The sequence below is a fragment of the Vibrio sp. NH-UV-68 genome (assembly GCF_042940635.1).
Lineage (GTDB): Bacteria > Pseudomonadota > Gammaproteobacteria > Enterobacterales > Vibrionaceae > Vibrio > Vibrio pacinii.
In genome coordinates this window covers 2,479,876-2,710,561 of the sequence record NZ_CP134975.1, presented here as the reverse complement: position 1 = coordinate 2,710,561, position 230,686 = coordinate 2,479,876, and the positions used below count along the sequence as shown (strand labels likewise).

General features: G+C 46.5%; 187 protein-coding genes, 14 tRNA genes, 4 rRNA genes, 2 other RNA genes and 1 other annotated feature (2 of these 208 running past the window's edge). Of the genes, 145 read left to right on the top strand and 62 right to left on the bottom strand.

Annotated elements, in window-relative coordinates:
• A protein-coding gene (locus tag ViNHUV68_RS12380; protein WP_038175338.1) for a D-2-hydroxyacid dehydrogenase crosses the window boundary here: on the top strand, positions 1-645 show its 3' portion. 318 nt of this gene lie to the left of the window's left edge; 645 of the gene's 963 nt are visible here — the last part of the coding sequence; its start codon lies off the left edge, out of view; the stop codon is at positions 643-645.
• A gap of 100 nt (positions 646-745) precedes the next feature.
• Here ViNHUV68_RS12380 and ViNHUV68_RS12375 read toward each other — a convergent pair whose 3' ends face one another.
• From ViNHUV68_RS12375 to pepA, 3 genes are all read right to left on the bottom strand, one after another.
• Positions 746-3,616, bottom strand: coding sequence for a valine--tRNA ligase (locus ViNHUV68_RS12375; RefSeq protein ID WP_038175340.1), 2,871 nt, complete (start codon positions 3,614-3,616; stop codon positions 746-748).
• 207 nt (positions 3,617-3,823) lie between these two features.
• Entirely contained in the window at positions 3,824-4,273 is a 450-nt protein-coding gene (locus ViNHUV68_RS12370; protein ID WP_038175341.1) for a DNA polymerase III subunit chi, read from the bottom strand.
• Between the two features lie 44 nt (positions 4,274-4,317).
• Positions 4,318-5,838, bottom strand: coding sequence for a leucyl aminopeptidase (pepA, locus tag ViNHUV68_RS12365; RefSeq protein WP_038175343.1), 1,521 nt, complete (start codon positions 5,836-5,838; stop codon positions 4,318-4,320).
• A gap of 190 nt (positions 5,839-6,028) precedes the next feature.
• On the opposite strand from pepA, the gene lptF reads away from it, so the two are divergent.
• Positions 6,029-7,132: an LPS export ABC transporter permease LptF gene (lptF, locus tag ViNHUV68_RS12360; RefSeq protein WP_038175344.1), complete on the top strand. Its 1,104-nt coding sequence runs from the start codon at positions 6,029-6,031 to the stop codon at positions 7,130-7,132.
• Between the two features lie 3 nt (positions 7,133-7,135).
• Positions 7,136-8,206, top strand: a complete 1,071-nt coding sequence (gene lptG / locus ViNHUV68_RS12355) for an LPS export ABC transporter permease LptG (protein WP_038175345.1) — start codon at positions 7,136-7,138, stop codon at positions 8,204-8,206.
• Positions 8,207-8,276: 70 nt separating this feature from the next.
• On the opposite strand, the gene mutS is transcribed toward lptG, so the two are convergent.
• A complete protein-coding gene (gene mutS / locus ViNHUV68_RS12350) occupies positions 8,277-10,838 on the bottom strand; it encodes a DNA mismatch repair protein MutS (RefSeq protein ID WP_391088362.1) in 2,562 nt (853 codons plus the stop codon).
• A gap of 94 nt (positions 10,839-10,932) precedes the next feature.
• On the bottom strand, positions 10,933-12,459 hold the full coding sequence (locus ViNHUV68_RS12345; protein WP_391088360.1) for a diguanylate cyclase domain-containing protein: 1,527 nt from the start codon (positions 12,457-12,459) through the stop codon (positions 10,933-10,935).
• Positions 12,460-12,602: 143 nt separating this feature from the next.
• Here ViNHUV68_RS12345 and ViNHUV68_RS12340 point away from each other — a divergent pair, with 143 nt between their 5' ends.
• The 22 genes from ViNHUV68_RS12340 (at position 12,603) to luxS (ending at position 30,910) form a co-directional block, all read left to right on the top strand.
• Positions 12,603-13,082 (top strand): nicotinamide-nucleotide amidohydrolase family protein, encoded by a 480-nt coding sequence (locus ViNHUV68_RS12340; protein ID WP_391088358.1) that lies wholly within the window; start codon positions 12,603-12,605, stop codon positions 13,080-13,082.
• Positions 13,083-13,276: 194 nt separating this feature from the next.
• Positions 13,277-14,323, top strand: coding sequence for a recombinase RecA (recA, locus tag ViNHUV68_RS12335; protein WP_038175350.1), 1,047 nt, complete (start codon positions 13,277-13,279; stop codon positions 14,321-14,323).
• A gap of 67 nt (positions 14,324-14,390) precedes the next feature.
• Positions 14,391-14,855 (top strand): recombination regulator RecX, encoded by a 465-nt coding sequence (recX, locus tag ViNHUV68_RS12330; RefSeq protein ID WP_391088356.1) that lies wholly within the window; start codon positions 14,391-14,393, stop codon positions 14,853-14,855.
• A 142-nt stretch (positions 14,856-14,997) separates the two neighbouring features.
• Positions 14,998-17,580, top strand: a complete 2,583-nt coding sequence (alaS, locus tag ViNHUV68_RS12325; RefSeq protein ID WP_391088354.1) for an alanine--tRNA ligase — start codon at positions 14,998-15,000, stop codon at positions 17,578-17,580.
• Between the two features lie 191 nt (positions 17,581-17,771).
• Entirely contained in the window at positions 17,772-18,959 is a 1,188-nt protein-coding gene (locus ViNHUV68_RS12320; protein ID WP_391088352.1) for an aspartate kinase, read from the top strand.
• Between the two features lie 92 nt (positions 18,960-19,051).
• A complete protein-coding gene (gene csrA, locus ViNHUV68_RS12315; RefSeq protein WP_038175355.1) occupies positions 19,052-19,249 on the top strand; it encodes a carbon storage regulator CsrA in 198 nt (65 codons plus the stop codon).
• 183 nt (positions 19,250-19,432) lie between these two features.
• A tRNA-Ser gene (locus tag ViNHUV68_RS12310) sits at positions 19,433-19,525 on the top strand.
• Between the two features lie 78 nt (positions 19,526-19,603).
• A tRNA-Arg gene (locus ViNHUV68_RS12305) sits at positions 19,604-19,680 on the top strand.
• Between the two features lie 22 nt (positions 19,681-19,702).
• Positions 19,703-19,795: transfer RNA gene (locus tag ViNHUV68_RS12300), tRNA-Ser, on the top strand.
• Between the two features lie 98 nt (positions 19,796-19,893).
• Positions 19,894-19,970, top strand: a tRNA-Arg gene (locus ViNHUV68_RS12295).
• Positions 19,971-20,037: 67 nt separating this feature from the next.
• A tRNA-Arg gene (locus tag ViNHUV68_RS12290) sits at positions 20,038-20,114 on the top strand.
• Between the two features lie 65 nt (positions 20,115-20,179).
• Positions 20,180-20,256: transfer RNA gene (locus ViNHUV68_RS12285), tRNA-Arg, on the top strand.
• 65 nt (positions 20,257-20,321) lie between these two features.
• Positions 20,322-20,398, top strand: a tRNA-Arg gene (locus ViNHUV68_RS12280).
• A gap of 66 nt (positions 20,399-20,464) precedes the next feature.
• Positions 20,465-20,541 (top strand) — tRNA-Arg (locus ViNHUV68_RS12275).
• Between the two features lie 449 nt (positions 20,542-20,990).
• Complete coding sequence (locus ViNHUV68_RS12270; protein ID WP_038176123.1) at positions 20,991-21,248, top strand: oxaloacetate decarboxylase subunit gamma; 258 nt, start codon at positions 20,991-20,993, stop codon at positions 21,246-21,248.
• A 31-nt stretch (positions 21,249-21,279) separates the two neighbouring features.
• Positions 21,280-23,052 carry a sodium-extruding oxaloacetate decarboxylase subunit alpha gene (gene oadA / locus ViNHUV68_RS12265; protein ID WP_391088349.1) on the top strand — a complete coding sequence of 591 codons (1,773 nt, stop codon included), beginning with the start codon at positions 21,280-21,282 and terminating at the stop codon, positions 23,050-23,052.
• A gap of 9 nt (positions 23,053-23,061) precedes the next feature.
• Positions 23,062-24,192: a sodium ion-translocating decarboxylase subunit beta gene (locus ViNHUV68_RS12260; RefSeq protein ID WP_391088347.1), complete on the top strand. Its 1,131-nt coding sequence runs from the start codon at positions 23,062-23,064 to the stop codon at positions 24,190-24,192.
• 123 nt (positions 24,193-24,315) lie between these two features.
• On the top strand, positions 24,316-25,266 hold the full coding sequence (locus tag ViNHUV68_RS12255; protein WP_038176128.1) for an NADP-dependent oxidoreductase: 951 nt from the start codon (positions 24,316-24,318) through the stop codon (positions 25,264-25,266).
• Positions 25,260-25,721: a YqaA family protein gene (locus ViNHUV68_RS12250; protein WP_038176130.1), complete on the top strand. Its 462-nt coding sequence runs from the start codon at positions 25,260-25,262 to the stop codon at positions 25,719-25,721. The genes ViNHUV68_RS12255 and ViNHUV68_RS12250 overlap by 7 nt, the downstream gene beginning before the upstream one ends.
• Before the next feature lie 9 nt (positions 25,722-25,730).
• A complete protein-coding gene (locus tag ViNHUV68_RS12245; RefSeq protein ID WP_391088345.1) occupies positions 25,731-28,589 on the top strand; it encodes an insulinase family protein in 2,859 nt (952 codons plus the stop codon).
• Between the two features lie 108 nt (positions 28,590-28,697).
• Positions 28,698-30,266 carry a glutamate--cysteine ligase gene (gene gshA, locus ViNHUV68_RS12240; protein ID WP_391088343.1) on the top strand — a complete coding sequence of 523 codons (1,569 nt, stop codon included), beginning with the start codon at positions 28,698-28,700 and terminating at the stop codon, positions 30,264-30,266.
• A gap of 125 nt (positions 30,267-30,391) precedes the next feature.
• Positions 30,392-30,910 carry an S-ribosylhomocysteine lyase gene (gene luxS, locus ViNHUV68_RS12235; RefSeq protein WP_038176134.1) on the top strand — a complete coding sequence of 173 codons (519 nt, stop codon included), beginning with the start codon at positions 30,392-30,394 and terminating at the stop codon, positions 30,908-30,910.
• A gap of 54 nt (positions 30,911-30,964) precedes the next feature.
• Here the strand turns inward: luxS and ViNHUV68_RS12230 are convergent, their stop codons facing one another.
• Positions 30,965-31,441: an RDD family protein gene (locus ViNHUV68_RS12230; protein WP_038176135.1), complete on the bottom strand. Its 477-nt coding sequence runs from the start codon at positions 31,439-31,441 to the stop codon at positions 30,965-30,967.
• Between the two features lie 192 nt (positions 31,442-31,633).
• Here ViNHUV68_RS12230 and ViNHUV68_RS12225 point away from each other — a divergent pair.
• A tRNA-Leu gene (locus ViNHUV68_RS12225) sits at positions 31,634-31,718 on the top strand.
• Between the two features lie 472 nt (positions 31,719-32,190).
• Positions 32,191-32,886, top strand: a complete 696-nt coding sequence (locus tag ViNHUV68_RS12220) for a VC0807 family protein (protein WP_038176136.1) — start codon at positions 32,191-32,193, stop codon at positions 32,884-32,886.
• Between the two features lie 36 nt (positions 32,887-32,922).
• Here the strand turns inward: ViNHUV68_RS12220 and ViNHUV68_RS12215 are convergent, their stop codons facing one another.
• From ViNHUV68_RS12215 to ahpC, 3 genes are all read right to left on the bottom strand, one after another.
• Entirely contained in the window at positions 32,923-34,392 is a 1,470-nt protein-coding gene (locus ViNHUV68_RS12215; RefSeq protein ID WP_391088340.1) for a methyl-accepting chemotaxis protein, read from the bottom strand.
• 134 nt (positions 34,393-34,526) lie between these two features.
• Positions 34,527-36,095, bottom strand: coding sequence for an alkyl hydroperoxide reductase subunit F (gene ahpF / locus ViNHUV68_RS12210; protein WP_038176139.1), 1,569 nt, complete (start codon positions 36,093-36,095; stop codon positions 34,527-34,529).
• A 158-nt stretch (positions 36,096-36,253) separates the two neighbouring features.
• Complete coding sequence (gene ahpC, locus ViNHUV68_RS12205) at positions 36,254-36,811, bottom strand: alkyl hydroperoxide reductase subunit C (protein WP_038176141.1); 558 nt, start codon at positions 36,809-36,811, stop codon at positions 36,254-36,256.
• 235 nt (positions 36,812-37,046) lie between these two features.
• On the opposite strand from ahpC, the gene ViNHUV68_RS12200 reads away from it, so the two are divergent.
• The 9 genes from ViNHUV68_RS12200 to rrf (ViNHUV68_RS12160) all read left to right on the top strand — a co-directional run bounded on the left by ViNHUV68_RS12200 (position 37,047) and on the right by rrf (ViNHUV68_RS12160) (position 44,950).
• On the top strand, positions 37,047-37,454 hold the full coding sequence (locus ViNHUV68_RS12200) for a VOC family protein (RefSeq protein ID WP_391088337.1): 408 nt from the start codon (positions 37,047-37,049) through the stop codon (positions 37,452-37,454).
• A 124-nt stretch (positions 37,455-37,578) separates the two neighbouring features.
• Positions 37,579-38,841, top strand: a complete 1,263-nt coding sequence (locus ViNHUV68_RS12195; RefSeq protein WP_391090318.1) for a DUF3391 domain-containing protein — start codon at positions 37,579-37,581, stop codon at positions 38,839-38,841.
• Between the two features lie 563 nt (positions 38,842-39,404).
• Positions 39,405-40,957, top strand: a 16S ribosomal RNA gene (locus ViNHUV68_RS12190).
• A gap of 65 nt (positions 40,958-41,022) precedes the next feature.
• Positions 41,023-41,099 (top strand) — tRNA-Ile (locus tag ViNHUV68_RS12185).
• Positions 41,100-41,142: 43 nt separating this feature from the next.
• Positions 41,143-41,218: transfer RNA gene (locus ViNHUV68_RS12180), tRNA-Ala, on the top strand.
• A gap of 297 nt (positions 41,219-41,515) precedes the next feature.
• Positions 41,516-44,406, top strand: a 23S ribosomal RNA gene (locus ViNHUV68_RS12175).
• Positions 44,407-44,493: 87 nt separating this feature from the next.
• Positions 44,494-44,610, top strand: a 5S ribosomal RNA gene (gene rrf / locus ViNHUV68_RS12170).
• 99 nt (positions 44,611-44,709) lie between these two features.
• A tRNA-Thr gene (locus tag ViNHUV68_RS12165) sits at positions 44,710-44,785 on the top strand.
• Positions 44,786-44,833: 48 nt separating this feature from the next.
• A 5S ribosomal RNA gene (gene rrf, locus ViNHUV68_RS12160) occupies positions 44,834-44,950 on the top strand.
• The 16S, 23S and 5S rRNA genes sit together here with 3 tRNA genes alongside, the layout of an rRNA operon.
• Positions 44,951-45,035: 85 nt before the next feature.
• Here rrf (ViNHUV68_RS12160) and ViNHUV68_RS12155 read toward each other — a convergent pair.
• From ViNHUV68_RS12155 to leuA, 5 genes are all read right to left on the bottom strand, one after another.
• On the bottom strand, positions 45,036-45,818 hold the full coding sequence (locus ViNHUV68_RS12155) for a DUF547 domain-containing protein (RefSeq protein ID WP_391088335.1): 783 nt from the start codon (positions 45,816-45,818) through the stop codon (positions 45,036-45,038).
• Between the two features lie 109 nt (positions 45,819-45,927).
• Entirely contained in the window at positions 45,928-46,530 is a 603-nt protein-coding gene (leuD, locus tag ViNHUV68_RS12150; RefSeq protein ID WP_038174283.1) for a 3-isopropylmalate dehydratase small subunit, read from the bottom strand.
• Positions 46,531-46,541: 11 nt separating this feature from the next.
• Positions 46,542-47,942, bottom strand: coding sequence for a 3-isopropylmalate dehydratase large subunit (gene leuC / locus ViNHUV68_RS12145; protein ID WP_038174281.1), 1,401 nt, complete (start codon positions 47,940-47,942; stop codon positions 46,542-46,544).
• Positions 47,943-48,012: 70 nt separating this feature from the next.
• A complete protein-coding gene (gene leuB, locus ViNHUV68_RS12140) occupies positions 48,013-49,104 on the bottom strand; it encodes a 3-isopropylmalate dehydrogenase (protein WP_038174280.1) in 1,092 nt (363 codons plus the stop codon).
• A gap of 56 nt (positions 49,105-49,160) precedes the next feature.
• A complete protein-coding gene (gene leuA / locus ViNHUV68_RS12135; protein WP_391088332.1) occupies positions 49,161-50,708 on the bottom strand; it encodes a 2-isopropylmalate synthase in 1,548 nt (515 codons plus the stop codon).
• A 455-nt stretch (positions 50,709-51,163) separates the two neighbouring features.
• Here leuA and ViNHUV68_RS12130 point away from each other — a divergent pair, with 455 nt between their 5' ends.
• The 6 genes from ViNHUV68_RS12130 (at position 51,164) to ilvN (ending at position 58,722) form a co-directional block, all read left to right on the top strand.
• Positions 51,164-51,691, top strand: coding sequence for a phosphatase PAP2 family protein (locus tag ViNHUV68_RS12130; protein ID WP_391088330.1), 528 nt, complete (start codon positions 51,164-51,166; stop codon positions 51,689-51,691).
• Between the two features lie 3 nt (positions 51,692-51,694).
• Positions 51,695-52,741 (top strand): MJ1255/VC2487 family glycosyltransferase, encoded by a 1,047-nt coding sequence (locus ViNHUV68_RS12125; protein ID WP_038174276.1) that lies wholly within the window; start codon positions 51,695-51,697, stop codon positions 52,739-52,741.
• A 390-nt stretch (positions 52,742-53,131) separates the two neighbouring features.
• Complete coding sequence (leuO, locus tag ViNHUV68_RS12120) at positions 53,132-54,091, top strand: transcriptional regulator LeuO (RefSeq protein WP_038174274.1); 960 nt, start codon at positions 53,132-53,134, stop codon at positions 54,089-54,091.
• A gap of 163 nt (positions 54,092-54,254) precedes the next feature.
• Positions 54,255-56,063 carry an AMP-binding protein gene (locus ViNHUV68_RS12115; protein ID WP_391088328.1) on the top strand — a complete coding sequence of 603 codons (1,809 nt, stop codon included), beginning with the start codon at positions 54,255-54,257 and terminating at the stop codon, positions 56,061-56,063.
• 438 nt (positions 56,064-56,501) lie between these two features.
• Positions 56,502-58,226: an acetolactate synthase 3 large subunit gene (locus tag ViNHUV68_RS12110; RefSeq protein WP_391088326.1), complete on the top strand. Its 1,725-nt coding sequence runs from the start codon at positions 56,502-56,504 to the stop codon at positions 58,224-58,226.
• 1 nt (position 58,227) lies between these two features.
• Positions 58,228-58,722, top strand: coding sequence for an acetolactate synthase small subunit (ilvN, locus tag ViNHUV68_RS12105; RefSeq protein ID WP_038174270.1), 495 nt, complete (start codon positions 58,228-58,230; stop codon positions 58,720-58,722).
• A 63-nt stretch (positions 58,723-58,785) separates the two neighbouring features.
• Here the strand turns inward: ilvN and serA are convergent, their stop codons facing one another.
• The 5 genes from serA to ViNHUV68_RS12080 form a co-directional block, all read right to left on the bottom strand.
• On the bottom strand, positions 58,786-60,015 hold the full coding sequence (gene serA, locus ViNHUV68_RS12100) for a phosphoglycerate dehydrogenase (RefSeq protein WP_038174269.1): 1,230 nt from the start codon (positions 60,013-60,015) through the stop codon (positions 58,786-58,788).
• 251 nt (positions 60,016-60,266) lie between these two features.
• Positions 60,267-60,923, bottom strand: a complete 657-nt coding sequence (rpiA, locus tag ViNHUV68_RS12095) for a ribose-5-phosphate isomerase RpiA (protein ID WP_038174268.1) — start codon at positions 60,921-60,923, stop codon at positions 60,267-60,269.
• Between the two features lie 60 nt (positions 60,924-60,983).
• Positions 60,984-61,571, bottom strand: coding sequence for a 5-formyltetrahydrofolate cyclo-ligase (locus tag ViNHUV68_RS12090; protein ID WP_391088323.1), 588 nt, complete (start codon positions 61,569-61,571; stop codon positions 60,984-60,986).
• Positions 61,572-61,603: 32 nt separating this feature from the next.
• Positions 61,604-61,786, bottom strand: a non-coding RNA gene (gene ssrS, locus ViNHUV68_RS12085) — 6S RNA.
• A 15-nt stretch (positions 61,787-61,801) separates the two neighbouring features.
• A complete protein-coding gene (locus ViNHUV68_RS12080) occupies positions 61,802-62,110 on the bottom strand; it encodes a cell division protein ZapA (protein ID WP_038174267.1) in 309 nt (102 codons plus the stop codon).
• A gap of 235 nt (positions 62,111-62,345) precedes the next feature.
• Here ViNHUV68_RS12080 and ViNHUV68_RS12075 point away from each other — a divergent pair, with 235 nt between their 5' ends.
• From ViNHUV68_RS12075 to ViNHUV68_RS12065, 3 genes are read left to right on the top strand one after another with little or no spacing between them, the layout of a single operon-like run.
• The gene (locus ViNHUV68_RS12075) at positions 62,346-62,921 is read left to right on the top strand and encodes a UPF0149 family protein (protein ID WP_391088320.1); all 576 of its coding nucleotides are present in this window, start codon (positions 62,346-62,348) and stop codon (positions 62,919-62,921) included.
• A 12-nt stretch (positions 62,922-62,933) separates the two neighbouring features.
• Positions 62,934-64,109, top strand: a complete 1,176-nt coding sequence (ubiH, locus tag ViNHUV68_RS12070; protein ID WP_391088318.1) for a 2-octaprenyl-6-methoxyphenyl hydroxylase — start codon at positions 62,934-62,936, stop codon at positions 64,107-64,109.
• A gap of 23 nt (positions 64,110-64,132) precedes the next feature.
• Positions 64,133-65,365, top strand: coding sequence for an FAD-dependent 2-octaprenylphenol hydroxylase (locus ViNHUV68_RS12065; protein WP_038174263.1), 1,233 nt, complete (start codon positions 64,133-64,135; stop codon positions 65,363-65,365).
• A gap of 40 nt (positions 65,366-65,405) precedes the next feature.
• Here the strand turns inward: ViNHUV68_RS12065 and ViNHUV68_RS12060 are convergent, their stop codons facing one another.
• The 3 genes from ViNHUV68_RS12060 to ygfZ all read right to left on the bottom strand — a co-directional run bounded on the left by ViNHUV68_RS12060 (position 65,406) and on the right by ygfZ (position 67,669).
• Entirely contained in the window at positions 65,406-65,612 is a 207-nt protein-coding gene (locus ViNHUV68_RS12060) for a DUF1107 domain-containing protein (protein WP_038174262.1), read from the bottom strand.
• A gap of 619 nt (positions 65,613-66,231) precedes the next feature.
• Positions 66,232-66,711 (bottom strand): YbaK/EbsC family protein, encoded by a 480-nt coding sequence (locus ViNHUV68_RS12055; RefSeq protein ID WP_391088316.1) that lies wholly within the window; start codon positions 66,709-66,711, stop codon positions 66,232-66,234.
• Complete coding sequence (gene ygfZ / locus ViNHUV68_RS12050) at positions 66,704-67,669, bottom strand: tRNA-modifying protein YgfZ (protein ID WP_391088314.1); 966 nt, start codon at positions 67,667-67,669, stop codon at positions 66,704-66,706. The genes ViNHUV68_RS12055 and ygfZ overlap by 8 nt, the downstream gene beginning before the upstream one ends.
• A 202-nt stretch (positions 67,670-67,871) precedes the next feature.
• Between ygfZ and ViNHUV68_RS12045 the strand changes: the two genes are divergently transcribed.
• Both ViNHUV68_RS12045 and ViNHUV68_RS12040 read left to right on the top strand, forming a co-directional pair.
• Positions 67,872-68,132, top strand: coding sequence for a succinate dehydrogenase assembly factor 2 (locus ViNHUV68_RS12045; protein ID WP_038174259.1), 261 nt, complete (start codon positions 67,872-67,874; stop codon positions 68,130-68,132).
• A gap of 25 nt (positions 68,133-68,157) precedes the next feature.
• A complete protein-coding gene (locus tag ViNHUV68_RS12040) occupies positions 68,158-68,499 on the top strand; it encodes a protein YgfX (protein ID WP_391088313.1) in 342 nt (113 codons plus the stop codon).
• Between the two features lie 28 nt (positions 68,500-68,527).
• Here the strand turns inward: ViNHUV68_RS12040 and nadB are convergent, their stop codons facing one another.
• On the bottom strand, positions 68,528-70,144 hold the full coding sequence (nadB, locus tag ViNHUV68_RS12035) for an L-aspartate oxidase (protein WP_391088311.1): 1,617 nt from the start codon (positions 70,142-70,144) through the stop codon (positions 68,528-68,530).
• A 391-nt stretch (positions 70,145-70,535) separates the two neighbouring features.
• Between nadB and rpoE the strand changes: the two genes are divergently transcribed.
• From rpoE to acpS, 11 genes are all read left to right on the top strand, one after another.
• Positions 70,536-71,114, top strand: a complete 579-nt coding sequence (gene rpoE / locus ViNHUV68_RS12030; RefSeq protein WP_038174257.1) for an RNA polymerase sigma factor RpoE — start codon at positions 70,536-70,538, stop codon at positions 71,112-71,114.
• Between the two features lie 25 nt (positions 71,115-71,139).
• Positions 71,140-71,754: an RseA family anti-sigma factor gene (locus ViNHUV68_RS12025; protein WP_391088308.1), complete on the top strand. Its 615-nt coding sequence runs from the start codon at positions 71,140-71,142 to the stop codon at positions 71,752-71,754.
• On the top strand, positions 71,751-72,716 hold the full coding sequence (gene rseB, locus ViNHUV68_RS12020) for a sigma-E factor regulatory protein RseB (protein ID WP_391088306.1): 966 nt from the start codon (positions 71,751-71,753) through the stop codon (positions 72,714-72,716). Before ViNHUV68_RS12025 ends, rseB begins: the two co-directional genes overlap by 4 nt.
• Positions 72,713-73,183: a SoxR reducing system RseC family protein gene (locus ViNHUV68_RS12015; RefSeq protein ID WP_038174253.1), complete on the top strand. Its 471-nt coding sequence runs from the start codon at positions 72,713-72,715 to the stop codon at positions 73,181-73,183. Before rseB ends, ViNHUV68_RS12015 begins: the two co-directional genes overlap by 4 nt.
• Before the next feature lie 125 nt (positions 73,184-73,308).
• A complete protein-coding gene (gene lepA, locus ViNHUV68_RS12010) occupies positions 73,309-75,102 on the top strand; it encodes a translation elongation factor 4 (protein WP_038174252.1) in 1,794 nt (597 codons plus the stop codon).
• A 202-nt stretch (positions 75,103-75,304) separates the two neighbouring features.
• Positions 75,305-76,201, top strand: coding sequence for a signal peptidase I (gene lepB, locus ViNHUV68_RS12005; RefSeq protein ID WP_391088304.1), 897 nt, complete (start codon positions 75,305-75,307; stop codon positions 76,199-76,201).
• An 18-nt stretch (positions 76,202-76,219) separates the two neighbouring features.
• Positions 76,220-76,897 (top strand): ribonuclease III, encoded by a 678-nt coding sequence (gene rnc, locus ViNHUV68_RS12000; RefSeq protein ID WP_038174249.1) that lies wholly within the window; start codon positions 76,220-76,222, stop codon positions 76,895-76,897.
• Positions 76,890-77,867, top strand: a complete 978-nt coding sequence (gene era, locus ViNHUV68_RS11995; RefSeq protein WP_038174247.1) for a GTPase Era — start codon at positions 76,890-76,892, stop codon at positions 77,865-77,867. The genes rnc and era overlap by 8 nt, the downstream gene beginning before the upstream one ends.
• A gap of 82 nt (positions 77,868-77,949) precedes the next feature.
• A complete protein-coding gene (gene recO, locus ViNHUV68_RS11990) occupies positions 77,950-78,672 on the top strand; it encodes a DNA repair protein RecO (RefSeq protein WP_038174246.1) in 723 nt (240 codons plus the stop codon).
• Positions 78,669-79,400, top strand: coding sequence for a pyridoxine 5'-phosphate synthase (gene pdxJ / locus ViNHUV68_RS11985; RefSeq protein ID WP_038174244.1), 732 nt, complete (start codon positions 78,669-78,671; stop codon positions 79,398-79,400). Before recO ends, pdxJ begins: the two co-directional genes overlap by 4 nt.
• 2 nt (positions 79,401-79,402) lie before the next feature.
• Entirely contained in the window at positions 79,403-79,783 is a 381-nt protein-coding gene (gene acpS, locus ViNHUV68_RS11980) for a holo-ACP synthase (protein ID WP_391088301.1), read from the top strand.
• A 70-nt stretch (positions 79,784-79,853) separates the two neighbouring features.
• On the opposite strand, the gene barA is transcribed toward acpS, so the two are convergent.
• A complete protein-coding gene (gene barA, locus ViNHUV68_RS11975) occupies positions 79,854-82,646 on the bottom strand; it encodes a two-component sensor histidine kinase BarA (RefSeq protein WP_391088299.1) in 2,793 nt (930 codons plus the stop codon).
• 177 nt (positions 82,647-82,823) lie between these two features.
• Here barA and rlmD point away from each other — a divergent pair, with 177 nt between their 5' ends.
• From rlmD to eno, 5 genes are all read left to right on the top strand, one after another.
• A complete protein-coding gene (gene rlmD / locus ViNHUV68_RS11970; RefSeq protein ID WP_391088297.1) occupies positions 82,824-84,143 on the top strand; it encodes a 23S rRNA (uracil(1939)-C(5))-methyltransferase RlmD in 1,320 nt (439 codons plus the stop codon).
• Positions 84,144-84,216: 73 nt separating this feature from the next.
• Positions 84,217-86,436 (top strand): GTP diphosphokinase, encoded by a 2,220-nt coding sequence (gene relA / locus ViNHUV68_RS11965; RefSeq protein WP_038174238.1) that lies wholly within the window; start codon positions 84,217-84,219, stop codon positions 86,434-86,436.
• 207 nt (positions 86,437-86,643) lie between these two features.
• A complete protein-coding gene (gene mazG, locus ViNHUV68_RS11960) occupies positions 86,644-87,441 on the top strand; it encodes a nucleoside triphosphate pyrophosphohydrolase (protein WP_391088295.1) in 798 nt (265 codons plus the stop codon).
• A gap of 213 nt (positions 87,442-87,654) precedes the next feature.
• Positions 87,655-89,295: a CTP synthase gene (locus ViNHUV68_RS11955; RefSeq protein WP_038174235.1), complete on the top strand. Its 1,641-nt coding sequence runs from the start codon at positions 87,655-87,657 to the stop codon at positions 89,293-89,295.
• Positions 89,296-89,372: 77 nt separating this feature from the next.
• Entirely contained in the window at positions 89,373-90,674 is a 1,302-nt protein-coding gene (gene eno, locus ViNHUV68_RS11950; RefSeq protein ID WP_038174234.1) for a phosphopyruvate hydratase, read from the top strand.
• 471 nt (positions 90,675-91,145) lie between these two features.
• On the opposite strand, the gene ViNHUV68_RS11945 is transcribed toward eno, so the two are convergent.
• Both ViNHUV68_RS11945 and ViNHUV68_RS11940 read right to left on the bottom strand, forming a co-directional pair.
• Positions 91,146-91,874, bottom strand: coding sequence for a hypothetical protein (locus ViNHUV68_RS11945; RefSeq protein WP_391088293.1), 729 nt, complete (start codon positions 91,872-91,874; stop codon positions 91,146-91,148).
• 189 nt (positions 91,875-92,063) lie between these two features.
• Positions 92,064-93,278: a multifunctional CCA addition/repair protein gene (locus ViNHUV68_RS11940; RefSeq protein ID WP_391088291.1), complete on the bottom strand. Its 1,215-nt coding sequence runs from the start codon at positions 93,276-93,278 to the stop codon at positions 92,064-92,066.
• Between the two features lie 88 nt (positions 93,279-93,366).
• Here ViNHUV68_RS11940 and ViNHUV68_RS11935 point away from each other — a divergent pair, with 88 nt between their 5' ends.
• Positions 93,367-94,977, top strand: a complete 1,611-nt coding sequence (locus ViNHUV68_RS11935) for an AAA family ATPase (RefSeq protein ID WP_391088289.1) — start codon at positions 93,367-93,369, stop codon at positions 94,975-94,977.
• Positions 94,970-95,731, top strand: a complete 762-nt coding sequence (locus ViNHUV68_RS11930; protein ID WP_391088287.1) for a general secretion pathway protein GspB — start codon at positions 94,970-94,972, stop codon at positions 95,729-95,731. Before ViNHUV68_RS11935 ends, ViNHUV68_RS11930 begins: the two co-directional genes overlap by 8 nt.
• A 58-nt stretch (positions 95,732-95,789) precedes the next feature.
• Here the strand turns inward: ViNHUV68_RS11930 and ViNHUV68_RS11925 are convergent, their stop codons facing one another.
• The 3 genes from ViNHUV68_RS11925 to ViNHUV68_RS11915 form a co-directional block, all read right to left on the bottom strand.
• The gene (locus ViNHUV68_RS11925) at positions 95,790-96,401 is read right to left on the bottom strand and encodes a TIGR04211 family SH3 domain-containing protein (protein ID WP_038174227.1); all 612 of its coding nucleotides are present in this window, start codon (positions 96,399-96,401) and stop codon (positions 95,790-95,792) included.
• Between the two features lie 173 nt (positions 96,402-96,574).
• The gene (locus ViNHUV68_RS11920; RefSeq protein WP_038174226.1) at positions 96,575-97,834 is read right to left on the bottom strand and encodes an inorganic phosphate transporter; all 1,260 of its coding nucleotides are present in this window, start codon (positions 97,832-97,834) and stop codon (positions 96,575-96,577) included.
• Positions 97,835-97,970: 136 nt separating this feature from the next.
• Positions 97,971-98,651 (bottom strand): TIGR00153 family protein, encoded by a 681-nt coding sequence (locus tag ViNHUV68_RS11915; protein WP_038174293.1) that lies wholly within the window; start codon positions 98,649-98,651, stop codon positions 97,971-97,973.
• A gap of 206 nt (positions 98,652-98,857) precedes the next feature.
• Here ViNHUV68_RS11915 and ViNHUV68_RS11910 point away from each other — a divergent pair, with 206 nt between their 5' ends.
• Positions 98,858-100,375 carry a CYTH domain-containing protein gene (locus ViNHUV68_RS11910; protein ID WP_391088284.1) on the top strand — a complete coding sequence of 506 codons (1,518 nt, stop codon included), beginning with the start codon at positions 98,858-98,860 and terminating at the stop codon, positions 100,373-100,375.
• A gap of 31 nt (positions 100,376-100,406) precedes the next feature.
• Here ViNHUV68_RS11910 and ViNHUV68_RS11905 read toward each other — a convergent pair whose 3' ends face one another.
• A complete protein-coding gene (locus ViNHUV68_RS11905; protein ID WP_038174223.1) occupies positions 100,407-101,183 on the bottom strand; it encodes a potassium channel family protein in 777 nt (258 codons plus the stop codon).
• A 110-nt stretch (positions 101,184-101,293) separates the two neighbouring features.
• Here ViNHUV68_RS11905 and ViNHUV68_RS11900 point away from each other — a divergent pair, with 110 nt between their 5' ends.
• The 3 genes from ViNHUV68_RS11900 (at position 101,294) to hldE (ending at position 106,987) form a co-directional block, all read left to right on the top strand.
• Entirely contained in the window at positions 101,294-102,550 is a 1,257-nt protein-coding gene (locus ViNHUV68_RS11900; protein WP_038174222.1) for a methyl-accepting chemotaxis protein, read from the top strand.
• 113 nt (positions 102,551-102,663) lie between these two features.
• A complete protein-coding gene (gene glnE, locus ViNHUV68_RS11895; RefSeq protein ID WP_391088282.1) occupies positions 102,664-105,504 on the top strand; it encodes a bifunctional [glutamate--ammonia ligase]-adenylyl-L-tyrosine phosphorylase/[glutamate--ammonia-ligase] adenylyltransferase in 2,841 nt (946 codons plus the stop codon).
• Positions 105,505-105,556: 52 nt separating this feature from the next.
• Entirely contained in the window at positions 105,557-106,987 is a 1,431-nt protein-coding gene (gene hldE / locus ViNHUV68_RS11890; protein WP_391088281.1) for a bifunctional D-glycero-beta-D-manno-heptose-7-phosphate kinase/D-glycero-beta-D-manno-heptose 1-phosphate adenylyltransferase HldE, read from the top strand.
• A 106-nt stretch (positions 106,988-107,093) separates the two neighbouring features.
• Here the strand turns inward: hldE and arcA are convergent, their stop codons facing one another.
• Positions 107,094-107,810, bottom strand: coding sequence for a two-component system response regulator ArcA (arcA, locus tag ViNHUV68_RS11885; RefSeq protein ID WP_038174218.1), 717 nt, complete (start codon positions 107,808-107,810; stop codon positions 107,094-107,096).
• A 324-nt stretch (positions 107,811-108,134) separates the two neighbouring features.
• Between arcA and ViNHUV68_RS11880 the strand changes: the two genes are divergently transcribed.
• Both ViNHUV68_RS11880 and ViNHUV68_RS11875 read left to right on the top strand, forming a co-directional pair.
• Positions 108,135-108,524, top strand: coding sequence for a DUF3293 domain-containing protein (locus tag ViNHUV68_RS11880; RefSeq protein WP_038174216.1), 390 nt, complete (start codon positions 108,135-108,137; stop codon positions 108,522-108,524).
• Positions 108,525-108,557: 33 nt separating this feature from the next.
• Positions 108,558-109,043, top strand: a complete 486-nt coding sequence (locus ViNHUV68_RS11875; protein WP_100752069.1) for a putative 4-hydroxy-4-methyl-2-oxoglutarate aldolase — start codon at positions 108,558-108,560, stop codon at positions 109,041-109,043.
• Here ViNHUV68_RS11875 and ViNHUV68_RS11870 read toward each other — a convergent pair.
• Positions 109,040-109,501 carry a hypothetical protein gene (locus tag ViNHUV68_RS11870; RefSeq protein ID WP_038174214.1) on the bottom strand — a complete coding sequence of 154 codons (462 nt, stop codon included), beginning with the start codon at positions 109,499-109,501 and terminating at the stop codon, positions 109,040-109,042. The two genes, ViNHUV68_RS11875 and ViNHUV68_RS11870, sit on opposite strands and share 4 nt — an antisense overlap.
• Before the next feature lie 282 nt (positions 109,502-109,783).
• Positions 109,784-109,902: a sequence feature (Thr leader region), on the top strand.
• A 29-nt stretch (positions 109,903-109,931) separates the two neighbouring features.
• Between ViNHUV68_RS11870 and thrA the strand changes: the two genes are divergently transcribed.
• Genes thrA through thrC form a run of 3 tightly spaced genes read left to right on the top strand, consistent with a single transcriptional unit; the run spans position 109,932 to position 114,642 of the window.
• Entirely contained in the window at positions 109,932-112,391 is a 2,460-nt protein-coding gene (gene thrA, locus ViNHUV68_RS11865) for a bifunctional aspartate kinase/homoserine dehydrogenase I (protein ID WP_038174212.1), read from the top strand.
• A gap of 14 nt (positions 112,392-112,405) precedes the next feature.
• Positions 112,406-113,362 (top strand): homoserine kinase, encoded by a 957-nt coding sequence (gene thrB / locus ViNHUV68_RS11860; protein ID WP_038174292.1) that lies wholly within the window; start codon positions 112,406-112,408, stop codon positions 113,360-113,362.
• The gene (thrC, locus tag ViNHUV68_RS11855) at positions 113,359-114,642 is read left to right on the top strand and encodes a threonine synthase (RefSeq protein WP_038174211.1); all 1,284 of its coding nucleotides are present in this window, start codon (positions 113,359-113,361) and stop codon (positions 114,640-114,642) included. Before thrB ends, thrC begins: the two co-directional genes overlap by 4 nt.
• Before the next feature lie 53 nt (positions 114,643-114,695).
• Here thrC and ViNHUV68_RS11850 read toward each other — a convergent pair whose 3' ends face one another.
• From ViNHUV68_RS11850 to mtnN, 4 genes are all read right to left on the bottom strand, one after another.
• Complete coding sequence (locus tag ViNHUV68_RS11850; protein ID WP_038174210.1) at positions 114,696-115,316, bottom strand: TRIC cation channel family protein; 621 nt, start codon at positions 115,314-115,316, stop codon at positions 114,696-114,698.
• A 73-nt stretch (positions 115,317-115,389) separates the two neighbouring features.
• Positions 115,390-116,211, bottom strand: a complete 822-nt coding sequence (btuF, locus tag ViNHUV68_RS11845) for a vitamin B12 ABC transporter substrate-binding protein BtuF (protein ID WP_051686506.1) — start codon at positions 116,209-116,211, stop codon at positions 115,390-115,392.
• Entirely contained in the window at positions 116,212-117,165 is a 954-nt protein-coding gene (locus ViNHUV68_RS11840; protein WP_038174209.1) for a cobalamin biosynthesis family protein, read from the bottom strand.
• A gap of 13 nt (positions 117,166-117,178) precedes the next feature.
• A complete protein-coding gene (mtnN, locus tag ViNHUV68_RS11835; protein WP_391088276.1) occupies positions 117,179-117,874 on the bottom strand; it encodes a 5'-methylthioadenosine/S-adenosylhomocysteine nucleosidase in 696 nt (231 codons plus the stop codon).
• Between the two features lie 278 nt (positions 117,875-118,152).
• Here mtnN and rpsO point away from each other — a divergent pair, with 278 nt between their 5' ends.
• The 5 genes from rpsO to ViNHUV68_RS11810 all read left to right on the top strand — a co-directional run bounded on the left by rpsO (position 118,153) and on the right by ViNHUV68_RS11810 (position 122,890).
• The gene (rpsO, locus tag ViNHUV68_RS11830; protein ID WP_038174204.1) at positions 118,153-118,422 is read left to right on the top strand and encodes a 30S ribosomal protein S15; all 270 of its coding nucleotides are present in this window, start codon (positions 118,153-118,155) and stop codon (positions 118,420-118,422) included.
• A 322-nt stretch (positions 118,423-118,744) separates the two neighbouring features.
• The gene (gene pnp, locus ViNHUV68_RS11825) at positions 118,745-120,877 is read left to right on the top strand and encodes a polyribonucleotide nucleotidyltransferase (RefSeq protein WP_038174203.1); all 2,133 of its coding nucleotides are present in this window, start codon (positions 118,745-118,747) and stop codon (positions 120,875-120,877) included.
• A 129-nt stretch (positions 120,878-121,006) separates the two neighbouring features.
• Positions 121,007-121,924 carry a lipoprotein NlpI gene (gene nlpI / locus ViNHUV68_RS11820; protein WP_038174201.1) on the top strand — a complete coding sequence of 306 codons (918 nt, stop codon included), beginning with the start codon at positions 121,007-121,009 and terminating at the stop codon, positions 121,922-121,924.
• 106 nt (positions 121,925-122,030) lie between these two features.
• Positions 122,031-122,444 (top strand): MarR family winged helix-turn-helix transcriptional regulator, encoded by a 414-nt coding sequence (locus ViNHUV68_RS11815; RefSeq protein ID WP_038174200.1) that lies wholly within the window; start codon positions 122,031-122,033, stop codon positions 122,442-122,444.
• A gap of 116 nt (positions 122,445-122,560) precedes the next feature.
• Positions 122,561-122,890 (top strand): multidrug efflux SMR transporter, encoded by a 330-nt coding sequence (locus ViNHUV68_RS11810; RefSeq protein WP_038174198.1) that lies wholly within the window; start codon positions 122,561-122,563, stop codon positions 122,888-122,890.
• Between the two features lie 116 nt (positions 122,891-123,006).
• On the opposite strand, the gene ViNHUV68_RS11805 is transcribed toward ViNHUV68_RS11810, so the two are convergent.
• From ViNHUV68_RS11805 to ViNHUV68_RS11795, 3 genes are all read right to left on the bottom strand, one after another.
• Positions 123,007-123,885, bottom strand: coding sequence for a U32 family peptidase (locus ViNHUV68_RS11805; protein WP_038174289.1), 879 nt, complete (start codon positions 123,883-123,885; stop codon positions 123,007-123,009).
• A gap of 34 nt (positions 123,886-123,919) precedes the next feature.
• On the bottom strand, positions 123,920-124,933 hold the full coding sequence (locus ViNHUV68_RS11800) for a U32 family peptidase (RefSeq protein ID WP_391088272.1): 1,014 nt from the start codon (positions 124,931-124,933) through the stop codon (positions 123,920-123,922).
• 114 nt (positions 124,934-125,047) lie between these two features.
• Positions 125,048-127,087 (bottom strand): EAL domain-containing protein, encoded by a 2,040-nt coding sequence (locus ViNHUV68_RS11795; RefSeq protein ID WP_038174195.1) that lies wholly within the window; start codon positions 127,085-127,087, stop codon positions 125,048-125,050.
• 195 nt (positions 127,088-127,282) lie between these two features.
• On the opposite strand from ViNHUV68_RS11795, the gene ViNHUV68_RS11790 reads away from it, so the two are divergent.
• The 10 genes from ViNHUV68_RS11790 to truB all read left to right on the top strand — a co-directional run bounded on the left by ViNHUV68_RS11790 (position 127,283) and on the right by truB (position 135,451).
• Positions 127,283-127,810: an SCP2 sterol-binding domain-containing protein gene (locus ViNHUV68_RS11790; protein ID WP_391088270.1), complete on the top strand. Its 528-nt coding sequence runs from the start codon at positions 127,283-127,285 to the stop codon at positions 127,808-127,810.
• On the top strand, positions 127,794-128,297 hold the full coding sequence (locus ViNHUV68_RS11785) for a GNAT family N-acetyltransferase (RefSeq protein WP_038174190.1): 504 nt from the start codon (positions 127,794-127,796) through the stop codon (positions 128,295-128,297). Before ViNHUV68_RS11790 ends, ViNHUV68_RS11785 begins: the two co-directional genes overlap by 17 nt.
• Before the next feature lie 225 nt (positions 128,298-128,522).
• The gene (secG, locus tag ViNHUV68_RS11780; protein WP_038174188.1) at positions 128,523-128,858 is read left to right on the top strand and encodes a preprotein translocase subunit SecG; all 336 of its coding nucleotides are present in this window, start codon (positions 128,523-128,525) and stop codon (positions 128,856-128,858) included.
• Between the two features lie 29 nt (positions 128,859-128,887).
• A tRNA-Leu gene (locus tag ViNHUV68_RS11775) sits at positions 128,888-128,971 on the top strand.
• Between the two features lie 56 nt (positions 128,972-129,027).
• Positions 129,028-129,104: transfer RNA gene (locus tag ViNHUV68_RS11770), tRNA-Met, on the top strand.
• A 207-nt stretch (positions 129,105-129,311) separates the two neighbouring features.
• On the top strand, positions 129,312-129,767 hold the full coding sequence (gene rimP, locus ViNHUV68_RS11765; protein WP_038174187.1) for a ribosome maturation factor RimP: 456 nt from the start codon (positions 129,312-129,314) through the stop codon (positions 129,765-129,767).
• Positions 129,768-129,791: 24 nt separating this feature from the next.
• Positions 129,792-131,279 (top strand): transcription termination factor NusA, encoded by a 1,488-nt coding sequence (gene nusA, locus ViNHUV68_RS11760; protein ID WP_038174186.1) that lies wholly within the window; start codon positions 129,792-129,794, stop codon positions 131,277-131,279.
• Positions 131,280-131,300: 21 nt separating this feature from the next.
• Positions 131,301-133,985 carry a translation initiation factor IF-2 gene (gene infB, locus ViNHUV68_RS11755; protein WP_038174185.1) on the top strand — a complete coding sequence of 895 codons (2,685 nt, stop codon included), beginning with the start codon at positions 131,301-131,303 and terminating at the stop codon, positions 133,983-133,985.
• Positions 133,986-134,096: 111 nt separating this feature from the next.
• Positions 134,097-134,507 carry a 30S ribosome-binding factor RbfA gene (gene rbfA / locus ViNHUV68_RS11750; protein WP_038174183.1) on the top strand — a complete coding sequence of 137 codons (411 nt, stop codon included), beginning with the start codon at positions 134,097-134,099 and terminating at the stop codon, positions 134,505-134,507.
• Entirely contained in the window at positions 134,507-135,451 is a 945-nt protein-coding gene (gene truB, locus ViNHUV68_RS11745; protein WP_391088267.1) for a tRNA pseudouridine(55) synthase TruB, read from the top strand. Before rbfA ends, truB begins: the two co-directional genes overlap by 1 nt.
• 49 nt (positions 135,452-135,500) lie before the next feature.
• Here the strand turns inward: truB and ViNHUV68_RS11740 are convergent, their stop codons facing one another.
• From ViNHUV68_RS11740 to gltB (ViNHUV68_RS11720), 5 genes are all read right to left on the bottom strand, one after another.
• Complete coding sequence (locus ViNHUV68_RS11740) at positions 135,501-135,929, bottom strand: DUF1499 domain-containing protein (RefSeq protein WP_391088265.1); 429 nt, start codon at positions 135,927-135,929, stop codon at positions 135,501-135,503.
• A gap of 96 nt (positions 135,930-136,025) precedes the next feature.
• The gene (locus ViNHUV68_RS11735; RefSeq protein WP_391088263.1) at positions 136,026-137,438 is read right to left on the bottom strand and encodes an FAD-dependent oxidoreductase; all 1,413 of its coding nucleotides are present in this window, start codon (positions 137,436-137,438) and stop codon (positions 136,026-136,028) included.
• Positions 137,439-137,459: 21 nt separating this feature from the next.
• A complete protein-coding gene (gene gltB, locus ViNHUV68_RS11730; RefSeq protein WP_391088261.1) occupies positions 137,460-141,923 on the bottom strand; it encodes a glutamate synthase large subunit in 4,464 nt (1,487 codons plus the stop codon).
• Between the two features lie 428 nt (positions 141,924-142,351).
• Positions 142,352-143,821, bottom strand: coding sequence for a glutamate synthase subunit beta (locus ViNHUV68_RS11725; protein WP_038174177.1), 1,470 nt, complete (start codon positions 143,819-143,821; stop codon positions 142,352-142,354).
• Positions 143,821-148,368: a glutamate synthase large subunit gene (gene gltB / locus ViNHUV68_RS11720; protein WP_391088259.1), complete on the bottom strand. Its 4,548-nt coding sequence runs from the start codon at positions 148,366-148,368 to the stop codon at positions 143,821-143,823. Before gltB (ViNHUV68_RS11720) ends, ViNHUV68_RS11725 begins: the two co-directional genes overlap by 1 nt.
• A gap of 530 nt (positions 148,369-148,898) precedes the next feature.
• Here gltB (ViNHUV68_RS11720) and ViNHUV68_RS11715 point away from each other — a divergent pair.
• From ViNHUV68_RS11715 to ViNHUV68_RS11700, 4 genes are all read left to right on the top strand, one after another.
• Entirely contained in the window at positions 148,899-149,858 is a 960-nt protein-coding gene (locus tag ViNHUV68_RS11715) for a TIGR01212 family radical SAM protein (RefSeq protein ID WP_038174174.1), read from the top strand.
• A 48-nt stretch (positions 149,859-149,906) separates the two neighbouring features.
• Positions 149,907-151,655, top strand: a complete 1,749-nt coding sequence (locus ViNHUV68_RS11710) for a diguanylate cyclase domain-containing protein (RefSeq protein ID WP_391088256.1) — start codon at positions 149,907-149,909, stop codon at positions 151,653-151,655.
• 81 nt (positions 151,656-151,736) lie between these two features.
• Positions 151,737-154,094, top strand: coding sequence for an aerobic respiration two-component sensor histidine kinase ArcB (arcB, locus tag ViNHUV68_RS11705; protein ID WP_391088254.1), 2,358 nt, complete (start codon positions 151,737-151,739; stop codon positions 154,092-154,094).
• 9 nt (positions 154,095-154,103) lie between these two features.
• Positions 154,104-154,550: a hypothetical protein gene (locus ViNHUV68_RS11700; protein ID WP_038174171.1), complete on the top strand. Its 447-nt coding sequence runs from the start codon at positions 154,104-154,106 to the stop codon at positions 154,548-154,550.
• A 76-nt stretch (positions 154,551-154,626) separates the two neighbouring features.
• Here the strand turns inward: ViNHUV68_RS11700 and tolC are convergent, their stop codons facing one another.
• Positions 154,627-155,967: an outer membrane channel protein TolC gene (gene tolC / locus ViNHUV68_RS11695; protein ID WP_038174169.1), complete on the bottom strand. Its 1,341-nt coding sequence runs from the start codon at positions 155,965-155,967 to the stop codon at positions 154,627-154,629.
• A gap of 233 nt (positions 155,968-156,200) precedes the next feature.
• Here tolC and nudF point away from each other — a divergent pair, with 233 nt between their 5' ends.
• The 6 genes from nudF to parC all read left to right on the top strand — a co-directional run bounded on the left by nudF (position 156,201) and on the right by parC (position 163,081).
• The gene (nudF, locus tag ViNHUV68_RS11690) at positions 156,201-156,830 is read left to right on the top strand and encodes an ADP-ribose diphosphatase (protein ID WP_038174168.1); all 630 of its coding nucleotides are present in this window, start codon (positions 156,201-156,203) and stop codon (positions 156,828-156,830) included.
• Positions 156,818-157,258 carry a DUF1249 family protein gene (locus tag ViNHUV68_RS11685; RefSeq protein ID WP_038174167.1) on the top strand — a complete coding sequence of 147 codons (441 nt, stop codon included), beginning with the start codon at positions 156,818-156,820 and terminating at the stop codon, positions 157,256-157,258. Before nudF ends, ViNHUV68_RS11685 begins: the two co-directional genes overlap by 13 nt.
• A gap of 9 nt (positions 157,259-157,267) precedes the next feature.
• Positions 157,268-158,089 carry a 3',5'-cyclic-AMP phosphodiesterase gene (gene cpdA, locus ViNHUV68_RS11680; RefSeq protein ID WP_391088252.1) on the top strand — a complete coding sequence of 274 codons (822 nt, stop codon included), beginning with the start codon at positions 157,268-157,270 and terminating at the stop codon, positions 158,087-158,089.
• A gap of 26 nt (positions 158,090-158,115) precedes the next feature.
• Positions 158,116-158,697 (top strand): esterase YqiA, encoded by a 582-nt coding sequence (gene yqiA / locus ViNHUV68_RS11675; RefSeq protein ID WP_100752097.1) that lies wholly within the window; start codon positions 158,116-158,118, stop codon positions 158,695-158,697.
• Between the two features lie 226 nt (positions 158,698-158,923).
• Positions 158,924-160,804 (top strand): DNA topoisomerase IV subunit B, encoded by a 1,881-nt coding sequence (gene parE, locus ViNHUV68_RS11670; protein ID WP_038174161.1) that lies wholly within the window; start codon positions 158,924-158,926, stop codon positions 160,802-160,804.
• Positions 160,805-160,807: 3 nt separating this feature from the next.
• Positions 160,808-163,081, top strand: coding sequence for a DNA topoisomerase IV subunit A (gene parC / locus ViNHUV68_RS11665; protein WP_391088250.1), 2,274 nt, complete (start codon positions 160,808-160,810; stop codon positions 163,079-163,081).
• 52 nt (positions 163,082-163,133) lie between these two features.
• On the opposite strand, the gene degS is transcribed toward parC, so the two are convergent.
• The 3 genes from degS to zapG all read right to left on the bottom strand — a co-directional run bounded on the left by degS (position 163,134) and on the right by zapG (position 166,282).
• Positions 163,134-164,198, bottom strand: coding sequence for an outer membrane-stress sensor serine endopeptidase DegS (gene degS, locus ViNHUV68_RS11660; protein ID WP_391088248.1), 1,065 nt, complete (start codon positions 164,196-164,198; stop codon positions 163,134-163,136).
• A 128-nt stretch (positions 164,199-164,326) separates the two neighbouring features.
• Entirely contained in the window at positions 164,327-165,694 is a 1,368-nt protein-coding gene (locus tag ViNHUV68_RS11655; protein WP_038174157.1) for a DegQ family serine endoprotease, read from the bottom strand.
• 126 nt (positions 165,695-165,820) lie between these two features.
• Positions 165,821-166,282 carry a Z-ring associated protein ZapG gene (gene zapG / locus ViNHUV68_RS11650; protein ID WP_391088246.1) on the bottom strand — a complete coding sequence of 154 codons (462 nt, stop codon included), beginning with the start codon at positions 166,280-166,282 and terminating at the stop codon, positions 165,821-165,823.
• Positions 166,283-166,434: 152 nt separating this feature from the next.
• Here zapG and zapE point away from each other — a divergent pair, with 152 nt between their 5' ends.
• The 8 genes from zapE (at position 166,435) to sspB (ending at position 172,767) form a co-directional block, all read left to right on the top strand.
• Positions 166,435-167,541: a cell division protein ZapE gene (gene zapE / locus ViNHUV68_RS11645; RefSeq protein WP_038174154.1), complete on the top strand. Its 1,107-nt coding sequence runs from the start codon at positions 166,435-166,437 to the stop codon at positions 167,539-167,541.
• Positions 167,542-167,784: 243 nt separating this feature from the next.
• A complete protein-coding gene (gene rplM, locus ViNHUV68_RS11640; RefSeq protein ID WP_038174153.1) occupies positions 167,785-168,213 on the top strand; it encodes a 50S ribosomal protein L13 in 429 nt (142 codons plus the stop codon).
• A gap of 15 nt (positions 168,214-168,228) precedes the next feature.
• A complete protein-coding gene (rpsI, locus tag ViNHUV68_RS11635; protein ID WP_038174151.1) occupies positions 168,229-168,621 on the top strand; it encodes a 30S ribosomal protein S9 in 393 nt (130 codons plus the stop codon).
• A 329-nt stretch (positions 168,622-168,950) separates the two neighbouring features.
• The gene (petA, locus tag ViNHUV68_RS11630; RefSeq protein ID WP_038174149.1) at positions 168,951-169,544 is read left to right on the top strand and encodes a ubiquinol-cytochrome c reductase iron-sulfur subunit; all 594 of its coding nucleotides are present in this window, start codon (positions 168,951-168,953) and stop codon (positions 169,542-169,544) included.
• The gene (locus ViNHUV68_RS11625) at positions 169,544-170,809 is read left to right on the top strand and encodes a cytochrome bc complex cytochrome b subunit (protein WP_038174148.1); all 1,266 of its coding nucleotides are present in this window, start codon (positions 169,544-169,546) and stop codon (positions 170,807-170,809) included. Before petA ends, ViNHUV68_RS11625 begins: the two co-directional genes overlap by 1 nt.
• Positions 170,806-171,543, top strand: coding sequence for a cytochrome c1 (locus ViNHUV68_RS11620; RefSeq protein WP_038174147.1), 738 nt, complete (start codon positions 170,806-170,808; stop codon positions 171,541-171,543). Before ViNHUV68_RS11625 ends, ViNHUV68_RS11620 begins: the two co-directional genes overlap by 4 nt.
• 97 nt (positions 171,544-171,640) lie before the next feature.
• On the top strand, positions 171,641-172,276 hold the full coding sequence (sspA, locus tag ViNHUV68_RS11615; RefSeq protein WP_038174145.1) for a stringent starvation protein SspA: 636 nt from the start codon (positions 171,641-171,643) through the stop codon (positions 172,274-172,276).
• Between the two features lie 11 nt (positions 172,277-172,287).
• Positions 172,288-172,767 carry a ClpXP protease specificity-enhancing factor gene (sspB, locus tag ViNHUV68_RS11610; RefSeq protein ID WP_391088242.1) on the top strand — a complete coding sequence of 160 codons (480 nt, stop codon included), beginning with the start codon at positions 172,288-172,290 and terminating at the stop codon, positions 172,765-172,767.
• Positions 172,768-172,812: 45 nt separating this feature from the next.
• On the opposite strand, the gene ViNHUV68_RS11605 is transcribed toward sspB, so the two are convergent.
• From ViNHUV68_RS11605 to ViNHUV68_RS11590, 4 genes are read right to left on the bottom strand one after another with little or no spacing between them, the layout of a single operon-like run.
• Entirely contained in the window at positions 172,813-173,379 is a 567-nt protein-coding gene (locus ViNHUV68_RS11605) for a BON domain-containing protein (protein ID WP_038174142.1), read from the bottom strand.
• 9 nt (positions 173,380-173,388) lie between these two features.
• On the bottom strand, positions 173,389-173,979 hold the full coding sequence (locus ViNHUV68_RS11600; protein WP_038174140.1) for a phosphoheptose isomerase: 591 nt from the start codon (positions 173,977-173,979) through the stop codon (positions 173,389-173,391).
• A 3-nt stretch (positions 173,980-173,982) separates the two neighbouring features.
• A complete protein-coding gene (locus ViNHUV68_RS11595; RefSeq protein ID WP_038174138.1) occupies positions 173,983-174,348 on the bottom strand; it encodes a YraN family protein in 366 nt (121 codons plus the stop codon).
• On the bottom strand, positions 174,335-176,149 hold the full coding sequence (locus ViNHUV68_RS11590; protein ID WP_391088239.1) for a penicillin-binding protein activator: 1,815 nt from the start codon (positions 176,147-176,149) through the stop codon (positions 174,335-174,337). The genes ViNHUV68_RS11595 and ViNHUV68_RS11590 overlap by 14 nt, the downstream gene beginning before the upstream one ends.
• 63 nt (positions 176,150-176,212) lie before the next feature.
• On the opposite strand from ViNHUV68_RS11590, the gene rsmI reads away from it, so the two are divergent.
• The 16 genes from rsmI (at position 176,213) to lpxC (ending at position 194,303) form a co-directional block, all read left to right on the top strand.
• Positions 176,213-177,076 carry a 16S rRNA (cytidine(1402)-2'-O)-methyltransferase gene (gene rsmI, locus ViNHUV68_RS11585; protein WP_391088237.1) on the top strand — a complete coding sequence of 288 codons (864 nt, stop codon included), beginning with the start codon at positions 176,213-176,215 and terminating at the stop codon, positions 177,074-177,076.
• 105 nt (positions 177,077-177,181) lie between these two features.
• Positions 177,182-177,623, top strand: an RNA gene (gene rnpB / locus ViNHUV68_RS11580) — RNase P RNA component class A.
• Positions 177,624-177,810: 187 nt separating this feature from the next.
• A complete protein-coding gene (rsmH, locus tag ViNHUV68_RS11575) occupies positions 177,811-178,761 on the top strand; it encodes a 16S rRNA (cytosine(1402)-N(4))-methyltransferase RsmH (RefSeq protein WP_038174135.1) in 951 nt (316 codons plus the stop codon).
• A gap of 5 nt (positions 178,762-178,766) precedes the next feature.
• A complete protein-coding gene (ftsL, locus tag ViNHUV68_RS11570) occupies positions 178,767-179,084 on the top strand; it encodes a cell division protein FtsL (RefSeq protein ID WP_100752113.1) in 318 nt (105 codons plus the stop codon).
• Positions 179,081-180,805: a penicillin-binding transpeptidase domain-containing protein gene (locus ViNHUV68_RS11565; protein ID WP_038174129.1), complete on the top strand. Its 1,725-nt coding sequence runs from the start codon at positions 179,081-179,083 to the stop codon at positions 180,803-180,805. The genes ftsL and ViNHUV68_RS11565 overlap by 4 nt, the downstream gene beginning before the upstream one ends.
• 11 nt (positions 180,806-180,816) lie before the next feature.
• Positions 180,817-182,298 carry a UDP-N-acetylmuramoyl-L-alanyl-D-glutamate--2,6-diaminopimelate ligase gene (murE, locus tag ViNHUV68_RS11560; RefSeq protein ID WP_391088234.1) on the top strand — a complete coding sequence of 494 codons (1,482 nt, stop codon included), beginning with the start codon at positions 180,817-180,819 and terminating at the stop codon, positions 182,296-182,298.
• Positions 182,298-183,659 carry a UDP-N-acetylmuramoyl-tripeptide--D-alanyl-D-alanine ligase gene (gene murF / locus ViNHUV68_RS11555; protein ID WP_038174127.1) on the top strand — a complete coding sequence of 454 codons (1,362 nt, stop codon included), beginning with the start codon at positions 182,298-182,300 and terminating at the stop codon, positions 183,657-183,659. The genes murE and murF overlap by 1 nt, the downstream gene beginning before the upstream one ends.
• On the top strand, positions 183,656-184,738 hold the full coding sequence (gene mraY, locus ViNHUV68_RS11550) for a phospho-N-acetylmuramoyl-pentapeptide-transferase (RefSeq protein ID WP_100752117.1): 1,083 nt from the start codon (positions 183,656-183,658) through the stop codon (positions 184,736-184,738). The genes murF and mraY overlap by 4 nt, the downstream gene beginning before the upstream one ends.
• A 13-nt stretch (positions 184,739-184,751) precedes the next feature.
• Positions 184,752-186,074 (top strand): UDP-N-acetylmuramoyl-L-alanine--D-glutamate ligase, encoded by a 1,323-nt coding sequence (gene murD / locus ViNHUV68_RS11545; RefSeq protein WP_391088232.1) that lies wholly within the window; start codon positions 184,752-184,754, stop codon positions 186,072-186,074.
• A gap of 15 nt (positions 186,075-186,089) precedes the next feature.
• Positions 186,090-187,286 (top strand): cell division protein FtsW, encoded by a 1,197-nt coding sequence (gene ftsW, locus ViNHUV68_RS11540; protein WP_391088230.1) that lies wholly within the window; start codon positions 186,090-186,092, stop codon positions 187,284-187,286.
• On the top strand, positions 187,273-188,334 hold the full coding sequence (murG, locus tag ViNHUV68_RS11535; protein ID WP_038174120.1) for an undecaprenyldiphospho-muramoylpentapeptide beta-N-acetylglucosaminyltransferase: 1,062 nt from the start codon (positions 187,273-187,275) through the stop codon (positions 188,332-188,334). Before ftsW ends, murG begins: the two co-directional genes overlap by 14 nt.
• Positions 188,335-188,345: 11 nt before the next feature.
• Entirely contained in the window at positions 188,346-189,806 is a 1,461-nt protein-coding gene (murC, locus tag ViNHUV68_RS11530) for a UDP-N-acetylmuramate--L-alanine ligase (RefSeq protein ID WP_391088228.1), read from the top strand.
• A gap of 184 nt (positions 189,807-189,990) precedes the next feature.
• Positions 189,991-190,773 carry a cell division protein FtsQ/DivIB gene (locus ViNHUV68_RS11525; RefSeq protein ID WP_391088226.1) on the top strand — a complete coding sequence of 261 codons (783 nt, stop codon included), beginning with the start codon at positions 189,991-189,993 and terminating at the stop codon, positions 190,771-190,773.
• Entirely contained in the window at positions 190,766-192,028 is a 1,263-nt protein-coding gene (gene ftsA, locus ViNHUV68_RS11520; protein ID WP_038174117.1) for a cell division protein FtsA, read from the top strand. Before ViNHUV68_RS11525 ends, ftsA begins: the two co-directional genes overlap by 8 nt.
• A 30-nt stretch (positions 192,029-192,058) precedes the next feature.
• Complete coding sequence (gene ftsZ / locus ViNHUV68_RS11515) at positions 192,059-193,288, top strand: cell division protein FtsZ (protein WP_038174116.1); 1,230 nt, start codon at positions 192,059-192,061, stop codon at positions 193,286-193,288.
• Positions 193,289-193,385: 97 nt separating this feature from the next.
• Positions 193,386-194,303 (top strand): UDP-3-O-acyl-N-acetylglucosamine deacetylase, encoded by a 918-nt coding sequence (lpxC, locus tag ViNHUV68_RS11510; RefSeq protein ID WP_038174115.1) that lies wholly within the window; start codon positions 193,386-193,388, stop codon positions 194,301-194,303.
• Positions 194,304-194,355: 52 nt separating this feature from the next.
• Here lpxC and ViNHUV68_RS11505 read toward each other — a convergent pair whose 3' ends face one another.
• Positions 194,356-194,808: a DUF721 domain-containing protein gene (locus ViNHUV68_RS11505; RefSeq protein WP_038174114.1), complete on the bottom strand. Its 453-nt coding sequence runs from the start codon at positions 194,806-194,808 to the stop codon at positions 194,356-194,358.
• A gap of 319 nt (positions 194,809-195,127) precedes the next feature.
• Here ViNHUV68_RS11505 and secA point away from each other — a divergent pair, with 319 nt between their 5' ends.
• The 6 genes from secA (at position 195,128) to ViNHUV68_RS11475 (ending at position 205,101) form a co-directional block, all read left to right on the top strand.
• A complete protein-coding gene (gene secA / locus ViNHUV68_RS11500) occupies positions 195,128-197,851 on the top strand; it encodes a preprotein translocase subunit SecA (protein WP_391088223.1) in 2,724 nt (907 codons plus the stop codon).
• Positions 197,852-197,913: 62 nt separating this feature from the next.
• On the top strand, positions 197,914-198,312 hold the full coding sequence (gene mutT, locus ViNHUV68_RS11495; RefSeq protein ID WP_038174112.1) for an 8-oxo-dGTP diphosphatase MutT: 399 nt from the start codon (positions 197,914-197,916) through the stop codon (positions 198,310-198,312).
• Positions 198,313-198,405: 93 nt separating this feature from the next.
• Positions 198,406-199,215, top strand: a complete 810-nt coding sequence (dapB, locus tag ViNHUV68_RS11490) for a 4-hydroxy-tetrahydrodipicolinate reductase (protein ID WP_391088221.1) — start codon at positions 198,406-198,408, stop codon at positions 199,213-199,215.
• A 528-nt stretch (positions 199,216-199,743) separates the two neighbouring features.
• Positions 199,744-200,883 (top strand): glutamine-hydrolyzing carbamoyl-phosphate synthase small subunit, encoded by a 1,140-nt coding sequence (gene carA / locus ViNHUV68_RS11485; RefSeq protein ID WP_038174110.1) that lies wholly within the window; start codon positions 199,744-199,746, stop codon positions 200,881-200,883.
• A gap of 16 nt (positions 200,884-200,899) precedes the next feature.
• Entirely contained in the window at positions 200,900-204,130 is a 3,231-nt protein-coding gene (gene carB / locus ViNHUV68_RS11480; protein ID WP_038174109.1) for a carbamoyl-phosphate synthase large subunit, read from the top strand.
• 191 nt (positions 204,131-204,321) lie between these two features.
• Positions 204,322-205,101: a TSUP family transporter gene (locus tag ViNHUV68_RS11475; protein ID WP_391088218.1), complete on the top strand. Its 780-nt coding sequence runs from the start codon at positions 204,322-204,324 to the stop codon at positions 205,099-205,101.
• Here ViNHUV68_RS11475 and ViNHUV68_RS11470 read toward each other — a convergent pair.
• Both ViNHUV68_RS11470 and grcA read right to left on the bottom strand, forming a co-directional pair.
• Positions 205,028-205,897 carry a LysR family transcriptional regulator gene (locus tag ViNHUV68_RS11470; RefSeq protein ID WP_038174106.1) on the bottom strand — a complete coding sequence of 290 codons (870 nt, stop codon included), beginning with the start codon at positions 205,895-205,897 and terminating at the stop codon, positions 205,028-205,030. The two genes, ViNHUV68_RS11475 and ViNHUV68_RS11470, sit on opposite strands and share 74 nt — an antisense overlap.
• 91 nt (positions 205,898-205,988) lie before the next feature.
• A complete protein-coding gene (grcA, locus tag ViNHUV68_RS11465) occupies positions 205,989-206,366 on the bottom strand; it encodes an autonomous glycyl radical cofactor GrcA (protein ID WP_038174105.1) in 378 nt (125 codons plus the stop codon).
• Between the two features lie 328 nt (positions 206,367-206,694).
• Between grcA and nfo the strand changes: the two genes are divergently transcribed.
• The 3 genes from nfo to ViNHUV68_RS11450 all read left to right on the top strand — a co-directional run bounded on the left by nfo (position 206,695) and on the right by ViNHUV68_RS11450 (position 209,146).
• Positions 206,695-207,570, top strand: coding sequence for a deoxyribonuclease IV (gene nfo / locus ViNHUV68_RS11460; protein WP_391088216.1), 876 nt, complete (start codon positions 206,695-206,697; stop codon positions 207,568-207,570).
• 242 nt (positions 207,571-207,812) lie between these two features.
• A complete protein-coding gene (gene ung / locus ViNHUV68_RS11455) occupies positions 207,813-208,493 on the top strand; it encodes a uracil-DNA glycosylase (RefSeq protein WP_391088214.1) in 681 nt (226 codons plus the stop codon).
• A 101-nt stretch (positions 208,494-208,594) separates the two neighbouring features.
• Complete coding sequence (locus ViNHUV68_RS11450) at positions 208,595-209,146, top strand: hemerythrin domain-containing protein (RefSeq protein ID WP_391088212.1); 552 nt, start codon at positions 208,595-208,597, stop codon at positions 209,144-209,146.
• Between the two features lie 47 nt (positions 209,147-209,193).
• Here the strand turns inward: ViNHUV68_RS11450 and ViNHUV68_RS11445 are convergent, their stop codons facing one another.
• Positions 209,194-209,376: a DUF3545 family protein gene (locus ViNHUV68_RS11445; protein WP_038174100.1), complete on the bottom strand. Its 183-nt coding sequence runs from the start codon at positions 209,374-209,376 to the stop codon at positions 209,194-209,196.
• Positions 209,377-210,080: 704 nt separating this feature from the next.
• Between ViNHUV68_RS11445 and ViNHUV68_RS11440 the strand changes: the two genes are divergently transcribed.
• The 10 genes from ViNHUV68_RS11440 (at position 210,081) to deoD (ending at position 220,271) form a co-directional block, all read left to right on the top strand.
• Positions 210,081-211,511 (top strand): amino acid carrier protein, encoded by a 1,431-nt coding sequence (locus tag ViNHUV68_RS11440; RefSeq protein WP_391088210.1) that lies wholly within the window; start codon positions 210,081-210,083, stop codon positions 211,509-211,511.
• 223 nt (positions 211,512-211,734) lie between these two features.
• On the top strand, positions 211,735-212,511 hold the full coding sequence (gene yaaA, locus ViNHUV68_RS11435) for a peroxide stress protein YaaA (RefSeq protein ID WP_391088208.1): 777 nt from the start codon (positions 211,735-211,737) through the stop codon (positions 212,509-212,511).
• A 13-nt stretch (positions 212,512-212,524) separates the two neighbouring features.
• Complete coding sequence (locus ViNHUV68_RS11430) at positions 212,525-212,665, top strand: DUF5363 family protein (RefSeq protein ID WP_169739006.1); 141 nt, start codon at positions 212,525-212,527, stop codon at positions 212,663-212,665.
• A gap of 5 nt (positions 212,666-212,670) precedes the next feature.
• On the top strand, positions 212,671-213,438 hold the full coding sequence (locus tag ViNHUV68_RS11425; RefSeq protein WP_391088206.1) for a TatD family hydrolase: 768 nt from the start codon (positions 212,671-212,673) through the stop codon (positions 213,436-213,438).
• A gap of 204 nt (positions 213,439-213,642) precedes the next feature.
• On the top strand, positions 213,643-214,905 hold the full coding sequence (locus tag ViNHUV68_RS11420; protein WP_391088204.1) for a NupC/NupG family nucleoside CNT transporter: 1,263 nt from the start codon (positions 213,643-213,645) through the stop codon (positions 214,903-214,905).
• Between the two features lie 410 nt (positions 214,906-215,315).
• Positions 215,316-215,486: a XapX domain-containing protein gene (locus ViNHUV68_RS11415; protein WP_038174093.1), complete on the top strand. Its 171-nt coding sequence runs from the start codon at positions 215,316-215,318 to the stop codon at positions 215,484-215,486.
• A gap of 258 nt (positions 215,487-215,744) precedes the next feature.
• Positions 215,745-216,521, top strand: a complete 777-nt coding sequence (gene deoC, locus ViNHUV68_RS11410; RefSeq protein ID WP_038174091.1) for a deoxyribose-phosphate aldolase — start codon at positions 215,745-215,747, stop codon at positions 216,519-216,521.
• Between the two features lie 223 nt (positions 216,522-216,744).
• Positions 216,745-218,073 (top strand): thymidine phosphorylase, encoded by a 1,329-nt coding sequence (gene deoA / locus ViNHUV68_RS11405; RefSeq protein ID WP_038174090.1) that lies wholly within the window; start codon positions 216,745-216,747, stop codon positions 218,071-218,073.
• A 188-nt stretch (positions 218,074-218,261) separates the two neighbouring features.
• Entirely contained in the window at positions 218,262-219,482 is a 1,221-nt protein-coding gene (locus ViNHUV68_RS11400) for a phosphopentomutase (protein ID WP_391088201.1), read from the top strand.
• A gap of 69 nt (positions 219,483-219,551) precedes the next feature.
• Positions 219,552-220,271: a purine-nucleoside phosphorylase gene (gene deoD, locus ViNHUV68_RS11395; protein WP_038174087.1), complete on the top strand. Its 720-nt coding sequence runs from the start codon at positions 219,552-219,554 to the stop codon at positions 220,269-220,271.
• A 142-nt stretch (positions 220,272-220,413) separates the two neighbouring features.
• Here the strand turns inward: deoD and ViNHUV68_RS11390 are convergent, their stop codons facing one another.
• Complete coding sequence (locus tag ViNHUV68_RS11390) at positions 220,414-221,019, bottom strand: AhpA/YtjB family protein (protein ID WP_391088198.1); 606 nt, start codon at positions 221,017-221,019, stop codon at positions 220,414-220,416.
• 105 nt (positions 221,020-221,124) lie between these two features.
• On the opposite strand from ViNHUV68_RS11390, the gene serB reads away from it, so the two are divergent.
• On the top strand, positions 221,125-222,105 hold the full coding sequence (gene serB / locus ViNHUV68_RS11385) for a phosphoserine phosphatase (RefSeq protein WP_038174085.1): 981 nt from the start codon (positions 221,125-221,127) through the stop codon (positions 222,103-222,105).
• A gap of 37 nt (positions 222,106-222,142) precedes the next feature.
• Here the strand turns inward: serB and ViNHUV68_RS11380 are convergent, their stop codons facing one another.
• The gene (locus tag ViNHUV68_RS11380) at positions 222,143-224,491 is read right to left on the bottom strand and encodes a PilZ domain-containing protein (protein ID WP_391088196.1); all 2,349 of its coding nucleotides are present in this window, start codon (positions 224,489-224,491) and stop codon (positions 222,143-222,145) included.
• Positions 224,492-224,643: 152 nt separating this feature from the next.
• Between ViNHUV68_RS11380 and radA the strand changes: the two genes are divergently transcribed.
• Positions 224,644-226,023 carry a DNA repair protein RadA gene (radA, locus tag ViNHUV68_RS11375; RefSeq protein WP_038174082.1) on the top strand — a complete coding sequence of 460 codons (1,380 nt, stop codon included), beginning with the start codon at positions 224,644-224,646 and terminating at the stop codon, positions 226,021-226,023.
• Between the two features lie 146 nt (positions 226,024-226,169).
• On the opposite strand, the gene csdA is transcribed toward radA, so the two are convergent.
• From csdA to ViNHUV68_RS11355, 4 genes are all read right to left on the bottom strand, one after another.
• Positions 226,170-227,381 carry a cysteine desulfurase CsdA gene (csdA, locus tag ViNHUV68_RS11370; RefSeq protein ID WP_391088194.1) on the bottom strand — a complete coding sequence of 404 codons (1,212 nt, stop codon included), beginning with the start codon at positions 227,379-227,381 and terminating at the stop codon, positions 226,170-226,172.
• Positions 227,381-227,980: a DJ-1 family glyoxalase III gene (locus tag ViNHUV68_RS11365; protein WP_391088192.1), complete on the bottom strand. Its 600-nt coding sequence runs from the start codon at positions 227,978-227,980 to the stop codon at positions 227,381-227,383. Before ViNHUV68_RS11365 ends, csdA begins: the two co-directional genes overlap by 1 nt.
• Positions 227,977-228,867, bottom strand: coding sequence for a 2-dehydropantoate 2-reductase (panE, locus tag ViNHUV68_RS11360; protein WP_391088190.1), 891 nt, complete (start codon positions 228,865-228,867; stop codon positions 227,977-227,979). Before panE ends, ViNHUV68_RS11365 begins: the two co-directional genes overlap by 4 nt.
• A gap of 110 nt (positions 228,868-228,977) precedes the next feature.
• Positions 228,978-229,802 carry an outer membrane protein OmpK gene (locus ViNHUV68_RS11355; RefSeq protein WP_391088188.1) on the bottom strand — a complete coding sequence of 275 codons (825 nt, stop codon included), beginning with the start codon at positions 229,800-229,802 and terminating at the stop codon, positions 228,978-228,980.
• A 346-nt stretch (positions 229,803-230,148) separates the two neighbouring features.
• Between ViNHUV68_RS11355 and ViNHUV68_RS11350 the strand changes: the two genes are divergently transcribed.
• Positions 230,149-230,686, top strand: partial view of an LON peptidase substrate-binding domain-containing protein gene (locus ViNHUV68_RS11350; RefSeq protein ID WP_038174075.1) — the 5' portion only. It continues 44 nt past the right edge of the window; only the first 538 of its 582 coding nucleotides appear in the window; it begins with the start codon at positions 230,149-230,151; its stop codon lies off the right edge, out of view.

Below are 230,686 nucleotides of genomic sequence, written 5' to 3'. Positions count from 1 at the left end.
CACGTGCTGGCGATGATCTTTGCCCTCAAGCGCAATTTGAAAGGGTATCATAATGACATTGCCGCTGGAGAGTGGCAGCGACATAAGCAGTTCTGTTTCTTTACTCATCCCATCAGTGATGTGGCAGGATCGACACTGGGTATCATTGGCAGTGGCGCTTTAGGTCAAGCGACGGCCGAGTTGGCGAAGTCAGTGGGAATGAATGTGCTGTTTGCTGAACGCAAAGGGCAACGCCAGTGTCGTCAGGGGTATATCTCGTTTGAGCGTTTATTGACGATGTCAGATGTGGTGACGCTGCATTGTCCACTCAATGATGAGACGCGCCATTTGATTGGTCGTCATGAGCTTGCGAGTATGAAGCCGAGCTCGATTGTGATTAATGCTGGGCGCGGTGGCTTGGTTGATGAAGAGGCGTTAGTCGATGCATTAAAACATGGCACTATTCGTGGTGCAGGGATTGATGTGTTTACCGACGAACCTGCTGATGAGTCCAACTCCTTAATTGCTAATATGCACTTACCAAATTTGCTTCTCACGCCTCATGTGGCATGGGGCAGTGATTCTGCGATTCAAAACTTAGCCAATATTCTTATCGACAATATTGGCGCCTTTATTGAAGGTCGAGAGCACAATCGAGTGGTGTAATCCTATTTTAGAATGGGACACACACGTAAAAAGGGCCAGTCGCGATGACTGGCCCTTTTATTTCAGTATGTTACAGATCAACTATCGTGTTGCAACTCAATTATAGTGCAGCGATGGTGGTCTTTTGTTCTTCAAGCTTCACTAGCGTCTCTTTGTAACCTTCAAGCTTTTCACGCTCTTTAGCGACAACCGCTTCAGGGGCTTTAGCAACGAAACCTTCGTTGCCTAGCTTGCCTTCGATGCGTTTGATTTCACCGTGAGTCTTGTTGATTTCGCCATCAAGGCGCGCAAGCTCTGCATCTTTGTCGATAAGGCCTGCCATCGGGATCAATAGTTCAGACTTAGCAACCAGTGCCGTTGCACATGCCGGTAGTGTGTCACCTTCAGATACCAGCGTGATTTGCTCAAGTTTAGCTAACGCCATCAGTACTTTGCGGTTTGCTTCTAGGCGCGCAGCATCTTGCTCGCTTGCTTTTAGCATCACGTCTAGCGGTTTGCCTGGTGCAATGTCGTACTCGGCACGTAGGTTACGAATACTAGTGATGAACGCTTTGACCCACTCGATGTCGTCGAGTGCTTCTTGGTGGAAGTTGGCTTCGTCGTACTGAGGCAGCGCTTGTAGCATGATTGTGTCGCCTTCCACACCATCAATGAGCGGCTTAACGCTCTGCCAGATTGATTCTGTGATGTAAGGAAGTACTGGGTGAGCAAGACGCAGTGTCTTCTCAAGAACCGTAATCAAGGTGTAGCGTGTTGCTTGCTGTTGGGCTGCATCACCTTTCCAAAGAACCGGTTTAGTTAGCTCTAGATACCAGTCACAGAACTGGTTCCAAATGAACTCGTACAAAGTGTTCGCTGCCATATCTAGACGGTAGTTGTCTAGGTGAGCGTTAAACTCTTTTGCAGCCACTTCAAACTGAGACTCAATCCACTTATCAGCCAGAGAGAATTCCATGTTTGCACGGTCTTTGGCAGACAGCGACATACCACAGTCGTGTTCTTCTGTATTCATTAGTACGTAACGGCTCGCGTTCCATAGCTTGTTACAGAAGTTACGGTAACCTTCAAGACGCTTCATGTCCCAGTTGATGTCACGGCCGGTTGAAGCCATGGCTGCTAGGGTGAAACGCAGGGCATCGGTGCCGTAGGGTTCGATACCATTTTCAAAGGTTTTACGTGTGTTCTTTTCAATCTTCTTCGCAAGTTGCGGCTGCATCATGTTGCCACAACGCTTTTCAACCAGAGATTCAAGATCAATACCGTCGATCATGTCGATAGGGTCAAGGACGTTGCCCTTAGACTTAGACATTTTGTCACCGTTCTCATCTCGGATAAGGCCAGTCATGTAAACGGTTTTAAAAGGTACTTGCGCATTGCCTTGTTCATCTTTACAGAAGTGCATCGTCATCATGATCATACGAGCAACCCAGAAGAAGATGATGTCGAAACCTGAAACCAACACATCAGATGGGTGGAAGGTTTTCAGCGCTTCAGTATCTTCAGGCCAGCCTTGTGTACCGAATGTCCATAGGGCAGAAGAGAACCAGGTATCCAACACGTCGTCGTCTTGTTTCAGCACAACAACAGGCGCGAGGTTGTTCTTTTCACGAACTTCTTGTTCGCTACGACCAACGTAAACTTTGCCGTGGTTGTCGTACCATGCTGGGATGCGGTGTCCCCACCAAAGTTGACGAGAGATACACCAATCTTGAACGTCACGCATCCATGCAAAGTACATGTTTTCGTACTGCTTAGGAACAAACTGGATCTGGCCATCTTCTACGGCTTTAACCGCTGGCTCAGCCAATGGAGCGGTGCGAACGTACCATTGGTCAGTCAGCATTGGTTCGATAACCACACCACCACGATCGCCGTAAGGTACGGTTAAGTCGTGATCTTTCACTTCTTCGAGTAAGCCCAGTTCATCAAACTCAGCTACGATCGCTTTACGTGCTGCAAAGCGCTCCATACCTTGGTATTTAGCCGGCAGCTCGCTAGAGTAAACATCGCTTTCTTCACCGTTAGTAGTGAACACTTCAGCCGCATCACGAATGTCGGCGTTGAAGGTTAGGATGTTGATCATCGGTAGGCTGTGACGTTTACCCACTTCGTAATCGTTAAAGTCGTGCGCTGGTGTGATCTTCACACAACCAGTGCCTTTTTCCATATCGGCGTGCTCATCACCAACGATAGGGATCAGGCGGTTAACGATAGGAAGTAGGATTTCTTTACCGATCAGATCTTTGTAACGAGGATCTTCTGGGTTTACCGCGACGCCAGTGTCACCAAGCATGGTTTCTGGACGTGTCGTGGCAACAACGATGTAATCTTTGCCGTCTGCGGTTTTAACGCCATTCGCTAATGGGTAGCGGAAGTGCCACATGTGGCCTTTTTTATCTTTGTTTTCTACCTCAAGATCAGAAATCGCCGTGTGCAGTTTCGGATCCCAGTTTACTAGGCGTTTACCACGGTAGATGAGGTCTTCTTCGTAAAGACGGACAAACACTTCTTGAGTGGCAGCCGAAAGGCCATCATCCATTGTGAATCGTTCACGATCCCAATCTACCGATGCGCCTAGGCGACGTAGCTGTTTCGTGATGGTGCCACCTGATTCGGCTTTCCATTCCCAGATTTTGTCGATGAAAGCTTCACGGCCGTAGTCGTGTTTTGTTTTGCCTTCTTCTGCTGCAATTTTACGCTCAACCACCATTTGAGTTGCGATACCCGCGTGGTCAGTACCGACTTGCCAAAGAGTATTTTTACCCTTCATACGCTCTGCACGGATCAGAGTATCCATGATCGTGTCTTGGAACGCATGGCCCATATGTAGGCTACCAGTGACGTTCGGTGGTGGGATCATGATGCTGTAAGCTTGCTTTGAAGTATCACCGTGTGGCTTAAAGTAGCCTTTCTCTTCCCAAGCTTGGTATAAAGCTTGTTCGATTGAAGTTGGGTTATATGTCTTTTCCATAGTCGCCTTTTTCCTCGACGTATTTGGACGGGTAGCGGCGTTAACGGCATTCAAAAGCCCACTCGTGTGATGATAGGGATTTGCGCACGTGTTGCCTTGTTCTTCGCCCAACTATTTGGAGGAAATCTTTTCTGGTTGATGGTAAATCTTAGTCAATCATTATAAGTGAACTCTCTAAATGGAGAGCTTAACTATAAGGATTGACCACTAGTTGTGGTCAATATTGACCGTTTGTAGCTGATAGCCAGCTTGGCGATAGATTTTATATCTTTCTCGTGCCAGTTGCTTGGCTTTTTCTTCGCAAGGCACGAAGTCTACCACCTCAGCAAACTTGTTCGCAAAGGTTGTCTTATTATCGGCCAAATTTATTACCAATTGCCTGTTCCAAGAAGGCTTGACTGCTTGGTAACCGATTTCGATATTGGTTGCATACTTAGGGCCTTCACCGACCAAATTGTGCGCAATAAACTGCGCGGGATCAACTTGCCAAAATCGTTCGGCGATTTGCTCGGCGTGTACCTTATCGTTGCAATTAAGATAGACCTTTGCGCCTTGCTTGGCGAAATGCTGCGCGAGAAACAGGACATAGTGCGCAAAGCCTTCCGGACTCGCTTGAGCGGAATCAGGTGGAACGATGTAAAACGTTGCATTTGCCATGACTTTTCCTAAGCCTACAAAAAAGGGCCTTGCGGCCCTTTTGATTATTTTGAGGTTTGTTCCTCAGTCTCTTGGCCACTTCGGTTGAGTAAGAATTGGACAAGCATTGAGACTGGGCGACCCGTAGACCCTTTCGCTGCACCTGACTTCCACGCGGTACCCGCGATATCAAGGTGAGCCCAGTGGTATTTCTTGGCGAACTTAGACAAGAAACAACCTGCTGTGATGGTACCACCTGGGCGACCACCAATGTTTGCCATATCGGCAAATGGGCTCTTGAGCTGTTCATGGTATTCGTCTGCCATTGGTAGACGCCAAGCACGATCACTGGCTTGCTCAGAAGCGTTGACGAGTTCATGAGACAGTGGGTTATGGTTTGAGATAACGCCGCTGATGTGGTGACCGAGTGCGATAACACACGCTCCTGTCAGCGTTGCAACATCAACCACACACTCAGGTTCAAAGCGCTCAACGTACGTTAACACATCACAAAGAACCAGGCGGCCTTCTGCATCGGTGTTGAGTACTTCAACGGTTTGACCTGACATAGTCGTGAGGATGTCACCAGGGCGGTAAGCATTACTACCAGGCATGTTTTCACAGCCGGCAAGGATCCCCGTCACATTGATAGGCAGGTTGAGCTTAGCCAGCGCTTTCATGGTTCCGAATACAGATGCAGCACCACACATGTCGTACTTCATCTCATCCATTCCTTCTCCTGGCTTAAGAGAAATACCGCCTGAATCGAACGTGAGGCCTTTACCTACTAGAACGATAGGCTTGGCATCTGGATCGGGGTTGCCTTTGTACTCCATGATTGACATCATAGAATCGTTTTTAGAGCCTCGGCCTACGGCTAGGTATGACGTCATACCCAGTTTTTCCATCTCTTGTTCACCGATGATCTTGGTCGTGACGGTTTCGTAATCGTCTGCCAAACGGCGAGCTTGTGAGGCAAGGTAAGCAGGATTTGCCACATTTGGTGGCATGTTACCGAGATCTTTCGAGGCTTTAACACCAGAAGAGATAGCCAGCCCGTGTGTGATTGCTTTCTCGCCTAGGTTGAGCTCACGACGTGTTGGCACGTTAAAGACCAACTTACGCAATGGGCGGCGTGTTTCAGGCTTAACCGTTTTAAACTGGTCAAAGGTGTACAAGCCATCTTTGGTTGCTTCAACGGCTTGACGCACTTTCCAATAGGTATCGCGTCCTTTAACATGCAGTTCTGTTAAGAAGCACACCGCTTCCATCGAACCGGTTTCATTAAGCGTGTTAATGGTTTTTTGAATGATTTCTTTGTATTGACGTTCACCAAGTTCGCGCTCTTTGCCGCAACCGACCAATAAAACGCGTTCAGACAGTACACCTGGTACTTGATGAAGCAGAAGCATTTGCCCCGGTTTTCCTTCCAGATCACCACGGCGAAGCAGTGAACTAATATAGCCATCGCTGATTTTATCGAGCTGCTCAGCAACTGGAGAAAGGCGACGTGGCTCGAACACACCCACAACGATACATGCACTGCGCTGTTTCTCTGGACTGCCACTTTTTACACTGAACTCCATGCGTACTCCTACATCCTGAAGACAAATAGAACTAAATGTTAGATAATGCATCTTACTTGTTGATTCCTTACTCGGAACTATCCTTAAATAAGCGCATTAACAGTTAGCCAAAAATTTATAAAATAAAAGGTTTAACGGGAAATTATAGTGATTCAATTAAAAAAACAAGTTTTGTATAGGTAATTTCAGCGTGATTATTGTTAGATATTTGATCCGCGAGACACTCAAAAGCCAATTAGCGATATTTTTTATCCTTTTTCTCGTGTTCCTAAGCCAAAAATTGATCAAAGTACTGGCTGATGCATCCGATGGTGATATTCCCGCTAGTTTGGTGATGCATTACGTCGCCTTGAGTATGCCATCAATGGGATTATTGATGCTGCCTCTGAGCCTGTTTTTAGGGATCTTGCTGACTTTCGGCCGTTTGTACGCAGAAAGTGAAATTACCGTGATGAATGCCACTGGTATTGGCAATAAGTTCTTGATTCGCGCTGCATTGTATTTGGCGGTGATTACTGGTGTGATCGCCGGCTTTAACTCGTTTGTCTTCTCACCTTACAGTCAAGACAAGCTAGTGCAGTTACAAGAAGAAGTCGAAGCAGAAAATAGCGTAGACTTGCTGAAAAAAGGCCACTTTCAAGGGACACCAGATGGCTCTTCTGTGGTGTTTATTGATGATATTGACGGCAAGCAGCTCAAACATGTGTTTGTCGCGCAAATGCGCCCGCGAGACTCTATTTTACCGAGTGTTTCTTTTTCTCAATCAGGAGAAGTGAAACAACTTAGTGATGGTCGCCAAGTGATTCGTATGTACCAAGGGACGCGCTACGAAGGAGTACCGACCCGCGTTGATTATATGATTACCGAGTTTGATCAATATGAAGGCTTGATAGGTCAGCGTGACGTTAAGCCCAAAGGTCGTGACTGGGAAGCCATTCCGACTCTGGAGCTAATCAAAAATCATGATCCGCGTGCACAAGCTGAATTGCAGTGGCGTATCTCGCTGGTGGTATGTATTCCCTTGCTGACCATGTTGGTTGTACCTCTGTCTGCTGTTAATCCACGTCAGGGGCGCTTTGCTAAAATGGGCCCAGCGATTCTGATCTACCTGGCTTACTTCCTCTCCATTAGTGCGACAAAGTCAGCATTAGAAGATGGAACTATCCCTGCGGTAATAGGGATGTGGCCAATTAATGCGGCATTACTGCTTACCGCAATTGGGATTAACTCGATGGACAGCATTCCTGTTCGCCGCTTTAAAGACAAATTAAGACAAAGAAAAAAGGCAGCGTAAGTCGTGTTTAAAATTCTCGATCTTTATATCGGCAAAACCATCATTGCGACCACTTCATTAGTACTAGCGACCTTTGTGGGCTTGTCTGCAATCATTAAATACGTTGAGCAGTTGCGTAAAGTGGGAGAGGGAACCTATGACCTCATCCAGGCGTTGTTGTTCGTTTTACTCAGTATTCCGCGTGATATTGAAATGTTTTTTCCAATGGCTGCGCTACTTGGCGCACTGATTGGTTTGGGCATGCTAGCGTCGAGTTCAGAGCTGGTGGTAATGCAAGCGGCTGGTTTTTCGAAACTCAACATCGGCATGTCTGTGCTGAAAACCGCAGTGCCGTTAATGATTGCAGTGACTTTATTAGGCCAGTGGGGCGCGCCACAAGCGCAGAAAATGGCGCGTGATTTACGTGCATTTGCGACCTCGAACGGCGCTATTTTATCGGTACGTACTGGCGTGTGGGCGCGAGATGCGAATGACTTTATTTTTATTGGTAAGGTCGAAGATGACAAAATCTACGTCATGAATATGTGGCGTTTCGATGACAATAAACATCTTAAGAGCGTGGTTCATGCTGCCGAAGTGGAGTACGACGCGAACAACACGTGGATAATGAAAGATGTCCAGATCACCGAGATGGCAGACGAAATCGAAATCGCTAAGCAGAGCTTGCCTGAGTATCGTTGGACTACATCGTTGGCTCCCGACAAGCTTGCAGTGGTGACGGTAAAACCAGAAGAGCTATCACTGGCTGGATTATATGACTATGTGACCTACTTGAAAGCCTCAGAGCAAGATCCGGCGCGTTATGAGTTGGCATTTTGGCGTAAAGTGACTCAGCCGTTTTCGATTGGGGTGATGATGCTGATGGCGTTGTCCTTTATCTTTGGGCCGCTGCGCAGCGTGACCATGGGCGCGCGTATTCTGTCAGGGGTTATTGCTGGCTTTACTTTCTATATTTCTAGTGAGTTCTTTGGGCCGTTAAGCTTGGTGTATAACATTCCGCCAGTGTTCGGGGCTGTGATGCCAAGCATGGTATTTTTGACCATCGCCTTATTGTTACTGCGGCGTAAATTGTGACGGACATGACTTAGTAACGGACATGACTTGATAGAAGAACGGCAGCCTGATGGCTGCCGTTTTTGTATGCTTATAAGAGTTTTTTCAGACGATACAGCTCTTCAAGAGCTTGCCTTGGCGTCAGATCGTCAGGGACAATATTGGCCAATGCTTGCTCAATTTCGCTTGGTTCTGGTATCAGACTAAGTTGATTGGCAATATCGACGTTACTGTTTGTCGGCGCGCCGTCCGTCACTTGACCAATTTGCTCTAATTGAGTCAGCTTGGCGCGGGCATTTTTAATCACACTTTTTGGCACGCCAGCTAAACTTGCAACGGCTAAACCGTAAGATTTACTCGCCGCGCCTTCTTGCACGGCATGCATGAAGGCGATGCTGTCACCGTGTTCAACCGCATCAAGGTGGACGTTGGCCAAGTCTGGCAATAAGTTAGGTAATTCCGTCAATTCAAAGTAGTGGGTAGCAAACAGTGTCATTGAACCAATTTGCTTTGCCAGCCATTCGGCACTTGCCCAAGCCAAAGAGAGACCATCATAAGTACTGGTGCCGCGGCCGATCTCATCCATTAGCACTAAGCTGTTTGCGGTTGCATTGTGCAAGATATTTGCGGTCTCTGTCATTTCGACCATGAACGTCGAGCGGCCAGAGGCGAGATCATCCGATGCGCCGATACGAGTAAAAATGCGATCAATTGAACCGATAGTTGCTGACTCGGCGGGAACATAAGAGCCAATGTGTGCCATTAGTGCAATCAAAGCGGTTTGGCGCATATAGGTCGATTTACCGCCCATGTTCGGGCCGGTAATAATTAGCATTTTACGTTGCGGGTTGAGCTCAATCGGATTGGCGATAAACGGCTCGTCCATCACTTGTTCGACGACGGGATGGCGGCCATTTTGAATATGGATACCGACTTTTTTGCTCAGTGTTGGGCGGCAGTAATCTAGGCTATCTGCACGCTCGGCAAGGTTTTGTAATACATCGATTTGCGACAGCGCTGACGCGAGGTTTTGCATTTGTTCTAGGTGTGGAAGCAGTAAATCAAATAACGCCTCCCATAGTTGCTTTTCGAGCGCGAGGGCTTTTGACTTAGAGCTAAGCACCTTATCTTCATGTTCTTTGAGCTCAGGAATGATATAACGCTCGGCATTTTTTAGCGTTTGACGGCGAACATAATGAGGCGGAACGAGATGGCTTTGCCCACGACTGACTTGAATAAAGAAACCGTGAACGTTGTTGTAACCGACCTTGAGCGTATCGATACCATGGCGTTCTCGCTCTTCTTGCTCCATTTTATCTAGGTATTCCGTCGCACCATCAGCCAGCTTACGCCACTCATCGAGCTCTTCGTTATAACCTGATGCAATCACACCGCCATCACGAATCACAACCGGAGGATTCTCTTTGACGGCTCGCTCTAATAACTGACAAACTTCATCCATCGGTGCGGTAAATTGGGCCAATTTACTCAAGTAAGGATGATTGACTGAACTCATGCTCTCACTCAGTTCAGGCAGTTGCTGCATAGCAAAACGTAAGCGAGCCATGTCGCGCGGTCTGGCGCTACGCAATGCGAGGCGTGCTAAAATACGTTCAATATCGCCGACTTGCTTCAATACCGGATAAAGCTCACTAAATAGCGTGAGATCCTTTAGCTCGCCAATCGCATCCAAACGTTGATTGAGCGTGTCGATATCACGCATTGGTTGGTGCAACCAACGCTTGAGCATGCGGCTGCCCATTGCGGTTGCGGTATGATCAAGCACCTCTGACAAGGTATTGTCGATCCCACCTGAAAGATTATGGGTAATTTCAAGGTTACGACGTGTTGCGGCATCGAGAATGACGGAGTGATCTTGGCGATCAAATGTCAATGAACGGATGTGCGGCAACGCAGTACGTTGAGTGTCTTTAACGTATTGAATCAAACAGCCCGCAGCGCACAAGCCGAGAGTAGCTTGTTCAACCCCAAAACCAACCAAATCACGAGTACCAAACTGTTGATTGAGTTGCTGTTTTGCAGTGTCTAATTCAAATTCCCATACCGGACGACGACGATTGCCGTTGCGCGCCGACATGAGTTCAACCGGTTCAAAGTCTTCTGGAAACAGCAGCTCTCGTGGTGAAGTGCGTTGAAGCTCTGCCGCCATCGCCTCTTCACTTTGTGGCTCCATCAGTTGAAAACGGCCAGAGGTTATATCTAACGTCGCATAACCAAATTGACCATCGTGGTGGTAAATGGCGGCAATAAGGTTGTCGAGTCGCTCAGAAAGCAGCGCTTCGTCAGTCACAGTACCAGGCGTGACAATGCGTACCACTTTACGTTCTACCGGTCCTTTGCTGGTGGCAGGGTCGCCAATTTGTTCACAAATCGCGACAGACTCACCAAGTTGAACCAATTTAGCTAAATAACCTTCTACGGCATGAAAAGGCACGCCTGCCATCGGAATCGGCTCGCCCGCAGAGGCGCCACGTTTGGTCAGGGATATATCTAATAGCTGAGACGCACGTTTGGCATCATCGTAAAACAGCTCATAAAAATCACCCATACGATAGAACAGCAGAATGTCTGGGTTCTCAGCTTTAAGCTTGAGATATTGCAGCATCATGGGTGTGTGTTTTTGCTCTTTCATACGACTCGTTTACGAACGGTTTAAATTACCTCGCAGGGTATCAAAACAGTCCTAGTAAGAGCAATTTAAAGCTTAATCTATTCAGCCAACGAGATTATTTTGTTGGTTGCAAATCTTTGATATGGGTTGCGCAATCTTTCCCTCGCCCTTTCGAGGCATAAAGAGCCTGATCGGCGTGTTCAAAAAAGGTATTGAGGTCATAAGGGGTATCAGGCGTGTGGGTTGCAACCCCAATGCTGAGACTGAGAGCACCTTGTCCAACTGGCGAGGCGCGAAAGGATTCAATTAATCGCTCGGCATAATTTAAGGCGTCTTGCTGATGCAACTCAGGAGAGATCAAGACAAATTCGTCTCCACCCCAGCGGCCAATGGAATCGTAGCTACGAGTATTTTCGCGTAGAAAATTCGCCACTTGAATCAAAATCTCATCGCCTTGGGCATGGCCCCGCTCATCATTAATTTGTTTGAAATTATCTAAGTCAATTAGCATCAGTGACACGGGGGTCTGGTTGCGTTCGGAACGCGCCAACTCCTTGAATAACAACTGATCGATATTACGTCGATTGAACAGGTGGGTTAAGTAGTCCACGTCAGCCACTTGTTGAAGGGCATTTTTCTCGCTCATGTCACGCACGACACACACAGTGCGCTGTTTATCATCAATAATGGTCGAAGAGATGGCGATCTGTACTTCGACATGCTTACCGCTTTTAGTCAATCCCAAGATTTTTTGTCTCTTATCTGTCATCAAGCGTGACTGTTGCTTCGCTTGAAAATCATGGCGATATTGGAGGTGCTTGTGTTTAAGGTTTGGGTCAATCAAATCTTCGACACGAAGGTGTTTAAATTCTTCGATACTGTATTCAAATATCTGGCAGGCCATCTTGTTGGCGGCAAGAATGTGACCACCTTCATCGATATAAAGAATGCCGTCAGGGGAAACATCAAAGATTTCCCCCAACTCTTGTAGCAGATAATTTGAGTGTTTGATTGCACGTAAAATAAACCAAGTGGTTAGTATAATCAGTGGAAAAAGTAATAAGTTAAATAGCCACATATAGGCGTTGATTTGATCGAGTTTACCTTTGGATGACGTCAGAATTTTGTCGACTTTAGGCAACACACTCTCTTGTATGTCAGTCAATGCTTTAAGAGCTCGAGAGTCGTTGACTAAAACCATATTATCAAGCTCGGCAACTGGCTTTTCGAGACCAGTTTGTTGGGCCATTAGTAGTTTTTGGTAATACTCCTCTAATGTCGCGTTCAACACATCAACATTGGCTCGCAATATAGGGTCGCTAATTAACGTCTCGAGCAGGTAAATATTACTTTTGAGTAGCAGATACTTATCACGAGCACGTTCAAAGTATTGGCTATCACGTCGTATCACGAAATTTTTAAAGTGATGGATAAATCCCCCATAGCCGAGCTCTCTTTCTATGGTCGAAATCGTTTGGCTGATGGTGATTTGAGTAACATATTGGTCATTGATTTGGTCACGTAGTGTCTTAAGCGATTGAGTTTTGTGATAGATGTAAGTGGCTAGCAGAAAATTAGCAAAAATCGCTATCAAAACGATAAAAAGGTAAGAGCGCTGTGAACGACGAAACTGATTATACATTCCCTATCCCTGACAAAATGATTGAATGTTGTTAGTTGCATATCAAATTCGAGTTTAGATGACAAACGACAGTTTTTCATAAAATAACCGTGATGGTGATAGAGTATTTGTCTCGATTGACCAAGCAATAATGAGAAATGAATATGGACAGTGCAAAGAGTTTGGGTGAACGATTACTGGCGAGCGGAGAAATACTGGTGACTGCTGAGTCCTGTACTGGAGGGGGCGTTGCGACGGCCATTACCGATATTGCGGGCAGTTCGCAGTGGTTTGATAGAGCGTATGTTTCGTATAGCAATGAAGCGAAAATGGAAATGCTGGGTGTACACGCAGAGACGTTAGCCCAACATGGCGCGGTCAGTGAAGAGACGGTCAAAGAGATGGTACTAGGCGCATTGCAGCGATCTAATGCGACTATTGGGGTCTCTATTAGTGGGATTGCAGGTCCTGGTGGAGGAACAGAGCAAAAGCCCGTTGGTAGTGTTTGTTTTGCTTGGGCAAACAAGCAGGGCTGGTTAGAGGTACGTACTTACCAACTTGATGGTGATCGTCAGCAGGTGCGCCAGCAAGCGGTCGAGTTAGCCATAAAAGTACTGTATGAACAACTAAGCCGTCTTAAGTGATAATTGAAGTGTTTGTATTTTAAAGTTATTTAAATCAGTTGGATAGGTTTAAAAAGCAAAAAATGTTAGCCAAGCTATAGACACTGTATGAATCAACAGTATAATGACTTGCATTGATTGTTTAGCAATATACCGCTGAACGGAAGAGTTAGATTGATAGTCATCAGCATCAGATGAATCATTTGGAGAAAGTGATGAACGAGAACAAACAGAAAGCGCTTGCCGCTGCGCTAGGTCAGATTGAAAAGCAATTCGGCAAAGGCTCAATTATGCGCCTTGGCGACAACCGCACAATGGACGTAGAGACTATTTCTACAGGCTCTCTTTCTCTTGATATTGCACTGGGTGCTGGCGGCCTTCCTATGGGGCGTATTGTTGAGGTTTATGGCCCTGAGTCTTCAGGTAAAACAACCTTAACGCTAGAACTGATTGCTGCCGCTCAACGTGTCGGTAAAACCTGTGCCTTCATTGATGCTGAACACGCGCTTGATCCTATTTATGCGAAGAAACTGGGTGTTGATATTGACGCGCTACTTGTATCTCAACCAGATACTGGCGAGCAAGCACTTGAAATCTGTGACGCGTTAGCGCGATCAGGTGCGATTGATGTCATGGTCATTGACTCTGTGGCAGCATTGACCCCGAAAGCCGAAATCGAAGGTGAAATGGGTGATAGCCACATGGGGTTGCAGGCTCGTATGCTTTCTCAAGCAATGCGTAAGTTAACGGGTAACCTCAAGCAGTCTAACTGTATGTGTATCTTCATTAACCAAATTCGTATGAAGATTGGTGTGATGTTTGGTAACCCAGAAACGACAACGGGTGGTAATGCGCTTAAGTTTTATGCTTCAGTTCGCCTTGATATTCGTCGTACTGGTTCTATCAAAGATGGTGACGAAGTTGTGGGCAATGAAACTCGCATCAAAGTGGTTAAGAACAAGATCGCAGCGCCATTTAAACAGGCAGAGACACAAATTCTTTATGGCCAAGGCTTCAACCGTGAAGGTGAGCTAATCGACTTAGGCGTGAAGCATAAGCTGGTCGAAAAAGCGGGTGCTTGGTATAGCTACAACGGTGACAAAATTGGTCAGGGTAAAGCTAACGCTGGCAAGTATCTCCGTGAAAATCCAGCGGCTGCACAAGCCATTGATGCCAAGTTACGTGAAATGTTGCTTGCACCAGTTGAAGTTAAGTCTGACGATGCAGAACTTGGCAAAATGCCAGAGCAAGAAGAGTTGTAAAATAAACTTAACTTAACAATACTAAGCCCTGCTAACGCGGGGCTTTGTTTTATTAGGTCGCAAAGATATGTTTGAACGTAAACCTACTACGCTGTCGAGTAAAGAAGCGGCAATGCAGCTATTAAGTCGTCGTGACCACGGCGAATATGAGCTGTATCAGAAGTTAGCCTTAAAAGGTTATCCAGAGGATGAGATCGATCTGGCGGTAAATTATTGTCTCGATAATCATTATCTTGATGATCTTCGTTACGCTAAGAGTCAGATTAGACAACATGTCTACAAAGGCCACGGTGAACGACGTATTCGTCAGGAATTAAGCCAAAAGCGTGTGTCTGAAGCGGTGATCGCTTGTGCATTGCAACAAGAGCCACAAGATTGGTTCGAGCGGGCAAAAAGTGCGGCAGAGAAAAAGTTCAAGGGTCATAAAGCCAACGATCAAAAAGAGTACGCCAAGCAAGTGCGCTTTTTGCAATACCGTGGTTACAGCTTTGATCAAATTCACTACGCATTAAGCAGTGAGGATCCTGAGTAATTTCCACTTAACTACCCAATTTGATGATCCAAAGTCAATTCTGGTTCCTATCCGTTCTTTTCTGCGAGAAAACTAGTCGTAGCGTTAACCATGATCTACAATAGCGCAAAATTCTAACTCGACTATTTTTAGGAAGAGCTGCATGTACATGAGCACTGATGAGGTTCGTAACGCGTTCCTCAAATTCTTTGAGAGCAAAGGACACCAAATTGTAGAAAGTTCATCGTTAGTACCGCATAACGACCCAACCTTGCTATTTACTAACGCAGGTATGAACCAATTCAAAGATTGCTTCTTAGGCGCAGAAAAACGTGCCTACACTCGAGCAACAACGGCTCAGCGTTGTGTACGTGCAGGTGGTAAACACAACGATTTAGAAAACGTTGGTTTCACTGCTCGTCACCATACCTTCTTCGAAATGCTCGGTAATTTCAGCTTCGGTGATTACTTCAAAGAAGACGCGATTGCGTTTGCTTGGGAGTTTCTGACTGAGACGCTACAGCTACCTAAAGAGCGCCTACTCGTTACTGTTTACCAGACAGACGATGAAGCATTTGAGATCTGGAACAAGAAAGTCGGCGTGCCAGCTGATCGCATTGTTCGTATTGGTGACAAAGAAGGCGGCAAGCAGTACGAGTCTGATAACTTCTGGACAATGGGTGATACTGGTCCTTGTGGCCCATGTACTGAAATCTTCTATGATCATGGTGAGCACATTTGGGGTGGTCGTCCTGGTACGCCAGAAGAAGATGGCGACCGTTTCATCGAGATCTGGAACAACGTATTCATGCAGTTTAACCGTCATGCAGACGGTACGATGGAACCGCTACCAAAACCGTCGGTTGATACCGGTATGGGCATTGAGCGTATTTCTGCCATCATGCAGGGCGTTCACTCAAACTACGAAATCGATGTTTTCCAAACTTTGATTAAAGCCGCTGCGGAAGTAACTGGTCATGATGATCTATCAAACCAGTCATTGCGCGTTGTGGCTGATCACATCCGTTCATGTGCGTTCCTTATCGTAGATGGCGTAATGCCGTCAAACGAAGGCCGTGGCTACGTATTGCGTCGTATCATCCGTCGTGCGGTCCGTCACGGAAACAAGCTCGGTGCCAATGGTGTCTTCTTCCATAAACTCGTTGGTGTTTTAGCCAATGTTATGGGTACGGCGGGTGAAGAACTCGCGAGACAACAAGCCATTGTTGAGAAAGTACTACGTATCGAAGAAGAGAACTTCGGTCGCACGCTAGAGCGTGGTATGGCGATTCTTAACGAAGCGTTAGATGAATTAGACGGTAAAGTGCTCGACGGTGAAACGGTGTTCAAACTTTACGATACTTACGGTTTTCCGGCTGATCTGACCAATGATGTTGCACGTGAACGTGACTTTGCTATCGACGAACAAGGCTTCGAAAAAGCGATGGAAGCGCAGCGTCAACGAGCTCGTGAAGCAGGCCAGTTTGGTACTGATTATAACGCGGTAATAAAAACTGACGCCCAATCTGAATTCTGCGGTTACACCGGCACAGAAGGCAGCAGTACGGTTGCAGAAATCTTTGTTGACGGTGACGCGGTAGAGTCGTTATCTGCTGGCGATAAAGCGATCCTTATTCTTAGTGAAACGCCGTTCTACGCAGAGTCAGGCGGCCAGTGTGGTGATGCCGGAGTGATTAAGACCGAATCAGGTCTATTTAAGGTTAAAGATACCCAAAGACTGGGTAATGCGATTGCTCATCACGGTCTATTAGCTGAAGGTGTTGTGGCCAAAGGCGACCAAGCGACGGCGATCGTTGATGCTGAGCGCCGTGCCGCTATTTCACTGAACCACTCAGCGACGCACTTATTACATGCTGCGCTACGCAAAGTACTTGGTGAGCACGTTACCCAGAAAGGCTCTTTAGTTAAAGCCGACAATCTTCGTTTTGACTTCTCTCACCTTGAAGCGGTCACGCCGGCTGAACTGAAAGAAGTTGAGCGTCTGGTTAATGCACAAGTACGTCGTAACCTAGTGATTGAAACCAATATCATGGATATTGAGTCGGCTAAGCAAAAAGGAGCCATGGCGTTATTCGGTGAGAAATACGATGACGAAGTTCGTGTTCTATCGATGGGCGATTTTTCTACCGAGCTGTGTGGCGGTATCCATGCATCGAGCACTGGTGATATTGGTCTGTTCAAAATTATCTCTGAAAGCGGTATAGCTGCAGGCGTTCGCCGTATCGAAGCGGTGACGGGCGAAGCGGCGCTAGACGCGATTGAAGCACAAAACGCTAAGTACGAAGAGAAGCTGGCAGAGTCGGCACAAAAAGCCAAAGCATTAGAAAAAGAGCTGCAAAAGCTGAAAGACAAGATGGCGGCTGCAGAAAGTGCCAATATCATGGGCAAAACCATCGAAGTGAATGGTACGAAAGTCCTTATTGCTGCACTCAATGGCGCTGACAGCAAAAACCTACGCACCATGGTTGATGATATTAAAAACCAAATGGGGAGCGGGGTTGTACTGCTTGCCAATGCCACGGGCGACAAAGTTGGCCTGATTGCTGGTGTCACTAAAGATCTGACCGGCAAAGTCAAAGCGGGTGATTTGGTGAAAATGGTTGCAGAACAAGTCGGTGGTAAAGGTGGCGGCCGACCTGATATGGCTCAAGCGGGTGGTACCGATGTCGCAGCATTACCGGCGGCAATCAAAACGGTTCAACCTTGGCTTGAAGAGCGCCTCTAATATTGGAATAAGTAATCAATACGCTCAATCAGTTTTTGGTTGAGCGTCATTTTTTTATGCGACCAAGTGGTTTAATTGAGCAATTCAATCGTGCTCCGTTAGGCGACTTGGTCTTTGTGTTAAACGACTGCGAACAGAATCAATATCGTCGCAGCTCTAATGAGACTTTGGTCTTGGGAAGGTGAAGACTGGTGAAAAAGCCCCTTATCGTGCAAAAGTTTGGCGGAACGTCGGTGGGTTCAATTGAACGAATTCATACGGTTGCCGAACACATCATTAAGGCGAAAAATGATGGTAATCAAGTTGTTGTCGTTGTTTCTGCTATGTCTGGCGAAACAAATAGATTGATGGGACTGGCGAAACAAGTCGACAGTGTCCCCACCGCGCGAGAACTTGATGTTTTGCTCTCTGCTGGTGAGCAAGTATCAATGGCCCTATTAGCAATGACGCTAAATAAGTTGGGTTATGCTGCACGCTCACTTACCGGAGCACAAGCAAACATTGTGACAGACAATCAACACAATGATGCAACGATTAAACATATTGATACGTCGACGATAGAAGCACTATTAGAACAAAATCAGATAGTGATCGTCGCGGGTTTTCAAGGTATCAATGATAATGGGGATATCACCACGCTTGGCCGTGGCGGGTCTGACACCAGTGCGGTTACGTTAGCCGGAGCGCTGCGTGCCGATGAATGCCAAATTTTCACCGATGTGGACGGCGTTTATACTTGCGATCCACGCATCGTCAAATCGGCGCAAAAACTGACGGTGATTGATTTTCCTTCGATGGAAGAGATGGCGCGCAAAGGTGCCAAAGTACTCCATTTGCCATCGGTGCAATATGCATGGAAAAACAATGTGCCTTTGCGAGTGCTGTCGACGTTTAACACCGATGATGGCAGTTTAGTCAAAGGCGAAGAGTGTCAGTCAGATATTTGCGGTCTTGCGATTCAACGTGATATGTGTGTGATCAAAATTGAAAAAGAAGCGCTGGCCAGCTTGAAGAAGCAGTGTCAAATGCTGGGTGTCGCTATCTGGAATGTGATCGAGCATGCAGAATGGGTAGGTGTGGTGATAAAACACGACGCTTATGCAAAGCTTGAACTGGTTTTCAACGATAAAATCCGTAATAGTGAATCGGTAAGCTTGTTAACGGCCGTTGGCCTTCAGGTCGAGGGATTGATCGAAAGGTCACATGCTCTACTGACAGAGCAGGGGATCGATGTCGAGCATTATGCGCTAAACGTGCGTTCACTGATGTTAGTACTGTCACCTGAATATGTCGACAAAGCGGCTAACATACTGCATGATGCTTACATAACTTCTGCGCAGGCTGTCGAATGTCAGCAAAAACAAGCGTTTTTGGGTTAAATTCGAGCCATAATTGAGTTTACGAAAATATAACTTTTGTTAGATAATAGCCTAGTAGCAAGATAAATCAGAGATTACTCAAGGAGCACAGAATGCTAATTTTAACTCGCCGCGTTGGCGAAACTCTTATGATTGGTGATGAAGTCACTGTTACTGTTCTTGGCGTAAAGGGTAACCAAGTACGCATCGGCGTTAACGCTCCGAAAGAAGTGTCGGTTCACCGTGAAGAAATCTACATGCGCATTCAAGCAGAAAAAGGTAATGGTAACGCTCCTTCAGGCAATTACTAATTACATCAAGAGGCTGACACATTGTCGGCCTTTTTTGTGCTCAAAAAATGACTATTGATAGTAAAAAGAGCGAATTAACGTCGCTTTGATTAAATAGCCAACGGTTGAAAGACTTTTTGCTATTTTTGCCAAGAAAATGTTTGACATATTTTTGGTAAATCGTAATATGTGCCTCCGCAAGACGGTGAGGTGGCCGAGAGGCTGAAGGCGCTCCCCTGCTAAGGGAGTATACGGTTTGTAGCCGTATCGAGGGTTCGAATCCCTCCCTCACCGCCATTCTTGCTTTTCCTTTTTTAGGAAAAATTGTTCTTAGGAACAACTTTAAAACAACTTTCTGTAGCAAGAAAGTATAGTGCGTCCTTAGCTCAGCTGGATAGAGTACCTGGCTACGAACCAGGCGGTCGGAGGTTCGAATCCTCCAGGACGCGCCATATTCCTTACCAAGGAATAAACGGTGAGGTGGCCGAGAGGCTGAAGGCGCTCCCCTGCTAAGGGAGTATACGGTTTGTAGCCGTATCGAGGGTTCGAATCCCTCCCTCACCGCCATTAATTGGCCTATGGTCAATTTTTTTGTTTTAAAGCTCTGTTGTTTTAAAGAACGATAGTGTGATATGCTTCACAACTCTCATTTGAGAGAACATTGCGCGTCCTTAGCTCAGCTGGATAGAGTACCTGGCTACGAACCAGGCGGTCGGAGGTTCGAATCCTCCAGGACGCGCCACTCTTTAGGGTTTCTTTTGTATCAACAGATATCCTGATATTGACCATAGGTCGATATCAAAAATTGCGCGTCCTTAGCTCAGCTGGATAGAGTACCTGGCTACGAACCAGGCGGTCGGAGGTTCGAATCCTCCAGGACGCGCCACTCTTTAGGGTTTCTTTTGTATCAACAGAGATCCTGATATTGACTAACGTTGATATCGAAACTGCGCGTCCTTAGCTCAGCTGGATAGAGTACCTGGCTACGAACCAGGCGGTCGGAGGTTCGAATCCTCCAGGACGCGCCACTCTTTAGGGTTTCTTTTGTATCAACAGAGATCCTGATATTGACTAACGTTGATATCGAAACTGCGCGTCCTTAGCTCAGCTGGATAGAGTACCTGGCTACGAACCAGGCGGTCGGAGGTTCGAATCCTCCAGGACGCGCCACTCTTTAGGGTTTCTTTTGTATCAATAGCGATCCTGATATTGACTATCGTTGATATCGAAAACTGCGCGTCCTTAGCTCAGCTGGATAGAGTACCTGGCTACGAACCAGGCGGTCGGAGGTTCGAATCCTCCAGGACGCGCCACTTATTAAAAAAAAGCCCTGCTAGCAATAGCAGGGCTTTTTTGTTAACCATCTCTTAACATTTTTGAAACCTATCAATTACAAGTTATTGTTTTTCATCTCAATTTCTGAATTTTTTTAAGCCTATCGCAGTATCAGTGTGCTTTTTAGCTTAACGTCAGAAAACACACAGTTATTTGTGCTTGTTTGGCGAGATATTACAGATTTATGTGATTTGTGTGACGAATAACTCCCTAGATTTGTGCATTATCCTCAATAGCACCTTAAACAAAATTGACAAAGTTTAACCAATCGAGATAATCCTAGACCTCTTGTCAGGATTTATTGTGAGTTCTGTACATCAGAAAGCCAGATTGAGTTTGGTTCACGTTAGCGTAGCGTTTCAATAAAACATGATGTTTTTAGCTATAGCCGATGCTGTTGTCAGAATGACAAAGAAAGGATGCAAAAATGGATACAATTGGAAGCCTGCTAGTAGATGCTGCCACCCTCATGTTTACGGGGATGTCGGTGGTGTTTATTTTCCTCACTATTCTTGTTTACCTCGTTCGGTTGATGTCAAAACTGGTGCCTGAAGAAGCACCTCAGCCGATCGCGACACCTAATCAAAATAACAAAGTTCAATTACCATCTTCTGCTGTTAGCCCGCAAATCGTTGCGGCCATTTCCGCTGCGGTACACCAGTACCGTGCGTCTACCGCTAAATAGCATTTGATAGGATTAAAAGGAGTTAATGAGCATGTCTAAACCACTCGCTTTAACAGACGTGGTCCTTCGTGACGCCCATCAGTCGCTATTTGCGACTCGTATGCGTCTAGAGGATATGTTACCTATCGCAGAGGAACTGGATAAAATCGGTTACTGGTCTCTCGAAACTTGGGGCGGCGCTACGTTTGATGCCTGTATTCGATTCTTGGGTGAAGACCCATGGGAGCGTTTACGTGCCTTAAAGAAAGCAATGCCTAACACCCCAATGCAAATGTTGCTGCGTGGTCAGAATTTATTGGGCTACCGCCATTACGCCGACGATGTCGTCGAAAAGTTTGTTGAACGAGCTCATGCCAATGGTATGGATGTCTTCCGTATCTTTGATGCGATGAACGATGTACGCAATTTTGAACAAGCAGTCAAAGCCACGGTTGATGTCGGTGCGCATGCACAGGGCACTCTGTCATATACGACCAGTCCTGTACATAACACCGAGACTTGGGTGGATCTTGCCAAGCGTCTGGAAGATTTAGGCTGTCACTCACTGTGTATCAAAGATATGTCAGGACTGCTTAAGCCTTATGAAGCCGAGGAGCTGATTTCACGTATTAAGTCATCTTGTGATGTCCCACTTGCGCTTCATTGTCATGCCACTACGGGTCTATCGACGGCGACAGCGTTAAAAGCGGTAGAAGCGGGGATTGATATTCTCGATACTGCCATTTCTTCAATGAGCTGTACTTATGGCCATACGCCAACCGAAACCGTAGTAGCGATGCTGCAAGGGACCGAGCGTGATACCAACCTTAATCTCGATCAGATTGAACCGATAGCGGCTTATTTCCGTGAAGTTCGCAAGAAATACGCTAAGTTCGAAGGTCAGCTTAAAGGCGTCGATTCCCGTATCTTGATCGCTCAGGTTCCCGGTGGCATGTTGACCAATATGGAAGGGCAGCTCAAAGAGCAAGGCGCGGCTGACCGACTTGATGAAGTACTCGAAGAGATCCCTCGTGTACGTAAAGACCTCGGTTATATTCCTTTGGTGACTCCGACCTCACAGATCGTCGGGACTCAAGCGGTGATCAATGTTTTAACTGGTGAGCGCTATAAGAGCATCACCAAAGAGACCGCTGGGGTTCTTAAAGGTGAGTATGGCGTCGCGCCAGCTGAACTGAACCCTGAGCTACAAGCGAAAGTGCTCAATGGTGGTGAGGCAATTACTTGTCGTCCGGCTGACTTGCTTGATGCAGAAATGGCGATGTTGACAGACGAGCTGTTAGCGAAAGCCAAAGCAGAAGGTATCTCGTTAGCAGAAGATACTGTCGATGACGTGTTAACTTATGCACTGTTCCCACAAGTGGGCCTCAAATTCCTGAAAAATCGTCACAACCCAGAAGCGTTTGAGCCAGCTCCAGGGCTTGAAGAGCCAGTTGCAGCTGCCCCTGTCGCTCAAGGTGGAATCGAGACTTACAGCGTTAAAGTGGATGGTCAAGTGTACGATGTTGAGGTCGGCCCACAAGGTCAACTGACGTCTGTCGCGGCTTCCGCTTCAGAAGCACCACAAACTGCCTCAGTGGCGCCAGCTGGTAATTCGGAAATGGTGCCAGCACCGCTTGCAGGCAACATCTTTAAAGTCAATGTGCAAAGTGGTGTTCAAGTTGAAGAGGGTGATGTGTTATTGATCCTTGAAGCGATGAAGATGGAAACGGAAGTCCGCGCTGCTCGCGGCGGTATCGTGCAAGATCTTCACGTTAAAGAGGGTGATTCTGTCACTGTGGGCTCTCCTCTACTCAGTTTAGCGTAAGGGAGTCTCATGGAAGGATTAATGATCTTATGGTCAGAGACAGGGATCGCTAACTTTGAGTTCGGCCAGATCTGTATGATCTTCGTTGGCTGTCTATTGCTGTTTTTGGCGATTCGAAAAGGCTTTGAACCACTACTACTGTTACCGATCGGCTTTGGTGCGATCTTAGCCAATATCCCTAATGCAGGCTTTACAGACGAAGGTGGCTTGCTTTACTACGTTTATTACGTAGGGATTGAGTCGGGTATTTTCCCTCTGCTTATCTTTATGGGCGTGGGGGCAATGACCGACTTTGGTGCTTTGATTGCGAATCCGAAAACCTTGTGGCTAGGCGCTGCTGCGCAGTTTGGTATCTTTGCGACTCTGTTTGGCGCGATCTTGCTGAATTATGTTCCAGGTATGGAATTTAGCATGGCAGATGCGGCTTCGATTGCGATCATTGGTGGTGCCGATGGCCCGACGGCGATATTCCTCGCTAGTCAGTTGTCACCGGATCTACTCGGTGCAATCGCTGTTGCTGCGTACAGCTACATGGCATTAGTGCCGATTATTCAGCCGCCGATCATGAAGGCGTTGACGAGCCCTGAAGAGCGCAAGATCAAAATGGCGCAGCTGCGCCACGTTGGTAAGGCTGAGAAGATCCTTTTTCCTCTCGCCGTATTATTGATGACGATTTTGTTCCTGCCAGCAGCCACACCACTGGTCGGTATGTTCTGTCTTGGCAACCTGATGCGTGAAGCTGGTGTTGTTGAGCGTTTATCGAAAACAGCGCAAAATGAACTGATCAACATTGTCACTATCTTTTTAGGACTTGGTGTCGGCTCAAAACTGCAAGCGGAAGAGTTTCTTAATATCGAAACTTTAGGCATCTTGGCACTGGGTGCGGTCGCATTCAGTATCGGTACTGCTGGCGGTGTGTTGATGGCCAAGCTACTCAACAAGCTGTCAAAAGAAGACATCAACCCACTGATTGGTGCGGCAGGTGTCTCTGCGGTGCCAATGGCTGCCCGTGTGGTGAATAAAGTCGGTCTTGAAGCAAACCCACAAAACTTCTTGTTGATGCACGCAATGGGCCCGAATGTGGCCGGCGTACTTGGCTCAGCGGTTGCTGCGGGGGTTTTACTTGCCTTGGTTGGCTAGCTTAACGTAAATGTGAGCGGTTGATTAATTTACACTCAAGTGGTCAACACCGTGTAATAAATGGTATATATTCAAAGGGATGCTATCGCATCCCTTTTTTTATATCGATAGGGAAATGAACACATGGAAAACAAACAAATCGCAATCTCTCAATTTGGTGATCCCGACGTCCTTGTTACTCAAGTGTCACCTATTCCTGAACCTTTAGTTGGCGAAGTGGTGGTGAAAGTTCACTTCTCGGGTGTAAATCCTATCGATGTCAAAACGCGTGCTGGCTTAGGGTGGGCAGCGTCAGAAAATAAAGACAACCTCCCTTGGGTGCCCGGTTATGATATCTCTGGTGAGATAATCTCGGTGGGGTCGCAAGCTGAGCGTTTTAATATTGGTGATAAGGTGGCGGGCTTTATTGGTTTTCCATTGCAAGGTGGCGGTTATAGCCAATACCTCTCGGTGTCTGAAAGTGCGCTCAGTTTGGTCCCAAATGCGATCACACTCGAAGCGGCCGCTGCATTGCCACTCGCAGGGCAAACCGCGGTGCAAGCGTTAGACAAAGCTGGCGTTAAAGAGGGGATGCGTGTACTTATCTTAGCTGGGGCAGGCGGTGTCGGCCATATAGCGATTCAGGTTGCTATCGCGGCAAAAGCCGAAGTCTTTACCACTTGTAGCGAAGCGAACCTCGATTACATGGCGACCTTGGGCGCTCATGCAGTTAACTATAAATTTTCGCCTGTTTCTGAACGTGTCGAAGAGGCAGATGTATTGATTGACCTTGTCGGTGGAGACGCGGCACTTGATGCCTTGAACTGTTTAAAGGATGGCGGCACCGTGGTTACCGTACCTACGCTCAGTGCTGAGCTTATCTGTGAAAAAGCCAAACTACTCGGCTTTAAGGCGACAGGGATGCTGGTTGATCCTAATCCCGAACAGCTAGATGCGCTACTTTACATGGTTAGTGTTGGATTGGTGAAAACCGAGATTCAACACATCTATCCACTCGATCAGGTCGCTGAGGCCCACAAGCAAATAGAAACGGGTCATACGCGGGGCAAGATCTTACTTGATATGCAATGCTAGCAGCGTTTAACAGCGCTTTTGAATCTTTCGCTCTGTGGTTTTCTGATTCGGCACTGTGGGTTCTTTTTTTCAGTGGGTTCCTCAGTGCCACTTTACTGCCCGGCGGCTCTGAAGCGGGGTTAATCGCAACACTAAGTCTCAATCAATATGCGACTTCGACGACTATTATCGTCGCTACCGTGGGCAATACCCTCGGAGGGCTAACCAATTATTGGCTCGGTTTATGGCTACCCAATCGAACTCAGAAAGAAAAACAGGGTCATAAAGCATTATTGTGGCTCAATAAATACGGTTATTGGACGCTTCTTTTGAGTTGGTTACCCGTTATTGGGGATCCACTGTGTTTGGCGGCTGGTTGGCTGCGAATGCGTTTTTGGCCATGTTTGTGGCTCATTCTTATCGGCAAGGCGCTTCGCTACAGTGTACTGTCTGCCGTTTATTTTGGTTTTTTCTAAGGGGATGTCATGAGAAAGTTTTGGCTTGGCGCTGTTTCTCTGGTTGCACTTTATGGTTGCTCTGCAAATACGTTAACCTCAGTGCCGTTTTTTTCTTCATTGCCGACAGGCGTTACTCTGATCGAAGAGGTAGAGGCGCAATCGGGCCAGGCAATGATTCCCTATACTAAATACCAATTGGATAACGGTTTAACGGTGATCCTTTCTCCGGATGACTCCGATCCTTTGGTGCATGTTGATGTTACTTATCATGTGGGCTCGGCTCGTGAAGAGGTTGGCAAATCAGGCTTTGCTCATTTCTTTGAACATATGATGTTCCAAGGCAGCGAAAATGTTGGCGATCAACAACATTTTAAAATTATTACTGAGGCTGGGGGGACATTAAATGGCACCACCAACCGAGATCGCACCAATTACTTTGAAACCGTGCCCGCTAACCAACTTGAGAAGATGCTGTGGCTCGAGTCTGACCGAATGGGCTTTTTACTCGATGCAGTATCGCAACGTAAGTTTGAAATACAACGTGATACGGTCAAAAACGAACGTGCGCAAAATTACGATAATCGCCCTTACGGTTTAATGTGGGAAAAAATGGCTGAGGCGATGTACGCCGAAGGTCACCCATATTCATGGCAAACTATCGGCTACGTTGAAGATTTAGATCGCGTCGACGTGAATGATCTTAAAGCCTTTTTCTTACGTTGGTACGGACCGAACAACGCGGTACTGACGATTGGTGGTGATATTGATGTTGAGCAAACGCTTGAATGGATTAACCAGTATTTTGGTTCTATTCCAACAGGACCGGCGGTAGAACAAGCACCTAAACAGCCAGCGACCCTAAACCAAGACCGCTATGTAACGCTTGAAGATCGAATTCAACAACCAATGCTACTGATGGGCTGGCCGACGGTATACAACGGTGCAGAGCAGCAAGCGTCATTGAATGCGTTGGCGAATGTACTTGGCAGTGGCGCGAATAGCTTGCTCTATCAAAAGTTGGTCAAAACTCAGAAAGCGGTCGATGCTGGTGCATTTCAAGATTGTGCCGAGTTAGCGTGTACCTTCTATGTGTACGCCATGGCGCCATCAGGTGAACAAGGCGCGCTGCAACCGCTTTATCAAGAACTACTGCAGACACTCAATGAATTTGAAGCGCAAGGCGTCGATAAGCCACGTCTTGAACAAATCAGTGGCATGGCAGAAGCCAATGCGGTTTTCGCCTTGCAAAGTGTGCGCGGTAAAGTCTCTCAGCTTGCCTCTAACGAGACCTTTTTTGCACAGCCCGACCGTATTCAATCGCAACTAGAACAAATTCGTGCGGTTACTCCAGACTCGGTTATGGCAGCTTATAAGCAGTTTCTCAACGGTCATCACAAAGTGACCTTGAGTGTGGTTCCTAAAGGACGAACCGAACTCGCTGCGGCGCCAGCAGATTTTGTTACACCACAACGCACACTCCCTGAATATCAAAAAATTACTGATGATCAACTTTCTTATCCCAAAGCGATAGATGACTTTGACCGCTCGGTGATGCCAGAAGTTGCGCAAGCGGTTAAAGCGGAGATGCCAGACTTATATCGACTCTACTTCGATAATGGCGCTGAAGTGTTAGGCACGGTCAGTTCTGAAACGCCAACCGTACAGATCGAAATACGTCTTCCAGCGGGTGAGCGTTATGTGGAGAAAGGGAAAGAAGGGCTAGCGAACTTAACCGCAGCCATGATGGAGGAAGCGACGCTTGAGTCGAGTTTGGAGCAGATCCAAGCACGCTTAGATACGTTAGGCAGTAGTGTCTCGGTAAGCGCTGGTAACTACACCACCACGTTATCGGTGTCTAGCCTTGAAAAGCACCTTGCTGAGACGCTTGATATTGTTGAAGAGATGTTGTTTAAGCCCGCTTTTCGTCAGCAAGATTTTGACCGTTTACAGAAGCAGATGCTAGAAGGGTTGGTTTATCAACATCAGCAACCAAGCTGGTTAGCGTCTCAAGCGACTAGGCAGGTGCTGTTTGCCAATACGATTTACCAGCGTTCCAATGATGGTACCGAGTCGTCGGTTTCACAGTTAACGCTACAAGATGTTAAGCAGTTTTATAAGCGTCATTACACACCGCAAGGGGCGCAAATCGTAGTAGTGGGTGATATTACTAAGCGCCAGATCCAGCAGCAATTACACTTTATTGAACAATGGAAAGGTAAGGTTGCGCCTTTACTTCGTCCGCAATCTGTCCCCTTGTTACCAGCGCAAAAGATTTACTTGATTGATAAGCCTAGCGCACCGCAAAGTGTGGTACGCATGGTTCGCCAAGGTTTGCCTTTTGATGCGACAGGGGAAGTGTACTTGACTCAGTTGGCCAACTTTAATTTGGCAGGAAACTTTAATAGCCGTATCAATCAGAACTTGCGTGAAGACAAAGGTTATACCTATGGTGCGAGCGGTTATTTGGCCTCCAATCGTGAGGTGGGTGCGATTGTATTCTCTGCGCAAGTTCGTGCGGATGCGACCGTTCCCGCTGTGATTGAGATGCAAAAAGAGCTTTCACAATACAGTCAAAATGGGATGACAGAAGAAGAGATGAAATTTTTGCGTTTGGCGGTCGGTCAACAAGATGCGTTAAAGTATGAAACGCCTTCACAGAAAGCGGGGCTACTCGGTAGTATCCTTGCTTATAGTTTGGATGAAGATTACCTCAAGCAACGAAACGAAATTGTTGAGACGGTAGACCAAGAGACACTAAATCAGTTAGCGAGTAAGTGGTTTAATCCTGATGACTACCAAATTATCGTTGTTGGTGATGCCAAAAGCTTAAAGCCTCAACTAGAAAGTTTACAGATTCCGATAGAAGAGCTTGAAATCATCCGTTAGAGTACACATAACGTAGTGCATAGCTTAAGGGTGATGTTAGTCACCCTTTATAAATTGTTTAGCCAGTTTGGTAGTGATACCAAACCTCTGATATAAGCGAACCTCATTTTGACTGATTTTGCTGCGCGACTAGAGCGAGTTGCACAAAACCCAGATGTATTTAAGAGTTTTGGACGAGGCGTAGAACGTGAAACTTTGCGCTACCACCAAGATGGTTACCTAGCAACAACGCCCCATCCAAGTGAGTTAGGATCGGCTTATGCCAACAATTGGATAACGACCGATTTTTCAGAGTCGTTGCTCGAATTTATTACCCCTGTCTCGCATGAGATCTCAACGCTTACCGCACAGCTCGAAGACATCCATCACTTTACCCAAACTAAGTTGGGTCAGGAAAAAATGTGGCCACTATCGATGCCGTGTTATGTGGGGAGTGAAGATGATATTAATCTCGCGCAATACGGCAGTTCTAACTCAGGTAAAATGAAAACGCTTTACCGTGAAGGCTTGAAACGCCGCTACGGTAGCTTGATGCAAATTATCTCTGGTGTGCATTTCAACTTTTCGTTTCCAGAGTCGTTCTGGCAACAACTGTTTGGTGAGCAAAACGAACGTGAACGTCAAGAGAGTAAGTCCCAAGCCTATTTTGGTTTGATTCGAAATTACTATCGCTTTGGTTGGCTGATCCCATACTTCTTTGGCGCTTCACCGGCACTGTGTTCCTCGTTTATTCAAGGGCGTGAGACAAAGCTGCCATTTGAATCGATTGGCGGCACCTTGTATTTGCCATACGCGACATCATTACGCATGAGTGATCTGGGTTACACCAACAGTGCGCAAAGTTCGCTAAAAATTGGTTTCAACAGCTTGGCTGAGTATCTAGATGGTCTCAACGCTGCCATCCGTACGCCTTCACAAGAGTTTGCTAAAATTGGCGTTAAAGTGGATGGCGAATATCGCCAGCTCAACAGTAACGTTTTACAGATTGAAAATGAGCTTTATGCGCCGATTCGACCAAAGCGTGTGGCTAAATCGGGTGAGAAACCCTCAGAAGCGTTAGCGCGCGGTGGGGTGGAATATATCGAAGTGCGTGCTTTGGATGTGAACCCGTACAGCCCGGTCGGAATTACCGAAGAGCAGGTTCGATTCTTAGATCTTTTCTTAGCTTGGGCTACGTTGAGCGATTCAGAGCCGATGGATTACTGCGAGCAATCCTGTTGGCGTGAAAATTGGAACAAGGTCATTGTAGAAGGGCGTAAGCCGGGGCTAGAGCTGCAAATCGGCTGTAAGGGTGAAGTGTTGACGCTACAGGCGTGGGCAAAACGTGTCTTTGTGGAAATCGCACAAATTGCTGAGCGTATGGATAAAGCGCAAGGTGGCTATGCTTATCAAGAAGTGTGCGAAAAACTACTGACCTGGATTGATAACCCACAATTGACCATTTCAGCCCAGTTACTCGAAGACACCAAACGCTTAGGTGGATTAGGCAAAGTCGGTTGCACGTTCGGTAATCAGTATCGTCTGCAACATCTTGACCATCAATATCGTATTTACAGTGCTGAGGTGATGGAGCAAGAGGTTGAACGTTCTCGTGTGGCTCAGGCAGAAGCGGAAGCGGCCGATACACTCAGCTTTGATGACTTCCTCGATAACTATTTCACCTACTTAAAAGCATAGCAGCGCTTACCCAGCAAATAGAGCGTTAACAAGGAATAGCGGTTTACCACATACTTGGTGTAAACCGCACAATAATAGCAAGCAAATGAGACAGCCCGCATGGGTTGGAACAATGGAGAGGGACAATGCCGTTATTAGATAGTTTTACCGTTGATCATACAAGAATGAATGCACCTGCAGTTCGTGTTGCCAAAACCATGACAACGCCAAAGGGGGATACCATTACGGTGTTTGATCTTCGCTTTACTGCGCCAAATAAAGATATTTTATCTGAAAGAGGGATTCATACACTTGAGCACCTCTATGCTGGCTTTATGCGTAATCACCTAAACAGTAATGATGTTGAAATCATTGATATCTCACCGATGGGCTGTCGTACTGGATTTTATATGAGCCTAATCGGTACACCTCAAGAGCAGCAAGTGGCAGACGCTTGGTTAGCGGCGATGAAAGATGTACTTAAAGTGGAAAGCCAAAATAAAATCCCAGAACTCAACGAGTATCAATGTGGTACGGCAGAGATGCACTCGCTTGATGAAGCTAAGCAAATTGCTGAGGCGATTTTAGCGGCAGGTATTTCAGTCAATAAAAACGATGAGCTTGCACTTCCAGAAGCGATGTTAAAAGAGCTTAAAATCGACTAGTTACATCGGTAAATAAGCAAGGAAGGGATGATTACCCTTCCTTTTTTTTGCATGTTAATTTGCTTGGGGTAATACCACGACTTCGGTTTTCGCCCAAATATCGTGGAAGCCACGCTTTTTCGGGTCTAGTGGTACGGTTAAGTTGGCCAAGCCAAATCCCGAAGTACCAATACGAATCAGTGCCTGAGTGACTGAAATGGCACTGCCGTTAGGGTTACGCAGTTGTAATTTCCACGCTCGCATTCCTAACGTTTGACCTGCGCGAGTCCAGAAAAAAACGAAGAAGTAGATCCAAACAAAAGCAAGATAAGCGGTATAAATCGGGCTCCAAATAGGATGGCTAGTGAGAAAGTCACTCACATCTGCGTAGCTGCCGACACTAAATATCCCCATCGCCATTAAAGCGTGCAGTATGGCAACCACCACTCCTGCCGCCATCATCTCGACGGCAATAATAATTAATCCATCATAAAAAAGTGCACCTAAGCGGCGTAATAGGCCTGCTGGTGGTAAAGAGTCAATCGTTGACATAAAAGTTGCTCACCCAAAGTAAAATAAGGCGAAAGAATATAGTCTCTTTTTCAATCTGAAAAGAGACCTTGCGCACAGCTTATCGATTTGTGGCGATTTTATCAGCAAACGACAATTAATTCAGTCTTTTGCACTTGCACGAATGCCTCGCATACGTATAATGCCAATCATCAAAGGGCAAAGCCCCAAGATGCCGGTGTGGTGAAATTGGTATACACGACGGATTCAAAATCCGTTGCCTTCGGGCGTGGCGGTTCAAGTCCGCCCACCGGTACCATACATAGAAAGGTCGCTTTTATAGCGGCCTTTCGTCGTTTTAGGGCTAAGCAAATCGATTCTTTTATGGTGAGGACCGGAGTGCTTGTTCAATCTTCCGTTTATCACAACTTACTCAACCTCGAGAATCGTGGTTCTACTTGCTGCTAATGTCCGTAGTATTGACGCGTTATAAGCTAGCGCTCGTTTACCCAACTCACCTTCCTCAACAGGGCAAGTTATATATCTAAGTACACGATAAATAGTCAGTTTAAACTGATTCTGTCATGGGGTAGCGTACTGTTTTGTCACCGTATTTACTTTGTTCAGCTATAAATTTGACTCGACGAAGATGAGGCTAAACTCTTCTGTCTTCGTTTGTGATCTGTCACAAGTCGTTACACTGAGTAGGGTAGTGGGGCTTTACATCTTGTCTGAGTAAAGGAACAATCCGGTCTGTAGCCTAAATCAAATGGCCTTTAAATTGGATGATTATGAGTAACACTGCAACGAAAAAAAATAACCCTTTGTTTGAGGTTGTCTTCAACGTCTTCTTACCTTCGATCATTTTGATGAAGCTCAGTGGTGATGAGTACCTAGGAACCGTAATGGCACTGACTGTGGCGTTGGCTTTCCCAGCAGGTTATGGTGCGATGGAGCTGATTCGTCATAAGAAGTTCAACTTTATCGCAGCATTAGGATTCATCAGTGTGTTGTTAACAGGCGGTATTGGTTTATTTGAGCTTGATACGCGTTGGTTAGCATTAAAAGAAGCTTTGATCCCGGGTTTGATTGGCATCGCTGTGCTGGTCTCGACTTATACGCGCTACCCAATCGTCAAAAAAATGCTTTTCAACGATACGGTATTAAACCTTGCGTTGATTCAACAGCGTTTATCAGAGGCGGGCAATGAGGGTAATTTTGAACGCTGTTTGACGATCTCAAATTACCTGTTTGCGAGTACTTTTATCTTTTCATCAGCGATGAACTATTTTCTCGCCACTTGGATCGTCACTAGCCCGGCGGGTACTGCAGAGTTCAACGAGCAACTAGGTAAATTGACGCTGTACAGCTACCCGATGATTGCGATTCCTAGTATGTTGATGATGATTGGTATTTTCTATTACGTTTGGCGTCAAGTGCGCAAAATGACTGGTCTCGAAACCGAACAAATCTTTCACCTCAAATAATCATAAAATGCCCCGCCGACATAGCGGGGCATTTTATTAGGTGATCTTAAAGCGTTGGCTGAGTTGTGACAGACTTTCCGTCGACTGAGCAAGTGCGGTGATCGAAGTATTCTGAGCATCAGATTGTTGAGCAATAACCGAGCTCGATTGGGACACTTCAGACATGTTGTGTTGTAGTCCTTCTAGTGATTGATGTTGCTCAGAGACTGAGTTAGCCACTTGTTCAATTTGTTGATTCACCGTAAGTACATGGCGGGATATATTTTCAGTGGTGCTGATAATGCTTTCTACTGCTTGATAGACGTGTTGCGAAAACTCGGTCATGTCATCGATATTGCCAGAAGAAAGTTTGATCGCCTGCTCAAGTTGACTCAACGATGAACCGATCTCTTCTACACTGCTGTTAGTGCGATTGGCCAGTTGCCTTACTTCATCTGCAACCACAGCAAACCCTCTCCCTGCCTCTCCAGCTCGCGCGGCTTCAATCGAAGCGTTGAGTGCTAACAGATTGGTTTGTTGAGAGATGCTAGTGATGGCTTCAAGAATTTTATGAATGCTATCGGCGTTGCTGACCACTTGAGTAATGTTGCCTTGGGTTTGCTCAACAATATTGTTCATCCGTTGCAAGCGGCTTTTGCATTGCTCCGATTCTTCAATTGCTTCAACACAAAGATCGGCAGAGGTTTGTGCGCCTTGATGACATTGTTGAGTTGTTTGCGCCACGTCGGCAAAAGAGTGACTTATCTCTGAGACCGTTAATGACACTTGCTGAATGGTTTCGCTATTGCGAGAAATTTCCCCATCAATATTGGCAGTTTTGTCGATAAACGTTTCCGAGACTTGAGTCAGCTCTTGCACCGCTTGGCGTTGAATGCGTGCGGTTTGTTGCAATTGGAGAATAATCTGATTGAAGCGTTGATAAAATGGGTCGCGATCTTCTAATTCTACATCAAGGTTAAATGAGGACTGCTGGACTACTTGACCCACAGTATGATTAACATACGCCAGCCTTTGTAAATTTCTATTCAGGTTGATGCACGCATAGATCGAAATAGAAGCTTGGAAAATGGCATACAAACAGTGCTCAATGACCATCATGAAACTGCTGTTCGGCGGAAAGATATAAACGCCGTAACCTGAGCTTTGTAACCAAAAAAACATAACATGATGCACGGCTGCGGCAACAAGCGCGTGTAGTACCATCAACCAGTCGTTAAACAACATCATCAAAGCGAGCAGAATAAAGACCTCGAAATGAAGCATGATATCTCCAGAGGCTTGATCTATGTGTAGGGCGACAAAGCCATAGATGAGGTATGGCAGCAGGTAGCGAGCGTGGTGAAATTGGTTAACGATCAATACTGCAGCAAACAGAGCCGCGGTGATCACAAGGTCGATGGTTGAAAAGCCGTACCTAAAGAAATAGACCACTGATAGCACCACCAATGGGATTGTGATTACCAACGTCTTTTGCGTAAAAGACAATTCTTGGTCGAGTTTGAGCATAGTAGTTTCCGCTTATTTGTCTGTGGTACTTTTGGGATGGGAAAAATAGACAAAAACCAACAATCACAGATTGTTGGTTTTAAGTTTAGTGCATAGACAGTAATTTAGTACTTAAGTTGTCGTCACATGGATCACTAGTTTTGTTTGCGAATCAGGTAATCAAAGGCGCCTAAGCTTGCTTTTGCCCCTTCACCCATCGCGATAATGATCTGTTTATAAGGTACGGTGGTTGCATCGCCAGCGGCAAATACACCCTCTAGGCTTGTTTCGCCATGGTGACCAACTTCGATCTCTCCGCGCTGTGACAGTTTGACGTCAGAATCTTTGAGCCATTCTGTGTTTGGCACTAAACCGATTTGAACAAAGATACCTGACAGTTCAATTTGTTTGATTTCATCTGTGTTGCGGTCTTTGTATTTCAAACTAGTTACGCGTTTGCCATCACCAACCACTTCAGTAGTTTGAGCCATTGTGATGATGTCTACATTTGGTAGTGAGTTGGCTTTATCAATCAGTACTTGGTCTGCGCGCAGTACATCAGCAAACTCAAGAACCGTTACGTGCTCAACGATACCAGCTAGGTCAATAGCCGCTTCGATACCTGAGTTACCTCCGCCGATAACGGCAGTTTTTTTGCCTTTGAATAGAGGACCGTCACAGTGTGGGCAGTAAGCCACGCCTTTGTTGCGGTACTCTTGCTCACCCGGAACGTTCATTTCACGCCAGCGTGCACCTGGGCTTAGGATGACACTCTTACTTTTCAGCGTTGCGCCACTTTCAAGTTGAATGTGGATCAAACCATCATCAGTGTGGGCTGCGCCCATTAGCTTATTGGCTTGCTGCTCAGTCACGACATCTACTTCGTATTCTTTTAGGTGCTCGGCGAGATCGGTTGCCAGTTTTGGGCCTTCAGTGCGCTTTACCGAGATGAAATTCTCAATTGCCATCGTGTCCATCACCTGACCACCAAAGCGTTTTGCTACTATACCGGTGCGAATACCTTTACGAGCGGCGTATAGTGCTGCAGCGCTACCACCAGGACCACCACCAACAACAAGTACATCGTATGGAGCTTTTTCATTCAGTGTTTTCGCTGCTTTCTCACTCGCACTGTCATCCACTTTGTTTAGAATTTCAGTTAAAGACATACGGCCTTGGCCAAAGAGCTCGCCGTTCACGAATACGCTTGGTACTGCCATGATCTCGCGTTGCTTCACTTCATCTTGGAACAGTGCACCGTCGATCATGGTTGCTTTTACTTTCGGGTTGATTGCCGCCATCATGTTGAAGGCTTGCACCACGTCAGGACAGTTCTGACACGACAGAGAAATAAAGACTTCTACCTCTAGCTCTTTGTCTAGTGCTGCGATTTGCTTGATCACTTCCGGCTCTAGTTTGATTGGATGGCCGCCAGAGTGGAGTAGCGCAAGAACCAACGAGGTAAACTCGTGTCCCATTGGCAGGCCAGCAAATCTAAGCGCTGTGCTCTTACTCGGGTTAGACACCGTCATTACTGGCTTACGCTTACTTGCTGAGTCGTCACGAACCACGGTGATAAAGTCACTCAGCTCTGCAATTTGGTTGGCAAGCGATAGGATGTCATTTGACGCTTTGCTTTCATCTAGGCTAACCACTAGACGAACATCTTCTTTTACGTTGGCTAGATATTGTTTTAGTTGTTGTTCAATAGCTTGGTCTAGCATGGGTTACATACCTTTTAATGATTATGCTGGATAAAAACAATTGAGGAGAGAGCAAACCAGGCCGAAGGTCGTCAAGGTATCTAACCTGGAATGCTCTCTTATTTAGACGCTAAGCTAGCTAGGAACTCAATGCGCGCTTAGCGTGTACAATCAGTGGCTTAGATTTTGCCAACTAGGTCTAGTGATGGTGCGAGCGTCTCTTCGCCTTCTTTCCATTTCGCAGGGCAAACTTCACCTGGATGCGCTGCTACATATTGAGCGGCTTTCACTTTACGTAGTAAGTCTTCTGCGTCACGACCGATACCTTCAGCAGTGATTTCCATTGCTTGGATAGTACCTTCTGGGTCGATTAGGAAAGTTGCACGGTCTGCAAGACCTTGACCTTCACGCATCACACCGAAGTTGTTTGTGATGTTGCCTGTTTGGTCGCCAAGCATGTAGTAGTTGATCTTACCGATGGTATCTGAGCTGTCGTGCCACGCTTTATGAGTGAAGTGAGTATCGGTTGATACTGAGTACACTTCTACGCCACGTTTTTGTAGCTCTTCGTAGTGGTCCGCTAGGTCACCTAGTTCAGTAGGACAGACGAAGGTAAAGTCTGCTGGGTAAAAGAAGAATACCGCCCATTTACCCAAAACATCTTGTTCTGTTACTTCAACAAACTCGCCGTTTTTGAATGCTGTTGCGCTAAATGGTTTGATTTTCGTGTTAATCATCTCGTTACTTTCCTTTTAAATTATTGGATGAGCAATGTTCGTTGCTTTCGGAAAGTATATTCACATGCACGCTAGATTAAATAAAATTGCTTGTATCAATCCTATTGATAGTCAAATCCTATTGATCTGTATTGTTAACGTCAAGGATCTCACTTGAAGACTCTTTTTTATTTATTTTTCCGCAGGTTACGAAGTTGTCGTCTATCTTTATAAAAATAACTAATGGACGATATCTATGTATCAAGTGACACCGTATCTGTTTTTTTCTGGCCGCTGTGAAGAGGCACTTAGCTTTTATCAACAATGTTTTGGGGGTGTTGTGCTGTCGAAACAATATTTTAAAGATGCGCCTCAACGCATTGAGGGGGCAGAACCAAACTGGATTATGCACGCGGAGTTTGAAGCATTTGGCATGAAGTTGATGTTATCGGATGGGGTTGTGGCTCGTGAGTTAAGTGGTAACAATATCTCGTTGGCGGTTGTGTTGGACAATCTTGATGAACAAGCGCGCTTGTACGATAAGCTTTCTACGGGCGGGCATATCATGATGCCGCTAGCCGATGCTTTTTGGGGCGGACGCTTTGGCAAGGTTGAAGATCAGTTCGGCGTTCGTTGGATGCTGCACTGTGAACTCGTCAAGTAATACAATCTAGTAAAGCTATTGCTACAGTTTATCGAGTTCTCAATAGTAAACATCTATGGTGAATTTAAACTCACCTTCATCTAGAATTACCCATCAGTTTATTTATCAAAGTTGTATTAAGTTCGTGGCGAGTATCAAAATAACAGTAGATAGGTTGCAACCAGGCTTGCATATTCGACTTCCAGTAAAATGGAACGATCATCCATTTCTGTTTAATAGCTTTAAGATTAAAGACCAAGAGCAGATCCTAATGATTCGTCACTTAGGCATCAAGCATGTGTTTATTAATCCTGCCCAAAGTGATACTCAACCGTTACCACCTAATGATGATGGGGCCCGCAAAGCCGACGAACAAGGTAAAGAAGAACAGATTGATTTGGAAGCGCAAAAGCTTTGGAAAGAAAAGCAAGACCGAATAGAAAAGCTCAATGCTTATCGACGTCGAGTGATCAGTTGTGAGAAAGAGTTTGAACGTTCCTTATCAAGAATGCGCGCAGTGATGAACAAAATTCGCAGTCGTCCAGAGCAGGCGGTTGATGAAGCAACGTTATTGGTCAATGACATTGTTGATAAATTAATGAGTGATGATAACGTCACGCTGCATTTAATGAATGGCAAAAGTGAATTTGAAGATATCTATTTTCACTCATTGAATGTGTCTGTAGTTGCGATGATGGTTGCGAAAGCGAAAAAGCTCGATGCCAATAAGATAAAAGAAGTCGCGTTTGCGGCGTTGTTTCATGATATGGGCAAGGTGAAGATACCTACAGCGATATTACGTAAACAAACACGGCTAACTGAACCTGAAACTAATTATCTTAAACTGCACACTAAATATGGGCTTGATATCGCGGCCAATATGAATTGCTTTCCAGAAAGTGCTCGCACCGTTATTGCTCAGCATCATGAGATGAATGATGGGTCTGGTTATCCAGATGGCTTAAAGGAAGAGCAAATTGATGAATTGACACAAATTATTTCGGTCGCCAACGCCTACGATAATTTGTGCCACAGTAATGTACCGTCCGAACAGAAAATACCTTATGTTGCACTCTCTCATCTATATAAGAACTGCAAACATCTCTATAACCACGAAAATCTCGGCCTATTGATCAAGTTTATGGGCATCTACCCGCCAGGCACGGTGGTTCAGTTGTCGAATGATATGGTGGGGTTGGTCATTTCAGTTAATGCGAAAAACATTCTTTTCCCAAACGTGCTTATTTACGATCCCTCTGTTCCGAGGACACAGGCTCCTATCATTGACTTAGCAGAAAAAGAAATAAAGATAGTGAACGCTATCTTACCTAATAAGCTGCCTGATAAAGTGCGTGAATACCTCAACCCGCGCTCTAGGGTTTCATACTTTTTTGATTCCGATGAGTAGTTATCCACAGCGAGTGGTGGATAAAGCCTGAGTAAGCTGAGAGTAAAGTGGGTGTAAAACAGTGTCTGATTAATTACTGTTCGGTTGGGTGTTTTTTACAGAAAAACTGCATTATTTTTCTTGCCTTCCAAATCGAACTCCCTATAATGCGCATCCACTGACACGGCAGACGCCACAAGGCTTCAGCAATGTTAGGTGAGGTAAAAAGTTCTGAGAAAATTAATTTGAAAAAGTATTTGACTCTTCAAATTATCTCGCTAGAATTCACCTCCGCTTTGAGAGAAAACATTCTCGCAAAGCAACGCTCTTTAACAATATAAACCTATCAATCTGTGTGGGCACTCGTTGATGATAATCCAATAGGTTATTGCTTAGGCAATGACAGTTTCTTCGGAAACACATTGGGTTCAATGAACTGAGTGACCAATACGAATAGCTACTTGTAGCTATTTGGCACAGTCAATTCATTATCATTCTGTTGGAATGATAATAGCTTTAAAATTACCGTTTACTTTCGAGTAAGCGCAGTTTTGAAGTCAGTATTCATTGAGCCGAAAAAACTTAAATTGAAGAGTTTGATCATGGCTCAGATTGAACGCTGGCGGCAGGCCTAACACATGCAAGTCGAGCGGAAACGACAACATTGACCCTTCGGGTGATTTGTTGGGCGTCGAGCGGCGGACGGGTGAGTAATGCCTGGGAAATTGCCCTGATGTGGGGGATAACCATTGGAAACGATGGCTAATACCGCATGATGCCTACGGGCCAAAGAGGGGGACCTTCGGGCCTCTCGCGTCAGGATATGCCCAGGTGGGATTAGCTAGTTGGTGAGGTAATGGCTCACCAAGGCGACGATCCCTAGCTGGTCTGAGAGGATGATCAGCCACACTGGAACTGAGACACGGTCCAGACTCCTACGGGAGGCAGCAGTGGGGAATATTGCACAATGGGCGCAAGCCTGATGCAGCCATGCCGCGTGTATGAAGAAGGCCTTCGGGTTGTAAAGTACTTTCAGTCGTGAGGAAGGGGGTATCGTTAATAGCGGTATTCTTTGACGTTAGCGACAGAAGAAGCACCGGCTAACTCCGTGCCAGCAGCCGCGGTAATACGGAGGGTGCGAGCGTTAATCGGAATTACTGGGCGTAAAGCGCATGCAGGTGGTTCGTTAAGTCAGATGTGAAAGCCCGGGGCTCAACCTCGGAATAGCATTTGAAACTGGCGGACTAGAGTACTGTAGAGGGGGGTAGAATTTCAGGTGTAGCGGTGAAATGCGTAGAGATCTGAAGGAATACCAGTGGCGAAGGCGGCCCCCTGGACAGATACTGACACTCAGATGCGAAAGCGTGGGGAGCAAACAGGATTAGATACCCTGGTAGTCCACGCCGTAAACGATGTCTACTTGGAGGTTGTGGCCTTGAGCCGTGGCTTTCGGAGCTAACGCGTTAAGTAGACCGCCTGGGGAGTACGGTCGCAAGATTAAAACTCAAATGAATTGACGGGGGCCCGCACAAGCGGTGGAGCATGTGGTTTAATTCGATGCAACGCGAAGAACCTTACCTACTCTTGACATCTACAGAAGCCAGCGGAGACGCAGGTGTGCCTTCGGGAACTGTAAGACAGGTGCTGCATGGCTGTCGTCAGCTCGTGTTGTGAAATGTTGGGTTAAGTCCCGCAACGAGCGCAACCCTTATCCTTGTTTGCCAGCGAGTAATGTCGGGAACTCCAGGGAGACTGCCGGTGATAAACCGGAGGAAGGTGGGGACGACGTCAAGTCATCATGGCCCTTACGAGTAGGGCTACACACGTGCTACAATGGCGCATACAGAGGGCGGCGAGACAGCGATGTTAAGCGAATCCCAAAAAGTGCGTCGTAGTCCGGATTGGAGTCTGCAACTCGACTCCATGAAGTCGGAATCGCTAGTAATCGTGGATCAGAATGCCACGGTGAATACGTTCCCGGGCCTTGTACACACCGCCCGTCACACCATGGGAGTGGGCTGCAAAAGAAGTAGGTAGTTTAACCTTCGGGAGAACGCTTACCACTTTGTGGTTCATGACTGGGGTGAAGTCGTAACAAGGTAGCCCTAGGGGAACCTGGGGCTGGATCACCTCCTTATACGATGATTACTCACGATGAGTGTCCACACAGATTGATGGTTTATTAGTTTTAAAGACGATACTGGGTCTGTAGCTCAGGTGGTTAGAGCGTTCGCCTGATAAGCGAGAGGTCGGTGGTTCAAGTCCACTCAGACCCACCAATCTTCCTGTTAAGGGAATTGGCACACAGTATCAACACCTGATGGGGCTATAGCTCAGCTGGGAGAGCGCCTGCCTTGCACGCAGGAGGTCTGCGGTTCGATCCCGCATAGCTCCACCATCTTTAAGCGCATTAGTGATAGTGTCTTTAGAAATGGTTTCGATAGAAATCTTTGCTCTTTAACAATTTGGAAAGCTGACGAACAACGACCGTGATTGGTGGTTGTTCAATAAAAGTTCTCAAATCCTAACTTACTTTAAAATAAAGGTGATTTAGGTACCAACACACATTCAAGTGTTCTTGGAAACAGCGCAATACGTTGTGATGTTTAATATTTGAGTCCGGCAAAATCGTGTCTGCACATGTATAAAAATGCAGACAACTTTGGTTGCTAACAAAGACCCTTTCGGGTTGTATGGTTAAGTGACTAAGCGTACACGGTGGATGCCTTGGCAGTCAGAGGCGATGAAAGACGTAGTAACTTGCGATAAGCCCAGATTAGGTAGTAACAACCTTTTGAGTCTGGGATTTCTGAATGGGGAAACCCACGTGCATAAGCACGTATCATTAACTGAATACATAGGTTAATGAGGCGAACCGGGGGAACTGAAACATCTAAGTACCCCGAGGAAAAGAAATCAACCGAGATTCCGAAAGTAGCGGCGAGCGAAATTGGACTAGCCCTTAAGCTTTTAATGATGCAGGTGAAGAGTCTGGAAAGTCTCGCGATACAGGGTGATAGCCCCGTAACCGACACATCATAATCAGTGAAATCGAGTAGGGCGGGACACGTGATATCCTGTCTGAATATGGGGGGACCATCCTCCAAGGCTAAATACTACTGACTGACCGATAGTGAACCAGTACCGTGAGGGAAAGGCGAAAAGAACCCCTGTGAGGGGAGTGAAATAGAACCTGAAACCGTGTACGTACAAGCAGTAGGAGCCCACTTTGTTGGGTGACTGCGTACCTTTTGTATAATGGGTCAGCGACTTATATTCAGTAGCAAGGTTAACCATCTAGGGGAGCCGTAGAGAAATCGAGTCTTAACTGGGCGTCGAGTTGCTGGATATAGACCCGAAACCAGGTGATCTAGCCATGGGCAGGTTGAAGGTTGAGTAACATCAACTGGAGGACCGAACCGACTAATGTTGAAAAATTAGCGGATGACTTGTGGCTAGGGGTGAAAGGCCAATCAAACCTGGAGATAGCTGGTTCTCCCCGAAATCTATTTAGGTAGAGCCTCGGACGAATACTACTGGGGGTAGAGCACTGTTAAGGCTAGGGGGTCATCCCGACTTACCAACCCTTTGCAAACTCCGAATACCAGTAAGTACTATCCGGGAGACACACGGCGGGTGCTAACGTCCGTCGTGGAGAGGGAAACAACCCAGACCGCCAGCTAAGGTCCCAAAGTATAGCTAAGTGGGAAACGATGTGGGAAGGCTTAGACAGCTAGGATGTTGGCTTAGAAGCAGCCATCATTTAAAGAAAGCGTAATAGCTCACTAGTCGAGTCGGCCTGCGCGGAAGATGTAACGGGGCTAAGCTATACACCGAAGCTGCGGCAATACAGTTTACTGTATTGGGTAGGGGAGCGTTCTGTAAGCCGTTGAAGGTGAATCGTAAGGTTTGCTGGAGGTATCAGAAGTGCGAATGCTGACATGAGTAACGATAATGGGGGTGAAAAACCTCCACGCCGGAAGACCAAGGGTTCCTGTCCAACGTTAATCGGGGCAGGGTAAGTCGACTCCTAAGGCGAGGCCGAAAGGCGTAGTCGATGGGAAACGGGTTAATATTCCCGTACTTCTTACAATTGCGATGGGGGGACGGAGAAGGCTAGGTGGGCCTGGCGACGGTTGTCCAGGTTCAAGTGCGTAGGCGGAAGGTTTAGGTAAATCCGGACTTTCATAACGCTGAGACACGATGTCGAGCATCTACGGATGTGAAGTCATTGATGCCATGCTTCCAGGAAAAGCCTCTAAGCTTCAGATTGTAAGGAATCGTACCCCAAACCGACACAGGTGGTCGGGTAGAGAATACCAAGGCGCTTGAGAGAACTCGGGTGAAGGAACTAGGCAAAATGGTACCGTAACTTCGGGAGAAGGTACGCTCTTGACGGTGAAGTCCCTTGCGGATGGAGCTATTGAGAGTCGCAGATACCAGGTGGCTGCAACTGTTTATTAAAAACACAGCACTGTGCAAAATCGTAAGATGACGTATACGGTGTGACGCCTGCCCGGTGCCGGAAGGTTAATTGATGGGGTTAGACTTAGGTCGAAGCTCTTGATCGAAGCCCCGGTAAACGGCGGCCGTAACTATAACGGTCCTAAGGTAGCGAAATTCCTTGTCGGGTAAGTTCCGACCTGCACGAATGGCGTAATGATGGCCACGCTGTCTCCACCCGAGACTCAGTGAAATTGAAATCGCTGTGAAGATGCAGTGTACCCGCGGCTAGACGGAAAGACCCCGTGAACCTTTACTACAGCTTGGCACTGAACATTGACCCTACATGTGTAGGATAGGTGGGAGACTTTGAAACCGGTACGCCAGTATCGGTGGAGTCAACCTTGAAATACCACCCTTGTAGTGTTGATGTTCTAACTTAGCCCCATTATCTGGGGTGAGGACAGTGCCTGGTGGGTAGTTTGACTGGGGCGGTCTCCTCCCAAAGAGTAACGGAGGAGCACGAAGGTGGGCTAAACACGGTTGGACATCGTGTGGTTAGTGCAATGGCATAAGCCCGCTTGACTGCGAGAATGACAATTCGAGCAGGTGCGAAAGCAGGTCATAGTGATCCGGTGGTTCTGAATGGAAGGGCCATCGCTCAACGGATAAAAGGTACTCCGGGGATAACAGGCTGATACCGCCCAAGAGTTCATATCGACGGCGGTGTTTGGCACCTCGATGTCGGCTCATCACATCCTGGGGCTGAAGTCGGTCCCAAGGGTATGGCTGTTCGCCATTTAAAGTGGTACGCGAGCTGGGTTTAGAACGTCGTGAGACAGTTCGGTCCCTATCTGCCGTGGGCGTTGGAAGATTGAAGGGGGCTGCTCCTAGTACGAGAGGACCGGAGTGGACGAACCTCTGGTGTTCGGGTTGTCACGCCAGTGGCATTGCCCGGTAGCTAAGTTCGGAATCGATAAGCGCTGAAAGCATCTAAGCGCGAAGCGAGCCCTGAGATGAGTCTTCCCTGGCACTTTAAGTGTCCTAAAGGGTTGTTCAAGACTAGAACGTTGATAGGCAGGGTGTGTAAGTGCTGCGAGGCATTGAGCTAACCTGTACTAATTGCCCGTGAGGCTTAACCATACAACACCCAAAGGGTTTTGATGGACTCAAAGCAAGAATATTGAATGTGTGACGAACTTTTACAGCTTTCCGAATTTTAAGAATTTGCTTGGCGACCATAGCGATTTGGACCCACCTGATTTCCATGCCGAACTCAGAAGTGAAACGAATTAGCGCCGATGGTAGTGTGGGGTCTCCCCATGTGAGAGTAGGACATCGCCAGGCTTTAATTTAGTGTTTGCCTTTTATAAAGGTGAAGACGACAGTTAGAAGAGCCCGTTTGAAAAAGCGGGCTTTTTTAGTCCTCTAGGACGAAAGAAAAATGCTGATATGGCTCAGTCGGTAGAGCGCATCCTTGGTAAGGATGAGGTCCCCAGTTCGATTCTGGGTATCAGCACCACTTATTAAATTTTATGCTTTTGTAACAGCCTAAAATAAAAAGAATTTACTTGGCGACCATAGCGATTTGGACCCACCTGATTTCCATGCCGAACTCAGAAGTGAAACGAATTAGCGCCGATGGTAGTGTGGGGTCTCCCCATGTGAGAGTAGGACATCGCCAGGTTCTTATTTAGACCTCAGCAGCAATGCTGAGGTCTTTTTCATTTCAGAAGCGTAAATAATCCCGTATCGAAGTCTCGATTTTCTAACTATTTCTTTTCGTTTAACGACCAATCATATTCATAATCAACATTTTCTAATGACGATAAAGGTTGAAAACGATAACGATTAATATGTTGTTTAAGTTGTGTAGTATTGCCAAAATCATCCGCAAACCACTCATAAATGGATGAGAGTTGAATCCTCTTATCGAGTTCGAGTACACCTTTGTCAGCGTTAATAAATTCTTTGGCTGCCTGTTCAAGAAGTCTTTCAGTGTTCTCTGCGGTAAATGCTTGAGACTGCAAGTTAGGGCAACCTAAACTGGCGCAGTTGACTGCGTAGTGGGTGCGCGGGTCATTCCAAATCGGTCGGAGAATTCGGTGCTCGATATCATTTAATGTCAGAGCTTTACCATTAATCGTAACGACTTCATCTTCCCATGGTCCAAAGCTAAATAGACCACCTAATTTGGTAATTGATTTAATCGGGTATGCGTCGATGATCAGGCTTACTGTAATAGCATTGTAGAGGTTCACCCAATACGCATATTGCTGCGCTTGGCTTAGCTGCAAAGGATCGTGTTGACTTAGGGTCTCGATGTAACGACTGAGATAGGCACTGTCTTTGGCGTTCACAGCGGCGTATCGAAACAGAGCATAATCCCCCTCTTTAATCAGGTAGCGGTCGAGTAGCGTCTGCCAAGCTTGATGATCAACCATAGTAGTACTGCTTTCTTGACTGCTACTCCAATACGGCCAGGGGACAGATTGGGGCGCAGAAAGTACATTGAATGAGGCGAAAGAAAGTATCAGAGCAAATAGCTTTTTCATAAAGGTTTCCATCTGGAATATTATGTCATTGTAGACCGTAACAGCGACTATTTACTTTCAATAAAAAAGGTTGGCGTTGGCCAACCTTTTTAGTCATTAATCATCGTTGTTACTGCAGGAAAGATGGAATCTTCGTTTCAAATTCAGCGATTTTATCCTCGTGTTGCAGTGTTAAACCGATGTTGTCTAGGCCATTCAGTAAGCAATGACGGCGAAAAGCGTCAATCTCAAATGAGTACTCTTTGCCGTTGGCGCGAACTTTATTGGCTTCTAAATCGACTTCAATCTCTGCACCTTCATTTTGTTCAACAAACAGGAATAGTTCATCCACTTCTTGTTCTGTAAGACGAACGGGAACCATCTGGTTGTTAATTGAGTTGCCGTAAAAAATATCAGCAAAACTAGGTGCGATCATCGCTTTGATGCCGTAATCCGCTAGTGCCCAAGGTGCGTGCTCACGAGAAGAGCCACAACCAAAGTTCTCACGTGCGAGTAAGATGGAAGCGCCTTGGTAGCGTGGTGCATTCATGACAAATTCTGGGTTTGGTTGCTCTCCAGCATCATCAAGAAAACGCCAATCATGGAAAAGATGTTTACCAAATCCCAGACGTGAAACCTTTTGTAGAAACTGCTTAGGAATTATGGCATCGGTATCAACGTTCGCTGCATCTAGAGGGACAACTAAGCCGGTGTGCTGTTTAAATTCTGACATGTTGATTCTCCTTAATCGAACTCACGAATATCGACAAAATGGCCCGCAATAGCAGCAGCGGCTGCCATGGCAGGGCTAACTAAATGAGTACGACCATCACGCCCTTGGCGTCCTTCAAAGTTACGGTTTGATGTTGATGCACAGCGCTCTTGTGGACCTAAACGGTCATTGTTCATTGCGAGACACATTGAGCAGCCTGGCAGACGCCATTCAAAGCCTGCTTCTTTAAAAATAGTGTCCAAACCTTCCGACTCGGCTTGGGCTTTGACCTGTTCTGAGCCTGGAACAATCAGAGCCTGAACGTGTTGAGCCACTTTTCGTCCTTTGGCGATTGCCGCCGCGGCGCGCATATCTTCAATGCGAGAGTTGGTACAAGATCCGACAAATACTTTGTCGACTTTATAGTCAGACAAGGATTTACCCGCCTCTAGTCCCATGTAAGCGAGCGCTTTTTCTGCAGATGTCTTTTCTACTGGGTCAGCAAAACTTTCCGGCGAAGGAATTGGTTGGTCTACTGCGATCACCTGCCCTGGGTTCGTCCCCCAAGTGACCTGAGGTTTGATGTCGGCGGCGTTGAGTGTTACCACTGCATCGAACTTGGCATCACTGTCGGTCTTGAGGGTTTTCCAGTACTCAACCGCAGCGTCGAAGTCGCTATCTTTAGGCGAGAAATTACGACCTTTGATGTAATCAAATGTGGTTTGGTCAGGCGCAATAAGGCCAGCTTTAGCGCCTAGCTCGATCGCCATGTTACATACGGTCATGCGACCTTCCATTGTCAGGTCAGTAATCGCCTCACCACAGAATTCAACCACGTAACCAGTACCGCCAGCTGCTGTAGTTTTGCCAATGATGGCGAGCACGATATCTTTCGCGGTGATGCCAGAGGCAACTTTGCCTTTGACTTCAATTTTCATGGTCTTGGCGCGTGCTTGTTTAAGCGTTTGCGTGGCTAGAACGTGTTCAACTTCTGATGTGCCAATGCCAAAGGCTAGTGAGCCAAAAGCACCGTGTGTAGCAGTATGTGAGTCTCCACACACAATGGTCATGCCAGGCAGGGTAATACCTAGCTCTGGGCCCATCACGTGGACAATGCCTTGATATTTGTGGTTAAGATCGTAAAGGGTAACGCCAAACTCTTCACAGTTTTTTGATAGCGTTTCCATCTGGATACGTGCCATCTCTCCGGAAGCGTTGATGTCTTTGGTTTGTGTTGAAACGTTGTGGTCCATCGTTGCAAAGGTTTTACTCACTTGACGAACTTTACGACCCTTTTCACGTAGGCCGTCGAACGCTTGAGGCGAAGTGACTTCGTGTACTAAATGGCGGTCAATATAAAGAATCGGGGTTTCACCCTCAGCGGCGACGGCGACGTGAGCGTCGTAGACCTTTTCGTATAATGTTTTACCCATTTCACTATCCTGTGTATGGCTGCTGACAACGGCTTATCAGCAGCGAATAATTATTATGAAATTAATTTATTTAAGAGTTTAAGATGTATGCTGCGATCTTGTCGCCCATCTCTGATGTCGATAATGCTGGCTTATCACCAGACAGATCGCCAGTCAGCTCACCTGCTGATAACGCTTTAGAGACCGCGGTTTCAATATCTTGTGCTGCGTCTTCTTCGCCCAAGCTGTAACGTAGCATTAGTGCTGCCGAAAGAATTTGAGCCACTGGGTTTGCAATGTTTTTACCCGCGATGTCTGGGGCACTGCCGCCAGCAGGCTCGTAAAGGCCGAACTGACTTTCGTTTAGGCTAGCAGAAGGCAGCATGCCCATTGAACCTGTGATCATTGCACACTCATCTGAGATGATGTCGCCGAAGATATTGGAACATAACATAACGTCGAACTGAGCTGGGTCTTTGATTAGCTGCATTGTTGCATTGTCGATGTACATGTGCGACAGCTCAACGTCTGGGTAATCTTTCGCGATCTCTTCAACCACTTCACGCCATAAAATTGAGCTCTGCAGGACGTTTGCTTTGTCGATGGAGCAGACTTTTTTATTGCGCAAACGTGCTGATTCAAAGGCGATTTTTGCGATACGCTCAATCTCAAAGCGATGGTAGATCTCTGTGTCGAACGCTTTCTCATTTGCGCCTTCACCTTCGCGACCTTTGGGCTGGCCGAAGTAGATACCACCAGTTAGCTCACGTACGACGACGATATCAAAACCATTGCCGGAGATATCGGCACGTAGAGGCGAAAATGATTCTAAGCCGTGATGGATTTTTGCCGGGCGCAGGTTACAAAACAGTTGGAAGTGTTTACGCAGTGGAAGCAATGCGCCTCGTTCTGGCTGATCGTTTGGCGCAAGGTGTTCCCACTTTGGGCCTCCGACGGAACCGAATAGAACAGCATCGGATTCTTCACACGCTTTGATGGTGCTTTCTGGTAATGGGCAACCGTGGTTATCAATCGCAATACCACCGACATCGTGCTCATCGCGTTCAAACGTAATCGCGTGTTTCTTTTCAATCGCATCTAGCACTTTATGCGCTTGAGCCATTACTTCAGGGCCAATGCCATCACCAGCTAGAACGGCAATTTTGTATGATTTGTCTGTCATGTTATTCCTTTAATTTTTCTCTTGCCCCAGAGTACTCACGTCCCCAGAGCCTCTTTTTATACTGTTGCGATTTTTTTTTGTTTGATCTCTGCGATCTCATCGGCACGATGAATGCTGTTGATGACGTGCAGTAGCGCTTGACCTGAGGCTTCAACAATATCGGTTGAAACACCAGTGCCGTGGTATTTTCGGCCCTTATAGTTAGCGATGATGTCCGCTTGGCCTAAACCATCTTCACCTTCGCCTTTAGCGGTCAAATCAAACTTATCTAGCACAATATCATAACCCGTAACACGATAGATACATTGGTAAAGCGCATCCACTGGGCCGTTGCCAACCGCCGCTTCAGCGAGCTCTTCGTCGCCACATTGGATTTTGATGCTAGTCGTGGCCATCACGCTGCCAGATTGCACGCTTAAGTAGTTCAATTTGTAGAAGTCATCTTCTTCGCGTAAGTTGGCGAAATGCATCAGTGCTTCAAGGTCGTAATCGAACACTTGTCCTTTACGGTCAGCCAGCTTCAAGAAGTCATCGTATAAAGCATCAAGATTGTACTCTTCCTCTTTATAGCCCATTGAATCCATATGGCTCTTCACCGCAGCCCGGCCACTGCGACTGGTAAGGTTTAGCGCTTTGTTTTTCAGGCCAATCGATTCTGGCGTCATAATTTCGTAGGTATTTTTGTTCTTTAGCATTCCATCTTGGTGGATACCGGAAGAGTGACTAAAGGCATTGGCACCAACGATGGCTTTGTTGCTTTGAATGGGCATGTTGCAAAGCTGGCTAACCAGTTTACTGGTACGGTGGATCTCGTCGTGTTTCAATCTAGTATGCACGCCGAGTAGTTCTTGGCGGGTCTTGAGGATCATGGCGATCTCTTCTAGTGAGCAGTTACCTGCGCGCTCGCCAATGCCATTGATAGTGCCTTCGATCTGACGAGCGCCGGCTTGCACCGCTGCAATCGAGTTCGCAACCGACATGCCAAGATCGTCATGACAGTGCACGGAAATAATCGCTTTATCGATATTCGGTACGCGATTGAAAAGGGTTTGGATAATACCGCCAAACTCACTTGGTACTGTGTAGCCTACGGTATCTGGAATATTAATGGTACTCGCGCCAGCATTGATCGCGGCTTCAACCATACGGCATAAGTTATCAATCGGTGTACGACCAGCATCTTCACAAGAGAACTCAACATCGTCGGTATATTGGCGGGCGTGTTTAACCGCTTTGACGCCCATCTCGACTACATCGTCGTAGCTGCGGCGTAATTTATCTTGAACATGTACTGTCGAAGTAGAAATAAACGTGTGGATACGGAACTGGTCGGCAACTTTGAGCGCTTCGGCTGCGGCGTCAATGTCTTTTGCGACCGCGCGTGAAAGTGCACAGATTCGGCTATTCTTGATATTTTTGGCGATGGTCTGGACGGACTCAAAATCACCAGGCGATGAAACAGGAAAGCCTGCTTCAATGACATCAACGCCGAGCCTTTCAAGCGCATAGGCAATTTGCAGTTTCTCTTTAACCGTCAAACTTGCTGACAACGCTTGTTCGCCATCACGCAAGGTGGTGTCGAAGATAATGACTTGATCGTTCATGCTTACTTCCTTAGTGATTTGATGTATTTAACATCAGTTAATCGTTTACTTCCATTGCTTAGCTACAAGCTAGGTATAAAAAAACCCGCATCTGAGTGCGGGTTCTGTGTCATTCTGTGTGGTTATTTTTCTTCCACAGCCTACCCGCGCGGTTTGGTCACGATAAGGAGGAGGCGCAGCAGGAGAGAAAAACGATTGATCATTGTTAACGATTCCTATTCGGGCGTTAAATAAACCACAAAATTAAGTTAACAAATTAGTACCGCACTCAACTCGCAACGTCAACCCTAAAGTTGTTTTTTATTCATCTAAGCCGAGTTAACGGTGGGCATTCAACAAAATCGGCAGTTCTATATGAATTGACGCGTGTCATCGAATCTCCGCTAAACGTTCACCAATCTGTCACTCGACCCAATTAAGTTTGAAATTCACATGGTCGATACCAGGAGACGGTTATGCGTTCTATCGAACCTATTGCCAAGTTTGATTTGGCATTCTCTCTGTTTTGTTTACAGCACAAGTTTGCCCATCCAGCGTCACGGATAAGTAAAGCGGTTTCTCATACTGGAGATGGACATCTTTATGCGATGTTTGGCGTGATGGCTTATTGGTTTGGAGGACTCGAAGGCAAACAGTTTCTGATCGTAGGCTTACTCGCCTTTAGCATAGAACGGCCTATCTACTGGCTGACTAAAAACCTTTTCAAGCGTCGTCGTCCACACGAGCTATCGCAGTTGGTTACCTCATTTGTGACCCCTTTTGATCGTTATAGTTTGCCGTCTGGGCATACCGCCGCCGCGTTCTTAATTACTACCGTGGTCAGTGTTTTTTATGCTGATGTGGCACTATTCGCGTATCTATGGGCGATCTTGATCGCAGGCTCTCGAATATTACTCGGAGTACACTTTTTTACCGATGTGGTATTGGGGGCATTACTTGGTATCGCTTGTGCTCACTTGGCGCTGTCGGTCATGGGAGTCTAGTGGATGAGAATACTCTACGGGGTACAAGGAACAGGCAATGGTCATATTGCGCGTGCTCGAGCGATGGCAGGTCATTTAGTCGATCAGGGCTTTGATGTGGATTACCTATTCAGTGGACGTGAGCGGAGTAAGTATTTCGCTATGGCGCCGTTTGGTGATTATATGACAAGGCGCGGTCTATCATTTGTCAGTGAGAAAGGCCAAGTCAGTTACCCTAAAACCATACTGAGCAATAATTTGTGGCAGTTTTGGCGAGATGTCCAACAGCTCGATCTGCGCGGTTATGATCTCGTATTGAATGATTTTGAGCCCGTTTCCGCTTGGGCGGCTAAATTGTGTGATATCCCGACGATCAGTATCAGCCACCAAAATGCGTTTCGTTACCGTGTTCCGCTGAAGGGCGCGAACTGGATCGACAAGCAAGTGATTCATCACTTTGCGCCTGCTCAGTATCATATTGGTCTACATTGGTATCATTTTGACCAGCTGTTACTGCCACCGATTGTCAGCACGCCCGAGGCCAATGTCGGTCAAGACTCATTTGTTTTAGTCTACTTACCATTTGAAAGCATGGCTGATATTACCGATCTCTTGGTTCGATTTACTACTCAACATTTTGTTTGTTTTCATCCCCAAGTGATTGAGCCGAGCACTATTGAGAATATTAATTGGATGCCACTCAGCTTCGATGATTTCCACCGCTACCTCACCCGATGTAAGGGGGTGATTGCTAATGGTGGATTTGAGTTACCTTCCGAAGCGCTAACGCTTGGGAAAAAATTACTTTTGAAGCCGTTGAGTGGTCAGTTTGAGCAAGTCAGTAATGTCGCGACGTTAGAAGATCTTGGTTTGGCAACTTGCATGGATTATCTCAATGCCTCGATAGTGCGTAATTGGTTAGATGAAGCCAGTGCCGAGAGCGTTGGTTATCCGGATGTCGCCGCCGCTATTGCCGCTTGGATTAAACAAGGTCAGTGGGAGGATCAGACGAAGTTGTGCCAAGAGTTGTGGGAGAAAGTCGATTTTCCAAGCTATGCGACTTATCTTTAATATCCACTCAGCTTGCCACATACTGCCCCATTCATTGATGCTATTTCTGGATTGAATAGCTTATTCATAAGCCAGGATCATAACTAGAGATATAGATCGCTCTATCAGAATAATCGCAAATTATTATATATATCTATAAATAGTTCGGCTTTATATTTTTTTATGATAAGTCTAACTGTATGTTATTAAATGCTAATTTTAAACCATAGGTAAAAAATACTGATTAATTGTCAATCTTATTGCTAAGCGCTAAATGATTCGTAGATAGTAATGATTCGTCACGACACATCTAACAGATAAATACAAATAGATAGATGAAGCACAGGTTTCTATTCCAACCAAATGTCGAATGACTAAACCATATGTTTAAGAATTAATGAGGCTTTGCCGATGATTGACAAAAAAGAGTCCATGAGTGCTATCGCTAGCTACCGAATGGAAAGCACTCTGCGTGGAGTAGATTTAAACTTATTGACTGTGTTTGATGCTGTCATGCAAGAACAAAATATTACCCGTGCCGCGCACAACTTGGGGATGTCACAGCCAGCTGTGAGTAATGCCGTTGCGCGTTTGAAAGTGATGTTTAATGATGAGTTGTTTATGCGTCAAGGCCGTGGAATTCAGCCGACTCAGCGAGCTCGTCAACTGTTTGGACCGGTTCGCCAAGCGCTGCAGCTTATCCGTAACGAGTTACCATGTTCGGTGTTTTCTCCTGAAACATCGACTCGTCTATTTAAACTAGCGATATGCAGTCCGTGTGATATGCGTTTTGCCCCTAAAATTATGACGACGATTCATGACACAGCACCGAATGTTCAACTTCATCTTGATGCTGAGTTTGACCGTCATTTAGCAGAACGTATGCGCTATCAAGAGATTGATTTTGTGATTGATTACGCTCGTTTTGATGAGCAAGGCTTCTCAAGCACTGAGATTTTCCAAGACGAGTTGGTGGTGGTTGCGTCTAAATCACACCCTCGTATTCAAGCCAATGTTACTCCTGAGCTCCTTGTTAGTGAGCGACACGCTAAACTATCGAAAGTACATGGCCAGCGTAGCTTCTCTGAGCAAGCGTATCGTGATCTCGATGTACAAGCGTATTATGAAGGCACAAGCTTAAGCAATGTATTGTATGTTGTTGGCCAATCCGAATTAGTCACGATAGCACCACGTTGGATGGTTGAAAATGCCGCCAATAAAGAGCAGTTACAAGTGTTAGAATTCCCATTTGAAAATGGCCAAATTAGTGGGTTCCTAAGCTGGCATGAGTCGAGTGAAAAGGACAAAGGTCATATCTGGTTGCGTGATCAACTGATGATGATTTGTGGCGACGTGGTAGCATTAAAATAGCCGACGCCAGCGAACGACTTTTAAACCTTGGATGGCGTGCGCTATTCAAGGTTTTTTACTATTTATATTGATAACTTTGACGCCCATCAGTTGCCTTTTTTAATGCGAAATGTACACTTGTGCGCTGATTAAAGCTTACATGTGTAAGCTAAAGGTAATAGAGATGGCCAACCTAGATTTTCATATTGTAAAACGAATTCGAAACCAGATTGCACAACGTGGCGACCGTATTGCACTTAAACATAAAGTCGGCAATATGTGGAACGGCATTAGCTGGAAGCAGTTTGGTCAGCAGGTAGATGCACTTTCCCTTGCACTATTAGCTCAAGGAATCCGAGTTCAGGACAAGATCGGAATCTTCTCCAACAACATGCCACAATGGACGGTGGCAGACTTTGCCGCATTGCAGTTGCGTGCCGTTACTGTCCCTATTTATCCGACCAATACCGCAGCGCAATCTGCGTACATTTTGCAAGATGCTGATGTCAGAGTGTTGTTTGTCGGTGAGCAGGAACAATTTGATGCCGCAGTCGATATATTTCAACAGTGCCCAGACCTTGAGTTGATTGTCGCGATGTCAGATGACGTCGACTTAGGCAATCACGACTTTGCCATTGGTTGGCAGCAGTTTATTGCCAATGTTGACAGTGATCAGCAGCAAGCGTTGGATGCTCGTCTTGATCAAGCTAACTTTGATGATCTGCTTACCCTTATCTACACCTCTGGCACAACAGGCCAGCCAAAAGGGGTGATGCTCGATTACGCGAACATTGCTGCTCAGCTTGAGGGACACGATGAGCGCCTAAGCTTATCAGAATCTGATGTGTCATTATGTTTCTTGCCGCTATCGCATGTATTTGAACGCGCATGGACGTTTTATGTGTTGTACAAAGGCGCGACCAACTGTTACCTCAAAGACACCATGCAAGTGCGTGACGCATTAAGTGAAGTGCGCCCGACGGTGATGTGTGCGGTACCGCGTTTCTACGAGAAGATCTTCTCAGCCATTCACGAAAAAGTCGCTAAAGCACCATTTATTCGCAAAGTGATGTTTACTTGGGCGGTGAATATGGGCGCTAAGATGGCGCTTTGTCATCAGCAAGGTCGTAAACCTTCGCTGCTATTGAAAAAGTCGCACGCTTTAGCGGATAAAATCGTACTTTCTAAATTGCGTGCTCTGCTTGGCGGTAATATTAACTTTATGCCGTGTGGTGGCGCTAAGTTAGACGAGACCATTGGCCGCTTCTTTCATGCCCTTGGTATCAACGTTAAGCTCGGCTACGGCATGACAGAAACTACCGCGACCGTATCGTGTTGGGATGATAAGTGTTTCAACCCAGACTCGATTGGTATGTCTATGCCAGGGGCTCAGGTTAAGATTGGTGACAACAACGAGATTTTAGTGCGTGGTCCGATGGTCATGCGTGGCTATTACAAAATGCCAGAAGAAACGGCAAAAACGTTTGATGAACATGGCTTTTTGAAAACGGGTGATGCAGGCCATATTGATGAAAACGGTAACCTTTTCATTACCGACCGTATCAAAGAGTTAATGAAGACTTCTGGTGGCAAGTACATTGCCCCACAAATGATCGAAGGGGCGATTGGTAAAGATCACTTTATTGAACAAATTGCCGTGATCGCTGATACCCGTAAATTTGTTTCAGCACTTATTGTACCTTGTTATGACTCTTTAGAAGAGTACGCAAAAGAGCTCAATATAAAATATCAAGACCGTGTTGAGTTGATTAAGCATCACCAAATCGTTGAAATGCTAGAGAAGCGGGTTAATGGGTTGCAGAAAGAATTGGCCAAATTTGAGCAGGTCAAAAAATTTAAACTACTGCCTAAAGCTTTTTCTATGCATGATGGGGAACTGACTCCCACTCAGAAACTGCGTCGCAAAGTGATTAACGACAAGTATCAAGACGAAATTGAAGAAATGTACACGGATAAACACGATAAAAAGTAGTTTCCGCTGAGTTAAATTATTAACTGATTAAAAATCCCCCAGCAGGCTTTGTCGCTTGCTGGGGGATTTTTTATGGCCTTAAGCTCGAAGAGGTCGGCCATTTCATTCGCCGCAATCACTGCTATCCAAGTAAAATAATAGCGTGAATTTTTCTTATTTAATGGTTTATATGACTGGATATGTGTTAATTGGCCAATCTATCGTGCAATGATGTATGGTTAGGCAGGATTAAGTTCAAACTGAGACAAACATCGCATTAGACCCGTTGCTAAGAAAGCGTTACATTTGTTGCGTTAGCTTGCTTTATGTTACCAATAAGCAAGACATAGCCGAAAAAGTGGAAGTATTTCGAATTAGGCTACGAATAAGCCCTAGACTATGAAAAACCAGCCCATTGCGTTGACCTTACACAATGACAAACTGGTTAAGGAGAAAAATATGACAACAATGTTATCCGGCGCGGAGATGGTTGTTCAATCTCTGATCGAAGAAGGTGTTGAACAGATCTTTGGTTATCCTGGCGGATCTGTTTTAGATATTTACGACGCGCTTCATGCGAAAGATGATCAAATCAAGCACGTTCTGGTGCGTCATGAACAAGCCGCAACGCATATGGCTGATGGCTATGCTCGGGCAACAGGCAACCCCGGTGTGGTGTTAGTGTGTTCAGGTCCTGGTGCGACCAATACCATTACAGGTATTGCGACAGCTTACATGGACTCTATTCCAATGATCGTTGTTTCCGGCAACGTGCCCAATAACATGATCGGTAATGATGCCTTCCAAGAGTGCGACATTGTTGGTGTTTCTCGCCCTGTGGTTAAACATAGCTTTTTAGTAAAAAAAGCAGAAGACATTCCTGAAACGGTCAAAAAAGCCTTTTATATTGCGACCACAGGTCGTCCTGGCCCAGTTCTCATCGATTTGCCCAAAGATGTCTTGAACCCACTTAATAAGCTGCCTTATGAGTACCCTCAATCGCTGTCAATGCGCTCATACAAGCCGACGACAACGGGTCATAAAGGTCAGATAAAGAAAGGCCTCAAGACGCTGCTTGAAGCGAAAAAACCCGTATTATATGTTGGTGGTGGCGCCGTTATTTCTGAAGCTGAGCAGCCTCTAATTAAGCTTGCCGAAATGCTCAACCTTCCAGTTGTGAGTACTTTGATGGGATTAGGCGCTTTTCCCGGTACGCATAAAAACTCACTGGGCATGTTAGGCATGCATGGTTTGTATGAAGCGAACATGGCGATGCACGAAGCTGATCTTATCTTTGGCGTCGGGGTTCGTTTTGATGATCGAACCACCAATAACCTAGAAAAGTACTGTCCGAATGCGAAAGTGATGCACATCGACATCGATCCTTCTTCGATCTCTAAGAATGTGAAAGCCGATGTTCCGATTGTGGGCTCTGCCGATAAAGTGCTGCAAAGCATGGTCAACTTGCTTGAAGAGCAGGGCAGTAGCAACGATCAAGATGCCTTAAATCGCTGGTGGGATAACATACAATTGTGGCGTGACCGTCAATGCCTTTCTTACGAGAAGTCGCCAGAGCGTATTAAGCCCCAGCAAGTTATTGAAACTCTACATAAACTAACCAATGGCGATGCCTATGTGGCGTCAGACGTTGGCCAACACCAAATGTTCGCAGCTCTCTATTATCCGTTTAACAAACCTCGTCGCTGGATCAATTCAGGCGGCTTGGGCACGATGGGTTTTGGTTTACCAGCAGGGATGGGAGTGAAGTTTGCCAAACCTGATGAGGAGGTTGTAGTTGTGACTGGGGATGGCAGTATTCAAATGAATATTCAAGAGCTATCAACCGCGTTGCAATATGACATTCCAGTTAAGATTATTAACTTGAACAACCGTTTCTTAGGCATGGTCAAACAGTGGCAAGATATTATTTACCAAGGCAGACACTCTAACTCATACATGAGTTCCGTTCCCGATTTTGCCGCCATCGCTGAAGCGTATGGTCATGTCGGTATTCGCATTGAAACGCCCGATCAACTCGAAGCCGGTCTTAAGCAAGCGCTAGATATGAAAGATCGTTTGGTATTTGTTGATATCAATGTGGATGAGACCGAGCATGTTTATCCGATGCAGATTAAAGGCGAAGGTATGGACAAAATGTGGTTAAGCAAAACGGAGAGAACTTAATATGAGACACATTATTTCATTGCTATTAGAAAACCAACCCGGTGCTTTGTCTCGTGTGGTTGGCTTATTCTCTCAACGTGCTTACAACATAGAATCTTTGACCGTGTCACCGACCGATGATGAGACGTTATCGCGCCTGAATATTACCACTATCTCTGATGATATGGAGCTTGAGCAGATCCAGAAGCAGCTTAATAAATTGATCGATGTGCTAAAGGTTCAGGAAGTGACAGAGCTGGATCATATTGAGCGTGAGTTAATGATGGTTAAGGTCAAAGCGAGCGGATTTTCGCGCGCAGAAGTTAAGCGTACCGCAGATATTTTCCGTGGCCAAATTGTCGATGTGACCGCTTCTCAGTATACCGTCCAAATGGCGGGCACAAGTGAAAAGCTTGATGCGTTTATTCAGGCTATTTCAGAAGTCACTGAAGTGATTGAAGTTGCGCGTAGTGGTGTGGTTGGGATTGCACGTGGTGAACGGGCTTTAAAACCATAACACCCTGATTATAATAAAAAACCACCGTTATTACGGTGGTTTTTTTGTTCTAGCTATCCGTGCTTAGTGCAGGATACGTGCACGTATGGTGCCTTCGATTTCTTTCAGTTTTGCCAAGGCTTCTTCAGAGCGTTCTGTTTCGACATCAATAACAACGTAGCCAAAATCTGCCGCTGTCTGCAGGTATTGACCCGCAATGTTAATGCCTTCTTCAGCAAAAATAGTGTTAATTTGCGTTAGGATACCAGGACGGTTTTGGTGGATGTGCAGCAAACGTGAACAATCGCGGTGCTCAGGTAGTGATACTTCAGGGAAGTTAACACTTGAAAGCGTTGAGCCGTTATCTGAGTACTTGGCCAATTTGCCCGCCACTTCAACACCAATGTTCTCTTGGGCTTCTTGCGTTGAACCACCAACGTGTGGGGTCAAAATGACGTTGTCGAATTTCTGCAGTGGTGACTCAAAGCGATCTGCATTGGTTTTAGGTTCGGTTGGGAATACATCGATAGCTGCGCCAGATAAGTGGCCTGACTCTAAACTATGACAAAGCGCTTCAATATCAACGACAGTGCCTCGTGCGGCGTTGATAAAGATCGAACCTGGCTTCATACGAGCAAACTCTTCAGTGCCCATCATATTCTTGGTTTCTTGTGTTTCAGGTACGTGCAAGGAAATGACGTCACACTTATTGAGTAACTCACTCATGGTTGGTATCTGAGTGGCATTACCGAGAGACAGTTTGTTTTCGATGTCGTAGAAGTAAACACGCATGCCGAGGTTTTCAGCAATGATACCTAACTGAGTACCGATATGACCGTAACCAATAATACCTAGACGCTTTCCGCGCGCTTCATATGAGTTATCGGCGCTCTTTTTCCAAATCCCACGATGAGCAAGAGCATTCTTTTCTGGAATACCGCGCAATAGCAATAGTATTTGACCAAGTACCAGTTCCGCAACGCTACGTGTATTCGAGAATGGGGCATTGAAGACAGGGATACCGCGTGAAGCTGCTGCGTTGAGATCAACTTGGTTGGTACCAATACAGAAACAACCGATCGCCACTAGCTTTTCAGCGGCGTCGATCACTTGCTGGGATAGGTTAGTGCGTGAGCGAATACCGATGAAGTGCACATCTTTTACCGCTTCTAATAGCTCATCTTCAGCGAGAGAGCCTTTGTGGTATTCGATATTGCTATAACCCGATGCTTGAAGAACTTCTACAGTTGATGGGTGTAGACCTTCAAGCAAAAGTATTTTTATTTTATCTTTTTGCAGCGAAACTTTGGCCATTGTCTTCTTCCTTAAAGTGGGGAAATTGGGCTTAACTGGCGCACATTGGGCAAAAACAGATAAAGCAAACGTTTTGATCTGCGCTTAGTGTTACGCAAACGTTTTCCTTGTGCGTCTTCTGACCATTAAGTTATCAAAAAAAAAACAATTTGGGTAAGAAAATTACGGAATAAGGCATAATTTTTATTGTATGAAATGAAAAAACGGCGCCGAATGGCGCCGCTTGTAATGAAATAACAAAAAATCGCAAGTTACTCTTCGATTTTTGCGCCTTCAGGTGTACCTGTGATGACGACGTCAGCGCCGCGGTGAGCGAACAGACCAACCGTTACGACACCAACAATAGAGTTAATCTTATCTTCTAATGCTTTTGGATCTGTAATTTTTAGGTTATGTACATCTAGGATCACGTTACCGTTATCAGTGATCACACCTTCGCGATAGGCTGGGTCACCGCCGAGTTTAACCAGTTCACGTCCAACATAAGAGCGTGCCATTGGAATTACTTCGACAGGGAGTGGGAATTGGCCAAGGACATCAACTGCTTTGGTGTTGTCGACAATGCACACAAATTTATCAGAAATAGCAGCGACAATTTTTTCACGAGTAAGTGCCGCACCACCACCTTTGATCATGTCGCGTGCCGAGTTAATTTCATCAGCACCATCAACGTAAATATCCAGCGCCGCGACTTCATTACAGTCAAAAACTTCGATGCCTAAGCCTTTTAGCTTTTCGGTCGACGCTTCTGAGCTTGAAACTGCACCTTTGATATCGTCTTTCATAGTTGCAAGTGCATCGATGAAGTGATTAACGGTCGAGCCAGTACCAACACCAACAATGCTGTCTTTTTCAACATACTTAAGTGCTGCCCAACCAGCTTCTTTTTTCATTTCATCTTGAGTCATGCTCATCTCCTAAAGCGGTAGTAATATCGTTTGCGGCGCGATTATATCGTCAAACTAACTCTATTCCCAATCCCAGATCTGGCTTGGGGTCACTATTTTAGGTAGTGGAACGTCCCAAGACTCGACAGGCAACTTATCGACGTGTTGGCAATCGTGCGCGAGCCCAATCGGTTTTGGCCCTTGTTGAGTCGCAAACCAAGGGGCAAGGGTGCGGTCATAATAGCCGCCGCCCATGCCGAGTCGATGCCCATCTTGAGCAAATGCCACCAGTGGCGTACAGATAAGGTCAAGTTGCGCTGTGGGAAGAATTTGAGTCACATCGAGTTTAGGTTCGGCAATCGAGTAACGATTGAGCACCATCGGCGTAGTCTTCTCGTAGCGCAGGAAAAGCAGATGGCCCGATGAAAAGGGATGAATAACGGGTAAGTAGGTGTGTTTACCTTGCTGCCACAACCATTGGATCAGTGGCTTGGTATCAATTTCACCATCGGCGGTTAGGTAAAGGGCAATGTGCTGAGCACCGGCCAGTTCGGGTAGGGCCGAAAATTGATGGACGAGGTCGACGCTCGCCAAATATTGTACATCACTACTTAACTGATTGCGCTTATGGCGAATTGCGCGGCGAAATTGTTGACGTGATAAAGTCATGGTGGTACCCATTCTGTCTGGGTACCAAATTGGAATACCCCAGAGTGCCGTTGGAGATATCGACCCTTGAACCAGCTGGTTCAAGGCGGATCAGCAGAGATAACCGTAGGCTTCTCGGTTCAAGCCGAGCTTGCTCAATAGCTATCAAGTACCAACCCTTAGGTATTGCTTATCGGCTCAGGGACTTAATCCCCTCACGCACACTCCAGGGTAAATTCTTGTTGTAAAGCTTACTGCTGTCCTGGCTTCACTTTACTGATTGCACTGTCTATCGATGCTGAGAGCTGCTCCATGCGCTCAAAAAGTGCTTCTTGTTTCTGCTTTGAGTCACTGTCACGTGTTTCAAGTTCATGACAAAAGTTTAGCGCAACAAAGGTAAGAAGTTGTACTTCGTTGGTGATTTTTGTCTTAGCTGCCATATCTTTTAGGCGCTCATCGAGATGGGCTGCAGCCTTGATCAAAGACTCTTCTTGTCCTGCTGGGCAGTTCACCAGAGTTAGCTTGCCTAAGATTTCAACTTCTACCGCTTGATTGCTCATATCGACTCTATATCTATTGCTTGAGGTGATAAGCAGATAATCACCGAAGGGCAAACTATAGAAAAAGGTGTATTAAGATTCAAGCTTTTCCCTAACGCAAATCCAAATCAGCGTGCAATCACACAGTAATTGGGCAATTTGTGCAAAAGCTACCCACAATTGGCCAATCGCTCGTTTTCGCTCGCTTTAGTAAATGGTACGATTGAGGTTATTTTTTCTAATTTAGGTCATTGTAATGAGCGATACCAAACTACCTGATTATCTGACATTTGCCAGTGAACTGCAGTCTGCGGGCTTAGCAGTCAACCCTGCGGAGTTACACGGTTTACTCGTTGGTATGTTAAGTGGCGGTCTCAATCTTACTGATAAAAGTTGGCAGCCAATGGTGTTTGACTATGTCAGTGAAGGAATGGGGTGGCCAAGCAAAGTCTTGCAAATCACCACTGCGACGTTGGATGCTTCAGTTGCGGACCTGACCGGATCAGGTATGGATCTTGAACTACTGCTGCCAGACGAAGAAGCAAGCGCGACATTATTTGATGTGGCAGATGGTTTAGCCGATTGGGTTAATCATTTTATCTCAGGTTTAGGCTTGGTTAATACCAAATTGAACAAAGCATCGAGCGATATAAAAGAAGCGCTTGCGGATCTTGAAGAGATCGCGAAACTCGGCATTGATGAAGACGATGATCTCACCGAGCAAGGCCACCTTCTTGAGCAAGTGATTGAGCATGTAAAAGCGTGCGTCTTGACTATTCATGCCGAGTTTGGTCAAAAAGTGCAAATTCAATCAACGCCTACGATTCATTAAATCGGTACTCCTATGAAGCAATTTGATGTGATCATCGCCGGCGGCGGCATGGCAGGAATGACGTTGGCGTTGGCGATTAATAAATTGTCACCCTCGCCATTATCGATTGCTGTGATTGAGCCTTTCAAAGTGGATCATCAGGCCCATCCAGGCTTTGACTCACGTTCAATTGCGCTTTGCTATGGTACGGTTGCCTTGCTGAAACAGCTTGGTCTATGGCATGAAATCAGTAAAGTAGCCACTGCGATTGAACATATTCACGTGTCTGATCGTAATCATGCAGGCATGACGGATATTACTCACCAACAAGTGGGGCTAGAGGCTCTAGGGTATGTGGTTGAGTTAGCGGATGTTGGGCGGATTTATCATCAACTGGTTGAGCTTGATCCACACATTACTTTAATCACAGCGGCGGTTGAGCGCGTTGAACGCGAGCAGCAGCATGTCTTACTGACTTTAGATAATAAGCTTGAGCTGGAAGGGCAACTCCTGGTTGCTGCGGATGGCGCTGGATCGACGTGTTGTCAACAACTAGGGCTTGAACTGATCGAGCATGACTTTGAGCAAGTCGCTGTGATTGCCAACATTACCGCGCAGCAGCCCCATCATGGCCGCGCTTTCGAACGTTTTACCCAGTCAGGTCCGGTGGCGCTATTGCCGATGTCGCAGCAGCGTATGTCTTTGGTGTGGTGCCTGACGGCGCAAGATGCTGACGCTATGATGCACGCGAATGATGAAGAGTTTCTTCAACAGTTGCAAAGTGCGTTTGGTTGGCGTTTAGGGGCGTTGAATAAAGTCGGTCAACGTGCTTGTTACCCATTGATTTTACGTTATCGAGAGCAAACGGTCTCACACCGTTTCGCTGCGCTAGGTAACGCTGCGCAGACTTTACATCCGATTGCGGGTCAAGGGTTTAACCTTGGGATTCGTGACGTGGTTAGTTTGGCTGAGACCATCGCACAATTTTCTGATGATCCAGGTTGTTACCACGGGCTCAAGTGCTATAAGCAGGCACGTCAAGATGACCGCAAAGCAACCATTGCGATGACATCAAGCTTAGTGCACCTGTTCTCGAATGATTATATGCCACTGAGGCTAGGGCGAAATATTGGGTTATTTGCCATGGACAATGTCACATTACTTAAAGCCCCTCTATTACAAAGAACGTTAGGTTTGGTCGCTCGTTAACCGCGGCAAAAAGGACAATAAAAATGATGCAGAGTGTAGATATCGCGATTGTTGGTGGTGGCATGGTCGGTTTGGCGTTGGCCGCCGCATTTAAAGAGACGGATCTACGTATCGCCGTGATTGAAAGCCGTACGCCTGAGAATGAATTGACACAATTACCGGATGTGCGTGTCTCTGCGTTGAGTCGTTCAAGTGAAGTGATGTTGCGTAACCTTGGCGCGTGGCAAGGTATTGTTGCCCGTCGCAGTGCTCCATATTGGGCAATGGAAGTGTGGGAGCAAGATAGTTTTGCGCGGATAGAATTTGAGGCGCAGCAATTAGCTCAACCCGACCTAGGGCATATTGTAGAAAACCGCGTGATTCAGTTGGCGTTACTTGAACAAGTCAAACAGCAAAGTAATGTCTCTTTATTTATGCCCGCTAAATGTGCCTCAATGGCGATTGGTGAGCGTGAAGCATGGTTAACGCTTGATAATGGCCAAGCACTTACTGCCAAGTTGGTGGTCGGCGCTGATGGAGCTAACTCGTGGGTGAGGAAACAGCAAGATATTCCCTTAACTCATTGGGATTATGGTCATAGTGCGATTGTGGCTAATATTCGCACCGCGGAGCCTCATCAACGTGTGGCGCGTCAAATCTTCACCCCACAAGGACCATTGGCGTTTTTGCCCTTAGGTGAAGAGAATCTCAGCTCAATTGTCTGGTCGACCGAGCCGAATCGTGCCGAGCGACTTGTTGCGATGAGCGAGGGTGAGTTTAATAAGGCACTGACTGCAGAATTTGATCATCGCTTAGGTTTGTGTGATGTGGTTGGAGAACGTTTCGCCTTCCCACTTAAGATGCGTTATGCACGTGATTTCGTGGCACAGCGCGTTGCTTTAGTCGGCGATGCCGCTCATACCATTCACCCTTTGGCCGGACAGGGGGTGAATTTAGGCCTGTTAGATGCAGCCTGCTTAGCTCAAGAGGTGTTAGAGCTTCATCAACAAGGTGAAGACTTTGGTAGTAAACGTAACCTGAGAGGCTATGAGCGCTGGCGTAAGGCCGAGGCAGCGAAAATGATTGCTGCGATGCAAGGGTTCAAAGATCTGTTTGAAGGCAACAACCCTGCGAAGAAGCTGATTCGTGGTATTGGTATGAAGTTCGCCGCTCAATTGCCAGGGGCGAAAGATGAAATCATGAAGCGCGCTCTGGGTTTGAAGGGGCACTTGCCACATTTGGCGATGCCGTCTGAGTTTAAGTCTCCGATGTTGTAAAAGCAAAAGGGTTGGCAGTGCCAACCCTTTCTATATTCTGTTATGCGTAGGCGCAGCGCAGTCGCATTACTTCTTTATTTATCTCTTTAACGGCTTTGAAGTGTCGGCTTTCTGCCTTCTCTGGCAACATCAGTTTGCCATTATCAAACTCAAATTTACCTACCCCGTATATATAAATTCGTCCTTTAAACAGCCGGCTAATGTGTTTAGCAATCATACCTGGTGTATAGCGCTTAAACAGTCTCATACGTCCTTCCTTATAGTTAGCAAGCACTGCAAATTATACGTATTTGCCACCGTTAATAGTGTGATTTTCATGGTGGAATATGCAGTAAAAACAGTTTGGATTGGATATTTGTGTTGCTGTAGGCAAAATCACGGATAAATATCCACTCAACTGTGATAACTCCCTCATTTATGTTCTGTAATTTGAACTTAAGAGGAGTATTGAGCAGGAACTATTAAGCCCAATGTTTATGACATTTTTAAGAATAGTTGAACTTTTTCGTTAAGTGTGAAAATTGTGTAAAAATCGACAACAAAAAAAGCCCGCTCAAACGCGGGCGAATAGTCACAGATGCATTACACAAAAAGTGGATGTCCTGAAACAATCAGTGGATACACTTTTTTGTTGGAGAAGGATTCACAACGGTTTGATAAGTCTTGCTTAGCAAACCTTGTGTCGCACAGAAAAATGAAACCTGGGCGAACTTGGACCAACACAGGCAGCATACTGCATAAAAACAATTATGACTACTTATGCTTTATAAATGAATAATAATTTAATTAATTTTTCGCTAATACTGCGAAGTTGATCATGTGAAAATGTAATCGTTTGCAATTGGCGAGAGGGGATATGGTGGAGGTTATGGTTCGCGGCATATCTCGCCGATGATCGGCTGACATAATTGAACCAGATCGTGACACGGCAAAGCAATGCCTGCCATATTTGAGCCGCTACTGATGGTGACTTCGGGCTCGTTAAGTAACTGCCGATCAAACACCACTATCATCGGTGTTTTAAGTAAAATAGGTACAACCGTACCAATTTGATAACCCGTTAGGCTAGCAACCTCTTGCATCGAAACACAGGTCATTCGTCGCCACTCAAGTAGCGAGCGAACCTTCTTGGGGTCAACCGAACGATTGCCTGGAGCACAGGCAATGGCATAACGATGGCTCATATCACGCAAGACTATTGATTTGACCATTTGTTCTGGGCGAATCCCACGTTGTTTGGCGGCATCATCAATCGTTGTTGCGGGTGTTTGATGAGGCAGCAGACGAAAGGCCACCTGCTGCGACTCAAGGTATTGAGTGATATGAGTGGAGATTGGTTTAGTCATTATCTAAAGAGTATGGCAATTCGGCGAAATGCCAGACTTGTTCTGGTTGGCTCTTTAAGCGCAGTTGTGTATCACTGTCTAAATTATTCGGTAGGACTACCAAGGCCAGGGCTTGATTGTCGCTAAAACGGTAGCTGGCAAGCAGCTTACCAGCGCTACGCCAGTTGTCACCCACTGCGCGCTCTAGCTCAGCACTCTGCTCGATATCGCGTTCGGCTGCCCCTTTTACAATAAAGAGAGCCCGTTTATTGATGCCACGGTACTTAGCGCGAGCCACGGTTTCTTGACCTGTATAGCAACCTTTACTAAAGCTAATCCCACCAAGCGCGTGAAGATTAAGTGCCTGAGGAATGTGTTCGTTTTGCTGTTCTGCTGTGAGCAGTGGCAGGCCGGCTTGAATATCAAGAAGCGTCCACAATGATTGATCGACTTTTTCAGCATGGCTGGATGTTGCCAGTTGCTCTGCCGCTGCCGGAGTAAGCAGTAACAGCCAACGCAGATCGTCAATTTTGACGGCCGTTCCGCCTTCAACTACGCGAACATCGCCCGTATCTGGTGACAGGCTATCAATCAAAGCGCTCGCGTCACTGCCCATCACACCCAGAGCAATATCATGACTGTGTGCAAACTCAACCTTGGCAAAAATGGCGTATTTCTTTAGCTCGGCCAACTCTTTTTCGATCAGACTTGCGGGCTGAAACATCGCATAACCTTGGTTATGGTGAAACAAGCGAAATGCGCTCCACACTTTGCCTTTGGCATCACAGTGTGCGCCAAATGTGGCTTGATGTGGTTCCAGAGTGACAACATCACAGGTGATCTGTCCTTGCAGGTAAGATTTTTTATCTTGCCCTTGGACAGTAATGGCACCCCATGTGGTGAGAGGAGCAATGGCCAGTGAGGGAAGTGCGTCACTTGATGTCAGTTGCAACGGCGCAAAATCGTTTTGCCAATCCATGATGATTACCTAATTAAGTCGATATTGCTGCTATGTTATCGCCGATCACGGGTGATAAACAACCTTTTGAGTAGTGTGTCAATTTTACTTGGGGTAAGGATGAAAATTTCGAGTCTCGTCGGGAGTGTGACTGGCGCACTAGTTGTCTGCGGTTTTGCTTGTTACACTCGCCCCACACAACCGATATTGGTGAGGAATTACAATGTATACCGCAGAAGAAAAAGCGCGTATTAAATGGGCATGTCGCCGCGGAATGTTAGAGCTTGATGTCGTGATTATGCCGTTTTTTGAAGAATGTTTTGAAGGGCTACAAGAAAACGAACAGCGTGATTTTGTTTCGCTACTCGAATCTGATGATCCGGACTTGTTTACTTGGATCATGGGACACGGTCGCAGTGAAAATCTAGGCCATGCTGCCATGGTAGATAAAATTGTCGCTCACAACCTCAGCAAAGTGCGTTAGGTTAGTTTTAACGTCTTCACATCATTTGAAACAGGCCAATGGATTGCTTTCAGCGTTGGCCTGCTTCACGGTTATTCACTCTCAACTTCCTCTCGTGGCGACGACTCTGTTGTTGCCTTTAGTCATCAAATACACACTGCATCTAAGCTGGTTTACCACGCCATTGACCGGTGAGGTGACGTTTATTTCCCCTCGTGAATATCAAACCGAGCAAGGCACTTACGTGATTAAAGCGGTGTTGTTTCCGTTGATGTCTTTTGGGTTGTTAATTGTCTTAGCCAACAACCAACGTGTATTGCTGTGGCGAGACAGCATGCCCGAGTCGAGTTATCGACAATTGGTGGTGATGTTAAAAAGGGAGCATTGAGCTCCCTTTTTGTCGTCAGTTAAGTCTGTTACGGTTTAAGTTTCTCTGGCACCAAGATGGTCGGGCCGCTCTCTTTCGCCAGTTCAGGATAGTCGAGAGTATAATGAAGACCACGGCTCTCTTTGCGTTCCATGGCGCAGCGCACCATCAATTCTGCTACTTGAAGTAAGTTACGCAGCTCAAGAAGGTTATTCGAAACTCTAAAGTTACTGTAGTACTCGTGCGTTTCTTGTTGCAACATTTGGATACGACGTAAGGCGCGTTCCAGTCGTTTGTCGGTACGAACAATGCCCATGTAATCCCACATAAATAGACGCAATTCATGCCAGTTATGTTGAATGATCACCTCTTCATCAGAGTTGTTCACCTGACTTTCGTCCCAAGGTGGTAGCGTTGGTGGTAAAGTAGCTTGATCGAGACAAGCGATAATATCGTTAGCCGCAGACCAGGCATAAACCACACACTCCAGTAAAGAGTTGGACGCCATACGGTTTGCGCCGTGCAGTCCGGTGTAGCTTACTTCACCGATTGCATACAACTGAGCAATATCCGTCTTTCCGCTCTGGTTAACCATTACGCCACCACAGGTGTAATGCGCCGCAGGTACGATAGGAATTGGCTCCTTGGTCATGTCGATACCAAGGTCGAGCAAGCGCATATTAATGGTGGGGAAGTGCTTTTCAATAAAGTCAGCTGGTTTATGACTGATGTCTAAGAACATGCAATCGGCGCCGAGTCGCTTCATCTCAAAGTCAATTGCGCGCGCGACCACATCACGCGGTGCTAACTCTTCTCGCGGGTCGAAATCGGGCATAAAACGTGTGCCGTCAGGACGAAGTAAAAAAGCCCCCTCGCCACGTAGCGCCTCAGTTAACAAAAAATTGCGCGCTTCAGGGTGATACAAACACGTCGGGTGGAATTGGTTAAATTCTAAGTTTGCCACTCGGCAACCAGCACGCCACGCCATCGCGATGCCGTCACCGGAAGAGACGTCGGGGTTCGAGGTGTACTGATACACTTTTGACGCGCCGCCCGTAGCTAAAACGACGAATTTCGCGCGAACGGTTTCGACATGTTCTTGATTACGGTTCCAGATGTACGCCCCGACAATTTTTTTGTCATCACCGCCGATTTTATCTTCGGTAATTAAATCCAACGCATTGTGACGTTCGAAAACGCGGATGTTGGGATGATTATGAACGTTATCTTGTAGGGACGTTTGCATCGCCATGCCAGTGGCATCAGCGGCGTGCAAGATGCGTCGATGGCTGTGGCCACCTTCACGGGTTAAGTGATAGCGCGGAGCTTCATCGCTGTCGTTCTCTTCGCGATCAAAAGGTACTCCGCCATCAATCAGCCACTGAACACACTCCTTGGCATTCGTGGCGATAAACTCGACCGTCTCCTGTTCACATAGGCCAGCGCCTGCGACCAAGGTATCTTGCACGTGAGATTCAATGCTGTCAGATTCATCAAAAACAGCGGCAATACCACCTTGCGCATAGTAAGTTGCCCCTTCACTGCGTGGTCCTTTACTGAGGACGATAACGTTACCGAACTCTGCAACACGTAGTGCTAAGGACAGACCTGCGGCACCACTACCCACCACTAACACATCACACTGATGTTCACGGTTTGCGTTCATAAAACTTTTAAATTCCCGAGTTAAATTGTACCTAATCCCGCCTACAATCAATGGAGGTAAAGAATTAGGCAATCGAGCGATCCCGCTCTTAAATCATTTTAGAATGGCTCACGCGCCTGAGCTAAAGCTACCGTCAAACGGTTATAGTAGCACTGCTTAATGCTTTTGCCTCGAAATAGCCATTGCATTTCGATACCTAGAACCTCAAAATCGAGCCAGAGGTAGCTTGGTACGTCATTGTGTTAAAAAATTTGCAAAAACTTTGAACTTAAATTTTCTGACTAGGTCACAATAGTGCTCAAGTAGACAGTGGTGTCAAGACTACATATTGCATAATTAATACTCATGTCTGAGAAGATAAGAGTGAATAACGATAGGAGTACCCGCTCGAATGAACGAGCAGCTGACCGATCAAGTATTAATTGAGCGAGTTCAGAATGGGGATAAGCAAGCATTTAATTTGCTGGTAACAAAATACCAGAACAAAGTGTGTAATCTTATTTCCCGCTATGTGAATAATCCGGGTGATGTTCCCGATGTAGCACAAGAAGCCTTTATTAAGGCATATCGAGCGATTCCTAGCTTTCGTGGAGAAAGTGCTTTCTATACTTGGTTATATCGGATTGCCGTTAATACTGCAAAAAACCACCTTGTAGCCCAAGGTAGGCGTCCACCGGCACAAGATGTCGATAGTGAAGATGCTGAATATTACGAAACAGGTAGTGCATTAAAAGAAATTTCGAACCCTGAGAACTTGACGTTGTCCAATGAGTTGAAAGGGGTCATCTTTGGTGCGATTGAAGCACTGCCTGAAGATTTAAAAACCGCAATGACGTTGCGTGAGCTTGATGGCTTAAGCTACGAGGAAATTGCAGCGGTTATGGATTGCCCTGTAGGAACGGTACGTTCGCGTATCTTCCGTGCTCGCGAAGCGGTCGAAAAGAAAATTCAACCGCTAATGCAACGCTAGATCAGTAACTTTAATGGTGAAAATAATGGCTGACAAAGAGAAACTTTCAGCACTCATGGATGGAGAGTTGGTTGATAAAGCGCTAATCAGTGAATTAGAGCAAGATCAAGAAGGCCTGCACGTTTGGAAATCTTACCATTTAATTGGTGATGTGATGCGAGGTGATGCTCCTGAAAATGCACAATGGAATATTGCTGAAAGCGTGGCGCTAGCACTAGAGAGTGAACCTGCACATTCAGCGGTGACTCAATTAGAGCAGCATCGACACGTTGAAGCACAGCCGACTCCCGCACAGGCACGTCGACAGCTACCTGCTTGGTTGAACCAATTTGGTCAAGTTGCGATGGCAGCTTGTGTCTCTCTGGTTGTGATTCTTGGTGTACAGCAATATGGTGGCACTGATGCAACTGGGCCTGAAGCAGATGTTTTACCTGTACTGCAAACCATACCGTTTGCGGGAAGCGCTGAACCCGTTAGCCTAACTCGTTCGTCGGTAGAACAGCCCAATACCAACGAGGTGAATGTTCAAGAGCAACGTCGCCGTATTAATGCGATGCTGCAAGACTACGAACTACAACTGCGCTTAAATAGCGATAATATGCTTGAGCATAGTGATAATCCTGAAACGGTAGTTGAATGAAAAAAATTCTGATCAGTGCGCTGACACTGTTCAGTTTGAACACAACGCTAGCCTTTGCAGAAGAGCCCACTGCAGAGGCTTTGTTGCTTCAAATGAACGAAGCGAGTCAGCATTTAAATTATGAACTTTCTTATATACTGATAAAGAAAAGCAGTATTGAGCCTTTGCTTTATCGCCATGCCCGCACTGAAGATCAGCAGCTTGCCCACTTGGTTTACCTCAGTGGCCCCGTGCGCGAAGTGATCCGCCGTGGTGATGAAGTCAGTTATATCGAACCGGGTGTTGAGCCTTTTACCATCGAGTCTGGTAATGTCGTCGCACCAACCATCCCATTGCTTAACTCTGATGTTGGGCGTTTGAGCAACTATTATGACTTTGTTCAAGTGGGACGTGCACGTGAAGCTGGAACCGCATGCCAAGTGCTGCGCGTGGTGCCAAAAGATGGCCAGCGCTACTCATATGTCTTGTGGGTGGATGAAAAAAGTAAGCTACCGTTACGTGCCGATCTGGTTGACCGCGATGGTGAAGTGCTCGAGCAATATCGCACTATTTCATACAGTATCAATGATCAAATTGCCGAAATACTCAGTGGTTTAAATAGCGTTAAACTGCCTCAAGTGTTATCCCTACCCAAAGGGCAGGTGACCAACTCATATTGGACGGTAGGCTGGATTCCTAATGGGTTTGAAGCCAATGAGCTTAATCGCTATCGTATGAACAACACTGAACGTATGGTTGAGAGCCAGATGTACAGCGATGGCTTATTTAGCTTCTCTGTTTATGTTTCCAATAGCGATAATCTTTCGCTAAAAGGCCAACTGGTTCGTCAAGGCCGACGCACTTTACATAGTTTTGTGCGTGGTGAGCGCGAAATCTCGGTGATTGGTGATATTCCGCCAGCGACAGCCAAACGTATTGCCCAATCTGTTACCTTCAAACCGAGTGAGAGTACCACCCAATGATGACGGCACTGGCAACGGTCGCTAAAGTTCAACCTCAAACACAAGGCTTTGAGGTTGAGTTAAGCTGCGAGCAACAAACCAGTTGCAGTAGTTGTTCGTCACAAAAAAGTTGCGGTACAGGCATCGTCTCGAAAGCGGTAGGCAATAAATCTCTCCATTGGCACCTTATTACTGACAAAGCGGTCAAGCCCGGCCAAGTGGTTGAGATAGGCTTACCAGAAAAGAGTTTGTTACAATCTGCTGCGCTGGTCTATCTGCTGCCGCTGTTTGCTATGATCCTAGGCGCGTTTTTCACCCAGTGGTGGTTAGCTCCGTTACTGGGGTTGGGCGAAGGCTTAGTCATAGGTGTTTCAGCCCTAGCCACGGTCGGCGGTATTGCTGTTGCGAAAAGATTGTCTTACCAATTAGAACAGCGCTCATCGCAGCAAGTCATATTATTAAGGGTATTGGGCGAACCAATTAGCTAGTGCGAAGCGGCTAGAAATTGGGTAGAATCGGCCAACTTGATTGAAATGCCGCCGCTAAGACCAAATTGATTGGTAGTAGAACGGCTTTCTTGTCCCTATTTAAAAGAGTTTAGTCACACCAAATCATGAAGCACATTCGTAACTTTTCGATTATCGCCCACATCGACCATGGTAAGTCGACCCTATCAGACCGTTTGATCCAAGTATGTGGTGGATTAAGCGAACGTGAAATGGCCTCGCAGGTTCTAGACTCCATGGATCTAGAGCGTGAACGTGGTATCACCATTAAATCTCAGAGTGTGACACTGAACTACACCGCTAAAGATGGTGAAACCTATCAATTAAACTTTATCGACACCCCAGGACACGTTGACTTCGCATATGAAGTTTCTCGTTCGTTAGCCGCTTGTGAAGGTGCGCTGTTGGTGGTCGATGCAGGTCAAGGCGTGGAAGCGCAAACCCTAGCCAACTGTTACACTGCGATTGAGATGGATCTTGAAGTTGTGCCAATCTTAAACAAGATTGACCTTCCTGCCGCCGATCCTGAACGCGTAGCAGAAGAGATCGAAGAGATCGTCGGTATTGACGCGATGGAAGCGACTCGCTGTAGTGCTAAAACCGGTATCGGTGTTGACGATGTACTTGAAAATATCGTTTCTGCGATCCCGGCACCAGAAGGCGATCCTAATGCACCACTGCAAGCGCTGATCATCGACTCTTGGTTTGATAACTACCTCGGCGTGGTGTCTTTAGTCCGTATCAAAAATGGTGTACTGAAGAAAAACGACAAAATTAAAGTGATGAGCACAGGCCAAACTTGGGGTGTGGATCGAATTGGTATCTTTACGCCTAAGCGCGTTGATACGGATGGTCTCAACACCGGTGAAGTTGGCTGGGTAGTGTGCGGCATTAAAGATATTCTCGGCGCACCAGTGGGTGATACGCTGACGCTGGCGAAAAATGGCTGTGATAAGGCGCTACCAGGTTTTAAGAAAGTAAAACCTCAGGTATACGCTGGCTTGTTCCCTGTATCGTCTGACGATTATGAAAACTTCCGTGATGCGTTGGGTAAGCTAAGCCTTAACGATGCGTCACTGTTCTATGAACCAGAAAACTCTGCAGCACTAGGCTTTGGTTTCCGTTGTGGTTTCCTTGGCATGTTGCACATGGAAATCATTCAAGAGCGTCTAGAGCGTGAATACGATCTCGACCTGATCACTACCGCGCCAACCGTAGTGTACGAAGTGGTACAAACTGACGGGACATTGCTTTATGTTGATAGCCCGGCAAAACTGCCAGCGGTAAACGATATCGAAGAAATCCGCGAGCCGATCGCACGTTGTAATATCTTAGTTCCTGCCGATTACTTAGGTAACGTGATTACTTTGTGTGTTGAAAAGCGTGGTACTCAGGTTGATATGGTCTATCACGGCAATCAAGTCGCCGTCACCTACGATATTCCGATGGCTGAAGTGGTACTTGATTTCTTTGACCGTCTGAAGTCGACGTCACGCGGTTATGCCTCGCTTGATTACAACTTCCAGCGCTTCGAAGCGTCAGACATGGTGCGTGTTGATGTACTGCTTAACGGCGATAAAGTGGATGCTTTAGCACTGATTACGCATAAAGGTCATTCACAAACACGCGGACGTCAGTTGGTTGAGAAGATGAAAGAATTCATCCCTCGCCAGATGTTTGATATCGCGATTCAGGCTGCGATTGGTAACCACATCATCGCGCGTTCGACGGTAAAACAGTTACGTAAGAACGTTATCGCGAAATGTTACGGTGGTGACGTGAGCCGTAAGAAAAAGCTATTGAAGAAGCAGAAAGAAGGTAAGAAACGTATGAAGCAGATCGGTAACGTCGAACTGCCGCAAGAAGCGTTTTTAGCTATTCTTCACGTAGGAAAAGATTAATCCCTGTCATATTTGGCACTACAGCGTTGTTGCCAGCGCAAACTCACCCTAATCACATAGATCCTCTATGCTCATAGGGCTGAGTTTGCTTGCCGCCTAGCTGTAACACCAACTATTTAAGGGATTGCTCTAAGCAAGTTTTATTAGCAAGTGGAAGGGTTTCGGCTCTTTCACTTTCGTATTTTTGAGATAAGGGAAGTCAATGGCGAATACATTTTCACTGATCCTCGTTATCGTAACTTTGGTTACGGGTATCGTGTGGGTGCTCGAGAAGTTAGTCTTTGCGAAAAAGCGTCAGGCTAAGCTTGCCGAAGTGGAAGCACAGACGCATGGTTTAGATGCCGCGACACTCAATAAAGTAAAAACCCAGCCGTGGTGGATTGAAAATAGTGTTTCTATTTTCCCTGTGATTGCCGCAGTACTGGTATTGCGCTCTTTTATCTATGAACCGTTTCAGATTCCATCGGGTTCAATGATGCCAACTTTGCTTGTCGGTGACTTTATCTTGGTTGAAAAATACGCTTACGGATTGAAAGATCCGGTATGGCGAACTCAACTGGTTGAAACTGGCAAACCTGAACGTGGCGATGTGGTGGTGTTTAAATACCCCCCTCAACCTAATATTGATTACATTAAGCGCGTTGTCGGTTTACCGGGCGACACGGTTCGTTACAACAGTAAGAAAGAAATCTGTATTCAATCCGCTGGCGAGAGTCGCTGTAGCGACGTGAAACTGTCTAATGTTGAAGAGAGTCCATTTATTCAAAACGGCATTCCACTGATTCAGTTGGATGAAAAATTGGGTGACGTTGGCCACCAAATTTTGGTCAACCCACTGCGCCGCGATCGCGTTGAGTTGTATCAACCGCGCAATGGTGTCAACGAGTGGGTCGTTCCTCAAGGAGAGTACTTTGTGATGGGTGATAACCGTGACAACAGTGCTGATAGCCGTTACTGGGGTTTTGTGCCAGAAGCTAACCTCGTCGGTAAAGCGGTTGGTATTTGGATAAGCTTTGAGTTTGAACGTGGTGACGATAGCGTGTTACCGTCTTGGATTCCAACTGGTGTGCGTTTTAACCGCATCGGTGGTATTAACTAAACAAATTAATGAGAGAGCATGAATTCTCCTATTGCAAAACTAGAGAAAAAGCTCGGCTATCAATTTAATGATGCTGAGCTTATCAGTTTAGCGCTGACCCATCGTAGCGCTAATGGAAAACATAATGAGCGTCTTGAGTTTCTGGGCGATTCAATTTTAAGTTTTGTCGTTGCTGATGATCTTTATCACCGTTTCCCGAAAGCAAATGAAGGGGACATGAGCCGCATGCGCGCCACTTTAGTTCGTGGCAATACGCTCGCGGAACTAGGTCGAGAGTTCGAGCTAGGAGATCACTTAAAATTAGGTCCAGGTGAATTAAAGAGCGGCGGTTTCCGTCGTGATTCAATCCTTGCTGATGCTGTGGAAGCGATCATTGGTGGCATTTACTTAGATAGCGATATTGAAGTGGTGCGTGGCATTATTCTGAGCTGGTACAAGACTCGCCTTGATGCGATCAAGCCAGGTGTTTCGCAAAAAGATCCAAAAACTCGCCTACAAGAGTGTTTGCAGGGGCGAAGAAAGCCGCTTCCTGCTTACACAGTGACTAATATTAAAGGTGAAGCACATAACCAAGAGTTTACGGTTTCGTGTGATGTAGCAGGTATTGGACAACCTGTTATTGGTAAAGGCACCAGTCGCCGCAAGGCAGAACAAGCGGCTGCAGAAATAGCATTAGAGCAATTGACCAATGACTGATTCAACAGACAACAACGAATTTGATATCGATGAGTTTTTCTCATCGAGTGACGCGCCTACTAGCTCACCAGAAAACCAACATTGTGGTTTTGTGGCGATCGTTGGTCGTCCTAATGTCGGTAAATCGACGCTACTCAACCGTATTCTTGGGCAAAAGATCTCGATCACGTCTCGTAAGCCTCAGACTACTCGTCACCGTATTATGGGGGTCGAGACCGATGGCGACTACCAAGCGATTTACGTTGATACACCTGGGCTGCATATTGAAGAGAAGCGTGCGATCAACCGCTTGATGAACCGTGCGGCAAACTCCTCGCTGAGTGATGTTAACTTGGTGTTTTTCTTGGTTGATGGTACCCATTGGACCAACGACGACGAAATGGTTTTAAACAAGCTCAAGAAAGCCAACTTCCCAGTGGTGTTGTGTGTCAATAAAGTCGATCACGTGCAAGATCGTAATGAAGTGATGCAACACATGATGGAGATGTCGCAAAGAATGGATTTTGTCGATGTGGTGCCTATCTCGGCTAAGCAGGGCAAGAACATCGACGTACTGCGTAAGCATGTGCGCGAGCATCTACCTAAAGCGACGCATCACTTCCCAGAAGAATACGTGACTGACCGCTCTCAGCGTTTTATGGCTTCTGAGATCGTGCGTGAAAAGCTGATGCGCTTCACAGGGGAAGAGCTGCCTTATTCTGTTACCGTTGAGATCGAGCGTTTCGATTACAACCCGGATACTGATGGCTTCCATATTAATGCATTGATTCTGGTTGAACGAAGTGGCCAGAAGAAAATGGTGATTGGTAAAGCTGGCGAAAAGATCAAAACGATTGGTCGTGAAGCACGCCTAGATATGGAAGAGTTGTTTGGCCGTAAAGTTTATCTAGAAACTTGGGTCAAAGTGAAATCTGGCTGGGCGGATGACGAGCGAGCACTGCGTTCATTAGGTTATATTGACGATCTATAACGAGTCTGAGGCGATCTCGCTTCGCTCCCATAGTGAAAGTTAAAAGGAGCCGTTTGGCTCCTTTTTTAGATTAGAAGGTACTATGTCTTCAGAAGGTCTACAGCGCTGTTTTGTACTGCATCGACGCCCCTACAGTGAATCAAGCTTGATCCTCGATGTGTTTAGCGAGGAGTTTGGCCGCGTGACCTTGATGTCAAAAGGGGCTCGCAGTAAACGCTCAAACTTAAAAGGTGCACTGCAACCTTTTACGCCGCTGTTACTGAAGTGGTCGGGCAATGGGTCGATGAAGACCTTGCGTCAAGCTGAACCAATTAGTTTAGGCCTGCCACTTTTTGGCATTAATCTTTATTCTGCCATGTACGTCAATGAACTGATTGGCCGAGTATTAATGGCAGAAGTGCCGATGCCGGCACTGTTTCATGATTACCTACATGCGTTGACGGAGCTTGCTCAGTGTGACAATCCTGAACCGGCTTTACGCCGCTTTGAACTGGCGATGCTCAGCGCATTAGGCTACGGTGTTGACTTTTTGCACTGCGCAGGAAGCGGCGAACCGATCGAGCCGACAATGACCTATCGCTATCGTGAGCAAAAAGGATTTATCGCTTCGGTACGTCATGACCATTTAACGTTTGTTGGTGACGAACTGATCGCGATCAGTGAGCGTCGTTTCACCACAAAAGAACAACTGAAAGCGGCAAAACGCTTTACACGTATAGCCTTAAAGCCGTATCTTGGCGGCAAACCATTAAAAAGCAGGGAACTCTTTCAAGCTATAGTTCCTAAACGGAGTATTGGAAAATGAGCTCAATTTACCTAGGTGTAAACATCGATCATATTGCGACATTGCGTAATGCACGCGGCACTAAGTACCCAGATCCTGTGCACGCAGCCGAGATTGCAGAACGTGCCGGTGCGGACGGCATTACCATCCACCTTCGTGAAGATCGACGTCATATTAAAGATCGTGATGTGAGAATTTTGCGTGAAACATTGCAAACACGCATGAACTTGGAAATGGCCGTCACCGATGAGATGGTCGAGATCGCGCTGAAGACTAAACCTGAATACGTATGTTTAGTGCCAGAGAAGCGTGAAGAGCTCACTACTGAAGGTGGCTTGAATGTTGTCGGTCATCTAGACAAAGTGAAATCTGCGACACAAAAGCTCACTCAAGCGGGCATCAAAGTGTCTTTGTTCATAGACGCTGATCGCGAACAAATTGATGCTGCCAAAACCTGTGGTGCGCCGTTTATCGAGCTACACACTGGCCATTATGCTGATGCAGAAACTGAAGAAGAGCAACAAGCTGAGCTGAAGCGAATAGCAGCAGGTGCGAGTTATGCGGCCGATCTTGGCATCACGGTTAACGCCGGTCATGGTTTGACTTACCACAACGTTGCACCTATTGCCGCGATTGCTGAAATATATGAGCTCAATATTGGCCACTCTATCATTGGCCGTGCTGTGTTTGATGGTCTCGAAAAAGCGGTCGCAGACATGAAAGCCATCATGGTTGAAGCGCGTCGTTAAGCATGGCGATCGTTGGCTTAGGGACTGACATTGCAGAAATAGAGCGTGTCGAAAAAGCGCTCTCTCGCAGTGGTGAACCGTTTGCAAGGCGTATTCTCACCGACAGTGAGTTAGCGAAATTTGCCGAGTTAAAACAACAAGGTCGTTTTCTGGCTAAGCGTTTTGCCGCCAAAGAGGCGGCGTCAAAAGCACTAGGAACAGGGATAGCGTTGGGCGTTACTTTCCACGACTTTGAAATTAGCAATGATGAGCACGGTAAACCTGTGCTCTGTTTACGCGGAAAAGCATTAGACATCGCTGAAAAAAAACAGGTGGCGCACATCCACCTGTCTATCTCTGACGAACGACACTACGCGGTCGCGACGGTGATTTTAGAGAGCTAAATATTTTAAATAACGAGTATTTTAGACAACCAGTGTTTTAAACAACCAGTATTTTAAATAAATAAGTCATTTAGCTTTCTAAGTACGGCTTGGCACTGGCAACCACCTTTTCCATCTCATCTTGTAATTCAAATAACTCGGGTTCGACCTCTTCTATTGTTGAGCCCGAGCGCAAAGCTTTTTCAATCGTGGCGCAGATGTTTTTCAAGCGCGGTACACCGCAATAGGAACTGCTGCCATGCAGTTTATGCACGTGGTGGATGAGCTGTTCGACATCAACATGATCATCTTTTAATGCACTCTCGACGATCGTATCAACTTCTGGGATCGAGTCGATCAACATTTGCAGCATATCACGCGCTAGATCTTGTTTGTTTGCCGACTGCTTTAATGCAGCTTGCCAGTCAATAATCATGGTGTTATGCGTGCGTTGTGCATGGTCATTGAGTTCTGATGCCGTTTGATCAAGCGTATGGCTCGATATATCAAGTTTTTCCAGTTCTTCTTGTTTGGTATGCGGGCTCCAATGCATCAGAACCTGCTGCAGCACATGCTCTTCAATCGGTTTCGTTAGGTAATCATCCATGCCCGCCCCTAATAGGCGATCACGCTCGCCACTCATCGCATGAGCGGTCACGGCAATCACAGGGGTAGTGGCGTTGAGCTCGGTTTGCTTGATGGCGTGACAAGCCGTCACCCCATCCATGTGCGGCATTTGGATATCCATTAAAATAATATCAAAGTGTTGTGTTTCAGCTTGGTTGACCGCATCCATGCCGTTGGTACAAGTGATAACCCGTTCCACGCGCTCTTGCAAAAGCGCGCAGATGAGCTTGAGGTTGGCTGGGTTATCATCGACCGCCATCACGGTCAGCGGTAGCGTCTCACTGTATTCCGGAGTTGATTCAAGCAGCGGCATGCTCTCTTGATTGGCGGCCAGAGTTTGCAACAACTTAATGCGCGAGAGAGGTTTAGTAATACAGTGGATCGGGTATTTCTGAATCAGATGATCCGATAGGGCAAGCGCGGTACTTGGCGTGCCGACAACCACATGCGGTGCGCAGCGAAGCGCCTGTTCGACCCAGGCTTCTACACTCGTCAGGTCATTCTCGCGATTGGGGGCTAAGTTCAGCAACACATAGTCATAGTGCTCGGTCTCTTCAGGAAGCGATGAGCGGTAGGTGACAATTAATCCTTCTTGAACCAACGTCTGCTGGATCACCGAGGCGGCTTGCATGTTCGGCTCGACCAACAACAGAGTACGTCGGCGAAGTACTTCCGTCTCAAGCAGTTCGCTCACCGGCATGTCGGTGGTAATTAAGCGTAAGGTGAACCAGAAGGTTGACCCTTGATGCAGGCGACTGGTGAGGCTGATTTCACCGCCCATTTGACTGACCAGTTTCTGAGTAATAACCAAGCCTAATCCGGTTCCGCCATAGCGACGAGAAATGCTCGCATCGGCTTGACTAAAGGCTTGGAAAAGTTGTGATTGTTGGCGCTCAGAGATACCAATGCCGGTGTCTCGCACCATGAACTGCAGTTCAACCGAATCGTCTCGTTGTGAGCGCAGTTCAACGCTAATATCGATGTTACCGCGCTCGGTAAATTTAATTGAGTTGCCGACCAGGTTGGTTAGAACTTGCTGGATTCGGAGTGGATCCCCGACCAAGCCAGGTGGAATTTTAGGGTCGATCTTTAGCGTCAGCTCAAGGCCTTTTTCATGGGCGCTGGTGGCCTGTAGATTGACCACTTCTTCCAATGACGTTTGGAAGTCAAAAGGAATGTTTTCTAGCGCCAGTTTCCCTGCTTCAAGCTTAGAAAAATCCAGAATGTCATTAATGATGTTGAGTAAGTTATTGGCGGATTTCTCTATCGTCTGCAGATAATCAGTTTGGCTATTGGTCAGCGTGGTTTTAAGCAACTGACGAGTAAAACCAATCACGCCATTGAGTGGGGTGCGCAACTCGTGTGACATATTGGCAAGGAACTCAGATTTTACCCGTGCCGCCTCTTGAGCGCGTTTCTTGGCGATATCGAGCTCAACGTTTTGAATCTCTAACTGCTCTAAGGTTTCACGCAAATCTGAAGTGGCCTGATCGATACTGTGCTGCATCTCGACATGGTATTCCGACAAAGAGACCGCCATCGAGTTGATGCCATTTTTGAGGGAATCGAGCTCACCATGCATTTTGCCTTCGATACGGACATCAAGGTGACCACGACGAATTCGATCGACCATGTTTTTCATATGTGAAATCGGCCGTGTGACATCATGCATCAGGCGATAGGCAAACACGGCAGATAAGCCAAGGCCGATCAAAAGCACTAAACAAGCGGAAAAAATTTCTTGGTATTGCTGTAAGCGCAGTGAGGATAAATCGAGTTCAATTGCGACATAACCGACAGCAGGGTTGGCGATTTGGCCTTTTATTGTCGCAACCAAACCCGACTCGGCAATCACAGGAGCGCGAAGAATTAGGGTGTTACCTTCCAGTTCTGAGCTCACCAACATAGGAATCGGTTCGTTACGCGGGAAAGTCAGTAGCTCAAAGTTAGGGTGAAAGTTTGAGGTCACGAACAGTTCGTGGTTGTAATCAAACACGGCAATACTGCGAACAAACTTAGAGTTCTTACGATGTGCATAGCTAATGATGCGGCGGACAGATTCGCGACTGTTGTTTTTTAAGCCCTCTTCACTGGCGATGGCTAAAGGTTCAATGATATTCAGCCCTGAATTGACCACCTGAGTCTCAAGGTCGTGGTAGCGATTGAACGAGAAAAAGGCACTCAAAAGTAAACCAATAATCAGGGTTGGAGCTAAAGTGAGAGTAATAACGCGAGCGCGCAAGCCATATCTGGTCATTATTGTCTAAACATCGTGGTGTGGATATGGGAAAATAGTCGCAATAAAAGCTGAGACTGCCGAATGGTTAAGCATAATCAACTCGGTCGGCTCAGACAATGATTCAAATACAAAAGCTAGCACGCAAGCATCTTTTCGAGCAACTGGCTACTAGACCATCAAATACAGGCAATCACCATGGCGCGTTTTTTCCAACCAAAGAAAAAAAATCAACTCAACACTAAGCATCAATCATTTATGGTTGAAAAGCTTGACCATCATGGTGCAGGAATCGCCTACCAAAATAAAAAACCGATCTTTATTGAAGGGGCGCTGCCGGGCGAGCAAGTGTTGGGCCAGTTGAGTGAAAGTAAAAGTAAGTTTGCTCGCGCCAATCTGATCAAAGTACAAAAAGCCAGTGAACAGCGCGTCTCACCAGTCTGTGCTTGTTATCAAGAGTGTGGCGGTTGTAATATGCAACACCTTAGCATTGAGTCACAACAACAATACAAACAACAAACCTTGAACCAGCTGATGAGCAAGTTTGCAGGGCAAAGTGTTGACCTAGAACCCCCTATATTGGGCCCAGAGCAAGGTTACCGTCGCCGGACTCGAATAAGTCTCAAGTTGAATAAAAAAACGCGCGCTCTTGAGTTTGGTTTTCGTAAAAAGCACAGTAATGAGATTGTCAACGTCACCCATTGTCCGGTACTTGATAGCGAACTCGATAGTTTGGTTGAACCTTTGTATCAACTGCTGCAGACCTTCTCTAATCAAGAAAATTTGGGTCACCTTGAGCTAGTCAAAGGCGATAACACACGTGTGATCGTCTTGCGTCATCTGAAACCATTAGCCAAGCAAGATCTGCAATCGTTGCAGCAGTTTGCCAACCAGCATCAGGCGACGCTCTATTTAATGCCCGGCAGTGAAGAGCTTGAGCATATTACCGGAGCGCGCGCGCATTACTTAGAGGCGGGAGTGACGATACCGTTTGAGCCGAATAATTTCATTCAAGTTAACCAAAGTGTTAACCAAGCGATGGTCAAACAAGCATTGAGTTGGCTCGCGCTAACCGCTCAAGACCGAGTTCTGGATCTGTTCTGTGGCTTGGGTAATTTCAGTTTACCGATCGCCCAGAAAGCGGCTCATGTTGTTGGGGTTGAAGGGGTAGATACGATGGTCGCCAAAGCAAAAGAGAATGCGGCGATGAACGCGATTGATAATACGCAGTTCTACCAGGCGAATTTAGAACAAGGGATCGCTGGTCAGCCCTGGGCGGTAGAAAAATTTGATAAAATACTACTCGATCCAGCTCGAGCAGGAGCCAGTGGGGTCATTGAGCAAATTTCGACACTCGGTGCGAGCAGAATTGTGTATGTTTCTTGCAATCCTGCTACCCTAGCAAGGGATTCACTCAGCTTACTCAGTCAGGGCTACAAGTTACAGAAATTAGGTATGCTCGATATGTTTCCGCATACCAGTCATCTCGAGTCGATGGCACTCTTTGTAAAGGATTAAAACGAACTTTAGCGGCGGTTGAGAGTCTCATCACGCGGCAGTTCGAACACAAAAATATAATGGGACGAAAAGAATGGTTGCGGTAAGAAGCGCACATTTAAACCAAGACGAACAGTTTGAGCTAGACAAGTGGATTGCGAGCCTAGGACAAGAGCCAGGCGTAGCAAAACGTTTGAAAGAAGTCTATTTACGCGGTGAAGCGATTTTAGAGGGTAACGAACAAGGTCCACTGCTGCTTTGGCGTGGCCGAGAAATGATCGAAATTCTGATCACCCTGTCAATGGACAAAGCAACGTTAGTGGCAGCGATGCTATTTCCGCTGGTGGCAAGCGGTGCGTATGAGCGCGAACAGTTTGAAGAGGACTTCGGCAAAGAGACCATTAAGCTGATTGATGGTGTCGAAGAGATGGCTGCGCTTGGTCAGTTGAATATCACTCTCGAAGGGAGCGCGGCTTCCTCCCAGGTCGACAATGTGCGCCGCATGTTGCTGGCGATGGTCGATGATTTTCGTTGCGTGGTGATCAAGCTCGCCGAGCGTATTTGCAATCTGATTGAAGTTAAAAAAGCGCCTGACGAAGTACGCCGAGCCGCGGCAAAAGAGTGTGCCAATATTTATGCGCCGCTTGCTAACCGTTTGGGCATTGGTCAGCTTAAGTGGGAAATTGAAGATTACGCATTTCGTTACCAACAGCCTGAGACCTACAAACAAATCGCTAAGCAGCTTTCAGAGCGCCGTATTGTTCGTGAGCAATACATTAAAAACTTCGTTGATGATTTAACCGCCGAGATGAAAGCTGCAGGTATCAAAGCCGAGGTCAGCGGTCGTCCTAAACACATCTACAGTATTTGGCGCAAAATGCAGAAGAAGGGCTTAGATTTTGATGAGCTATTCGACGTGCGCGCGGTGCGTATCATTGCCGATCAACTGCAAGACTGCTACGCCGCACTGGGCATGGTGCATACCAAATATCGGCACTTGCCAAGTGAGTTTGATGATTACGTTGCCAACCCTAAACCCAACGGCTATCAATCGATTCACACCGTGATCTTAGGGCCAGAAGGCAAAACCATCGAGATTCAGATCCGTACTAAAGACATGCACGAAGATTCTGAACTGGGTGTTGCTGCGCACTGGAAATACAAAGAAGGTGGCGCGAGTCGCAGTGGCTACGACGAAAAAATCACTTGGTTGCGTAAACTGCTTGATTGGCAAGAAGAGATGTCCGATTCGGGTGAGATGCTTGATGAGCTTCGCAGCCAAGTGTTTGATGATCGTGTTTATGCCTTTACGCCGCGCGGCGATGTGGTCGATTTGCCGATGGGCGCAACGCCACTCGACTTTGCATACCATATCCACTCCGAAGTGGGTCATCGCTGTATTGGAGCTAAGGTAGCAGGGCGCATCGTCCCGTTTACCCACAAGCTGCAGATGGGCGATCAAGTTGAGATCATTACCTCCAAAGAGCCGAACCCTTCGCGAGACTGGTTGAACCCGTCAATGGGCTTTGTCACCTCCGGTCGCGCACGTGCCAAGATCAATGCATGGTTCCGTAAGCAATCGCGCGAGAAAAACCTCGAAGCAGGGCGCGAGATCTTAGAAGCGGAATTGAGCAAAATTGGCGCAACCTTTAAAGATGCTCAGCAATATGCATTGAAGCGCTTTAACGTCAATAGTGCCGACGAGTTGTATGTTGGCATCGGCAGTGGTGATTTGCGTATTAACCAGATCATTAACCACATTAATGCTTTAGTGAATAAGCCAACAGCGGAAGAAGAAGATAAGCAAGCGCTTCAAAAACTGCAAGAAGCGGGCAATAAAGCGCCTACGCACAGTCGTCCGAAGAAAGATGCGGTCGTGGTTGAAGGGGTCGATAACTTAATGACCCACCTTGCTCGTTGCTGTCAGCCGATTCCTGGCGACGAGATTTCAGGTTACATCACTCAAGGTCGAGGTATCTCTGTTCACCGTAGTGATTGTGAACAGCTAGAGGAACTGCGCCATCATGCGCCAGAGCGTATCATTGATACAGTATGGGGCAGTGGTTTTGTCGGATCATACATCTTAACGGTGCGGATTGAAGCGATGGAGCGCAGTGGTCTACTTAAAGATATCACCACGCTGTTTGCCAATGAAAAGATCAAAGTGACCAGCATGAAGAACCGAGTTGATTATCGTCGACAGCTGGCCATCATGGACTTTGGATTGGAAGTCACTAACTTGGAAGTGTTCTCACGAGTGTCTAAGCGTGTCGAGCAGATTAAGGATGTCATGACGGTTAAACGCCTCGGCTAAAATTCTCGTCATACTTGAAGCTGATAGCGTTGTTGCCTGCGCTCACTCGCTCCATCACATAGACGAGCTATGCTCAGGAGTCTCGCTCGCTCGCTTGCCGCCTAGCTACAGCTTCAATTATTTAGAGAATTGATCAACGTATAAAAAGGTGAGTGGTTTTGGCCGCTCACCTTTTTCTTTAGATAGAAAGGTTTAAAGGAACAAAAAATGAGTCATCCAATTGAACAGTTAGAACAAATCATGGCGAAGTTGCGTGACCCAGAAAGCGGTTGCCCTTGGGACTTAAAACAAACCTTTGACACCATCGTTCCGCACACCATCGAAGAGACCTACGAGGTGGTGGATGCCATTCAAAATCGAGATTGGCCCAACTTAAAAGAAGAACTCGGTGATTTGTTGTTTCAAGTGATCTTTTACAGCCAGTTAGCTAAAGAGCAAGACTTGTTTGATTTTTCGCAGGTTGTTGAGACGGTGAATGAAAAGCTTACTCGTCGTCATCCGCATGTTTTTTCTGATGTTGAGTTTGAAAACGACGAGCAAATCAATGCTAACTGGGAAGCGGAAAAAGCCAAAGAGAAAGCACAAGCAGGCAAAACGCAGCAAAGTATTCTAGACTCTATACCAGTCTCTTTACCGGCACTTTCACGTGCTACAAAGATACAAAAGAAAGTCGCCAAATATGGTTTTGATTGGCCGACGATTGGTCCTGTTGCGGATAAGGTTCAAGAAGAGATTGAAGAGGTGTTGGACGAAGCATTGCAAGTGACGCCTGATGAAGAAAAAGTCGAACTTGAGGTCGGGGACTTGCTCTTTGCTACGGTCAATTTAGCCCGTCATTTGGGGAAAAACCCAGAAGTTGCGTTGGCTAAGGCTAATCTTAAATTTACCCGACGGTTTCGTGAAATTGAGCATAAAGTCGATCAATCCGGACGACAATTAAACGATTGTACATTGGAGCAATTGGAAGAGTATTGGCAGCAAGTGAAGCAGGATGAGCTAAAGTGAATAGCGTAATTAGCTAAAGCGGCATCTGAGTCAAATGTGACTCAGAACAATATCTCGATGTCCGTTTTCTCTACGCGCAGTTTGATTTGAAGCAAAAAATAAAAAATTGCAGTGTGATAGATTTCACGTTGTGGCGGATAGGGGCTTCTGGTATATTTATATCCCGTCCAGAAGAAATCCATTTTCCCTCATTCAACCAATTTCAGGTTAAACATGACGACAAATTACATTTTTGTTACTGGCGGGGTTGTATCCTCTCTAGGTAAAGGTATTGCAGCAGCATCTCTTGCGGCTATTTTAGAAGCTCGTGGTCTTAAAGTGACTATGATGAAGCTTGACCCTTACATCAACGTTGATCCAGGCACAATGAGCCCAACTCAACATGGTGAAGTGTTCGTTACGGAAGATGGCGCTGAAACTGATCTTGACCTAGGTCACTATGAGCGTTTCATCCGCACCAAGATGACTAAGCGCAACAACTTCACAGCTGGTCGTGTTTACGCTGACGTTCTTCGTAAAGAGCGTCGTGGTGATTATCTAGGCGCTACCATTCAGGTAATTCCTCATATCACTAACGCAATCAAAGATCGTGTTATCGCAGGTTCAGAAGGCCATGACGTTGCTATCGTCGAAGTGGGCGGCACCGTTGGTGATATTGAATCACTGCCATTCATGGAAGCGATTCGCCAACTAGCGGTAGAGCTTGGCCGTGAGCGTGCGATGTTTATGCACCTGACTCTTGTCCCTTACCTGGCCGCAGCAGGCGAAGTAAAAACTAAGCCTACTCAGCACTCAGTAAAAGAACTGCTTTCTATCGGTATTCAGCCTGACATCCTAGTGTGTCGTAGCGACCGTGTGATCCCGGCTAACGAACGTAAGAAAATCGCTCTATTCTGTAATGTTCCAGAAAAAGCGGTTATCTCAATGAAGGACGTAGATTCAATCTACAAGATCCCACAGTTGATTAAGTCTCAAGGGCTTGATGATCTCGTTTGTACCCGTTTTGGTATTACGGCTCCAGAAGCGAACCTGTCTGAATGGGAACAGGTTATCTATGAAGAAGCTAATCCAACGGCTGAAGTGACGATTGGTATGGTTGGTAAGTATATTGAGCTGCCAGATGCCTACAAATCGGTTAACGAAGCACTGAAACACGCAGGTCTGAAAAACCGTTTAAGTGTGAAGATTAAGTATGTGGACTCGCAAGATCTAGAAAGCAAAGGCGTAGAACTGCTTGACGGTTTAGATGCGATTCTTGTTCCTGGTGGTTTTGGTGACCGTGGGGTAGAAGGCAAGATCCTAGCGGCACAATATGCACGTGAAAACAAAGTCCCTTACTTAGGTATCTGTCTAGGTATGCAAGTGGCACTGATCGAATACGCACGTAATGTTGCGGGTATGGAAGGTGCACACTCAACAGAATTTAATAAAGAAACTAAGTACCCAGTGGTTGGTCTAATCACTGAATGGGTTGACGAGACAGGTAACGTTGAAGAACGTACTGAGAAGTCAGACTTGGGTGGTACTATGCGTCTTGGTTCGCAGCTATGTCACCTTGAAAAAGGTACCAAAGCACGTGAACTTTACGGTAGCGCGACAATCCATGAGCGTCATCGCCACCGTTATGAAGTGAACAATAATCTTCGTCCACAGATTGAAAAAGCAGGCTTAAAAGTATCAGGCCTTTCTGCAGACAAGAAATTGGTAGAAGTGATTGAGAATCCAGCTCACCCTTGGTTTGTAGCAGCTCAATTCCACCCAGAGTTCACTTCAACACCTCGCGATGGCCACCCGCTATTTGCAGGTTTCGTTAAAGCGGCTGGTGATTACCAACGCGGCGAATTAGAGAAGTAAGGAATACAGACAGTAGCGTTAGTTGTGCTGCTGCCTTTAATTTTGACATTATATATTCAACGAGAAGGAAACATTCAATGTCTAAGATCGTTAAAGTTCTAGGTCGTGAAATTATTGATTCACGTGGTAACCCAACAGTAGAAGCTGAAGTACACCTAGAAGGCGGTTTCGTAGGTATGGCTGCTGCTCCATCTGGCGCATCAACTGGTTCACGTGAAGCTCTTGAGCTACGTGACGGCGACAAAGCTCGTTTCCTAGGTAAAGGTGTTCTTAAAGCTGTTGAAGCAGTTAACGGCGCTATCGCAGAAGCTCTAGTGGGTAAAGACGCGAAAGATCAAGCTGCAATCGACGCAGTAATGATTGACCTAGACGGTACTGAAAACAAATCTAAGTTCGGCGCTAACGCAATCCTAGCGGTTTCTCTAGCAAACGCTAAAGCAGCAGCTGCTGCTAAAGGCATGCCTTTATACGAGCACATCGCTGAGCTAAACGGTACTGCTGGTCAGTTCTCTATGCCTCTACCAATGATGAACATCATCAACGGTGGTGAGCACGCTGATAACAACGTTGATATCCAAGAGTTCATGATCCAACCAGTTGGTGCTAAGACTCTTAAAGAAGCGCTACGTATCGGTGCTGAAGTATTCCACAACCTAGCTAAAGTTCTTAAAGCTAAAGGCCTAAGCACAGCTGTTGGTGATGAAGGTGGTTTCGCTCCTAACCTAGAATCTAACGCGGCTGCTCTAGCAGCAATCAAAGAAGCGGTAGAAGCAGCTGGTTACGTACTAGGTAAAGACGTTACTCTAGCGATGGACTGTGCAGCATCTGAGTTCTACGACAAAGAAGCTGGCAACTACAACATGAAAGGCGAAGGCAAAATCTTCACTTCTGAAGAGTTTAACTTCTACCTACAAGACCTTGCGAACCAATACCCAATCGTATCTATCGAAGACGGTCTTGACGAGTCAGATTGGGATGGCTTCAAGCACCAAACTGAACTTATGGGCGACAAGCTTCAACTAGTGGGTGACGATCTATTCGTTACTAACACTAAGATCCTTGCTCAAGGCATCGAGAAAGGCGTAGCTAACTCTATCCTTATCAAGTTCAACCAAATCGGTTCACTAACTGAGACTCTAGCTGCAATCAAGATGGCTAAAGACGCTGGCTACACTGCAGTTATCTCTCACCGTTCTGGCGAAACTGAAGATGCAACTATCGCTGATCTAGCGGTAGGTACTGCTGCAGGCCAAATCAAAACGGGTTCTATGAGCCGTTCTGACCGTGTTGCTAAGTACAACCAACTTATCCGTATCGAGGAAGCTCTAGGTGAGCGCGCTCCTTTCCACGGTCTTAAAGAAGTTAAAGGTCAAGCTTAATTCTTAATTGAATAAGTTTAGCTAAATAGCTTATTGAAACCCTCGCTTCGGCGGGGGTTTTTATTTGTATAGTTTTACTTTAGAACGATGAGCCGTTCTGACCGTGTTGCTGCTATACCTAAAAGAAAGCAACCAACTTATCCGTATCGAGGAAGCTCTAGGTGAGCGCGCTCCTTTCCACGGTCTTAAAGAAGTTAAAGGCCAAGCTTAATTCTTAATTGAATAAGTTTAGCTAAATAGCTTATTGAAACCCTCGCTTCGGCGGGGGTTTTTATTTGTATAGTTGTACTTTAGAACGATGAGCCGTTCTGACCGTGTTGCTGCTATACCTAAAAGAAAGCAACCAACTTATCCGTATCGAGGAAGCTCTAGGTGAGCGCGCCGCTGATATGTGACAAACCAGCGGCCTTTGGAGCGGGAATTGTTTAATATTATGAGCTATTTGGCCATATACAGAGCCGAAATCAACTCTTACGGGGTGGAGATACAACTCGCATAAAGAGGTGTTGCTTGTGATAATTCGGACTGAGAGCCATCATTTAAGTGGTAGGTGACGTAGTCTCCCACAACAAGACCTGCATCACTTGTCCAATAAGAGTATGTGATTGGCCAACCCAGTGCGCTATAAAAGTTTCCCACAGCGGCGTAAAGTAAATCGTAAATATCTTCTTCGTAAAGTAGCCAGTTGTTTCGCCCTTCCAACTCGATACTGCTTAAGTAGTCGCACCAGTTATTGGCTTGAGCCCAAGTCATCGCAATAAATTGACCATAACTACTGCCACCGGAAAAATCACTCACCGCAGAATCATAGCTTGGTGGATTATCGATCCCGTTGACGTAATCTAGACTAGGAGAGCTAGTAACATAGACTCCGGATGAGTCGACAATTTTTTGCATTAAGCAATCTTGGTTTAGCTGACACACTTCAACATCGACAGGATCGCTCTCTACCCCCTCATAAGTGACAATTATCTGAGTAACATCAGAGCTACCAGTATAATAGCCAGACAAAACACCAGCTCCTAAGCTGGTGTCAAAATCAACCAGTCCTGTATTTAAAGAGCGCCACTTCGCTGCTTGGGTGATATCAATAGTAATCTCCTTTCCTTCGGCAGTAATTACTGTTGCTGAAGCACTAAGCTGTAGATCCCCACCATCGGCAACTTTTATGGGGTTAGGCGATACTGCGATGGAAGTCACTCCCGTGGGATTGATAGTGAGCGAATTATGGCCCTCAAAATAGCAGCCAAGAAAAAATAAAGCGGGTAGCAAAACTATAAGACATTTCAAACGTCGATACATGAGGCCACTACAAGTTCCAATGATATTATTATTAATATAAGTGTAGCCTGACTTTACTTACTGATGTATCGCTTTTCGATCATGTGTTTAATTTGTTATTGCGATGGCGCTGATCCGCTGTCGCTCTAATTGTGTTTTTATCTCTGCGCCTTTAAACCCCTCTTTAACGATGTCTTGGACATTAACCGACAGTGCGGCCTGATAGGCACTTTCGAATATCTCTTTCTGCGGGTAGTCGATATCTTCAAAACCCGTACGCCCACGACTATCAGCCATGCAACAAAGTAAAATATTGTCCAAGCGCTCTGGCTTACGCCACACATCAAACTTATTAAGTACTTTGAGTTTGGTTTCAGGGCGCAGCTCTGCCGCGCGATGAATATTTGAGTGTTGCTCACAGACCATCAGGGCTAAATCTCGATATTCGTTAGGCACCCGGACTCGTTCACATAGCGTTTTGATAAGTTTTAAGCCAGTATGACAATGCATTTTGTGACTCGGCCATTCGCTTTTGGGCGTAATCCCTTTACCTAAATCGTGCACTTGAGCGGCAAAGCGTACCGGAAGAGATTCACTCAATAATGCCGCCTGTTTTGCGACCAACAGAGTATGGATCCCGGTGTCTATTTCTGGGTGCCATTGCTCTGGTTGCGGAACACCAAACAGAGCATTAAGTTCGGGCAGCACCACCTGCAACGCATCGCAATCTCGCAATACTGACAAGAAGACCTGCGGATCAGCGGTTGATAATGATTTGTGCCACTCTTGCCAGACTCGCTCAGGTGTGAGGTGTTTCAGCTCACCGGATTGGCTAATTTGACGCATCAAGACCAAGGTTTCTGGCGCAATGGTAAAACCTAAGTGGTGCAGTTTGGCAGCAAAGCGCGCGACACGCAGGACTCGCAAAGGATCTTCGGTAAAGGCATTAGAAACATGGCGCAGAACGCGATCTTTAAGATCTTGTTGACCATTGAAGGGATCGACAATTTCGCCGTTGGGATCTTGAGCCATAGCATTAATGGTCAGATCACGCCTGAGCAGATCTTCTTCTAAGGTTACATCGGCAGCAAAGTAGCACTCAAAGCCGGTATAACCACTGCCTGTTTTACGTTCAGTGCGAGCTAAGGCGTGCTCTTGCTTGGTTTGCGGGTGTAGAAATACCGGAAAGTCTTTACCCACCGCAGTATAACCTTGATCGAGCAGCTGTTGTGGGGTCGAACCGACCACCACCCAATCTTTATCATAGACGGCTATATTTAGCAGTTGATCGCGAACTGCGCCGCCAACAAGGTATCTTTGCACCTAGCTCTCCCTTTTACTTATCTGGCCATTGGCTATTTGTGTCAGCAATGGTACTTTCCTTAGCAGTAAATTCCCAGAGACGAGAAGTATGTATCTACAACATTTTGCGCTCACTGAGCTGCCTTTTTCGATTGTGCCAAACTCTCGTTTCCTTTATCAAAGTCGGCGTCATCAAGAAGCGATAGTGCAAATTCAAGCCGGTTTGGGTGAAGGCGGCGGTTTTGCCATGCTTACTGGTGAGGTCGGGACAGGGAAAACGACGATTGCTAAGTCAATACTCAATACTCTAGCAGACAACACTCAGGCAGGCTTGATTCTGAACCCGACTTTTTCCAGTATCGAACTGCTTGAAGCCATCTGTGATGAGTTTGGTCTTGATTACCCTCAAGGCGCATCACTCAAACAACTTAATCAGACGCTGCATCACTTTTTACTGAGTAATCATAGCCAAGGCATTCAAACGTTGTTGGTGATTGACGAGGCGCAACACTTATCTGCCGATGTGTTGGAACAATTGCGTCTATTGACTAACCTTGAAACGGATAGGCAAAAGCTCCTCAAAGTTCTGTTGATTGGCCAGCCGGAACTACAGCAAAAACTGCAAATGCCGCAGTTAAGGCAGTTGGCCCAGCGGATAACCGGACGCTATCATTTATTACCGCTCAATCGAGACGAAACACGTGATTATATTAAGTTTCGTTTAACCCTTGCTGGTGGTTCGGCCGAGCTATTTTCATCAGCCGCAATTAAGTATATTGCGCGTCAAACGCAAGGTATACCACGACTGATTAACCTAGTGTGTGACGCTTGCTTGAAGCAGGCATACAGCCTTGGTGAACCCAAACCATCACTGGCTACGGTTCAGCGCGCCACGGACGAGGTGATGGGCTTTCAAACTGGCTCGGTTGCTCCGTTTATCCAACAAGCAAAATCGGGTCTGAGTAGCGCTGTCGCCACGTTAACAGTGGCGGTGACGCTTTCTTTAGCAGCATACGCCTTTGTGCCATCACTTAGCCATGCGTGGATACAAGCCTATCTTAAACAGCAACACCCACAAGTTGAGTCGGCAACACAACAGCGTACCGTCTTTGCTGAGCCTGTGAAAACGTTGCTCATGCAAGGGGGGAATCAAGAGCAAGGTCTTGCAGCGTTGTATAAGGTATGGGGCTATCGGGCTTCAGTGCTTGATCAACTGTGTCTCGACAACACAGAGAGCCTGTTTCGTTGTCAGCGAGGGCAGGCATCGCTGGCACAATTAATCGAGCGCAATGTGCCCGTGCTACTCAATCTGACTATCGATGAGCAAAACTATTATGCGGTGCTTTATCAGGTTGAAAATAACTTAGTGACCCTGATGGTCAATGACCAACTGATGACCTTTGAACAACAGTGGTTAGACACTATATGGCAAGGCAATTATCATCAAATCTGGCACAGTTACTGGTTTCAGACGCTTAAACTTGGTATGTCTGGCGAACCGATAATGCGTTTAGATAAGCATCTATCACAAGTGTTAGGAGAGCCCGAATCGGCCAATGATCAATTTGATATTAATTTGAAGCACAAAGTAGAGTTATTCCAGCGCTGGCAAAATTTAAGTGTCGATGGTATTGCGGGTAAAGAGACGTTGCAATTACTTGAGCGCCTTTCTCAGCAGCAAGCACCTAAGCTCGTGGTGCAGGAGGAAAGTAATGTCTAAAGTCATGCAAGCGCTCAAAGAGTCGGAGCGCCTTCATCAAGCGACCCAATCTAATCAATGGCATTATCTGCAAACCAGTGTTAAACCGGGTTCGCACTCAATTGCAAAATACTTTGCCTTGGCACTAATGCCGCCAATCATGATCTGCGCGGTTGTGGTGTGGCAAGACTATCAACTGACTAAGCAACAGTGGCTTGAAAGTAATGTGGCTAAAACCTTAGTGCTTGATGTACCGTTTGACTATCATAGCCAGGTGGCACCGAGCTTTGAACCGCTTAAGGCGACGTATCGCGAGGCTCAAACGGGCACTGTTTCTGTTGTCGACACTAGCATCAGCAACAAGAGTGATGTGTCGAGCCAGAAAGAGAGCGTCATTGGTGAAGTCTCGTCAAATCAAGATCCACTGCTTAACGGACTCGACCTATCTGAGCTGTCACCTGAGCTAGCACGGCGTTTTGAGTCGGTGCTCAACCCGTCTGTACGTTCACCAAGTCGGTCAAATTTGCCAGCTGCCTCTAATCTTGCCCAGCAAGCCGAGCGTTGGTACGGAAAACTGCCCGCGATGAACTTCCAAACACATGTCTATTCAAATAATGTCAGCAAGCGTTGGGTCAAAGTCAATGGCATTGAATATAACCAAGGTGATTGGATCAGCGATAGGGTTCAACTCGTGGCGATAGAGCAGCAAGCGACGTTGATTCGTTTCAACAATGAAATGATAGAGGTTCCGGCACTCTATGATTGGCCAGGTTAAGCGTTAGATAAATAAAAAAGGTCACTGGAGAGTGACCTTTTTATCAATGCTTATGTGCTTACGACCAACCTGATGGAGAGCGTTTTCTGCGAGGCGTGATATGCGGAAGAATCAAACCCAGTAGTAGGCCTATTCCAGCAACGCCACCACCGTACATGAAGTACTTCAGCAGTAAGTCATCTTTTTGCGTATCAAGTTTTGCACGCAGTTTACGCACCTCTTCTTGTGACGCCGAAAGCTGTTGGCTCATTTCACTGTAGCCCTGTTCAAGATCGTTAATTTGACGGGTACGAGTTTCTAAAGAGTCGACCAGTCCAGCTTTTTCTTGATCGGCATTTGAACGTGCATTCGCCAGTTTTCCTTTGACTTCCGCGAGTTCTTTTTCAAGACGTGGTAGGCGCAACGCCATACTTTCTTGATTAGTGACAAAACGACTTTCTACCCAGCCAGTGCGACCTTTTTCATCTTGAACTTGGGTATAGCCAGTGTCTTTATCGATCGACAACAGCTTCACTTTATCGCCAGCATCTACGCTGCCAATAATACGGAATTGGTTGCTCGGGCCAGAGTGCATATAAGTGAAGAGTTTATCAGAGATGTAACGGTTTTGAGCAAATGCAGCAGGAACTGCAAGCATTGATACTAAAACCAAGCAAACCAGTTTTTTCACGGTAAATCCTTTAACAGTCTTTTTGCAGGCTTAATCGCCATTGTCTATGTGTTGCTAACGCCAAATAGTAAGTAGTTTCTGAACTGACTGCAACAAAGAAGGGAGGCTGAGCCTCCCTTTCTGCGGGTTTGAGTCAATAATGACAGTGAGTTAACACATCACTGACGGATTAATTAAGTGAACGCCGCTTGAATCGCATAGAAAAAGACCACGGCAAGTAGTGCACCCGCTGGCAGCGTCACAATCCAAGACGCCACGATGTTACGAACAACACCTAGGTTTAATGCCGCAATACCACGGGCAAAACCAACACCTAAAACAGCGCCCACAAGCGTTTGAGTGGTTGAGATTGGCAGTCCAGTACCGGATGCAAGTACTACAGTACATGCTGTCGCAAGCTGCGCGGCAAAACCACGGCTTGGCGTCAATTCAGTGATACCAGTACCAACGGTTGCCATAACCTTATGGCCTAGCGTTGCCAAACCAACCACAATACCAAAACCACCTAATGGCAGAATCCACCAAGCTATCGTGCTCTTACCGGTAATTTCGCCCATGTGCTCAACAGTTGATACGACGGCAGACAGTGGACCAATCGCGTTCGCTACGTCATTAGAGCCGTGAGCGAAGGCCATTGCACAAGCAGTGATCACCATTAGCACGCTGAAGATACCCTCAACGCCAGCAAAACCGTGGTCATCTTCACGACTGGCAAACTTCTTCTGAATGTAGAAGTAACCGCCGGTCATTACGATGCCAGAAACAATCGCAGCCCACATCCACGCTTCACCATTACTAAGGTGTAGCCCAACGTGCTTAAGCCCTTTTTTAATCGTAACCAGTGCGATCACCATGGTCGTGATGAACATGTACACAGGTACAAAACGTTTGGCATTAAACAGAGGATTCTCTGTGTCAAAGATCAGTCGCTGCGCACTGACAAAGATAACGTAAGCAAAGAAGCCGGAGATAACTGGTGTAATAATCCAGCTACCAACAATACCTTGAACACTATCCCAATCAACCGCTTCAGTACCGACTGACACACAGGCAAAACCGATGATGGCACCGATAATAGAGTGAGTCGTTGATACTGGCCAACCCATGTAAGACGCAAGCAGTAGCCAAGTACCCGCAGCAAGCAGCGCGGACATCATACCGTAGACTAATACGTCTGGTTGGTGAGCAAATAGGGACGTTTCAATAACGCCTTTACGAATAGTGTCGGTGACTTCACCGCCTGCAAGGTATGCCCCCGCAAATTCAAAGATCATTGCAATAATGATCGCTTGTTTTACGGTTAGCGCTTTAGAGCCTACCGATGTCCCCATCGCATTGGCGACATCATTCGCACCAATACCAATAGCCATCAGAAAACCGAAAGCGGCTGCAATTAAAATCAGGACAGTGCCGTAGTTCGCAAGGATATCCATCGTATTACCTAGTTGTTGATAACAAGCGGAGCAAAAATTTAGCACGACAAAACCCCTTCAGCGCGTCAGTATTTAGCGCTTATGAGGGGTGTGTGCCTTTATTTTAGATGCTCTTCGTTATTTGGTTAACTTATCGTTATGAGCGTGACAACATTACTTCAAGGCGCGCACCAACACGTTGCGCCTGATCAGCAATACCGCCCACCCACTCTAGAATTTTGTAAAGGAACATCACATCAATCGGGTTCAGATCGGCTTCAATCGACATTAGCTGTTGACGAAGTTCAATCTGCATGACATCCGTGTCGTCCTCAATCGCATCCAGTTGGTGGATCATTTCAGCCACGAGTGTGACTTCGCGACCTTTAAATCCAGTTTCCAATAACTCATCAAGCTCATTGATAACTTTTTGCGCTTGGTTTGCTGCATCAAGGCAGCGCTTCACATACGCAATGAAGTTTTCTTGAAGAGGTGCAGGGATCATCAATTGACGGCCATAAACACGGCCAGCAATATCTTTTGCTAGGTTGGCGAGTTTGTCTTGCTGCGTTAGTAGTTCTAGCATATCGCTACGATCTACTGGCATAAACAAACCACGAGGAAGTTTGAGACGAATTTCGCGCTTAAGTACGTCGGCTTCTCTCTCTAGATGAGAAATTTGAGCGCGAATTTCAGAGGCTTTCTCCCAGTCACCTTTTGAACTGACTTCAAAAAAGTTGATGAGATGTGAGCAACATTCATTTACGCACACAACGTGGCGCTGCAAAGGTTTAATAGGGGACTTTGCAAATAACCCCATAATTGTATTTACTGGCATGGTCATTCAACCCAATTAATATAACCTAAAAACTAACATACACCATTTCATGGCGAAATGTTGAACGATGGCTATAAAGGCGCGCATGTTAACCCATTAAATCACTCATTAAAACTGTTTTAGATCATCATTAGGGTGATATTTCTTTCTTGCCGAGTAAGAAAATTGGCAATATCCTGTCTCTATCTGCTTTGAAAGGTATAGCTATGGAAACCGAGATAGAACTGAAGTTTTTTGTTTCTCCTGAATTTTCAGAGACTTTGCGCAATAAGATCTCTGAAACCAAAGTACTTCAGCACAGCTGTCGAGCGCTGGGTAACATCTATTTTGATACCCCAGATAACTGGTTACGTCAACACGATATTGGCTTGCGTATTCGTCGTTTTGATGATGTGTACGTCCAGACAGTCAAAACCGCCGGGCGTGTGGTGGCAGGGTTGCACCAACGACCGGAATACAACGCTGAGCACGATCGGAACCAACCGGATTTGACCTTACACCCTAGTGACATCTGGCCAGAGGGTAAGGATGTCGCCACTCTTCAATCGCAACTTACCGCGCTTTTTTCTACCAACTTTACTCGTGAGCAATGGCTGATTGGTATGACTGATGGCAGCCAAGTCGAAGTTGCCTTTGATCAAGGCCAAGTCGAGGCGGGTGGCAGAGAAACCCCTATTTGTGAAGTGGAGCTGGAGCTGAAATCAGGTCAAACCGATGCACTGTTTACTTTAGCTCGTCACTTCTGTGAGCATGGTGGTATGCGCCTAGGCAACCTCAGCAAGGCTGCAAAAGGGTATCGTTTAGCGGTGGAATACCCAGGCGATGAGGTAAAACCTTTGGCGCTGGTGCCAACGAATAAGCACGACACGGTAGAATCTTGCTTTATTAACTCACTTGAGCATGCGCTCTCACATTGGCACTACCACGAACAGATTTATGCAGAGCGTGATTCGATAGAAGCGTTACATGAAATAAAAAATGCCATCAGTTTTATCCGCCAGATTTTAACCGTCTATGGTGGTGTGGTTCCGCGCCGCGCAAGTGCGATTTTACGCCAAGAGCTGAAATGGTTAGAGCAAGAGCTGGAATGGTTGCGAGATTACGACTACTTAGAAGATTTACTTGACGATAAAGGCCACGCATTGCGCAAATTGGATGCGCGCAAGTTTTTGATCGCAGAGCTTAAGTTAGTTCAAGAGCAGCTGCCAGCCCGTGAGCAAATGTTAGAGTTAATTACTGGTGCCCGCTACACGGGCTTGTTGCTTGATTTAAGTCGCTGGATTCTGACTCGTGGATGGCAGCCGTTTCTCGACGACAAAGCGCGTGAAAAGATGGCACTTAACATTGAGCACTTTTCGGTGGAGCAACTTGAGCGTACTTGGACTGAATTAATGCAAGCTTTTCCACCGGAGAAGAACTTAACCGGTGACGACTATATCGAGCAGCAGTACCGTTTGATGCGTAACCTTTATACCGGAGTGAGTTTTGCCCGCTTATATAATAATGAGGATCGCAATAGCTTCCGTTTACCTTGGAGCGACTTACTGCACGGCACTGACGACTTGCTTAAGTTAAAGACCCTAGAACAACTGGTCGATAAACTAGAAGATGAAGATCGTGAGCAACTGCAGCGTTGGTTGATCCGTCAGCAAGGCTCTATTTTACATGCAATGGAACAAACGCGTGTTATCTGTATCGAGGCTGAGCCGTATTGGCGCGATTAATTGCCGTTATTACAGTGAATGAAACGAGAGCTTAAGGCTCTCGTTTTTGTTTCTGCGCGGTGTGAGATTCGCGTTCGATTTTATCGAGCCGCTTGAGAATTTCGTTCTGTTTTTCTACCAACTCGATCAATAGTCGTTCTTTATTCTTTGAACGGTCGTCTTGACCTTTAGACGGTGAGGTAATCATCGACGTGATTAAGCCAGAAATCATACCAAACAAGCCGACGCCACAAATGATCAACGCTGATGCCAAGATGCGTCCAGCATCAGTGACCGGATAATGATCGCCATATCCAACGGTTGATATCGTCACCAAAGCCCACCACATGGCATCGCCGCCATTATGAATATTGGCATCGGGAGAGCTTCCCTCTAAAAACAACATGGTACTTGAACCAACAGTCATCAAGATAACCAACAATAACAAGATAGAAGCAAGCGTGGTTTCGCGTTTGTTTTCCAATGATTTTTTGAGTGCGTGGCGACTTGAACGGATCACTAAGATCACTCGCAAAATTGAAAATAAGCGTGCATAGCGAAGCGGTTCGATCATCGGCACACTGGCCACAAAGTCTATCCAGTGTCGTTGCATATATTTCACACGATCTGTAGAGCGGATCAAATCTATACAGAGTTGCAAAAGGAATATGCTACAGATAACGAAGTCTAAGCCGATAAATACCTGTCGAGTTTCTGGGCGTAATGGAAAAAACAACAAGCCCGAGATCACAAATAGCGCCATAAATGACAAGATCAGTGACAACAAGCTCATCGGTTTTGTGTCGTCTTTGGTAATATCTCTATTCATACGAGGCTCGAAATAAATTAAGTTCAGTATTATCAATGCAGTCGCACCTTCTGTGCCACTCTAATATAAAGCATTGAAAACTCAAAATATGACAAAGTGGAGAACGGACAATGACCAAGATGGTGTTTAAGCCGTGGGAACGAGTGATTACGGATATTCGACTGGTTCCTAAGATGGTAATGCTGATGGTATTCAGTACCTTACTCATCATCAGCAAACAGTTGTGGGACGCAAGTACCTTTTACGATTCTCTACTTGCCGCCACGCAAAACATTCAGGTAGCTCAGGAGCATTACGACGCTTATCTTGTTCAAGTTGCCTGGCAGACGGGTTTGCTGATCCTCGTTTTTATCACTTTGTTAATGTTTGCCGCGCGTGTGATGCTGCGTCAAACCCAATATCTAAATGAGTCGATTAAATTAATGGCGCAGAAAGACCTTTCGGTGCCAATCGAAATGGCCTGTAAAGATGAGTATGGCGATGTAGCGCGTGAGTTAGAGAAAACTCGTGTGCAACTGCAAGAGATGATTCGACTACAGATAGATGCGTCGCAAGAGCTGTCTGGTTTGACTGAAGTGATGACATTAAGCATGTCAGAAACCAAAGAGTCGGCGAAAGAAGAGTTTGACGAAATTGATCAACTCGCAACAGCAATGAGCGAGATGACCTCTACAGTTCAAACGGTAGCAGACCATGCGCAGAGCGCCTCATCATTGACCGAAAATGCGTCTGGTTCGGCGGTTACAGGTCAACGATTTGTTCAAGACACAGTGAAAAAAATCAGCGAGCTATCGAAAGATATCGCCGCTTCTGCTCATGCGGTGAATCAAGTCGAGGAAAGTGTCGACTCGATAGGTAGTGTCGTCGGTACTATTCAAGGCATCTCCGAGCAAACCAATTTATTAGCGCTTAATGCTGCGATAGAAGCGGCGCGCGCTGGAGAGGCAGGTCGAGGTTTTGCTGTGGTGGCTGATGAGGTGCGTAACCTTGCTCAGCGTACTCAACAAGCAACGGTCGAAATCCAAGAGATGATCTCTAAGTTACAAGCCAGTGCTAGCTCCGCCGTCGACTTAATGGAGAAGAGCGTGGTTGAAGCCGCTGAAGGGGTTGAACTGGTCACTAATGCTGGTGATGAGTTAGATGGCATTGTCGATCAAGTAAACCAAATTAATGATATGAATTTCCAAATTGCGACAGCTGCAGGTCAGCAGAGCAATGTCGCGGAAGAGATGAATCAGAACTTAACTAACGTGCGTGAACTGGTAGAAGCATCGGTGACCGTGGTCTCTGAACTGCTTGAAACCTCTGAAATCATGCAGCAGAATGCGGAAGAGCTCGACAAGAAGATCACATCATTTAAAGTCTAACTTCTCAAGTTATTGTTAAGAAACGCCCACTGGCTACTAGTGGGCGTTTTTTATTGGTATAAATAAGCATATTACCATCCTCTCAGCTGGTATTTCTCGAACAAGGAAGAATCATGCAACTGCCAGAAAGCCTCCTCTCTTATTCTCAATCAGCGCTTGAGTCATTACATCTATCTGATGCACTTTCACACTGGCCTGAACCGCTTCGCCAGCAGCTTTGCTATGTTGCAGGGCTCAGCCAGTTTGTGGTTGACGTTTTAACTACCGATGAGCACTTGCAACAGGCATTGCCTGAGATGCTCGCTCAGTCATCACGTTGCCAGGATTATCGTCAGCGCTTAGCCGCTATGCTTAGTGAGTGCAGTGATGAAATGCAAGGCTATCGCGTGTTGCGCCAGTTTCGTAACCGAGAAATGGTTTACATCGCTTGGCGTGACTTTACGGCCTCATGGCGATTAGAGCAGAGCTTAGCGCACCTCTCTGAGCTTGCCGAAGCGATGATTTTCGAAACCTACCAATGGCAATACAAAGCGTGTTGCGAGTTGTGGGGGACGCCAACCAATGAGCACGGTGAAGCGCAGCCAATGCTCGTCATCGGCATGGGCAAACTTGGTGGCGGGGAACTCAATTTCTCGTCCGATATCGACCTGATTTTTACCTACCCAGAAAACGGTGAAACTCAAGGTGCTCGTAAGAGTCTCGCCAATGCACAATTTTTTACTCGCTTAGGTCAACGCATCATTAAAGCGCTCGATCAGCAAACGTTTGATGGCTTTTGTTACCGTGTCGATATGCGTCTGCGCCCGTTTGGCGATAGTGGTCCGCTGGTCATGAGCTTTGCGGCACTGGAAGACTACTACCAAGAGCAAGGGCGTGATTGGGAGCGCTATGCAATGATTAAAGCGCGAGTGATGGGCAGTGAGATGTATCCTCAGTATCAAGAGCTGCGCCAAATGTTGCGTCCCTTTGTCTTCCGTCGTTACATCGATTTTAGCGCGATTCAATCATTGCGTCGGATGAAGTCGATGATCAGCAGTGAAGTGCGCCGACGTGGCCTGAGCAATAACATCAAGCTCGGGGCGGGCGGAATTCGTGAAATCGAGTTTATTGCTCAGGTATTTCAACTGATTCGCGGTGGACGTGAGCCAAACTTACGTCATCGAGGTCTTCTGATTACTCTAACTGCCATCGAAGAGCTGGAACAGTTAACGGCAGAAGAAACCGCCTGTTTACGCCACGCATATAAATACCTTCGTCGTTTAGAGAACCTGCTTCAGGCAATGGCAGACAAACAGACTCAGACCTTACCTGAATGTGAACTGGAACAGCTGCAACTGGCTGTCGCGATGGGATACACACAATGGTCACAGTTGATAAGCGATGTGCAGATGCATATGGACAATGTGCATGTGGTGTTTCTCAATTTGATTGGTGATGATGAGGATGAGCAACAAGAGATCGCAGTGCATTTTGTCGAGTTGTGGGACATGGCCGCTAAGCAAGATGTGATTGAGCATATCCTTGAGCAAGATGTTGAGGTTGAAGACCCGCAGCAGATGGCGGCCACCATCATCCAGTTTAAACAGGATCTGGCGAAAAAAACCTTAGGCCCGCGTGGGCGAGAAGTACTCAACCGACTGATGCCGAAGATCTTTGCAGCCTTATATGCTCACCCAGATGCTAAATTCGGCCTGCCGCGTGTGCTGCATTTGTTACATAAAATTGTCACGCGTACCACTTACCTAGAGCTGCTTGATGAGCATCCGGCAGCCTTGGTGCAGTTAGTTCGGCTGTGTACTGCCAGTCCGATGATTTCAGAGCAGCTGGGTCGCTATCCTATCTTGCTTGATGAGCTTATCGACCCCCAGCAACTGTACAATCCGATTCCACTCGACAGCTATCGAACCGAACTGCGCGATTTCCTTGCACGCATACCTGAAGATGATATGGAGCAGCAGATGGAAGCGCTGCGCCAATTTAAGCAGATTTGTATTTTACGCATCGCGGCGGCCGATATTGCTGGCGTGATACCGGTAATGAAAGTGAGCGATCACTTAACCTATCTCGCAGAGGCGATTGTGGAGTCGGTTGTTGCACAAGCGTGGCTGCAACTGACCGAGAAATATGGTCAACCGACACATCTTAGCGAGCGTGATGGCAAAGGTTTTGCCGTTATTGGTTATGGCAAAGTCGGCGGTTGGGAACTAGGGTACAACTCTGATTTGGATATTGTGTTTATGCATGATTGTCCTGTGCATGTGAATACGGACGGCAAGAAAGAGATTGATGGCCGCCAGTTTTACCTGCGGCTTGCTCAGCGTATCATCCATATTTTCTCGACACGTACCGCCTCTGGCATTTTGTATGATGTTGATACTCGTCTGCGGCCTTCTGGTGTGTCAGGGTTATTGGTTAGTCCGAGCGATGCTTTTGATGAGTATCAACGCAATGATGCCTGGACATGGGAGCATCAAGCCTTAGTTCGAGCGCGAATGATCTATGGCGATGCGCCATTGCAGCAAGCCTTCGCAAAAACGCGTCACGAAATTTTGACCTTAGAGCGAGATGAGGCCACCTTGATCAAGCAAGTGTCAGACATGAGAGTGAAAATGCGTGACCATCTGGGGGGCAAGAAAGCAGGGCGCTTTATGCTTAAGCAAGACCCTGGTGGTATTACAGATGTTGAGTTCTTGGTGCAGTTTTTAGTACTGCGCTATAGTCACCAAAAGCCCAAGCTAACCCGTTGGAGCGATAATGTGCGTATTATTGAAACCATGATAGCGCAAGGCATTCTTGAACAAGCCAACGCAATGGCATTGACCCACGCTTATACCGAGATGCGCGATCAGATCCATCACCGTAACTTACTTAACTTAGATGCGGACGTGGCCGAGGATAAATTCCTTGCTGAGCGTGAGTTTGTTATCCAACAGTGGCACGAGTGGTTAGAATAACCGCTCAGCTTTATGCTAAACTTCTGCCCGAATTAGAATTTGGAGATCCACAATGAAGCCAATCCTGCCTAACTACAGCGACTCTGGCGTGCTGATTATCGGCGATGTGATGTTAGATCGCTATTGGTATGGCCTGACTGGTCGTATTTCACCAGAAGCCCCAGTACCTGTAGTCAAAGTAGAAAATAATGAAGAGCGTCCTGGTGGTGCTGCGAACGTAGCAATGAATATTGCTTCTCTTGGCGGTCACGCTCATATTGTTGGTTTAACGGGGATTGATGAGCCTGCTAAGGTCCTCAACGAGACGCTGTCTGCGCTCAAAGTTGAATGTGACTTTGTGAGTCTGCCTAATTACCCAACCATTACTAAACTGCGTGTTCTTAGCCGTGGTCAACAATTGATCCGGCTTGATTTCGAAGATCAGTTTGAAAATGTTGACGCTGAGCTGATTCTTGAGCGTATGGAGCGTGCCCTGCCGAAGGTGAAATCCGTGGTGTTATCGGATTATGCTAAAGGCGCACTTGAGCACGTGCAACTGTTCATTCAAAAAGCCCGAGCGGCGAATGTGCCAGTATTTGTCGATCCTAAAGGGGCCGATTTCGAACGCTATCGCGGTGCCACTCTTTTAACGCCAAATATGGCTGAGTTTGAGCATGTGGTCGGTAAAGTAAAGTCAGACCAAGAGCTAGAAGAAAAAGGCCTTGCTCTGATTGAAGAGTTTGACTTTGAAGCGCTATTGGTTACGCGCAGTGAACACGGCATGACGTTATTGCGCCGTGGTCAAGCACCATTCCACTTGCCAACTCAGGCGCAAGAAGTCTATGACGTGACAGGGGCGGGCGATACGGTTATTTCGGTATTGGCGGCTTCAGTTGCTGCCGGTAAACCACTTGATGAAGCCTGTGCGTTGGCCAATGCTGCTGCGGGCGTTGTGGTTGGTAAGCTAGGCACGTCAACCGTGTCGACCATTGAATTGGCAGAAGCTGTACATGGCAGTCAAGACACAGACTTTGGTGTGATTAGTGAAAGTGCGCTGATGCAAGCGGTGAAAAATGCTCAAGCGAAAGGCGAGAAAGTCGTCATGACCAATGGCTGTTTCGATATTTTGCATGCTGGTCATGTCTCTTACTTGAATCACGCCGCTGAGCTTGGCGATCGCTTAATTGTTGCCGTCAACACCGATGAATCCGTTAAGCGCTTAAAAGGTCCTGGCCGTCCAGTCAATCCAACCGATCGACGCATGGCGGTATTGGCGGGTTTAGGCGCGGTTGATTGGGTCGTACCGTTTAGCGAAGATACGCCGCAACGTTTGATTGGCGAAGTATTACCAGACCTATTGGTTAAAGGTGGTGATTACCAACCGGAAGAGATTGCTGGTGGTAAAGAAGTGATAGCCAATGGTGGCCAAGTCAAAGTACTTAACTTTGAGGATGGCTGCTCAACCACTGAGATCATTGACGCGATAAAAGGTGGTAAAGGTTAGCCCCTTTCCATCAACGACAAAACGCCTACCTTGTTGTCGGCGTTTTTTGTTCATCGCTATAAAAAATGGAGCCATCAGGCTCCATTTTGTCATCGTTCAAGATCAATTAGTCTTCTAGATCGCCACAGAAACGGTAACCTTCACCGTGAATTGTCGCGATAATTTCTGGTGTGCCAGATACCGACTCAAAGTGCTTGCGGATGCGACGAATCGTCACGTCGACAGTACGATCGTGTGGTTTTAGCTCACGTCCGGTCATCTTTTTCAGCAAGTCTGCACGAGTTTGGATCTTGCCTGGGTTTTCACAGAAGTGAAGCAGGGCACGAAACTCTGAACGTGGCAGTTTGTAGCCATCGCCGCTTGGACTGACCAATGAACGACTGTTGATATCCAACACCCAGCCATTGAACACGTATTTATCAACGCTACGCTTTTCTTCGCTGACTGCGCTCGCGTTCATTGAACGGTTGAGCAAGTTGCGTGCACGGATAGTCAGTTCACGTGGGTTAAATGGTTTGGTGATGTAGTCATCAGCACCGATTTCTAGACCAAGGATTTTGTCGACTTCGTTGTCGCGACCCGTTAAAAACATAAGCGCCACATTGGCTTGCTCACGCAGCTCACGAGCGAGTAGTAGACCGTTTTTGCCTGGAAGGTTAATGTCCATGATAACTAAGTTCACTTGGTTATCAGACAGCACCTGGTGCATTTCTTCACCGTCACTGGCCTCAAAAACAGCGTATCCCTCTGCTTCAAAAATACTCTTAAGAGTGTTACGAGTTACTTGCTCATCTTCAACAATAAGAATGTGCGGGGTTTGCATTGGCGGTACCTAAATTTGTGAAAAATTTGTGCTAATAGATTAAATTCTAGGCAAAAATATAACATACAGGTAATGTGATGTTGATAATAAACCAAAGATTATAAAATTACACTCTCTTTGATTGCCCGCCATCCTTGGTGCATTTCTCTACCCTTAGAGGTCCATCTTCCTCTGTGCTCTATCAGTCTTTGAGGCGGATTTTATAATTTTAACAGCATGCTAACAACGTAGAAATGTTAATTCCAATCACTTTGTTGATTTATATCAATAGTTAGAATGTAACAAATATTAATAGTATTCAATCGATGTATAACGGGAGACATTATGGCAATAGATGCACATTTTTGGCGTGCCTATCAACAGCCCTACTTCCGCTTTGAGGCTCTGCCAGTTGCAAAACAGTTCGCTATTATCACTGCTTGGAATCCGGGCAGTGAGTGGCAAACACAAGCAGAGAATGATAGCAACAATCACCACTTAGCTGTAGATTTGGTCCATACTGGTTATAGTCGCGTACTAGTGGGAAACCAAAACTTCTCTTGGGCTGAAGAGAGTTTCGCCGCTCCAATTACGCAAGAAAAGGCGATGGAACTAGGGCGAAAGTTTGCTCAAAATGCCATTTATTTTATCGAAGAGGAGCAACTATTCTTGCTCTCATGCATCGATGACATGACGCGGCTGCCATTAGGACATTGGCGTGATCGATGCCGATAGAAGATTTATTATTTGGAAGTTCAAGGAGGAAAAATGAAAGACATAACCCCTGATATTTGTGATAAACACGCAGACAAGGTAACACTGCTCGGTCTACCACTACACAGCTTTGGTCGTAAGTTTGCCTTTTATGGTGAAATTGTCACGGTACGTTGTTACCACGATAATTCAAAAGTTCGAGAAATGTTAAGTCAAGATGGTCGCGGTAAAGTCCTAGTCGTCGATGGCCATGGTTCATGCCAAAAAGCATTGCTCGGTGATCAATTAGCGATTCTAGCCATTGATAATCACTGGGAAGGTGTGATTGTAAACGGTGCGGTGCGTGATATCGCTGCCATGTCTGAGATGGAGTTAGGCATTAAGGCGCTTGGTGCGTCCCCGTTTAAAACTGAAAAGCGCGATGTGGGCGAAACCAATGTGACGTTAACCATCCATAATCAAATGATCCAACCGGGAGATTACATCTACGCGGATTGGAATGGGGTATTGATGTCGACAGAGTTGCTTGATTGGAATTAAAAACGGAAGCCTAAGCCGACCTCAACACCTTTCTGCCATTCTTGGTAATCAAGGGTGGCATGAAAGTCGAGATTATCGGTCAGTTTCATCCGACTCGATACTTCGGCAGCAAGCGACGACTCTTTACCTGCAACAGTGTTGTCGTCGCTATAAGAGTGTAAGGTACTCTTGACCGATAGTCGTGGAGTAAACTGGTAGCTCACACCACTCAAAAACCCCGTTTCATTGATGTTATTATTACTGTTAAGGCGAGCCCCAACGTAAAGATCGACCTTGTCGAACAGGTTGTACGAATACCCGCCATCTATTTTCCAAGAATCGAAGTCATGTTGATCGCTTTCACTTAACACAAAGAGCTTGTGCGGAGAGCTACTCTGCTGAGCAGGAAGTGGCGGAAGTTTGGCGGCAAATAGCGGGCAGGCGACGAACGCTGCCAATAGGCATAGTGTTGTTCTCATTGACCACTCCTTTGCTCTGTCTGCTCTCCACTGCAAACCTAATTAAAGCATAATTCGCTTGGCTGTGAAGTAACTTTTATATAGCAATTAGTTATTACGATGTATGCTATTGATTTCATTGATCGCACTTATGACGTGGTTAAATCGGTGTTGCGCTTTAGCCATTCGTTGCTCTACCGTGAACAAAAATAGCAACTTTTCGTTGACGCCGAGATAAGAAATAGGGTAAACGTATGGTTAAGCAAACACACGACGTATAGAAAATTATTCTTATGCAGCACCAAAGCCTAGTAATGACCACAACCATTATTATTACCGACATCACAATTGTTGGGGCAGGCTGCTAAACGAAAGAAATTCAAAAAAAGGCCTGTATCCAACGAGATACAGGCCTTTTTTTATGCCGTTTTAAAACATTTTGGAGAAAGGGATGCGAGTTTTAAAGTTTGGAGGTTCATCATTAGCAGATGCTGATCGTTTTTTACGTGCAGCGGATATTATTGCTAATAATGCCCAGCAAGAAGAAGTGGCGGTGGTTTTATCTGCCCCAGGTAAAACCACTAATAAGCTAGTTTCAGTCATAGAAGGTGCGTTGAAAAACGGCCAAGCTGAGCTACAAATCGCCGAGTTAGAAGACGCATTTCGCGATCTTTTCCAAGACATCAAACAAGTCTTACCCAATATTGATGGCGGCGGTTACGATACCCAAGTTAAAACCTCTCTTTCTCAACTAAAACAGTTTGTACATGGGATTAACTTACTCGGAATGTGCCCGGATAACGTTAATGCCCGTATCATCAGTAAAGGTGAGCGTGTTTCGATTCAATTGATGAAAGCGGTACTTGAAGCCAAGGGTCAGCCAGCCAGTCTTATCGACCCTGTTGAGTATCTGTTTGCGCGTGGAGAACCATTAGAAGCGATGGTCGATGTCGATATCTCTACGCAAAATTTCCGTCAAAAGCCTTTACCGCAAGGTCACGTTAATATCATGCCTGGCTTTACTGCCGGTAATGAACAAGGTCAACTGGTTACTCTTGGCCGCAATGGTTCTGACTACTCTGCTGCTGTACTCGCTGCCTGTTTACGTGCCGATTGTTGTGAAATCTGGACTGACGTTGATGGGGTGTATAACTGTGACCCTCGTTTAGTCGCTGATGCGCGTTTACTCAAATCGCTGAGTTATCAAGAAGCGATGGAGCTCTCTTACTTTGGTGCGTCGGTTCTGCACCCTAAAACTATCGCACCGATTGCTCAATTCCATATTCCTTGCCTGATAAAAAACAGTTTTAATCCCCAAGGTGCCGGTACGCTTATTGGTCAGGATACTGGTGAAGATAATCTCGCAATCAAAGGCATTACCACGTTAAGCGATCTGACGATGGTCAACGTGTCTGGCCCGGGCATGAAAGGCATGGTCGGTATGGCGAGTCGAGTGTTTGGCGCGATGTCATCTGCAGATGTTTCGATTGTCTTGATCACTCAATCGTCTTCAGAGTACAGCATCAGTTTCTGTATTGAAGCGCAAGACAGAATAGTGGCAGAACAAGCATTGAGGGATGCCTTTGAACTTGAACTGAAGGATGGCTTGTTAGAGCCTGTTGAATTTATTAATGACGTGGCGATCGTGACACTGGTGGGTGATGGTATGCGCACCTCACGCGGTGTGGCGTCTCAGTTCTTCTCTTCTCTGGCTGAAGTTAACGTAAACATTGTTGCGATTGCACAGGGCTCTTCAGAGCGTGCAATTTCTGCTGTGATTCCAGAAGATAAAATTTCTGAAGCGATCAAAGCGTGTCACGAAAACCTATTTAATTCAAAACACTTCCTTGATGTGTTTGTCGTTGGTGTCGGTGGCGTCGGCGGTGAGCTGGTGGATCAGATTGAGCGCCAGCAAGCAAAATTGGCAGAGAAAGGCATTGTATTGCGTGTCTGTGGCCTCGCCAATAGCAAAGGGTTACTGCTTGATAGTGAAGGGTTGCCGCTTGAGCATTGGCGCGATCGCATGAAAGGTGCGTCTGAAGAGTTCAGCTTAGCGCGTCTTATTTCATTGGTGCAGCGTAATCACATCATCAACCCAGTGTTGGTTGATTGTACGTCGAGTGAAGTGATTGCCAACCAATATACCGATTTTCTTGCGGCGGGTTTCCATGTTGTGACCCCGAACAAAAAAGCCAACACATCGAGCATGGCTTACTACCATCAATTGCGTGATGTTGCGCGTAGCTCACGCCGTAAGTTGATGTACGAAACAACGGTTGGTGCAGGTTTGCCCGTGATTGAAAACCTGCAGAATCTTATCTCTGCTGGTGATGAACTGGAGCGTTTCAGCGGTATTTTATCTGGCTCGCTCTCTTATATCTTCGGTAAGTTAGATGAAGGTATGACACTGAGCCAAGCAACAAACATCGCCAAAGAGAACGGCTTTACTGAACCGGACCCACGTGATGATCTCTCGGGAATGGATGTAGCGCGTAAGCTATTGATTCTCGCCCGTGAAGCGGGGATGAACCTTGAACTGGAAGATGTCATTATCGATCAGGCATTGCCACCAGGTTTTGATGACTCAGGAAGCGTCGAAGAGTTTATGCAGCGTTTACCAGAGGCGGATGCCTACTTCCAACAGCTATCAGCGCAAGCCGCTCAAGAGGGCAAGGTGCTGCGTTATATGGGTGAGATCATTGATGGTCAATGTCGCGTGAGCATGTCGGCAGTCGATGAAAACGATCCTATGTTCAAAATCAAAGATGGTGAAAATGCCTTGGCTTTTTACAGTCGCTACTATCAGCCTATTCCGTTGGTACTGCGCGGTTACGGTGCAGGTACAGAGGTGACAGCGGCAGGGGTGTTCTCTGACGTGATGCGTACACTTGGTTGGAAATTGGGAGTATAACGATGAGTCGTGGTATGGATGTAGTAGTGTACGCACCAGCATCAATTGGTAATGTCAGTGTCGGTTTTGACGTATTAGGCGCTGCGGTTTCGCCACTAGATGGCAGTTTGCTTGGCGATCGAGTCATGATCAAAGCCAGCAGTGAGCCGTTTAGCCTCAAGACAGCCGGACGTTTTGTCTCTAAGCTGCCTGAGAATCCTAAAGAGAATATCGTTTACGACTGCTGGCGTGTTTTTGCTCGTGAATTAGACAAAAAATCTGAGTCGCTGTTGCCGCTGGAAATGACACTTGAAAAGAACATGCCGATTGGTTCGGGGCTAGGGTCAAGCGCTTGTTCGATTGTTGCGGCGCTTGATGCGTTGAACCGTTTTCATGGTCAGCCTTTGAATGACACCGAACTACTGGCGTTAATGGGAGAAATGGAAGGGCAGATCTCTGGCGGCATTCATTATGACAACGTCGCGCCGTGCTATCTCGGTGGCGTACAGTTGATGCTCGAAGAATTGGGTATTATCAGCCAAGAAGTCCCCTGTTTTGATGAGTGGTACTGGGTGATGGCGTATCCTGGCATTAAAGTGTCTACGGCAGAAGCTCGCGAGATCTTACCTTCTCAATACCGTCGCCAAGATATCATTGCCCATGGTCGTCATCTGGCTGGCTTTATTCACGCTTGCCATTCGAATCAACCCGAGTTGGCGGCGAAGATGATCAAAGACGTGATCGCAGAACCGTATCGTGAGAAACTGCTACCGGGGTTTGCTGATGCCCGCAAATACGCTTTGTCAGCCGGCGCTTTAGCAACTGGAATTTCTGGCAGTGGCCCAACGTTATTTAGCATTTGTAAAGATAAAGAGGTCGCTGAGCGTGTTGCTCGCTGGCTCGAACAGAATTACGTACAAAATGAACAAGGATTCGTCCATGTTTGTCGCCTCAACAAACACGGTTCGAACGTAACAGGAAGTGAGCTATGAAGCTGTACAACATAAAAGAAAATGACGAACAAGTTTCCTTTGGCCAAGCCGTGCGCCAAGGACTCGGCCGTAACCAAGGCCTGTTTTTCCCGCAACAATTACCAACGTTTGATGATATTGACGCGCTGCTTGCAGAAGACTTTGTTACGCGCAGTACTAAGATTTTATCGGCGTTGATTGGTGATGAATTACCACCAGAACAAGTCAACGCGATGGTTGATGCGGCGTTTCAGTTCCCGGCACCAATTAAGTCAATCAAAGAGGGGGTTTATGCGCTAGAGCTATTCCATGGCCCAACATTAGCGTTTAAAGACTTCGGTGGCCGCTTTATGGCTCAGTCGCTCGCGGCAGTGTCTGATGGTGGAAAAATCACTATATTGACCGCGACTTCGGGTGATACGGGCGCAGCGGTTGCGCATGCTTTCTACGGTATGCAAGACATCAATGTCGTGATCTTGTATCCGCAAGGTAAAATTAGTCCACTGCAAGAGAAGCTATTTTGTACGCTGGGCAACAATATTCACACTGTGGCGATTGATGGTGATTTTGATGCTTGTCAGGCGCTAGTAAAACAAGCATTTGACGATGCAGAGCTGCGTAAAGAGATCGGTTTAAACTCGGCTAACTCAATTAACATCAGTCGTCTTATGGCGCAGATTTGTTACTACTTCGAGGCGGCTGCTCAATTGAGTAAATCGCAGCGTGAAAACTTAGTCATTTCAGTACCAAGTGGTAACTTCGGTAACTTAACTGCGGGTTTATTGGCTAAAGCGCTCGGGTTACCAATCAAACGCTTTATTGCGGCCACGAACGCCAACGATACCGTGCCTCGTTATCTCGAAACGGGTCAGTGGGATCCTAAACCAACGGTGGCGACCACCTCTAATGCGATGGATGTGAGCCAGCCAAATAACTGGCCACGTATCGAAGAGCTGTGCCGTGTTAAAAAGTGGGGTTTAGAGACCTTAGGTAAAGGCGCGGTAACGGATGCGCAAAGTGCTGAGTCAGTGAAAGATCTGCATCAACAAGGTTACCTATGTGAGCCGCATGGTGCGATTGCGTATCGTGTGCTTGATGAGCAGTTGCAAGCGGGTGAAACTGGCTTGTTCTTATGTACCGCCCACCCGGCGAAATTCAAAGAAGTGGTCGATGAGATTTTAGAGTTAGATATCGAACTTCCGGCGCCATTAGCCAAGCACGCGGTTATGGATCTGCTATCGGAACCGCTAGCCAATGATTTCGACGCCTTAAAACAAGTGCTACTCCGAGTGCAGAAATAGACACTCATGAAGCAAAAAAGGTCGCCTCGGCGACCTTTTTTAATCTTGGTAAATTATCGATTAAGGGCGAAAGTGGGCAGCGATAAATGCCAGCGAATCGCACCTAAGCGAATCAAGAGTGTTGAGCACATCCCAGCTAAGAATGCACTGCCGTTATCGGCGCCCATGGCTAATGCGGTAGTGTGGAACACTCCGCCAATAATACACGCCGTGGCATAAACTTCGCTGCGTAAAATCATCGGCACTTCACGGGCGAGTACATCGCGAATGATGCCGCCGCCGCAGCCGGTGATCACACCCATAATGATGGCGACTAACGCAGACTCTTGGTAAATCATCGACTTTTCGACACCAATACCAACAAAGACCGCCAAGCCAATCGCATCACACACGGGCAAGATCCACCAAGAGAGACGCTTGGGGCGACGAACAATGATCATGGTGAGTAAGCAGGTGATGAGGATGGTCCAGAGGTAGTTGGTATCGGTGATCCAAAACACAGGCGTTGCGCCTAATGCCATATCACGGATGGTACCACCACCAATTGCCGTTACACTGCCTAGTACAACGACACCAAAGGGGTCCATTTTAAGTCGGCCTGCTAACAGCACACCTGAAATGGCGAAGATCGCCGTACCGAATAGATCGATAAAGTAAAGCAGCATGGAGTCCATGTTACTAACATCTCTTACAAAATTGAGGGAACAGAAAATGAAGTCGGATTGTACGAGATCTCAGCGTTTAACGTTAGCCTTTTTGTCTTACTGTTTCGAAGTGCTCACACACTTGTTTGATCGCGTTTAACGTTCTTGGCGTCGGTCGATTAATCCAGTCGGAATTGAGCGACCAGACAAATTGATGTTGTACTGCAGAAAGTTGTTCGCGCCATTTATCCCACATATTTGTGTCTGCAATAACATGTTGAGAAGTAAAGATAACGTCTGGGTTTTGCACGATCACTTGCTCTAACCCCACTTGTGGGTAGGGGGCCTCACTATTGGCGAAGACATTGACACCACCACAAAAGCGAAACACTTCACTTGGCCACTTGTTTTGCGCCACAGTGATAATAGGCTGCTGACTTAATTGATAAAAGTAACGCACTTTAGACTGGGTATCATAACTGGTTTTCAAGATAGCTAATTGCTGCCTGAAGTCAGCTGCGGCGCGTTGGCCTATGCTCGGATCATCGGCGTACTGACTCAATTGCTCAATGCTTGTCGCGATATCTTCGAGAGAATTTGCCTGCGAGTAGTAAATAGTAAGGCCAAATTGCTCCAGTTTTTTTAGTTCACCAATGGGGTTGCCTGTCGGCCAAGCGATGATCAGATCAGGTTGCAGAGCAATAATTCGTTCAATCTTGATGCCCTGATAGTTGGAGACTTTTTCCAGCGTTTGCGCCTCAGGCGGGTAATCACTGTGTGCACTAACGGCAACTAACTTATCGCCAAGGCCAGCTGCGAAGGCAATTTCAGTGGCGTGAGGGGCCAAACTGATCACTCGAGTAACGGGCGCCGCGTTGATAGTGGCAGTAAAAAGGATGCAAAAAACAGCAGTGACGAAACGCATTTATATACCTTGATAAATAATGGCCATGAATAAGCTTTGAATTAAAAGCCAGGTCAACATACGCCAAGCGAGAAGTTTTTGCAGTTGAGCGATATGTAAAGCAGAGGGGGCGATTCTTCCTCCCAGTTTCGCTCGCACCGCTTTTTTACCATCGTAAATAGCCGGGCCACCGAGCGACAGTTCTAATTTAGCGCCGACAGCGACAATGAGCCAAGAGGGGCCAGGTAACGGCCAAGAGCTAGCTTGTTGTTTTAGTAGGCCAAACACATACTGAGCTCGTTGCCCTGTGGCGATCATCAATGCAAACAGACGTAATGGGATAAAGTCCATCACGGCCACTGCTCTGACGGCAGGAAGACCAAACGGATTGAAGCGCTGACGAGAAGGGGACCAGGCCCGAGCCAGTTCGACCATCATTCGATAAATAAACGCGCCAATCGCGCCTGCGATAGCATACCAAAACAGCACTCCAACCACGTTGCGACCATATGACATGATCAGGGTTTCTGCGCCTGCTTTGCCCAAGCCGAGCAGCGACAGTGGTTGAGTATTGCGGTTGATAATCGGGTTGAGAAGTGTTCTGGCTTGCGGTTTATCTTCGCGTGCAAGCGCGGTGATAAATTGCGCGCAAAATTTGTCGGTATTGCGCCAATCAATCGCCAGTAACACAAACGCCAGTTCAAATAACAGTGGTTGCCAAACCAGCGGTTTAAGGGCGATAAGCACCGCTAACATCGGCACGATCATCAGTAACCAAGCAAGCGTGCCTGAAATCAGACTTTGGTTATAGTTGGCGTTGGTATTAACTTTGTCTGCAAGTTGCTCAGCGAATTTGTGCCACAGGATTGCTGGGTGTGCTTCTCGTGGGAAGGGCAAAACTAAATGGCACAACAAAGCGCCCCATAGGACTAGGAGCGCGCCGTTAGAGTAAATTTGAGCAAACAAATCTTCCATGATGTGTCTTCGCTTATTTCAGCAGTTCAACCATTTTAATGACCATTTCCGATGAGCTTTGTGCCGCAAGAGGCAAGAACTCTTCGAAGCTCATTGGCGACTCTTTATCGGCCACATCCGAGATGGCGCGAACCACAACAAAAGGAACCTTGAACTGGTGGCACGTCTGTGCAATAGCGGACGCCTCCATTTCTACGGCGATCACGCTTGGGAAGTGCTGACGAATAAACGCTTGGCGCTCGGCGGTGCAAACGAACGCATCACCAGTACAAATCAGGCCGCGTACCGCGTGTTTGCCTTCCATTTGTGCCAGCGCTTTTTTTGCTACGTCGATCAGTTTTTCATCGGCAAGAAAAGCTGCAGGTTGCTGTGCCATTTGGCCCATTTCGTAGCCAAATGCGGTTACGTCTGCATCGTGGTGACGAACTTCAGTTGAAATAACCACATCGCCCAAGTTTAGCGTCGAATCAAACCCACCGGCTGAACCTGTGTTGATCACGATGTCTGGTTGATATTCATTTAACAACACTGTCGTCCCTACGGCGGCGGCCACTTTACCGATACCGGATTGCAGGAGTACAACGTCGACACCGTTGAGCTTGCCAGAGAAGAAAGTACAGCCAGCTTTATTGACGGTTTCACCGTTCTCGATAGCCTGTTTAAGAATAGAAACTTCTTGTTCCATTGCACCGATGATGCCGATTTTCATAATCAATCCTGTTGTTTCAAATAGCTAGGTTTCAATCGCTTAAGTGTAACAGAAAAGGTCACGATGGGAACGCTGAGCAACGAGAACGCAGAGGTTCGAGACGCTATAAGGGCGCGAGTGTCTTGCTGTTTTTGTTTCGCTATCTTTTAAACCAGTCAGACCGCTCAAATTATCTATTGCTTAACCTCTTTCCATCTCATATAATCCGCGCTTCGCGTAGTGGCTGAATCAGAGATTGGCTGCTACAAATTTAAACTTACTCTTATTAGGAGAGAATAATGTCTCTGAATGCAGAAACTAAAGCAGCAATCGTTGCAGAATACGCTCAAGGCGAAGGCGACACTGGTTCACCAGAAGTTCAAGTAGCTCTACTTACAGCTTCTATCAACCACTTACAAGGTCACTTCAAAGCGCACAAAGCTGATCACCACAGCCGTCGTGGTCTTCTACGCATGGTTTCTCGCCGTCGTAAGCTTCTTGACTACTTGAAAGGCAAAAACCTTTCTCGTTACCAAGATCTAATCAAGCGTCTAGGCCTACGTCGCTAATTAGCGATTGCATAGCAGTTTGTCGAAAAAGGGGCTTTAGGCCCCTTTTTTGTTGCCCCAAACTTATTTTAGGTGCTAGAGCTTAGCCAAATCGAATTAATCCCGCTATACTACGCCCCGCATGCTGTTGATACCGTATAGAGTAACAAAGCATGAGCAACAAGCTCATCACATTACAGTCAACCACGTCGACCAAAAGGTCGCGACTATTCAAAGGAAATTGTTTTAGTTTCTTTTCACTAGTCGCGATTTGTAATGTATTGAGTATCAACCAATACACTCTGATCTCTGCCAAGCAGGGATTGAGAAACAAGGAATAACAATGTTCGAAAAACCAGTTGTTAAAACGTTCCAGTACGGTAACCACACAGTTACTCTAGAAACTGGCGTTATCGCACGTCAAGCTACAGCCGCCGTTATGGTTACTATGGACGATACAGCAGTATTCGTTTCTGTAGTTGGTAAAAAAGAAGCAGTAGAAGGTCAAGATTTCTTCCCTCTAACTGTTAACTACCAAGAGCGTACTTACGCGGCAGGTAAAATCCCAGGTGGTTTCTTCAAGCGTGAAGGCCGTCCATCTGAAGGTGAAACACTGACTGCTCGTCTTATCGACCGTCCAATTCGCCCACTGTTCCCAGATTCGTTCAAAAACGAAGTTCAGGTTATTGCCACGGTAATGTCTGTAAACCCAGACGTTCAACCTGATATGGTTACAATGATCGGTACTTCAGCAGCGCTTGCTATCTCTGGTATCCCGTTCAACGGTCCTATCGGCGCGGCACGTGTTGGTCACATTGATGGTCAACTTGTACTGAACCCAAGCAACACTGAACTAGCAACGTCTAAGCTTGACTTAGTTGTTTCTGGTACTGAAGGCGCAGTGCTTATGGTTGAATCTGAAGCAGACAACCTAACTGAAGAAGAGATGCTGTCTGCTGTGGTATTTGGTCACGAGCAACAACAAGTTGTGATTAAAGCGATCAACGAATTCGCAGCTGAAGTCGCGACTCCAGCTTGGGAATGGCAAGCACCTGTTGTCAACACTGAGCTAAAAGCTCGCGTTGCTGAACTTGCAGAAGCTCGTCTATCTGAAGCGTACCAAATCACTGAGAAAATGGCTCGTTACGAGCAAGTTGGCGCAATCAAGAACGATGTTGTTGCCGCCCTTCTTGCGCAAGACGAAGAACTAAACGAGCGCGAAATCCGCGGCATGCTTGGTTCTCTAGAGAAAAACGTTGTACGTAGCCGTATCATTGCTGGCAACCCACGTATCGACGGTCGTGAAAAAGACATGGTTCGTGCGCTAGACGTACGTACTGGCGTACTTCCACGTACTCACGGTTCTTCTCTATTCACTCGTGGTGAAACTCAAGCTATCGTGACGGCGACTCTAGGTACGCAGCGTGATGCGCAAATCATCGATGAGCTAACCGGTGAGCGTAAAGATAACTTCCTACTACACTACAACTTCCCTCCATACTGTGTGGGTGAAACTGGTTTTGTAGGTTCGCCTAAGCGTCGTGAAATCGGCCACGGTAAACTGGCTAAACGTGGTATTGCTGCGGTTATGCCTTCTGCGGAAGAATTCCCATACACGGTGCGTGTTGTATCAGAAATCACAGAATCTAACGGTTCTTCATCAATGGCTTCTGTATGTGGTACTTCGCTAGCGCTTATGGATGCGGGTGTACCAATCAAGTCATCTGTTGCGGGTATCGCAATGGGTCTTGTTAAAGAAGGCGATGACTTTGTTGTTCTTTCTGACATCCTTGGTGACGAAGACCACCTAGGTGACATGGACTTTAAAGTAGCGGGTACAAACGACGGTATCACTGCACTTCAGATGGATATCAAGATCGAAGGTATCACTAAAGAGATCATGCAAATTGCGCTTAACCAAGCTCAAGGCGCACGTAAGCACATCCTATCAGTAATGGATCAAGCTATCTCTGGTGCTCGTGACGATATCTCTGAATTTGCTCCACGTATTCATACGATGAAGATCAGTTCTGAGAAGATCAAAGACGTTATCGGTAAAGGTGGTGCAGTTATCCGAGCTCTAACTGAAGAGACGGGTACAACTATCGAAATCGAAGATGACGGTACGATCAAGATTGCTGCAACCGAAGGTGCTGCGGCGCAAGAAGCGATCCGTCGTATTGAAGAGATCACGGCAGAAGTTGAAGTTGGCCGTATCTACTCTGGTAAAGTTGCCCGTCTTGCTGACTTTGGTGCATTCGTGACTATCCTGCCAGGCAAAGATGGCCTAGTACACATCTCTCAAATCGCTGACAAGCGTGTAGAGAAAGTGTCTGACTACCTAGCTGAAGGTCAAGAAGTTCAAGTGAAAGTACTTGAGATTGACCGTCAGGGTCGCGTTCGTCTAAGCATGAAAGAAGCGGTAGAGAGCACAGAAGCACCAGCGGCAGAAGAAAAGCCAGCTGCAGACGCTTAATCAATGCACATTTAGGTCAGTCAGGCGATTAGCCTAACCTGCCAAAAGCATGTTATAAAGGGAGCATTACGCTCCCTTTTTTTATGCGGATGACACTGAGTGTAAACTCAGTAACAGGAGTATTTATCTGTGAAATGGTTTCAAACCGCAACACTTAGCTTAGCCATGCTCATTACGGCAGGCTGTGCTTCAACGTCAAATAATAGTGCGCAGTGGATGTATCCACCGATGGCGGTTCCTCTTCAAGCAAGTGTGCAACAAGAAGTTCAAATCGCGCGCCTGTCACAATTATTGCAACGTCCTGATCTTTCCGAGCCAGTTCGGGCAAAAATGCTCTATGAGCGCGGCAACAATTATGACAATGTTGGTTTACGTGACTTAGCTCGACTGGACTATAACCAGTCGCTGGCGCTAAATCCGGCACAACCCGACTTGTTTAACCTGCTTGGTGTCTACTTTACCCAAGTCGGTGAATTTGATGCGGCGTATGATGCGTTTGACTCTACCTTGGAGTTAGATCCTGAAAACTCTTACGCTGAGCGAAATCGAGCCATTGCTCTTTATTATGGTGATCGTATTGATCTGGCGCTTGAAGGTATTCAAACCCATTATGATCAAGATCCAAGTGATCCCTTCCGTGCCTTATGGCGCTATATCATTCAATCGGAGAAGCAACCCGATATCGCTCGTCAAGAGTTGTTGCAAGACTACCAACAGCGCGATGAGCAGTGGGGATGGGTTTTGGTGGCGATCAGTTTAGGTGAAGTGAGCGAAGAGCAAGCCTTTAAGGCCATATTCAGTGGTACGCGTGATAACACTTTACTTGCCCAACGATTAACCGAAACTTATTTCTATCTTGGTAAGCGCTATCAAACGCAAGGGGATTTTGCCAACGCGATTTCTCTCTATAAGCTGGCAATCTCATTCAATGTCTATGAGTATGTTGAGCACCGCTACGCCTTCCTCGAACTAAGTCGTATCTATAATCAGGTCAAAGCTGAACATATGGCTAAAGCGAAACAGCAAACCGAGTTCAGCGAACAATAGCTTTATATCGGCAATCAAAAAAAACCGCTAGCACAGCGGTTTTTTTGATTGCGGCTACGATAAATTGCGCTAGAATAGTTAGTCTTGCTAACTAAATGGTTTGATAATGAGTCTAGAAAGGAACTTGATTGAGCTTGAGCGTTTTTGTGCTAAAGCGTGGCGGGTTTATGCCCAAGAAGATCCATTGGCACGTTTGAGCTTTAATGAGTATGACTACCTGCGCGTGATAGAGGGTTACCCTCAAGGGATGCGTATTACCGATCTGGCGTTGGAAATGAGGGTGACCAAACCTTCTGCTTCGACTATGGTCGCACGGTTAGAAAAGAAAGGCTTAGTAAAGCGAATTGATTGTGCAGAAGATGCACGTGCCAAGCGAGTAATGCTCACCGAACAAGTGATAAAAGATCTTTCGAAAGAGCAGGGGGTGTACAAGGCTATTTCTGAGCAGCTAAAGCGTAAACTGGATCAACAAGAAGTTCAGCAACTGAAAGCGTTGCTAGATAAAGCGCTCGCAACCTAAATCATCCGATGATTTTTTTTGTTTATTTAATTAGCCTTGCTAACTACTAACGCGGGTATGTCGGTCACCAGAGCTTAAAAAGCAGTCAATAGTAATGAGATAGTTGAGGAAGAGATATGACTTATTTGTACCTAGTAATAGCCATTATTGCTGAAGTCATTGCCACTAGTGCTTTAAAAGCGTCGGAAGGCTTTACCAAGCTGGCTCCGAGCGTTTTGGTTGTCATTGGGTATGGGGTTGCATTCTATTTTTTATCCTTGGTTTTGAAAGTGATCCCAGTAGGAATCGCTTATGCTGTATGGTCGGGACTCGGCGTTGTTTTGGTTGCGAGTATTGGTGTAATCATGTTTGCTCAAAAATTAGATTTCGCCGCTATCGCTGGTATGGTGCTGATTGTGACAGGCGTTATCGTCATGAATGTTTTCTCGAATAGTGTGAGTCATTAGCGCCACACGGATAAGATGAGATCATCGGAGCGATGGTCAACCTTTCCACAAAGATTGGACACGACTGACAAAAAGGGATGAGGCGGTGTACCTCATCCACTTCATGATCACTAACTTTAGATGTTTTTCATTTCTAAACCAGCAAGTTGATGCCAATAGCCGTTGCACTGACGACTGGCGATCTTTTGTGGCGCTAAGCCTTGTTCATTGGCACGGAACTGATCAACTTGAGCCAGAGTTTCGATGCCTAATGGACTTAAGCGTACCACATCAACCAGTTGATCCATACTCGCTAAGTCATTGACTAGGTTATAGCAGTAACCCGATTGAGTTTGAATGCCGTTGAGATTAAACACCTCTTGCCCTTCTTGACTGCTAACGGAAATCCCAGTTGGATACTTAATACAGCAGGTTTCGCAGTCATCTTTGGCTTTGTTTTCGGCCCGAGCAGTAAAGCAGCGCGCCGAATACGCCAGCGGCAAATAGCCATGGCTAAACACTTCAACTTCAAACTGGTTTTTGATGCCGATGTCATCACATTGGATCAATACGTTACTGAGCCATTCGCGCGACAGTTCAACGGGCATACACCAACGAGTCATGCCCTGTTTGAGAAACAGCTTGAGGGTATGGGCATTGTAAGCATTTACTGCCGGGCCGACCACGAAAGGCACTTTTCGTTCGCTGGCCAACTGAATCGCAGCGACATCGTTCGCTTCAATCGCAAAATCACCATTATCAATGTACTTCTTCATCACATTGACTTCACTTGGCGCTTCAAGCAGTGCCATGGTAGAAAGTACCACTTGTTTGCCAGTGGCACTGAGTTGTTTGGCCATCTCAAACCAATCAGCGGGCTTGATTGCACGGCGTTTCGAGCAGACACTTTCGCCAAGGTAGATAATGTCAGCGCTACTCGACTGCGCTTGATGGTAGAAAGCCTCAACTTGTTGTTTTGGCCAAAAGTAGAGCAGTGGCCCCAATGCATATTTCATACGATTTTCCATACTATTCTCCACAACTGAAGCTCTACTGCCATTTACGATGATAAGCGCCGAGAGTTGTTTGAGTTCCCTCAGAGACATTAGCGAGTGCGGCATCCCATTTCGCTTCAACTTGATAAGCTTCAGGGTTGGCTTGGTAACGATCTATCGCTTCACGCCAAGTGCGTGTGACCTGCTCAACATAGGCAGGGCTGCGTTGGCGGCCTTCGATTTTTACCGACGCAACGTTAGCGGCAAATAGCTCAGGTAACATAGAGAGCGTGTTAAGACTCGTTGGCTCTTCAAGGGCATGATAAGCGTGATTTGGCCCACTAATATCGCTCGTAAAGCGGCCTTTACACAGCGTTGGGTAGCCAGCGTTCTCACCATCACGGTAACGATCAATAAGAATATTGTTCAAACGCGACTCTAAACCTTGTTCGGTTTCTTGCCAGCGAACATATTTGGCCGGAGAGCAAGCGCCGACGGTGTTGGGTGATTCACCCGTCATGTAAGAAGAAAGGTAGCAGCGCCCCTCCGACATAATACATAAACTGCCGAAGGCAAAGACTTCAAGTTCGACATCACCGGTGATATTACGTGACAGTTGTTTGACTTGATGGATAGACAACACACGTGGCAAGACAACGCGTTTAACGTTGAAGTTTTGTTGATAGAAATCGATAGCGGCAACATTGGTTGCAGAAGCTTGCACAGAGAGATGCAGTTCCAACTGTGGGTATTTACGCGCCGCATAATCGAGCATCGCAATATCTGCGACAATTAACGCATCGACACCACTGCTGGCTGCGCGATCAACCGCATCTGTCCAACGTTCAAAGCCATGCGGATGGGCAAAGGTATTGAGTGCCACGTGAATTTTTTTTTGGTGGTCATGAACATACTGCACTGCTTTCTCAAGCTTTTTACCGGTAAAGTTTAAGCCGGCAAAGTGACGCGCATTGGTATCGTCTTTGAAGCCGATATATACCGCATCTGCGCCACAATCAATAGCAGTTTTCAACGCAGGTAAATTGCCTGCTGGGCATAGGAGTTCCATTGCTGTTACCAATACAGTCTCTTATAAAGTGCAGAGCATTTTATGAAGATATATGAATGGCAGATTTGATGTGAGGCAGGTTTGAGTGAGTTTGTTGAGCAATTTCTAAAAAGGTTAGCTCTTGTGGCGACGATTTTGCGCAAATAGCTCTTCTACTTCCTGACGTGGTTGAGGGCGATGGAAGTGGAAACCCTGAATGGAGTTACAGTTCAGATTTGAAAGCAGGGTCGCTTGCTGTTGTGTTTCTACCCCTTCTGCGACAACGGTCAAATTAAGCGATTTACCTAAATTGATGATGTTTTCGATGACGGTGATCTGCTTGGGCAGTGTGTCGATGTCTGAGATAAAAGCGCGGTCGATTTTTAGCTCATCAAGTGGGAAGCGAGCTAAATAAGAGAGAGAAGAGTAACCAGTGCCGAAGTCGTCGATAGACAGAGCAAAACCGAGTTTTTTAATCGCATTGAGCATCTGCAGCGTGTGATCGCTATCACTCATAACCGCACTTTCGGTGAGTTCGAAAGTGATGCAGCTAGGGTCAAGCTCGGTGGTGCGTAACAGCTTTTCCATGTAATCGATAAGCTTGGGATTGCCAAATTGCTCAGGAGACAAGTTAATCGCAACGCGGCCGGGCAGAATACCTTGCAGCTTCCAACGCTTAACGGTGGTAAATACATCACGCATTACCACACGGCCAAGGTGTTCAATCAAGCCTGCACGCTCGGCAACAGGAATAAAAGCGCCTGGGCTGATATAGCCTTCAATCGGATGCTTCCAGCGAATCAAGGCTTCAGCACCATTAATGCTGAAATCGCGAGCATTAACCTTAGGTTGATACCACACTTCAAGCCCATTTTGCTGTAGCGCTTTTTGTAGTTCGATTTCTAACCAAAGCCGCATGCGCGCTTCTTTATTCATTTGATCGTTAAATTTAATCAAACGATTTCGGCCGCGATCTTTGGCTTCGTACATGGCGGTATCGGCGTTTTGCAGCAAGATGCGCGCATCATTGCCATCACCAGGATACGCCACGCTACCAATCGAGCAGGCAAGACGTTTACTAAAATGGTGAAGGTCAAAAGGCTGATTAATCAGTGAGATGATCCGCTCAGACAGTATCTCTGCCATGCGGTTATTCTCGGGTTCAGGTAGAATAATACCAAACTCATCGCCTCCTAAATGCCCTAATACCGCTTGTTGCGGTAGAAGACGTTTAAGACGAGAAGAGACCTCTTTAATGACCTTATCACCAATATGGTGGCCCAAGGAGTCATTGATGTTTTTGAAGTTATCAATGTCCAAGTAGAGCATGATGAGCGGGGTTTCATTGTGGATCATCTGCTCAAGACGTTTAGTGAAACCAAAGCGATTATAGAGCCCGGTAAGGGAATCTACATGGGCATCTTCTTGATTGTTGACGCGCAAGGTTTTGGGCGTCGTTTCGGCGTCTTGAATCAGCACCAATTGCGAGTCACTACCGAGGAGCATGGTAGCGTCAGCCATTAACTGAACTTTACGTTCAAAGCCACAACGAGGACTGGTTAAACACACCAATGGCGCTTCGCATAAACTGTTGGTCAGAGACTCAGAAAAAACGGTTTTGGTTTTCTCATCGATAAACAGACGTGACAGGCTTTCACCTAAAACATCTTGTGCAGATTCAAGACCTAACAGTCGCAGGGCCGATGGGTTGACTGAGATGACGCAATCGTCCTCGACCAATAAAATCCCTTCCGGAAGTAACGACGTTAAGGTTGAGAACTTGCCCTCAGCCTCGTCTAACGAGCGGATCAGGATCTGCTTTTCAGAGGTATCGATGGCGTGAAAGATGATGTGCTCGATTTTGCCGTCGATGTCGACAGGCGAAACGTTGAAGTGAAGGCTGGTTTCTAAATTTAAATCACCGAGAGTCATCTCGGCCTCAATAGACTCACCTTTGAACGCTCTTTGATAGTAGGGCTTGAGATTATCGTAAAATTGCTGACCCATAATTTGGGCGTCATTCATACCGACGAGCTCTGTCGCAGTCAGTCCAGCGATATCGCAATAGCGTCCGTTAACCACGGCATAGTTATGCTGGTTGTCCAAAACGGCGAAAAAGAACGGGCTATTGGCCGTTATTTTTGTAAACCAGTGCTGTAATTGTTGCGATAGCATCAAGGGGGTCCGACTCTCCAAAGAGCAAAGCATTTATACAAAAAAATTTGTAGGTGTTGTCAACACTATAACTGTCCTTGCCCCGAGTTTAAAGCGCTAAGGGCGCGTGTCTCTTTTTTGATAAATGACAGGAATCGGCGAGCAAACATGCTTTATGATAAGACATTACAGACATCAAAATAACGGATAACTCGCGTGATTAACAAGATTCGCACTCAACTAGTTCAAAATGCCGCATCAATTATGCGATCCCCAGTCCACTTATTGCCGCAATTTGTACAAAAAAAAGCCTTGCTTGAAGGGTTGAAGATGGTATTCAAAGAGGCGTTAGAAGAGGGGGACTTTGAATTTTTAGCTGGAAAGTGGTTAAAAGTTGAGATTAGAGATCTGCAATTGAGTTGGTTGATCAGTTATCAAGATGAAAAACTGCTTGTTGCAGACACTCCGGTTGCTGAAGATGTGCTGTTCAGCGCTAATCTTAACGACTTAGTGTTGATTGCTGGGCGCAAAGAAGACCCGGATACACTGTTTTTTCAACGTCGTCTTACTATCGAGGGAGATACAGAGTTGGGGCTAGAGGTGAAGAACCTCATGGACAGTGTCGATTTGGAGTCGCTACCGACAGCGTTACAAAGTGTATTAAATCAACTAGCCGACTTTGTGCAAAAAGGCTTACAATCGCCAGTAACACAAAAAGAGGTTATTAATGCTTATTCGAACTGAAGCCCCCGCAGACATTCTTGGCGTCGATCGTTTATTAAAACATGCTTTTGAAACCAAAGCGGAAGCAAACTTAGTGATGAAGCTAAGGGAGAATGGTCGCCGTACGCTATCATTTGTCGCTTGTAGTGATGAAGGTGATGTGGTCGGCTATGTCATGTTTAGTCCTGTGACATTGAATGGTGAAGACCTCAATTGGCAGGGATTAGCGCCGCTTGCGGTTCATCCAGACTATCGCAATCAAGGCATTGCAGAGCAAATCGTCAAAGAGGGGCTGACCTCTTTACTTGAGTTTGGCTATCCTGCCTGCGTGGTTCTCGGATCCCCTGATTATTATGCGCGTTTTGGCTTTGTTGCCAGTGAAGCGCATCAAATGCACTGTCAATGGGAAGTGCCGCCGGGCGTATTTCAGGTTCTGCCATTAGTGGACGGTGAGTTTACTGGTCGTTCAGGTTGTATTGAGTACAGCCCAGAATTCACCGAGCTGTAAGTAATAGACGCCGAATCCAACGCCAAGCGTGGCTTTTTGTCCTTTTTTTGACCGTTCGGTGCCTAAGAGGTATTTTTTTGCAAAAATCCGCTTGTCACTGCAACTGTGTTTGGTTAGTATTGCTCGGCCTTCGGAAAGGAGGTCGCTAGCCTTGTTCTGAAAGCTTGATGAAAAGTGAGTTTTCGAGCGGCGCTGGCTCAACAATTTGGAACATAGGTGGAAATTATGTTTACAGTTCTACTTGTGATTTACCTGTTGGCAGCGGTTGGTGTAATCGGCCTAGTGCTGATTCAACAAGGTAAAGGCGCAGATATGGGAGCCTCATTCGGTGCAGGCGCATCAAACACAGTGTTTGGCGCAGGCGGCTCAGGTAATTTTCTAACCCGAATGACTGCAGTTTTTGCAACAGCATTTTTCATTATCAGCTTAGTGCTAGGCAATATGTCTACACACAAAACTGAATCTCAGTGGATTGACCCAACGCAAGGTCAAATTATCCAACAAGCTGATGATGTTGCGAGTGAAGTTCCAGCCCCTAAGGGTGACGAAATTCCTCAATAAGCTATTTTCTAGCTGAAATAGAATTAGCTGCCGAGATGGTGAAATTGGTAGACACGCTAGCATGAGGTGCTAGTGCCTTTGGTGTGAGGGTTCGAGTCCCTCTCTCGGCACCATTGATTTACAAACTTGTAAAACATCTTCGAGAGCGTATAATGCTCGACAAGTCGGACGCGGGGTGGAGCAGTTTGGTAGCTCGTCGGGCTCATAACCCGAAGGTCGTCGGTTCAAATCCGGCCCCCGCAACCAATCCTTTTCAGGATTAGGCAAGTTTGCGCAGTATTGCTACTGCGAGTTAAGTGGAAATTTATCACTTAACACATCAGGGTCCAGCAACAAAAAACCCCGACTTTTCGGGGTTTTTTGTTATCTAAATTTCCATATTTGGTGATTTAGAGTTTTGCTTGGAATTTAAATTGGGCTCTGAGCCCTTTTTTTGTTTCTGGAGTGGTTTAAATGACTGGTTTAGAAAGACAACTTACTGAAATGCTTGAAGCTCCTGTAGCGGCATCAGGTTATGAGTTAGTTGGGTTAGAATTTATTCGCGCAGGCGAGCATTCAACGTTACGTATCTTTATCGATCACGAAAACGGTATTAACGTTGATGATTGTGCAGAAGTTAGCCGCCAAGTGAGTGCGGTTATGGATGTCGAAGATCCAATCACGGTGGCTTACAACCTTGAAGTTTCTTCACCAGGTCTAGAAAGACCACTTTTTAAAACAGCACACTATGAGCAATTTATTGGTCACGAGGTAAGTATCGTTTTGAAAATGGCTGTGGCCAATCGTCGTAAGTGGAAAGGTACTATCCACTCAGTCGATGGCGAAACTATTTCTGTTATCGTTGAAGGTAACCAAGAAGAGTTCGCGCTCAGTAATATTTCAAAAGCTAACCTGATCCCTAAATTTTAATTAAAGTCTTAGAGGCTATTTAAAATGAGTAAAGAAATTTTAGCGGTAGTAGAGGCGGTATCGAACGAGAAAGCGGTGCCTCGTGAGCGTATATTTGAAGCCCTTGAAATTGCACTTGCAACTTCTACTAAGAAAAAACACGAGATGGAAATCGATGTCCGTGTTGAAATTGACCGCAAAACCGGTGAGTTTGAAACTTTCCGTCGTTGGTTAGTGGTTGAAGAAGTTGAACATCCAACTAAAGAAATTTCAATCGAAGCTGCACAGTATGAAGATCCAGAAATGCAGCTTGGTGATTACGTTGAAGATGATATCGAGTCAGTAACGTTTGACCGTATTACCACTCAAACCGCGAAACAAGTGATCGTACAGAAAGTACGTGAAGCAGAGCGTGCGCAAATCGTTGAGCAGTTTATTGACAACGAAGGCGAGCTTGTTACTGGTGTGGTTAAGAAAGTAAATCGTGAAACTGTGGTTCTGGATCTTGGCAACAATGCCGAGGCCGTTATCCTACGTGATGACCAACTTCCACGTGAAAACTTCCGTCCAGGCGACCGTGTTCGTGGTCTACTTTATAAAGTAGCGCCAGATGCGCGTGGCTTCCAGCTGTTTATCACTCGCTCTAAGCCAGAGATGCTAGCTGAACTATTCCGTGTTGAAGTACCAGAAATCGCTGAAGAAATCATCGAAATGAAAGGTGCGGCACGTGATCCAGGTTCTCGCGCGAAAATCGCCGTGAAAACAAACGATAAGCGTATCGACCCTGTCGGCGCATGTGTAGGTATGCGTGGTGCACGTGTACAAGCCGTGTCTGGTGAGCTTGGTGGTGAGCGTATCGATATCGTTCTTTGGAATGATAACCCAGCACAATTTGTTATCAATGCAATGGCGCCTGCCGATGTGGCTTCTATCATCGTTGATGAAGATGCTCACTCAATGGATATCGCGGTTGAAGCGGATAACTTAGCGCAAGCGATCGGTCGTAATGGCCAGAACGTTCGTCTTGCGTCTCAACTTACCGGTTGGGAACTTAACGTAATGACAGTTGAAGACCTGCACAAGAAACACGCAGAAGAGTCTCAAGCTGCAATTGAAAACTTCATGAAGCACCTAGATATTGAAGAAGACTTTGCTCAGCTATTAGTTGAAGAAGGTTTCTCTACTCTAGAAGAAGTGGCTTACGTACCAGTAAGCGAGTTACTTGAAGTTGACGGTCTAGATGAAGATCTCATCGAAGAACTACGTAATCGTGCTAAGAATGCACTAACCACTCTAGCGCTAGCGCAAGAAGAATCTTTCGAAGGCGTAGAGCCTGCTGAAGACCTACTTGGCCTCGAAGGCCTTGAGCGTGAGATGGCATTCAAACTGGCAGCTAAAGGTGTGAGAACACTAGAAGACCTAGCTGATCAGGGTATTGATGATTTAGAAGGTATTGAAGGTCTGACCGAAGAACGTGCGGGTGAGCTAATTATGGCAGCTCGTAACATTTGTTGGTTCGGCGAAGACGCATAATTCAGCAGGGGAGGAAGCGGCATGACACAAATTACTGTTAAGGCACTGAGTGAAGAAATTGGAACGCCAGTGGACCGCTTAATTGAACAACTTGCTGACGCTGGTATGAACAAAGCGAGTGGTGACCAAGTTTCTGATGATGAAAAACAGAAGCTTTTGACTCACCTTAAAAAAGAGCACGGTGACACGTCAGGTGAAACTGAGCCATCTCGTTTGACACTACAGCGTAAGACTCGCAGCACACTAAGCGTAAATGCTGGTGGCGGCAAGAGTAAGGATGTTCAAGTAGAAGTACGCAAAAAGCGCACTTATGTGAAGCGCAGCATCATCGAAGACGACGCGAAACGTGAGGCTGAGGAAGCAGCAAATCGTGAAGCGGAGGAGCTTGCGAAGCGTGAAGCTGAAGAGCAAGCAAAACGCGAAGCTGCAGAGAAAGCACAACGCGAGGCCGAAGAAAAAGTGAAGCGAGAAGCGGATGCAAAACGTGAAGCTGAAGAGAAGGCCAAACGCGTACAAGCTGATAAGGCTAAGAAAGAAATGAATGCAAAAAACGCAGACGTGAATACGCAAGCGAAGAAAGAAGCTGACGAATTGAAGCGTCGTCAGGAAGAAGAAGCGCAACGCAAAGCGGAAGAAGAAGCCGCTAAGCTTGTTGAAGAAGCTCGTAAGCTTGCTGAAGAAAACGAAGCTCGCTGGACAGAAGAAGAGAAGAAGAAGAAAGAGTTAGAAAACTCTGACTATCACATCACGACTTCTACTTATGCCCGTGAAGCAGAAGATGCTGCAGACCGTAAAGAAGAAAGCGGTCGTCGCAAGAAGAAGAAAAAGCCTGCTGATGATCAAAACCGCAGTGGTCGTAACCAACGTGGTGGTCGTGGCCGTAATAATAAAGGCAAATTGGCTAAGCCAACATCGATGCAACACGGTTTTGATAAGACAGCAACGGTAGCTAAGTCTGACGTTGTCATTGGTGAAACGATCGTTGTTTCTGAACTGGCGAGCAAAATGTCAGTCAAAGGCACTGAAGTTATCAAAGTAATGATGAAAATGGGCGCAATGGCGACCATCAACCAAGTTATTGACCAAGAAACAGCAGCGCTTGTTGCTGAAGAAATGGGTCACAAGGTTGTTCTACGTAAAGAGAACGAACTTGAAGAAGCGGTACTTGCTGATCGTGATAACGATGCTCTGGCTGAAAGTCGCGCACCGGTTGTTACTATCATGGGTCACGTTGACCACGGTAAAACGTCGACGCTTGACTACATCCGTAAAGCACACGTTGCTTCAGGTGAAGCGGGCGGCATTACGCAGCACATTGGTGCATACCACGTTGAAACTGACAACGGCATGATCACTTTCCTTGATACTCCGGGACACGCCGCGTTTACCGCAATGCGTGCACGTGGTGCTCAAGCGACAGATATCGTAGTTCTTGTTGTTGCAGCAGACGATGGCGTAATGCCTCAAACAGTCGAAGCAATCCAGCACGCGAAAGCGGCAGGTGTGCCTCTGATTGTTGCTGTGAACAAGATTGATAAAGAAGGCGCGAACCCAGATAACGTTAAGAATGAGCTAGCTCAATACGACGTTATTCCTGAAGAGTGGGGCGGTGAGAACATGTTTGTTCACATCTCTGCGAAACAGGGTACTAACATTGAAGGCCTTCTAGAAACTATCCTTCTTCAGTCAGAAGTTCTTGAACTTAAGGCTGTAAAAGAAGGCATGGCTTCAGGTGTGGTTGTTGAATCTCGCCTAGATAAAGGTCGTGGTCCAGTGGCAACTGTACTGGTTCAATCTGGTACGCTGAACAAAGGTGATATCTTACTGTGTGGCCAAGAATATGGTCGTGTTCGTGCAATGCGCGATGAGAACGGTAACGAAATTACGTCAGCGGGTCCTTCGATCCCTGTCGAAATCATCGGTCTGTCTGGTGTGCCATCTTCTGGTGATGAAGCTACCGTTGTTCGTGATGAGCGTAAAGCCCGTGAAGTTGCTAACTACCGTCAAGGTAAGTTCCGCGATGTGAAACTGGCTCGTCAGCAGAAATCTAAGCTAGAGAACATGTTCTCTAACATGACTGCAGGTGAAGTTGCTGAACTGAATGTGGTACTTAAAGCCGACGTTCAAGGTTCTGTTGAAGCAATCGCAGACTCGCTACGTAAACTTTCAACTGACGAAGTGAAAGTGAACATCGTGGGCTCTGGTGTTGGTGGTATTACTGAAACTGATGCGGTACTTGCTGAAGCTTCAAACGCTATCATCCTTGGCTTTAACGTTCGTGCCGATGCATCAGCGCGTCGCGCGATTGAATCTGCTAACGTTGACCTACGTTACTACTCAATCATTTACCAATTGATTGACGAAGTGAAACAAGCAATGGGCGGCATGCTAGCACCAGAATTTAAGCAAGAGATCATTGGTCTTGCTCAAGTTCGTGATGTGTTCAAGTCTCCTAAGCTTGGTGCAATCGCTGGTTGTATGGTTACTGAAGGCGTAATTAAGCGTAGCAACCCTATCCGTGTTCTACGTGATAACGTTGTTATCTACGAAGGTGAACTTGAGTCACTTCGTCGCTTTAAAGATGATGTTCAAGAAGTTAAGAACGGCTACGAATGTGGTATCGGCGTTAAGAACTACAACGATGTTCGCGTAGGCGACCAAATCGAAGTATTTGAAATCGTTGAGATAAAACGTACTCTTGACTAATAGACTAAAATTACTTGCGTTATCTTTTAGATAGGCAGTAATTGGTTGTTGAATACACCATGGGGGGCTGGCTTTGACCATCCCCCCATTCTTTCTAATAAGAGAAAAGATATGTCAAAAGAATTTAGCCGCACGCAGCGTGTGTCGCAGCAGTTGCAAAAAGAACTAGCAATGATCCTTCAGCGTGAAGTCCGTGACTCTCGCCTAGGTATGGTGACAATTTCTGATGTGGAAGTGTCACGCGATCTTGCTTACGCCAAAGTGTTTGTCACTTTCCTTTGTGTCGGTGAGCAGACCCCTGAATCTTGTCTAGAAGCGCTACGTGAACACGAAGTTCACATCCGTATGATGCTAGGTAAGCGTATTCGTTTACGTCTAACGCCGGAAGTTCGCTTCTACTACGACAACACACTGGTTGAAGGTATGCGTATGTCTAACCTTGTTTCAGAAGTGGTCAGTGAAGATAAGCGTAAACAACATGACTCTGGTCGTGAAGACGAATCGACTGGGGAAGACAACTAATGGCTCGTCGTCGTAAAGGTCGTCCAATTAACGGCGTTATCCTTTTGGATAAGCCAACAGGCATTTCATCGAATGATGCTCTGCAAAAAGTAAAACGTATTTACTTTGCAGAGAAAGCGGGTCACACCGGTGCTCTGGATCCTCTCGCGACAGGCATGCTACCCATTTGTCTTGGTGAAGCAACAAAGTTCTCTCAGTTTCTACTCGATTCAGATAAGCGTTATCGTGTGATCGCCAAGCTTGGTGAGCGCACCAATACGTCTGATTCAGATGGTGAAGTGGTTGAGACACGTGCCATCGATGTCGATCAAAATAAGCTCGAAACGTGTATTGAAACATTCCGTGGTGAATCTGATCAGATACCTTCAATGTTTTCGGCATTAAAGTACCAAGGTAAGCCTTTGTACGAGTATGCACGTCAAGGCATTGAAGTACCACGCGAGTCGCGTAAGATCACCGTGTATGAAATCGTTCTGCACCGCTTTGAAGGCGATGAAGTTGAGATGGAAGTACACTGCTCGAAAGGGACATACATTCGCACTATCGTTGATGATTTGGGCGAAATGCTAGGCTGTGGTGCTCACGTGACTATGCTGCGTCGTACTAAGGTGGCTGACTACCCTTACGAGAGAATGGTGACCTTAGAGCAATTAAATGAGCGTCTAGAACAAGCCGAACGTGATGGCATTGCGCCGCGTGAGCTACTCGACCCATTATTATTGCCGATGGATACTGCGGTTGAGGCTTTACCTGAGGTAAATCTCAATGCAGAGCTGACGGATTTAGTGCAGCACGGTCAACCTGTGCAAGTGTTTGGTGCCCCTGAAGGGACGCTACGTATGACATCAGGTGACGAGCGATTATTTATCGGCATTGCTGAGCTAAACGATGATGGCAAAGTTGCCCCGAAGCGTTTAGTGGTATTCCGAGAAGAAACGGAATAATCGACGTGTGATACAACAAACCGAAGCCATCGCTTCGGTTTTTTTATATCTATTGAATCAGGCCGTTTGTGCTGAGTTTTTCACGTAACTGTTCGGCACGTTTGCGGTTAACACCAAAATCTGAGTAACCGACACGTGACTCTGAGCGTACCACTAGCTTGTCATCATCAATGCGCAGCTCTAGGTCATCGACAAAACGCATGATTTTAGACGTGCACTCAACTCTTATATAGTTGTCTTGTTTAGCCGCTGTTTTCGCGCCTGGCAGTTGTAAGGCGATGCGTTCAATCGCGTCGATATCGGCGGTAGGTGTGAGGACGAAAGCATCGAGAGAAAACGCTTCACGCTCATCTTCAGTCGAGACACAGTTAGGTTTGTTACCACACGGAGTTGAAGTGCGGTCGGTCATGGTAGTAACTCCTTGGCTACAAGCGGTCAAAGTAACGAGAGAGATAACAAGCAAAGCGATGTTTTTCATATCAATACCCTTTAAGAGTGTTGACCTAATTATATGGTTTAAAAACAGAAAAGGATCCAATTAATGGATCCTTTTCTGTTTGTTTTAACGCTGTGATCAAACTTCGAGGTAGTCGAGGATACCTTCTGCAGCTTTACGTCCTTCGTCGATCGCGGTGACCACTAAGTCTGAACCGCGTACAGCGTCACCACCAGCAAAAATTTTCGCGTTAGTGGTTTGGTACATGAAGGTTTGATTAACTGGCGCTTGAATACGTCCCCATTGATCAAATTCTACACCGTACGGCTCTAGCCATGGCATCTGGTGGGGCTGAAAGCCAAATGCCATGATGACTGCATCTGCGGCGAGGACGTGCTCACTGCCTTGAACAGGTTCAGGACGGCGGCGTCCTGCTTCATCAGGCTCACCCAATGCGGTCTTGACCACTTTAACGCCCGTAACCTGACCACGAGTGTCAACTTCGATACCCAAGGGCTGTAAGTTAAACATGAACTTAACGCCCTCTTCTTTGGCATTTTTTACTTCGCGACGTGAACCGGGCATATTGGCCTCATCACGACGATAAGCACAAACAACGTTAGCGGCGCCTTGACGGATAGAGGTTCGTACACAGTCCATCGCGGTATCACCACCACCGAGTACCACCACTTTCTTACCCGTCATGTCGATGAAAGGCTGGTCAGTTTCAAGTTCCATCACTTTATAGGTATTGGAGATCAGAAACGGTAGGGCATCGTAAACGCCGGGCGCTTGTTCGTTGTCGAGTCCAGCCCGCATATTCTTATACGTGCCGACGCCTAAAAATACCGCATCGTAATCGTCGATCAGCTGTTGCATCTCAATATCTTTGCCGACTTCGACGCCGAGGCGAAATTCGACGCCCATCTCAGTAAAGACCTGGCGACGATTCGTCATCACCCCTTTTTCGAGTTTAAACGAAGGGATACCAAACGTGAGCAGACCGCCAATTTCTGGGTAACGATCAAATACCACTGGCTTAACACCATTACGGACCAGAATGTCAGCCGCCGCAAGACCGGCGGGGCCCGCGCCGATGATCGCGACTTTTTTGTCGGTCCATTCGACGTTGGACATATCTGGTTTCCAGCCCATCTCAAATGCTTTATCGGTGATATATTTTTCAATATTACCAATAGTGACAGCGCCAAAATCGTCATTGAGGGTACAAGAGCCCTCACAGAGGCGATCTTGTGGACAGACTCGGCCACATACCTCAGGCAAGCTGTTGGTTTGGTGCGCAAGGTCGGCAGCTTCGAGGATGCGGCCTTCATTGGCCAATTTCAGCCACTGAGGTATGTAGTTGTGTACCGGACACTTCCACTCACAGTAAGGGTTACCGCAGTCTAGGCAGCGATCCGCTTGTGCGGTGGCTTGCTGATTGGTGAAAGGTTCGTAGATTTCAACAAACTCTATTTTGCGCGTTTTGATCGGCTTTTTCGCAGGGTCAACACGCTGAACATCGATAAATTGGTATACGTTCTGGCTCATGATTTATACATCCTCCATGACTTACTGGGCTTGAACGCGCAGTTCAGCAGCACTACGACTTTGGTGACCGAGTAGGGTATTTAGATCCGCGGCCTGTGGTTTAACCAAATAGAACTTTGGAATCCATTCATCAAAGTTGGCTAAAATCTTTTCAGCGTGTACCGATCCTGTCTCTTCAAGATGCTCTGCGATTAAGCCGCGCAGGTGCTCTTGATGAATATAGAGATCAGACAGTGCTACCGCCTCAACCGACTCTTGGTTGACTCGACCTTGGAAGTCATCATTTTTATCCAGTACGTAAGCAAAACCACCGGTCATACCTGCGCCAAAATTCACCCCAGTAGCACCCAGTATCGCCACGATACCGCCCGTCATATATTCACAGGCGTTGTCGCCAGCGCCTTCAATGACCGCAATCGTGCCTGAGTTACGTACCGCAAAACGTTCTCCTGCGGTGCCAGCGGCAAACAGTTTTCCGCCTGTTGCCCCATACAGGCAGGTGTTGCCAATAATGGTCGCTTCATTACAAATGAAAGCAGTGCCTTGATGAGGTTTAATAGTAATTTTACCACCGGCCATGCCTTTACCAACATAGTCGTTGGCATCACCGGTAAGGTACAGTTCCACACCACCAGCGTTCCATACTCCAAATGACTGACCAGCAGTACCATCAAGGTGAATTCTGATGGGGGCTCCGGCCATGCCTTGGTTGCCGTAACGTTTGGCGATTTCACCTGACAGACGAGCGCCTACTGAGCGATCGGTATTGATGATGTTGTAGAACAAATCGGTCGATTGCTTGGCTTCGATGGCCGTCATCGCTTCATCAACAATTTTTAGATTGAGTTCCGCTTTATCGAAAGGCGCATTGGGCTCTGTCCAGAACATCGGGTGACCTTGCGCTGAGATTGGCGCTTCTAAGATGCCCGATAGATCAAGTTTACTCTGTTTGGCAGTGAGTCCTTCGACCGCTTCTAGCAGGTCAGTACGGCCAATCAGATCGGTGAGCTTTTCGACTCCAAGCTCAGCAAGCAGTTCGCGTACTTCATCGGCAAGGCCAGTGAAGTAGTTCATAACCATCTCAGGCAGGCCTTTGAAGTACTCTCTGCGTAGTGTTTCGTCCTGAGTAGCCACGCCAGTCGCGCAGTTATTCAAATGACAGATGCGTAAGAACTTACAGCCCATTGCAACCATAGGCGCAGTGCCAAAACCGAAGCTCTCGGCCCCTAGAATCGCGGCTTTAATGACGTCTAAGCCAGTCTTAAGGCCGCCATCCACTTGCAGACGGATTTTATGGCGTAGTCCATTGGCGACTAACGCTTGTTGTGTCTCGGCTAAACCAAGCTCCCATGGGCTACCGGCGTATTTGACCGAAGTCAACGGGCTCGCTGCGGTACCGCCGTCATAACCAGAAATGGTAATTAAATCGGCATACGCTTTTGCCACGCCTGTTGCGATGGTGCCAACGCCGGGCTCAGAGACTAATTTAACTGAAACAAGCGCATTGGGATTGACCTGTTTCAGGTCGAAAATAAGCTGAGCTAAATCTTCAATCGAGTAAATGTCGTGATGAGGCGGCGGCGAAATCAGCGTGACGCCTTGGACGGAGTAACGTAGCTTGGCTATTTCCGCGGTAACTTTATGCCCGGGTAGCTGACCACCTTCACCTGGTTTTGCCCCTTGCGCAACTTTAATTTGCAGTACATCAGCATTGGTTAAATAGTGGGGCGTGACACCAAACCGACCGGATGCAATCTGTTTAATGCGTGAGTTACGTTCAGTGCCAAAGCGCTTAGGATCTTCACCACCTTCACCCGAATTGGAGTAACCACCAAGGCGATTCATCGCCATGGCCAGTGCTTCGTGTGCTTCTGGGCTCAAGGCACCAATAGACATCGCCGCTGAGTCGAAGCGTTTAAACAGGTCAGTGCTTGGTTCGATTTTCTCAAGTGGCAGTGGCTTGTCGGCTTTTTTCAGCGTCATCAAATCCCGTAGCATAGCCACTGGGCGTTGGTTTACTTGTTTGGCAAAGCTCTTATAGTCGGAACTTTGGCCTGATTTTACTGCTTGCTGCAAGGTGCCGACAACATCTGGGTTATAAGCGTGATATTCGCCACCATGAACGTATTTAAGCAGTCCGCCATGCTCGATCGGCTTGCGTTTCGCCCAAGCTTTGCGTGCTAGATTAAACAAGTCTTGCTGGAAGTCTTCAAAGCAAGCGCCTTGAATGCGTGTTGTCACACCTCTAAAGCACAGCTCAACGATATCTCGGCTTAGACCTACAGCTTCAAAAAGTTGTGAACAGCGGTACGAGGCGATGGTCGAAATACCCATCTTCGACATGATCTTATACAGACCTTTATTGATGCCGGTTTGATAATTTTGCATCACTTCGCGATAGCTCTTATCTAAACCACCATCATCAATAACTTTACTGAGTGTTTCATAGGCAAGGTACGGATACACTGCCGTGGCACCAAAACCAAGTAAAACGGCAAATTGGTGCGGGTCACGTACTGAACCGGTTTCAGCAATGATGTTGGCATCACAGCGCAAATTCGCTTCGACCAGTCGTGTTTGTACCGCACCCACCGCCATTGCGGCCGGAATAGGTAACAAGCCCTTGTGTAGATCGCGGTCTGAAAGGACGACTAAGACGGTCCCGTTACGTACCACTTCTTCGGCGCGTTGACACAGTTCGTTGATGGCTTGCTTAAGATCTTTTTGATTAGGATCGTAGTTTATATCCAGCACGGTACTACGATAGTGTTCATCACTAAGTTCCAGCAGCTGCTTCATGTCTGAATAGAGCAAAACCGGAGAGTCAAACGTCACACGGTGCGCGTGACCATCCGTTTCGCAGAAGACATTCATCTCTTGGCCAATACTGCTCGCCAATGACATGACATGTTTTTCACGCAGTGGGTCGATTGGTGGGTTAGTTACCTGAGCAAATTTTTGACGGAAGTAATCGGTGATCAAGCGTTCTTTGGATGAAAGCACAGCCATTGGTGTATCATCACCCATCGAGCCGACGGCTTCTTGCCCCATATCACCGAGCACACGTAAGACTTGATCAACCTCTTCATTGCTCATGGCAAACTGTTTTTGATAAGTCTTGAGCTTGTCATCATCAAAGCTACGTTCACCGACTTGCTCGTCAGACAATTGAGCAAAAGGAGTCAGCTTATGAACGTTATTTTCCATCCACTCCCGATAGGGGTGACGACCCTTAAGATCGTTATCGATCTCACTTGATTGCCACAACTTTCCTCGGCGAGTATCAATAACCAGTAACTCACCTGGACCGACTCGACCTTTCTCGGCGACTTCATCGGGGGCGTAATCCCAGATCCCCACTTCAGAAGCAAGCGTGATGAGCTTATCTTTAGTGATCACGTAGCGAGCCGGGCGAAGGCCATTTCGGTCTAGATTACATGCGGCGTAACGACCATCAGAGAGAACGATACCTGCTGGTCCATCCCATGGTTCCATATGCTTAGAGTTGAAGTCATAGAAAGCACGCAGATCGGCATCCATGTCTGGGTGATTTTGCCAAGCGGGCGGAACCAACATGCGCATCGCACGGAAGATATCCATGCCTCCCGCTAAAAACAGATCGAGCATATTGTCTAAGCTTGAAGAGTCTGACCCTGTCTCATTGACGAAGGGCGCCGCACTGTGCAGATCTGGTAATAACGGTGATGAGAATTTATAAGCACGCGCTCGTGCCCACTGACGGTTACCTTGAATGGTATTGATTTCACCGTTGTGAGCTAAGTAGCGAAACGGCTGAGCCAATGGCCAACGAGGCTGGGTGTTGGTCGAGAAGCGCTGGTGGAACAAGCAGATAGCTGACTCCATGCGCAGATCGGCCAAATCGAGATAAAACCTTGGCAAGTCGGCAGGCATACATAACCCTTTGTAGACCATGACCTGAGTCGATAGGCTACAAATATAGAATTCTTCGTCATCAAGGATCTGTTTTTCCATTCGTCGACGCGCAATATAAAGGCGTCGTTCGATATCACGCTCGCGCCAGCCGGCCGGTGCAGAGATAAAGACTTGCTGAATATTCGGCAATGAGTCTGCTGCGATGGGGCCAAGTACTGTGCTATTGATCGGTACTTCTCGCCAACCAGCAACCGTCAAAGTTTCCTTGGCAAGCTCTTGATTAATAATGTCTTTCGCTTGCTGAGCTTTAACAGGGTCTTGGTTGAAGAAAATCATCCCGACAGCGTATTGCTTGCCAAGATTAAAACCATTTTCTTCCGCGATAAGGCGTAAGTAGGTATCGGGCTTTTGTAGTAGTAGACCACAGCCATCACCGGTTTTGCCATCTGCGGCAATGCCGCCACGGTGGGTCATGCGATCGAGTGCTGAAATTGCGGTGCGGACTAGCTTGTGGCTAGGCTCACCTTCCATATGTGCAATCAAGCCAAATCCACAGTTATCTTTTTCAAGACGAGGATCATATAGAGCCATTGCAATTCTCCCTTTGCTTCTCTGTCATCCCGACAGAACTACCAACATTAAAAGGGTTGGTATGTATGACTAACTATTCGTTTTAATTGTTATATATCGAATATATATGCGCTAAATGTCCTTAAAACATTTAACAAAAATGGACTAATTCATTTTCATCGACTTCACAACGTATAGGTTATTATAAAAAAGGTCAAGTTGTTGGTGGAATATCACGCTAATATGCGATTTACCACTAAATACGCTGTAATAGTCTATATTATTCAGTAGGTTAGTTTTTTTGTTGTTACAATTTTGCAACAAAAGAGGTGTTGTAAAAACAAAAAAGACCAGCACAATGTGCTGGTCAAATGGAAAAGTTTGGAAGGAAAGATTGCTAATTTGTTGCGACCTAGTATCGACTAAAATCGATACTAGGTCGTAATCACTTACGCAGAGAGCATCAGTGAGTTTGCTTTTGCTTCTAGGTTTGAACCACCCATCAAGTACTCATCAATGGCAATGGCGCATTCACGCCCTTCATTGATACAACGAACCACCAAAGATTGGCCAGTACGCATGTCACCTGCAGCAAAGACCCCTTTTTGATTGGTGGCAAAGCCTTGTGTTTCGACATTGCCACGCTCATCCAACTTAATGTCTAGCTGAGCCAGAACACCCGTTGGCTCTGGGTGTAAAAAGCCCATCGCTAGGAATGCCATATCACATGCAATCACACGTTCAGAGTTCGCCACTTCTTCAAATCCTGGGCGTTGACCTGGCTTTGCGTCTTGCCAAACAATGTCAGCAATGCGCAGGCCGGTGACTTCACCTTTATCGTTGCCGATAAACTCTTTGGTCAGAATGTTCCAATGACGATCACACCCTTCTTCGTGTGACGTGGTGGTTTTCATGATCATTGGATACTGAGGCCAAGGCATATTTGCCGGGCGTTTTTCTGGTGGCACTGGCATGATCTCTACTTGAGTGACGCTGGCCGCTTTGTGACGATTGGACGTTCCGACACAGTCAGAGCCAGTATCACCACCACCGATAACCACGACATGTTTACCTTTCGCGTGAATTTCTTCAGTTTTAAGGTCCATGCCGTTGGCGCGGCGGTTGTTTTGGCTAAGGAATTCCATTGCAAAGTGAACGCCTTTTAGATCGCGACCCGGAACGGGAAGATCACGAGCAACCGTCGATCCACCCGTGAGTAGAACGACATCGAATTCTTGACGTAATTGCTGGGCGTTGATGTCGACACCGACGTGTTGGTTAACTTTAAATTGAACCCCAGCTTCCGCCATTAGGTTAATTTTACGGTCAATCACATCCATACCCAATTTGAAATCTGGGATGCCGAAACGAAGCAAACCACCGACTTTCTCGTCGCGTTCAAACACAGTTACACAGTGACCGGCACTATTAAGCTGTTCTGCCGCGGCCAGACCCGCAGGGCCACTGCCGATAATCGCCACGGTTTTACCACTGCGAGAACGAGGCGATTTCGGTTTTGCGTACCCTTCACGGTACGCAGTTTCGACAATGGTTTTCTCGATGTTACAAATCGTGATTGGATCTTGGTTGATACCTAATACACAAGCACTTTCACACGGCGCAGGACACACACGACCTGTAAACTCCGGGAAGTTGTTGGTTGAACTGAGAATGTTCCACGCTTCTTCCCAGCTGTCACGATACACGGCGTCGTTAAACTCAGGGATGATGTTACCAATCGGGCAGCCGTTATGACAAAACGGCACACCGCAATCCATACAACGCGACGCTTGGGTATTAATTTTTTCACCAAACTCGTCGTTGAGGACAAACTCTTTATTGTTTTCTATTCGAACACTTGGGTCGATTTTGCTTGGTAGCTCACGACCATGTTCTAAAAATCCAGTAGGCTTACCCATTACACGGCCTCCACTTGTTCCGTTAGTGTTTGCTCAGCTTGCGCTTTACGCTTTTGAAGTACCGCTTTGTAATCACGTGGCATGACTTTCACCAGTGACGCAATGCTTGCTTCAAAATTGTCGAGGAAAGACTGGGCAACTTCACTTCCTGTGAATTCAACATGCTTAGTGAGCATCTGTTGCAATAGCTCACGGTCTTCTGCTTCGATAGGATCTAAGTCGACGAGTTCAGGATTGAGCTTAGTTTCGAAGTCGCCTGCTTTATCCCAAACATAAGCGACACCGCCACTCATACCCGCCGCAAAGTTGCGACCTGTCGAGCCTAAGATCACGGCAACGCCACCAGTCATGTATTCACAACCGTGATCACCGATACCTTCTACCACGACTTTCGCACCAGAGTTACGTACGCAGAAGCGTTCACCAGCCATACCACGAATGTAAGACTCACCCGATGTAGCACCGTAGAAACAGACGTTACCGACAACAATGTTATCTTCTGCCACTATGGTTGATTTCAAGTCTGGGTAAAGCACCAAAGTACCGCCAGACAGCCCTTTACCCCAGTAGTCGTTGGCATCGCCTTCGACTTCAAACTTGACACCTTTCGCCAAGAAAGCACCGAAGGATTGACCTGCTGAGCCATTGAATTTCACCTGCATTGGCTGAGGTAAACCTTGGTCTCGGTAGACTTTAGAAATCTCGTTCGACAGCATCGTGCCCGCAGAGCGGTCAGTGTTGACGATAGGGAAATGTGCATTTACCGCTTTGCCTTGCTCTAACGCTGGGATCGCGGCTTGAATTAGCTTGCGATCCAGTACATCTTCAAGGTTGTGGTTTTGCTTAGTTTGGTTGTAAACCCCATCTTGCTCACGCGCTTGCTCAATGTGCAGTACGGGTGAAAGATCTAGGTTTTGGTATTTCCAATGGCTAACGTCGTCACGCACTTTGAGTTTTTGCGATTGACCGACCATTTCGTCGATAGTACGGAAACCAAGTTCAGCCATGATTTCACGTAAGCCTTCTGCCATGTATTGGAAGAAAGTCACGACATCTTCTACGCGACCATCAAAACGTTCGCGTAGTGTTTTATTTTGCGTTGCGATGCCCACAGGACAGGTATTCTTATGACACTTACGCATCATGATACAACCTTCGACAACGAGAGCAGCCGTTGCCACGCCCCATTCTTCAGCACCAAGTAGCGTTGCTACCGCGAGATCACGAGGCGTTTTCATCTGGCCATCAGACTGAACCACAATACGGTTACGTAGACCGTTTTTCAGCAGTGTTTGATGTGTTTCTGCCAGACCAAGTTCCCAAGGAAGACCAGTATGACGGATAGATGACATAGGAGATGCCCCAGTACCACCATCAAAACCGGCGATAAGTACCACATCGGCTTTGGCTTTGGCAACACCAGAAGCAATTGTCCCTACGCCCGCTTCTGATACGAGCTTAACGTTAACGCGGCCATCGCGATTGGCATTTTTCAAGTCGTAGATAAGCTGAGCCAAATCTTCGATTGAGTAAATATCGTGATGCGGTGGTGGCGAAATGAGACCGACGCCTGGGGTTGAGTGACGCGTTGCGCCAATCCAGTCATCGACTTTATCACCCGGTAGTTGACCCCCTTCACCTGGTTTCGCTCCTTGAGCCATTTTGATCTGTAGCTCATCAGCGTTGGTTAGGTAGTAAGAGGTGACACCGAAGCGACCTGATGCAACCTGCTTGATCGCCGAACGCTCCCAATCGCCGTTTTCTTTGCGCTCAAAACGATTTGGATCTTCACCGCCTTCGCCTGAGTTCGATTTCGCGCCAATGCGGTTCATCGCAACCGCTAAGGTTGAGTGAGCTTCGTGAGAGATCGAGCCGAACGACATCGCACCAGTTGCAAAGCGTTTCAGGATACTATCGATAGACTCAACCTCTTCAATCGGAATTGAACCAGCTGGGTTTTTAACGAAGTCGAGTTGGCTACGCAGCGTTGCGGCGTCATTGCCTTGATCATCGACTGCTTTAGCGTATTGCTTAAATTGCGAGAAATCTTTATTACGCGTTGACTGTTGTAGTAGCGAGATCGTCTCAGGATTAAACAAGTGCTTTTCACCACGTTGTTTCCACTGATAAACGCCGCCGACATCCAGTACTTGCACCGGAATTTCGCGTGTTGGGAAACCAATGCGGTGACGTACCATCACTTCTTTAGCGATGTCATCAATGGTCAAGCCCTGAATACGAGAAACGGTTCCAGTGAAGTATCGATCGACCACAGGTTTGCTGATCCCAAGTGCTTCAAAGATCTGTGCACCATGGTAAGACTGCAAGGTCGAGATGCCCATTTTGGAGAAGATCTTCAACAGGCCACCGTTGATCGCTTGACGGTAGTTCTCAAACAGATCGCGAGTGCTGGTTTGTGGATCAAGCTTTTTGGTGCGCTGCAATTCAACCATGGTTTCGATAACGAGGTACGGGTTGATGGCATTGGCACCATAGCCGATGAGCGTGGCAAAATGGTGTGTTTCACGAGCATCACCCGTTTCAACCACAATGTCACACTTAGCGCGTAAACCTTTACGGATCAGATGGTGATGCACGGCACCAACCGCCAGCATGGCAGGGATGGCCGCGTGGTTAGAGTTCACCGCACGGTCAGTCAGTAAGATAATCGAATAACCGTCAATGACCGCATCTTCAGCGTACTGACAGATACGTTTAAGTGCGCGCTCTAGTTTGCCTTGGTCTTCACTGGCCTGAAACACGATATCGAGTGTTTTTGCTTGCAGGTGCTCGTTATCAATCGCACGCAGTTTTTCCAGTTCAGAGTTAGACAGAACCGGAGATTCAAGCTCAACTTTTTGACAGTGTTGTGGTGATTCAGTCAACAGGTTCTGATCTTTACCAAGGTAAGTGTTCAGCGACATGACCATACGCTCACGAATCGGATCGATTGGTGGGTTGGTTACCTGAGCAAACAGCTGCTTAAAGTAGTTAGATAGGTGTTGTGACTGGTGCGATAGGATCGCTAATGGCCAGTCTGCGCCCATTGCCGAAAGAGGCTCTTTGCCATCTTTTGCCATTGGTACGATGATTTCATTGACCTCTTCCGAGCTCACACCAAATGCTTGTTGTTTGTGAAGGAGTTTTTCTGGAGAAGGCTGGTTAAACTCATTGCTCGCATCGGGTAGCTTTTTCAAGCTAAGTAGATTCTCTTCAACCCATTTCTGGTAGGGCTGAGCGCTGGCTATGCCATCTTTGACTTCTTCATCAGAGATGATACGACCTTGCTCTAGGTCTGCAACAAAGATACGTCCCGGTTGCAAACGACCACGGAATTCTACGTTTTCTGGTGCAATATCGACAACGCCTGACTCTGACGCCATCACAAGGAAGTCATCTTTAGTCACGGTATAGCGTGATGGACGTAAGCCATTTCGGTCAAGCGTCGCGCCGACTTGAACACCGTCGGTGAAACAGACAGAGGCCGGGCCATCCCATGGTTCCATTACGTTGGCGTGATATTGATAAAACGCGCGGCGAGTGGGATCCATGTTTTTGTTTTCTTGCCATGCTTCAGGAATCATCATCATCAGTGCATGAGGCAAGCTACGGCCAGAAAGAACCAGTAGTTCTAACGCCATATCGAAATTCGATGAGTCTGAAGCGCCTTCTTGACATATCGGCAGTAGCATATCGATTTCGGCTTGAGTAAACAGATCCGATTCGATGATTGCTTCGCGGGCTTTCATCCAGTTCAAGTTGCCGCGTACGGTATTGATTTCACCGTTGTGAGCAATATAACGGAAAGGTTGTGCCAAGCGCCATTTCGGGAAGGTATTGGTTGAGAAACGTGAGTGGACCAAAGCGAGAGCCGTCACCATGGTCGGATTTTGTAAGTCGAGGAAGTATTGAGGAACTTGCTCAGTGGTTAACTGACCTTTGTAAACCAACGTCTTGTATGACATTGAGTTGATGTAGAAGTCGTCACCAATGTTAGATACGCTCTCTAAACACACGCGAACGGTATAGTTACGCAGGACATACAGTTTACGCTCAAGCTCTTGCGGGGTGATACCTGGACCACCAGAGATAAACACATGTTCAAACTGTGGCTCAGTACTGAGCGGGTCGGCACCAATCATTGAGTTATCGGTTGGCAATACACGATAACCAATGACATCCAACTCAAGGCGTGCAGCATTACGCTCTAAAATATCGCGACACTGAGCACGCTGATGTTCATCTTTGGGGAAAAGCACCACACCAACGCCATACTGCTCAAAAGAGGGCAGCTTAATACCAAGCTTGACCGCTTCTTCGAGGAGAAATTCGTGAGGTTTTTGTAGCAAAATGCCGGCACCGTCGCCTGAGCAAGGATCACAACCTTGGCCACCACGGTGTTCCATGCGGGCAAGCATATCAAGAGCTTGCGTAACTACGTCGTGCGATTTACGGTTTTTAAGGTGAGCAACAAAACCGATACCACAAGCGTCATGCTCCAATTCTGGAGTATATAGACCTTGTGAACTTTGCTCTCTATCTAGCATGGATACATCCTTCCAGTTCAAATAGGCGCAATGATGCTAGTCGAAACTAGTTCTACGTCCTGTCCATTATTTTTATGATTCGAAGTCGACCTGGGTTGGCGACTTTGATTCCTTTCCGTATCTCGCTGAAAAATATTGCGAGAAAAACAATCCTTGGTGAAAACCCTTTTTTTATGGTCACAATCTAGTGATTTATATAGGTAGGAGTAGGGTTTCACCGACGTTTCGCCGAATAAATGTGTAATAAAAACCACAAAAGACAGCGAAATCTGTAAATATCCTACAATTTACTTGGCCTGCAATGCAATCAAAACTCGCTGCTGTTGCCCATATTTTTCGCGTTTTAAACGTTAATATGTTTAACTTTTGCTTAACAATTGGCTTTTGACCGATGTTTTCTGCATGTTTATTGACTTTGCTTAACATCTAACTTGTTTGAAATCGTTACATTTCTCCCTTAATTTTTTTCAAAAGTGTAATTTAATTACATTGATCTTAATGATATTTATTTCGTTTTGAGCGAGTGTCGCATGCAACTTCATCAACTGGTCAATACCATTGGACAAGATTTACAGCGCCGTTATGGAGAGAAGGTGCATAAGCTCACTTTACATGGTGGCTTCAGTTGCCCAAATCGAGACGGAACCATAGGTAAAGGCGGCTGTACTTTTTGTAACGTTGCTTCTTTTGCTGATGAGCAAGCGCAAATCCACAGCATCGAACAGCAACTCTTCGATCGCGCCGGTGAAATTACCCGAGCGAAAAAATACCTCGCATACTTTCAAGCCTATACCAGTACTTACGCAGAAGTTCAGGTATTGAAGAGCATGTATGAGCAAGCGCTTGAGTGTGCGGATATTGTTGGCTTGTGTGTCGGTACTCGTCCTGATTGTGTGCCAGATGCGGTATTAGAACTGCTGTCGGGGTATGTCGAACAAGGGTATGAGATTTGGCTTGAGCTTGGCTTACAAACAGCCAATAACACGACGCTTAAGCGTATTAATCGTGGCCACGATTTTGAGTGTTACGCAGAGATCACTCAACGTGCACGCGCGTTGGGCATTAAAGTGTGTACCCATCTTATTGTGGGGTTACCGAAAGAGACCCGAGATGACAATGTAGCGACTCTACAACAGGTTTTGGCGGTTGGTACCGACGGCATCAAATTACACGGTTTGCATATTGTCGAAGGCAGCACAATGGCGAAGGCGTGGAAAGCGGGGCGGCTTGAGGCCCCTGAGCTGGATCAATACGTTGCAATCGCCAGTGAATTGATTCGCATGACACCTGCCGATGTGGTTTATCATCGCGTCTCTTCTGCCGCACGTAGGCCAACGCTGCTGGCGCCATTGTGGTGTGAAAATCGTTGGCTGGCGATGACAGAAATTGGCCGAACACTTGATCAAGATGGTCCTCAGGGGTCGCTTCTAAATCAACCATTTATATATACAAAACCAATAATAAAGGCTGATGATTCGGCAATAACCTGATATCTTTTGTACCATTATGTCATGGGCATTATGAATTAGAGTGATCGAATGGAGCCATTTCTAGTTTGGTTGTGGGAGACATCACGAGAATATTGGATTGATGTTGTCATCATTACGCTGTTTTGTTGTGTGATGTTGGCGCTCTATATTCGCATTCAAGCACACATCACTGATCTGATGCTCTCGTCGCCACACGCGGTACTTGTGATCGACGGCCAAAGTGGCCAACTGTTGTTGGCAAATTGCGTGGCGAGCGAGCTGTTGGCCGTTCGTGTGGTCGGTAAACAGTTTATTTTACCGGATTTAGTGACCGCTCCATTTCTCTTGTCAATTATTGCTCCTCTTAAGCTGCACCCTCGCACTTCGCATTTACTCACCTGGCCAATTTCAGATAACAATAATGTCAAATTGGATGTTACTGGGCGCAAAACTTGGTTTCGCCATCGTGTGGTTTGGACGCTGCATTTTTCGGCGCATCAAAGCACGACTGAAGAACTTCAAGCTCAAGTCGCGTCGCTATCGGTGATCAAAAGTGCCTTTGATAATTTGTCTGAACTGATCTTTATTAAAAATCAAACGGGTCAGCTAGTTTCAACCAATCGCGCTTTTAAAAATTTCTGGCAAGGACGTGAAGAAGAGGGAAGTGCAGATATTCACGGCATTATTAAAGGCCGCGCTAGCAATCGCCGCTGGACCATTACTCCAGATGGCCGCAGTTGTCTGTTGGAAAGCTATCAAAGTGTTCTGATTGCTTCGGATGGAGAGTCGATTGGGACGCTCGGCATTAGCCATGATGTGACTGATTGGCACAACATGCAAAAGAACCTGCGTGATGAGATGGAAAAGCGCCGTGACACCGAAGTGGCCTTGGCTCAACGCGATACCATCTTACAAAATATCCTTGAATCGAGCCCAGATTCGATCGGCATCTTTAACGAAAACATGGTTTATCAAGCGTGTAATCAACCTTTCGTTGAAGCGTTGGGGATTGCACACGTCGATGATTTGATTGGTAAACGATTGCAAGATGTCATTGATGATGATGTCTATCAACGCTTATCTGACACCGATAATAAGGTGTTATACGAAGGTAAGTCTTTACGTTACATCGACCGTGTGATGGGAAGTGATGGGGAGTTTATTTGGTACGATGTAGTGAAATCACCGTTTCGCGACCCTGCCTCGGGGACTAATGGCGTGTTAATCATGGCGCGTGATGTTTCCGAGCGTTATCTGGCAGAGCAGAAACTAGAAGAAGCCAATCAAGAATTAGAGCGTTTGAGCTTTATTGATGGCTTAACTCAAATTGCTAATCGCCGCCGCTTTAACGAACAGTTAGAGACCGTATGGTATTTGCATATTCGTGAAAAGCAGCCACTGACGGTGATGCTGTGTGATATCGACTACTTCAAGCATTATAATGATTTGTATGGCCACCAACGTGGTGATGAAGCGTTGATTAAAGTGGCCAAGGTCTTTCAGCAGGTGCTGACTCGTTCAAGCGATTGTGTCGCCCGTTATGGGGGCGAAGAGTTTGCTTTTATTTTGCCCAATACCACCACCGATGGGGCACTTAAAGTTGCTCAGCGCATCCATCAAGGAATTGCTGACTTGTCACTTGAACACCAAGCGTCCGATGTGTCGACGCAGGTCACCATTAGTATTGGTTTGATGTCACTTACGCCACAACCTCTTGATAGCCGTGAAATTATCGTGGCGTTGGCCGACAGTGCGCTCTATCAAGCCAAAGCCAATGGCCGTAATCAAACCTGTGTGCATCACACATCAGAGAATTAACCCATTATCGATAAAGGTTTTTTTAGCTGTCGCTGAGGAAAACAGGTAAAATTTTACCACTGTTACCGTGCGGAGCTGTGAATGAAGCCAATTAAAAACCTCGCTCAGTATTATGTCGATCTGCTTGTTAAACTGGGCATTCTACGTTTTTCTATTCTCCTTGCCTTGGCGCTCGTTGCTCTTGCCGTTGTGGTTCAAGTTGGTATTACTTTAGTCCTCAGTGGGCATGTCGATGATATCGATATTGTCCGCTCGGTGTTCTTTGGTTTGTTAATTACCCCTTGGGCGGTGTACTTCCTTTCCGTGGTGGTTGATCAATTAGAAGAGTCTCGCCAACGTCTTTCTAAGTTGGTGTCGAAGCTCAAAGACATGCGCTCGCGTGACCAAGAACTGAATCAAAAGCTGCAGCAAAATATTGCCAAGCTCAATCAAGAGATTGAAGAGCGGATTAAAGCCGAAGAAGCACGTGAGGAAGCGATGAAAGACCTCGAAAATGAGGTATTTCAGCGTGAGAGAACTCAGGTCGAACTGGCTGAGCGAACCGCTTTACTGCGCTCGTTTATTGATGCCTCACCTGATCTTATCTATTACCGTAATGCCGATGGTGTGTTTTCCGGTTGTAACCGGGCAATGGAGGAATTGACCGGCAAGAAAGAGAGCCAGTTAGTCGGCCTGACGCCATGGGATGTGTACAGCAAAGAGGTCGCTCAACAAATTGTTGATACCGATCAGAGAGTGTTTGCTGACAACCAAGCGCTGACCTATGAGCAGTGGCTTGAATACCCTGATGGCAGACGTAACTACTTCGAACTACGCAAAGTGCCCTTTTACAGTAAAGAGGGGCGTCACCTAGGATTGGTGGGCTTTGGCCGAGACATTACCGAACGCAAACGTCACGAAGAGTCATTAGAGAAGGCGAGTCGCGATAAGACCACCTTCATTTCGACCATCAGTCATGAATTGAGAACGCCGCTCAATGGCATTGTCGGCTTGAGTCGGATGCTGCTTGATACGCAGCTAACGCCTGAGCAGCGCAATCATATGCAAACCATCAACGTCAGTGCGATTACCTTAGGTAATATTTTCAACGACATCATCGATATGGATAAGTTTGATCGTCGTAAACTTGAGCTTTACCCTGCGCCGCTTAACTTTGAAGAGTTTATCGCTGAGATGGAAAGTATTTCAGCCTTGATGGCCTCACAGAAAGGGCTTCGCTTTGATTTAGAGCGGCTCAGTGATCTGCCGACGGCGATTGAGGTGGATGCGACCCGCTTGCGCCAAGTGCTGTGGAATCTAGTCAGCAATGCAATGAAGTTTACCAAGGAAGGTGGGGTCGTGATGTCCGTTAGCTCTGAAGTGGACGGAGACTTCGCTAATATTGTCATGGAAGTGGAAGACAGTGGGATTGGCATACCAGACGAAGAACTGGATAAGATATTTGCAATGTATTATCAAGTTAAGTCGGGTAAAGATAACCTGCATGCGGTCGGAACTGGTATCGGGTTGGCGGTTTCTAAACAGTTGATCAAGATGATGGACGGCGATATTACCGTTTCAAGTGAAGAAGGTTTTGGTAGCACATTCACGGTGGCCATTCGTGTGCCTCTGGCGCAGAGTCCTCAGTTACCAGCGCTGCAGTCGGCGACCTCGCAAGAGCTTAATATTTTTATGGTAGAAGATATTGAACTCAACATCACCGTTGCTCGCTCATTGCTAGAAAGCATGGGCCACGAAGTTTCGGTGGCAATGACGGGCATGGAAGCGATGGAGATGTTTGATCCAGAAATTTACGATCTGGTGTTTTTAGATATTCAATTGCCCGACATGACAGGTTTTGATGTCGCGGAATACTTTAGGCGCACCTATTCTGATTTACCACCGTTAGTCGCATTGACCGCCAATGTGTTGAAAAACAAACGTGAATATCTCGATAAAGGAATGGATGACGCGATCAGTAAGCCGCTATCGGTGACGGCGATGCAAGAGGTGCTGGCTAAGTTCTCTCCCGCAAAAGCGCAACCGGAAGAGGTGTCTGTTGCCACTGCAAGCGAGCCAGAACTCAGTGAAAGTGAAGAGATATATTATCGTCTGCTTGATCTCGATATGCTCGAATCGTATATCAGTATCGTTGGGCCTCAGCCGGTACTCGATAGTATCGTGATGTTTGAAGAGATGATGCCGGAATACCTCCAAGTTCTTGATTCAAACATGGTAGCTAAACATCAAGAGGGGATCGTTTCTGAAGCGCATAAAATAAAAGGTGCGGCAGGATCGATTGGCCTTAAGCATATCCAAAGGGTCGCACAAAAAGCGCAATCGCCGGATTTACCTGCGTGGTGGGAAAATATCGACGATTGGGTTGAAGAGATGAAGAATGAGTATGACAATGATATACAAATTCTTAAACAGTGGTTAAGACAAAGGTCAAATGGCTAAGGTGAAACAATGAACAAATTCGCATTTATCAGTCTAGGCGCCGCTCTGCTGGTGGGGTGTAGCACTCAGCCGATGGATTGGCAGCAAGATCAACCTGTGACCATCTCTGAGGCGACCGTGACGCTGAAAAGCACCGTGTGGATTGATATGATGCCGGCGATCGGTGAAGGGCAAGACAATATCTTACATGGTTCACTGTTACTCGACTCTGAACAGGGGCTAACGCCAACGATCAATGTTGAAGTGGTCTCGATTCAACAGGGTGAGCAGGTATGGCTAATCGAAGGTGAAGCCGTCGAATTGCGTACTTATAGCCCAAATCAATGGGAAGTGGCGTTCGAGTGGCAAGTACCGTTAGATCCAGAACAGCCAGTGGATATTGCGTTGCAATTGAGTGACCAGGGCAAAAAGGCTTGGGTGGTCAATAAACAAGTGGCGGTCGACAAGATTTACTAACTTGGAACGATCGTCTCAGACAATAAAAAAGGCTTGCTCTCAATGAGCAAGCCTTTTGTTTTTAAACAAGTTTAAACTAGCTTTTCTTTAAACCAGCGTTGATGTCTAAGACATCTTGCTCGCTTAACGTACCAACAGCTTGGCGCAGTTGCAGTACGCTTAAAATGTAATCGTAACGTGCGTTAGATAAGTTCTTGTTGGCATCGTAAAGGCGACGTGTTGAATCAAGAACGTCAACGATAGTACGTGTACCGACATCGAACCCAGCTTCTGTTGCTTCGAGAGCTGAGCGTGCTGAAACCACCGTCTGTTCATAAGCACGCAGGGCGCCAATCGAAGCGCTGATGTTGTTGTTGAAGGCACGAACATCTTTGACTACGTTGCGGTAAGACGCTTCAAGATCTTGGCTTGCTGCCACATAGTTGAATTCAGCTTGCTTAGTTTGTGAGCTAATATTACCACCGGTGTAAAGCGGTACGCTGAGGTTGACGCCAATATTAAAGTTGTTGGTCGTAGAGTCTGAATTAAAGCCAGTAGAACCAATACCAGTATTAGAGAGATCACCATAACTGTAACCACCATCTAATGTTAAAGAAGGTAGATGGCCTGAACTGGCAAGAGAAATATTGTCTTTTGCAACGTCTTGAGCAATACGTGCAGATAACAAGCTTAAGTTTTTCTGCTGGGCTTCTTCAAGCAGTGCATCAATCGCGGCTTGGGTTTTTGTGGCAGAGAAACGTTGAGTATCAAGTACGTCTAGATCGTCGTGCTGTTGGCCAGTGATTTCACGCAGACCTTCGTAGCTATTGACTAGGCTATTTTGCGCGAGTACTTCATCGGCTAACACAGCGTCGTATTGTGCTTGTGCATCATGCACGTCAGTAATCGCTGATAAGCCCACTTCAAAACGTTGCTTGGTTTGCTCAAGTTGACGGCCAACCGCGGCTTTTTCTGCTTGGACGAACTCTAAATTATCTTGGGCGCGCAGTACGTTAAAGTAAGCGGTTGAAACACGAAGAATAAGCGCTTGCTGGGTTGCCGCGAATGATGCGTCGGCTTGACGAGCGGTTTTCTCGGACACATCGAGTGTGAGCCAGCTTGAACGTTGATATAACTCTTGCGAGAAGTTAATCCCGGCCGTGAGTGCGTTTTGGTCGTTATCACGTGTCGTACCCGAGTCGAGGTCTGTATCGCCACGGGTTAAATTATAGCCAGCAGTTAAATTGATTTGTGGTAACAAAGTTGAGCGGCTAGAGTTCACTGCTTCAAAGGCGGCATCACGCTTCGCAGCGGCGCTTAATAGCGTTGGGTCGTTTTCTTTCGCTTGATTGTAGATTTCCGCTAGTGTGTCAGCTAGAGCAGAGGTACTCATACTGCCTAAGGCTGCACTAATAACGAATGGAAGCAGTTTCTTCATAGATCTTATTCCTAGCAAATTATGAAAAATTTTAATCTTCAAGAGTTTAACTTAAATGGTAGTCATTCGTTCAAAAAAATTGCAAAGTTTTACACTTAACTATCCACTTGAACAGTATGCTCAATTCATCAATTTAAAATATTTTATAAAAATTATATAAAAAGTTGAGCCATATCCTTGGAAGTTAAGCATCTGTCTGAGTAAACTATAAGATTCACTCAGTGAGGTGCCAAATGCAACAGTCTGACGATCAACAACACTCATTTACTGCACAAGATGTCAAAATAATCTCAAAAGAAATACTCTTTCAAGGTTTTTTCTCTATGGTGAAGTATCGCTTCAAGCATAAGTTGTTTGCTGGTGGCTGGAGTGAGGTGATAGAGCGCGAGATGTTTGAGCGTGGCCACGCTGCCGCTTTGTTACCCTATGACCCGGTGACTGACCAAGTGGTGATTATCGAACAAATTCGTGTTGGTGCGCTTGAACATTCGCGCCCTTGGCAGCTTGAAATCGTAGCTGGCATGATTGACCGCCAAGAGAGTGCACAAGAGGTGGTTCGTCGCGAAGCGGTTGAAGAGGCAGGCATCGATATTGGTGTGATTGAAAAAGTTACCTCTTATTATCCCTCTGCGGGTGGCTGCTCTGAATTGTTGGATGTGTACGTTGGTCAGGTAGATGCAACGACAGCGCATGGCGTTCATGGTTTAGACTATGAAGGTGAGGATATCCGTGTACATGTGGTATCACGACAACAAGCTTACCAATGGGTAGTGGAAGGAAAGTTTGAAAACGGCGCCTCGATCATTGCGCTGCAATGGTTAGAGCTAAACCACCAACGGTTGAAAACACAATGGCACAAGTAGCAGAAAAAAAACCGTATCATGTTGATCTTTCAGACCTGATGCGTACATACGAGACCAATTACGCCAAACTGAACGCTTTGTTGCCAAATCAACCAAGCGTGGATGATGTGCGTTGCTACCAAGCCGCGTCCATGACCTATCAAATACAAGTGGTAGAAGTCACAAAGTACACAACTTTGGTTGATATCTGTCAAAGTGATGACGTTCCAGTATTTCCATTGCCAACAATGTCTGTCAGGCTCTATCACGACGCTCGAGTGGCTGAAGTGAGTCGTTGTGAGCACCTGCAACGTGTTAATGCTCGCTATGAATATCCTAACGACAAAATGCTGCAGCAAGATGAGAAAGTACAGCTGAATCGATTTTTAGGTGATTGGCTTTCGTTTTGTTTGCGACAGGGTATCAGTCGCACTCCATTGAATATTTAGGTTTATGTTTTGAAAGTAACGTCAAGTTCATCAGATAGCAGTACGATTAAGCTAGTCCAGATTACTGACACTCACTTGTTTGAGCCAGCGGACGGCACTTTGCTGAGCGTTAAAACCCTCGACAGTTTTAATGCTGTCGTCGCGGCCGTTGCTGCGCAAGAGTTTTCATTTGATGCAATCCTATCAACCGGGGATATTTCGCAAGATCACAGTGCGGGTTCGTATCAACGTTTTTCTGAGGGGATTGCCCCATTAAATAAAACCTGTTTTTGGCTGCCAGGTAACCACGACTTTAAACCGAGCATGCAATCGGTATTGCCTTCTTGCCAAATTGAGCAGATCGAGCATGTGCTGCTCGGTGAGCATTGGCAAATGATCATGTTGGACTCTCAGGTCGTCGGTGTTCCCCATGGTCGGTTAAGTGATCAACAGTTGCAGTTGCTTGAAGACAAATTGGCACAATACCCACAGCGTCATACTTTAGTGCTACTGCATCATCACCCATTATTAGTTGGTAGTCGCTGGTTGGATCAGCATACGCTGAAAGATGCCGAGAATTTCTGGCAAGTAGTTGAAAAATACAACAATGTTAAAGCGGTTATGTGTGGACATGTTCATCAAGATATGAATGTCGTTCATCAAGGTGTACGTGTTATGGCGACACCGTCAACTTGTATTCAATTTAAACCCAATAGCGATGATTTTGCGTTGGATACGCTGTCTCCAGGTTGGCGTGAGCTTGAGCTTTACTGCGATGGGAACTTGAGTACTCAAGTAAAACGTCTTGCGCCAGGGAGCTTCCAACCTGATTTCACTTCTGCAGGTTATTAATAGCGGCAGATTTTAAGGATATTCACATGAAACCATCACTACTGCTTTATATTCATGGGTTTAACAGCTCTCCGCTATCGCTTAAAGCCAACCTAATGCGCGACTATTGTCATCAACATCGTCCCGAGATAAAAGTAGTGATTCCTCAGTTACCTTGTTTTCCTCAGCAAGCGGCGCAGCACTTACTGGATATTGTCAATCAACATCAGCAGGACTACCGTATCGGTTTAGTCGGTAGCTCTTTGGGTGGCTATATGTCGATGTGGCTTAATGCTCAGTTTGGTTTTAAAGCAGTGTTGGTCAATCCAGCGATCAAGCCTTATGAATTATTAGCCGACTTTCTTGGTGAGCAAGAAAACCCGTACACTCACGAACGCTATACCCTTGAAAATAAACATATCGAAGAGCTCAAAGCGCTCGATACTCCAGTAATTGAACGGCCGAACGATTTTTGGCTATTGCAGCAAACAGACGATGAAGTTTTAGACTATCGTCAAGCCGTTGGTCACTTATCAGGCTCGCAACAAACCGTCGAGCAAGGCGGTAACCACAGTTTTGTTGGCTTTGAACGTTACCCTGAGTCAATCATTGAATTCCTCGAGCTTTGATGCTCATTGAGGGAAGAGTCATAAATTTACTTGTTACTTCGATCTCTCTCTTGACATAATTGGGTCTGTTCCAGACTATGTCTCACCAGTACTTGTGTGGATTTAGTGCGATTGGTTATTCGTTAACAGCAATGCTCAAGCACAATAGTCTTGTCGTTTGGCGCAAATGCCTGATGAATCGCCCACCAAGTTTATCTTTTTTTTCTCTATAACGATATTCCGTATTATGACTGAACAATATAATGCAGGAGCCATTGAGGTTCTTAATGGTTTGGAGCCAGTACGTCGCCGACCAGGGATGTATACGGATACAGCACGCCCTAACCACTTAGGTCAGGAAGTCATCGATAACAGTGTCGATGAAGCACTCGCTGGACACGCTTCAAAAGTTCAAGTGATTTTGCATGCCGACCAATCACTCGAAGTGACCGACGATGGTCGTGGCATGCCTGTTGATATTCACCCAGAAGAGAAAGTGTCTGGGGTCGAACTCATCTTATGTAAATTGCATGCAGGTGGTAAGTTCTCAAATAAAAGCTATCAATTCTCCGGTGGTTTACACGGCGTTGGTATCTCGGTGGTAAACGCGCTGTCCAAGCGAGTTGAAGTCACCGTGCGCCGCGATGGTCAAGTGTATGAAATCGCGTTTGAACATGGTGATAAAGTCTCTGATTTAACGGTGACCGGTACTTGTGGCCGCCGCAATAAGGGGACCAGTGTTCATTTCTGGCCAGAGACCAAATATTTTGATTCAGGTAACTTCTCAGTAACGCGCTTAGTCAATAACTTGCGAGCCAAAGCCGTTCTTTGCCCAGGGCTCGAGATTACCTTTAGCGATCGAGTCAATGGTAAAGAGTACCAATGGCTTTACGAAGATGGCCTCAAAGATTACCTAGCTGAAGGCGTGAAAGGGTATACGGTGTTACCTGAGGAGCCTTATACCGGTGAGTTTACCGCAGAAACTGAAGCGGCGAACTGGGCGATAATTTGGCAACCAGAAGGCGGTGATATGATCACCGAGAGCTACGTTAACTTGATCCCTACCGCGCAAGGGGGCACTCACGTTAACGGTTTACGCCAAGGCCTGCTTGATGCGATGCGTGAATTCTGTGAGTTCCGTAATCTACTTCCTCGTGGCGTGAAGCTGACTGGCGATGATGTTTTTGATCGCTGCTCGTATGTCTTGTCAGTGAAAATGCAAGATCCTCAGTTTGCGGGTCAAACCAAAGAGCGTTTGTCTTCTCGTCAAACTGCGGCGTTTGTGTCTGGTGTGGTTAAGGACTCGTTTAGCCTGTGGCTTAATGAGAAACCGCAACTGGCTGAATTGCTGGCAGAAGTGTGTATTGCTAATGCACACCGCCGTATGCGGGCGAGTAAGAAGGTGGTGCGTAAGAAAGTGGCCTCAGGCCCAGCACTGCCAGGTAAGCTCACCGACTGTTCACAACAAGATCTAAGCCGTACTGAAATCTTCTTTGTCGAAGGGGACTCAGCAGGCGGTAGTGCTAAGCAAGCACGTGATCGTGAATTTCAAGCGGTAATGCCGCTGCGCGGTAAGATTCTTAATACTTGGGAAGTGTCATCGGATCAAGTACTGGCTTCGCAAGAAGTGCATGACATATCCGTCGCGCTTGGTATTGACCCTGACAACGATGATCTTGGTGGTTTACGTTACGGTAAGATCTGTATTCTTGCCGATGCGGACTCGGATGGATTGCACATCGCCACCTTATTGTGTGCGCTGTTTACCCGTCATTTCCGTGCATTGGTCGAAGCTGGACATATCTATGTCGCGATGCCGCCACTGTATCGTATCGATTGTGGTAAAGAAGTATTTTATGCCCTTGATGACGACGAAAAAGAGGGCGTTTTAGAGCGTTTGTCGAAGAAGAAAGCCAAGATTAATGTGCAGCGATTCAAAGGTCTGGGTGAAATGAACCCACTGCAACTGCGTGAAACTACGATGGATCCCAATACGCGTCGTCTGGTTCAGCTCACTATCGATGATAGTGATGCGACCATCGAGATGATGGATATGTTGTTAGGCAAAAAACGTGCAGATGACCGTCGGGCTTGGCTACAAAATTACGGCGATATGGCAGAGGTTTAACGAATGTCGACAGAAATTACTTATGATGGCGTTGAACAGTTGCCAATGCGCAAGTTCACTGAAGACGCTTATCTCAACTACTCAATGTACGTCATCATGGACCGAGCATTGCCATACATTGGCGATGGCCTTAAACCGGTTCAGCGACGCATAATCTACGCAATGTCGGAGCTGGGTCTTTCAGCATCGGCGAAGTATAAAAAATCGGCACGTACCGTTGGTGATGTGCTCGGTAAATATCATCCGCACGGCGACTCGGCTTGTTATGAAGCGATGGTGCTGATGGCTCAGCCGTTCTCGTACCGTTATCCTTTGGTCGATGGTCAAGGGAACTGGGGTGCACCAGATGACCCTAAATCGTTCGCAGCGATGCGTTATACCGAAGCGAAATTGTCTAAATTCGCAGAGGTTTTGCTGGGTGAACTTGGCCAAGGTACGGTTGAGTGGCAGCCAAACTTTGATGGCACAATGAAAGAGCCACAAATGCTGCCAGCGCGACTGCCGCATATATTGCTTAACGGTGTGACAGGTATTGCTGTTGGTATGGCGACAGACATTCCACCACATAATGTGCGTGAAGTCGCGGATGCCACGATTCATCTGATTGACAACCCTAACGCAGAATTGGCCGATGTGATGACTCACATTCAAGGCCCTGATTACCCGACTGAAGCTGAAATTATTTCACCTAAAGCCGAACTCGAGAAAATTTATCGTACTGGTCGTGGCAGCATCAAAATGCGTGCGGTGTGGCATAAAGAAGGCAGTGACATTGTTATCTCGGCACTGCCACATCAAGTGTCTGGCGCTAAGCTTCTTGAGCAGATCGCCAATCAAATGCGCGCTAAAAAGTTGCCAATGGTTGATGATTTACGTGACGAGTCTGATCACGAAAACCCAACCCGCATTGTGGTAGTGCCTCGTTCAAATCGAATCGACTGTGATCAGTTGATGAACCACCTGTTTGCCTCAACGGATTTAGAGAAGAACTTCCGGGTAAACTTGAACATGATTGGTCTCGACAATCGTCCGCAAGTGAAAGGGCTAGTACAGATTCTTGCGGAGTGGATTGAGTTTCGTCGTTCGACCGTACGTCGCCGCTTGCAATATCGTCTTGATAAAGTCATGGCTCGCTTACACATCTTGGAAGGTTTGCTGGTGGCTTACCTCAACCTTGATGAGGTGATTGAGATCATCCGTACCGAAGATGATCCTAAAGCCGTGCTAATGGCGCGCTTTGGTATTACTGACATTCAAGCAGACGCGGTGCTAGACACCAAGCTTCGTAATCTTGCCAAGCTTGAAGAAATGAAGATTCGTGGTGAGCAAGCAGAGCTGGAAAAAGAGCGTGAGAAACTAGAACAGTTACTGGGCTCTGAGCGCCGTCTGAATACATTGATTAAGAAAGAGATTAAAGCGGACGCTGAAAAGTATGGTGATGACCGCCGTTCACCGATCGTTGAGCGTGCGGAAGCAAAAGCGCTGACCGAGCGCGACTTGGTGCCAAGTGAACCGATCACAGTCGTATTATCTGAAAAAGGCTGGATTCGTCATGCGAAAGGTCATGATGTCGATGCTGAAGGCCTCAACTATAAATCGGGTGATAATTTCCTTGCAGCAGCGCGAGGAAAGAGCAGTCAACAAGCAGTATTCATTGGCAGTGATGGACGTAGCTATTCGTTAGAGTCCCACTCATTACCTTCTGCACGTAGTCAGGGCGAGCCGATTACCGGACGACTGAATATCAATGCCGGTACCAATATCCGTCATGTCGTGATGGGTGAGGAAGAACAGCTATGGTTAGTTGGATCCGATGCTGGTTACGGATTTGTGTGTAAAGGTAGTGATTTATTGTCGAAAAATCGCAGCGGTAAAGCCTTGGTGACCTTGCCACTTAACTCACAAGTATTGACGCCGAAATGTGTTGGTGATCTCGATCATGATGAGATTTTAGCAATTACTAACCAAGGTCGTATGTTGCTCTTCCCGATCAAAGATTTACCACAATTAGGTAAAGGTAAAGGCAATAAGATCATCAATATTCCAGCGGCTAAAGCGAAAGAGCGAGAAGAGTATGTTTCACACCTTATCGCCTTGCCACAAGGCAGCGCTATCACTCTGTATGCAGGAAAACGTAAGTTAGGTCTTAAAGTGGCCGATCTTGACAACTTCCGTGGCGAGCGAGGTCGACGTGGTAGTTTGTTACCGCGTGGTCTGCAGCGAGTGACTCGGATTGAAGTTGAGTCGACGCATACTGAGCCTGATAACGAAGAGTAAATAAACAAAAACCCATGCCACGGCATGGGTTTTTTATTTTTGAGCGAAGTGGTTATTCGCGCGTGTCTTCTTGTATGGTTACGTTGAGTGTTTTCTCTTCGCCTTTGCGCAAGACGAGGACATCAACGCTGGTACCTGGTCTAAGTTCTGTGACCAGATCCATGACACTTTGGCGGCCGTTAATTTTCTGCCCATCTATCTTCAAAATAATATCTTGCGCTTCAAAGCCAGCTTCGGCTGCGGGACCATTTGGATCAATACCGAGTACCACAATGCCGCCTAGGTGTTCGTTACCGAGCAAGCGGGAAGTCACTGAGTTGATGTCTTGGCCATCAATGCCAATATAGCCACGGATAACTCGTCCATCAGCAATGATTTTTTGCATGATTTTATTGGCTAGCGAGTAGGGAATCGCAAATGAGATGCCATAAGTTTCAAGCTCAGTAGCTTGTTGGAATGAAGCGGTATTGATACCGACTAATTCACCACGGGTATTGACCAAAGCGCCGCCAGAATTACCTTCATTAATCGCAGCATCGGTTTGAATAAATGCTTGGTGGCCGTCGGCGCTAATTGAAGAGCGCCCGGTGGCAGAAATAATGCCGAAGGTGGTGGTTTGACCTAAGTTGTACGGGTTACCAATCGCCAAAACCACATCGCCGACTTTGGGATTATATTGTGGATTAAGAGGAATCACGGGTAAGTTGTCCCCTTCGACGCTTAAGATGGCAATATCGGTGCGACGATCTTTACCGACCAACTGAGCGGCGGCGACACGGCCATCTTGCAGCGCAACAATAATCTGATCGGCTTGAGCCACAACGTGATAGTTGGTAATGATGTAACCTTTTTCACTCACGATAACGCCAGAGCCGAGTCCTTGCGTTAATAGCTTGGAGCGATCATCCTCAGTGTACTTGCGGCTATAAATATTAACGACGGCAGGCGCTGCTTTACGTACTGCGGTATTAAAAGATATTTGCGCTTGCGGACTCATGTCAGTACTTGGTTCGATGCTGGGAGGGAGCACGGTGGAGCGAAGGGAGGGCATGGTGACTAAAAGCAGGACTGCCGTGGCTAAACCCAAGCCAACAGAGCGCAATATGAATTGCAGCATACTTCCTCATCAATCGTAATAGTAAATAAGTTGGGCAAGAATAGCACTAGATGAGAGAAGAAGAAAAGGACAGCGACGATAGAGTGGCTGTCCTTTACAAGCGATGTCGCGTTTTTACCCGTGTCAGTTTAACGAATGACTAAGTAAATACTGCGATCGCCACGTTGAATATTCAACGCGAGTACACCAGGCTGTTTTTCAAGCGCCTGTCTGAAATCAGCTAGGTTCTTAATTCGCTGCCGATTGACACCGATAATGATGTCGCCTTTTTGCAACTGGTAAGCTTCTGCTTTTGAACCTGGCTCGATCGCGCTGACTTTGACCCCTTGAACTGAGTCACTGGCGTTGGTGTTGGTCAACTCAGCCCCAGATAACCCTTCATGCAGTTTGTCAGCTGTGGTTTTGACATTGGTTTGCTCACCGAGCACAACGTCAAATGACTTCTGTTTACCATCACGAACCACACCTAGCGTGATTGATTTTCCTGCGCCCAATGTGGCGACTTTTGCTCGCAGTTCGCTAAATGAGTTTATTGACTTGCCGTTAATCGACACAATCACGTCACCCGCTTCAAGCCCTGCGTTATCGGCAGCGCTGTCTGGCACCACTTGACTAACAAAAGCACCTTTACTTGATTCATAACCTAACGCGTCAGCCAGTTCAGAAGTTATCTCGCCACCTTGAACACCGAGCATTCCGCGTTTCACTTCACCAAACTCAAGGATTTGGGCAGTGAGGTTATTCATCATATTAGATGGAATCGCAAAACCAATGCCGACGTTGCCGCCATTTGGCCCCAAAATCGCAGTGTTAATACCCACCAATTCGCCGTTCAGGTTAACCAGTGCACCACCAGAGTTACCGCTGTTGATTGCCGCATCGGTCTGGATAAAGTTCTCAAAATTTTCAATGTTGAGGCCACTTCGCCCTAACGCTGAAATAATCCCTGAAGTCACTGTCTGGCCGAGGCCAAATGGGTTACCAATCGCGACAGCAAAATCACCGACACGCAATTTGTCCGAGTCGGCTATTTTTACTTCGGTCAGGTTTTTGGCTTTTTCAAGTTTGAGCAGTGCGACATCAGACATCTGATCGCCACCGACAAGTTCGGCATCGTACTCTCGGCCATCATGCAGTTTGACGCGAATCTTTTCTGCGCCATTAATGACGTGGTAGTTAGTCACTATATGGCCTTTGTCTGCATCAATAATAACGCCAGAGCCTAATCCCCGAAATGGACGTTCTTGCAATTGCTCCGTTGGAAAGTCGGGGCCAAAGAAGAAACGAAATTGTTCGGGAACATGCTGTCTAGAGACTTGAGTGCCTTCTACAGAAATGCTGACCACGGCGGGAGTGACTCTTTCCAGCATAGGTGCCAAGCTTGGCATCTGTTCACCACTCACAGCGAACGGCAGGGCTGCCGTTGCCTGAATGGGAGTGATGATTGAACTTAAGCTAAGTGAAAGAACTGTTAATGCGAGCAAAGGTTTTTTCATCGGATACTCCTAATTTATTAACAACCCATGAATCTAATATTTGTACGAAACATTCGAAATCAAGGGACAGTTATCAAGAGTTATGACTAAAAAACCTTAGTAAAGTTCAGCATAATAAGATTGTTGTTATGACGCTTTAGCGGAAACCACGTCTTGAGAGTCGAGAATCTCTTTTTTATGATCTTTTAATAGACCAGTCGAACCTGAAGCGTAATCCTTCGGTGCTTCATTCAGTGGTTGAATATCAGCGCTATGATTGATTTCGCCGTTTTCAACGTTGTCTTGCTGCGTGATCTTCTTAATGAATGGGTTATCTTGTTCTGGAATAGCGGGCAACAATTCGGCAGAGGTTTTGGCCATATGCTGATAAAGCTTGGTGTACTCCTTACCAAGTGAATCGAGCATTTCTGCAGTTTGAGCGAAGTGATCGGTTAGATCTTGCTTCTGTTGTTCTAATTCGAATTTAGCACTGTCTAAATCTTTTTGTACGCTTTTCTGTTTTTTGTAACTTGGTGTGGTGAAACGAGAAATAGCGACACCAAGCACCAGACCAACAAGCAAGCCTACTAGGGCGTAGATCCAAGGCATAATTGCTCCTTATCATTGTTATTTAACATGTTTTTTACTGGTTAGTTACACATGTTCATTGGACATGTTACTATGAGAGCGTAAGCCAATAAAGCAAAATGCATGTGCTCTACATAGCAGTTTAACAGTCTTCTTCATCAGGTAACGAAGCGATGACGCCACTAGAAATCTACCAAAAAGATATAAAAGAACACGGTTTTCAAAAAGATGCGGCTCAACTTCAAGCCGTTTCCGCTCTTGATAGACTCTATCATGAGTTTATTGATTACATGGCGACACCCGTCGAAAAAAAAACACGCTGGCGTAACTGGTTTAATCGACCTGAACCGCAACCACATAACATACCTAAAGGGCTTTACTTTTGGGGCGGTGTTGGGCGTGGAAAAACCTATCTGGTTGATACTTTCTTTGAGGCATTACCGACCGAAAAAAAGATGCGAGTTCACTTTCACCGTTTTATGTACCGCGTACACGATGAACTGAATGCATTAGGTGATGTTAACGATCCATTGGAGCTGGTTGCTGATACCTTTAAAGCAGAGACAGAGATCATCTGTTTTGATGAGTTTTTTGTTTCTGACATTACTGACGCGATGATCTTAGGTACCTTGTTTCAAGCGCTATTTAAACGTGGCGTTATTTTGGTGGCGACATCGAATATCCCACCTAAAGATCTGTACCGCAATGGTTTACAGCGAGCACGCTTCCTTCCAGCGATTGAGCTTATTGAGACCAACTGTGAGGTATTGAATGTTGATAGTGGCATTGATTATCGACTACGGACGCTTGAGCAAGCTGAAATTTACCACTCGCCGCTCGATGAGCAGGCAGACAAGAACCTGCGTCATTATTACGAACAATTAGTTGGTGACAATAAACGTGTCGTCGACTCAATAGAGATTAACCATCGTCAGATTGATGTTATTCAGGCATCGGATGGGGTATTACACGCCAGTTTTGAACAACTATGCCAATCGGCACGCAGCCAAAATGACTATATTGAAATTTCACGTATTTACCATACGGTGCTGTTGGCCGATGTTAAGCAGATGGGATCTACGATAGATGATGCCGCCAGACGTTTTATTGCCTTGGTCGATGAGTTTTATGAGCGTCACGTTAAGTTAATCATCTCGGCACAAGTTGAACTGGGTGCACTATATACCGGTGGTCAGCTAGAGTTTGAATTTAAGCGCTGCCAATCTCGATTGATAGAAATGCAAAGTCATGAATACCTCGCGAGAGAGCATTTAGCTTAAGCTAGGAGCTATCTGGCTTGCCGGGCAAAAAAAAATACCTTTTTTGCCGAAAAGAGGTGATTTTTTCAACTGACTTCTCTATAATCCTGCGACCCACCGTTACTGCAGACCTTGATTATCGAAGGTATTTCGACATAACGGGTCGAGAGTGCAACCACTCGAAGGGGTGTTGACTGGACTCTTAGTCAGTGGGAGCGAAAGCTCCTTAAGTGTAAATCTAAATATTAACGGGTTATTATTAGCATGAAAACTTTCGTTGCTAAACCAGAAACTGTAAAACGCGACTGGTATGTTGTAGACGCTGAAGGTAAAACTCTTGGCCGTCTAGCAAGTGAAATTGCATCTCGCCTACGTGGCAAACATAAAGCTGAATACACTCCTCACGTTGACACTGGTGATTACATCATCGTTATCAATGCAGAGAAAGTTACTGTAACTGGTAACAAGGCTAAAGGTAAAATTTACTACCGTCACTCTGAATTTCCAGGCGGCCTAAAATCAATCACTTTTGAAAAGCTGATTGATCGTAAGCCTGAGATGGCGATTGAGCTAGCGGTTAAAGGTATGCTACCACGTGGTCCTCTTGGCCGTGCTATGTACCGTAAGCTGAAAGTTTACGCTGGCGCTGAGCACAACCATGTTGCTCAACAACCACAAGTACTAGACATCTAATTGGGGATTTCGAAAATGGCAGAGAATCAATACTACGGCACTGGCCGTCGCAAAAGCTCAGCTGCGCGTGTTTTTATTAAACCAGGCAGCGGCAACATTGTAGTCAACAAGCGTAGCCTTGATGAGTACTTCGGTCGTCCAACTTCTCGCATGGTTGTTAAACAACCTCTAGAGCTAGTTGAACTAACTGATAAACTAGACCTATACGTTACTGTAAAAGGTGGCGGTATTTCAGGTCAGGCAGGTGCGATCCGTCACGGTATCACACGTGCTCTAATGGAATACGATGAGTCTTTCCGTCCTGCTCTACGTGCAGCTGGTTACGTTACTCGTGACGCTCGTTGCGTTGAACGTAAGAAAGTTGGTCTACGTAAAGCACGTCGTAAACCACAATTCTCTAAGCGTTAATCTTTTTTCGAAAAGATTTACGTTCAATGCTTGCATTGGAATGTGGATACAAAAGCCTGGCTTCTTGCCAGGCTTTTTTGTTTTTCTACTCTAAAAAAGTCCTATCTCCCCCGTACTTACTGATTGTTTTGTCTTAGTTATACTGCTTTTGTGACCTCATAGGCGATTCGCCTCACAAATGTTACAAAAAGGTAGCTTTATCTTGTCAAAAAGTAGGGTTTTATTTATCATTTGCCATCAAATAAATACAACTAAATTCGTATTTTGTTAGCCATGCTCTTTAAGCGGAATAATAACAATCCACAATGAGCAAATGGGAGAATGTTTGGATGAGCAATGCGCCTTTAAATAACGGTCGCAGACGTTTCTTAACTGCAACAACAGCTGTTGTTGGTGGTTTAGGGGCTGCTGCAGTCGCCGTTCCTTTTATTAAATCTTGGAACCCAAGTGAGAAAGCCAAAGCGGCGGGTGCCCCTGTTGAAGTTGATATCGGTAAACTTGAAGAAGGGCAAATGGTACGCGTCGAGTGGCGAGGAAAGCCGGTATGGGTAGTTCGCCGCGCACAATCAGTGGTTGATATGCTCAAAGATCTTGATGGTCAGTTACGTGACCCTTCTTCAGGCGAAGAACAGCAACCGACTTATGCTCAAAATGCTTACCGCTCAATAAAGCCTGAGTACTTTGTCGCGGTTGGTATCTGTACACACCTCGGGTGTTCACCTACTTATTTACCTGACAGTTTTAGCGAGCAAGTTCAGGGTGTGAAATCAGGATTCTTCTGCCCATGTCACGGTTCGAAATTTGACATGGCTGGACGTGTTTTCCAGGGCGTTCCAGCGCCATTAAATCTAGTTGTTCCTAAACATATGTATCTGAGCGATACCAAGATTATTATCGGTGTTGACGAAGAAGGGGAGGCATAATGCAAGCTCTACTTGATTGGGTAGAAAAACGCATACCCGCAATGAATGCGTACAAGAAGCACCTTTCTGAGTACCCGATGCCGAAGAACTTTAACTTCTGGTATCTGTTTGGCTCATTGGCAATGCTTGTTTTGGTCAACCAAATCCTTACGGGTATTTGGTTAACAATGAACTACGTCCCATCCGGTGATGGCGCGTTTGCCTCTGTTGAATACATCATGCGTGATGTCGAATACGGTTGGTTACTGCGTTATATGCACTCAACAGGCGCGTCAGCGTTCTTTGTTGTGGTCTACCTGCACATGTTCCGTGGCTTAATTTACGGCTCATACCAAAAGCCTCGTGAGCTTCTATGGCTGTTCGGTATGCTGATCTTCCTCGTGTTAATGGCAGAAGCTTTCATGGGATACCTACTCCCTTGGGGTCAGATGTCATACTGGGGTGCCCAGGTAATCATCTCGCTATTTGGTGCGATTCCGGTTATCGGTGATGACTTAACACTATGGATTCGTGGTGACTACGTTATCTCAGGTGCGACGCTAAACCGTTTCTTTGCACTGCACGTTATCGCGTTACCTATCGTGCTGTTATTGCTTATTGTTCTGCACGTACTTGCACTACATGAGGTGGGCTCGAATAACCCTGACGGCATTGAAACTAAACTGCCAAAAGGCTCTATGGGCGATGACTACCAGACGCAGTTTAAATTCCATAAAGACTATACGAAGAAGTACGACATCATCGATTCCGTTCCTTTCCACCCTTACGGGACAGTGAAAGACATGGTTGGTGTGGCTGGATTCTTGTTCCTGTTCTGTTACGTGCTGTTCTTCAACCCAGAGATGGGCGGTTACTTCCTTGAGCCACCTAACTTTGAAGCCGCTAACCCGCTAAAAACACCTGAGCATATTGCGCCAGTATGGTACTTCACGCCGTTCTACGCGATTCTACGTGCGGTTCCAGATAAGCTGCTGGGTGTTATTGCAATGGGCGCATCAATCGTAGTGCTATTCCTTCTGCCGTGGTTAGACCGTTGTAAAGTTCGTTCTTACCGTTACCGCAGTAAGTTCCATTTATTCAATATCATCCAGTTTACGATCAGCTTTATCGCGTTAGGCGTTCTAGGTGCGCTACCTGCAACACCAACTTATACGCTGCTAGCTCAGATCTTTAGCTTAGCTTACTTCATGTTCTTCGTACTGCTGTACTTCTACAGTAAGAACGAAGCGACTAAGCCACTACCAGAAAGGGTGACATTCAAATGAAAAAATGGATTGTAATTTTATTTGCAATGCTGCCTTCATTAGCGATGGCAGCGGGCGCGAAAGTACCACTTGATAAAGCAAACAACGATTTGACCGACCAAGCTTCGCTGCAAAATGGTGCGAAGTTGTTTATGAACTACTGTTTTGCCTGTCACTCAGCGCAATATCAGCGTTATGAGCGTGTCGGGCGTGATATTGGTATTCCTACTGATCTACTTAAAGAGAACCTTATCTTTGATCCTGAAGCTAAGGTAGGCGATCTGATGGAAAATGCTATGAGTGAAGACTCAGCAGCGAAATGGTTTGGTGCTCCACCGCCAGACCTAACGCTTGTGGCTCGCGTGCGAGGTACAGACTGGCTTTACACTTACCTGCGCTCTTTCTATGCAGACCCAAGTCGCCCATTTGGCGTCAACAACATTGTCTTCCCGAGCGTTGGTATGCCTCACGTTCTTGAAGAACTGCAAGGTATCCCTTCACCAGTTTACGAAACGCATATCGTAGATGGTCAGGAAGTGACTAAAGTGGTTGGCGTTGAATCAACTGGCACAGGCGAACTTAACCGTGAAGAGTACGACAACGCCGTGCGCGATCTGGTTAACTTCCTTGAGTACTCAGGTGACCCTGTCAAACTTGAGCGTCATGCTCTAGGTTGGTGGGCGATGGCTTTCCTTGTCATCTTCACTATCGTGGTTGTACTACTGAAGAAAGAGTATTGGCGTGATGTGCACTAATTGTGCTAACATACCGTGCTAATTTCCAATTTTTGAACTTAACAATGGAGGCTTAGCCTCCATTGTTTTTTATTATGTAAGTGTGCTGGAGGGCTCCATGGCTGTAGCTGCCAATAAACGTTCTGTGATGACTCTATTTTCAAGTGCATCTGATATGTATAGCCATCAGGTACGTATTGTTCTAGCAGAAAAGGGTGTAAGTGTTGAAGTTGAGCTTGTCGATGAAGCAAATCTACCGGCTGAGCTGATTGAGCTTAACCCATATAAAACAGTACCAACTTTAGTTGACCGTGAGCTTGCGCTTTACGATTCAAAGATCATCATGGAATACCTAGATGAGCGTTTCCCTCATCCACCATTGATGCCGGTTTATCCTGTGGCGCGCGGTAATAGCCGTCTGATGATTTTCCGCATTGAGAAAAACTGGTACACCCTTGCTGAAAAAGTAGTCAAAGGTAGTGCTGAAGAAGCAGAAGCTGCGCGCAATAAACTGCGTAACGATCTTCTGACTCTTGGTCCTGTTTTCGCTGAGTACGAGTACTTCATGAGTGAAGAGTTCAGCTTGATTGACTGTTACCTAGCTCCGTTACTGTGGCGTTTGCCACAACTGGGTATCGAGCTTGTAGGTCCTGGTTCAAAAGAACTGAAAATTTACATGAACCGCGTCTTCGAACGTGATTCATTCCTCGCTTCGTTGACCGAAGCGGAACGTGAAATGCGTTTGACTCGTTAATTGGCGAGAAGATGGATATCGTAAATATGACACCACGCCGCCCTTACATGCTTCGCGCATTTTATGAGTGGCTGGTCGATAATGATTTAACGCCTCATCTCGTGGTTGACGCGGAAATGTCCGGCGTGCGTGTTCCGGTTGAGTTTGTTCAAGATGGACAAATTATCCTTAATATCGCTCCAAGAGCGGTCGGCAACCTAGAGCTTGGCAACGAAGCGGTGACGTTTAGTGCTCGCTTTAGCGGTCGTCCTCACTCGGTGATTGTTCCTTTGTATGCGGTTCAAGCTATCTATGCGCGTGAAAATGGCGCGGGTACGATGTTTGAACCAGAAGAAGCCTACATGGGTGAGTATCAAGAACCGGGTATTGAAGAGGTAACAGAAGAGCCTCAACCGCTCTCTGTTGCAACCGATAATGATGAGCTTGATGCATCATCAGATGATGAACCGCCAAGACCAAAAGGCCGACCAAGCCTAAGAGTCATTAAATAAAAAAAGCAGCGTTTCCGCTGCTTTTTTTTGCCTTTCTAAAAGTCACTATTCTTGATAAAACGCGCGAATAACTTGCTTTACACCAGACGTATTACGCGCAATCTCAATGGCTTTATCAGCGTGTTGCTGGGAAACGTATCCGAGTAAGAACACTTCTTTATCTTCGGTGATGACTTTAATTTTGATACGGTTGAGCTCAGAATCCGCTAAGAAAGCTGACTTCACTTTGGTTGTGATCCAACTGTCATGGCTGATCTCACCCACTGATAGCGGTGGCTTAACACGTAATTGGTTGTGAATGGTCGTGATGCCTTTGATGTTACGAGCTTGGCTTTCAAATTCGCGTTTGAGTTGTTCGCTATTGACTTGGCCAAGCAACACGACAGTGCCATTGTATGAACTCGCAGTAATGCGTGCGTTACCGCGGAAAGGGGCTTTGTTACCAATGCCAGCCACTTCAAGCTCAATATTATTGTCGTTCCAAATTTCTTGAGTGGTGCGCGGATCGATAACGATATTGGCGGTGGTTGCGGCGCCTGCCACGATCAATCCGGCACAACCAGAGGTAGTGGCGATAAATAGTGACAGTACTAGTAATTTAAATAACTTCATTATTTACATTTACTCTTCGTGGGCGGGGAATAACACCTGATCTATAAGGTCACATAAACAGTGCAAGGTCACCATATGAACTTCATGAATTCGCGCCGTTCTGTGGGATGGAATACGAATCTCGACGTCATGCTCGCCTAATAAGCCAGCCATTTCACCACCATCTTTACCAGTAAGTGCGATGATGGTCATATCACGAGTCACAGCGGCTTCCATCGCCTTGATAATATTTTTGCTGTTGCCGCTGGTTGAAATGGCGAGCAAAATATCGCCAGCTTGACCAAACGCGCGTACCTGCTTCGAAAAAATTTCCTGATAGTGATAATCGTTAGCCACGGCAGTTAAAGTGGTATTATCTGCTGTTAATGCCATACCCGGCAAGCTAGGGCGCTCAGTTTCAAAACGGTTGAGAAGACAAGAGACAAATTGTTGGGCGTTTGAAGAAGAGCCACCATTACCACAGCAAAGGATCTTATTACCATTAAGCAGACTCGAAACCATAGCTTGAGCGGCGTGAGTAATGGCGTCAGGCAAGGCTTCTGCAGCGGCGATCTGAATTTGAATGCTTTCTGTAAAACTGTCTTTAATGCTGTCTAGCATCGATTATCCTTGAGTAATTGCATTTTTTATCCACTCAATTTGTTTGCCCTGTTGGTGAATGGCAATCAAATCAAAGCGAAAATCTGTTGAGTAGACGGATAAGCCCTGTTTGAGTAGCCAAAGATTGGCCGCTTTTATCAGCTTTTGCATCTTATTCCACGTCACGGTTTCAGCCGCGTGGCCATAAGCTTGGCTCTTCCGGTAGCGCACTTCGACAAAGACGATAGTGTGACCATCGCGCATGATCAGATCTATTTCTCCACCTTTGACCGAGAAGTTTCTCTCAATTGGCGACAAGCCGCAACAGATAAGATGCTTTTCTGCTGCGACTTCGTAGTATTCGCCTTGTGCGCGGCTATTGCTTGACACTGTGCTGCGCCCAGCTAATTTCACGCTGTACAATGCAGTTTTGATCGATACTGAGTACGCCAGTATTGCCATCAAGTGTGTAGCCCGACACGATTTTCATTTGTGGTAGGTGTTCCATTAGGCGGTAAGCGTCCATACCAAGCGCTTGCAGACGTCTTTCTGCGTTAGAATCTTTTGGCCATAGCATGTCCATTTGTGCTTGTAACGCTTCATTAGGTTGGATCAATAGTGGAATATCACTGTACATCACGCCCGATAAATCTTCGTATTGCTGACGACCATTATTACTTCGTGAGTTCGAATACAGTTTCGGCGGCAGGGTGTCAGGGTTCACCGCGACTTCAATAAAGGGTTTGATTAAGGTTAACTCGGTAGTTTTAGCAACGATGTAGACGGCGTCGATATCACGGCGACTACGAGGCTGGCTTTCGAGCGCAATATCAAGCAGTGCTTCCATTTGGGCAATGTTCTGTTGGCTGCCTTGCAGGCCGAACACTTGGTTGATATCACGTTGCAATTGGCGTTTATCACCGAAAAGATTAACCGCTACTTGGTTGTCGCTGTATTTGCGCCACTCTTGCTCAAAAGCTTCAACCACCCGTGAACCTAAACGACCCTGAGGCGCCAGAATGAGTGGGTACTGGTAACCTTGCGCGGCAAAATGTTTCGCCGCTTGCGCGACCTCTTGCTCTGGAGAGAGCGCCAGATAACACGTGTTGTTACCCTCTTGAATCTCGTCAGGAATGTTGAGTGCTAGGGTAGGTAATGAATCAACAAAGCTTGCCTGTGCCGCTTGCAATTTTTCGATATTATCTTTCAGCAGTGGGCCAACGACAGAATCAATTTGTTTTTCAATCAAGGTAGCTTCTAACGCTTCGATAGAAACGCTATTGGTATCAATGATGGTGAGTGTGGCGGTTTCATCTCGGTCAGCATCATTCATCATTTCAAGAATGAAACCATCGCGTATAAGCTTCGCTTGTGGGGAAAATTTGCCACTCAGAGGTAACAGCAAAGCCGTATTGACTGGCTTGGTCAGTTCGAGTGCCAAGATGTCTAACAGCGTTTGCGGTGTATAGATCGCTGCGGGATGGTTCGGATGCGCTGTGAGCCACTCTTGAATTGCACGTTTTAACTCTGGCAACTGATTCGAGAGGTTTTTGCTTACTCGTGCCAGATCAAGCCAAGCTAAAAATTGGCGATTGGTCTCTTGCTGAGCGACTTCTTCAAGTTTAAATGCAGAGTATGGATTTAGATTGCGCCAAATCGTATCTGCGGCTTGCTGCTGTTGCTCTTGTTCAAGGTATTGACTAGCCAGTGACGTTTCTCGAGCGACATTTAAACGATCATTTTGCTGAGCAAACAGTGAGGCGCGCAGCTGATGGTAGGCGAGCCACTGCTGGTCGGCTAACTGCCACGAAGGCGCAAAGTTGAGCAGAGATAGCGCTTCTGCGTACTGATTTCTCGCGAACAGCAATTGTGCGCGAGCAAGTTGCCATTCGGCTTGCTGGATGTCGCTAAGCGATTGACGAGCAAGTCGCTTAGAAAGCAGTTGCGCTTGCGTAGTGTCACCCGCTTCAACCGAAGCTTTTAGCGCCATAATCAACCAGTCATTTTGCAGCGAGCCCTGACTGCTGTCAGCGCGCATTAAATAGGTTTGGATCGGTTGATTTGGATCTAAGGTAATATTGACACTTTGTGGCGTCTTGGGTGCAGAAGAACACGCTGCCAGAGTGACAGCAAGTGCTACAGGAGTCAGTAAGCGTGTTACACTGCGACGCTTTTGGTTATTCTTAGCCATGAGTTCTTTATCAAATCCGTATAAAATTGTGTCTATATTAATCGTTGAAGTGATGGTAAACAAATGACAGATAACAAAACCTTACCAAATGAGGTACCGACTCTTTATATCGTTCCAACGCCAATTGGCAATTTGGGTGATATTACTCAGCGAGCAATCGAGGTGCTTTCGAGCGTCGATCTTATTGCCGCTGAAGATACTCGGCATACTGGCAAATTGTTGTCACACTTCAATATTCAAACCAAAACTTATGCTCTCCATGATCATAACGAACAGCAGAAAGCGCAAGTATTAGTCGATAAATTGTTAGCTGGGCACTCTATTGCACTCGTTTCTGATGCCGGCACCCCATTAATTAGTGATCCAGGGTATCATCTTGTCACACAATGTCGTCAGGCTGGAGTTAAAGTTGTGCCGCTGCCAGGAGCATGCGCCGTGATTACTGCGTTAAGTGCATCAGGATTACCTTCTGACCGATTTAGTTTTGAAGGCTTTTTGCCAGCAAAGAGCAAAGGGCGTAAAGATAGATTCCTTGATATCGCCAAAGTGGAACGTACTTGTATTTTTTATGAATCCCCTCATCGCATTTTAGATTCTCTGGATGACATGCTAGAGATTTTAGGCCCTGAGCGAGAAGTGGTGTTGGCGCGTGAGTTGACCAAAACCTTTGAAACCATTCAAGGAATGCCCTTGGGTGAATTGATTGAGTGGGTGAAGTCCGACTCGAATCAGCAAAGAGGAGAGATGGCGCTCCTGATTCACGGTTATCGCACCACAGCAGAGGATACGTTACCCGATGAAGTGACTCGAACTCTAGCGATTTTGACCAAAGAGCTGCCGTTGAAAAAAGCCGCAGCGTTAACGGCCGAGATCTACAATCTCAAGAAAAACGCACTGTATAAATGGGGTTTAGACAACCTAGAGTAGGTCATTAGCGCAATTGTGTTCAAAAAACTACCACTTAGTTGCTTGATTGGGGCATATTTGTGATCTTGCTAGACACTGTGCTCTGAACTCTATACAATCCGCCCCGGAGTTGACTGGGTAGCCGCTGCTTTGTTGATGTCCTTCGGGAGACTGACGTTGAGGTCCTTTTGGATACTGACGTTGACGTCCTTCGGGAGACTGGCAGAGGGGAGGAAAGTCCGGGCTCCATAGAGCAGGGTGCCAGGTAACGCCTGGGAGGCGCAAGCCTACGACAAGTGCAGCAGAGAGAAAACCGCCGATGGCTGCTACCTTTGGGTAGTGAAGCACAGGTAAGGGTGAAAGGGTGCGGTAAGAGCGCACCGGACGGCTAGCAATAGTTCGTTGCAGGGTAAACTCCACCCGGAGCAAGACCAAATAGGCCTCCACATTGCGTTGCTCGCGTAAGGAGGCGGGTAGGTTGCTTGAGCCAGTGAGCGATTGCTGGCCTAGACGAATGGCTACTACCGCGCAAGCGGAACAGAACCCGGCTTATACGTCGACTCCACCTATTCGAAACCCATCGTAACGTAAACTGTTATGATGGGTTTTTTGCTTTTAATTGACCAAATTAATTTTCTTGCGATTAAACTTAGCGCAAAATCACGTGTTCTCACGCGCTAGTGGTGGCGATAAGCCACTAAATCAGTACACTGGGGAATCTTAATTCGTCAATGCGACCGCCACATGAGATAACTATGACCGAAGCATTCAAACACATATCTGTACTCCTTAATGAATCTATCGATGGTTTAGCCATTAAACCAGACGGTATCTATATTGACGGTACTTTTGGTCGCGGTGGTCATAGCCGAACTATTTTATCGAAACTGGGTGACAATGGTCGCCTATACAGTATCGACCGCGACCCACAAGCGATTGCAGAAGCGCAGACCATTGACGATCCACGCTTTACGATTATTCACGGTCCTTTTTCTGGCATGGCGCAATACGCTGCCGACTATGACCTCGTTGGTAAAGTCGATGGTGTCCTGCTTGATCTTGGCGTTTCTTCGCCGCAACTTGATGATGCTGAACGCGGTTTTAGCTTTATGAAAGATGGCCCACTTGATATGCGCATGGATCCAACCTCTGGCATCCCTGTTTCTCAATGGTTGTTGGAAGCTGACTTGGATGACATTACTTGGGTTATTCGCGAGTTCGGTGAAGATAAACACGCCCGTCGTATTGCCAAAGGGATTGTCGCTTACCGTGATAATGCCGAGAACGAGCCGTTAACTCGCACCAGTCAACTGGCTAAATTGATCTCAGAAGCGGCACCGAAAAGTTTCAAAGAGAAAAAGCACCCAGCGACTCGTGCATTCCAAGCTTTTCGCATCTACATCAACAGTGAGTTGGAAGAGATTGATACGGCTTTAAAAGGCGCGGCGAGTATTCTTGCTCCTCAAGGTCGTTTATCCGTGATCAGTTTCCATTCACTTGAAGATCGCATGGTGAAACGTTTTATTCGTAAAGAGAGCCAAGGCCCGCAAGTGCCTCATGGTATTCCGATGACCGAAGATCAAATTAGAGCGCTGGGCAGTGCTAATTTGAAACCTGTCGGCAAAGCGATTAAGCCTTCAGTCGAAGAGGTTGAAGTTAACACCCGATCTCGCAGCTCTGTGCTTCGTATTGCCGAGAAACTATAACCACCATGAGCAGTGCCACTCCAAATCTCGCTAAATTGATCGCCCTTGATCTCTTGGGGGTTGGTCGAGTGCCATTGATCATGTTGATATTGATTTTTACCAGTGCGATGGGGGTTGTGTTTATCACCCATCACACTCGTCAAGCGGTCACGGAAAAAGACCAGGCCCTGGTTGAACGTGAGCGCTTGGATAATGAATGGCGCAATTTATTACTTGAGGAAACCGCGCTGGCTGAGCACAGCCGCGTGCAAGATATTGCTAAGCGCGACCTCGAAATGAAGCGCCCAGATTCTGAAAAAGAAGTCATCGTTAACTTCCCATGAGCAAGAAAGTCAAAGTTGTAGAGCCTAAAAAACAACCACAACCACCAACGCTGATTCGGTGGCGTTTCTACTTGATATTAGTGTTCGTTTTTGCCGCCTTCGCCGCATTGGCTGGGCGTATCGCTTATATCCAAATTTTTGAACCGGATAATCTGATCAAGCAAGGCGATATGCGCTCGGTTCGCGCCAAAACGCTGCACTCCGCTCGTGGGATTATTTCTGATCGTAATGGTGAGCCTTTGGCGGTCAGTGTTCCAGTCGAAGCCGTTTGGGCCGATCCTGTCACTATTTTTAAGCAAGGTGGGCTAGAGGACATTAACCGCTGGTACGCCCTCGCTGATGTACTTGGTTTAAAACGCCAAGACTTAATCGAAAAAATTAAGCGTAATCAAAGTCGTCGTTTCATCTATCTGCAGCGCCAAGTTAGCCCGGCGATGGCGAATTATATCCGTGAGTTAAAACTGGCCGGAGTAGGGCTTAAAGCAGAGTCTCGTCGTTACTATCCTGCTGGTGAGGTAAGTGCCCACTTAGTTGGCGTGACTGGTATTGATGGTCATGGCTTAGAAGGGGTAGAGCGAAGTTACGATAAGTGGCTTACCGGAGAAGCGGGCAAACGCATTATCCGTAAAGACCGCTATGGTCGCGTGGTCGAGAACATCTCCCTTGAGGAGCGTGAAGAAGGCAAACCTCTCGAATTAACCATCGACCAACGGATTCAGGCCATCGCTTATCGAGCGATAAAGCAGGCGGTAGCGGATTATCGTGCTACCTCAGGGTCGGTGGTGATTCTGGATGTTAAAACCGGTGCGGTGTTGGCTATGGTCAATGCTCCCTCATACAACCCTAATAATCGCTCCGACCTACAATCGGCGAAAATGCGTAACCGAGTGATTACTGATGCGTTTGAACCAGGCTCTACGGTCAAACCTTTTGTGGTTTTAGCGGCACTAGAAAATGGTGTAGCTGACGACAGCACGGTGATCGATACTGGTAATGGCATCATGCAGATTGGTGGAAGCCGCGTGCGTGATACCTCAAAGGTTGGTAAAGCGGACTTAACCACGATTCTCAAAAAATCGAGTAACATCGGTGTGGCGAAGTTGGCGCTTGAGATGCCGCTGGAGGCTTTACTTGGTATGTACAGCTCGGTCGGTTTTGGTGAATTATCGGGGCTGAACCTAGTGGGTGAAACACAAGGTATTTTCCCCAACCGTCGCCGTTGGTCTAAATTTGAAATCGCCACACTCTCATTTGGTTATGGTTTGACCATCACACCACTGCAACTTGCTCATGCATATGCCACTCTCGGTAACTTGGGTGAATACCAACCCGTGCACATTATCGAAAGTAACCAACGTGACCTGTCTAAACAGGTGATTGATCGTGAAAACGCGCGCAAAGTATTGGCAATGCTTGAAACCGTGGCGCAACCGGGCGGGACGGCCACCAAAGCCGCGGTGCCTGGTTATCGCATTGCGGCGAAAACGGGAACGTCTCGTAAAGCGATTGCGGGCGGTTATGGTGATGAGTATTTTGCCTACACCGCAGGCATTGCTCCCGCCAGTGATCCGCGTGTCGCGATGGTGGTTGTCGTTAACGAACCTCAAGGCGATAACTATTACGGTGGTTCAGTTGCCGGGCCAGTTTTTGCCGAAATTTTGAAAGGGACGCTGCAAATATTAAATGTGGCCCCTGATGAAAATAGATTTAAACAAGATTAAGTGAGTTTACCATGTCCAAGGAAATGACTTTAGCGGCCTTGCTTGCACCATGGCTGGACATTCGTAGCCATCAAGTGGCCAATACGCCAGTTAAGCAGCTTGAACTCGACAGTCGCAAAGTGACGCCAGGCACCACCTTTGTTGCCATTAAAGGCCATAACCTCGACGGTCGACGTTTTATCCCTGCCGCGATTGAGAGTGGTAGCAATGCAGTGGTTGCTGAGGCGTGTCAAAGTCACCCTCATGGCACTATCGAATATCATGACGCGATTGCTGTTGTGTATGTTGAGCAGTTGTCGGCCCACTTATCTGAATTAGCGGCCAAGCTATACCCGATCACACAGAATCAATTGATTGGTGTGACGGGAACCAATGGTAAAACAACCATTACCCAACTTATCGCGCAATGGCTAGAGTTACTCGACCATAAAGCGGCGGTGATGGGAACGACTGGCAATGGCTTTTTGGCCGATTTACAGCCTGCGGCGAATACCACTGGCAATGCGATTGAAATTCAACACTCTCTTTTCGATTTAGCGCAGCAAGGGGCGCGTTACACTGCGCTGGAAGTCTCTTCGCACGGCTTAGTGCAAGGTCGAGTTAAAGCTCTGCCTTTTGAAGTTGCGGTCTTCACCAATTTAAGCCGTGACCATCTTGACTATCATGGCACGATGCAAGAGTACGCTGAGGCGAAGTTTTTACTGTTTAGTGAGCATAGATGTCGTCACGCGGTGATCAATGTTGATGACGTTGTCGGTGAAAGTTGGCTAACGCGTTTAGATAATGCCATCGCGGTGTCACTCAAGCCTATTGCGCGTCAAGACGGGGTTTGGACCAAGCAGGTAAGTTATTGTGAATCCGGGATTACGCTTGAATTTGATGGTCTATTTGGTCCGGGTAAGCTGAACGTACCACTGATTGGTGAGTTTAACGCTTGTAACCTGCTGTTAGCGATGACGAGCCTACTGGCCTTAGGTCTTGATAAACAGCAATTGCTCGCAACGGCCCCTCAGCTTAAGCCAGTTGTTGGGCGCATGGAGCTATTTACTGCCCCAAACCGCGCGAAAGTCGTGGTCGATTATGCCCACACCCCCGATGCGTTAGAAAAAGCACTCAAGGCGTTACGCGTTCATTGCCAAGGGCAGTTATGGGCGATCTTTGGCTGTGGCGGCGATCGAGATACGGGCAAGCGCCCTATGATGGCAACCATTGGTGAGCAGTTGGCTGATCATGTTATTTTTACCGATGATAACCCACGCAGTGAATCACCAGTCGCGATTGTCGACGATATGCTGGCAGGAATGCAGCATCCGCAACAAGCGATTGTCGAGCACAACCGTTTTGCTGCGCTCAAGTACGCGCTAGCCAATAGCGAAGCACAAGATATCATCTTGCTTGCAGGTAAGGGCCATGAAGATTATCAAGTAATTGGTCAACAGACCATTCACTATTCAGACCGCGAATCCGCGATGCAACTGTTGGAGCAAAATTGATGATTTCACTAATGTTAAGTCAGATTGCTAGCGCGATTGATGCCGAGCTTATTGGTTCGGATAAGGTCATTGCAGCGGTTTCTACTGACACCCGAGCCATCGAGTCTGGTGCGTTATTTATTGCGTTAGCTGGTGAACGTTTTGATGCGCATCACTTCATTGATCAAGCGATCGAGTCTGGCGCTGGTGCGCTGCTGGTGAGCAAAGTTGTAGAGGCTGACGTGCCGCAGTTATTGGTCAAAGACACCAAGCTAGCGCTCGGTCAATTGGCCTCTTTAGTCCACCAAACGTGTCAAACGCCAACAGTGGGGATCACTGGTAGTGCCGGTAAAACCACGGTTAAAGAGATGGTCGCGAGCATCATGGCGCAACAAGGGCGCGTGCTGTTTACGGCGGGTAACTTTAATAATGAGATTGGTGTACCGTTAACTCTATTGCGTTCAGTGCCAGAAGACGATTTTGCGGTGATTGAAATGGGCGCTAATCATATTGGTGAAATCGCTTATACCACGCGTTTAGTGCAACCCGATGTCGCTTTAGTCAATAATGTTGCTGCCGCCCACTTAGAGGGTTTCGGCTCGATAGATGGTGTCAAGCAAGCCAAAGGCGAGATCTACCAAGGTCTTAAGCCTGGTGGTGTGGCGATTGTCAATCGTGATAGCCATGGCGGTGAATATTGGACTGAGGTTTTGGCCGACAAGCAGGTTAAGACGTTCTCGGTCGTTGATTCCAACGTCGATTACTTTGCTAAACACATTTCCCTCAATGCCAGTGGTGAAGCGCAATTTACTTTGGTTTCGCCTCTCGGTGACGCGGCAATTAAGTTGGGCATTATTGGTCAACATAATGTGGCTAATGCACTGGCGGCAACGGCATTAGCGCTTGAACTGGGCGCGAGCCTGTCTATGGTGCAATCGGGTTTAGCATTACTGAGTAAGGTCAAAGGTCGAGTCGAACTGATTGAGCTTAGCGAGCAAATAAAACTGATCGATGATAGCTATAATGCCAGTGTACCTGCGATGAAAGCGGCGGCTGATCTACTGGCTAGTTTTGGCGGCGTTCGTTGGTTAATTTTGGGTAATATGGCCGAGTTAGGTGACGAAAGTCTTGCACTTCATCGTCAAGTCGGGGAACATGCTGCCCCACTCAAATTTGAATATGTGCTTACTTATGGCGCTGATGCGAAAGCGATCAGCAAAGAGTGCGGCGGGCGTCATTTTGATAGCCACCAAAGCATGATTGATTATATTAAACAGCAGATTGAACAACATCCGCATCAACCGCAGACACTATTAGTCAAAGGGGCGAATAGTGCCGGTATGAGTCAGGTCGCTGCTGCTGTCAAGGAGATGTATCCATGATTATTTGGCTCGCAGAGCTGCTACAGCCATATTTTTCATTCTTCCGCTTGTTCGAATACCTATCGTTTCGCGCCATTGTTAGCGTCTTGACGGCTTTGGGAATATCGTTGTGGATGGGCCCAATCATGATCCGCCGTTTGCAGTTATTGCAAATTGGTCAGGTGGTTCGCAATGAAGGTCCGGAGTCTCACTTCAGTAAACGTGGAACGCCGACGATGGGCGGTATTATGATACTGACGGCGATTATCACCACGGTTCTGCTGTGGACTGATTTAAGCAACCCTTATGTCTGGGCGGTTTTGGCGGTCTTGACCGGTTACGGTGCGGTAGGTTTTGTTGATGATTACCGTAAAGTGGTGCACAAAAATACCGATGGTTTGATTGCACGCTGGAAGTACTTTTGGCAATCCGCCATTGCGTTGGTTGTGGCGTTTGCCCTATACGCGCATGGCCAAGATACTGCAGCGACGCAACTGGTTGTGCCATTCTTTAAAGATATCATGCCGCAACTGGGTCTGATGTATATCGTTCTGACCTATTTCGTGATTGTTGGTACCAGCAATGCCGTTAACTTAACAGATGGTCTTGATGGTTTAGCAATTATGCCGACCGTATTGGTTTCGGCAGGCTTTGCCGCGATTGCTTGGGCGACAGGCAATGTCAACTTTGCTAATTATCTGCATATTCCCTATATCCCTCAAGCATCAGAGCTGGTGGTAGTGTGTACTGCGATTGTCGGTGCAGGCCTTGGCTTCTTATGGTTTAACACCTATCCAGCACAAGTGTTTATGGGTGATGTTGGCTCTTTAGCGCTAGGCGGCGCGTTAGGCACGATTGCAGTCTTGGTTCGCCAAGAATTTGTATTGGTGATCATGGGCGGCGTGTTTGTGATGGAAACCTTGTCGGTTATCTTGCAAGTGGGGTCGTACAAATTACGTGGTCAACGCATTTTCCGAATGGCGCCGATTCACCATCACTACGAATTAAAAGGTTGGCCAGAGCCGCGCGTCATTGTGCGTTTTTGGATTATCTCTATTGTGCTAGTACTGGTTGGTCTAGCGACATTGAAAGTACGATAAGGAACTCGTCACCATGACCACGGATCGTTGGCAGGGTATTGAGAAGGTTGTGGTTGTAGGGCTCGGTATTACCGGGCTCTCTGTCGTTAAGCATATCGCTTCACTACCAAACAGTAAGCAGATTAAGGTCATCGACACGCGGCCTAAGCCACCAGGAAGTGAAGCGCTGCCTGCAGAGGTAGAGCTGCACAGCGGCAGTTGGCGGTTGGACTGGTTATTGGCAGCGGATCTGGTGGTCACTAACCCAGGTATTGCACTCGCGACACCAGAAATTCAACAGGTTATTGCTGCCGGTATTCCTGTCGTCGGTGATATTGAATTGTTTGCGTGGCAAGTTGATAAACCGGTCATCGCGATTACTGGCTCAAATGGGAAAAGTACCGTCACTGACTGGACAGGACAAGTCGCTAAAGCCGCTGGTCTTAAGGTCGGGGTCGGGGGCAATATTGGTGTTCCTGCGCTAGATCTACTTAACCAATCGGCAGATTTATACGTGTTGGAATTGTCGAGTTTTCAGTTAGAAACCACCTCATCTTTAGCGCCCGTTGCCGCGACTTTTCTTAACCTCAGCGAAGATCATATGGACCGCTATGAGGGGATGGAGGATTATCGTCAGGCGAAATTACGTATTTTTGATCATGCCCAAGCGTGTATCGTCAACGCTGACGATAAGCAGACCTATCCTCAGGGTGACAAAAAACGAGTTGAATTTAGCTTAAGTCACCGCACCCAATATTGTGTCGCCGAGCACCAAGGGTGTGAATACTTGTTTAAGCACGACCAACCTCTGTGTCCGACTCAAGCGCTGTCTCTGGTTGGTCGTCACAATGTTGCCAATGCTTTAGTGGTCATTGCCTTACTCAGTGAAGCGGGCGTGGCGATAGAAAAAGGCCTCACGGCACTTAAATCTTACCAAGGGCTGACACATCGCTGCCAAGTAGTTGCAGATAATCAAGGCGTTAAATGGGTTAACGATTCTAAGGCGACCAATGTGGCAAGTACCTTGGCTGCATTAGCCGGATTAAATATTGCGGGTAAGCTCTATTTGTTAGTCGGCGGCGTGGGTAAAGGCGCTGACTTCTCTGAACTTGAGCCAGTATTGGCAACGCTGAACCTTCAGCTATGCTGCTTTGGTCAAGATGGTAACCAGTTTATGTCGCTCCACGCAAGTGCTAAGCGTTTTACTACCATGGAAGAAATCATTCAATGGTTAGCGTCTCAAGTGACATCCGGTGATATGGTGTTGTTGTCACCCGCCTGCGCGAGTTTCGATCAATTTGATAATTTTATGGCTCGTGGCGATCTCTTTACCCAACTCGCCAACGCATACGCATAAAAGACCTAGGGAACTATGCAGATTCGAAACGTTTTTGGCAGTATCAAACGCTGGATGACCACCGCATCACCTGAAGTGTTATACGACCGTCAGTTGGTGTGGATTTCTCTTGGCTTGATGTTAACGGGCCTCGTCATGGTTACCTCGGCCTCGTTTCCGATCAGCTCTCGTCTGACCGAACAGCCATTTCACTTCATGTTTCGCCACGCGGTCTTCTTGGTATTGGCGTTGTCAGCCTCAGCGGTGATCCTGCAAATACCAATGAAGCGTTGGTTAGAGTTCAGTACTTGGTTGCTGCTGCTGTCGATTTTTTTGCTGATCGTGGTGTTAGTGGCTGGTAAATCGGTCAATGGCGCCTCGCGTTGGATCCCTTTAGGCCTATTTAACTTGCAGCCAGCAGAGGTTGCCAAGCTGTCGCTGTTTATCTTTATGTCAGGTTATCTGGTGCGTAAAAGCGAAGAGGTGCGTTCGAGCTTTTTTGGCGGCTTTATCAAACCGATCATTGTTTTTGCCACATTAGCCAGCTTACTTCTGCTTCAACCAGATCTGGGTACCGTGATCGTGATGTTGGTAACCTTGTTTGGTATGTTGTTTATTGCTGGCGCCAAGTTAACCCAATTTTTGGCCTTGATGGTGGTTGGGCTTGTCGCGGTCGCAACCTTAATTTACATCGAGCCGTACCGCATGCGCCGTGTGACATCGTTTATGGATCCTTGGGATGACCCATTTGGCAGTGGTTATCAGTTGACTCAGTCACTGATGGCTTTTGGCCGTGGTGAATGGTTTGGCCAAGGGCTCGGCAACTCGATTCAGAAGCTTGAATACCTCCCAGAAGCACACACTGACTTTGTCTTCGCAGTATTAGCGGAAGAGCTCGGTTATGTTGGTGTGGTCTTGGTATTGATGTTGATATTTAGCCTAGTGACTAAAGCCATTTTTATTGGTCGTAGATCGTTTGAAGGCGGCCAGCTTTTTGGTGGTTACTTGGCCTTTGGTATTGGTATATGGTTTGCCTTTCAATCCTTAGTCAATGTCGGTGCGGCGGCGGGGATGGTCCCAACCAAAGGCCTGACGTTACCTTTGATCAGTTATGGTGGCTCCAGCTTGATAGTAATGTCGATTGCAGTATCGATATTGTTGCGTATTGACCATGAATGTCGCTTAGTGAACGCGACAGACAATAAAGAACAACAGACAGATGAAACAGAATAAAAAATTAATGGTGATGGCTGGTGGTACTGGCGGTCACGTGTTCCCAGGACTTGCGGTTGCGAAACAGCTTCAGTCGCAAGGTTGGGAAATTCGCTGGCTTGGCACCGCTGATCGAATGGAAGCAGACCTAGTTCCCAAACACGGCATTGAGATCGATTTTATCCAAGTAAAAGGTCTACGAGGTCAAGGTATTGGTCGTTTGATTAAAGCACCATTTCAGATTATTAATGCCATTATCCAAGCCAAAGCACATATGAAACGTTGGCAGCCTGATGCCGTATTGGGTATGGGTGGTTATGTCAGTGGCCCTGGCGGCATTGCTGCTTGGTTGTTGGGCATCCCAGTCGTGCTGCATGAACAAAATGCGGTCGCGGGGTTAACCAATCAATGGTTATCAAAAATTGCCAAACAGGTTTTTCAAGCTTTTCCGGGGGCATTTCCTGCCGCACAAGTGGTTGGAAATCCAGTGCGTGAGGATGTGGTTGCGATTGAAGCACCAGCGCAACGTTTGGCAGACCGTCAAGGCAACATCCGTATTTTAGTCATGGGTGGTAGTCAGGGGGCGCAAATCCTTAATCACACCTTGCCTGAAGTGATGGCGAAATTGGGTGATGGCTATGAAATTCGTCACCAAGCTGGGAAAAACAATCAGCAGCAGGTGATGCAAGCGTATCAGCGCAATCATGTTGAGCACGCTGAAGTGGTTGAGTTTATCGATGATGTTGCTGGCGCGTATCATTGGGCCGATTTATTGGTGTGTCGTTCTGGGGCACTAACCGTGTCTGAAGTGTCAGCGGCTGGTGTTGGAGCGATCTTTATTCCGTTTATGCATAAAGATAGGCAGCAAGCTCTCAATGCGGATCACCTTGTCGCCTGTGGCGCGGCTAAGATGATCGAGCAGCCACAATTGACCGCTGATAAGCTGGCGAATGAGATTCAAGCGCTTGATCGTGATGCCCTTATCAAGATGGCACAAAAAGCACGTCAGGCAGCACAGTTAGACGCAGATAAAGTAGTGGCACAGGCCATTATCTCGCTGACGAAGTAACGAGAAGAATTATGACAGTTCAACACAAACAAGATTTAGCGCAAATTCGCGCAATAGTGCCTGAAATGCGTCGGGTAAAATGCATCCACTTCATTGGTATTGGTGGCGCGGGTATGAGTGGCATTGCCGAAGTGTTACTCAACGAAGGCTACCAAATTTCTGGTTCGGATATTGCGGAGAACCCGGTCACTCAACGTCTGAGTGAAAAAGGCGCAACCGTCTACATCGGTCATACCGAGCAAAATGTTGCTAAGGCCAGCGTTGTTGTGGTTTCTACCGCGATTAACGAAGAAAATCCTGAGATCATAGCGGCTCGATCTGCGCGTGTTCCCGTGGTTCGCCGCGCTGAGATGCTGGCAGAGTTGATGCGTTTTCGTCACGGCATCGCCGTCGCGGGGACTCATGGAAAAACCACCACTACTGCTCTAGTGACCCAGATTTATTCTGAAGCTGGACTGGATCCTACTTTCGTCAATGGTGGCTTAGTCAAAAGCGCGGGGACGAATGCCCGTCTCGGATCGAGTCGTATCTTGATTGCAGAAGCGGATGAGAGCGATGCGTCATTCCTCCACTTACAACCTATGGTGAGTATAGTCACGAATATCGAAGCCGATCATATGGACACTTATGGTGGTGATTTCGAAACACTCAAACAAACCTTTATCGACTTTCTCCACAACCTGCCATTTTATGGCCAAGCGATTGTGTGTGTCGATGACCCTGTTATTCGTGAGCTGATCCCAAAAATCAGTCGCCAAGTCATTACTTATGGCTTTTCTGAAGATGCTGATGTTCGTATCGATAATTATCGTCAACAAGGCCAACAAGGTCAGTTCACTGTGATTCGTCAGGGTAAAGCCGATCTTGAGATTACTTTGAATATCCCAGGTCGCCATAATGCGCTCAATGCCTCTGCGGCGATAGCCGTTGCCACCGAAGATGATATTGATGACGAAGCTATCTTGCGCGCGATGGCGGGCACTCAGGGCACTGGGCGTCGTTTTGACCATCTTGGTGAATTTGATACCGGAAATGGTCATGCCATGCTAGTGGATGATTACGGACACCACCCGACGGAAGTTGATGTGACCATTCAGGCGGCGCGTAATGGTTGGCAAGAGAAACGTTTAGTCATGATCTTTCAACCGCATCGCTACAGTCGAACACGCGATCTCTATGATGATTTTGCTAATGTCCTGGAACAGGTCGATGTACTCATCATGCTGGATGTTTATTCTGCAGGTGAAAAGCCGATTGCAGGAGCCGATGGCCGAGCTCTGTGCCGCACCATTCGTAGTCGTGGTAAGCTTGACCCTATTTTTGTCCCAGATAGCAATGGGTTACCGTCGGTTCTCGCCAATGTTTTACAAGATGGTGACTTGGTATTAACTCAAGGTGCTGGCGATGTTGGTAAGGTGGCAAAACAGTTAGCTGCTTTTGAGTTAAATATCGATAAGATGGTTAAAGCTTAACTGATACATCGATTTTTAACTATTTGTGTCACTTATTGCATTTTAAGTAACGATTTCTCACTTTCAGTGTTTGATACTTTTAATCACGCCAGTATAATCCGAAGGTTAAAGTAAGTGCTTTTGCCTCTATTTATACGAAATGAGATAGGGAAAATAAGCGAGCTAATGGCAAGGACTATGGACTTTGATTAAATATGCTTTTAATGAAGGCCGTCGTTTAACCCCAGCACCACTGGTAAAAGAGCATGCCGTAGGTGGCAGCTTTTTGTTGGTGGTTTTGTTGTTGATAGGCTCTCTTCTCTACTCCACGATTTCTTGGATGTGGGATGACCAGCGGCTTCCCTTGTCTAATATTGTGCTTCAAGGTGAATTACATTATGTCTCGGCACTGGATGTTCAACGCGCATTTGCGCAGTTAGGACATGTGGGCACATTTATGTCGCAAGATGTTAATGTACTTCAACAAGTGGCAGAGTCCATTCCTTGGGTATCGCATGCGTCAATTCGTAAACAGTGGCCAGATACCGTGAAAGTCTTTTTGACTGAGCACCATGCGCAAGCAATCTGGAACGGCAACGCACTACTTAACGACCAAGGTCATATTTTTGATGGTGATATTGGTAAGCTAGACCAAGAACGGGTCAAACTGTATGGTCCGGCTGAAACCAATCAAGAAGTGTTGTCTATTTGGCGCGATATTAGCCCTAAATTTACCGCATTAAACTTAACCATTACTTCTTTGGTTTTAAATGATCGCCGTGCATGGCAAATCATTCTCGATAATGGTATTCGTCTCGAGCTTGGTAAAGAATCATTACAGGAACGCATCGAGAGATTCGTGTTCTTATATAAGAATTTGGGTAGCGACACTCAGCGAGTGAGCTACATCGACCTCAGGTATGACACGGGAGCCGCCATTGGTTGGTTCCCAGATCAAGCGTTGGAACAAGAGAGTACAGATGACTAAGACCGCTGATGACAGCATTATTGTTGGTCTTGATATAGGCACTGCAACCGTATCGGCTCTCGTGGGTGAAGTATTGCCTGATGGTCAAATTAATATAATTGGCGCAGGCAGTAGTCCTTCCCGAGGGATGGATAAAGGCGGTGTTAACGACCTAGAGTCAGTAGTAAAGTCGGTACAGCGAGCGGTGGATCAAGCTGAGCTAATGGCTGAGTGTGATATTACCAATGTATTTATTTCGCTTTCAGGGCGACATATCGCAAGCCGTATCGAAAAAGGGATGGGAACCATTTCTGACGAAGAGGTTTCTCAAGAGGATATGGATCGGGCTATTCATACTGCTAAATCTATCAAGATTGGTGACGAACAGCGCATTCTTCATGTAATTCCCCAAGAATTTACTATCGATTATCAAGAAGGGATTAAAAATCCGCTAGGTTTATCAGGAGTGCGCATGGAAGTTAGCGTGCACTTGATCTCTTGTCACAATGATATGGCAAGAAATATTATTAAAGCGGTAGAACGTTGTGATCTCAAAGTTGAGCATCTGGTTTACTCCGGTTTAGCGGCAAGTAACGCCGTCATTACCGAAGATGAACGTGAGCTAGGCGTTTGTGTCGTCGACATTGGTGCTGGTACGATGGATGTCTCGATTTGGACTGGTGGTGCATTGCGTCACACCGAAGTGTTCTCCTATGCGGGGAACGCAGTAACCAGTGACATCGCTTTTGCTTTCGGCACACCAGTGAGTGACGCCGAAGAGATTAAAGTTAAGTATGGCTGCGCATTAAGCGAGTTAGTCAGCAAAGATGATACGGTTAACGTTCCAAGTGTCGGTGGGCGTCCTTCGCGCAGTTTGCAACGACAAACGTTGTCGGAAGTGATTGAGCCTCGTTATACTGAGCTTATGGGATTAGTTAATCAAACTATCGATACCGTACAAGAAAAACTGCGTGAAGAGGGGATTAAACACCATCTAGCAGCAGGTGTGGTGCTCACTGGTGGAGCGGCACAAATTGAAGGATTGGTAGAGTGTGCGGAGCGTGTCTTCCGCAACCAAGTTAGAGTCGGCAAACCACTAGCGGTGAGCGGCCTAACCGATTACGTTAAAGAGCCGTATCATTCTACGGCAGTTGGTTTACTTCATTACGCGAGAGATGCGCGGATAAATGATGAAACTGAATACAGCGAGCCTGCTCGCAGTTCAGTGACAAGTTTGTTTGATCGCTTGCGTAATTGGATACAAAAAGAGTTTTAACCTGAGCAGCAGGAAAAACGGAGATAACACATGTTTGAACCGATGATGGAAATGTCTGACGATGCGGTAATTAAAGTCGTTGGGGTTGGTGGCGGTGGCGGTAATGCCGTTGAACACATGGTACGTGAATCCATCGAAGGTGTTGAGTTTATTAGTATAAATACTGATGCTCAGGCGCTTCGTAAAACCAGTGTGAATAGCGTTATTCAGATTGGTGGTGATATGACCAAAGGACTTGGTGCAGGTGCAAACCCTCAAGTTGGCCGTGACGCAGCTCTCGAAGATCGCGATCGCATTAAAGAAGAGCTGGCTGGTGCCGATATGGTATTTATCGCAGCAGGTATGGGTGGTGGTACAGGTACAGGTGCAGCCCCGGTGATTGCAGAAGTAGCAAGAGAGTTGAATATCTTGACTGTTGCTGTTGTGACTAAACCATTTAGCTTTGAAGGTAAAAAGCGTTTAGCTTTTGCTGAGCAGGGAATTGAAGAGCTTTCTAAACATGTTGACTCGTTAATTACGATTCCAAACGAAAAGCTACTCAAGGTACTTGGTCGTGGTATTACACTACTTGAAGCCTTTGCGAGCGCGAACGATGTATTAAAGAATGCAGTACAAGGTATTGCAGAACTGATTACTCGTCCGGGTATGATTAACGTCGACTTTGCTGACGTACGCACAGTGATGTCGGAAATGGGTCATGCCATGATGGGTAGCGGTGTTGCTAAAGGTGAAGATCGTGCTGAAGAAGCGGCAGAAATGGCAATTTCTAGCCCGCTACTTGAAGACATCGATCTTGCCGGAGCGCGTGGTGTGCTAGTCAACATCACTGCGGGTCTAGATATGCGACTTGATGAGTTTGAAACTGTCGGTAACACAGTCAAAGCCTTCGCATCAGACAATGCAACCGTTGTTATTGGTACTTCATTAGATCCAGATATGGCTGATGAAATCCGCGTAACTGTGGTTGCGACCGGCATTGGTAACGAGAAGAAACCTGATATTACGCTAGTTGCGGGCGGTAAAGCGAAAGTTGCACCTGTTGCCCAGCCACAAAATCAACCACAAACGACGCCTGCTCAGCAGAACGTCAATAAAGTGGAAGAAAAAACGGCACCAACTTTGCAAGATAAACCTCAGATGAATCCTCAGCCAACGACAACACCATCAGGCTCAGGTGCAGGCCAAAGTGCGGCACCTAAAGCAGATAAAGAGAGCGGATATCTTGATATTCCAGCGTTCTTACGTCGTCAAGCTGATTAAAATAGCTACAATTTGACACTGTTCAATTTTGTGGTAGCATGCACGGTCAATATCGCTATTGACCGTGATATGTGGCAATTATACTGAGGCAAAGTAGATGATCAGACAACGTACTCTGAAAGAAATAGTGAAAACAACTGGTGTGGGACTCCACTCTGGTCGTAAAGTGACGCTAACTCTTCGCCCAGCTGCCGCTAACACAGGCATTGTATATCGCCGAACTGACCTTAATCCGCCAGTCGATTTTCCTGCGGATCCGGCGTCTGTACGCGACACCATGCTGTGTACTGCACTGGTTAATGACGAAGGCGTACGTATTTCTACGGTTGAGCACTTGAGCGCAGCTTTAGCGGGCATGGGAATCGATAACATTGTTGTTGAAGTCGATGCTCCTGAAATTCCGATTATGGACGGCAGTGCCAGCCCATTCGTATTTTTGCTGCAACAAGCGGGTATCGAAGAACAAAATGCACCAAAGCGTTTCATCCGGATTAAGAAACCAGTGCGTTTTGAAGATGGCGATAAGTGGGCAGAGTTTTTGCCATTCAATGGCTTCCGTATGGATTTCGAAATTGAATTCAGCCATCCTGCAATAGAGTCTGATGAACAGCATCTTCTTTTCGACTTCTCATCACAAGGCTTTGTTAAAGAAATCTCTCGTGCACGTACGTTTGGTTTTATGCGCGATATCGAGTACCTACAGTCACAAAATTTGTGTCTAGGGGGAAGTTTCGATTGTGCCATCGTTTTGGATGAGTATCGTATCCTTAACGAAGAAGGTCTGCGTTTCGAAAACGAATTTGTTACCCACAAAGTATTGGACGCGATCGGCGACCTTTACATGTGTGGTTATCCCATTATCGGTGAATTCCGTGCCTTTAAATCTGGCCACGGTCTAAACAACCAGCTACTGCGTTCAGTATTGGCAGATCAAGAAGCATGGGAATGGGTGACCTTTGAACAAGAAGAGACATCACCAGTCGCATTTGCAGAGCCGAATTTGGTTCTTGCCTAAGTTTCCGTTTTAAATAAAAAAGCCAGACGTTTGTCTGGCTTTTTTATTTGTATTAGTCGCGTTTGGCAAGTTTAGCGAGGCTTTCTAACCGTGCTTTGACCTTTGGTGAGGCGCCGCTTGCTACCATTTCTAGGTATTGGGCCGCGGTTGATGAGATCGGATCGCGTGGCTTAGACTCTGGCTTATTGCGTTTTTTCGTACGATACAGCTCAGGATTAATCTGCACAGAGACGGCAATCAGACGCGCGAAACCTTGCGACCTTAACTGGCTGAGAATACTCAACCGTTCGTAATCGATTTTCATTTTGATCCCAGCGCTAGCGACTTCTAGGATCAATTGATTGTCACGAATATTTGCCGCGCGGCAATGATCTTCCGTGCCTCTTGGTAGGATAGCCCGCAGTGCTTTATTGATCGTTAAGATCTCTTGAGCATGTTGTTGTAACTGCGCAAATCTTGAATCGGCGATAATTTCATCGCCGAGTGTAGGACGGTGATCTCTCATTACGCACCTCAATTAAATTCAACCACCCCATTTTAGTCAATGGTGTGCAGCGAAGATAGAGCAAAGGATGAATAAACTTTATTATATAACGTCAAAAAATAAAGAATGCTTCAAACAAATCATCATGTTATTGGTTGTTAGGATGAAAATTTCATAAACTACCCACCACTATAATGATATAAGCCTTGAAATTTAACGTTCTCATCTCAATATCTGAGTAAAGTGATTTATCTCAGTATTCTTAGTTCAAAACTGTTAGAGACTGAAGGCATTAAAAGTAGATCGGGCCCGATCTGAATTAAAGAGAGATTCATAGCAAATGATAACTAAGCTACTGACAAAGGTAATTGGCAGTCGCAATGACCGAACACTGCGCCGCTTGAAAAAAATTGTCAAAGAGATTAATAATTACGAGCCTACGTTTGAAGCCCTTTCAGATGAAGAGCTAAAAGCTAAGACCATTGAATTCCGCCAACGCTTAGAGCAAGGCGACACCTTAGATAAGCTTTTACCTGAAGCATTTGCAACGGTACGTGAAGCGTCGAAGCGTGTGTATGGTATGCGTCATTTCGATGTGCAGCTTATTGGTGGTATGGTTCTGAATGCTGGCCAAATCGCAGAGATGCGTACTGGTGAAGGTAAGACCCTAACGGCAACGTTACCTGCTTACTTAAACGCGCTTAAAGGCGCAGTTCACGTCGTGACTGTCAACGACTACCTAGCGAAGCGTGATGCGGAAACTAACCGAGTACTATTTGAATTCTTAGGTATGACGGTCGGCATTAATGTGCCAAATATGCCGCCGCAAGAAAAGAAACAAGCTTATCAGGCGGACATTCTTTACGGTACCAACAACGAATTTGGTTTTGACTACCTACGTGACAACATGGCTTTCCGCACGGAAGATCGCGTCCAGCGTGAGCGTTTCTTTGCCGTAGTGGATGAGGTTGACTCAATCTTAATCGATGAAGCGCGTACACCACTGATTATTTCAGGACCTGCAGAAGACAGCTCTGAGCTTTACGCCCGCATTAACACTTTGATTCCTCTCCTGCAGCAGCAAGATAAAGAAGATTCAGAAGAGTACCGTGGCGACGGTCACTACACCGTTGATGAGAAATCTAAGCAAGTTCACTTGACCGAAACGGGTCAAGAGTTTGTTGAAGATTTGATGGTCAAAAATGGCTTGATGGAAGAGGGAGATACCCTTTATTCACCAACCAACATTAGCCTACTTCACCACGTTAATGCCGCGCTGCGTGCACACGTGTTGTTTGAGAAGAACGTTGATTACATCATCAACGAAGAGGGCGAAGTGGTTATCGTTGACGAACATACCGGTCGTACCATGCCGGGTCGTCGCTGGTCTGAAGGCTTGCATCAAGCGGTGGAAGCAAAAGAAGGCGTTAAGATCCAAAACGAAAACCAAACCTTAGCTTCGATCACTTTCCAGAACTACTTCCGTCTGTATGAAAAACTTTCTGGAATGACAGGTACCGCTGATACAGAAGCCTTCGAGTTCCAGTCGATTTATGGTCTGGAAACCGTGGTTATTCCGACCAACAAACCGATGATCCGTGACGATATGCCGGATGTCGTTTACCGCACCGAAGCAGAAAAGTTTGCGGCGATCATTGAAGATATCAAACAGCGTGTTGAGAAAGGTCAACCAACCTTAGTTGGTACCGTGTCGATTGAAAAATCAGAGCTACTTTCCAATGCACTTAAGCAAGCTAAGATTAAACACAATGTCCTAAACGCGAAGTTCCACGAACGCGAAGCAGAAATTGTTGCTGAAGCGGGCATGCCTGGCGCGGTCACGATCGCAACCAACATGGCGGGTCGTGGTACGGATATTGTGCTTGGTGGTAGCTGGCAAGCGAAAGTCGACATGCTCGACAATCCGACTCAAGAGCAGATCGACGAAATTAAAGCGCAATGGAAAGTTGTTCATGACCAAGTGCTCGAGGCCGGTGGTCTGCATATTATCGGTACTGAGCGTCACGAATCTCGTCGTATCGATAACCAGTTACGTGGTCGTTCTGGCCGACAAGGTGATGCGGGTTCTTCTCGTTTTTACCTATCGATGGAAGACTCACTGCTGCGTATCTTTACTTCGGATCGTATGGCGAGCTTGATCCAAAGTGGTATGGACGAGGGTGAGGCGATTGAATCGAAAATGCTCTCTCGTTCGATTGAGAAAGCGCAACGTAAAGTTGAAGGCCGTAACTTTGATATTCGTAAACAGCTTCTAGAGTACGATGACGTTGCCAACGATCAGCGTAAAGTGGTTTATGAATTGCGTGACGAGTTGATGAGTGCTGATGATATCAGTGAGATGATCGAACACAACCGTCAAGACGTGCTTACTGCTGTGATTGATGAGTACATTGCGCCGCAATCTTTAGAAGATATGTGGGATGTCGAAGGGCTACAAGAGCGTTTGAAGAACGATTTCGATATCGATGCACCGATCAAGCAATGGCTTGAAGAAGATGACAAGCTGTACGAAGAAGCACTGCGTGAGAAAATCCTAGCGACGTCTGTTGAAGTCTACAAACAGAAAGAAGAAGTAGTGGGTGCTCAAGTACTGCGTAACTTCGAAAAATCGGTGATGCTGCAAACGCTCGACTCATTGTGGAAAGAGCACTTGGCCGCCATGGATCATCTTCGTCAAGGTATTCACCTACGTGGTTATGCTCAGAAGAACCCGAAACAAGAGTACAAGCGAGAGTCGTTTGAACTGTTTGAAGGCTTGTTAGAAGCACTGAAAACGGATGTGATTACTATCTTGTCGAAAGTTCGTGTCCAGCAGCAAGAAGAAGTTGAGCGCATGGAAGCTCAACGTCGAGCTCAAGCTGAAGAAGCGGCGCGCCGCGCACAAGCGCAGCACGCTTCGGCTGAAAACCAATTGGCTGATGACGAAGAGTCTCAAGGCGCTCACCAACCTATGGTTCGTGAAGATCGTAAAGTTGGTCGTAATGAGCCTTGCCCGTGTGGTAGCGGCAAAAAATACAAGCAGTGTCACGGTCAAATTAACTAATTAGATCTGTGTCATTAAATATCAAGAGTCGCTTAGGCGGCTCTTTTTTTAAGGAAAAATCGATGAAAAGAGTTCATATCGTCGCGGGTATTATTTTTAATCAAGACAAATCCGAGATCTTTATTACTAAACGACCTGATGATAAGCACAAAGGGGGCTTTTGGGAGTTTCCTGGTGGTAAAGTTGAAGCGGGAGAAACGATTGAACAAGCGATGCGACGCGAGTTAGAAGAAGAGATCGGAATTGTGGTGACTGAGCAAAGTCATTTTGAGCACCTTGAATTTGATTACTCAGATAAGTCGCTAAAATTCGATTTTATCTTGGTGTCACAATTTGACCACCAGCCTTATGGCAAAGAGGGACAACAAGGTCTATGGGTTGAGGTTAAAGCGCTGAAGGACTATGCATTCCCAGAAGCCAACGTACCGATCCTCGAGCGAGTGATAAAAGAGTTTGCTTAACGTCTGGTCACGTCACGTGAATGTTGATAGTTTAGTGATACAAATTGGAATGGCTGCGAAATAGCAGGGATCAAAACAACGGAGAACAATGCAATGGTAAGAATTGCAATTGCAGGTGCGGCAGGTCGTATGGGTCGCAACTTAGTAAAAGCATCATACAATAACGAAAATGCTACCGTGGCCGCTGGCTCTGAGCGTCCAGAATCTTCTTTAGTGGGCGTCGACTTAGGTGAACTATGCGGTGAAGGAAAGTTTGATGTCGTTGTCACCGATGATCTTACCAAAGAGATTGAACAGTTTGATGTGATTATTGATTTCACGGCACCTGTGAGTACCCTTGCGAATCTAGAGCTGTGTCGTCAGCACGGTAAAGCCATTGTAATCGGCACCACTGGGTTTTCTGATCAAGAACGTCAGCACATCGATGCTGTGGCGAAACAAATCCCTGTTGTGATGGCGCCAAACTATTCGGTTGGCGTTAACTTGGTGTTTAAGTTACTCGAAAAAGCGGCGCAAGTGATGGGAGACTATTGTGATGTCGAGATAGTCGAAGCGCACCACAGGTTTAAAGTTGATGCGCCATCAGGCACAGCGATTGGAATGGGTGAGGCGATTGCTGGCGCAATGGGCAATAAACTGAATGATGTGGCGGTTTATTCGCGTGAAGGCATTACGGGTGAACGTAGCAAAGATGAGATAGGTTTTGCCACCATTCGTGCTGGTGACATTATTGGTGAGCACACTGCCATGTTTGCAGATATCGGCGAACGGGTTGAAATTACCCACAAAGCGACAGATCGAATGACATTTGCCAATGGTGCGGTCAAAGCAGCCGTGTGGCTTAACGGTAAACCGGCTGGTTTTTATACCATGACTGACGTTTTGGGCCTAAACGCTCTATAGCGGTTGAGTTTAGTGAGATTTCTTCACGACTAAATGAAATGTCGAATTAGATATTTATGCGCTGGGCTTGCCCGGCGTTTTTTGTATTCTGCCTATTATAGAGGGTGTCGTACTATTAATGAGTGCCTTTGTATGCTGGGTTTTTGTTGTTTGTTTTGGGTGTTAAGGCGTGGTTTTCCATTTAGTGCTGCAAAAAAGTAACTTTTATCTTGGTGTGCAACGATTGCGCAAATGAGTTGACAAAAAGTGTGATCTAGAGTTTGCTGTAGAGGGTCGGTTTTTACTAAAAATCATCTTGATGGCCAGTAGGTCGAGTTAAACTTGTGTTTTTAACGCTTTTGATGCCTTTTTGCTCTTAAGTGTGTTAAATAATAAATTTATTTTCGACTCTCTGTTGACACAAGTCAAAGGCATCATTAGAATACCGCCAATTTGTCTCAAATACCTATTTTCGCGTGTTTATTGCGTTAAGGAAGGCAAATTTGCAGTTAAATTTATTATTTTTGCATTTTTATTCTGGAGGTTGTCTTGAGTAAATCAGCACTGTTAGTCCTAGAAGATGGGACAGTGTTCCACGGTGTTTCCATTGGAGCAGATGGGTCATCCGTTGGTGAAGTAGTTTTTAATACCTCGATGACGGGGTACCAAGAAATCCTCACTGATCCTTCCTATTCCCAACAGATCGTCACCCTTACTTATCCCCACATTGGCAATACCGGTACTAATACCGAAGACGAAGAATCCTCTTCCATCCATGCACAAGGCCTTGTGATCCGCGATCTCCCACTTATCGCTTCTAACTTCCGAAATGAACAATCTCTTTCTGATTACCTAAAGTCGCAAAATATTGTCGGCATTGCAGACATCGATACGCGTAAGCTAACTCGTATTCTGCGTGAAAAGGGTGCGCAAAATGGTTGTATCTTGGCGGGCAATAATCTTGATGAAGCCTTAGCATTAGCAAAAGCGAAAGAGTTCCCTGGATTGAAAGGCATGGATCTGGCGAAAGAAGTCACGACCAAAGAAGCGTATCCATGGAAGCAAGGTTCGTGGACCCTGAAGGGTGGTCTGCCACAAGCGCAAGATGATAGCGAGCTGCCTTATCACGTCGTTGCTTATGACTTTGGCGCAAAGCGCAACATTCTACGCATGCTCGTTGATCGCGGTTGCCGTTTAACGGTTGTTCCTGCTGAAACTTCGGCTGAAGATGTGCTGGCTCTTAACCCAGATGGCATATTCTTATCAAATGGCCCTGGTGACCCAGAACCATGTACTTACGCGATTGAGGCGACTAAAACTTTCCTTGAGAAAGAGCTGCCAATTTTTGGTATCTGCCTTGGTCACCAAATTCTCGCGTTAGCGTCAGGTGCACAAACGGTGAAAATGAAGTTTGGTCACCATGGTGCGAACCATCCGGTCAAAGATTTAGATCGTAATGTTGTCATGATTACTTCGCAAAACCATGGTTTTGCTGCGGATGAAGCGACGTTACCTGAAAACCTTCGCGCCACACACGTTTCACTATTTGATGGCTCTTTACAAGGTATTCACCGTACTGACAAACCAGCATTTAGTTTCCAAGGTCACCCTGAAGCGAGCCCAGGTCCACACGACGCAGCCCCGCTATTTGACCACTTTATCGAACTAATTAAACAACACAGCGCTTAATTCGGAGTAGTAGATAATGCCAAAACGTACTGACATTCAAAGTATTCTAATTCTTGGTGCTGGTCCGATTGTTATCGGTCAGGCATGTGAGTTTGACTACTCTGGCGCCCAAGCATGTAAAGCGCTTCGTGAGGAAGGCTACCGAGTTATTCTGGTGAACTCTAACCCAGCCACTATTATGACTGACCCTGACATGGCCGATGCGACTTACATCGAGCCAATCCAGTGGGAAGTGGTGCGTAAAATTATCGAAAAAGAGCGTCCTGATGCGGTTCTACCGACCATGGGTGGTCAAACTGCGTTGAACTGTGCTCTTGATTTAGAGAAGCATGGAGTTCTTGCCGAGTTCGGTGTTGAGATGATTGGTGCAACGGCTGACGCGATCGATAAAGCAGAAGACCGTTCACGCTTCGATAAAGCAATGAAATCGATTGGTCTTGAATGTCCAACCGCTGATACTGCGAAAACCATGGAAGAAGCGTACAAAGTTTTAGACATGGTTGGCTTCCCTTGTATCATTCGCCCATCGTTCACCATGGGTGGTACGGGTGGCGGTATCGCGTACAACAAAGAAGAATTTGAAGAAATCTGTCGTCGTGGTTTGGATTTATCACCAACCAACGAACTTCTTATCGATGAATCACTTATCGGTTGGAAAGAGTACGAGATGGAAGTGGTTCGTGACAAAAACGATAACTGCATCATCGTATGTGCGATTGAAAACTTTGACCCAATGGGTATTCACACCGGTGACTCAATTACGGTGGCTCCAGCACAAACGCTGACAGACAAAGAATACCAACTAATGCGTAATGCATCATTGGCAGTACTGCGTGAGATTGGTGTTGAAACGGGTGGTTCAAACGTCCAGTTTGGTATCAATCCGAAAGATGGCCGTATGGTTATCATCGAGATGAACCCACGTGTATCTCGTTCTTCGGCACTTGCTTCTAAAGCAACGGGTTTCCCAATCGCTAAGATTGCCGCGAAACTGGCTGTTGGCTTCACGCTAGATGAGCTAATGAATGACATCACTGGCGGCGCAACGCCAGCATCATTCGAACCAACAATCGACTACGTAGTGACTAAGATTCCTCGTTTTAACTTCGAGAAATTTGCTGGAGCTAACGATCGTCTTACGACACAAATGAAGTCGGTTGGCGAAGTGATGGCGATTGGCCGTAACCAACAAGAGTCGCTACAAAAAGCACTGCGTGGCCTAGAAGTTGGCGCGACCGGTTTTGACGAAATGGTAGACTTAGATGCGCCAGATGCTCTAACAACGATTCGTCATGAACTGAAAGAAGCGGGCGCTGATCGTATTTGGTACATTGCTGATGCATTCCGTGCCGGTATGTCGGTCGATGGTGTCTTCAATCTAACCCAAATCGATCGTTGGTTCCTGGTTCAAATTGAAGACATCGTTAAACTAGAGCAACAAGTCAAAGCGAACGGTTTTGCAGGTCTTAACAAAGACTCACTGAATCAGCTTAAACGCAAAGGTTTTGCTGATGCGCGCCTATCTAAGATTCTAGGTGTCGCGGAAAGTGAAATCCGTCGTCTACGTGACCAATACGATATTCACCCGGTCTACAAGCGTGTTGATACGTGTGCGGCTGAGTTCTCTTCAGATACTGCTTATATGTACTCATCTTACGATGAAGAGTGTGAAGCGAATCCAACAGACAAAGACAAGATCATGATCTTGGGCGGCGGTCCAAACCGTATCGGCCAAGGCATTGAGTTTGACTACTGTTGTGTCCACGCATCACTCGCGCTTCGTGAAGATGGCTTTGAGACTATCATGGTTAACTGTAACCCTGAGACAGTTTCAACCGATTACGACACTTCTGACCGTCTGTACTTTGAACCAGTAACTCTGGAAGACGTACTAGCAATCGCTCGTGTTGAGAAGCCAAAAGGCGTTATCGTTCAGTACGGTGGTCAAACACCACTGAAACTGGCTCGTGCTCTTGAAGCTGCTGGTGTACCAATTATTGGTACTAGCCCAGACGCCATTGACCGCGCAGAAGACCGTGAACGTTTCCAAGTTGCTGTTGACCGTCTTGGTCTTCTACAGCCACAAAACGCGACTGTAACAACAATGGAGCAAGCGGTTGAGAAATCTCGCGAAATCGGCTTCCCTCTAGTTGTTCGCCCTTCTTACGTCCTTGGTGGTCGTGCGATGGAAATTGTCTACGACGAGCAAGACCTGCGTCGTTACTTTAACGAAGCGGTAAGCGTATCTAACGAATCACCAGTACTACTTGATAGTTTCCTAGATGACGCTGTTGAAGTCGACGTAGATGCGATTTGTGACGGCGAGCGCGTGGTGATCGGCGGTATCATGGAGCATATCGAGCAAGCGGGTGTTCACTCTGGTGACTCAGCATGTTCTCTTCCTGCCTACACACTAAGCCAAGAAATCCAAGACGTCATGCGCGAGCAAGTTGAAAAGCTAGCGTTTGAGTTGGGTGTTCGTGGCTTGATGAATACCCAGTTTGCAGTTAAGGACAACGAAGTGTACCTCATCGAGGTTAACCCTCGCGCTGCACGTACGGTTCCATTCGTATCGAAAGCAACTGGCGCACCCATTGCTAAGATTGCGGCGCGTGTCATGGCTGGACAATCGCTAGAGTCTCAAGGTTTTACTAAAGAGATCATCCCACCATACTACTCAGTGAAAGAAGTTGTACTTCCATTCAACAAATTCCCTGGCGTAGACCCACTGTTAGGCCCAGAAATGCGCTCTACTGGTGAAGTGATGGGTGTTGGTGCGACGTTCGCTGAAGCATACTCTAAAGCGGAATTGGGTTGTGGCAACATCTACCCAGAAGGTGGTCGTGCACTGCTTTCAGTTCGTGAAGGTGACAAAGAGCGTGTGGTTGACCTAGCATCTAAGCTATCTAAGCTTGGTTACCAGCTAGACGCAACACACGGCACTGCGGTTATCCTTGGCGAAGCGGGTATTAATCCACGCTTGGTCAACAAGGTACACGAAGGTCGTCCTCATATTCTTGACCGTATCAAGAACAATGAGTACACCTATATTGTCAATACCGCAGCTGGTCGTCAGGCAATCGAAGATTCGAAAATCTTACGTCGTGGTGCATTGGCTGAAAAAGTGAACTATACCACTACGCTAAATGCGGCATTCGCGACCTGTATGGCGCACACTGCAGATGCGAAGACGTCAGTTACTTCAGTTCAAGAGCTACACGCAAGAGTTGCTAAAAACGAAGCATAATAATCAGTAGGCTCCATAGATGAGCCTATATGACAACCTCATTGCCCGCTCATCGAGCGGGCTTTTTTTGTTTGATAAACGGTAGAGTATTGATGAATTAAAGGAATTGGTCTCAATCGAACCTTTCGCTAACGGATAGTGTTCTAGGAGTGATAATTTAAGCTTACTTACAGTTAAGCTTATGAAAATAAATGGAACTTTCACTAGATATTCTCACTCTGCTCTTTTTTGTGGCGTCGGTCGCGGGATTTATAGATGCGATGGCAGGCGGCGGAGGGTTATTGACGCTTCCCGCGCTGCTTGCAGCTGGTGTCCCTCCGACACAAGCGCTGGCCACCAATAAGTTGCAAAGCTCATTTGGTAGCTTTTCGGCCAGTTGGTATTTTGTTCGGCGCGGGATTGTGGATCTAAAGTCGCTGCGTTTAGCGATCATTTGTACTTTTATCGGAGCGGCCGTTGGCGCTGAAACGGTCCAGTATATTGACGCCACCCTACTAACGAGCTTAATACCACTACTCTTGATCGCCATCTCGGCGTACTTTTTATTAATGCCTAAAGCTCAAAGTCTCTCGGGTGAGGCAACATTGTCACAAGCCGTGTTCGCCTTCTCTGTCGGTGGCGGGGTAGGTTTTTACGACGGTTTTTTTGGACCGGGAACAGGCTCTATTTTTACCGTCTGCTTTGTTGCTTTGGGGAACTTTTCATTAGTCGATGCCACTGCACGGACCAAGGTTCTCAATTTCACCTCTAACATCGCTGCGCTGTTGTTTTTTATTCTGGCGGGGCTGCCAATTTGGGATCTTGGGTTGGTGATGGCGATTGGTGGCTTTATCGGTGCAAGGTTAGGAGCCAAAGTGGTGATCAGTAGAGGGCAAAAGTGGGTGCGCCCTGTGGTGATTACAATGTCGATGTTAATGGCACTGAAGCTACTTTGGGAACAGCATCAGCCATTACTTCTATCACTGCTTTAATCCTAGGGTTACGCAGTGATGCTGAGCGAACACAGATATGAATAGGTCGATAAAGCGGTTTAATCTGTTCAAAGTGATGGCAATGAGCCGCGTCGATTTTTAATGTTTTAACCACAGATAATGGCACTAAAGCGGGCGCAATACCCGAGAGGGCAAGCTGGGCGGCGGCAGAGTAGGAGTCCATCTGCATTACAGGATACATGTTTAATTTGTCTAAGATCGCCAGTTGATAGGTGTTGGCGGAATTATTGAGATCATTGGTAATGATCGCTTGCGGTAAGCAATCCAAGCGACTAGCCCAAACGACATAAAATGGCTCGTCTAGCAGGTGATACGTGATCAGGCCATGATGAGCTGGTAGGTGACCGGCACAAACACCTAAATGTGCCTTGCCTGATTGAACATGTTCAATGATCCTCGGAGTATGGTTGGTGGTAATCGTGATATGAGGATCGCGCTGAACGTGTTGGCCAAAAATCTCGGATAGATAACCTGCGACCAATGTTTCCGAGCAGTCAAGGCTTAGAATGCTATTATCGACTATCGATTGTTGCTCATAGATAAGTCCGCGTAACTCATTGAATGTTGGACCTATACTTTCAATCAGGTTTATCCCATCCTGAGTCAGTTGGACATTGCGCCCATCTGGAAGGATCAGTTTTTTGCCTAATCTCTTTTCAAGATTAGCGATGCGCTTACTGACTGCCGATTGGCTAATATAGAGTAAACTCCCCGTGCGACTCATCGTTTTCGCTTTACTTAGCACTAATAAGGTTTCTATGCCTTCCAATAGCATCTTTATTGCTCATGAGGTAATTGACTCGGTTACTTTAGCGGATAAAAAAACGGCGCTCAAGGAGCGCCGTCTTCAATCTTGATGCTGAGACTTATAGAGACTCAGTAAAAGTACGAGCGATAACGTCACGTTGTTGCTCTGTCGTCAGTGAGTTAAAACGCACTGCGTAACCTGACACGCGGATGGTTAGCTGTGGGTATTTCTCTGGGTGAGCGACAGCGTCTTCCAGTGTTTCACGTTTAAGCACGTTTACGTTGAGGTGTTGACCACCTTCGATGCGTGGTGCCATTTCGATGGCAACCTCGCGACTTTCGTATTCACCAAGATCGCTCACTGCGATCACTTGGTCAGCTTCAAAGCCAGAGTTGGCTGCAACGCAACGCGCTTCGTTTTTCTCGCTATCAAGTAGCCAGATAGAGTTAAGTAGATCGTCGTTTGCTGCTTTAGTAATTTGAATACCTTGGATCATCACTATCTCCTAGTCCACATTTATGGTTATTTGGTGTTAATTTTCGAATCTTGTTGAGCTACGTAATATATAACGAATATCCCTTATGATAATATTGATTTAAGTCAAAAAACAACCAAAAACATTAAAAAGTTAAAGGTTATTTTGTTGTTTGAAATCAATAAAACATTAAAAAATAACGTCTTTAGAAATTATTTTATATTATAAAAAATAGTTTAATCTATCATTTGTAGTAAATTTACTACAAAACTAGCAGTGAATTTGAAATGAATTGGATAATTCGTTGTAATTAGGTCAGTGAACTGAAAGTCAAAAGTGATTAAATGACATGATGGAAAATTGCACAGGAAATAAATTTATCGGCGCTCATGTTTCTGCGGCTGGTGGCGTTGATCAAGCACCGCTGCGAGCAAAAGAGATTGGCGCGAATGCTTTCGCGCTATTTACTAAAAACCAGCGTCAATGGGTGGCTAAACCACTCGAAGCGGCAGTGATTCTAGCTTTCAAACAGAACTGTGCTAAGCACGGCTTCAGTCGCGAGCAGATCTTGCCGCATGATTCATACTTGATCAATTTAGGGGCGCCTGAACAAGAAAAGCTCGAGAAATCGCGACAGGCATTCATTGATGAGATGCAGCGTTGCCACCAACTTGGCCTGACGCTATTGAATTTTCATCCTGGGAGTCATTTAAACAAGATTTCCGAAAATGAGTGTTTAGCAAAGATCGCAGAGTCGATTAACCTTGCCCATCAAGCGGTTCCTGAAGTGATTGCTGTAATAGAGAATACGGCAGGACAGGGAACCAACTTAGGCTGGCGCTTTGAACACCTCGCTGAGATCATTGACCAGGTCGAAGACAAGTCTAGAGTTGGGGTCTGCATCGATACTTGCCACACTTTTGCCGCAGGGTATGACTTAAGCAGCGCGACGGCTTGTGAGGCTACTTTTGCCGAATTTGAGCGTGTGGTAGGCATGCGCTATTTAAGAGCGATGCACATTAATGATTCAAAAATAGCCTTGGGTGGCAAAGTCGATAGGCATCACTCGCTCGGTCAAGGTGAGATTGGTTGGGACTGTTTTGAATATATTGCTAAAGATCGTCGTTTTGATTCTATCCCTCTGATTTTAGAAACAATTGATCCTGAAATTTGGCCGCAAGAGATCAACAAGCTGCGCCAGTTTCACCTTCAGACGCTGGCGTAATAGCCGTGAAGCGCAAAAGTGGCATCATTTTTTCATGGTAGTGATTGAATCGCACAACATTGAGGATGCCATTATGCCTTTTTCACACTCATACTTCACTGCACGCCCTACGCGTTTACCAACACCAAACCGTCATGTTACAGGGCAGGGGCACTACCGCACGCCACAAAAACACTAACCTCTTTGTTCCTTCTATTTATTCTGCGACAATCACAGCGAATGAACAGTAGAAGGAATAGAGCATGACTTCATCACTAAGCTGGCACGACGTTATTGGTGCTGAAAAACAGCAGGACTACTTCCAGAACACGCTCGCGTTTGTTGAAGCAGAGCGCGCTGCAGGCAAGGTTATTTACCCACCAAGTCAGGATGTGTTTAACGCGTTTAAGGCCACTGAGTTTCATGACGTTAAAGTAGTTATCATCGGTCAAGATCCGTATCACGGACCGAACCAAGCGCATGGTTTGTGTTTTTCGGTGTTACCCGGTGTAAAAACACCGCCATCATTACTCAATATGTATAAAGAGCTTGCACAAGATATTGCTGGCTTTGACATTCCTCAGCATGGTTACTTACAAAGCTGGGCAGAGCAAGGTGTGTTATTGCTCAATACCGTATTGACGGTTGAGCAGGGTAAAGCTCATTCTCACGCTAAGTCGGGGTGGGAGACTTTTACAGATAAAGTGATTGAAGCAATTAATCACCATCAGTCGGGGGTGGTGTTTTTATTATGGGGAGCACACGCGCAGAAAAAGGGGCGCTTTATCGATCGCTCCCGACATCATGTTCTTGCGGGGCCTCATCCATCACCACTGTCTGCACATCGCGGTTTTTTTGGATGTCGTCACTTCTCTCAAACCAATCAAATTTTGATTCAGCAAGGTAAACCGCCGATTGAGTGGCGCCTGCCGTTAACGCTATAAAGGTTTTATTTGTATTAACTTGTGCGTTTTTCGAACAGTGTCAAAGCGGTAGTGGTTGTTCTCTTATACACTTACAAAAATGAAGTGTAAGGAGAAGCGCTATGATGATAGAAAGGATCCGACGCGAACATGGCTATATGGTCCGCCTACTAGCCCTACTGAGACATAAGCTCAATATGCTCAAAAGTGAGCGCCAAGTTAATTATGGTATTCTGCGTGAGTTAGTTGACTATCTCACCAATCACGCAGAAAAAGTTCATCATCCTAAAGAAGATATCCTGTACCGCTATTATATAGAGCACTACGGTCATCATCATGAGATTGATAACCTCGAGCTTGAACACACGACCTTGTCTGAGAAAAGCCATGCGTTTTTGGATGTGGTTGATATGGTGCTGCAAGACGCGGTCATCCCTCAGGATATGTTTATTGAACAGCTAGAGTCATTTTTAGACGCGCAGAAAAAGCACCTAGAAACCGAAGAAAAGCACATCTTCCCGTACTTAATTGATAAGTTTACCGTTAAGGATTGGCAAGCAGTCGAGGAGCGTTGGAGTGTGTGCGAGGACGATCCCGTGTTCGGTTCTACCATTGCCGAGCAGTATCAACAGCTCGCAGAACGTGTCCATCAAACCGAGCGCGAGTGCACTTAGCGATGCGTTATTGTTCGATAAAAAAGAGGCGAAAACGCCTCTTTCTTCTAAAACTCGACCTTGTTTAAATCGTTGTAACCAATATCCATGTCCATCAGTTCTTTTTGCAGACGCTGGCGGTCTTTGATTGCCTCTATTTCACGCCACTTTCGCTTCATCGGTTTTGAGCGACTTCCTCTTCCTTTAGGAAAATCCAGTTCAAAAATTTCATCAAAGTTTAAGCCTTCCATAAGCGACCTCTTTTCTATGTCTATCCCTCTTAATGAGGAATTTTTAAATACCATATAAACAAGAAAGTTAACCTTGATTGATTTCTCATTTGTTACGTTTCAATGAAGTTTTTACTGAGACTGTGCGAGGGATTCACAAAAAACTGACAGAATTCTGGTGGATTTCTGTTCGTTTAGCCTTAAGTAAACGATTAAATTGGCTGTGTCGAATTGTTAATGGGGCACTCGTTGGGTGAGTAACTGGGCTAGTGTGCAACTGAGTGTTTATTGTGATAATCGTTTATGCGCTAATACAGAGCACATTCATTTTACCGTACGACGTTAGCCCTTGGTGGCTAAGGTTTCGTGATCGAATGTAAGAGACTAGGGTGTTATGTTTCGTTTATTGTGAAATGTTGTGAAATTATTATCGGCTCATTTATTTGTTGTTAGTTGCTTGTGTTGTTTTGTGTTAATTGGTGGTGATTATATAGTGAAATATAACAATTGAATGAGTCTGTGTGCATATTGATTTTTCTCGCTCTTCGCTGCATTATCCGCCCGTCGAAAAACGTTGATACGTAAAATGGAAGCATGAGGCGAGTTTTACAGATCTAAACTGCATACACCATTACACCAACATGATATGAACGATTGACACTTGTTGGGCAGTTAGATGGATGGCTAGGAAGCAAAGGTCAGCGATAACTCACTATGAGGATGTTATGACAGATTTAATTAACTTAATGAATGACCTACTTTGGGGGTCGATTCTTGTTTATCTACTCGTCGGTGTTGGAGTTTACTTCACGGTCCGTCTAGGTTTTATCCAATTCCGTCACTTCGGCCATATGTTTTCAGTATTGAAGAACAGTCGTAAAGCAGACAAAGCTGGTATCTCATCTTTCCAAGCACTTTGTACTAGTCTAGCTGCTCGTGTTGGTACTGGTAACATGGCTGGTGTTGCTGTAGCGCTCACCGCTGGTGGACCAGGCGCTATTTTCTGGATGTGGCTAATTGCAATGCTCGGTATGGCAACATCGTTTGCCGAGAGCACATTAGCACAACTCTATAAAACCAAAGATGACGATGGCAACTACCGTGGTGGCCCTGCTTACTACATGGAAAAAGGCCTAGGTATGCGCTGGATGGGCGTACTGTTCTCAGTATTCCTTATTATTGCCTTTGGTCTAGTGTTCAATGCAGTACAAGCGAACTCGATTGCCAACGCGATGCACAATGCATTTGGTTGGGATAATACCTATGTAGGTGTTGTCGTTGTTCTACTTTCTTCTGTGGTTATTTTTGGTGGCATTAAACGCATTGCGCGAGTTGCAGAGCTAATTGTACCTATTATGGCGCTTGCCTATCTGCTGCTGGCGATGTTTATCATGGTCACTAACTTTGAGAAGTTACCTGCAGTATTAACGCTTATCTTTAAGAGTGCCTTTGGCTTGCAAGAAGCCGCAGCTGGTGGTCTGGGCTACGCGATTGCTCAAGCGATGATCAATGGTATCAAACGTGGTCTATTTTCGAATGAAGCGGGTATGGGTTCTGCACCGAATGCGGCGGCATCAGCAACGCCTTACCCGCCACACCCTGCTTCTCAAGGTTACGTACAGATGCTCGGTGTCTTCATGGACACTATGGTTATCTGTTCTTCAACGGTGGCCATTATCTTGATGTCGGGTGAGTATGTACCGCACGGTGAAATCACTGGTATCGAATTGACTCAAGCGGCGTTAAGTTCGCAAGTCGGTGATTGGGGCGGCATCTTCGTTGCCGTGGCGATTTTCTTCTTCGCCTTCACATCGATTATTGCCAACTATTCGTACGCAGAAACCAACCTGATCTTCTTAGAGCACAATCATAAAGCAGGCCTGGGTATCTTCCGTATCATCGTACTAGGCATGGTAATGTTTGGTGCCATGGCATCACTGCCAGTTGTTTGGGCCTTGGCCGATGTTTCCATGGGCCTGATGGCGATTGTCAACTTAGTGGCGATTTTGCTGCTATCAGGTATCGTGATTAAACTGGCAAAAGATTACAACCGTCAGTTGGATGAAGGTAAATTGCCAACCTTTGATTCGAATGACTTCCCTGAGTTGAAGTCTCAACTCGAAGAAGGTATTTGGGATCAGAGCAAAAAAGACTAATATAACCGTCATACTTGAAGTTGTAGCGTTGTCGCCTGCGTCAATTCACCCTAATCACATAGTGATACTATGCTCATAGGGCTGAATGGACTTGCCGCCTAGCTACAACTCCAATTATTTAGGTTATCAGATTTGCCTATCAAAACGATTTAAAAAGCCATGCAGACATTGCATGGCTTTTTTTGTAACCTATAGCTCAACGTACAATAGATAGAGTAAAGTCATGTTAGTTGTCGTTTCACCAGCGAAAACCTTAGATTATGAATCACCACTCGCAACGCAGAAGTATACCCAGCCTGAGTTGCTTGACTATTCAAAACAATTAATTGAAGTTTGCCGTCAGTTAACGCCTGCTGACGTTGCCAGTTTGATGAAAGTCAGTGATAAGATTGCTGATCTCAATGTTGGTCGTTTCCAGGAGTGGAGTGATACATTTACACCAGACAATGCACGTCAAGCTATCTTGGCGTTTAAAGGTGACGTTTATACTGGCCTTGACGCCGAGTCTTTGTCGGAAGACGATTTCGCTTATGCTCAGGATCACCTGCGGATGCTATCTGGTCTCTATGGGCTACTTAGGCCACTTGATCTTATGCAGCCATACCGCCTAGAGATGGGAACCAAACTCGCCAACGACAAAGGCAGTAACCTCTACCAGTTTTGGGGCAATGTGATCACCGATAAGCTTAATCAGGCGATTGCCAAGCAAGGTGACAATGTACTGATTAACTTAGCGTCGAATGAGTATTTTAAAGCGGTCAAGCCGAAAGCGCTTGATGCGCAAGTGATTACCCCGGTATTTAAAGATTGCAAGAAAGGGCAATATAAAGTGATCAGCTTCTACGCCAAGAAAGCACGCGGCATGATGGCACGCTATATTATTGACAACAGAATCTCTAGTGTCGCGGACTTAACTCAGTTTGATACGGCGGGGTATTACTTTGCCGAGCAGGAATCAACACCGACTGAATTGGTGTTTAAGCGCGAAGAGCAGTCATAACAAGGGGGCGATAATGATCAACTGGCTTAAACGCTTAATCGCACGATACGACGCTTGGTGTCTATCAATGGGATTGACGCCGGAGAATAAGCGTAGTTGTGTGCCTTATCGCCGTGACCCAGCTCATCATGACTCTGATAATTCTGAGGCGTAGCCCTAGTGCGCCTTTTTGATACCCACTGTCATTTTGATTTTGCCCCTTTTGCTGATGATATTGCGGCTCATCTCGCACAGGCCCATAGCGTTGGTGTCGAGAGGATTATGCTGCCCTCTATCGGGGCAGAAAATTGGCAGTCAGTGCGCGATTTAGCCAGTCGCCATTGCTCTATTTACTATGCGCTTGGTTTCCACCCCTATTTTTTAACCCCCGATTCCTCGATTAAACAGCTTGAAAAGCAGCTTTCGGAGCGTGATAACAAATGCGTTGCGGTAGGCGAGTGTGGCCTAGACGCTATGATTAACATCGACCCGCAGTGGCAAGAACAACTGTTTATTGCTCAAGTTCGCTTAGCTCAGCAGAGCCAATTGCCTTTGGTTATTCACTGTCGAAAAAGTCAGCCACGATTGTTGCAATTGTTAAAGCAACTTCGCTTCGAACAAGGGGGCGTGGTACACGGTTTTTCTGGTAGCTACCAACAAGCAATGCAGTGGGTTGAACGTGGTTTTTTCATTGGCGTCGGCGGCGTGATTACCTATCCACGTGCGCAGAAAACTCGACACGCGATCGCTTCGCTTCCCTTGCAGCATATCGTTTTAGAGACGGATTCTCCCGACATGCCATTGAATGGTCATCAAGGCAAGCCGAATCATCCCAAAATGATAGCTCAAATATTGACCTGTCTCTCGGAGTTAAAGGAAATGCCTAAGCAAACGGTTGCTGAAAACGTTTGGAAAAATAGCAACCTGGCGTTCGGTATTTGTGAATAATTCCTAAAGAAATTGTTCATTTGATGAATGCAAATACACCTAAATGTGACTTAATTCACGTAACTGAGTGAATGCATGATGAATCTTATCAGAAACTGTGAGGGCGGCATTACTTTATCAATGGACGGATGAGTATAATTGCGGCTTCTTTTGAGCACCATTTTGTCACACGCCAATAAATAACCTATAAGGAAGTCATAAACTATGAGCCTGTTTATGAGCCTAGTCGGCATGGCAGTATTGCTAGGACTTGCATTACTACTGTCTGATAACCGCAAAGCTATCAATCTAAGAACTGTGGGTGGCGCTTTTGCTATCCAATTTATCATCGGTGGTTTCGTTCTTTACGTACCATGGGGTCGCGACCTACTGGCTGGTTTCTCAGCTGGTGTACAGAACGTTATCGATTACGGTAAAGACGGTACTGGTTTCCTATTCGGCAACCTTGTTAACTTCTCAGTTGACGGTATCGGTTTCATCTTTGCATTCCAAGTACTCCCAACACTAATCTTCTTCTCTGCACTTATCTCTGTACTTTACTACATTGGTGTTATGCAATGGGTTATCAAGATTCTTGGTGGTGGTCTACAAAAAGCACTAGGTACTTCACGTGCCGAGTCTATGTCTGCAGCAGCTAACATTTTTGTTGGTCAAACTGAAGCGCCGCTAGTGGTTCGTCCGTTTGTACCTAAAATGACTCAATCTGAGCTATTTGCAGTAATGTGTGGTGGTTTAGCGTCTGTTGCTGGTGGTGTACTAGCAGGTTACGCGTCTATGGGTGTTCCTCTAGAATACCTTGTAGCAGCATCATTCATGGCAGCACCTGGTGGTCTTTTATTCGCTAAAATCATCAAGCCTGAAACTGACACTCCAGATGAAAATCTAGGTAATGACATTGACGGTGGTGACGACAAGCCAGCTAACGTTATCGACGCAGCTGCAGGCGGTGCATCAGTTGGTCTACAACTTGCGCTTAACGTTGGTGCAATGCTATTGGCATTCATCGGCCTAATCGCATTGGTTAACGGTATTCTAGGTGGCGTTGGCGGTTGGTTCGGTATGCCTGAGCTAACACTAGAAATCCTACTAGGTTACCTATTCTCGCCTCTAGCATTCCTAATCGGTGTGCCATGGGAAGAAGCAACAGTTGCTGGTTCATTCATCGGTCAAAAACTGGTTGTGAACGAATTCGTTGCTTACCTGAACTTCGTCCCTTATGTTGGTGAGAACGCTCAAGTAGTTGCAGCGACAGGTGCTGTGATGACTGAGAAGACTCAAGCAATCATTGCCTTCGCTCTATGTGGTTTCGCAAACCTTTCTTCTATCGCGATTCTACTAGGTGGTCTAGGTGGCCTAGCGCCAAACCGTCGTCACGACATCGCTCGTATGGGTGTTAAAGCGGTTTGTGCTGGTACGCTATCTAACCTGATGGCAGCGACAATCGCTGGCTTCTTCCTATCTTTCTAATTAAGTAAGAAAGATTATATAGACGCCACTTTAAAAGCCCCGTAGCCACACACTGTGTGCTACGGGGCTTTTTTGTTTTCCGCGTATTGTGATGACTGCGCTAACTGAGATTTCTCATTCTAGCCACTTAGCGAGCTAAGCTCCCAGAGATTAGAATCCTAGGAGCTTTGCTCCCACACTCACAATTTTGACAATCTGAGAACATGACTTGTCTGTGATTAAGTTAAGTTTTCAACTATTGTCTGTTCTCGGTTCAGACAAGAAAATACATCATGTTTGCGAGAGGCTAGCCCGCGCAAACGTTGAACAGACACTTTTTTGAGATACAAACCGTTTGCGCTCTATGAGCGACTACAGTTCCGCGATAAATATCTATAATGTAGTTAACTATAGATAGTAGGGTAAAACTCATGAATGAAGTTATCCTCGCAACCTTAGCGGGTTTTGTTGTTGGAGTCCTGTTTTCTGCGCTTAAGTTACCCATACCAGCGCCGCCTGTTTTGTCAGGCATTATGGGCATTGTTGGGGTTTACTTAGGTGGTCTAACTTATCAATGGATCATTGAGAAGTTTTTTAGCTAGAGATAATCGATACAAGGAGTATGATTATCGATAGTGGCAACATAAGTTGCTAGGGCAGAGCCCATATACGTTAGACACCGCAATCGCAGATTGTTGTGCCATAGACCAAACTGGTACTGTGCGGTGACAGGGATAGCAATTGGCATATTTTCGCTGTATATGCCGAGTCTTCAAGGAACCAAGTCCGTTCATAAATGACTGCAGTTCTAAAAATGTATTTAGAACCGTCACTTTTTTGAATATTGATCGGAGATAGAAATGAGCGATTTAAAAGCAGCAGCACTACGTGCACTAAAACTTATGGACCTAACTACGCTGAATGATGATGACACTGATGCGAAAGTTATATCACTTTGTCATGACGCTAAATCAGCAGTAGGAAACACAGCTGCAATCTGTATATACCCTCGCTTTATTCCGATTGCGAAGAAAACACTTCGTGAGCAAGGCACACCTGATATTCGTATTGCGACGGTAACTAACTTCCCACACGGTAATGACGATATTGATATCGCAGTGGCTGAAACCAAAGCAGCAGTGGCGTACGGTGCAGATGAAGTCGACGTGGTATTCCCATACCGTGCGCTGATGGCAGGTAACGAGGAAGTGGGTTTCGAGCTTGTTAAGCAATGTAAAGCGGCTTGCGGAGACATTTTGCTTAAAGTGATCATCGAAACCGGTGAGCTCAAAGAAGAAGCGCTGATCAAAAAGGCTTCTGAAATCTGTATCAAAGCGGGTGCCGACTTCATCAAAACCTCCACAGGTAAAGTGCCAGTAAACGCAACTCCAGAATACGCTCGCATGATGCTAGAAGTGATTCGTGACATGGGCGTTGCCGAAAGTGTGGGTTTCAAACCTGCTGGTGGCGTTCGTACGGCTGAAGATGCACAAGCGTATTTGGCAATGGCAGATGAGATCCTAGGAGATAACTGGGTGGATGCTCGTCATTACCGTTTTGGTGCGTCAAGCCTACTAACTAACCTACTTAATACATTAGAAGTGACAGACGAGACTGCTGATCCAGCAGCCTACTAATTTTCTCGTCTATTTGGCGGCGCAGCGTTGTTGTCTACGTAAGTTCATCCTAATCACATAGAGCCTCTAAGCTCATAGGAATGAACTTACTTGACGCCTAGCTGCAACGCCAAATATGTAGAGAATTGATGAAAATAAAGTCTGTTTGGTGGAGCGGCATTTTGCTGTTCCACATAACCTCTTTACCTTACAACCATCGCTATTCACAGCGTGGGAGGATCTAATGTACTTACCTCAAGAAATCATTCGTAAAAAACGTGACGGCGAAGTGCTAACCGCGGAAGAAATTAACTTCTTTATTCAAGGCGTGGCAAATAATAGCGTCTCTGAAGGTCAGATTGCAGCGTTTGCTATGGCGATTTTTTTTAATGAAATGACCATGCCTGAACGTATTGCTTTAACGTGTGCAATGCGTGATTCAGGCATGGTGATTGATTGGAGCCACAAGAACTTCGGTGGTCCAATCGTTGATAAACACTCAACTGGTGGTGTCGGCGACGTAACCTCACTGATGCTTGGCCCTATGGTGGCCGCATGTGGTGGTTTTGTACCCATGATTTCGGGTCGTGGTCTTGGTCACACTGGCGGTACACTTGATAAACTTGAGTCTATTCCAGGCTACAACATTACCCCAACTAACGAAGTGTTTGGTGATGTGACTAAAGACGCCGGTGTGGCTATCATCGGTCAAACGGGCGATCTTGCACCGGCAGATAAGCGTGTTTACGCAACACGTGATATTACCGCGACAGTAGACAACATCTCACTGATTACTGCGTCAATTCTGTCGAAGAAACTGGCGGCCGGTCTTGAGTCGTTGGTGATGGATGTCAAAGTAGGTTCTGGCGCATTTATGCCAACGTACGAGGCGTCTGAAGAACTCGCTAAGTCAATTGTAGCCGTGGCTAATGGTGCGGGAACTAAGACCACTGCAATCTTGACGGATATGAACCAAGTGCTGGCATCTTCTGCTGGCAATGCGGTTGAAGTGCGTGAAGCGGTGCGATTCCTTACTGGTGAATACCGTAACCCACGTTTGCTTGAAGTGACCATGGCGTCATGTGCTGAGATGTTAGTGCTTGGCAAGCTGGCTGATAACACCGAAGACGCGCGTGCAAAATTGATGCAAGTGCTGGACAACGGCAAAGCAGCTGAGTGTTTCGGTAAAATGGTCGCAGGCTTAGGTGGTCCGGCAGATTTCGTTGAGAACTACGATAACTACCTTGATAAAGCAGACATCATCAAACCTGTTTATGCGGATGAGTCGGGCGTCGTTTCGGCGATGGATACGCGCGCTATTGGTATGGCCGTCGTCGGAATGGGTGGTGGTCGCCGCGTGGCAACCGATACGATTGATTATGCGGTAGGTTTTGACCACTTCATTCGCCTTGGTGAACAAGCGTCAAGTGATAAGCCTTTGGCGGTCATTCATGCTCGCAATGAAGCGCAGTGGCAAGAAGCTGCGGATGCATTGAAACAAGCGATCACCGTTGGTGGTGAATACACGCCGACGCCAGAGATTTATCGTCAGATTCGCGCTGAAGACATTTAATCCCGTCATACTTGAAGTTGCAGCGTTGTTGACGGCGAAAATTCACCCTAATCACATAGAGCTTCTATGCTCCTAGGGCTGAATTTGCTTGTCGCCTAGCTGTAACTCCAATTATTTAGGGATTAACATAATATTAATAAGATTGGTCGATTGAGCATTTGCTCTCGACCAGTTAAAGGAAGAGAGCAATGAAAAGAGCATTTATTTTAGTACTAGATTCGTTTGGCATTGGTGAAACCGCTGATGCTGATAAGTTTGGTGATGTTGGTGCAGACACTCTCGGTCATATCGCTGATCAGTGTGCTCAAGGCTTAGCTGACAACGCGGATCGTCGCGGTCCGCTGACACTGCCAAACCTGTCTAAATTGGGCTTGGCGATGGCGCACAAAGAGTCAACAGGTCGCTTTGCTCCAGGTCTAGATGCCGACGTTGAGATCATTGGTGCCTATGGTCATGCGGCCGAGTTATCTTCTGGCAAAGACACGCCATCTGGTCACTGGGAAATTGCGGGTGTGCCAGTATTGTTTGATTGGGGTTATTTCACGGATAAACAGAACAGCTTCCCTACAGAGCTGACCGACCGTATTTTAGAGCGTGCAGGTCTGGATGGTTTCCTTGGCAATTGCCATGCATCGGGTACGCAAGTGCTGGATGATTTAGGTGAAGCGCATATGAAAACAGGGCAACCTATTTTCTATACTTCTGCTGACTCGGTATTTCAAATTGCTTGTCACGAAGAGACCTTTGGCCTCGATCGCTTGTTAGAGCTGTGCCAAATTGCGCGTGAAGAGCTTGAAGATTACAATATTGGCCGTGTTATCGCGCGTCCATTTATTGGCCCAGGCAAAGGCCAATTTGAGCGTACTGGCAACCGCCGAGACCTTTCTCTAGAGCCACCATCAGCGACAGTGTTGCAAAAATTGGTCGATGAGAAAGGTGGTCAGGTTCACTCAATCGGTAAAATTTCCGATATCTATGCTGGTTGCGGTATTACGCAAAAAACCAAAGCAACGGGTATTCCTGCACTGTTTGAAGCGACAAAAGAAGCGATCAAAGTCGCGGCTGATAACACCATTGTCTTCACAAACTTTGTCGACTTTGACTCAGCGTACGGCCATCGCCGCGATGTTGCAGGCTACGCAGCAGCACTAGAGTACTTCGATGGTCGAATCAACGAAGTCATCGAAATGATGAAAGAAGACGATGTCTTGATCTTGACCGCTGATCATGGCTGTGACCCAACATGGCCAGGTACCGATCATACTCGTGAGCACATTCCCGTTATCGTTTATGGGCCGAAAGTTCCCGCAGGCTCACTGGGTTTACGCGAAAGCTTTGCTGATATTGGTCAAACGCTGGCCAGTTACTTCGGCATATCACCAATGGATTACGGTAAGAATTTTCTGTAATCACTATTCATATTAATAGAGGGCTTGCCCCTCTATTATTTTGTTATCGTTAACTAAGGACATTCAATCATGGCAACTCCACATATCAATGCAGAAATGGGCGCATTCGCTGATGTAGTTCTTATGCCAGGTGACCCACTACGTGCCAAATACATTGCAGAAACTTTCCTAGAAGATGTTGTACAGGTATGTGACGTACGCAATATGTACGGTTTCACGGGCACTTACAAAGGTCGTAAAGTTTCTGTTATGGGCCACGGTATGGGTATTCCATCGTGCTCAATTTACGCCACTGAGCTAATCAAAGACTTCGGGGTTAAGAAAATTATCCGTGTCGGTAGCTGTGGTGCGGTTAGTGAAGATATTAAAGTTCGCGATGTTGTGATTGGCATGGGCGCATGTACTGACTCGAAAGTGAACCGTATTCGCTTTAAAGATCATGATTTTGCGGCAATTGCTGACTACAAAATGGTTCGCGCTGCAGAAGATGCGGCCAAAGCGCGCGGCATTGAAGTAAAAGTGGGTAACTTATTCTCTGCTGAGCTGTTCTACACGCCAGATCCAGAAATGTTTGATGTCATGGACAAGTACGGCATCGTCGGTGTTGAAATGGAAGCGGCTGGTATTTATGGCGTATGTGCCGAATATGGTGCGAAAGCGCTGACTATCTGTACGGTGTCTGATCATATCAAGACCGGTGAGCAAACTACGTCTGATGAGCGTCAAACTACCTTTAACGATATGATGATCATCGCGTTAGACTCAGTTCTTCTTGGTGATGCCGAGTAACATCACTTCGCTCCGAGATCGGTTCGTGATTAGCAAATCGAGTGTTACCAGCAGTCGGGGTGCTTGTTAGAGCTTAATTATCTGGATGAAAAGAAGAGGGTTGACACTTAGTGTCAACCCTTAATCATTGTCTCGCGTCTCACTACATATCTTTCAACAGCAGGTTCTCGCCTTTGCGTTTGTTCGGCTTACGGCGGAAGATTAAGGCAATTAACATTCCCGCGATAAAACTCAGTCCGACCATGGTGTACATATAGCGGTCGCTTTTACGGTAATAATGATCAGAAAACGCCGTCAGCTTGCCCGTTTCAAAAGTTATACGCACAAAACCAATCACATTTTTGTCACGAATGACGGGCTCTATGAGCTGCTGTTTACCGATACGTGCGGTTTGCAGCGGAGTATCTAAACCGAGCATTTCGCGTACCGACTTCGCATTGTCACTTGCGGCCAGTTTTACCCCTTCGGCATCATAGATGGTGGCATCCACGACCAAGTCATCTTGCGCCAATTGATTGGCCAGTTTAAGTAATTGTTCTTGATCTTGTTCGACGATCTTATCGTTAGCAGACAGGGAGGCTTGCGAGATAAGAATATGAGTCAGAGTCTCTAATTGATTAGCTTGGATCTGCTCGTTGCCTTGGCTGATTTTAACGCTGTTAATGGCAATTGTGGCCACCATAGCGATCAACGAGAGTGTGCCCAACACTTTTATGGCGATACGAAATGAAAACAGGGATGAGTCCATTTTTCACCTAATATAGAGTTTAATTATACTTAAGTGCATATTGAGACTTGCGCATCTAAATTGCAATAGGTTAACGTGTTGAGAGATTTTATAGGAATTGTAAACATGGACACGTTGAAGACACTCTCTATACGTAAACACATCCCGCTTATCAACCGCCTGCCAGAAACCCGCTTTGCCACGCAATTTGATAAAGCCAAGGCAGGTTGGGTGGTTTTTGGTGATTATCTCTGCCCGAGTAAATTTGAAGATATCGACTTTTACGTCGGTTGTTACAACCCAGTGGTCGATGTCTGGAAAGTGGGCAAGTATGAAGTAGCGCTTATGGCTGGTGAGTTGACGGATCAGCATGAAGAGATCCTGCAAGCTTTAGGGCTGGATTACTCCACTTTGTATGATGTCCCTGAGCTGTCAAAGCCAGGGCTGATTGTTCTTGATATGGATTCGACCGCGATTCAGATCGAATGCATTGATGAAATCGCCAAATTGGCAGGCGTCGGTGAAGAGGTTGCGGAAGTGACCGAACGAGCCATGCAAGGTGAGCTTGATTTTGAGCAAAGCTTGCGTCAGCGCGTGGCAAAGTTGGCCGGCGCTGACGAGTCGATACTGGAAACGGTTCGTTCAACATTACCCTTGATGCCGGATTTACCCGAGCTGATTGCGACATTGCACCATTTCGGTTGGAAGACAGCCATTGCCTCGGGCGGTTTTACCTACTTCTCAGATCACCTGCAGCAGTTACTGGGTTTAGATCATGCCCAGTCAAACCAACTGGAGATTGTTGACGGTAAATTAACCGGGCAAGTACTAGGTGATGTGGTGAGTGCGCAAACCAAGGCAGACATTCTTGTTCAACTGGCTGAGCAGTACGATATTGAACTACACAATACGGTTGCGGTAGGGGATGGCGCGAATGATTTGGTGATGATGAAGGCCTCAGGCCTAGGCATTGCCTATCATGCTAAACCTAAAGTAGAGCAAGAGGCGCAAAGCGCGGTTAGGTATGTTGGCTTAGGTGGTATCGTGTGTATCCTGTCGGCGCTACTGGTTAAGCAAAAACGCGTCAGCTATCAGCCACAAGCATAAAAACATAATCAAAAGCGAGGTGATTGCCTCGCTTTAGTTATTGTGTCAGCTCTAAGCGTATCAACACTTCTTCGGTAATGTCGGTCAGTTCGCCGTAGCCGACAATACTCATCATTTCTTTTTCGAGACTCCGAGCCTGATGCATACTGATCTGCGTGAGTTCATTGAGATCTTTGCGCACTAACGCTGTGATGGGATCAAAGACCGGCGCACCACAAATGCGTATGGCATAAAACTCACCGATGGTCTGGGCTTTTTTAACGAACAGTAAGCGTTGCTTTAACGTTTCAAACTCGTTACTCAGTTTGGTTTCTACTGACTGAATGCGAGAGCCAAACTTTACGGCGGTAAGGTAGAGTTCATGGTATTGAGGTACCGAACCTTGGATACGCTTCATCGGTTGTGCAAGCAGGGTATTGGTACGTCCTTTGTAGATTGGAGCCAGTGAAAAGTTTTTGTCATCGCCCAGTTTGGCTAAAATAGCTAAATAAGGTTTTAGCGGATAATTAACCCCGATGGCTTTGGGGTGCAAACCGCCCATTTTTTTCTCGACATAAAGTGGTGAGCTGACCATTTTGTCGAGTAAGATATCATGCAACCCTTCCAGTAATTCATTACTCGGTAGTAATTCTTTCTTGGCGACTAGCTTTTCTTGGTTGTGATCGATTAACTTGCCGAAGAAGGCAATCGTACGCATAACCTGGCTGTCTTCGGTAATCGCGAGCTGCAGCTGTTTACCACTTGGGCTGATGCGAATAACCGTGTAAGGAACTTGGTTAAGTGGCAGTTTTTTATCGTAAAGCTGTAACTCTTTAAAGTTGATGCTACAACTTTCTCCCGCCTTGAGTGGACTAGGGGTACTTAAGGCGAGGCTGATGCCATGTTTCGATATATCAATACTGGTGCCTTCGTAAACCGAGCCATCCGGCGTTGACAGCGCCACCGGAGATTTAAATTGATACCTTGGCTCTTTACGTCGAGATTGAGCATCGAAGTAGATACAAGCTGGGTTGCTCTCTGGGTTACGTGCGTGACGGAAGCGATTAAGCTCACTGCTCGCGAGGCGTGGTTTGTCGGTCAGTAGGTAATCATCTCGACTGGTGTGATCAGCAATCTCTTGCAGTATCCCACAATGGGTCAAACTGTTAGTCTCTAAATCCAACTCGCTTGAGTGTTCGGCGAGCGCGCTACGCTCTTCATCGGACAACTCAAACACCGATAAACGAAAGGCTTTCCAACTCTCTTTTTTGGCCCCAATATGCCAAAACAACTGTCTTTGTTCTCGAGTCGCCTCTGGCATCATCATCGAAAAGAACAGAGTTTTCTCTTTATGTTCATGGGTAAAAGAGTAGATAACATTACTGCTGCCACGTAAGCCTGAAGCGGTGAGCTGTGACATACGTTGTTGATTGAAAAGATTACTCAGGGTTTGCTGGTTTCTTTCATCGTGCCAGTATTGCCAAATAGGAAGATTGTTTTCCGTCATCAAGGTGAGCTTTAACTCATTGCCACTAAAAAACACCGGTAAGTTACAGGTGTGCTTAAGGTAAGTGTGCTCAAAACCTCGTGAGCGGGCTCTAATGACTTTATCTTGATTGTCGTGACGTGCTTTTTGGTTATCACTGTTGAGTACATAAGTGATAACCGACTCTATAATCTTACTGGTATCAAGTTTGAGTAGGCGTAAAAATTTAACCGCATCATTTTCGTAAGATTCATCAATACCGACAATTCGATAAGGAATTGCTTTTTCGATTCCATCAACGTCGACTTTTTTACTTAATTCAACCAGCTTTACGCTGATCTCTTCACCGAGTTTATAGTCAAACGCAGAGGGGACTTTAAACTTTGCGCCAGACGGCGATAGATCAACCGTTACGCCATGAATTACCTGACCTTTGGCTAGTTTTAGCTCAATTTGAGACGATAGCTTGAGACGGTTTTCACGCCGCTTAAGGTCATAGCCAAGGTTAATGGCCTCAACGTTGAGCCCGCCTTCAACATTAGGGTTCGCGTCATTACCGATAGGTTTGCCACGCTGCTGCATGACACGGAAGTTGTTGTGGGTGTTACACAGCGCTTCCCACACCCCTTCCGTATAACCACCGAACTTACGGGTATTTTTATGGTAAGCATTAAAGGCGACATCATCTAGCCAGTGTTTGAGACCATCGAGCTCATACTCGCGACATTCGCCCTTAACTCGGCCACGTAAGTCGATGGGTTTGGTACATGGCGCCATGACACGGTTAAGTTCCATCTTAACCAATATCTTGACCGAAGGCGGATCGTCCTCAGTCATTTGACCAAGGAGGAATTCAAAATCTTGTGAGTGGTAAGCGGGGATTAGCCGCTCAGCCAGCGAGAGAATTTCTGGTTGCTGCATATTTTTTTGTTAGAGTGTCCCTTACCCAACATATCGACCTTGATATCTAGATCTTTAATGATATGTTACTGCGGGTCAAGTCGACACAGTGGGATAAACACGTCAGTGTGTTGCTTACGTCACAATTAAACTATTTATAGGTCTGAGGATACATGGCAAAAGCGAAACGAGCATACGTCTGTAATGACTGTGGGGCGGATTTTCCCCGTTGGCAAGGACAATGTAATGCCTGTGGTGCATGGAATACCATCAGTGAGGTCCGTTTAGCGGCGTCTCCGACGGTAGCAAGACATGAGCGATTGTCTGGTTATGCCGGAGCAACCAGTGAAACGCAGGTTCAGGTTTTGTCTGACATTGATCTGCAAGAAGTGCCACGTTTTACCAGTGGTTTCAAAGAGTTTGACCGAGTACTTGGTGGCGGGGTCGTCCCCGGTGCGGCTATTTTGATTGGTGGTAGCCCTGGTGCCGGTAAGTCGACATTACTGCTACAAACCATGTGTTACTTAGCGTCGCAAATGCCCACGCTGTATGTCACCGGTGAGGAATCGTTGCAACAAGTCGCGATGCGTGCCTCACGGCTTGGTTTGCCGAAAGATAATCTCAAAATGCTGTCAGAAACCAATGTCGATCGCATTTGTCAAATCGCTGAAAAAGAGCAGCCACGAATTATAGTCATTGACTCGATCCAGGTCATGCATGTTGCGGATGTTCAATCTTCACCCGGTAGTGTTGCTCAGGTCCGTGAGGCGGCGACCGCTTTAACTCGCTATGCCAAACAGAATAATGTGTCGGTGTTTATTGTTGGGCATGTCACGAAAGATGGTTCATTGGCTGGGCCCAAGGTGCTCGAGCATATTATTGACTGCTCGGTGTTGCTTGATGGCGGCACTGATACCCGTTTCCGTACACTGCGGAGCCATAAGAACCGTTTTGGTGCGGTCAATGAGCTGGGTGTTTTTGCCATGACGGAGCAGGGACTAAGAGAGGTCAGTAATCCATCGGCGATCTTTTTGTCACGCGGCGAGGAAGAGACGTCAGGCAGTTCGGTGATGGTCGTTTGGGAAGGTACGCGGCCCTTATTAGTCGAGATTCAAGCCTTGGTTGATTACTCACAATTGGCCAATCCGCGTCGGGTTACAGTCGGGCTCGAGCAAAACCGTTTATCTTTGCTGCTGGCGGTATTACACAAGCACGGTGGCTTGCAAATGGCCGACCAAGATGTGTTTGTCAATGTCGTTGGTGGCGTTAAAGTGACCGAAACCAGTGCCGATTTAGCGTTAGTGATGGCGCTGTTATCGAGCTTTCGTGATAGACCGTTACCTAAAGATGTGGTGGTGTTTGGCGAAGTCGGTCTAGCAGGAGAAATTCGCCCTGTGCCGAGTGGGCAAGAGCGTTTGAAGGAAGCCTTTAAGCATGGCTTCAAAAGAGCGATTGTGCCCTCTGCAAATATGCCCAAAGGCGGTATTGCGGGGATGCAAATTCATGGCGTGAAGAAACTCTCAGAGGCGATTGAAGCGTTTGACGAATTATAGATGACATGAAACTGAGGCGTCATGCCAGAAACGAGGGACGAGTTATCTGGAATCTATACTGTGAGTTAATAACCACTTAGATTTTGAATCACACTCGTGCCTCGTTGTTCAGAATGAACCGTTTGGCGTTAAACTTCAGTCGCCTGCTATAACATATCTACGGCTTTCTCTACCGCTGCTACAAGCCTTTCTACATCTTGTTGTGTATTGTACAAAGCAAAAGAGGCGCGAATGGTGCCCTTAACTCCCAGCGCATCCATTAAAGGGTGTGCGCAGTGGTTGCCAGCACGCACCGCGATACCTTGCTGATCGAGTAACGTGGCTACATCTTGATGGTGCACACCGTCAACCACAAACGAGACAACCGAAGCATTGGGTTGATAGCCAATGATGCGAACATCCTCTAGTTGAGAGAGCCCTTGATGTGCCTGCTTAACGAGTTGATGGATATATTGCTCAACCTGCTTGTGGTTGAAGGTTTGATACCATTCGATAGCCTTTGCTAATGCAAGGGCGCCAGCCACATTGGGCGTACCTGCTTCAAACTTTCCGGGCAACTGGCTGAAGGTGGTCGCGGCGAAAGAGACGCGCTCCACCATCTTTCCACCACCATGCCAGGGTGGCATGGCCTCTAGTAGCGCGAGTTTGCCATACAAAACCCCAATACCAGCCGGCGCAAACAGTTTGTGGCCAGAGAAAACATAAAAGTCGGCATCCAGTGTTTGTACATTGACAGGTTCATGCACGACGCCTTGAGCGCCATCAATCACGACCACAGCTCCAACAGCATGAGCAAGCTTAATCATCTGCTCTATCGGCTGGCGAGTGCCAGTGACATTGGTGATATGCGCTATGGCGACGATTTTAGTCGCACTACTCAGTTGCTGTTTGAAGGCATCAAGGTCAAGTTGGCAGCCTGGCAGCATCGGTATCTTGACCACTTTTGCCCCTGTTTGCTCGGCGACGATTTGCCACGGGACAATATTGGCATGATGTTCCATCTCACCGACCAATATTTCGTCACCTGGCTTTAATGTATTACGTGCGTAGGTTTGAGCAATCAAATTGATCGCTTCAGTTGCGCCGCGTGTCCAAATCACCTCTTTAGTTGATTGAGCACCAATAAAGTCAGTGACGGTCTGTCGAGCTTGCTCAAATTGACTGGTTGCCTGAGCGGTAAGACTATGGTTACCGCGATGGACATTGGCATTGGCTTGGCTGTAGTAGTGACTGATAGTATCAATCACGCACTGGGGTTTCTGCGTCGTTGCCGCACTGTCTAAATAGACTAAGCGCTGCTCATTAACCTGTTGGTTTAAAGCGGGGAATTGAGCGCAAATCTGGCGTATATCAAGCATTACGCTTCACCGAGTTTTGAGTAGTGCAACGTTGGTAGTGTCACCATAGGTTCTGCAACTTGCCAAGCGAGTGCTTTTCCTGACAGGTTTACAATAATTTCTATCGCAAACTCCAATGCTGTGCCTGGCCCTTGGCTAGTTAATAAACGGTGGTTTACATCATAAGTGACACGTTTCACTCGCCAGTTTTTCTTCTCAATATGCGACTCAAAACTAGGGTGGCAAGTCATCAAAGCATCAGGGTAAAGGTTGTGATGAGCCAATACTAAAGCGGGCGCTGCGCAAATCGCCGCGACCAGTTTTCCTTCGTACATTTGTTGGCGGATAATCTCGACCAGTAATGTGCTGTCACGAAAAATTTCGGCTCCTTGAACGCCACCGGGTAAGATCACCGCATCAAATTCATCATCGGCAATATCGACCAGTTTACAATCGGCGGTTAAAGTCACCCCGCGAGAAGCTTTGAAGCTTAATCGACCGTCGAAGTCTGCGCTGGCGACGACCACGTCGTAACCTGCTCTCACCATAATATCGATGATGGTGACGGCTTCCATTTCTTCGCTGCCCGGTGCGATAGGGACCAGTACTTTCTTACTCATTGCTGCTTCCAACTCTGCTCGATCTGTTTAATCTGTTGATATAGGTGTTGATTGACGGGAGTGTTGATGCCATGAACGGCTGCGCGATCAATCAAATAACCACTAATGAAGTCTATCTCGCTTCGCCGCTGATGGGCAATATCTTGCTGCATCGATGAGTGATTACTTGCCGTCGCTTGAATGACTTCGTTGACTGTTTGTGTCAGCTCTGCTCGCTGACACGGAATGCCTTCTGCATCCAATACTTGGCACACTTCATCGAGCAACGCGGCAAGCTGTGCTTGATAGCGTGGATGGCTTAACTCGCCATTGGTAATTTGCTCAATGGCGGTCAAAGGGTTAATCGCACAGTTGATAGCAAGCTTGCTCCACAACGCCTGTTCGATAGTATTGTTCCATACCACCCGAGGTAACGCGTGATCCATCACGTCAGCTAAAAACTGGCACTGCTTGCCTGTTGAATTGTAACCGCCAATGTGGGTTTGACCTTGACCAGTATGGAGAACGCGTAATGGTTCCGGTTTATAAGCGCCATGAGTGGTGGTCGCAAGTATGAGAGGGTTGGCCGCAAAGCGTTTGGCGGTGGCTTCTGCACTGCCCATACCATTATGCATCAACATGATTATGGTGTCGGCATTGATGTCGTCTTGCAGCGGAGTTAGAGCTTTCTCGACTTGCCACGCTTTGACTGTCACTAAAATGAGATCGGCCTGTTGAACGGATAAAAGGTCGCAATTGAGAAAGGGAATACTGGGCCGGTTATCAAGAGTAATTACAAGCTCACTGGCCTTTGATGTTGACCAGACTGACACCTTATGGCCAGCATGGTGAAAGTGTGTTGCCCAAAGTGCACCGATGGCACCCGGACCAAGAATAACAATATTCACGCTTTACTCACCTAGCAAACTATTTTCAGCAAGGATAATGAGCGCTAACAGGAAAGCAAATAAAAATGGCACCCGAAGGTGCCATTTTTGCGCTAATCGATAGTGTTCAATTAGAACTTGTATGTTACTGCTACGTAGTTTGTCACACCAGAAGAGCGGAATGCTGAACTGTCTTCGATACCATATACGTCTTGGTAAAGTTTCAGGCCGTAACCAACAGCGAAACGATCTGAGTGCCAGTAGATACCGTTAAACATTGCACCACCAGTGCTTGAAGTCGAGTACTCGTTTTTCATGCCAAATTGGTAATCAATATAACCTTGGTACGAGATAAATGAACCGTTTTCAAAGAAATAGAAAGGTTTAAACCAGTTGGTTGAAATTTGGAAACCATTCCAATCTTTTAGGTTTGAGTCGTAAGTGCTGTAAAGGTTTAGACCCATTTTACCAAGCCATGGCACTTCTACGTCAGAACCAATACCAATTTTTTGTTGGTTTACGCCGAACGTACCATTGTTACCATCTGCATCAGGAGCAATTGTGTTTACGCCATCCCAAGTAATCTCAGATGCGATATAGAGTTCTTTTACAGCACCGAAAGAAAGGTCTTTACCGGTTACTGCATCTAGTGACATACGAGGCGCAAACTTCATAAACATTTTTGCTTGTGCGTCAGCTTTATCACTGCTTGGATTAGACGTTAGGTTGAACACATCAACATAACCGTAAAGGTCGAAGATTCCAGAGCGGCCACCAAATTCCATTTCCATGTAGTCGTGCGAGGAATTGCCTGGTTTTTCGTTGAATGCACCCATTAGGTTAAATTGCATCCATTTGTAGTCGTTCTTGTGGATATCGCCGTCAGAATAATCAGCAGCTATTGCAGGAGCAGAAATCGCTGCAACAACACCCAGAGCTAAAAGTGATTTACGCATAATGGAAACTCTCTATGTTTGTTAACTTAAATATTGATGAGATATTTACTTAGTAGCGCAATCTCCGTTGCGCTTTGTTGAGGCGAATAATATCGATATTTATCTCAAATTCCATGTGCAACAGTGCTAAAAAAACATAAAACAGGTGATCCATATCTCATTAACAAGTAAAAAAATCAGATGTTGCGGAACTTTCATTTTGTTGCACAAAAAATGACAAAGGTATCGATTACGCAATCGTTCGCCCTTTAATTTGGCGTTTGTCTAATAACCAACAGAATCCGTAAATGATCGCTTTGCAGCAAGGTAACGTAATTGTTACCAAGCAGTTTAGGAGTTGTCATTTATGCCTGAAATTATGTTGTTCCCACTTAGTTCGGTCGTTTTGCCTGAAGGGAAAATGCGTCTGCGTATCTTTGAACCAAGGTACAAGCGCCTGATCTCGCAAGCACTCAAATCCGATGGTTGCTTCGGTATCTGTCTGTTTGACCCTGCACAAGCCAAATCAAGCGGCGAATTGTCAGCGGTCGGTACATTAGTGAAAATTACCGACTTCGAATCTTTGGATGATGGGCTGTTGGGTATTTCAGTCACGGGATTAAAAAAGTTTCGAATTCAGCGGGTCAGAGTCGAATACGATGGGCTGAGATTGGCGCGCGTCGAGTCACTTTCTAACTGGGATGTGACTAGCTTGGATTACCAAGCTGAACCTTTGAGTCAGGGTCTAGCCAAAATATATCAACAATTTCCAGACTTGGGCGAACTTTACCAGCAACGTTTTTTTGATGATGCTAGTTGGGTCACCCAGCGGTGGTTAGAGATTTTACCTATGAGTAATCAAAAGTTTGACTCATTGGTTACTCAGGCCGATTGCAGTGGAGCGA

What these genes read in the sequence shown, in the direction of transcription:
- eno (WP_038174234.1), top strand. Translation starts at nt 89,373, where the DNA reads ATGTCTAAGATCGTTAAAGTTCTAGGTCGTGAAATTATTGATTCACGT.
- rnc (WP_038174249.1), top strand. Translation starts at nt 76,220, where the DNA reads ATGAATTCTCCTATTGCAAAACTAGAGAAAAAGCTCGGCTATCAATTT.
- mazG (WP_391088295.1), top strand. Translation starts at nt 86,644, where the DNA reads ATGAGTCATCCAATTGAACAGTTAGAACAAATCATGGCGAAGTTGCGT.
- ViNHUV68_RS12200 (WP_391088337.1), top strand. Translation starts at nt 37,047, where the DNA reads ATGTATCAAGTGACACCGTATCTGTTTTTTTCTGGCCGCTGTGAAGAG.
- deoD (WP_038174087.1), top strand. Translation starts at nt 219,552, where the DNA reads ATGGCAACTCCACATATCAATGCAGAAATGGGCGCATTCGCTGATGTA.
- ViNHUV68_RS11400 (WP_391088201.1), top strand. Translation starts at nt 218,262, where the DNA reads ATGAAAAGAGCATTTATTTTAGTACTAGATTCGTTTGGCATTGGTGAA.
- ViNHUV68_RS12220 (WP_038176136.1), top strand. Translation starts at nt 32,191, where the DNA reads ATGAGTAACACTGCAACGAAAAAAAATAACCCTTTGTTTGAGGTTGTC.
- nadB (WP_391088311.1), bottom strand. Translation starts at nt 70,144, where the DNA reads ATGAACGCAAACCGTGAACATCAGTGTGATGTGTTAGTGGTGGGTAGT.
- lpxC (WP_038174115.1), top strand. Translation starts at nt 193,386, where the DNA reads ATGATCAGACAACGTACTCTGAAAGAAATAGTGAAAACAACTGGTGTG.
- gltB (WP_391088261.1), bottom strand. Translation starts at nt 141,923, where the DNA reads ATGGCTCTATATGATCCTCGTCTTGAAAAAGATAACTGTGGATTTGGC.
- acpS (WP_391088301.1), top strand. Translation starts at nt 79,403, where the DNA reads ATGGCGATCGTTGGCTTAGGGACTGACATTGCAGAAATAGAGCGTGTC.
- era (WP_038174247.1), top strand. Translation starts at nt 76,890, where the DNA reads ATGACTGATTCAACAGACAACAACGAATTTGATATCGATGAGTTTTTC.
- hldE (WP_391088281.1), top strand. Translation starts at nt 105,557, where the DNA reads ATGAAGCCAATCCTGCCTAACTACAGCGACTCTGGCGTGCTGATTATC.
- ftsZ (WP_038174116.1), top strand. Translation starts at nt 192,059, where the DNA reads ATGTTTGAACCGATGATGGAAATGTCTGACGATGCGGTAATTAAAGTC.
- ViNHUV68_RS11475 (WP_391088218.1), top strand. Translation starts at nt 204,322, where the DNA reads ATGGAACTTTCACTAGATATTCTCACTCTGCTCTTTTTTGTGGCGTCG.
- degS (WP_391088248.1), bottom strand. Translation starts at nt 164,198, where the DNA reads ATGCTGCAATTCATATTGCGCTCTGTTGGCTTGGGTTTAGCCACGGCA.
- ftsL (WP_100752113.1), top strand. Translation starts at nt 178,767, where the DNA reads ATGAGCAGTGCCACTCCAAATCTCGCTAAATTGATCGCCCTTGATCTC.
- ViNHUV68_RS11700 (WP_038174171.1), top strand. Translation starts at nt 154,104, where the DNA reads ATGAACAAATTCGCATTTATCAGTCTAGGCGCCGCTCTGCTGGTGGGG.
- recO (WP_038174246.1), top strand. Translation starts at nt 77,950, where the DNA reads ATGTCTTCAGAAGGTCTACAGCGCTGTTTTGTACTGCATCGACGCCCC.
- ViNHUV68_RS11505 (WP_038174114.1), bottom strand. Translation starts at nt 194,808, where the DNA reads ATGAGAGATCACCGTCCTACACTCGGCGATGAAATTATCGCCGATTCA.
- ViNHUV68_RS11715 (WP_038174174.1), top strand. Translation starts at nt 148,899, where the DNA reads ATGCAACTTCATCAACTGGTCAATACCATTGGACAAGATTTACAGCGC.
- recX (WP_391088356.1), top strand. Translation starts at nt 14,391, where the DNA reads ATGTTTGAACGTAAACCTACTACGCTGTCGAGTAAAGAAGCGGCAATG.
- ViNHUV68_RS12060 (WP_038174262.1), bottom strand. Translation starts at nt 65,612, where the DNA reads ATGAGACTGTTTAAGCGCTATACACCAGGTATGATTGCTAAACACATT.
- parC (WP_391088250.1), top strand. Translation starts at nt 160,808, where the DNA reads ATGTCGACAGAAATTACTTATGATGGCGTTGAACAGTTGCCAATGCGC.
- glnE (WP_391088282.1), top strand. Translation starts at nt 102,664, where the DNA reads ATGCAACTGCCAGAAAGCCTCCTCTCTTATTCTCAATCAGCGCTTGAG.
- thrC (WP_038174211.1), top strand. Translation starts at nt 113,359, where the DNA reads ATGAAGCTGTACAACATAAAAGAAAATGACGAACAAGTTTCCTTTGGC.
- btuF (WP_051686506.1), bottom strand. Translation starts at nt 116,211, where the DNA reads ATGCGTTTCGTCACTGCTGTTTTTTGCATCCTTTTTACTGCCACTATC.
- mutS (WP_391088362.1), bottom strand. Translation starts at nt 10,838, where the DNA reads ATGAAAGAGCAAAAACACACACCCATGATGCTGCAATATCTCAAGCTT.
- ViNHUV68_RS11815 (WP_038174200.1), top strand. Translation starts at nt 122,031, where the DNA reads ATGAGTCTAGAAAGGAACTTGATTGAGCTTGAGCGTTTTTGTGCTAAA.
- ViNHUV68_RS11735 (WP_391088263.1), bottom strand. Translation starts at nt 137,438, where the DNA reads ATGAGCCAGAACGTATACCAATTTATCGATGTTCAGCGTGTTGACCCT.
- csdA (WP_391088194.1), bottom strand. Translation starts at nt 227,381, where the DNA reads ATGCTTGATATACGCCAGATTTGCGCTCAATTCCCCGCTTTAAACCAA.
- ViNHUV68_RS11740 (WP_391088265.1), bottom strand. Translation starts at nt 135,929, where the DNA reads ATGAAAAACATCGCTTTGCTTGTTATCTCTCTCGTTACTTTGACCGCT.
- ViNHUV68_RS11850 (WP_038174210.1), bottom strand. Translation starts at nt 115,316, where the DNA reads ATGGACTCCATGCTGCTTTACTTTATCGATCTATTCGGTACGGCGATC.
- thrA (WP_038174212.1), top strand. Translation starts at nt 109,932, where the DNA reads ATGCGAGTTTTAAAGTTTGGAGGTTCATCATTAGCAGATGCTGATCGT.
- ViNHUV68_RS12155 (WP_391088335.1), bottom strand. Translation starts at nt 45,818, where the DNA reads ATGAAAAAGCTATTTGCTCTGATACTTTCTTTCGCCTCATTCAATGTA.
- ViNHUV68_RS12260 (WP_391088347.1), top strand. Translation starts at nt 23,062, where the DNA reads ATGGAAGGATTAATGATCTTATGGTCAGAGACAGGGATCGCTAACTTT.
- mtnN (WP_391088276.1), bottom strand. Translation starts at nt 117,874, where the DNA reads ATGAAAATCGGCATCATCGGTGCAATGGAACAAGAAGTTTCTATTCTT.
- ViNHUV68_RS11910 (WP_391088284.1), top strand. Translation starts at nt 98,858, where the DNA reads ATGGAAACCGAGATAGAACTGAAGTTTTTTGTTTCTCCTGAATTTTCA.
- ViNHUV68_RS11420 (WP_391088204.1), top strand. Translation starts at nt 213,643, where the DNA reads ATGAGCCTGTTTATGAGCCTAGTCGGCATGGCAGTATTGCTAGGACTT.
- ubiH (WP_391088318.1), top strand. Translation starts at nt 62,934, where the DNA reads ATGAAGCAATTTGATGTGATCATCGCCGGCGGCGGCATGGCAGGAATG.
- ViNHUV68_RS11470 (WP_038174106.1), bottom strand. Translation starts at nt 205,897, where the DNA reads ATGCTATTGGAAGGCATAGAAACCTTATTAGTGCTAAGTAAAGCGAAA.
- nudF (WP_038174168.1), top strand. Translation starts at nt 156,201, where the DNA reads ATGCAACAGTCTGACGATCAACAACACTCATTTACTGCACAAGATGTC.
- nusA (WP_038174186.1), top strand. Translation starts at nt 129,792, where the DNA reads ATGAGTAAAGAAATTTTAGCGGTAGTAGAGGCGGTATCGAACGAGAAA.
- ViNHUV68_RS11805 (WP_038174289.1), bottom strand. Translation starts at nt 123,885, where the DNA reads ATGAAATATGCATTGGGGCCACTGCTCTACTTTTGGCCAAAACAACAA.
- ViNHUV68_RS11710 (WP_391088256.1), top strand. Translation starts at nt 149,907, where the DNA reads ATGGAGCCATTTCTAGTTTGGTTGTGGGAGACATCACGAGAATATTGG.
- ViNHUV68_RS11625 (WP_038174148.1), top strand. Translation starts at nt 169,544, where the DNA reads ATGCAAGCTCTACTTGATTGGGTAGAAAAACGCATACCCGCAATGAAT.
- rplM (WP_038174153.1), top strand. Translation starts at nt 167,785, where the DNA reads ATGAAAACTTTCGTTGCTAAACCAGAAACTGTAAAACGCGACTGGTAT.
- alaS (WP_391088354.1), top strand. Translation starts at nt 14,998, where the DNA reads ATGTACATGAGCACTGATGAGGTTCGTAACGCGTTCCTCAAATTCTTT.
- secA (WP_391088223.1), top strand. Translation starts at nt 195,128, where the DNA reads ATGATAACTAAGCTACTGACAAAGGTAATTGGCAGTCGCAATGACCGA.
- pepA (WP_038175343.1), bottom strand. Translation starts at nt 5,838, where the DNA reads ATGGAGTTCAGTGTAAAAAGTGGCAGTCCAGAGAAACAGCGCAGTGCA.
- ViNHUV68_RS11365 (WP_391088192.1), bottom strand. Translation starts at nt 227,980, where the DNA reads ATGAGTAAGAAAGTACTGGTCCCTATCGCACCGGGCAGCGAAGAAATG.
- grcA (WP_038174105.1), bottom strand. Translation starts at nt 206,366, where the DNA reads ATGATCCAAGGTATTCAAATTACTAAAGCAGCAAACGACGATCTACTT.
- deoA (WP_038174090.1), top strand. Translation starts at nt 216,745, where the DNA reads ATGTACTTACCTCAAGAAATCATTCGTAAAAAACGTGACGGCGAAGTG.
- ViNHUV68_RS11880 (WP_038174216.1), top strand. Translation starts at nt 108,135, where the DNA reads ATGGCAATAGATGCACATTTTTGGCGTGCCTATCAACAGCCCTACTTC.
- radA (WP_038174082.1), top strand. Translation starts at nt 224,644, where the DNA reads ATGGCAAAAGCGAAACGAGCATACGTCTGTAATGACTGTGGGGCGGAT.
- ViNHUV68_RS12090 (WP_391088323.1), bottom strand. Translation starts at nt 61,571, where the DNA reads ATGACTTTATCACGTCAACAATTTCGCCGCGCAATTCGCCATAAGCGC.
- rpoE (WP_038174257.1), top strand. Translation starts at nt 70,536, where the DNA reads ATGAACGAGCAGCTGACCGATCAAGTATTAATTGAGCGAGTTCAGAAT.
- ViNHUV68_RS12080 (WP_038174267.1), bottom strand. Translation starts at nt 62,110, where the DNA reads ATGAGCAATCAAGCGGTAGAAGTTGAAATCTTAGGCAAGCTAACTCTG.
- petA (WP_038174149.1), top strand. Translation starts at nt 168,951, where the DNA reads ATGAGCAATGCGCCTTTAAATAACGGTCGCAGACGTTTCTTAACTGCA.
- murF (WP_038174127.1), top strand. Translation starts at nt 182,298, where the DNA reads ATGATTTCACTAATGTTAAGTCAGATTGCTAGCGCGATTGATGCCGAG.
- lepB (WP_391088304.1), top strand. Translation starts at nt 75,305, where the DNA reads ATGGCGAATACATTTTCACTGATCCTCGTTATCGTAACTTTGGTTACG.
- ftsW (WP_391088230.1), top strand. Translation starts at nt 186,090, where the DNA reads ATGCAGATTCGAAACGTTTTTGGCAGTATCAAACGCTGGATGACCACC.
- ViNHUV68_RS11445 (WP_038174100.1), bottom strand. Translation starts at nt 209,376, where the DNA reads ATGGAAGGCTTAAACTTTGATGAAATTTTTGAACTGGATTTTCCTAAA.
- rsmI (WP_391088237.1), top strand. Translation starts at nt 176,213, where the DNA reads ATGACAGATAACAAAACCTTACCAAATGAGGTACCGACTCTTTATATC.
- oadA (WP_391088349.1), top strand. Translation starts at nt 21,280, where the DNA reads ATGTCTAAACCACTCGCTTTAACAGACGTGGTCCTTCGTGACGCCCAT.
- ViNHUV68_RS11900 (WP_038174222.1), top strand. Translation starts at nt 101,294, where the DNA reads ATGACCAAGATGGTGTTTAAGCCGTGGGAACGAGTGATTACGGATATT.
- ViNHUV68_RS11795 (WP_038174195.1), bottom strand. Translation starts at nt 127,087, where the DNA reads ATGCTATCGCAACAATTACAGCACTGGTTTACAAAAATAACGGCCAAT.
- ViNHUV68_RS11655 (WP_038174157.1), bottom strand. Translation starts at nt 165,694, where the DNA reads ATGAAAAAACCTTTGCTCGCATTAACAGTTCTTTCACTTAGCTTAAGT.
- ViNHUV68_RS12250 (WP_038176130.1), top strand. Translation starts at nt 25,260, where the DNA reads ATGCTAGCAGCGTTTAACAGCGCTTTTGAATCTTTCGCTCTGTGGTTT.
- ViNHUV68_RS12245 (WP_391088345.1), top strand. Translation starts at nt 25,731, where the DNA reads ATGAGAAAGTTTTGGCTTGGCGCTGTTTCTCTGGTTGCACTTTATGGT.
- dapB (WP_391088221.1), top strand. Translation starts at nt 198,406, where the DNA reads ATGGTAAGAATTGCAATTGCAGGTGCGGCAGGTCGTATGGGTCGCAAC.
- zapG (WP_391088246.1), bottom strand. Translation starts at nt 166,282, where the DNA reads ATGCCTTGGATCTACGCCCTAGTAGGCTTGCTTGTTGGTCTGGTGCTT.
- ViNHUV68_RS11870 (WP_038174214.1), bottom strand. Translation starts at nt 109,501, where the DNA reads ATGAGAACAACACTATGCCTATTGGCAGCGTTCGTCGCCTGCCCGCTA.
- ViNHUV68_RS11380 (WP_391088196.1), bottom strand. Translation starts at nt 224,491, where the DNA reads ATGCAGCAACCAGAAATTCTCTCGCTGGCTGAGCGGCTAATCCCCGCT.
- zapE (WP_038174154.1), top strand. Translation starts at nt 166,435, where the DNA reads ATGACGCCACTAGAAATCTACCAAAAAGATATAAAAGAACACGGTTTT.
- serB (WP_038174085.1), top strand. Translation starts at nt 221,125, where the DNA reads ATGGACACGTTGAAGACACTCTCTATACGTAAACACATCCCGCTTATC.
- thrB (WP_038174292.1), top strand. Translation starts at nt 112,406, where the DNA reads ATGGATGTAGTAGTGTACGCACCAGCATCAATTGGTAATGTCAGTGTC.
- ViNHUV68_RS12065 (WP_038174263.1), top strand. Translation starts at nt 64,133, where the DNA reads ATGATGCAGAGTGTAGATATCGCGATTGTTGGTGGTGGCATGGTCGGT.
- leuO (WP_038174274.1), top strand. Translation starts at nt 53,132, where the DNA reads ATGATTGACAAAAAAGAGTCCATGAGTGCTATCGCTAGCTACCGAATG.
- leuD (WP_038174283.1), bottom strand. Translation starts at nt 46,530, where the DNA reads ATGTCAGAATTTAAACAGCACACCGGCTTAGTTGTCCCTCTAGATGCA.
- rseB (WP_391088306.1), top strand. Translation starts at nt 71,751, where the DNA reads ATGAAAAAAATTCTGATCAGTGCGCTGACACTGTTCAGTTTGAACACA.
- luxS (WP_038176134.1), top strand. Translation starts at nt 30,392, where the DNA reads ATGCCGTTATTAGATAGTTTTACCGTTGATCATACAAGAATGAATGCA.
- ViNHUV68_RS11430 (WP_169739006.1), top strand. Translation starts at nt 212,525, where the DNA reads ATGATCAACTGGCTTAAACGCTTAATCGCACGATACGACGCTTGGTGT.
- ViNHUV68_RS11565 (WP_038174129.1), top strand. Translation starts at nt 179,081, where the DNA reads ATGAGCAAGAAAGTCAAAGTTGTAGAGCCTAAAAAACAACCACAACCA.
- ViNHUV68_RS12115 (WP_391088328.1), top strand. Translation starts at nt 54,255, where the DNA reads ATGGCCAACCTAGATTTTCATATTGTAAAACGAATTCGAAACCAGATT.
- ViNHUV68_RS12230 (WP_038176135.1), bottom strand. Translation starts at nt 31,441, where the DNA reads ATGTCAACGATTGACTCTTTACCACCAGCAGGCCTATTACGCCGCTTA.
- csrA (WP_038175355.1), top strand. Translation starts at nt 19,052, where the DNA reads ATGCTAATTTTAACTCGCCGCGTTGGCGAAACTCTTATGATTGGTGAT.
- barA (WP_391088299.1), bottom strand. Translation starts at nt 82,646, where the DNA reads ATGACCAGATATGGCTTGCGCGCTCGCGTTATTACTCTCACTTTAGCT.
- ViNHUV68_RS11600 (WP_038174140.1), bottom strand. Translation starts at nt 173,979, where the DNA reads ATGCTAGACAGCATTAAAGACAGTTTTACAGAAAGCATTCAAATTCAG.
- ViNHUV68_RS11440 (WP_391088210.1), top strand. Translation starts at nt 210,081, where the DNA reads ATGACAGATTTAATTAACTTAATGAATGACCTACTTTGGGGGTCGATT.
- ViNHUV68_RS11810 (WP_038174198.1), top strand. Translation starts at nt 122,561, where the DNA reads ATGACTTATTTGTACCTAGTAATAGCCATTATTGCTGAAGTCATTGCC.
- rsmH (WP_038174135.1), top strand. Translation starts at nt 177,811, where the DNA reads ATGACCGAAGCATTCAAACACATATCTGTACTCCTTAATGAATCTATC.
- leuB (WP_038174280.1), bottom strand. Translation starts at nt 49,104, where the DNA reads ATGACAGACAAATCATACAAAATTGCCGTTCTAGCTGGTGATGGCATT.
- ViNHUV68_RS11620 (WP_038174147.1), top strand. Translation starts at nt 170,806, where the DNA reads ATGAAAAAATGGATTGTAATTTTATTTGCAATGCTGCCTTCATTAGCG.
- rpiA (WP_038174268.1), bottom strand. Translation starts at nt 60,923, where the DNA reads ATGACTCAAGATGAAATGAAAAAAGAAGCTGGTTGGGCAGCACTTAAG.
- ViNHUV68_RS12375 (WP_038175340.1), bottom strand. Translation starts at nt 3,616, where the DNA reads ATGGAAAAGACATATAACCCAACTTCAATCGAACAAGCTTTATACCAA.
- ViNHUV68_RS11685 (WP_038174167.1), top strand. Translation starts at nt 156,818, where the DNA reads ATGGCACAAGTAGCAGAAAAAAAACCGTATCATGTTGATCTTTCAGAC.
- serA (WP_038174269.1), bottom strand. Translation starts at nt 60,015, where the DNA reads ATGGCCAAAGTTTCGCTGCAAAAAGATAAAATAAAAATACTTTTGCTT.
- rlmD (WP_391088297.1), top strand. Translation starts at nt 82,824, where the DNA reads ATGGCGCGTTTTTTCCAACCAAAGAAAAAAAATCAACTCAACACTAAG.
- ViNHUV68_RS11450 (WP_391088212.1), top strand. Translation starts at nt 208,595, where the DNA reads ATGATGATAGAAAGGATCCGACGCGAACATGGCTATATGGTCCGCCTA.
- ViNHUV68_RS11920 (WP_038174226.1), bottom strand. Translation starts at nt 97,834, where the DNA reads ATGGATATCCTTGCGAACTACGGCACTGTCCTGATTTTAATTGCAGCC.
- ftsA (WP_038174117.1), top strand. Translation starts at nt 190,766, where the DNA reads ATGACTAAGACCGCTGATGACAGCATTATTGTTGGTCTTGATATAGGC.
- ViNHUV68_RS11915 (WP_038174293.1), bottom strand. Translation starts at nt 98,651, where the DNA reads ATGCCAGTAAATACAATTATGGGGTTATTTGCAAAGTCCCCTATTAAA.
- sspB (WP_391088242.1), top strand. Translation starts at nt 172,288, where the DNA reads ATGGATATCGTAAATATGACACCACGCCGCCCTTACATGCTTCGCGCA.
- ViNHUV68_RS12215 (WP_391088340.1), bottom strand. Translation starts at nt 34,392, where the DNA reads ATGCTCAAACTCGACCAAGAATTGTCTTTTACGCAAAAGACGTTGGTA.
- gltB (WP_391088259.1), bottom strand. Translation starts at nt 148,368, where the DNA reads ATGCTAGATAGAGAGCAAAGTTCACAAGGTCTATATACTCCAGAATTG.
- ViNHUV68_RS11590 (WP_391088239.1), bottom strand. Translation starts at nt 176,149, where the DNA reads ATGGCTAAGAATAACCAAAAGCGTCGCAGTGTAACACGCTTACTGACT.
- ViNHUV68_RS11935 (WP_391088289.1), top strand. Translation starts at nt 93,367, where the DNA reads ATGTATCTACAACATTTTGCGCTCACTGAGCTGCCTTTTTCGATTGTG.
- ViNHUV68_RS12025 (WP_391088308.1), top strand. Translation starts at nt 71,140, where the DNA reads ATGGCTGACAAAGAGAAACTTTCAGCACTCATGGATGGAGAGTTGGTT.
- secG (WP_038174188.1), top strand. Translation starts at nt 128,523, where the DNA reads ATGTTTACAGTTCTACTTGTGATTTACCTGTTGGCAGCGGTTGGTGTA.
- ahpF (WP_038176139.1), bottom strand. Translation starts at nt 36,095, where the DNA reads ATGCTAGACCAAGCTATTGAACAACAACTAAAACAATATCTAGCCAAC.
- murC (WP_391088228.1), top strand. Translation starts at nt 188,346, where the DNA reads ATGACAGTTCAACACAAACAAGATTTAGCGCAAATTCGCGCAATAGTG.
- mraY (WP_100752117.1), top strand. Translation starts at nt 183,656, where the DNA reads ATGATTATTTGGCTCGCAGAGCTGCTACAGCCATATTTTTCATTCTTC.
- ViNHUV68_RS11415 (WP_038174093.1), top strand. Translation starts at nt 215,316, where the DNA reads ATGAATGAAGTTATCCTCGCAACCTTAGCGGGTTTTGTTGTTGGAGTC.
- nfo (WP_391088216.1), top strand. Translation starts at nt 206,695, where the DNA reads ATGATGGAAAATTGCACAGGAAATAAATTTATCGGCGCTCATGTTTCT.
- murG (WP_038174120.1), top strand. Translation starts at nt 187,273, where the DNA reads ATGAAACAGAATAAAAAATTAATGGTGATGGCTGGTGGTACTGGCGGT.
- ygfZ (WP_391088314.1), bottom strand. Translation starts at nt 67,669, where the DNA reads ATGGATTGGCAAAACGATTTTGCGCCGTTGCAACTGACATCAAGTGAC.
- arcB (WP_391088254.1), top strand. Translation starts at nt 151,737, where the DNA reads ATGAAGCCAATTAAAAACCTCGCTCAGTATTATGTCGATCTGCTTGTT.
- carB (WP_038174109.1), top strand. Translation starts at nt 200,900, where the DNA reads ATGCCAAAACGTACTGACATTCAAAGTATTCTAATTCTTGGTGCTGGT.
- ViNHUV68_RS12015 (WP_038174253.1), top strand. Translation starts at nt 72,713, where the DNA reads ATGATGACGGCACTGGCAACGGTCGCTAAAGTTCAACCTCAAACACAA.
- ViNHUV68_RS12110 (WP_391088326.1), top strand. Translation starts at nt 56,502, where the DNA reads ATGACAACAATGTTATCCGGCGCGGAGATGGTTGTTCAATCTCTGATC.
- rimP (WP_038174187.1), top strand. Translation starts at nt 129,312, where the DNA reads ATGACTGGTTTAGAAAGACAACTTACTGAAATGCTTGAAGCTCCTGTA.
- murD (WP_391088232.1), top strand. Translation starts at nt 184,752, where the DNA reads ATGACCACGGATCGTTGGCAGGGTATTGAGAAGGTTGTGGTTGTAGGG.
- ViNHUV68_RS12345 (WP_391088360.1), bottom strand. Translation starts at nt 12,459, where the DNA reads ATGTATAATCAGTTTCGTCGTTCACAGCGCTCTTACCTTTTTATCGTT.
- pnp (WP_038174203.1), top strand. Translation starts at nt 118,745, where the DNA reads ATGTTCGAAAAACCAGTTGTTAAAACGTTCCAGTACGGTAACCACACA.
- ViNHUV68_RS11355 (WP_391088188.1), bottom strand. Translation starts at nt 229,802, where the DNA reads ATGCGTAAATCACTTTTAGCTCTGGGTGTTGTTGCAGCGATTTCTGCT.
- rpsO (WP_038174204.1), top strand. Translation starts at nt 118,153, where the DNA reads ATGTCTCTGAATGCAGAAACTAAAGCAGCAATCGTTGCAGAATACGCT.
- pdxJ (WP_038174244.1), top strand. Translation starts at nt 78,669, where the DNA reads ATGAGCTCAATTTACCTAGGTGTAAACATCGATCATATTGCGACATTG.
- lepA (WP_038174252.1), top strand. Translation starts at nt 73,309, where the DNA reads ATGAAGCACATTCGTAACTTTTCGATTATCGCCCACATCGACCATGGT.
- ahpC (WP_038176141.1), bottom strand. Translation starts at nt 36,811, where the DNA reads ATGATTAACACGAAAATCAAACCATTTAGCGCAACAGCATTCAAAAAC.
- ViNHUV68_RS12125 (WP_038174276.1), top strand. Translation starts at nt 51,695, where the DNA reads ATGAGAATACTCTACGGGGTACAAGGAACAGGCAATGGTCATATTGCG.
- rpsI (WP_038174151.1), top strand. Translation starts at nt 168,229, where the DNA reads ATGGCAGAGAATCAATACTACGGCACTGGCCGTCGCAAAAGCTCAGCT.
- recA (WP_038175350.1), top strand. Translation starts at nt 13,277, where the DNA reads ATGAACGAGAACAAACAGAAAGCGCTTGCCGCTGCGCTAGGTCAGATT.
- ViNHUV68_RS11605 (WP_038174142.1), bottom strand. Translation starts at nt 173,379, where the DNA reads ATGAAGTTATTTAAATTACTAGTACTGTCACTATTTATCGCCACTACC.
- ViNHUV68_RS12045 (WP_038174259.1), top strand. Translation starts at nt 67,872, where the DNA reads ATGTATACCGCAGAAGAAAAAGCGCGTATTAAATGGGCATGTCGCCGC.
- ilvN (WP_038174270.1), top strand. Translation starts at nt 58,228, where the DNA reads ATGAGACACATTATTTCATTGCTATTAGAAAACCAACCCGGTGCTTTG.
- ViNHUV68_RS11905 (WP_038174223.1), bottom strand. Translation starts at nt 101,183, where the DNA reads ATGAATAGAGATATTACCAAAGACGACACAAAACCGATGAGCTTGTTG.
- rbfA (WP_038174183.1), top strand. Translation starts at nt 134,097, where the DNA reads ATGTCAAAAGAATTTAGCCGCACGCAGCGTGTGTCGCAGCAGTTGCAA.
- ViNHUV68_RS12130 (WP_391088330.1), top strand. Translation starts at nt 51,164, where the DNA reads ATGCGTTCTATCGAACCTATTGCCAAGTTTGATTTGGCATTCTCTCTG.
- ViNHUV68_RS11800 (WP_391088272.1), bottom strand. Translation starts at nt 124,933, where the DNA reads ATGGAACTCCTATGCCCAGCAGGCAATTTACCTGCGTTGAAAACTGCT.
- relA (WP_038174238.1), top strand. Translation starts at nt 84,217, where the DNA reads ATGGTTGCGGTAAGAAGCGCACATTTAAACCAAGACGAACAGTTTGAG.
- murE (WP_391088234.1), top strand. Translation starts at nt 180,817, where the DNA reads ATGTCCAAGGAAATGACTTTAGCGGCCTTGCTTGCACCATGGCTGGAC.
- ViNHUV68_RS11725 (WP_038174177.1), bottom strand. Translation starts at nt 143,821, where the DNA reads ATGGGTAAGCCTACTGGATTTTTAGAACATGGTCGTGAGCTACCAAGC.
- yqiA (WP_100752097.1), top strand. Translation starts at nt 158,116, where the DNA reads ATGAAACCATCACTACTGCTTTATATTCATGGGTTTAACAGCTCTCCG.
- ViNHUV68_RS12055 (WP_391088316.1), bottom strand. Translation starts at nt 66,711, where the DNA reads ATGACTAAACCAATCTCCACTCATATCACTCAATACCTTGAGTCGCAG.
- ung (WP_391088214.1), top strand. Translation starts at nt 207,813, where the DNA reads ATGACTTCATCACTAAGCTGGCACGACGTTATTGGTGCTGAAAAACAG.
- truB (WP_391088267.1), top strand. Translation starts at nt 134,507, where the DNA reads ATGGCTCGTCGTCGTAAAGGTCGTCCAATTAACGGCGTTATCCTTTTG.
- ViNHUV68_RS12340 (WP_391088358.1), top strand. Translation starts at nt 12,603, where the DNA reads ATGGACAGTGCAAAGAGTTTGGGTGAACGATTACTGGCGAGCGGAGAA.
- ViNHUV68_RS12270 (WP_038176123.1), top strand. Translation starts at nt 20,991, where the DNA reads ATGGATACAATTGGAAGCCTGCTAGTAGATGCTGCCACCCTCATGTTT.
- infB (WP_038174185.1), top strand. Translation starts at nt 131,301, where the DNA reads ATGACACAAATTACTGTTAAGGCACTGAGTGAAGAAATTGGAACGCCA.
- ViNHUV68_RS12255 (WP_038176128.1), top strand. Translation starts at nt 24,316, where the DNA reads ATGGAAAACAAACAAATCGCAATCTCTCAATTTGGTGATCCCGACGTC.
- ViNHUV68_RS11390 (WP_391088198.1), bottom strand. Translation starts at nt 221,019, where the DNA reads ATGGACTCATCCCTGTTTTCATTTCGTATCGCCATAAAAGTGTTGGGC.
- leuA (WP_391088332.1), bottom strand. Translation starts at nt 50,708, where the DNA reads ATGAACGATCAAGTCATTATCTTCGACACCACCTTGCGTGATGGCGAA.
- sspA (WP_038174145.1), top strand. Translation starts at nt 171,641, where the DNA reads ATGGCTGTAGCTGCCAATAAACGTTCTGTGATGACTCTATTTTCAAGT.
- leuC (WP_038174281.1), bottom strand. Translation starts at nt 47,942, where the DNA reads ATGGGTAAAACATTATACGAAAAGGTCTACGACGCTCACGTCGCCGTC.
- ViNHUV68_RS11930 (WP_391088287.1), top strand. Translation starts at nt 94,970, where the DNA reads ATGTCTAAAGTCATGCAAGCGCTCAAAGAGTCGGAGCGCCTTCATCAA.
- ViNHUV68_RS11955 (WP_038174235.1), top strand. Translation starts at nt 87,655, where the DNA reads ATGACGACAAATTACATTTTTGTTACTGGCGGGGTTGTATCCTCTCTA.
- ViNHUV68_RS11840 (WP_038174209.1), bottom strand. Translation starts at nt 117,165, where the DNA reads ATGGAAGATTTGTTTGCTCAAATTTACTCTAACGGCGCGCTCCTAGTC.
- deoC (WP_038174091.1), top strand. Translation starts at nt 215,745, where the DNA reads ATGAGCGATTTAAAAGCAGCAGCACTACGTGCACTAAAACTTATGGAC.
- arcA (WP_038174218.1), bottom strand. Translation starts at nt 107,810, where the DNA reads ATGCAAACCCCGCACATTCTTATTGTTGAAGATGAGCAAGTAACTCGT.
- ViNHUV68_RS12075 (WP_391088320.1), top strand. Translation starts at nt 62,346, where the DNA reads ATGAGCGATACCAAACTACCTGATTATCTGACATTTGCCAGTGAACTG.
- ViNHUV68_RS11785 (WP_038174190.1), top strand. Translation starts at nt 127,794, where the DNA reads ATGCTTATTCGAACTGAAGCCCCCGCAGACATTCTTGGCGTCGATCGT.
- yaaA (WP_391088208.1), top strand. Translation starts at nt 211,735, where the DNA reads ATGTTAGTTGTCGTTTCACCAGCGAAAACCTTAGATTATGAATCACCA.
- tolC (WP_038174169.1), bottom strand. Translation starts at nt 155,967, where the DNA reads ATGAAGAAACTGCTTCCATTCGTTATTAGTGCAGCCTTAGGCAGTATG.
- mutT (WP_038174112.1), top strand. Translation starts at nt 197,914, where the DNA reads ATGAAAAGAGTTCATATCGTCGCGGGTATTATTTTTAATCAAGACAAA.
- ViNHUV68_RS11875 (WP_100752069.1), top strand. Translation starts at nt 108,558, where the DNA reads ATGAAAGACATAACCCCTGATATTTGTGATAAACACGCAGACAAGGTA.
- parE (WP_038174161.1), top strand. Translation starts at nt 158,924, where the DNA reads ATGACTGAACAATATAATGCAGGAGCCATTGAGGTTCTTAATGGTTTG.
- ViNHUV68_RS12370 (WP_038175341.1), bottom strand. Translation starts at nt 4,273, where the DNA reads ATGGCAAATGCAACGTTTTACATCGTTCCACCTGATTCCGCTCAAGCG.